The 224713-nt window shown below is 67.2% G+C and carries 200 protein-coding genes, 5 pseudogenes and 1 other annotated feature (1 of these 206 running past the window's edge); of the genes and pseudogenes, 64 read left to right on the top strand and 141 right to left on the bottom strand.

Annotated features, from left to right (window positions below; genetic code table 11):
- The first annotated feature begins 46 nt into the window (after nucleotides 1-46).
- Together ALIDE2_RS09220 and ALIDE2_RS09215 are read left to right on the top strand one after the other, a co-directional pair.
- Nucleotides 47-859, top strand: coding sequence for a tripartite tricarboxylate transporter substrate binding protein (locus ALIDE2_RS09220; protein WP_238530122.1), 813 nt, complete (start codon nucleotides 47-49; stop codon nucleotides 857-859).
- A 2-nt stretch (nucleotides 860-861) separates the two neighbouring features.
- Complete coding sequence (locus ALIDE2_RS09215) at nucleotides 862-1818, top strand: Bug family tripartite tricarboxylate transporter substrate binding protein (RefSeq protein WP_013721930.1); 957 nt, start codon at nucleotides 862-864, stop codon at nucleotides 1816-1818.
- 64 nt (nucleotides 1819-1882) lie between these two features.
- Here ALIDE2_RS09215 and ALIDE2_RS09210 read toward each other — a convergent pair whose 3' ends face one another.
- The 5 genes and pseudogenes from ALIDE2_RS09210 to ALIDE2_RS09190 all read right to left on the bottom strand — a co-directional run bounded on the left by ALIDE2_RS09210 (nucleotide 1883) and on the right by ALIDE2_RS09190 (nucleotide 9184).
- A complete protein-coding gene (locus ALIDE2_RS09210) occupies nucleotides 1883-4165 on the bottom strand; it encodes an acyl-CoA dehydrogenase family protein (protein WP_013721929.1) in 2283 nt (760 codons plus the stop codon).
- Nucleotides 4166-4178: 13 nt separating this feature from the next.
- Nucleotides 4179-4997 carry an enoyl-CoA hydratase/isomerase family protein gene (locus ALIDE2_RS09205; protein ID WP_013721928.1) on the bottom strand — a complete coding sequence of 273 codons (819 nt, stop codon included), beginning with the start codon at nucleotides 4995-4997 and terminating at the stop codon, nucleotides 4179-4181.
- Between the two features lie 218 nt (nucleotides 4998-5215).
- Nucleotides 5216-6074, bottom strand: a pseudogene (locus ALIDE2_RS09200) (Bug family tripartite tricarboxylate transporter substrate binding protein).
- Between the two features lie 133 nt (nucleotides 6075-6207).
- A complete protein-coding gene (locus ALIDE2_RS09195; protein WP_013721927.1) occupies nucleotides 6208-8325 on the bottom strand; it encodes an acetate--CoA ligase family protein in 2118 nt (705 codons plus the stop codon).
- A 100-nt stretch (nucleotides 8326-8425) separates the two neighbouring features.
- Complete coding sequence (locus ALIDE2_RS09190; RefSeq protein WP_013721926.1) at nucleotides 8426-9184, bottom strand: SDR family NAD(P)-dependent oxidoreductase; 759 nt, start codon at nucleotides 9182-9184, stop codon at nucleotides 8426-8428.
- A gap of 148 nt (nucleotides 9185-9332) precedes the next feature.
- On the opposite strand from ALIDE2_RS09190, the gene ALIDE2_RS09185 reads away from it, so the two are divergent.
- From ALIDE2_RS09185 to ALIDE2_RS09175, 3 genes are all read left to right on the top strand, one after another.
- On the top strand, nucleotides 9333-10265 hold the full coding sequence (locus tag ALIDE2_RS09185) for an IclR family transcriptional regulator (protein ID WP_013721925.1): 933 nt from the start codon (nucleotides 9333-9335) through the stop codon (nucleotides 10263-10265).
- A 104-nt stretch (nucleotides 10266-10369) separates the two neighbouring features.
- Nucleotides 10370-11536 (top strand): thiolase domain-containing protein, encoded by a 1167-nt coding sequence (locus ALIDE2_RS09180; RefSeq protein ID WP_013721924.1) that lies wholly within the window; start codon nucleotides 10370-10372, stop codon nucleotides 11534-11536.
- A 4-nt stretch (nucleotides 11537-11540) separates the two neighbouring features.
- Nucleotides 11541-11933 carry a Zn-ribbon domain-containing OB-fold protein gene (locus ALIDE2_RS09175; RefSeq protein WP_013721923.1) on the top strand — a complete coding sequence of 131 codons (393 nt, stop codon included), beginning with the start codon at nucleotides 11541-11543 and terminating at the stop codon, nucleotides 11931-11933.
- 119 nt (nucleotides 11934-12052) lie between these two features.
- Here the strand turns inward: ALIDE2_RS09175 and ALIDE2_RS09170 are convergent, their stop codons facing one another.
- The 4 genes from ALIDE2_RS09170 to ALIDE2_RS09155 are packed head-to-tail and all read right to left on the bottom strand — an operon-like array spanning nucleotide 12053 to nucleotide 16886.
- A complete protein-coding gene (locus ALIDE2_RS09170) occupies nucleotides 12053-13210 on the bottom strand; it encodes an acyl-CoA dehydrogenase family protein (RefSeq protein ID WP_013721922.1) in 1158 nt (385 codons plus the stop codon).
- A gap of 13 nt (nucleotides 13211-13223) precedes the next feature.
- Nucleotides 13224-14366 (bottom strand): acyl-CoA dehydrogenase family protein, encoded by a 1143-nt coding sequence (locus ALIDE2_RS09165; protein ID WP_013721921.1) that lies wholly within the window; start codon nucleotides 14364-14366, stop codon nucleotides 13224-13226.
- Complete coding sequence (locus ALIDE2_RS09160; RefSeq protein ID WP_013721920.1) at nucleotides 14363-15679, bottom strand: CaiB/BaiF CoA transferase family protein; 1317 nt, start codon at nucleotides 15677-15679, stop codon at nucleotides 14363-14365. The genes ALIDE2_RS09165 and ALIDE2_RS09160 overlap by 4 nt, the downstream gene beginning before the upstream one ends.
- A 40-nt stretch (nucleotides 15680-15719) precedes the next feature.
- A complete protein-coding gene (locus ALIDE2_RS09155) occupies nucleotides 15720-16886 on the bottom strand; it encodes an acyl-CoA dehydrogenase family protein (protein ID WP_013721919.1) in 1167 nt (388 codons plus the stop codon).
- Nucleotides 16887-17119: 233 nt separating this feature from the next.
- On the opposite strand from ALIDE2_RS09155, the gene ALIDE2_RS09150 reads away from it, so the two are divergent.
- Nucleotides 17120-17752 (top strand): TetR/AcrR family transcriptional regulator, encoded by a 633-nt coding sequence (locus ALIDE2_RS09150; protein ID WP_013721918.1) that lies wholly within the window; start codon nucleotides 17120-17122, stop codon nucleotides 17750-17752.
- Between the two features lie 705 nt (nucleotides 17753-18457).
- Here the strand turns inward: ALIDE2_RS09150 and ALIDE2_RS09145 are convergent.
- Nucleotides 18458-19347, bottom strand: a pseudogene (locus ALIDE2_RS09145) (IS3 family transposase); the annotation flags it as partial.
- A 292-nt stretch (nucleotides 19348-19639) separates the two neighbouring features.
- Between ALIDE2_RS09145 and ALIDE2_RS09135 the strand changes: the two are divergent.
- Nucleotides 19640-19933 carry a helix-turn-helix domain-containing protein gene (locus tag ALIDE2_RS09135; RefSeq protein WP_049791323.1) on the top strand — a complete coding sequence of 98 codons (294 nt, stop codon included), beginning with the start codon at nucleotides 19640-19642 and terminating at the stop codon, nucleotides 19931-19933.
- Nucleotides 19934-20749: 816 nt separating this feature from the next.
- Nucleotides 20750-21136 (top strand): HipA domain-containing protein, encoded by a 387-nt coding sequence (locus ALIDE2_RS09130; protein WP_337999174.1) that lies wholly within the window; start codon nucleotides 20750-20752, stop codon nucleotides 21134-21136.
- A 21-nt stretch (nucleotides 21137-21157) separates the two neighbouring features.
- Here ALIDE2_RS09130 and ALIDE2_RS09125 read toward each other — a convergent pair whose 3' ends face one another.
- The 5 genes from ALIDE2_RS09125 to ALIDE2_RS09105 all read right to left on the bottom strand — a co-directional run bounded on the left by ALIDE2_RS09125 (nucleotide 21158) and on the right by ALIDE2_RS09105 (nucleotide 28622).
- Nucleotides 21158-22363, bottom strand: a complete 1206-nt coding sequence (locus ALIDE2_RS09125) for a DUF3322 domain-containing protein (RefSeq protein WP_013721915.1) — start codon at nucleotides 22361-22363, stop codon at nucleotides 21158-21160.
- Nucleotides 22360-25737 carry an ATP-binding protein gene (locus tag ALIDE2_RS09120; protein ID WP_013721914.1) on the bottom strand — a complete coding sequence of 1126 codons (3378 nt, stop codon included), beginning with the start codon at nucleotides 25735-25737 and terminating at the stop codon, nucleotides 22360-22362. The genes ALIDE2_RS09125 and ALIDE2_RS09120 overlap by 4 nt, the downstream gene beginning before the upstream one ends.
- Nucleotides 25734-26408: a DUF4194 domain-containing protein gene (locus tag ALIDE2_RS09115; protein WP_013721913.1), complete on the bottom strand. Its 675-nt coding sequence runs from the start codon at nucleotides 26406-26408 to the stop codon at nucleotides 25734-25736. The genes ALIDE2_RS09120 and ALIDE2_RS09115 overlap by 4 nt, the downstream gene beginning before the upstream one ends.
- A gap of 31 nt (nucleotides 26409-26439) precedes the next feature.
- Entirely contained in the window at nucleotides 26440-27915 is a 1476-nt protein-coding gene (locus ALIDE2_RS09110) for a DUF3375 domain-containing protein (RefSeq protein WP_013721912.1), read from the bottom strand.
- Nucleotides 27916-28010: 95 nt separating this feature from the next.
- Nucleotides 28011-28622 (bottom strand): type IV toxin-antitoxin system AbiEi family antitoxin domain-containing protein, encoded by a 612-nt coding sequence (locus tag ALIDE2_RS09105; RefSeq protein ID WP_013721911.1) that lies wholly within the window; start codon nucleotides 28620-28622, stop codon nucleotides 28011-28013.
- 479 nt (nucleotides 28623-29101) lie between these two features.
- Between ALIDE2_RS09105 and ALIDE2_RS09100 the strand changes: the two genes are divergently transcribed.
- Entirely contained in the window at nucleotides 29102-30955 is a 1854-nt protein-coding gene (locus ALIDE2_RS09100; protein WP_013721910.1) for a tyrosine-type recombinase/integrase, read from the top strand.
- Nucleotides 30956-30990: 35 nt separating this feature from the next.
- Here ALIDE2_RS09100 and cadR read toward each other — a convergent pair whose 3' ends face one another.
- Nucleotides 30991-31434, bottom strand: coding sequence for a Cd(II)/Pb(II)-responsive transcriptional regulator (gene cadR / locus ALIDE2_RS09095; protein WP_013721909.1), 444 nt, complete (start codon nucleotides 31432-31434; stop codon nucleotides 30991-30993).
- 81 nt (nucleotides 31435-31515) lie between these two features.
- Here cadR and ALIDE2_RS09090 point away from each other — a divergent pair, with 81 nt between their 5' ends.
- The 3 genes and pseudogenes from ALIDE2_RS09090 to ALIDE2_RS25630 all read left to right on the top strand — a co-directional run.
- The gene (locus ALIDE2_RS09090) at nucleotides 31516-33918 is read left to right on the top strand and encodes a heavy metal translocating P-type ATPase (RefSeq protein ID WP_013721908.1); all 2403 of its coding nucleotides are present in this window, start codon (nucleotides 31516-31518) and stop codon (nucleotides 33916-33918) included.
- Complete coding sequence (gene lspA, locus ALIDE2_RS09085; protein WP_013721907.1) at nucleotides 33915-34994, top strand: signal peptidase II; 1080 nt, start codon at nucleotides 33915-33917, stop codon at nucleotides 34992-34994. The genes ALIDE2_RS09090 and lspA overlap by 4 nt, the downstream gene beginning before the upstream one ends.
- A gap of 3 nt (nucleotides 34995-34997) precedes the next feature.
- Nucleotides 34998-35231: pseudogene (locus ALIDE2_RS25630) on the top strand (Tn3 family transposase); the annotation flags it as partial.
- Here ALIDE2_RS25630 and ALIDE2_RS09080 read toward each other — a convergent pair.
- Complete coding sequence (locus ALIDE2_RS09080) at nucleotides 35176-35802, bottom strand: substrate-binding domain-containing protein (protein ID WP_013721906.1); 627 nt, start codon at nucleotides 35800-35802, stop codon at nucleotides 35176-35178. The pseudogene ALIDE2_RS25630 and the gene ALIDE2_RS09080 sit on opposite strands and share 56 nt — an antisense overlap.
- Nucleotides 35803-35907: 105 nt before the next feature.
- On the opposite strand from ALIDE2_RS09080, the gene ALIDE2_RS09075 reads away from it, so the two are divergent.
- Nucleotides 35908-36207, top strand: coding sequence for a helix-turn-helix domain-containing protein (locus ALIDE2_RS09075; RefSeq protein ID WP_003282197.1), 300 nt, complete (start codon nucleotides 35908-35910; stop codon nucleotides 36205-36207).
- Between the two features lie 26 nt (nucleotides 36208-36233).
- On the opposite strand, the gene mobH is transcribed toward ALIDE2_RS09075, so the two are convergent.
- From mobH to ALIDE2_RS09060, 3 genes are all read right to left on the bottom strand, one after another.
- Complete coding sequence (gene mobH / locus ALIDE2_RS09070) at nucleotides 36234-38078, bottom strand: MobH family relaxase (protein ID WP_013721905.1); 1845 nt, start codon at nucleotides 38076-38078, stop codon at nucleotides 36234-36236.
- A gap of 202 nt (nucleotides 38079-38280) precedes the next feature.
- Nucleotides 38281-39201, bottom strand: a complete 921-nt coding sequence (locus ALIDE2_RS09065) for a nucleotidyl transferase AbiEii/AbiGii toxin family protein (RefSeq protein ID WP_013721904.1) — start codon at nucleotides 39199-39201, stop codon at nucleotides 38281-38283.
- The gene (locus ALIDE2_RS09060) at nucleotides 39194-39952 is read right to left on the bottom strand and encodes a type IV toxin-antitoxin system AbiEi family antitoxin domain-containing protein (protein ID WP_013721903.1); all 759 of its coding nucleotides are present in this window, start codon (nucleotides 39950-39952) and stop codon (nucleotides 39194-39196) included. Before ALIDE2_RS09060 ends, ALIDE2_RS09065 begins: the two co-directional genes overlap by 8 nt.
- 229 nt (nucleotides 39953-40181) lie before the next feature.
- Here ALIDE2_RS09060 and ALIDE2_RS09055 point away from each other — a divergent pair, with 229 nt between their 5' ends.
- The gene (locus ALIDE2_RS09055; protein ID WP_011805400.1) at nucleotides 40182-40550 is read left to right on the top strand and encodes a DUF3742 family protein; all 369 of its coding nucleotides are present in this window, start codon (nucleotides 40182-40184) and stop codon (nucleotides 40548-40550) included.
- A 16-nt stretch (nucleotides 40551-40566) separates the two neighbouring features.
- On the opposite strand, the gene ALIDE2_RS09050 is transcribed toward ALIDE2_RS09055, so the two are convergent.
- The 19 genes from ALIDE2_RS09050 to ALIDE2_RS08960 form a co-directional block, all read right to left on the bottom strand.
- Nucleotides 40567-42090 (bottom strand): conjugal transfer protein TraG N-terminal domain-containing protein, encoded by a 1524-nt coding sequence (locus ALIDE2_RS09050; RefSeq protein ID WP_013721902.1) that lies wholly within the window; start codon nucleotides 42088-42090, stop codon nucleotides 40567-40569.
- 15 nt (nucleotides 42091-42105) lie between these two features.
- On the bottom strand, nucleotides 42106-42459 hold the full coding sequence (locus ALIDE2_RS09045; protein WP_003292115.1) for a hypothetical protein: 354 nt from the start codon (nucleotides 42457-42459) through the stop codon (nucleotides 42106-42108).
- Nucleotides 42456-43862, bottom strand: coding sequence for an integrating conjugative element protein (locus ALIDE2_RS09040; RefSeq protein WP_013721901.1), 1407 nt, complete (start codon nucleotides 43860-43862; stop codon nucleotides 42456-42458). The genes ALIDE2_RS09045 and ALIDE2_RS09040 overlap by 4 nt, the downstream gene beginning before the upstream one ends.
- 10 nt (nucleotides 43863-43872) lie before the next feature.
- On the bottom strand, nucleotides 43873-44817 hold the full coding sequence (locus ALIDE2_RS09035) for a TIGR03756 family integrating conjugative element protein (RefSeq protein ID WP_013721900.1): 945 nt from the start codon (nucleotides 44815-44817) through the stop codon (nucleotides 43873-43875).
- A complete protein-coding gene (locus ALIDE2_RS09030; RefSeq protein WP_013721899.1) occupies nucleotides 44814-45257 on the bottom strand; it encodes a TIGR03757 family integrating conjugative element protein in 444 nt (147 codons plus the stop codon). The genes ALIDE2_RS09035 and ALIDE2_RS09030 overlap by 4 nt, the downstream gene beginning before the upstream one ends.
- 143 nt (nucleotides 45258-45400) lie before the next feature.
- Nucleotides 45401-45919: a hypothetical protein gene (locus tag ALIDE2_RS09025; RefSeq protein ID WP_013721898.1), complete on the bottom strand. Its 519-nt coding sequence runs from the start codon at nucleotides 45917-45919 to the stop codon at nucleotides 45401-45403.
- 149 nt (nucleotides 45920-46068) lie between these two features.
- A complete protein-coding gene (locus ALIDE2_RS09020) occupies nucleotides 46069-49032 on the bottom strand; it encodes an HsdM family class I SAM-dependent methyltransferase (RefSeq protein ID WP_013721897.1) in 2964 nt (987 codons plus the stop codon).
- Nucleotides 49029-49505: a MerR family transcriptional regulator gene (locus ALIDE2_RS09015; RefSeq protein ID WP_013721896.1), complete on the bottom strand. Its 477-nt coding sequence runs from the start codon at nucleotides 49503-49505 to the stop codon at nucleotides 49029-49031. Before ALIDE2_RS09015 ends, ALIDE2_RS09020 begins: the two co-directional genes overlap by 4 nt.
- A 222-nt stretch (nucleotides 49506-49727) precedes the next feature.
- Nucleotides 49728-50222: a RadC family protein gene (gene radC / locus ALIDE2_RS09010; RefSeq protein ID WP_013721895.1), complete on the bottom strand. Its 495-nt coding sequence runs from the start codon at nucleotides 50220-50222 to the stop codon at nucleotides 49728-49730.
- A 195-nt stretch (nucleotides 50223-50417) separates the two neighbouring features.
- A complete protein-coding gene (locus ALIDE2_RS09005) occupies nucleotides 50418-51161 on the bottom strand; it encodes a DsbA family protein (RefSeq protein ID WP_013721894.1) in 744 nt (247 codons plus the stop codon).
- Nucleotides 51162-51174: 13 nt separating this feature from the next.
- Nucleotides 51175-54063, bottom strand: a complete 2889-nt coding sequence (locus tag ALIDE2_RS09000; RefSeq protein WP_013721893.1) for a conjugative transfer ATPase — start codon at nucleotides 54061-54063, stop codon at nucleotides 51175-51177.
- The gene (locus tag ALIDE2_RS08995) at nucleotides 54063-54497 is read right to left on the bottom strand and encodes a TIGR03751 family conjugal transfer lipoprotein (protein WP_013721892.1); all 435 of its coding nucleotides are present in this window, start codon (nucleotides 54495-54497) and stop codon (nucleotides 54063-54065) included. The genes ALIDE2_RS09000 and ALIDE2_RS08995 overlap by 1 nt, the downstream gene beginning before the upstream one ends.
- On the bottom strand, nucleotides 54478-55911 hold the full coding sequence (locus tag ALIDE2_RS08990) for a TIGR03752 family integrating conjugative element protein (RefSeq protein WP_013721891.1): 1434 nt from the start codon (nucleotides 55909-55911) through the stop codon (nucleotides 54478-54480). The genes ALIDE2_RS08995 and ALIDE2_RS08990 overlap by 20 nt, the downstream gene beginning before the upstream one ends.
- Entirely contained in the window at nucleotides 55901-56815 is a 915-nt protein-coding gene (locus ALIDE2_RS08985) for a TIGR03749 family integrating conjugative element protein (RefSeq protein ID WP_013721890.1), read from the bottom strand. The genes ALIDE2_RS08990 and ALIDE2_RS08985 overlap by 11 nt, the downstream gene beginning before the upstream one ends.
- Complete coding sequence (locus tag ALIDE2_RS08980) at nucleotides 56812-57504, bottom strand: PFL_4703 family integrating conjugative element protein (protein ID WP_013721889.1); 693 nt, start codon at nucleotides 57502-57504, stop codon at nucleotides 56812-56814. The genes ALIDE2_RS08985 and ALIDE2_RS08980 overlap by 4 nt, the downstream gene beginning before the upstream one ends.
- Nucleotides 57501-57911 (bottom strand): TIGR03750 family conjugal transfer protein, encoded by a 411-nt coding sequence (locus ALIDE2_RS08975; protein ID WP_013721888.1) that lies wholly within the window; start codon nucleotides 57909-57911, stop codon nucleotides 57501-57503. The genes ALIDE2_RS08980 and ALIDE2_RS08975 overlap by 4 nt, the downstream gene beginning before the upstream one ends.
- Nucleotides 57912-57923: 12 nt before the next feature.
- The gene (locus tag ALIDE2_RS08970; RefSeq protein ID WP_013721887.1) at nucleotides 57924-58292 is read right to left on the bottom strand and encodes a TIGR03745 family integrating conjugative element membrane protein; all 369 of its coding nucleotides are present in this window, start codon (nucleotides 58290-58292) and stop codon (nucleotides 57924-57926) included.
- A 22-nt stretch (nucleotides 58293-58314) separates the two neighbouring features.
- On the bottom strand, nucleotides 58315-58554 hold the full coding sequence (locus tag ALIDE2_RS08965) for a TIGR03758 family integrating conjugative element protein (RefSeq protein WP_013721886.1): 240 nt from the start codon (nucleotides 58552-58554) through the stop codon (nucleotides 58315-58317).
- Nucleotides 58551-58916 carry an integrative conjugative element protein, RAQPRD family gene (locus ALIDE2_RS08960; RefSeq protein WP_013721885.1) on the bottom strand — a complete coding sequence of 122 codons (366 nt, stop codon included), beginning with the start codon at nucleotides 58914-58916 and terminating at the stop codon, nucleotides 58551-58553. Before ALIDE2_RS08960 ends, ALIDE2_RS08965 begins: the two co-directional genes overlap by 4 nt.
- A gap of 1 nt (nucleotide 58917) precedes the next feature.
- Here ALIDE2_RS08960 and ALIDE2_RS25835 point away from each other — a divergent pair, with 1 nt between their 5' ends.
- The 8 genes from ALIDE2_RS25835 to ALIDE2_RS08920 all read left to right on the top strand — a co-directional run bounded on the left by ALIDE2_RS25835 (nucleotide 58918) and on the right by ALIDE2_RS08920 (nucleotide 74691).
- A complete protein-coding gene (locus ALIDE2_RS25835; RefSeq protein WP_476489887.1) occupies nucleotides 58918-59340 on the top strand; it encodes a helix-turn-helix domain-containing protein in 423 nt (140 codons plus the stop codon).
- Nucleotides 59341-59398: 58 nt separating this feature from the next.
- Nucleotides 59399-62278, top strand: coding sequence for an SNF2-related protein (locus tag ALIDE2_RS08950; RefSeq protein WP_013721884.1), 2880 nt, complete (start codon nucleotides 59399-59401; stop codon nucleotides 62276-62278).
- An 80-nt stretch (nucleotides 62279-62358) separates the two neighbouring features.
- Complete coding sequence (locus ALIDE2_RS08945) at nucleotides 62359-63345, top strand: AAA family ATPase (protein WP_003141003.1); 987 nt, start codon at nucleotides 62359-62361, stop codon at nucleotides 63343-63345.
- Nucleotides 63346-63362: 17 nt separating this feature from the next.
- Nucleotides 63363-65708, top strand: a complete 2346-nt coding sequence (locus ALIDE2_RS08940; protein ID WP_228846320.1) for a S8 family peptidase — start codon at nucleotides 63363-63365, stop codon at nucleotides 65706-65708.
- Complete coding sequence (locus ALIDE2_RS08935; RefSeq protein ID WP_013721882.1) at nucleotides 65708-67498, top strand: AIPR family protein; 1791 nt, start codon at nucleotides 65708-65710, stop codon at nucleotides 67496-67498. The genes ALIDE2_RS08940 and ALIDE2_RS08935 overlap by 1 nt, the downstream gene beginning before the upstream one ends.
- A gap of 10 nt (nucleotides 67499-67508) precedes the next feature.
- Nucleotides 67509-69215 carry a site-specific DNA-methyltransferase gene (locus ALIDE2_RS08930; protein WP_013721881.1) on the top strand — a complete coding sequence of 569 codons (1707 nt, stop codon included), beginning with the start codon at nucleotides 67509-67511 and terminating at the stop codon, nucleotides 69213-69215.
- On the top strand, nucleotides 69215-71953 hold the full coding sequence (locus ALIDE2_RS08925) for a DEAD/DEAH box helicase (protein WP_013721880.1): 2739 nt from the start codon (nucleotides 69215-69217) through the stop codon (nucleotides 71951-71953). The genes ALIDE2_RS08930 and ALIDE2_RS08925 overlap by 1 nt, the downstream gene beginning before the upstream one ends.
- A 110-nt stretch (nucleotides 71954-72063) precedes the next feature.
- On the top strand, nucleotides 72064-74691 hold the full coding sequence (locus tag ALIDE2_RS08920) for an AAA family ATPase (RefSeq protein WP_013721879.1): 2628 nt from the start codon (nucleotides 72064-72066) through the stop codon (nucleotides 74689-74691).
- A 45-nt stretch (nucleotides 74692-74736) separates the two neighbouring features.
- Here the strand turns inward: ALIDE2_RS08920 and ALIDE2_RS08915 are convergent, their stop codons facing one another.
- The 7 genes from ALIDE2_RS08915 to pilL2 are packed head-to-tail and all read right to left on the bottom strand — an operon-like array spanning nucleotide 74737 to nucleotide 80704.
- Entirely contained in the window at nucleotides 74737-75486 is a 750-nt protein-coding gene (locus ALIDE2_RS08915) for a TIGR03747 family integrating conjugative element membrane protein (RefSeq protein ID WP_003141008.1), read from the bottom strand.
- Nucleotides 75483-77639 carry a type IV conjugative transfer system coupling protein TraD gene (gene traD / locus ALIDE2_RS08910; RefSeq protein ID WP_013721878.1) on the bottom strand — a complete coding sequence of 719 codons (2157 nt, stop codon included), beginning with the start codon at nucleotides 77637-77639 and terminating at the stop codon, nucleotides 75483-75485. The genes ALIDE2_RS08915 and traD overlap by 4 nt, the downstream gene beginning before the upstream one ends.
- Nucleotides 77640-77647: 8 nt before the next feature.
- Complete coding sequence (locus ALIDE2_RS08905; protein ID WP_013721877.1) at nucleotides 77648-78181, bottom strand: integrating conjugative element protein; 534 nt, start codon at nucleotides 78179-78181, stop codon at nucleotides 77648-77650.
- Nucleotides 78178-78798: a lysozyme family protein gene (locus tag ALIDE2_RS08900; protein ID WP_013721876.1), complete on the bottom strand. Its 621-nt coding sequence runs from the start codon at nucleotides 78796-78798 to the stop codon at nucleotides 78178-78180. Before ALIDE2_RS08900 ends, ALIDE2_RS08905 begins: the two co-directional genes overlap by 4 nt.
- Nucleotides 78783-79502 carry a TIGR03759 family integrating conjugative element protein gene (locus ALIDE2_RS08895; RefSeq protein ID WP_013721875.1) on the bottom strand — a complete coding sequence of 240 codons (720 nt, stop codon included), beginning with the start codon at nucleotides 79500-79502 and terminating at the stop codon, nucleotides 78783-78785. Before ALIDE2_RS08895 ends, ALIDE2_RS08900 begins: the two co-directional genes overlap by 16 nt.
- A gap of 9 nt (nucleotides 79503-79511) precedes the next feature.
- Nucleotides 79512-80159, bottom strand: a complete 648-nt coding sequence (locus ALIDE2_RS08890) for a hypothetical protein (protein ID WP_013721874.1) — start codon at nucleotides 80157-80159, stop codon at nucleotides 79512-79514.
- Nucleotides 80156-80704: a PFGI-1 class ICE element type IV pilus protein PilL2 gene (gene pilL2 / locus ALIDE2_RS08885; RefSeq protein WP_041700785.1), complete on the bottom strand. Its 549-nt coding sequence runs from the start codon at nucleotides 80702-80704 to the stop codon at nucleotides 80156-80158. Before pilL2 ends, ALIDE2_RS08890 begins: the two co-directional genes overlap by 4 nt.
- 320 nt (nucleotides 80705-81024) lie before the next feature.
- Between pilL2 and ALIDE2_RS25755 the strand changes: the two are divergent.
- Nucleotides 81025-81399: pseudogene (locus ALIDE2_RS25755) on the top strand (PepSY domain-containing protein); the annotation flags it as partial.
- On the opposite strand, the gene ALIDE2_RS08875 reads toward ALIDE2_RS25755, so the two are convergent.
- The 11 genes from ALIDE2_RS08875 to ALIDE2_RS08825 form a co-directional block, all read right to left on the bottom strand.
- Nucleotides 81369-82208: a LamG domain-containing protein gene (locus ALIDE2_RS08875; RefSeq protein ID WP_013721872.1), complete on the bottom strand. Its 840-nt coding sequence runs from the start codon at nucleotides 82206-82208 to the stop codon at nucleotides 81369-81371. The pseudogene ALIDE2_RS25755 and the gene ALIDE2_RS08875 overlap by 31 nt on opposite strands.
- A 12-nt stretch (nucleotides 82209-82220) precedes the next feature.
- Nucleotides 82221-82928, bottom strand: coding sequence for a 3-keto-alpha-glucoside-1,2-lyase-like domain-containing protein (locus tag ALIDE2_RS08870; RefSeq protein WP_013721871.1), 708 nt, complete (start codon nucleotides 82926-82928; stop codon nucleotides 82221-82223).
- The gene (locus ALIDE2_RS08865) at nucleotides 82925-84394 is read right to left on the bottom strand and encodes an ABC transporter permease subunit (RefSeq protein ID WP_101516696.1); all 1470 of its coding nucleotides are present in this window, start codon (nucleotides 84392-84394) and stop codon (nucleotides 82925-82927) included. Before ALIDE2_RS08865 ends, ALIDE2_RS08870 begins: the two co-directional genes overlap by 4 nt.
- Nucleotides 84378-85058: an ATP-binding cassette domain-containing protein gene (locus tag ALIDE2_RS08860; protein WP_202945490.1), complete on the bottom strand. Its 681-nt coding sequence runs from the start codon at nucleotides 85056-85058 to the stop codon at nucleotides 84378-84380. Before ALIDE2_RS08860 ends, ALIDE2_RS08865 begins: the two co-directional genes overlap by 17 nt.
- Before the next feature lie 32 nt (nucleotides 85059-85090).
- Nucleotides 85091-85357 carry a PepSY domain-containing protein gene (locus tag ALIDE2_RS08855; RefSeq protein ID WP_013721868.1) on the bottom strand — a complete coding sequence of 89 codons (267 nt, stop codon included), beginning with the start codon at nucleotides 85355-85357 and terminating at the stop codon, nucleotides 85091-85093.
- 37 nt (nucleotides 85358-85394) lie between these two features.
- Nucleotides 85395-86483: an NHL domain-containing protein gene (locus ALIDE2_RS08850; RefSeq protein WP_013721867.1), complete on the bottom strand. Its 1089-nt coding sequence runs from the start codon at nucleotides 86481-86483 to the stop codon at nucleotides 85395-85397.
- The gene (locus ALIDE2_RS08845; protein ID WP_238530140.1) at nucleotides 86480-87928 is read right to left on the bottom strand and encodes a sensor histidine kinase; all 1449 of its coding nucleotides are present in this window, start codon (nucleotides 87926-87928) and stop codon (nucleotides 86480-86482) included. Before ALIDE2_RS08845 ends, ALIDE2_RS08850 begins: the two co-directional genes overlap by 4 nt.
- 2 nt (nucleotides 87929-87930) lie before the next feature.
- Complete coding sequence (locus ALIDE2_RS08840; RefSeq protein WP_013721865.1) at nucleotides 87931-88614, bottom strand: response regulator transcription factor; 684 nt, start codon at nucleotides 88612-88614, stop codon at nucleotides 87931-87933.
- A gap of 107 nt (nucleotides 88615-88721) precedes the next feature.
- Nucleotides 88722-89936: an MFS transporter gene (locus tag ALIDE2_RS08835; protein ID WP_013721864.1), complete on the bottom strand. Its 1215-nt coding sequence runs from the start codon at nucleotides 89934-89936 to the stop codon at nucleotides 88722-88724.
- Nucleotides 89936-90391 (bottom strand): chromate resistance protein ChrB domain-containing protein, encoded by a 456-nt coding sequence (locus ALIDE2_RS08830; RefSeq protein ID WP_013721863.1) that lies wholly within the window; start codon nucleotides 90389-90391, stop codon nucleotides 89936-89938. The genes ALIDE2_RS08835 and ALIDE2_RS08830 overlap by 1 nt, the downstream gene beginning before the upstream one ends.
- A gap of 101 nt (nucleotides 90392-90492) precedes the next feature.
- On the bottom strand, nucleotides 90493-91347 hold the full coding sequence (locus tag ALIDE2_RS08825) for a DUF1259 domain-containing protein (protein ID WP_049791322.1): 855 nt from the start codon (nucleotides 91345-91347) through the stop codon (nucleotides 90493-90495).
- Nucleotides 91348-91535: 188 nt separating this feature from the next.
- On the opposite strand from ALIDE2_RS08825, the gene ALIDE2_RS08815 reads away from it, so the two are divergent.
- Nucleotides 91536-92761 (top strand): IS3 family transposase gene (locus ALIDE2_RS08815; RefSeq protein WP_373444363.1). Its coding sequence is split into 2 segments (ribosomal slippage): nucleotides 91536-91824 and nucleotides 91824-92761, totalling 1227 coding nucleotides; the frame shifts between segments, so codons are not numbered across the junction.
- Nucleotides 91814-91930: a sequence feature (AL1L pseudoknot), on the top strand. Its footprint overlaps the gene before it by 117 nt.
- Before the next feature lie 74 nt (nucleotides 92762-92835).
- Here the strand turns inward: ALIDE2_RS08815 and ALIDE2_RS08810 are convergent.
- The 19 genes from ALIDE2_RS08810 to ALIDE2_RS08720 all read right to left on the bottom strand — a co-directional run bounded on the left by ALIDE2_RS08810 (nucleotide 92836) and on the right by ALIDE2_RS08720 (nucleotide 110616).
- Nucleotides 92836-93429, bottom strand: a complete 594-nt coding sequence (locus tag ALIDE2_RS08810) for a superoxide dismutase (protein ID WP_013721859.1) — start codon at nucleotides 93427-93429, stop codon at nucleotides 92836-92838.
- 59 nt (nucleotides 93430-93488) lie between these two features.
- On the bottom strand, nucleotides 93489-94664 hold the full coding sequence (chrA, locus tag ALIDE2_RS08805; protein WP_013721858.1) for a chromate resistance efflux protein ChrA: 1176 nt from the start codon (nucleotides 94662-94664) through the stop codon (nucleotides 93489-93491).
- A 53-nt stretch (nucleotides 94665-94717) separates the two neighbouring features.
- Entirely contained in the window at nucleotides 94718-95662 is a 945-nt protein-coding gene (locus ALIDE2_RS08800; protein ID WP_013721857.1) for a chromate resistance protein ChrB domain-containing protein, read from the bottom strand.
- A gap of 306 nt (nucleotides 95663-95968) precedes the next feature.
- On the bottom strand, nucleotides 95969-98239 hold the full coding sequence (locus tag ALIDE2_RS08795) for a helicase-related protein (RefSeq protein WP_013721856.1): 2271 nt from the start codon (nucleotides 98237-98239) through the stop codon (nucleotides 95969-95971).
- A gap of 100 nt (nucleotides 98240-98339) precedes the next feature.
- Nucleotides 98340-98645 carry a hypothetical protein gene (locus ALIDE2_RS08790; protein ID WP_013721855.1) on the bottom strand — a complete coding sequence of 102 codons (306 nt, stop codon included), beginning with the start codon at nucleotides 98643-98645 and terminating at the stop codon, nucleotides 98340-98342.
- A 101-nt stretch (nucleotides 98646-98746) separates the two neighbouring features.
- Nucleotides 98747-99856 carry a DUF6094 domain-containing protein gene (locus ALIDE2_RS08785; RefSeq protein WP_013721854.1) on the bottom strand — a complete coding sequence of 370 codons (1110 nt, stop codon included), beginning with the start codon at nucleotides 99854-99856 and terminating at the stop codon, nucleotides 98747-98749.
- A gap of 65 nt (nucleotides 99857-99921) precedes the next feature.
- A complete protein-coding gene (locus ALIDE2_RS08780; RefSeq protein ID WP_003141029.1) occupies nucleotides 99922-100572 on the bottom strand; it encodes a hypothetical protein in 651 nt (216 codons plus the stop codon).
- Between the two features lie 84 nt (nucleotides 100573-100656).
- Nucleotides 100657-101022 carry a hypothetical protein gene (locus tag ALIDE2_RS08775; protein ID WP_013721853.1) on the bottom strand — a complete coding sequence of 122 codons (366 nt, stop codon included), beginning with the start codon at nucleotides 101020-101022 and terminating at the stop codon, nucleotides 100657-100659.
- An 88-nt stretch (nucleotides 101023-101110) separates the two neighbouring features.
- Complete coding sequence (locus ALIDE2_RS08770; RefSeq protein WP_004255049.1) at nucleotides 101111-101722, bottom strand: DUF3275 family protein; 612 nt, start codon at nucleotides 101720-101722, stop codon at nucleotides 101111-101113.
- 54 nt (nucleotides 101723-101776) lie between these two features.
- On the bottom strand, nucleotides 101777-102328 hold the full coding sequence (locus ALIDE2_RS08765) for an STY4534 family ICE replication protein (RefSeq protein ID WP_013721852.1): 552 nt from the start codon (nucleotides 102326-102328) through the stop codon (nucleotides 101777-101779).
- A gap of 344 nt (nucleotides 102329-102672) precedes the next feature.
- A complete protein-coding gene (locus tag ALIDE2_RS08760) occupies nucleotides 102673-103035 on the bottom strand; it encodes a DUF3085 domain-containing protein (protein ID WP_003294147.1) in 363 nt (120 codons plus the stop codon).
- Nucleotides 103036-103101: 66 nt separating this feature from the next.
- Nucleotides 103102-103902 (bottom strand): hypothetical protein, encoded by an 801-nt coding sequence (locus ALIDE2_RS08755; protein WP_013721851.1) that lies wholly within the window; start codon nucleotides 103900-103902, stop codon nucleotides 103102-103104.
- 290 nt (nucleotides 103903-104192) lie between these two features.
- Nucleotides 104193-104909 carry a DUF5983 family protein gene (locus ALIDE2_RS08750; RefSeq protein ID WP_013721850.1) on the bottom strand — a complete coding sequence of 239 codons (717 nt, stop codon included), beginning with the start codon at nucleotides 104907-104909 and terminating at the stop codon, nucleotides 104193-104195.
- A gap of 250 nt (nucleotides 104910-105159) precedes the next feature.
- Nucleotides 105160-105552 carry a hypothetical protein gene (locus ALIDE2_RS08745; RefSeq protein WP_013721849.1) on the bottom strand — a complete coding sequence of 131 codons (393 nt, stop codon included), beginning with the start codon at nucleotides 105550-105552 and terminating at the stop codon, nucleotides 105160-105162.
- Nucleotides 105553-105577: 25 nt separating this feature from the next.
- Nucleotides 105578-105814 carry a hypothetical protein gene (locus ALIDE2_RS08740; protein WP_010792170.1) on the bottom strand — a complete coding sequence of 79 codons (237 nt, stop codon included), beginning with the start codon at nucleotides 105812-105814 and terminating at the stop codon, nucleotides 105578-105580.
- 779 nt (nucleotides 105815-106593) lie between these two features.
- Nucleotides 106594-108609, bottom strand: coding sequence for a DNA topoisomerase III (locus tag ALIDE2_RS08735; RefSeq protein WP_013721848.1), 2016 nt, complete (start codon nucleotides 108607-108609; stop codon nucleotides 106594-106596).
- A gap of 293 nt (nucleotides 108610-108902) precedes the next feature.
- Nucleotides 108903-109286: a single-stranded DNA-binding protein gene (locus ALIDE2_RS08730; protein ID WP_004362284.1), complete on the bottom strand. Its 384-nt coding sequence runs from the start codon at nucleotides 109284-109286 to the stop codon at nucleotides 108903-108905.
- Nucleotides 109283-109831 carry a DUF3158 family protein gene (locus ALIDE2_RS08725; RefSeq protein ID WP_004362273.1) on the bottom strand — a complete coding sequence of 183 codons (549 nt, stop codon included), beginning with the start codon at nucleotides 109829-109831 and terminating at the stop codon, nucleotides 109283-109285. Before ALIDE2_RS08725 ends, ALIDE2_RS08730 begins: the two co-directional genes overlap by 4 nt.
- On the bottom strand, nucleotides 109828-110616 hold the full coding sequence (locus tag ALIDE2_RS08720; RefSeq protein WP_013721847.1) for a PFL_4669 family integrating conjugative element protein: 789 nt from the start codon (nucleotides 110614-110616) through the stop codon (nucleotides 109828-109830). Before ALIDE2_RS08720 ends, ALIDE2_RS08725 begins: the two co-directional genes overlap by 4 nt.
- Nucleotides 110617-110852: 236 nt before the next feature.
- Between ALIDE2_RS08720 and ALIDE2_RS08715 the strand changes: the two genes are divergently transcribed.
- On the top strand, nucleotides 110853-112070 hold the full coding sequence (locus ALIDE2_RS08715) for a phospholipase D family protein (protein ID WP_013721846.1): 1218 nt from the start codon (nucleotides 110853-110855) through the stop codon (nucleotides 112068-112070).
- Nucleotides 112071-112121: 51 nt separating this feature from the next.
- Here ALIDE2_RS08715 and ALIDE2_RS08710 read toward each other — a convergent pair whose 3' ends face one another.
- The 8 genes from ALIDE2_RS08710 to ALIDE2_RS24310 all read right to left on the bottom strand — a co-directional run bounded on the left by ALIDE2_RS08710 (nucleotide 112122) and on the right by ALIDE2_RS24310 (nucleotide 119233).
- Nucleotides 112122-113324 carry an STY4528 family pathogenicity island replication protein gene (locus ALIDE2_RS08710; RefSeq protein ID WP_013721845.1) on the bottom strand — a complete coding sequence of 401 codons (1203 nt, stop codon included), beginning with the start codon at nucleotides 113322-113324 and terminating at the stop codon, nucleotides 112122-112124.
- A gap of 3 nt (nucleotides 113325-113327) precedes the next feature.
- Nucleotides 113328-113888 carry a DUF2857 domain-containing protein gene (locus tag ALIDE2_RS08705; RefSeq protein ID WP_010792177.1) on the bottom strand — a complete coding sequence of 187 codons (561 nt, stop codon included), beginning with the start codon at nucleotides 113886-113888 and terminating at the stop codon, nucleotides 113328-113330.
- Between the two features lie 17 nt (nucleotides 113889-113905).
- The gene (locus ALIDE2_RS08700; protein WP_041701356.1) at nucleotides 113906-115549 is read right to left on the bottom strand and encodes a ParB family protein; all 1644 of its coding nucleotides are present in this window, start codon (nucleotides 115547-115549) and stop codon (nucleotides 113906-113908) included.
- Nucleotides 115542-115778, bottom strand: a complete 237-nt coding sequence (locus ALIDE2_RS08695) for a hypothetical protein (protein ID WP_012584779.1) — start codon at nucleotides 115776-115778, stop codon at nucleotides 115542-115544. The genes ALIDE2_RS08700 and ALIDE2_RS08695 overlap by 8 nt, the downstream gene beginning before the upstream one ends.
- Nucleotides 115762-116628, bottom strand: coding sequence for a ParA family protein (locus ALIDE2_RS08690; RefSeq protein ID WP_013721843.1), 867 nt, complete (start codon nucleotides 116626-116628; stop codon nucleotides 115762-115764). Before ALIDE2_RS08690 ends, ALIDE2_RS08695 begins: the two co-directional genes overlap by 17 nt.
- 40 nt (nucleotides 116629-116668) lie before the next feature.
- Nucleotides 116669-116887 (bottom strand): AlpA family transcriptional regulator, encoded by a 219-nt coding sequence (locus ALIDE2_RS08685; RefSeq protein WP_004255100.1) that lies wholly within the window; start codon nucleotides 116885-116887, stop codon nucleotides 116669-116671.
- Nucleotides 116888-117011: 124 nt separating this feature from the next.
- Nucleotides 117012-117767: a hypothetical protein gene (locus tag ALIDE2_RS08680; protein ID WP_010792182.1), complete on the bottom strand. Its 756-nt coding sequence runs from the start codon at nucleotides 117765-117767 to the stop codon at nucleotides 117012-117014.
- Nucleotides 117768-118321: 554 nt separating this feature from the next.
- The gene (locus tag ALIDE2_RS24310) at nucleotides 118322-119233 is read right to left on the bottom strand and encodes a LysR family transcriptional regulator (protein WP_013721842.1); all 912 of its coding nucleotides are present in this window, start codon (nucleotides 119231-119233) and stop codon (nucleotides 118322-118324) included.
- A gap of 467 nt (nucleotides 119234-119700) precedes the next feature.
- Between ALIDE2_RS24310 and ALIDE2_RS08670 the strand changes: the two genes are divergently transcribed.
- Nucleotides 119701-120135, top strand: a complete 435-nt coding sequence (locus tag ALIDE2_RS08670; RefSeq protein WP_071536547.1) for a LysR substrate-binding domain-containing protein — start codon at nucleotides 119701-119703, stop codon at nucleotides 120133-120135.
- A 111-nt stretch (nucleotides 120136-120246) separates the two neighbouring features.
- On the opposite strand, the gene ALIDE2_RS08665 is transcribed toward ALIDE2_RS08670, so the two are convergent.
- The 12 genes from ALIDE2_RS08665 to ALIDE2_RS08615 all read right to left on the bottom strand — a co-directional run bounded on the left by ALIDE2_RS08665 (nucleotide 120247) and on the right by ALIDE2_RS08615 (nucleotide 132359).
- Entirely contained in the window at nucleotides 120247-120720 is a 474-nt protein-coding gene (locus ALIDE2_RS08665) for a cytochrome c (RefSeq protein ID WP_013721841.1), read from the bottom strand.
- Between the two features lie 48 nt (nucleotides 120721-120768).
- Complete coding sequence (locus ALIDE2_RS08660) at nucleotides 120769-121968, bottom strand: lipid A deacylase LpxR family protein (RefSeq protein WP_013721840.1); 1200 nt, start codon at nucleotides 121966-121968, stop codon at nucleotides 120769-120771.
- Nucleotides 121965-122831: an LOG family protein gene (locus ALIDE2_RS08655; RefSeq protein WP_013721839.1), complete on the bottom strand. Its 867-nt coding sequence runs from the start codon at nucleotides 122829-122831 to the stop codon at nucleotides 121965-121967. The genes ALIDE2_RS08660 and ALIDE2_RS08655 overlap by 4 nt, the downstream gene beginning before the upstream one ends.
- Nucleotides 122831-124240 carry an MBL fold metallo-hydrolase RNA specificity domain-containing protein gene (locus ALIDE2_RS08650; protein ID WP_013721838.1) on the bottom strand — a complete coding sequence of 470 codons (1410 nt, stop codon included), beginning with the start codon at nucleotides 124238-124240 and terminating at the stop codon, nucleotides 122831-122833. The genes ALIDE2_RS08655 and ALIDE2_RS08650 overlap by 1 nt, the downstream gene beginning before the upstream one ends.
- Before the next feature lie 7 nt (nucleotides 124241-124247).
- Nucleotides 124248-124451, bottom strand: coding sequence for a YgaP family membrane protein (locus ALIDE2_RS24305; protein WP_010792188.1), 204 nt, complete (start codon nucleotides 124449-124451; stop codon nucleotides 124248-124250).
- Nucleotides 124452-124471: 20 nt separating this feature from the next.
- Nucleotides 124472-126010, bottom strand: coding sequence for an efflux transporter outer membrane subunit (locus tag ALIDE2_RS08645; RefSeq protein WP_010792189.1), 1539 nt, complete (start codon nucleotides 126008-126010; stop codon nucleotides 124472-124474).
- Nucleotides 126007-127125 carry an ABC transporter permease gene (locus ALIDE2_RS08640; protein ID WP_010792190.1) on the bottom strand — a complete coding sequence of 373 codons (1119 nt, stop codon included), beginning with the start codon at nucleotides 127123-127125 and terminating at the stop codon, nucleotides 126007-126009. Before ALIDE2_RS08640 ends, ALIDE2_RS08645 begins: the two co-directional genes overlap by 4 nt.
- A gap of 4 nt (nucleotides 127126-127129) precedes the next feature.
- Complete coding sequence (locus ALIDE2_RS08635; RefSeq protein ID WP_010792191.1) at nucleotides 127130-128299, bottom strand: ABC transporter permease; 1170 nt, start codon at nucleotides 128297-128299, stop codon at nucleotides 127130-127132.
- A complete protein-coding gene (locus ALIDE2_RS08630; protein WP_013721837.1) occupies nucleotides 128296-130068 on the bottom strand; it encodes an ATP-binding cassette domain-containing protein in 1773 nt (590 codons plus the stop codon). The genes ALIDE2_RS08635 and ALIDE2_RS08630 overlap by 4 nt, the downstream gene beginning before the upstream one ends.
- A gap of 1 nt (nucleotide 130069) precedes the next feature.
- A complete protein-coding gene (hlyD, locus tag ALIDE2_RS08625) occupies nucleotides 130070-131110 on the bottom strand; it encodes a secretion protein HlyD (protein WP_010792193.1) in 1041 nt (346 codons plus the stop codon).
- A 27-nt stretch (nucleotides 131111-131137) separates the two neighbouring features.
- Nucleotides 131138-131563 carry a hypothetical protein gene (locus tag ALIDE2_RS08620; protein ID WP_014819567.1) on the bottom strand — a complete coding sequence of 142 codons (426 nt, stop codon included), beginning with the start codon at nucleotides 131561-131563 and terminating at the stop codon, nucleotides 131138-131140.
- Nucleotides 131564-131750: 187 nt separating this feature from the next.
- A complete protein-coding gene (locus ALIDE2_RS08615) occupies nucleotides 131751-132359 on the bottom strand; it encodes a TetR/AcrR family transcriptional regulator (RefSeq protein WP_004255154.1) in 609 nt (202 codons plus the stop codon).
- Nucleotides 132360-132694: 335 nt separating this feature from the next.
- Here ALIDE2_RS08615 and ALIDE2_RS08610 point away from each other — a divergent pair, with 335 nt between their 5' ends.
- The 4 genes from ALIDE2_RS08610 (at nucleotide 132695) to ALIDE2_RS08595 (ending at nucleotide 136925) form a co-directional block, all read left to right on the top strand.
- The gene (locus tag ALIDE2_RS08610) at nucleotides 132695-134455 is read left to right on the top strand and encodes a PHA/PHB synthase family protein (protein ID WP_013721836.1); all 1761 of its coding nucleotides are present in this window, start codon (nucleotides 132695-132697) and stop codon (nucleotides 134453-134455) included.
- 108 nt (nucleotides 134456-134563) lie between these two features.
- Nucleotides 134564-135007 (top strand): phasin family protein, encoded by a 444-nt coding sequence (locus ALIDE2_RS08605; RefSeq protein WP_013721835.1) that lies wholly within the window; start codon nucleotides 134564-134566, stop codon nucleotides 135005-135007.
- Nucleotides 135008-135017: 10 nt separating this feature from the next.
- Entirely contained in the window at nucleotides 135018-135764 is a 747-nt protein-coding gene (gene phbB / locus ALIDE2_RS08600; protein ID WP_013721834.1) for an acetoacetyl-CoA reductase, read from the top strand.
- Nucleotides 135765-136028: 264 nt separating this feature from the next.
- The gene (locus ALIDE2_RS08595; RefSeq protein ID WP_013721833.1) at nucleotides 136029-136925 is read left to right on the top strand and encodes a LysR family transcriptional regulator; all 897 of its coding nucleotides are present in this window, start codon (nucleotides 136029-136031) and stop codon (nucleotides 136923-136925) included.
- Between the two features lie 336 nt (nucleotides 136926-137261).
- Here the strand turns inward: ALIDE2_RS08595 and ALIDE2_RS08590 are convergent, their stop codons facing one another.
- The gene (locus tag ALIDE2_RS08590; protein ID WP_013519571.1) at nucleotides 137262-137744 is read right to left on the bottom strand and encodes a helix-turn-helix domain-containing protein; all 483 of its coding nucleotides are present in this window, start codon (nucleotides 137742-137744) and stop codon (nucleotides 137262-137264) included.
- Nucleotides 137745-137841: 97 nt separating this feature from the next.
- On the bottom strand, nucleotides 137842-138144 hold the full coding sequence (locus ALIDE2_RS08585; protein ID WP_041700779.1) for an HU family DNA-binding protein: 303 nt from the start codon (nucleotides 138142-138144) through the stop codon (nucleotides 137842-137844).
- Nucleotides 138145-138351: 207 nt separating this feature from the next.
- On the opposite strand from ALIDE2_RS08585, the gene ALIDE2_RS24295 reads away from it, so the two are divergent.
- The 3 genes from ALIDE2_RS24295 to ALIDE2_RS08575 all read left to right on the top strand — a co-directional run bounded on the left by ALIDE2_RS24295 (nucleotide 138352) and on the right by ALIDE2_RS08575 (nucleotide 139833).
- Entirely contained in the window at nucleotides 138352-138489 is a 138-nt protein-coding gene (locus ALIDE2_RS24295) for a response regulator (RefSeq protein WP_013519573.1), read from the top strand.
- Nucleotides 138490-138622: 133 nt separating this feature from the next.
- Nucleotides 138623-138763, top strand: a complete 141-nt coding sequence (locus tag ALIDE2_RS25265) for a hypothetical protein (protein WP_013519574.1) — start codon at nucleotides 138623-138625, stop codon at nucleotides 138761-138763.
- A gap of 26 nt (nucleotides 138764-138789) precedes the next feature.
- Entirely contained in the window at nucleotides 138790-139833 is a 1044-nt protein-coding gene (locus ALIDE2_RS08575) for a YcjF family protein (protein WP_274378508.1), read from the top strand.
- Nucleotides 139834-139849: 16 nt separating this feature from the next.
- Here ALIDE2_RS08575 and ALIDE2_RS08570 read toward each other — a convergent pair whose 3' ends face one another.
- Nucleotides 139850-140746: a LysR family transcriptional regulator gene (locus ALIDE2_RS08570; protein WP_373279425.1), complete on the bottom strand. Its 897-nt coding sequence runs from the start codon at nucleotides 140744-140746 to the stop codon at nucleotides 139850-139852.
- A gap of 100 nt (nucleotides 140747-140846) precedes the next feature.
- Here ALIDE2_RS08570 and ALIDE2_RS08565 point away from each other — a divergent pair, with 100 nt between their 5' ends.
- Complete coding sequence (locus tag ALIDE2_RS08565) at nucleotides 140847-141938, top strand: tartrate dehydrogenase (RefSeq protein ID WP_013519577.1); 1092 nt, start codon at nucleotides 140847-140849, stop codon at nucleotides 141936-141938.
- Nucleotides 141939-142109: 171 nt separating this feature from the next.
- Nucleotides 142110-143129, top strand: coding sequence for a patatin-like phospholipase family protein (locus tag ALIDE2_RS08560; RefSeq protein ID WP_013721832.1), 1020 nt, complete (start codon nucleotides 142110-142112; stop codon nucleotides 143127-143129).
- A 1-nt stretch (nucleotide 143130) separates the two neighbouring features.
- Here ALIDE2_RS08560 and ALIDE2_RS08555 read toward each other — a convergent pair whose 3' ends face one another.
- Nucleotides 143131-144063, bottom strand: coding sequence for a LysR substrate-binding domain-containing protein (locus tag ALIDE2_RS08555; RefSeq protein ID WP_041701353.1), 933 nt, complete (start codon nucleotides 144061-144063; stop codon nucleotides 143131-143133).
- Between the two features lie 129 nt (nucleotides 144064-144192).
- On the opposite strand from ALIDE2_RS08555, the gene ALIDE2_RS08550 reads away from it, so the two are divergent.
- From ALIDE2_RS08550 to murI, 6 genes are all read left to right on the top strand, one after another.
- Nucleotides 144193-145182: a tripartite tricarboxylate transporter substrate binding protein gene (locus tag ALIDE2_RS08550; RefSeq protein WP_013721831.1), complete on the top strand. Its 990-nt coding sequence runs from the start codon at nucleotides 144193-144195 to the stop codon at nucleotides 145180-145182.
- Nucleotides 145179-146702, top strand: coding sequence for a UxaA family hydrolase (locus ALIDE2_RS08545; protein ID WP_013721830.1), 1524 nt, complete (start codon nucleotides 145179-145181; stop codon nucleotides 146700-146702). The genes ALIDE2_RS08550 and ALIDE2_RS08545 overlap by 4 nt, the downstream gene beginning before the upstream one ends.
- Before the next feature lie 66 nt (nucleotides 146703-146768).
- Nucleotides 146769-148238 (top strand): NAD-dependent succinate-semialdehyde dehydrogenase, encoded by a 1470-nt coding sequence (locus tag ALIDE2_RS08540; protein WP_013721829.1) that lies wholly within the window; start codon nucleotides 146769-146771, stop codon nucleotides 148236-148238.
- A 6-nt stretch (nucleotides 148239-148244) separates the two neighbouring features.
- On the top strand, nucleotides 148245-149048 hold the full coding sequence (locus ALIDE2_RS08535) for an aldolase/citrate lyase family protein (protein WP_013721828.1): 804 nt from the start codon (nucleotides 148245-148247) through the stop codon (nucleotides 149046-149048).
- Nucleotides 149049-149248: 200 nt separating this feature from the next.
- Nucleotides 149249-149872 (top strand): DUF938 domain-containing protein, encoded by a 624-nt coding sequence (locus tag ALIDE2_RS08530; RefSeq protein ID WP_013721827.1) that lies wholly within the window; start codon nucleotides 149249-149251, stop codon nucleotides 149870-149872.
- A gap of 40 nt (nucleotides 149873-149912) precedes the next feature.
- The gene (murI, locus tag ALIDE2_RS08525) at nucleotides 149913-150776 is read left to right on the top strand and encodes a glutamate racemase (RefSeq protein WP_013519585.1); all 864 of its coding nucleotides are present in this window, start codon (nucleotides 149913-149915) and stop codon (nucleotides 150774-150776) included.
- On the opposite strand, the gene hutG is transcribed toward murI, so the two are convergent.
- From hutG to ALIDE2_RS08475, 10 genes are all read right to left on the bottom strand, one after another.
- Nucleotides 150773-151594 carry an N-formylglutamate deformylase gene (gene hutG, locus ALIDE2_RS08520; RefSeq protein WP_013721826.1) on the bottom strand — a complete coding sequence of 274 codons (822 nt, stop codon included), beginning with the start codon at nucleotides 151592-151594 and terminating at the stop codon, nucleotides 150773-150775. The two genes, murI and hutG, sit on opposite strands and share 4 nt — an antisense overlap.
- A gap of 28 nt (nucleotides 151595-151622) precedes the next feature.
- The gene (locus ALIDE2_RS08515) at nucleotides 151623-153056 is read right to left on the bottom strand and encodes a formimidoylglutamate deiminase (protein ID WP_013721825.1); all 1434 of its coding nucleotides are present in this window, start codon (nucleotides 153054-153056) and stop codon (nucleotides 151623-151625) included.
- Between the two features lie 4 nt (nucleotides 153057-153060).
- Nucleotides 153061-154299, bottom strand: a complete 1239-nt coding sequence (gene hutI / locus ALIDE2_RS08510; RefSeq protein ID WP_013519588.1) for an imidazolonepropionase — start codon at nucleotides 154297-154299, stop codon at nucleotides 153061-153063.
- 325 nt (nucleotides 154300-154624) lie between these two features.
- Nucleotides 154625-155227, bottom strand: coding sequence for a HutD/Ves family protein (locus tag ALIDE2_RS08505; protein WP_013519589.1), 603 nt, complete (start codon nucleotides 155225-155227; stop codon nucleotides 154625-154627).
- Between the two features lie 5 nt (nucleotides 155228-155232).
- A complete protein-coding gene (locus ALIDE2_RS08500; RefSeq protein WP_013519590.1) occupies nucleotides 155233-156015 on the bottom strand; it encodes an amino acid ABC transporter ATP-binding protein in 783 nt (260 codons plus the stop codon).
- A complete protein-coding gene (locus ALIDE2_RS08495; RefSeq protein WP_013519591.1) occupies nucleotides 156012-156680 on the bottom strand; it encodes an amino acid ABC transporter permease in 669 nt (222 codons plus the stop codon). The genes ALIDE2_RS08500 and ALIDE2_RS08495 overlap by 4 nt, the downstream gene beginning before the upstream one ends.
- Nucleotides 156681-156694: 14 nt before the next feature.
- A complete protein-coding gene (locus tag ALIDE2_RS08490) occupies nucleotides 156695-157450 on the bottom strand; it encodes a glutamine ABC transporter substrate-binding protein (RefSeq protein WP_013721824.1) in 756 nt (251 codons plus the stop codon).
- 44 nt (nucleotides 157451-157494) lie between these two features.
- Nucleotides 157495-158244, bottom strand: coding sequence for an IclR family transcriptional regulator (locus ALIDE2_RS08485; RefSeq protein WP_174764515.1), 750 nt, complete (start codon nucleotides 158242-158244; stop codon nucleotides 157495-157497).
- A gap of 118 nt (nucleotides 158245-158362) precedes the next feature.
- Entirely contained in the window at nucleotides 158363-160084 is a 1722-nt protein-coding gene (gene hutU, locus ALIDE2_RS08480) for a urocanate hydratase (RefSeq protein WP_013721823.1), read from the bottom strand.
- A 43-nt stretch (nucleotides 160085-160127) separates the two neighbouring features.
- Entirely contained in the window at nucleotides 160128-161606 is a 1479-nt protein-coding gene (locus ALIDE2_RS08475; RefSeq protein ID WP_013721822.1) for a purine-cytosine permease family protein, read from the bottom strand.
- Nucleotides 161607-161748: 142 nt separating this feature from the next.
- Between ALIDE2_RS08475 and hutC (ALIDE2_RS08470) the strand changes: the two genes are divergently transcribed.
- On the top strand, nucleotides 161749-162474 hold the full coding sequence (hutC, locus tag ALIDE2_RS08470) for a histidine utilization repressor (protein WP_013519596.1): 726 nt from the start codon (nucleotides 161749-161751) through the stop codon (nucleotides 162472-162474).
- Here hutC (ALIDE2_RS08470) and hutH read toward each other — a convergent pair whose 3' ends face one another.
- From hutH to ALIDE2_RS08435, 7 genes are all read right to left on the bottom strand, one after another.
- On the bottom strand, nucleotides 162475-164064 hold the full coding sequence (gene hutH, locus ALIDE2_RS08465; protein WP_013721821.1) for a histidine ammonia-lyase: 1590 nt from the start codon (nucleotides 164062-164064) through the stop codon (nucleotides 162475-162477).
- Nucleotides 164065-164127: 63 nt separating this feature from the next.
- Complete coding sequence (hutC, locus tag ALIDE2_RS08460; RefSeq protein ID WP_013519598.1) at nucleotides 164128-164910, bottom strand: histidine utilization repressor; 783 nt, start codon at nucleotides 164908-164910, stop codon at nucleotides 164128-164130.
- A gap of 16 nt (nucleotides 164911-164926) precedes the next feature.
- Nucleotides 164927-165709 (bottom strand): ABC transporter ATP-binding protein, encoded by a 783-nt coding sequence (locus tag ALIDE2_RS08455; protein WP_013519599.1) that lies wholly within the window; start codon nucleotides 165707-165709, stop codon nucleotides 164927-164929.
- Nucleotides 165709-166548 (bottom strand): ABC transporter permease, encoded by an 840-nt coding sequence (locus ALIDE2_RS08450; protein ID WP_013519600.1) that lies wholly within the window; start codon nucleotides 166546-166548, stop codon nucleotides 165709-165711. Before ALIDE2_RS08450 ends, ALIDE2_RS08455 begins: the two co-directional genes overlap by 1 nt.
- 25 nt (nucleotides 166549-166573) lie before the next feature.
- A complete protein-coding gene (locus tag ALIDE2_RS08445) occupies nucleotides 166574-167539 on the bottom strand; it encodes an ABC transporter substrate-binding protein (RefSeq protein WP_013721820.1) in 966 nt (321 codons plus the stop codon).
- A gap of 207 nt (nucleotides 167540-167746) precedes the next feature.
- The gene (locus ALIDE2_RS08440; protein ID WP_013519602.1) at nucleotides 167747-168904 is read right to left on the bottom strand and encodes an acyl-CoA dehydrogenase family protein; all 1158 of its coding nucleotides are present in this window, start codon (nucleotides 168902-168904) and stop codon (nucleotides 167747-167749) included.
- 38 nt (nucleotides 168905-168942) lie between these two features.
- Complete coding sequence (locus ALIDE2_RS08435) at nucleotides 168943-170154, bottom strand: CaiB/BaiF CoA transferase family protein (protein WP_013519603.1); 1212 nt, start codon at nucleotides 170152-170154, stop codon at nucleotides 168943-168945.
- 91 nt (nucleotides 170155-170245) lie between these two features.
- Here ALIDE2_RS08435 and ALIDE2_RS08430 point away from each other — a divergent pair, with 91 nt between their 5' ends.
- Nucleotides 170246-171172 carry a LysR substrate-binding domain-containing protein gene (locus tag ALIDE2_RS08430; RefSeq protein WP_013519604.1) on the top strand — a complete coding sequence of 309 codons (927 nt, stop codon included), beginning with the start codon at nucleotides 170246-170248 and terminating at the stop codon, nucleotides 171170-171172.
- Between the two features lie 34 nt (nucleotides 171173-171206).
- Here the strand turns inward: ALIDE2_RS08430 and ALIDE2_RS08425 are convergent, their stop codons facing one another.
- Genes ALIDE2_RS08425 through ALIDE2_RS08410 form a run of 4 tightly spaced genes read right to left on the bottom strand, consistent with a single transcriptional unit; the run spans nucleotide 171207 to nucleotide 175440 of the window.
- Nucleotides 171207-172190, bottom strand: a complete 984-nt coding sequence (locus tag ALIDE2_RS08425) for a Bug family tripartite tricarboxylate transporter substrate binding protein (protein WP_013721819.1) — start codon at nucleotides 172188-172190, stop codon at nucleotides 171207-171209.
- 44 nt (nucleotides 172191-172234) lie between these two features.
- Nucleotides 172235-173224, bottom strand: coding sequence for a Bug family tripartite tricarboxylate transporter substrate binding protein (locus ALIDE2_RS08420; RefSeq protein WP_013721818.1), 990 nt, complete (start codon nucleotides 173222-173224; stop codon nucleotides 172235-172237).
- A 42-nt stretch (nucleotides 173225-173266) separates the two neighbouring features.
- Nucleotides 173267-174238: a hydroxymethylglutaryl-CoA lyase gene (locus tag ALIDE2_RS08415; protein WP_013519607.1), complete on the bottom strand. Its 972-nt coding sequence runs from the start codon at nucleotides 174236-174238 to the stop codon at nucleotides 173267-173269.
- A complete protein-coding gene (locus ALIDE2_RS08410; RefSeq protein WP_013519608.1) occupies nucleotides 174235-175440 on the bottom strand; it encodes a CaiB/BaiF CoA transferase family protein in 1206 nt (401 codons plus the stop codon). Before ALIDE2_RS08410 ends, ALIDE2_RS08415 begins: the two co-directional genes overlap by 4 nt.
- Before the next feature lie 127 nt (nucleotides 175441-175567).
- On the opposite strand from ALIDE2_RS08410, the gene ALIDE2_RS08405 reads away from it, so the two are divergent.
- From ALIDE2_RS08405 to ALIDE2_RS24290, 4 genes and pseudogenes are all read left to right on the top strand, one after another.
- Entirely contained in the window at nucleotides 175568-176470 is a 903-nt protein-coding gene (locus tag ALIDE2_RS08405; RefSeq protein WP_013519609.1) for a LysR family transcriptional regulator, read from the top strand.
- Complete coding sequence (earP, locus tag ALIDE2_RS08400; RefSeq protein ID WP_013519610.1) at nucleotides 176467-177549, top strand: elongation factor P maturation arginine rhamnosyltransferase EarP; 1083 nt, start codon at nucleotides 176467-176469, stop codon at nucleotides 177547-177549. Before ALIDE2_RS08405 ends, earP begins: the two co-directional genes overlap by 4 nt.
- Nucleotides 177550-177708: 159 nt before the next feature.
- Nucleotides 177709-178263 carry an elongation factor P gene (gene efp, locus ALIDE2_RS08395; protein ID WP_013721817.1) on the top strand — a complete coding sequence of 185 codons (555 nt, stop codon included), beginning with the start codon at nucleotides 177709-177711 and terminating at the stop codon, nucleotides 178261-178263.
- Nucleotides 178264-178403: 140 nt separating this feature from the next.
- Nucleotides 178404-179554, top strand: a pseudogene (locus ALIDE2_RS24290) (IS481 family transposase).
- A gap of 92 nt (nucleotides 179555-179646) precedes the next feature.
- Here ALIDE2_RS24290 and ALIDE2_RS08375 read toward each other — a convergent pair.
- The 7 genes from ALIDE2_RS08375 to ALIDE2_RS08345 are packed head-to-tail and all read right to left on the bottom strand — an operon-like array spanning nucleotide 179647 to nucleotide 187618.
- A complete protein-coding gene (locus ALIDE2_RS08375; RefSeq protein ID WP_013721816.1) occupies nucleotides 179647-180429 on the bottom strand; it encodes an SDR family NAD(P)-dependent oxidoreductase in 783 nt (260 codons plus the stop codon).
- Nucleotides 180430-180460: 31 nt separating this feature from the next.
- On the bottom strand, nucleotides 180461-181237 hold the full coding sequence (locus ALIDE2_RS08370) for an enoyl-CoA hydratase/isomerase family protein (protein ID WP_013721815.1): 777 nt from the start codon (nucleotides 181235-181237) through the stop codon (nucleotides 180461-180463).
- The gene (locus ALIDE2_RS08365) at nucleotides 181234-182430 is read right to left on the bottom strand and encodes a thiolase family protein (protein ID WP_013721814.1); all 1197 of its coding nucleotides are present in this window, start codon (nucleotides 182428-182430) and stop codon (nucleotides 181234-181236) included. Before ALIDE2_RS08365 ends, ALIDE2_RS08370 begins: the two co-directional genes overlap by 4 nt.
- Before the next feature lie 47 nt (nucleotides 182431-182477).
- Nucleotides 182478-184151 carry a long-chain fatty acid--CoA ligase gene (locus ALIDE2_RS08360; protein ID WP_013721813.1) on the bottom strand — a complete coding sequence of 558 codons (1674 nt, stop codon included), beginning with the start codon at nucleotides 184149-184151 and terminating at the stop codon, nucleotides 182478-182480.
- On the bottom strand, nucleotides 184148-185227 hold the full coding sequence (locus ALIDE2_RS08355; protein ID WP_013721812.1) for a CaiB/BaiF CoA transferase family protein: 1080 nt from the start codon (nucleotides 185225-185227) through the stop codon (nucleotides 184148-184150). Before ALIDE2_RS08355 ends, ALIDE2_RS08360 begins: the two co-directional genes overlap by 4 nt.
- Complete coding sequence (locus ALIDE2_RS08350; protein ID WP_013721811.1) at nucleotides 185224-186369, bottom strand: acyl-CoA dehydrogenase family protein; 1146 nt, start codon at nucleotides 186367-186369, stop codon at nucleotides 185224-185226. The genes ALIDE2_RS08355 and ALIDE2_RS08350 overlap by 4 nt, the downstream gene beginning before the upstream one ends.
- 34 nt (nucleotides 186370-186403) lie before the next feature.
- A complete protein-coding gene (locus ALIDE2_RS08345; protein WP_013721810.1) occupies nucleotides 186404-187618 on the bottom strand; it encodes an ABC transporter substrate-binding protein in 1215 nt (404 codons plus the stop codon).
- 343 nt (nucleotides 187619-187961) lie between these two features.
- On the opposite strand from ALIDE2_RS08345, the gene ALIDE2_RS08340 reads away from it, so the two are divergent.
- Entirely contained in the window at nucleotides 187962-188990 is a 1029-nt protein-coding gene (locus ALIDE2_RS08340) for an AraC family transcriptional regulator (RefSeq protein ID WP_013721809.1), read from the top strand.
- A 155-nt stretch (nucleotides 188991-189145) separates the two neighbouring features.
- Nucleotides 189146-190930 carry an acyl-CoA dehydrogenase gene (locus ALIDE2_RS08335; RefSeq protein ID WP_013721808.1) on the top strand — a complete coding sequence of 595 codons (1785 nt, stop codon included), beginning with the start codon at nucleotides 189146-189148 and terminating at the stop codon, nucleotides 190928-190930.
- A gap of 66 nt (nucleotides 190931-190996) precedes the next feature.
- Here ALIDE2_RS08335 and ALIDE2_RS08330 read toward each other — a convergent pair whose 3' ends face one another.
- The 4 genes from ALIDE2_RS08330 to ppsA form a co-directional block, all read right to left on the bottom strand.
- A complete protein-coding gene (locus ALIDE2_RS08330; RefSeq protein ID WP_013721807.1) occupies nucleotides 190997-191455 on the bottom strand; it encodes a hypothetical protein in 459 nt (152 codons plus the stop codon).
- Nucleotides 191456-191575: 120 nt separating this feature from the next.
- On the bottom strand, nucleotides 191576-193660 hold the full coding sequence (locus ALIDE2_RS08325) for a VC_2705 family sodium/solute symporter (protein ID WP_013721806.1): 2085 nt from the start codon (nucleotides 193658-193660) through the stop codon (nucleotides 191576-191578).
- Nucleotides 193653-193970 carry a DUF4212 domain-containing protein gene (locus tag ALIDE2_RS08320; protein WP_013721805.1) on the bottom strand — a complete coding sequence of 106 codons (318 nt, stop codon included), beginning with the start codon at nucleotides 193968-193970 and terminating at the stop codon, nucleotides 193653-193655. Before ALIDE2_RS08320 ends, ALIDE2_RS08325 begins: the two co-directional genes overlap by 8 nt.
- 16 nt (nucleotides 193971-193986) lie before the next feature.
- Nucleotides 193987-196377, bottom strand: coding sequence for a phosphoenolpyruvate synthase (gene ppsA / locus ALIDE2_RS08315; protein ID WP_013721804.1), 2391 nt, complete (start codon nucleotides 196375-196377; stop codon nucleotides 193987-193989).
- A gap of 222 nt (nucleotides 196378-196599) precedes the next feature.
- Between ppsA and ppsR the strand changes: the two genes are divergently transcribed.
- Nucleotides 196600-197430 (top strand): posphoenolpyruvate synthetase regulatory kinase/phosphorylase PpsR, encoded by an 831-nt coding sequence (gene ppsR / locus ALIDE2_RS08310; protein WP_193353141.1) that lies wholly within the window; start codon nucleotides 196600-196602, stop codon nucleotides 197428-197430.
- A 33-nt stretch (nucleotides 197431-197463) separates the two neighbouring features.
- Here the strand turns inward: ppsR and ALIDE2_RS08305 are convergent, their stop codons facing one another.
- The 8 genes from ALIDE2_RS08305 to ahpC all read right to left on the bottom strand — a co-directional run bounded on the left by ALIDE2_RS08305 (nucleotide 197464) and on the right by ahpC (nucleotide 208007).
- Nucleotides 197464-200583 carry an efflux RND transporter permease subunit gene (locus ALIDE2_RS08305; RefSeq protein WP_013721802.1) on the bottom strand — a complete coding sequence of 1040 codons (3120 nt, stop codon included), beginning with the start codon at nucleotides 200581-200583 and terminating at the stop codon, nucleotides 197464-197466.
- Between the two features lie 13 nt (nucleotides 200584-200596).
- A complete protein-coding gene (locus tag ALIDE2_RS08300; protein WP_013721801.1) occupies nucleotides 200597-201709 on the bottom strand; it encodes an efflux RND transporter periplasmic adaptor subunit in 1113 nt (370 codons plus the stop codon).
- Nucleotides 201706-202251, bottom strand: a complete 546-nt coding sequence (locus tag ALIDE2_RS08295; protein WP_013519619.1) for a hypothetical protein — start codon at nucleotides 202249-202251, stop codon at nucleotides 201706-201708. Before ALIDE2_RS08295 ends, ALIDE2_RS08300 begins: the two co-directional genes overlap by 4 nt.
- Nucleotides 202252-202358: 107 nt before the next feature.
- The gene (locus ALIDE2_RS08290; protein ID WP_013519620.1) at nucleotides 202359-203627 is read right to left on the bottom strand and encodes a TolC family protein; all 1269 of its coding nucleotides are present in this window, start codon (nucleotides 203625-203627) and stop codon (nucleotides 202359-202361) included.
- Between the two features lie 181 nt (nucleotides 203628-203808).
- Nucleotides 203809-204186, bottom strand: coding sequence for a hypothetical protein (locus ALIDE2_RS08285; RefSeq protein WP_013519621.1), 378 nt, complete (start codon nucleotides 204184-204186; stop codon nucleotides 203809-203811).
- A 55-nt stretch (nucleotides 204187-204241) separates the two neighbouring features.
- On the bottom strand, nucleotides 204242-205699 hold the full coding sequence (locus tag ALIDE2_RS08280; protein WP_013519622.1) for a catalase: 1458 nt from the start codon (nucleotides 205697-205699) through the stop codon (nucleotides 204242-204244).
- Between the two features lie 68 nt (nucleotides 205700-205767).
- On the bottom strand, nucleotides 205768-207336 hold the full coding sequence (gene ahpF / locus ALIDE2_RS08275) for an alkyl hydroperoxide reductase subunit F (RefSeq protein WP_013721800.1): 1569 nt from the start codon (nucleotides 207334-207336) through the stop codon (nucleotides 205768-205770).
- Between the two features lie 95 nt (nucleotides 207337-207431).
- Nucleotides 207432-208007 (bottom strand): alkyl hydroperoxide reductase subunit C, encoded by a 576-nt coding sequence (ahpC, locus tag ALIDE2_RS08270; RefSeq protein WP_013519624.1) that lies wholly within the window; start codon nucleotides 208005-208007, stop codon nucleotides 207432-207434.
- 215 nt (nucleotides 208008-208222) lie between these two features.
- Here ahpC and bfr point away from each other — a divergent pair, with 215 nt between their 5' ends.
- The 3 genes from bfr (at nucleotide 208223) to flhC (ending at nucleotide 209831) form a co-directional block, all read left to right on the top strand.
- Nucleotides 208223-208699, top strand: a complete 477-nt coding sequence (bfr, locus tag ALIDE2_RS08265) for a bacterioferritin (protein WP_013519625.1) — start codon at nucleotides 208223-208225, stop codon at nucleotides 208697-208699.
- A gap of 226 nt (nucleotides 208700-208925) precedes the next feature.
- Complete coding sequence (flhD, locus tag ALIDE2_RS08260; protein ID WP_013519626.1) at nucleotides 208926-209255, top strand: flagellar transcriptional regulator FlhD; 330 nt, start codon at nucleotides 208926-208928, stop codon at nucleotides 209253-209255.
- Between the two features lie 36 nt (nucleotides 209256-209291).
- Nucleotides 209292-209831 (top strand): flagellar transcriptional regulator FlhC, encoded by a 540-nt coding sequence (gene flhC, locus ALIDE2_RS08255; RefSeq protein ID WP_013519627.1) that lies wholly within the window; start codon nucleotides 209292-209294, stop codon nucleotides 209829-209831.
- A 32-nt stretch (nucleotides 209832-209863) separates the two neighbouring features.
- On the opposite strand, the gene ppc is transcribed toward flhC, so the two are convergent.
- Entirely contained in the window at nucleotides 209864-212707 is a 2844-nt protein-coding gene (gene ppc / locus ALIDE2_RS08250; protein ID WP_013519628.1) for a phosphoenolpyruvate carboxylase, read from the bottom strand.
- A 119-nt stretch (nucleotides 212708-212826) separates the two neighbouring features.
- Between ppc and hemC the strand changes: the two genes are divergently transcribed.
- The 11 genes from hemC to galU all read left to right on the top strand — a co-directional run.
- On the top strand, nucleotides 212827-213756 hold the full coding sequence (hemC, locus tag ALIDE2_RS08245) for a hydroxymethylbilane synthase (RefSeq protein WP_013721799.1): 930 nt from the start codon (nucleotides 212827-212829) through the stop codon (nucleotides 213754-213756).
- Entirely contained in the window at nucleotides 213750-214574 is an 825-nt protein-coding gene (locus ALIDE2_RS08240) for a uroporphyrinogen-III synthase (protein ID WP_013721798.1), read from the top strand. Before hemC ends, ALIDE2_RS08240 begins: the two co-directional genes overlap by 7 nt.
- Nucleotides 214564-215643, top strand: coding sequence for a uroporphyrinogen-III C-methyltransferase (locus ALIDE2_RS08235; protein ID WP_013721797.1), 1080 nt, complete (start codon nucleotides 214564-214566; stop codon nucleotides 215641-215643). Before ALIDE2_RS08240 ends, ALIDE2_RS08235 begins: the two co-directional genes overlap by 11 nt.
- Before the next feature lie 25 nt (nucleotides 215644-215668).
- Nucleotides 215669-216958, top strand: a complete 1290-nt coding sequence (locus tag ALIDE2_RS08230; RefSeq protein WP_013519632.1) for a heme biosynthesis protein HemY — start codon at nucleotides 215669-215671, stop codon at nucleotides 216956-216958.
- 253 nt (nucleotides 216959-217211) lie between these two features.
- A complete protein-coding gene (locus ALIDE2_RS08225) occupies nucleotides 217212-218867 on the top strand; it encodes a cbb3-type cytochrome c oxidase subunit I (protein ID WP_013519633.1) in 1656 nt (551 codons plus the stop codon).
- Nucleotides 218857-219504 carry a cbb3-type cytochrome c oxidase subunit II gene (locus tag ALIDE2_RS08220; protein ID WP_013721796.1) on the top strand — a complete coding sequence of 216 codons (648 nt, stop codon included), beginning with the start codon at nucleotides 218857-218859 and terminating at the stop codon, nucleotides 219502-219504. Before ALIDE2_RS08225 ends, ALIDE2_RS08220 begins: the two co-directional genes overlap by 11 nt.
- 13 nt (nucleotides 219505-219517) lie before the next feature.
- Entirely contained in the window at nucleotides 219518-220111 is a 594-nt protein-coding gene (locus ALIDE2_RS08215; RefSeq protein WP_013519635.1) for a c-type cytochrome, read from the top strand.
- A gap of 7 nt (nucleotides 220112-220118) precedes the next feature.
- A complete protein-coding gene (locus ALIDE2_RS08210) occupies nucleotides 220119-220754 on the top strand; it encodes an SCO family protein (RefSeq protein WP_013519636.1) in 636 nt (211 codons plus the stop codon).
- Nucleotides 220751-221356 (top strand): hypothetical protein, encoded by a 606-nt coding sequence (locus ALIDE2_RS08205; RefSeq protein WP_013519637.1) that lies wholly within the window; start codon nucleotides 220751-220753, stop codon nucleotides 221354-221356. The genes ALIDE2_RS08210 and ALIDE2_RS08205 overlap by 4 nt, the downstream gene beginning before the upstream one ends.
- Nucleotides 221357-221519: 163 nt before the next feature.
- On the top strand, nucleotides 221520-224390 hold the full coding sequence (locus ALIDE2_RS08200; RefSeq protein ID WP_041701341.1) for a valine--tRNA ligase: 2871 nt from the start codon (nucleotides 221520-221522) through the stop codon (nucleotides 224388-224390).
- A gap of 107 nt (nucleotides 224391-224497) precedes the next feature.
- Nucleotides 224498-224713 carry the beginning of a UTP--glucose-1-phosphate uridylyltransferase GalU gene (gene galU, locus ALIDE2_RS08195; protein ID WP_013519639.1) on the top strand. 669 nt of this gene lie beyond the right edge of the window, so 216 of the gene's 885 nt are visible here — the first part of the coding sequence; the start codon lies at nucleotides 224498-224500; its stop codon lies off the right edge, out of view.

The following is a 224713-nucleotide window of genomic DNA, read 5'->3' as shown; positions in this document are numbered from 1 at the left end:
TCGTGCCATTCCCGCCAGGCGGGGCGACCGACGTGGTTGCGCGCTGGTGTCCGAGCGCCTCACGGTTGCCCTGGCCCAGCCCGTGGTGCTCGACAACCGCGCCGGCGCCAACGGCATCATCGGCACCGATGCAGTGGCGAAGGCTGCGCCCGACGGCTACACGCTGCTGATGACCACTGGAGGCGCGCAGACCGTCTCGCCCAGCCTCTATGCGTTGCCGTACGACTCCATCCGGGACCTGGCTCCGATCAGCATGGTCGCCACGCTCGGCACGATGCTCGTGGTGCACCCGTCGGTGCCGGCCAGGACGCTGCAGGAGTTCGTCGCCCTGGCCAAGGCGCAACCCGGCAAGTTGAACTACGCGGCCGGCTCGAGCCTGCTCCACCTGGTCGGTGAAACGTTCAAGCTTGCCACTGGCACCGATATCGTCGCCATCCCTTACAAGGGCACTGGCCCGCAACTGTCGGCGGTGCTCGCCGGCGAGGCGGCGATGACGATCGATCCCTTCACCGCCGTGCAGCACGTGAAGAGTGGCCGGCTGCGAGCCCTGGCAGTGCTGTCGCGCAAGCGCTCGTCGCTGCTGCCCGACGTGCCGACGCTGCAGGAGGCGGGTGTATCCGGCGTCGAGCTCGATGCCTGGGCCGGCATGCTGGCACCGGCCGGCACGCCGGCCCCGGTGCTCAAGCGGCTGCATGACGAAGTCGCCAAGATCGTCGCGCTGCCCGAGTTCCGCGACCGACTGGCCGCACTGAACTATGAACCGGCGGGCAGCACGCCGGAGCAGTTCTCGCAGCTGATCGCCACCGACACCGCCAAGTGGGCCAAGGCGGTGAAAGCGACCAACTTCAAGGTGCAATGACCATGCTGAAGCGACGCGCCGCGCTGCTTGCCGGTGCCAGCCTGCTCGGGGGCGCGCCAGCGTGGGCCGACACCTGGCCGTCCAAGCCCATCCGGCTGGTGATTCCGTTTGCGCCTGCCGGTCCGGCCGACGTGCTGGCGCGCGTCGTCGCGCAGAAGCTGGGCCCGTCCCTCGGCCAGACCGTGCTGCCCGACAACCGGGCCGGCGCCAATGGCATCGTGGGCACCGACGTGGTCGCCAAGGCGGCGCCCGACGGCTACACGCTGCTGATGACGGTCGGCAGCGCGCAGACGCTGGCGCCCAACCTCTACAAGCTGCCGTATGACGCGCAAAAGGACCTGGTGGCGATCAGCAATTTCGCGACGCTGAAGACGATGATCGTGGTGCACCCTTCGGTGCCGGCGAAGACGCTGCAGGCGTTCATCGCGCTGGCCAAGGCGAACCCCGGCAAGTACGACTACGCCGCCGGCACCAGCCTCGTCCAGCTCGTGGGCGAGAGCTTCAAGAGGGCCACCGGCACCCACATCGTCGCGATCCCCTACAAGGGCACCGGGCCGCAGCTCGCGGCGGTGCTCGCCGGCGAGGTGGCGATGACGATCGACCCGTTCACGGCAGTGCAGCATGTCAAGGCCGGCAGGCTCCGGGCGCTGGCGATGCTGTCGGACAAGCGATCCCCCGTGCTGCCCGAGGTGCCGACGCTCCTCGAGTCGGGCGTGCATGGCGTCGAACTGAGCTCCTGGATCGGCCTGATGGCGCCGGCCGGAACGCCGCGTCCGATCATCGACCGCCTGCATGCCGAGATGGTGAAGATCGTCGCGATGCCGGACGTGAAGGAGCGCCTGGCCAGGCTGAACTACGAACCGGTCGGCGACACGCCGGAACAATTCGCCGCCGCGATCGCCGCCGAGACGGCGCGCTGGGCGAAGATCGTCAAGGAGACCGGCTTCAAGCCGGAGTGAGCGCCGGCGCGTCGAATCCCGCGCGCCATGTCGCGCCGCGTGCCGGCGCGACATGGCCTGGTATTCAGCCCGGCAGCTCGAGCATCGCCTTGGCGAGGATGTTGCGCTGGATCTCGCTGGAGCCGCCGTAGATGGTGGCCGGCCGCGATGCGAAATACTGGTTGGCGATGTGCATCTGGGTGCCGTCGGGCAGCGTGGTCGACGCGTCGAGCGTCGCGTCCTCGGCGCCCGCCTCGAGCAGCAGGTCGGTCACGCGTTGCATCGCCTCGGTGATCCAGATCTTCAGCATCGAGACCTCGGCGCCCAGCTCGTCGCCGCGCCGCAGCACCTCGGCCATGCGCACGTACGACGCCCCCAGGTCTTCGACGTCGAGCCGCAGTTCGTCGAAGCGCGCGCGCGCCGCCGGCTGCTGCAGCAGACCACGCGCCTTCATGAGCCGGTGCAGCAGCTGCAGCGGGGCCTTCGCCAGCCGTGGGTTGCCGATCAGGATACGCTCGCTGCCCAGCAGCGACTTGGCCATGGTCCAACCGCGGTTGAGGCCGCCGACCAGGTTCTGCTTGGGCACCCGCACGTTGTCGAAGAAGACCTCGCAGAATTCCGAGCTGCCACCGAGGTTGCGGATGCGCCGCACCGTGATGCCGGGGCTCTTCATGTCGGCGAGCAGGAAGCTGATGCCTTCCTGCTTCTTCGCCTCAGGGTCGGTGCGCACCAGCATGAAGATCATGTCGGCCTCGTGGGCGAACGACGTCCAGATCTTGTGGCCATTGACGACGAACTCATCGCCGTCGAGCACCGCCTTGGTCCGCAGGCCGGCCAGGTCGGAGCCGGCTCCCGGCTCGGAATAGCCTTGGCACCAGCGCAGCTCGCCGGACAGGATCCGCGGCAGGTAATTGCGCTTCTGCTCTTCGGAGCCGTATCGGATCAACAGCGGTCCGAGCATCGTGATGCCCATGTTGGGCGCAATGGAGACGCCATGCCGGTCGAATTCTTCCGCCATGGCCAGCTGGTCGTAGGCCGACAGTCCCGTGCCCCCGTGTTCCGTGGGCCAGCCCGGCGCGGCCCAGCCCTTCTCGGCCAGCTTGCGCTGCCAGGACACGGTCTCCTTGATGCTCATGCGCGTGGCCGGGAAGCGCCATTCGGGCGGGAAGTTCGCCGCCAGGAAGCTGCGCACGTCACGGCGCAGCGGGTCGCTAGCCTCGGCCTCTTCGCTCGGGTCGCCCGCCCGCTCGCCGTAGCGGCGGCGGTGCGTCGAGGCGTCGCCCAGCCACGCGGCGAGCACCATCGCGCGCTTGAGGAACAGGCCGATGTTGCACTCGTCGGTGTAGCCGATGCCGCCTTGCAACTGCACGCACCCCTTGGCGACCTTCAAGGCGGCATCGGAGCAGCGCGCCTTGGCCTGGCTGGCGGCGAGGGCACGCTCGTTCGCGTTCTCGCCGGCGTCGAAGCGTTGCGCGCTCTGGCGCACCACCGCCCGCGACAGCTCCACCAGCACGAACATGTCGACCGCGCGGTGCTGCAGCGCCTGAAAGCTGCCGATCGGCTTGCCGAACTGCTCCCGCACCTTGATGTAGTCGACGGTGATCTCCAGCGCCCGCCCCATCACGCCGAGCAACTCGGCGCTGACGGCGAGCCGGCCTTCGTCGAGCACGCGCTCGAGTGCGGGCAGCGCCACCGCCGCGCTCGCGACCACGGCCCGCGCCGGCACCGCCGTGAGCGTCAGTTCGCTCCAGGTGCCGCCGTCAACCCGCGTTTGCGAGCGGATGGCCAGCCCCGGCGCATCGCGGTCTACCAAGTACAGCGCACAGCCGTCGGCCGCAGCGGCCGAGACGATGAATGCGTCAGCCGTCTCGCCAATCGGCACGAAGCACTTGCGGCCATCGAGCACATGATGTCCATCGCGCTGCGTTGCCCGTGTCGCGGTCGGTTGCACCGACTGGCTGCCGGCGGCTTCCTGCCAGGCCAGGGTGGGAGTCCAATCGCCGGCCGCCAGGCGCGGCAGCCACTCCTGCTTCAGCGGCTCATTGTCGCCGCCCAGCAGTGCACCGCCGCCCAACAGCGCCGCCGCCGTCAGCGGCTCGGGCGCGAGCGCGCGGCCATGCTGCTCGAGCAGCAACGCGAGCTGCGCGAAGCCGAGCTGCAGGCCGCCAACGCTCTCGGGCAGCCGGCAGCCGGTCCAGCCCATCTCGGCCAATTCGCGCCATGCGGCAGCATCGTAGCTCGGCAACTGCCCGCGCAGGCCGCGCACGCGGCGGTACTCGGGGTCACGCGAGGAATAAGCGGCCGCGGCGTCGCGCACCATGCGCTCGTCGTCGCTCAGCGCGTCGATACGGGAACTCAGGTCAATCATCGAACCAACTCCATCAACGGGTCTTGTCTTCGCCGGCCAGCCGATCCCAGTCGAAGCGCGGCGGCTCCTTGGCCAGGAAGCGCTCCACGGCCTCCTGGTGGTAGGGGAGCGTCTTCACGGTCGCCGAGGCGAAGCCCTCGAGCTCGCCCATCAGACGCTCGTCGCTCTGGAACGACTGGTTGAGCAGTGTCTTGGTAATGCCGATGCTTTCGGTCGGGGCCTCGCGGAAGCGGCCGGCAATGGCCATTGCCGCCGCCAGCAGCGACTCGGGTTGGTGGATCTCGAACACGATCCCCAGCGACTTGGCCTCCTCGGCATCGACGACGCGGCCGGTGAACATCAACTCCTTGGCCTTGTGCAGCCCGACGGTGCGGGGCAGCAGGAAGATGGCGCTGAAGTCGGGCACCAGGCCGACGCGCACGAAGGCTTGGCAGAAGCGCGCGCGTGGCGTGCAGACAATGAAGTCGGCCGCCAGCGCCAGGCTGAAGCCGGCGCCGTAGCAGACGCCATCGACCGCGGCGATCACCGGCTTCTCGAGGCCGACGAACTGCGGCAGCCACGCCTGCACGTCGCGGATGGTGTTGCGCCCCTCCGCCGGCGTGCGCGCCGTCACCGGCTTGCGCATGCCGGAGATGTCGCCGCCGCCGCAGAAGTTCTCGCCGGCGCCGGTGACGACCAGCGCCTTCACCGAGGGATCGTGCGAGATCACCGGCATCAGCGAGGCCAGCTCGTCGCGCATCTGCACGCTGAGCGGGTTGCGCTGGCGCGGGCGGTTGAGCGTGAGCAGGCCGATGCCGTCGCGCAGCTCGTACTGGATGGTTTCGTAATTCATGCGGCCTCCTGAAGCGGGGTGGCGATCGGTCTGTTTCCAGCCCAGCGCGTCCGCGCCGAGCAGGGTCTCTGGATGTTGGCGAAGCCTTTATCGGTGCGCAGCGCGCACGCAGCTGAATGGGCGGAACACCGCCAATGCACGCGCGAAGCCGAACGCCACCTCGCGGGCAGCGACCTGGTCGAGCGTGCGTCGAAAGCCCTCGTGATCTCCATCGGGCGTCAATCGACCTTGAAGCCGGTGTCCTTCACGACCTTGGCCCACTTGGCCGTCTCTTCCACCGACAGGCGCATGAGCTGCTCCGGCGTGCCGCCGACCGGGACGTAGTTCAGCGCCAGCAAGCGCTCGCGCACGTCCGGCATCGCGACGATCTTCACGACGGCCTCGTTCAGCGCCTTGATGACCGGCTTCGGCGTCGCCGCCGACGCGTACAGCGCGAGCCAGGAATTGAGCTCGACGCCGGGATAGCCGGCCTCGGCAATGCTGGGAACATCGGGAAGGCTGGGGAACCGGTTGGCCGACATCACCGCGAGCGGGCGCAGCTTGCCGGCCTTGATGTGCGGGATGGCGGTGAAGGGATCCATGGTCATCGCGACCTCGCCGCTGAGCACGGCCGCCAGCTGCGGCGCCGTGCCTTTGTATGGCACCGCAAGGATGTCGGCGCCGCTGGCGGCCTTGAAGGTCTCGACGAACAGCTGCAGCCCGCTGGTGCCGTAGGCGTAGTTCAACTTGCCGGGTTGCGACTTGGCGAGCGCGACGAACTCCTGCACCGTCCGGCAGCGAGGCGTTGACCACCATCAACACCGTCGCGTTGATGACCTGGCTGATCGGCGCGAGGTCCTTCAGCGGGTCGTACGGCATCTTGTAGAGGCTGGGATTCAAGGTCTGCGCGCTTGCGATCGTCAGCAGGATGGTGTAGCCGTCGGGCGTGGCCTTCGCCACGATGTCGCCACCGAGCATGCCGTTGGCCCCGGGCCTGGAATCGACGACGACGGGCTGCTTCAGCACCTGCTGCAGCTTCTCCGCGACGATGCGTGCCAGCACATCGGTGGTACCGCCGGGCGCGAAGGGGACCACCATGCGGATCGGTTTCGCGGGGTAGTCCTGGGCGCTGGCGCCTGCGGACAGCAAGGCGGTGGCCAGCGCCAGCAGCGCGGTGCGCCGGCGCGTCAGGGTTCTGAAACAGGTCACGGAAGCTCCTTCGGGTGGTTGCTCAGTGGTGGCGCGGCACGATCAGCGCATCGAGCGCGACCCCGCCCTCGCCTGCCGGCAGCACGACGAATGGATTGATGTCGATGCTGTCGATGTGCTCGGCGTTGCGGGCGGCAAATACCGAGACCCGGGCAATCGCTTCGGCCAGCGCGATCTCGTCGGCTGGCGGCTGGCCGCGCAACCCGGTGAGCAGCACGCGGCCGCGCACCTCGTCGATCATGGCCCGCGCCTGCGCCACGCCGATGGGCGCGACGCGGAATGCCACATCCTTGAAGGCCTCGACGAACACGCCGCCGAGGCCGAACATCACGACCGGCCCGAACACCGGATCGCGGTTGACGCCGATGATCGTCTCGACTCCGCGCTTGACCATCGGCGCGACCACGGCGCCATCGAGCCGCGCCCCGGGGGCGCGCTCGGCCACGCGCTTCATCAGCGTGCGCCACCCCTCGCGCAGCTGCGTCTCGTCGGCGAGGGCCAGCAGCACGCCGCCGACTTCCGATTTGTGCGGAATGTCGACCGAGGCGATTTTCAGCGCCACCGGGTAGCCGAGCTGGGCCGCAGCCTTGGCCGCGGCATCCTCGGTGGCGGCGAGCACCTCGCGCACGACCGGGATGCCGGCGCTCGCAAGCACGGTCTTCGCCTCGACCTCGTTGAGCGCCTTCGTCGGGGCCGGGAGCGCGCCCGCGGGGAGCGGGGGCGGCGCGTCGGCGGCCTCGGCGCGCGCCGACTCGCGGGCGAAGCGCACCAGCGCGCTGGCGGCGCGCACGGCGCGGGTCGGCTCGTCGAAGACCATCACCCCGGCGGCCTCGTACAGCTTGCGCACCTCCGGCGTCGCCAGCATCGAGATGATGATGGTGCGGTCGGCAAAGCGCGCCAGCACCTTCTTCAGCTGCTGCAGCAGCTCGTCGCTGAGTGCGGGCACCTGGCCGACGCTGGACAGGAACGCCACCACGATGTCGTAGCCGCCTTCCTCCAGCATGATGTTGAAGTTCTTCTCGAACAGCGTGACGTCGTTGACCAGCTGCGCCGTCATGTCGACCGGGTTGCGCGGACCGGCGAAGGGCACGATCGCCTTCAGCCGCCGCTGCGCCTCGTCGGGCATCGGAGCGACGTCCATCCCGTGGTCGGCAGCCGCGTCGGCCATCAACGCACCGACGCCACCCGAGACGGTCAGCAGGCCCAGCCGGTTGCCTTGCGGCGGCTTGCGGGCGAGCGAGCAGGCGTAAGCGACGTCGAACAGCTCGTCGATGGTGCGGGCGCGGTAGACGCCGTACTGCCTGAACAGGCCGTCGTAGACCTGGTCCGATCCGGCCAGCGAGGCGGTGTGGGAGGCGGCGGCGTGCGCGCCTGCCTCGGAGCTGCCGACCTTCATCATGACGATGCGCTTGCCGCGCTCGCGTGCGAGGGTCAGGGCCTCGACCAGCCGCTGCTTGTCGGTGACGGCCTCGACGTAGCCGACGATCACGTCGGTCTCCTCATCGTCGGCATAGAACCGCACGCAGTCGGCGAAATCGACGTCGCTCTGGTTGCCGGTGGTGACCCACAGGTTCAGCCCGATCCCGCGCTGGCGGATCAGCGACAGGCAGTAGCCGCCGAAGGCACCGCTCTGGCTGACCAGGCTGATGCGCCCCGGCACCAGGCCGAAGCCGGCCGCGCTCGGCGTGAAGGTGCCCAGCAGGCCGCGCCGCACGTTGATGCTGCCCATGCAGTTGGGCCCGACCACGCGCATTCCCGTGCGTCGCGCCAGCTCGGTGATCTGGCGCTGCCATTCCAGCCCCTGCCCGCCGACCTCGGCGAATCCGGCGCTCAGGACCACGGCGCCACCGACCTTCTTGCGCGCGCAATCCTCCAGCGCCGCGAGCACGTGCGGTGCCGGCACGGCGACGATTGCCATGTCGACCGGCCCCTCGATGGCCTCGGCCGTCGGGTACGCCTTCAGCCCCTGGACCTCCTGGTACTGGGGATTGATCGGGTAGAGCGCGCCGTCGAAGTGCGTCGACTTGATGAAGTCCAGCGGTCGGCCTCCGATCTTGCGCGGATCCGACGAGGCGCCGTAGAAGGCGACCGAGCGCGGATGGAACAGGCGGTGCAGGGCACCTTCACGGACGTGGGGCATGGGCGTGCTGAGGGTGATGGACGGACGGACGAGTGCTCGCCCGTCCAGGAGGCGACCACCGGCCGGCGCCGGCCGGCATCGGGTCGCGCGGGTTCGCAGCTCAGTGGATCGACAGCCCGCCGTCCACGCCGATCAGCTGGCCGGTGACATAGCTGGCACCGGGCGAGGCAAGGAAGACGAACACCGGCGCGAGCTCGGCCGGCTCGGCCCAGCGGCCGAGGGGCACCCGTTCGAGATAAGCATCCTTGAAGCGGGGGTCGGTGCGGATGGTCTCGGTCATCGGCGTGGCGGCGCCCGGGGCGACCGCATTGACGACGATGTTGTAGCGCGCCAGTTCCTTGGCGGCCGACTTGGTGAAGCCAAGCAGACCGGCCTTGGCCGAGCCGTAGTTGATCTGGCCCAGCGTGCCAAGGATGCCCGCGGTCGACGTGACGTTGATGATCCAGCCCTGCTTGCGTTCCATCATGCCGTTGACCACCGCCTGCAGGCAGTTGAAGCTGCCCGTGAGGTGCACCGCGATCACCTCGTCCCATTGCGGGGTCGTCATGCGGTGCAGCATGGCAGTGTGGGTGATGCCGGCGTTGTTCACCAGGATCTCGACGGGGCCGAACGCCTCGTTCACCTGCTTCACGGCGGCGTCGACCTGCTGGCGGTCCGACACATCACAGGCGAAGGCTTGGGCTTGGCCGCCGCGCTCGCGGATGCCGGCGGCGACCTTCTCGGCAGTGGCGAGGCGGAGGTCGACCACCGCGACCTTCGCGCCCTGCGCGCCGTACGCCTCGGCGACGGCCGCGCCGATGCCTTGGCCGGCACCGGTGACGAAGGCCACGCGGTCCTGCAATGCCTGTCCACTGAACATGTCTCACTCCTTTTTCTTGATCGGTCCGAGGATTCTAGGGATCCGTGCGGATTAAGGAATGCCGTTCGTATTTAGGAACATCTGGCCCGCGGCTGCGCGCCTGTCGTACGATCGGGCCTTGTCCGCTGCACGCTGCCAAACGTACGCCATGCCCACCCAACCCAAGCAGAGCAAGCCCCAGCGGGACGCCGACGAGGCGCCCGTCGATCGCGCGCTCGCGCTCGACTCCGGACCGCGCTCGCTGCTCCGGACCCTGCGCATCCTCGAGCAGCTCGCGGCGACACCTCAGGGCGGCACGCTGGCCATGTTGAGTGCCGAGCTGCAGTCGCCCAAGAGCAGCCTGCTCGGCCTGCTGCGCCCGCTGTGCAGCTACGGCTACATCGTCAACAGCGAAGGCCGTTATGTGCTCGGCCCGGCCGCCTACCGGCTGGGGCTGTCGATCATGCCCACCCTGTCGATCTCGCGCATTGCAACCCCGATCATGCGGGAGCTGGTCGACCGCTGCGGCGAGACCGTGCTGGTCGCGGTGCTCGACCGCGAGGCCGGCACCGCGGTCTACGTCGAGAAGATCGAGAGCACGCAGTCGATCCGCTACACGGTGGCGCTGGGCACGGCCCGGCCGCTCTATTGTTCGGCGGCCGGCCGGGTGCTGCTCGCCTACGCCGACGAGGAATACATCGAGCGCTACTTGCGGCGCGCGCCGTTCGCGCCGCTGACGCCACAGACGCTGACGGGCGCCGCCGACTTGCGCCGGCTGCTGCCGCAAGTGCGCGAGCAGGGCCTGTCGATCACCATCGGCCAGGTGTCGAGCGACGTCGCTGGCTTCGCCGCGCCGATCTTCGATCACCAGGGCCGCGTCATTGCGGCGCTCGCGATGGCGGCGCCGGTCAGCCGCACGCGCGCCAACCCGCAGCACTTCGCGCAGCAGATGCGCGAGGCGGCCGACAGCATTTCTTTCGGCTTCGGCCATGCCGGCGCAGCGCTGACGATGGCGCCCGGGTCGGAGGTGCGCGCACCCGAGCCGGCGCCGCCGCCCGCCGCCCCCGCGAAGCGTCGCCGAATGTCCACTGCGACCGGCTGATTACCCCGACTCGCCGGCGCCTCGCCACTGCCAGCAGATCCCGGCCGCGTCGCGGCCGATGGCCGCGCTCGCGCCCACTTTCAACGACAGGAGACAAGCAAAACATGACGATCAAAGGCAAGGCCTGTATCGCGGGGGTGTTCGAGCACCCGACGCGCAAGGCCGTCGACAAGTCGGTGGTGCAACTGCACGCCGAAGTGGCCCGGGGGGCGCTCGAAGACGCCGGCCTCAGCAAGAACGACGTCGACGCCTATTACTGCGCCGGCGACGCGCCGGGGCTGGGTCCGCTCAGCATGGTCGACTACCTCGGCCTGAAGGTGCGGCACATCGATTCGACCGACGTCGGGGGGTCGTCGTACCTGGTGCACGTCAGCCACGCCGCGCAGGCCATCGCCGCCGGCAAGTGCAACGTCGCGCTGATCACGCTGGCCGGCCGCCCGCGCGCCGAAGGCCAGGCCACCGGCACGGCGCCGCGCAACTTCGGCGCCACCGCGGACACGCCGTTCGAGTTTCCGTTCGGCCCGGCCACCGCCAACATGTATGCGATGGCGGCGATGCGCCACATGCACGAGTACGGCACGACCAGCGAGCAGCTCGCGTGGATCCGCGTGGCCGCGTCGCACCACGCGCAGCACAATCCCCACGCGATGCTGCGCGACCTGGTGACGGTCGAAGACGTCGTCAACTCGCCGCTGATCGCCGACCCGCTGCACCGGCTGGACTGCTGCGTGGTCAGCGACGGCGGAGGAGCGCTGATCGTCACGCGGCCCGAGATCGCGCGCAGCCTGAAACGGCCCGTCGTGAAGATCCTCGGCGCCGGCGAGGCGGTGAAGGGCCAGATGGGCGGCAAGGTCGACCTCACCTACTCGGGCGCTGCCTGGTCGGGCCCGCTCGCCTTCGAAGAGGCGGGTGTCACGCCGGCCGACATCCAGTACGCATCGATCTACGACAGCTTCACGATCACCGTGCTGATGCAGCTCGAGGACCTGGGCTTCTGCAAGAAGGGCGAAGGCGGCAAGTTCGTCTCCGACGGCAACCTCATCTCGGGGGTCGGTAAGCTGCCGATCAACACCGACGGCGGCGGACTGTGCAACAACCATCCTTCCAACCGCGGCGGCATGACGAAGGTGATCGAGGCAGTGCGCCAGCTGCGGGGCGAGGCCCATCCTGCCGTGCAGGTGCGCGACTGCGGCCTGGCACTGGCGCATGGCACCGGCGGCTCGCTCGGAACCCGGCACGGCAGTGCCACCCTGATCCTGGCCAAGGAGTGACGCGATGACCGCCAACGAAAGAAAGATCCCTGCCCCCACCGTCTACCCGGAGACCGAGGCGTTCTGGAAAGCAGCCGGCGAGGGCCAGCTGCTGGTCAAGCACTGCACCGCCTGCGGCGAGTACCACCACTTCCCGCGCTCGCTGTGCCCGTTCTGCTTCAGCGACAAGACCGAGTGGCGCAACGCCTCCGGCCATGGCGTGATCTACAGCTACAGCGTGATGCGTCGCGTTGAGGTGCCGTACGTCATTGCCTACGTCACGCTGGACGAGGGCGTGACGGTGATGACCAACATCGTCGACTGCGACCCGGACGCGGTGCGCATCGGACAGCGCGTCAAGGTGAAGTTCCAGCCGAGCGACGGCGGCCCGCCCGTGGCGATGTTCACGCCGGCGTAAGCGCAAGATCGGGCCGCCGTCTCGCAAGGCGGCGGCTCGCCCGACATGATCGTGGCGCGCAACATCGCGCCGAGCCCGGCGACAGCCTGGCGTTCGGCGTGGCCGCCGAACGAGAACCGTCAGCCCGGCAGATTCAGCACGCTTTTCGCGATGATGTTGCGCTGGATCTCGTTGGAGCCGCCATAGATCGTCGACGGCCGCGCGTTGTAGAACGGCGAGAGGATGTCGATCGCGGCGTCGCCGAAGGGCACCTCGCCCTCGATCGCGCCGGCGTCGCCGCCCGCCTCCAGCGTCAGCTCGGTGATGCGCTGGAAGGTCTCCGACGCGAAGATCTTCAGCAGCGACACGTCGGGACCCAGCGTGCCACCGCGCTTGACGATCTCGGCGAAGCGGCCGTAGGCCGACGTGAGGTCCGCCACGTTCAGCTTGAGCTGCGTGAGGCGGTCCATGAAGGCGGCGTCAGCGGTCAGGCCGCGCGCCTGCACGATGCGCTCGAGCCGCTGCAGCCCCGTCTGCGACAGCTTGGGGCTGCCGATCGAGATGCGCTCGAAGCCGAGCAGCGCCTTGGCGATGGTCCATCCCTGGTTAGGCTGGCCGACGAGCCAGCGCGCCGGCGTGCGCACCTGGTCGAGGAACACCTCGGCGAAGTGCTCGCTGCCGTTCAGGTTGCGGATCGGCCGCACGGTGATGCCGGGCGACTTCATGTCGACCAGCATGAAGCTGATGCCCTCCTGCTTCTTGGCCTGCTTGTCCGTGCGCACGAGCAAGAACATGTGGGTCGCGTCCATCGCGAAGCTGGTCCAGATCTTGGACCCGGTGATGACGTATTCGTCACCGTCCAGCACCGCCTCCGTGCGCAGGCTGGCCAGGTCGGACCCCGCATTGGGCTCCGAGTAGCCCTGGCACCAGATGTACTCGCCACGCAGGGTCGGCGGCAGGAACTCGCGCTTTTGCTGCTCCGTGCCGAAGCGGATCAACAAGGGGCCCAGCATCGTGATGCCCATGTCCGGCGTGCGCGCGATGCCGTGCTTCTCCTGCTCCTCGATGAAGGCGAGCAGCTTGCCCGGCGACAAGCCCATGCCGCCCCACTCCCGTGGCCATGCCGGCGCGGCAAAGCCCTTGGCGTACAGCTTGCGGTACCAATCCCTGCATTGGGCCCAGCGGAGAAAATGCGCCGGAAAGCGGATCTCCTCCGGGTATTCGGTGCGGAAGAAGTCCGCCACCTCGCGGCGGAAGGTCTCGTCGTCCAGCGCATCCCAATCCGTGTCAGCCATCATCGTCGTGGTCCTTTCAGGCGCTGCCATGCGCCGCTGCCAGCGCGGCGTAGCGGCGGCGGTGCATCGCGCCGTTGCCCAGCCAGGCCGAGAGCACCAGCGCGCGCTTGAGGTACAGGCCGATGTCGCATTCATCGGCATAGCCGATGCCGCCGTGGATCTGGATCGATTCGCGGCCGATGCGCAGGCCGGCATCGGAGCAACGCGACTTGACGCGGCTGGCCCAAAGCGCGAGTTGGCCGTCGTCTTCGTCCAGGTGAAGCAGTGCGTCCGCGAGCACCGAAAATGCCAGCTCTTTCTCGATGAACAGGTCGACCGCCCGGTGCTGCAATGCCTGGTAGCTGCCGATCGGCTTGCCGAACTGCACGCGCGTGCGCATGTACTCCAGCGTGATATCGAGCGCGCGGCGCATCACCCCGAGCAGCTCGGCGCCCGCCATCACGGTCGCGGTGTCCACGCAGCGCCGCAGCGCGACCGCCGCCACCGCGGGCGAGGCGACCCGCTGCGCGTCGGAGACCTTGACGCCGTCGAGCACCAGCCGGCCGCTGCGCGAGCCGTCGGCGCGCAGCTCGAACGAGCGCTGCAGGCCGGGTGCGCCTTGCTCCACCCAGTACACGGCCGGGCCGTCCGCGCCTTGCGCACTGACCAGATAGCCATCCGCCTCGGCCGGAACGACGAAGCGTTTTTCGCCGCGCAGCACGCCACGTTCGACCCGGGTGGCGATCTCCAGCGGCTCGATGCCCCCGTGCGGTTCCTGCCAGGCGAGTGCGGCCAGCACGCGCCCGAGCGCCAGCCCGGGCAGGAGCTCGGCCTTGAGCGCGTCGTTGTCGCCGTGGACCAGCACGCCCGAGGCCAACACCGCCACCGCGTTCAGCGGCTCGGGCGACAGCGTCTTCGCGAATTCCTCCAGCACCGTCGCCATCTCGCCCAGGCCCAGCCCCAGGCCGCCGTGCAACTCCGGGATCAGAATGCCGGTCCAGCCCAGGTCGGCGAGGCTGCGCCACACCGCACGGTCGTAGCCCGGGTCGGTGCCGCGCAGCGCGCGCACGCGGGCAATGCTGGTCTCGCGCGCGGCGAAGCTCACGGCCGCCTCGCGCAGCATGCGGTGCGCGTCTTCCGCGGTCTGCGTCGCGTCGCCAAGGCTCGCCGCAGCCATCATGCAACCTTCGTTCCGGCGGCGCCCACCGGTGTGCCGTGCGTGCGCACGACGCCATCACGGCGCAGGCGCTCGATCGTGTCCGCGTCGTAACCAGCGGCCGCGAGGATCTCGGCGGTGTGCTCGCCAAGCAGCGGCGGCGCCCGCTTGACGGTGCGCTGCTCGCCGTCGAAGGTGACCGGCATGGCCATCGTCTTCATCGCGCCCAAGGCTGCATGCTCGTACTCCATCACGATGCCGCGCTCGGCGGTGTGCGGCATCGCAAGCACGCGATCGAGCGAATGGATCGGTGAGTTCGGCACGCCGGCTTCGTCGAGCAGCTGCGACCATTCGTCGACGGTCTTCTGGCGCGTGCGCTCGCTGACCCGCGCCACCGTCTCATCGAAGTGCCTGACGCGGTCGCCGTTGGTCCTGAACTTCGGATCATCGGCCATCTCCGGCATGCCGGCGGCGACGCAGTAGCTGCGGAACAGGCTGTCATTGCCGACGCCGATCATGATCTCGCCGTCCTTGGCCGGGAACACCTGGTAGGGGCACAGCGACTCGTGGCTGGTGCCGCAACGGGGCGGGGTGCGACCCGTCTCCCAGTAGATCTGGGAGGTGTAGCCGAGGAAGGCCATCGCCGTCTCGTACAGCGACACCTCGAGGAAGCGGCCCACCCCCGTCGCGTCGCGCTCGCGCAATGCAGCGAGGATGCCGAAGGCGGCCCAGATGCCGGTGGTCTGGTCCAGCGGCGAGAACGCCGCGCGCACAGGACCACCGTTCCTCTCGCCGGTCACACTCATGATGCCGCTGAAAGCCTGCACCATCAGGTCGTAGCCCGGCAGGTGCGACAGAGGGCCGGTACGGCCGAAGCCGGAAATGCTCGCGTAGATGAGGCGCGGATGGCGCTTGCGCACCTCCTCCTGGCCGAGGCCCAGGCGCTCCATCGCGCCCTTGCGGTAGCTCTCGATCATCACGTCGCTGTCTTCCAGCAGGCGCATCACCACGTCGCGGCCGGCGGCGGTCTTCAGGTCGACCGCGATGCTTTGCTTGTTGCGGTTGGCGCTGAGGAACACCGCGCCATCCTCGCCGACGATGGGTGGCCAGCGACGCGTGTCGTCGCCACCATCGCAAGGCTCGACCTTGATCACCGTGGCGCCGAGGTCCGCCAGGTACTGGCCGCACATCGGACCCGCGAGGACCTTGCTGAAGTCCAGCACGCGAACGCCGGCCAGCGGCGCGAAGGGTTTGGAAGTTTGGTGGGTCGGCATCGAAGCGGTCATTGGGGTGGATTTCAGCGCCTGTGCCCGGCCTGCTGGAGCGCGCGCGGCCATGCGGCCACGGCCTCGGGCTGGCCCGGCTTCATGGACTTCCTCAGTAGGACTTGGGCAGGCCGAGGACCTTCTCGGCGATGTTGCACAGCACCAGATGCGGGCTCACCGGCGCGATGCGGAGGATCATCACCTCGCGCAGGAAGCGCTCGACGTGGTACTCCTTGGCGTAGCCGAAACCGCCGTGGGTCAGGATTGCGGTCTCGCAGCACTTGACGGCCGCTTCGGCAGCCAGGTACTTCGCGGCGTTGGCCTGCGAGCCGCAGGGCTGATCACGGTCGTACAGGGTGGCGGCGCGGAAAGTCATGAGGTGTGCCGCCTCGAGCTCGGCCCACGAAATCGCCAGCGGGTGCTGGATGCCCTGGTTCTTGCCGATCGGCCGGTCGAACACGACCCGCTCCTTGGCGTAACGGGTGGCCCGCGCCAGTGCGGCGCGGCCGATGCCGATGGCTTCGGCCGAGACCAGGACCCGCTCCGGGTTCATGCCGTGCAGGATGTAGTGAAAGCCCTTGCCTTCCTCGCCGATGCGGTCGGCCACCGGCACCGGCAGGCCGTCGATGAACAGCTCGTTGGAATCCACCGCCTTGCGACCCATCTTGTCGATCTCGCGCACGTCGACGTAGTTGCGGTCAAGCTTGGTGTAGAAGAGGCTCAGGCCGTCGGTCGGCCTTTCCACTTCCTCGACCGGCGTGGTGCGCGCGAGGATCAGCATGTTGTCAGCCACCTGCGCGGTGGAGATCCACACCTTGCGCCCGGAGATCAGGTAACGGTCGCCGTCGCGCACCGCGCGCGTCTTCAGCTTGGTGGTGTTGAGTCCGGCATCGGGCTCGGTCACCGCGAAGCAGGCCTTCTGCTCGCCCCGGATCAGCGGCGGCAGCGCGCGTCGTTTCTGCTCGTCGCTGCCGAAGACCACCACCGGGTTCAGGCCGAAGATGTTCATGTGCACCGACGACGCGGCCGCCAGGCCGCCGCCCGACTCCGCAATCGCCTGCATCATCACCGCTGCCTCGGTGATGCCGAGCCCGGCGCCGCCGTATTCCTCCGGCATCGCGATGCCCAGCCAGCCGGCGTCGGCCACCGCGCGATAGAACTCTTCCGGGAATCCGCCCTCGCGGTCCTTGCGCAACCAGTAGGCATCGTCGAAGCGGCTGCACAGCGCCAGGATCGCCTCGCGCAACTGTGTCTGTTCGGGGCTGAATTCGAATTCCATGGGCTGGGGCTGGTAGTTGGCATCATTCTAGATGCGCGTACGCCAACCAGAACATCGTTCGGATTTAGGAACGATGCCCGCCGCAGCGAGGTGCGAAACTAACGGTCGTTCGGAGGATAAGTCGACCGGCCAGCAGCTCGAACTGCACCGGTGCCGCCGCTTCCGCGGCGGCAGGCAGCCTGATGGCCGCTGTTAGCATTGGCCACCCCGCTGCCACCTAACAAGTGAGCAACATGGCCTCCAAGTCTCCCTCGTCCCACCCCACGCTCAACGAAGCTGAATCCGCCACCCGCGAGCGGATCCTGCTGGAGGCCGCGCGGCTGTTCCGCCACCATGGCTACGCGGCGACCACGCTGCGCGAAATCGCCGATGCGGCGCACATCAAGGCCGGCAGCATCTACTACCACTTCGCCTCCAAGGAGGAAATCCTCGGTGACGTGCTCGACAAGGGCATCCAGGCGGTGTCGGACGCCGTGCGCGAGCGGATCGAGGCCCTGCCCGCGGGCGCAAGCTTTCGCGACCGCATCGCCGCCGGGATCGAGGGGCATCTGTGGGGACTGTTGCACAACGGCGACTTCACCTCGGCCAACATCCGCATCTACGGCCAGATCCCGACCAGCGCGAAGAACCGGCATCGCGTCGTGCGGCGCGCCTACGCCGACCTGTGGGATCGCCTGTTCGAAGGAGCGATGGCGAGCGGGGAACTGCGCAGCGACAGCAGCGCGGGGGTCATCCGCCTGTTCGTCCTCGGCGCACTGAACTGGACGGTCGAGTGGTACAACCCGCAGCGCGGTTCGTTCCAGGACTTCTCGCGCCAGCTTACCGAGATCGTCTTCAACGGTGTGCTGGCGCGCGAGACGGCTTAGCGCCGCAGCGGGCCCCGCCGCAGCCCGCCGGCGGACAGTAGTCCATAGGCGTGCGGCTTCATCTTCATCCGCCGCAGCGTGCGCCTGAGAACGTCTCGCGAAAATCCCAATGCCGCCGTGCAGGGCAGCGGCGCCGCACCGCACGGCACCTCAATCGCAGTGGTCGCTTGGTCGTGATGCTCGACGCCTTCGACGAAATGAAGCACGCGACGACGGCAACCCAACGGGGAGGTGAACTTCCCGATCGACAAGCGCCGAATGGAGTATGTGAAGGTGCATGGGGTGCCGCCCAGCGACGAGCAGCCGCAGGCTCTCGAGGCCCGGGTGGCGCGCCGCGGCCGCCTGGGCTCACGCGCGTGAAGTGAGGGGGCTCTGATGCGCGAATTCGCCAAGAGCGCCGTTCTCACTATGCTGGTCGCTGCGGCCGGTGCAGCGAGTGCGGGTGATCGAACGAGGTGAAGGACCAAAGCGAAATTCAGAAGATCCTTCGTAGCGTTCCGTTCGCGCAAAGGTCGATGTACCCAACTTGGCCGAACGGCTGCCGAACCTCGGTCTGCGCGTAGAACGCGTGGACGTCGGCTCCTTCACCGCAGAACACGTCTCGCTTTTCGCGGGGCACCTATAAGCGCCGGGACGTGGAGTATCTGTTCTACACGAACGAGCCGAACGAAGCGGTCAAGAAGCTCCGGCCCGATCCAGAGCCGCTTCACGCTGGTATTGGCTGCCCTGGTCCGAGTGATGCAACAAGGCCACCGGCTTGCCTCGCCGCCACACGGCCATCATCAGCGCATCCACCACGAGCTGCGAGGTCATGCTCTCCTGCATCGACCAGCCCACGATGCGCCGCGAGTACAGGTCCAGCACCGCCGCCACGTACAGCCAGCCCTCGGCTGTCCAGATGTAGGTGAAGTCGGCTACCCACTTCTGGTTCGGGCCATCGGCCCGGAACTGGCGGTCCAGCACGTTATCGGCCACCGCGCTGCGCGTGCCCCGGTCCTTGGGCAGTCCACGTCGTCGGGGCCTGGCTCGTAGTGCCTGCTCTCGCATGAGTCGCTCGATGCGGTGCAGACCACAGGCTTGACCTTGCTCCAACACGTCGTGCCACACACGGCGCGCGCCGTAGGTGCGGTCGCTGCGCACGAAGCTCTGGTGGACCTGCGCGCCCAGCACTTCATCGCTGAGGCTGCGCTGGCTCCTGGGCCGTGTGAGCCACGCGTAGAAGCCACCCCGCGAGACACCGAGCGCCTCGCACATCAGATTGACCGGCCAGGCCCCTCGGTGTTTCGCCACGAAGCCGAACTTCACATCGACTCCTTCGCGAAGTAGGCCGCGGCTTTTTTCAGGATGTCGCGCTCCATCTTGAGCTTGGCAACCTCCTTGCGCAGTCGCGCTATCTCCGCGTCCTGGGCCTTCTGCTTGCCGTTGCCAGGGAACGCCTCCTGGGGCTCCTCTCGCAACTCACGAACCCACTTGCGCAGCACGTTCTCGTGAACGTCCAGGTCCTTGGCTGCCTGGGCCACAGCCACGCCACGCTCGGTGACCAACCTGACCGCCTCGAGCTTGAACTCGCGGCTGAATGTCCTTCTTCTCTCCATGAACCACCTCCGGTTTCATCTTCCACCTTAACAAGGTGTCATCGAAACCGGCAGCAGCCCAGAACAACGCGCTTCGCGCTAGCTTAACTGCCAAGAAACAAGCAACTCCCGGCGAATAGACCTAGGAGCCCTGCTTCTGAAATCCGTCCTGAGCCCACGCGAGGCCGAACGCCAACGCCTATAGGGCAAGTACCGGCAGCAAAAGTGCTGCCGCAATGCGCACAGGCTCCGGAAGGCAGATACTGCGCAATCCCGCCACCAAATCGCTGCCCTGCGTAAGCAGATTGAATCGTTGGAGCGGCAAGTAAAGAAGGCCGGCAAGGAAGCGCCCGCCAAGGTCACAGAAGACAGCCAGGACGACACCTCGTTGCGGTTCCGTGCAGCGGGCTTTGCGCAACATCGTAAGCGCCTGGGGCTTTCTGCGCGCCAAATGGGGTTGCTCCTGGACGCAAGCCCGCTCTCCGTCTACAAGTGGGAAACGGGTCAGGCCCGGCCTCGTGCCAAACACCTTCAGGCGATAGCCGCGGTACGGAAGATGGGCAAACGCGAAGCCTCTAAGCGCCTTGAGCAACTGGCCGCCTCCTGATCCGCAAAACAGGTCACAGGCCAAGCTTTCATCGAACGGCAACTCTCAAGCGGCAGGCAGTATTCCGCCGCGACAGTAAGTCCCGGATTGCAGGAGCGACCACGCCGTCCTGGCCTGGTCGGCACTGAGCGAGCCCGCACCTCGCGGCCCTGACGGCCGTCCTAACGCTTCCGACCTGCCAGGACCGCCCGGTTCTCTCGCTGGATCTCGCGAAAGACGATGCGCGTCTGCCGGACGGCCCCAACAAACGGCGCCGCGTACATCCTTGGTGCTTGCCGTGCGGCTCGCACGATTTCAGCCCAAACGGCGCTCCAGACATTTCTCATGCAAAGCTCCTTCGCAAGACTCCGAAGATTACCTAAACCAGCCCACCCGGTGCCGGCTGCAAAGCAAGCAATTGGACACTGAATTGGTGAACAGACCTCCGGGTGCGAGAGCAGCTCAAGAGCCGGACTGCACTCTCGTTCACGTCGCCGGCGAAGGTCCCACGGCCCGGCGATCTTCCGGGCGCACTGAGTCCCGTCTCTTGGCGGCTTCAGCGAGGGCGCTCCCGGTCGCAATTCGAACAACGCGGGCAAGCCAGAGGGCGAGCACGCACGTGAAGATTGCAAAAGGCCAGTAGCCGCTCATGCCGATTTTGTACGCGCTCCGGAAGCCGGGGGATGTCCTATGCGGAATTCAGCACGCGTCGTGGCATGTTGAACTTCCAGCGATCTGGAGCTTTCATTCTGGTCTTCGGATTTCGCCGGGGACTCTCTGTCGTTCACGCGAAAAGGCCAGGGTCGCTTCTGAACGTCGCTCTTCTGCGCCGATCCGATCGCCGACATCCATGAGTTGTGGCGGCGACTGGTCTTCAATTTCCTGATCTGCAACACCGACGATCACCTGCGCAACACCGGCTTCCTGTACGACGCGCGCCAGCGCGGCTGGCGCCTGTCGCCGGCCTTCGACCTGAACCCGATGCCGGGCGACCGTCGCGAGAGCAAGACCTGGTTGGCCGAGGACACAGGCGTCATCGACAGCCGTGACATGCTGATGGCCGCCGCGTCGTATTTCAGGCTGGATGCTGTGCAAGCGCAGGCGATCTGGAGTGAAGTGGCCCAGGCCGTGGCGGGCTGGCGCGCAGTGGCCCGGGGATTGGGCATGCGCGGTACCGACCTGCTGGATTTCGAGCCGGCGTTCGTCGAATCGACCACACCCTGACGACATCGGCAGGACATACCGCTACGGCCGAGAATCGTCCTGGACTGTTGTCGCCAACGCCGCGCATAGCCAGCGATAGCCGATGCGTTCCTGTTCCAGCCGCAGCTGTGGCCGGATTCGGTCATTACGCAAGTCGTCGTAGAGAGCGGCCTCTTCATCGACCAGTCGGGACAAGGGCAACGTATGGCGTTTGTCGAGGGGCTCCTCACCCCATTGGAGTGCGTGGGCCATCAACGTGGAGCGGTCCATGAGGAACGACGCGGCCAGAGGGAAATACTTGCGCAGGCTGTCCAGAATGGCAAAGCCATGGGTATCGATGTCTCCCCAATAGTGCAGAGAGGCGCGATACAGCCAGTTGGCTCGGGCGAGCGCCCCCCAGCCATAGCCGGCACCGAACACGACGATGGCACTGGAGACCGGTGGGAACGCCAGGAAGTTCACCTCGTTTTCGGTGATGAAGACACGCTGCGCAGGCAGGGCGAGCGTGGCGAAGCTATCTTCATCCAGGGTGATGTCGGTCAGTCCCGTGCAGCCGGGAAGCTGGGGCAGTTGCGGATCGAGCAAGCGCAGGCGGATGCGAACGGGCTTCTCCAGAAAACCGTAGCGACGGGCAAACCCGGCCACCCCGGTTGCAGCAGGCTCAATGGCTTCAGTCGGCAAGGCCAGGTCCAGCCATTGGCCCAGTATGCCGCGATGCGCTTCGATGAACTTGCTGTCCACGCCCGGCACGTCAACTTGCCGAAGATAGACGCCTGGGCGCGGATGGGCTTGCACCCAGGCCACCACGGCCAGCAGGCGTGGCCAGTGTTCGGCCAGCGCCAAGGTCTGCAACGGTGATCTGTGCAGCCATGCCAGCAGTGTGGGTTGCGCTTCGGCAGTTTGCTGCCAGAGCGCCTGGAACCGGACGGCATCGCCGGTCTTGCCGATCATCGCCAGTGCATCGTCCAACGTATCGATCCACAGCGTGTCCGGCAGGCGCTGCCGGCCCTGCACCCGGTGCGTCCACTCGCGCCATTCGATGCGCACGCGCGGCATGGCGCTGATCTCCCGCACCCAGCCGCGCACGGCATCGAAACGGTGGCTGAGATCGGCGGCGGACGGCGACTTCAGCGACAGCCGCAATGGCCAATTCAGTGTGTCACCGCCGACCACGGTACGCAGCAGTTCGCCGCGCTGCCACAGCCGTTCGACCTGCGTGCGCAGATCGGTGGGCTGGCTCCAGGTCATGGGGCGGCTCCCGTGGCAGCAGCCTTCTGCGCACGATACTCTTCAATGCTCAGGTTGCGCAGCCGCGACTCGCGGCCTCCTTCGTTGTGCACGAAGCCGACGCTGGACACGTAGGGCTCGATGATGTGGATCTTCTGCAGCGGCGTAATGATCAGCAGTTGCAGCTTGAGCTGGCGGAACAGTTCCAGCCCATACTGGGCCGATTCATCCGAGCCGCGCCCGAAGGCTTCGTCGATCACGACAAAACGGAACGAGCGCGAGCGCACCGCCCCCCATTCCAGGCCGAACTGGTAGGCCAGGCTGGCGGCCAGCACGGTATAGGCCAGCTTCTCCTTCTGCCCGCCGGATTTGCCGCCGGAGTCGGAATAGTGTTCGTGTTCGGCATCGTCCTCGCGCCAGCGCTCGCTGGCGGAAAACAGGAAGCCGTTGCGCACGTCGGTCACCTTCTGCATCCAGCGCCGGTCGATTTCGGCCAGTCCTTCGCGCCCCCGGAAGCGGTCGATGATGGCCTTGACCTGCAGAAACTTAGTCTCCGAATACTGTTCGTCTTCCGAGCCGCTCAGCGCGCCTTCGGTGCAGGCACGTAAATCCTGCAGGAAGTCGCGGATCTCCGCATCGGGGCTGGGCTGAGCCAGCAGCCGGATGTAGCGCCCGGGGTTGTAGTCGATCACCTGCAAGGATTGGTTGATGACATCGACCCGCTCCTTGATCGTTTCCCGCTCGCGCGCGAGCTGGGCGTTGAAATTGGCGATCTCATTGATGGTATTAACGTTGAGCAACTCCTTGAAACGCGCTTCGAAGCGCGGCAGGTCGTCGTGCTGCAAACCCTTCATCAAGCGCTCGAACTCGGGCAGCGCGGCCAGGCTGATGTCGATCTCGGCGGTCTCTGCCTTGAAGGCCTCCTTGAAACCGCGCATGGCGTTGATGATGCGTTCGGTCAGGCGCGAGAGACGCTTGTCTTCGGCATCGATGCGCGCCTGCAAGCCGTTGCGCACGTCCTGTTCGCGGTTGTCGCAAGATTCCACCGAGAGCTGGTGGTCGCCCAGGATTTCGGCGCGCCAGCCCTCAAGAGATTGCAGCAGCACATCGTCGAGTGCGGCTTGCGCTTGGATATCGAGAGCCTGCGCATACTGTGCCTGGGCAGTTTCGTGCTTGCTGCGGGTTTCGCCGCGTTTGCCTTGTGCCTCGCCAAGATCGCCTTCGATCTCCTTCAGGCGCTCAACGACCTGCGCCAGTTGGCTTTCCAGTTCCCGCAGGGTATCGGAGGCCGCCTTGAGGCGGTCGCGTTCATCGGTCAGCCGGGCAATCTCGCGCGCCGGTGCCTGCCAGTCAATCTCGCTGTAGCGGGTGAAGACTTCGAGCTTGGCCAAGGCCTCCAGTTGCGCCTGGCATTGCCCGCGTAATCGCTGAGTGTCGGCAATGCGCAGACCGATGTCTCCCAGTCGTTGCTCCAGGCCCTCACGTTCGTCACGCAAGGTGCGCAGCTTGTCGGCGTTGCTCCAGCCCAGCACGTAGCGACTTCGATCGTCGATGCGGCGGCGGTCGTCCTTTTCGTGGCGTCCGCTCGGGTCCTTGATCTGTCCGGCGCGGGTGATGGCGCGGGTCTCACGGCGGAACTGCTCGGTGCTGTCGCAGCAGGCCAGGTCGAAGCGGTGGTGCAGTTCGCGTTCCAGCCAGTCGTAGTGCGGCGTATCGGGCTTGATGAGCAGCTTGCGCACCAGCGACTGGGGGTGCAGGCTGACGGCCTGCGTGGACTTGCGCGCACGCACGTGGAAGTACACCAGCCGCGTGCCCAGGTGCTGGCGTTCGACCCAATCGGCCACGTCCTTGTAGTGCCTATCCGGCACCAGCAGGGACAGGCCGAAGCCATGCAGCAGGCGTTCGGCCGCGCCCTCCCAGTCGCGTTCGTCCTCGCGCACCTGGATCAGTTCGCCGGCAAAGGGCAGGTCCTCCTCGGCAATGGACAAGGCGGCGCACAATGCGTCGCGGATGCGTACCTGGGCCGCATCGATATTGCTTTTTCGACGCGCAAGGCTGTCGATCTCGCTGGTCAGAACCTCGTGCTCCTCACGTCCCTTGCGCAAGGCGAACTCGAATTCGCGCTCATCGTTCTCTAATCCGACCACCTGCGCCCGCAGATCCTCTGCACGTTGGCCGATCGAGGCATGTTGTGAGATGAAAGCAGCTTCGTCTCCCGGCGCTGCTTCTCCAATGCGCGTCAATAGCGTGGTGTAGGCGTCCGCCTTCTCCTGCCGTTGCTGTTTCTCTGCCTCCTGCTGCTGAATGGCGGCAGAGAGTTGTTGCAGTCGGTCGCCGCCGTTCTCGCGCAGTGCGCCTTCGAGCTTCCCCTGCTCGATTCGGGCGTTGTCTCGTTGCTCTCCCAGTTGCTTGATGCGGGCATCCCAGCGCGTCGCATCCTGGGTCAACAATTCCAGGCGCCTCTCCAGCAGTGCTGCCTTCAAGCCGGCGAAGTACGGGCGTAGTGCATCGCGCCCTTCGCGCAACGCCTGGATCTCGGCGGCGATCTCGGCGTGGCGACGGCCATCGTCCACCAGTGGCGTCAACAACTCGATCTGGCGCTTGGCCTTGAGTACCGAGTGGTGGGCGCGGTCGAGGTCATCGAAATGGCCGAGCAGTGCCTCGATGCGGCCCCCCACGTCGAACGGTTCGAGCATGTGGCTGCGCACGAAATCGGTCAGGTTGCCGACCGATTTCATGGAAACCGTCTGATGGAACAGTTCCAGCGCCTGCTCGTGTTCGATGCCGAAGCGGCGGCGGAACCAGGCGCCGTAGGGCGGGAAGCTGTCGTTCAGTTCGCAGCCCATCGCGCGCAGCTTCTTGCGCAGGCCGTTGATGTCGCTGCCGAATCCGGAAAAGTGCTCGGTGATGGACAGTTCCCGCTCTACGGTCATGAACAAGCGCGCGGGCTGGCCCTGTGGTTCGCGAAACCAGAAGACTTGCGCCAGTGTGACCGCCTGGCCGTAGCCTTCGTTGCGGAATACACCCAGGATCACGCTGTAGCTGGTGGTGTCGCGTAGCGCCACCGGGCGGGCGCTGCCGGTGGTTTCGTTGCGCTCGCTCTTGTAATGGCCCAGCACGTAGGACCGCAGTGATCGCTCACGCGTCTCGGCGCCTGCGGCCTTGTTGTAGGCGATGCGTTGCGCTGGCACCAGCAGCGTGGTGACGGCATCGACCAGGGTGGATTTGCCCGAACCGATGTCACCAGTGAGCAGGCCGTTACGCCCATCGAGTTCATAGCGCCAGACGCGCCGGTTGAATGTGCCCCAGTTCAGAACTTCCAGCCGCTGCAGGCGAAAGCCGACGCGGCTGTCGTCGGCCACGAAATCGAGCTCCTGTGGCGAAAAATCGCTCATCGGCCAGCTTCCTTGTCGCGATCGGCACCTGACAATGCGGTGCGATAGCCCTCCAGGCGCGCATCGAAGTCGGCCAGCCACTGTGCATCGACGAACGCCTTGAGGATGCGCCGCACCTCGTAGCGAGGTGCCTGCTGAGCTGCGCCGGCAACGGGCTTGAGCTTGCGCAGATAGCCCAGTTCCACCACCTTGGTGATGGTCGAATCCACTTGGTCGACGAGGCGCGCCTCGTTGGTGCCGTCCGGCAGAAACACGCGCATCAGTTCGGCGATCTCCTCGCGCGACAGCACCAGCCGGGTATCGCCGCCGCCGGCGTCGGCTTCGGCCAGGCGCTTGCGCAGCAAGGCCAGCATCAGGCTGACCGGGTAGGACAGCGGCCGTCGCGCGATCAGGCGCGGCGGACGGGGTGTGGCGTCCACATCCTCCGGCTCCGGCTGGCTTTTGAAGAAGGCGTACCGCTCGGCTTCGTCCAGTACCAGATCCAGCAACAACACCGCCGCCTGCTCCCGCACCCGCGCTTGCAGGCTCAACAGGCTGGCCCATAGGCGCTCGTCGTCCTGACGGTACAACACGCCTTTGAGCAAATGCACCATCAGTTGCGAGAGTTCCGCTACAACGGGCGGGCGCGACTCGGTGCCGCCTTCTGGATCATCCTGGTGCATATCGTTCATGGGTCTCCGCTCTATCCGTCGCAGCTTGCATTCAACGCGTAAAAATCACGCGGGGCATTCGCACCCGCCGTCGTACCGTTGAGCCAGGCGCGTCCTGCACGGCCCATTCGATGATCTCCTGCACATCGTCATCCACCGTGGCTCTGAGGCCATCCAGCCCGCGGCTGCCCGCGTGGGCCAGTTCCAGCCAGGTGACCAGTTCGGCCAATCCCTGTTGCAGCGGTTGCGTCTCCAGCAGCGCGCGCAAGTTGATCTGCGACTGCTGGCGCAATGCCTGCCGCAGGGCCTCACGCAGGCGGGTCTTGTCCACGACGTGCTGGTCGAACAGGCGTGTGGTGTCGATGTCGTCGTCCTCGCCGGATTCAAGTATCAGTTCCGCCAGGCGTGGCTTGGCATGGAGCGCAAACAGGGGGCGTTCCTGCGGCAAGGCGATGTCCGCGCCCATCTCGTCGAGGAGCATCACTTCGCCGGTCGGTGGCATGTCGCGCAATGCAAGCGCCTTGGTCTCGATGCTGCGCAACAGTTCGAGGATGCGACGGTTTTCCTGGAAGGCCCTGTCATCCAGGAAGCGGCGCAGTTGTTGCGACAACTGCGCCACCATGCGTTGGGTATGTTCGCCCGCTTCCAGCCAATCGTGGTGCACCCGGCGGGTGCGCGGCTCCGGCTTGAGCGCAGCCACGGCGGGCAGATCGAGGATCTGGTCGAGCCGTGTGGACAGTTCTTCCTGGCGACGGCTGGACATCAGGAAATCCCAGAATGCACGGAAGCTGCGCCCCTGGTCGGAATCCCCGATGGCGTCGCGCTCGCCCATGACCTCGTCGAGCAGCGCCCCCTTGCTGCCGTCCCACAACGCGATCTTCTCGCGGACGCTGCGGTCGAGTTGGCGGAAGTTGTGTTCCACCTGGCGGAAGTCGCTCAGCAGTTCGCGCGCCAACTGTTGGAATTGCAGGAAGCGATCCTTGATGGCCGTGTCATCCATGAGCGGCACGTCGCCGGACAAGACGCGGCCGATCTCGGCGTCGATCTCGTCGCGCTTGCGGCGCAGTTCCTCCAGGCGCCTGGCTGGATCGGCCTGGCTTCCGGTGCTGATCTGCTCCAGCAGCGCGAACAAGGTCAGCAGGCGAGATTCCGTGCCGACGAAAGGCCGTTCGGTCAGCGATACCAGCCAGGCGATGGCTTTTTCGGTGGCGGGGGTGAGATCGAACTGGGCCTCGTCGGTGCCGGGCTTGTAGAACTTGCGCAGCCAGCCCTTGTCCAGTGCGCACCAGTCATTCAGGTATTCGGTTGCGGTTTTCGGATACACCTCGACACCGAGCTGTTCGCGCAGCGCAAACAGCTCGTCTTCCAGCATTTCGGCCAGATCTGCTTCGCTCGTCAGCCGCACGTTCGGTGCAACGAACACCCGGTACAGGAAGCTTGCTACCAATGGCGCATGTGGCGAGGCCAGCAGTCGCCATGCAGGATGCCGATCGCGGTATGTCGTGAGGGTGAGGTGGTCCAGTGCCATGATGGGCTGCCTATTCGAGCCGTTCGTTCACGACGACGTCTCGATCCGAATTTACGGATCGGCTCGCCCAGCAAGCGCGAATCAAGGCAGCGTGGTCACTCATGCGAAACCGCCTCCAGGTAAGGACGCATGACATTTGCGACCCGGCAGACCTTGGCATGGCGCCATAGGTCATCGGCTGAAGCCTTGCGTGTCTTCCAGGCAGCCTTCAGCGCCTCAATGGCCACGTCCAGGCCGATCTGGTTGCGGTGCTTGAAGCAGTCCGCCACGGTTTTGGCGGCACTGTAGATCCGCAGTCTGGCGCCATCGCGTTCGTGCTCATCAATGCCCAAGGCATAGGCATCACCCGCCATCTGCACCATCTTGATCGGCGGGTGCTCGATACGTGGGGTGTGGCTGCCACGAGGCATGGCAATCCAAACCTGGCGAGGCAGTTGCGTGGTCAGTTCGTGGAACTGGAGTGCCGTCAGCAAGCAGAACACGGCTTTGGGAACCTTGACTGCAATCGTGGCGAGGTCTTCCTTCTCGGACATGGGGTTGCCTGGCAAACGGTAGAGGCCGCGCCCGACACGCTCCAACTGCCCGGAAGTGGACAGACGTGTCAGCACCACCCGCGGCGCGCCGATGGTGTCCAAGTCGCGGGTGCGCAGAAAGCCCTGCTTGTGGAGCAGGGCAAGAGCGCGCTGGGCATGTGAGGATCTTTCCATTGCCCCAAAGATGTTCCTTGATTTCGTTGATCTTATACATCAAACGATAGAATGAAACACGTCTGCCTGGAGCGCGCGTTGATGACTGACCGTGAATGTCAGCAGACAAATGCGGATAGGATCTGGTTGCCGACGCGGTACGTCCGGTACATAATCTGGCCTAGTTCCGTAGCGCCAACGGAATAAACCCGTTATCAATCAAAGATTTGAGTGCGGCGTGATGTTCCCATCGCCCGCTCCACTGCATCATTCTGCGGACTTCCGCAGAAGTCCAAGAGAGTCTGCAAGTCGTTGCCACACAAGGACTTTTCCTCTCTTTGACGTTCTGCCGTAGTCCACTGCGATCCGCCTACAGCCGGGACTTTTAAGTCCACAAACAAGTCCATTTTTGCGGGCGCGGCTGATTCCGGATTGTTGATGGAGGGGCGAGGTCGACGTGACCAGCATCTGGTTCCTGACTCATGTTCAGGAGCAAGAGCATGGCACTCTCAGACCTGGCCGTTCGACAGGCCAAGGCAACTGGCAAGGCATACACCCTCCCTGACTTGGATGGCCTCTCCCTGGCCGTCACGGCTGCAGGGGGCAGGACTTGGCACTTCCGCTACTACTGGGCGGGCAAGCAGAAGCGGATGTCGCTCGGCACCTACCCGGAGGTGACGCTTCGCGAGGCCCGCAGCCTGCGCGACGAAGCGCGCGCCCTGCTAGCCAAAGGCACCAATCCTCGCGTTCACCGCAAGCAGAAGCGCACCGCTGTCCGGCTCGCCGACGAGAACACCTTCGATGCGGTGTATCGCAAGTGGCTCAAGCATCGCGGGCTCAGCCTCAAGGAAGGCCGGCAGACGACCCTCTCGATACTTCCGCGCATCTTCGACAAGGATGTGCTGCCCGCCTTGGGCAAGCGGTCGGTCTATGAGATCAAGCGTCCCGACCTGTTGGAGGTGATCGCCAAGATCGAGAAGCGCAAGGCGCTCTCCGTCGCCGAGAAAGTCAGAACGTGGTTCAACCAACTGTTCCGCTACGCGCTGGTGATCGTGCCGGGCCTGGAGCAGAACCCCGCCGCCGATCTCGATGTGGTGGCGCTGCCGCTGCCACCCGTCAACCACAACCCGTTCCTGCGCATGGCCGAGCTGCCGAAGCTGTTGCAGCGTCTGCGCAGCTATCGCGGCAGGCGGCAGACCCAGCTCGGGCTGCGGCTATTGCTGCTGACCGGCGTGCGAACCGGCGAGCTGCGACAGGCGATGCCGGATCAATTTGATCTGGACCGGGGGTTGTGGATCATCCCGCCCGACGTCGTGAAGCAACTCCAGTTGGATATGCGCAAGAAGCGGCAGCAGCCGAAGGACATCCCGCCCTACATCGTGCCGCTGTCGATTCAGGCCATGGAGATCGTCCGGCACCTGCTGGATGAGTTCAAGCCGGCCCAGCGCCACCTGTTCCGGCACGACAGCGACTTGAAGAAGCGCATCAGCGAGAACACGCTCAATGGAGCGCTCAAACGCATGGGCTATCAGGAACGCCTGACCGGACACGGTATCCGCGGCACGATGTCCACTGCGCTCAACGAGATCGGCTACCCGAAGGTCTGGGTGGATGCACAGCTCTCGCATGTCGATCCCAACAAGGTCAGCGCGACCTACAACCATGCCGAGTACGTGGAGCAGCGTCGCCGCATGATGCAGGACTGGGCCGATCGGCTCGACCTCTTCGAGCAGAACCAGGTCGAGGCGGCCAGCATGCCGCTCACCGTGCATCTGGAAGGCGTGCCCGCATTCCCGAGTGAGCAAACCGCAAACGCACCCTCCACGCCGGTTGCCGCTTCGCCAATCCTGCTCGTGACGAAGCCGGGTGACGCCATGCCGTTGGTTTCTGCCGCCGCACATCGGCTGCCGGCGGTTCCGCCCCCTCGATCGGCCGCGCCGCTGGTGCCTTCGGACATTCAGCGCGAGAGGATGGAACTGTTCGATGTCTTCGAAGCGCCGCACAACCTTCCCGTCGCGGCGTTTGCCAAGATGGCGGGCAAGTCCCGCAGGTGGATCAGCTACGAGATCAAGGCGGGCAACTTGCTGGCGTTGAACGTAGGCAACCGCGGCCAGCGGGTGCCGGACTGGCACCTCGACCCACTCAAGCACGAGCTGATCCAGTCCGTCCTGAAGCTGACCAGGGGTGCGGACCCTTGGCAGATCTACCATGCACTGCTGCAACCGCGCTCGATGCTGCGGGGGCATTCGGCACTGGAGGGCGTGACTGCCAGCAATCTCGACAAGCTCGCCATGGCAGTGAGCACGGCCGTGAAGGAAAGCGAATGGACCCCGCCGCGAGTCGGGGTCGCCTAGCAGGGGAAGCCACAGAATTTGGGAAAAATCGTACGCTAAACGCCAGCGCTGGCCTCGTCTCGGGTGCTGACGGTATGGCAAGAACAATTCACGAGCCCTTGAAGAATGCCGCACGCCTCGACGGGTCGTGCGCCGGCGCACTTTTCACGCAAGGCCGTCAAATGCAGCCTTAGCTGCAACAACGCCTCGACCCGCGCCTCCACCTGCCGGATATGGTCATCCAGCAGGGCATTCACTTTTCCGCAATCCTGGGTGGGGCTGTCCCACAGGTTCAGTAAGGTCCGAATCTCGCCCAGCGACATGTCCAGCGAACGGCAGTGGCGAATGAACTGCATGCGCTTGACTTGCTCCTCGCCGTACAGCCGATAGTTCCCGCTGCTTCGCGCCGGCTCAGGCAATAGCCCTTCCTTTTCGTAGTAACGAATGGTCACGACCTCGCATCCCGTGCGCTGCGCCAGTTCGCCGATCCTGATTTCCATGCTGGTCCTCCAATGCTTGACCCTATAGCCACTATAGGGATTTTAATGCATTTGAACGAATGACGACGCCGAGGAATTGCTATGAGTTGCGGATCAAGCGGGTACGGTTGTGCTGATGCTCCCGTTCTCAAATCAGAAACACAGACCAGCGCCACTACCGGGGTGGCGGTTGCCGTCTATCACATCGAGAACATGGACTGCCCCACGGAAGAAGCGCTGATCCGGGGCAAGCTGGGCGGCGTGCCCGGCGTGGTGGAGCTCGATTTCAACCTGATGCGGCGCACCTTGACCGTGCGGCACACCCTGGCGTCGTTGGCCCCCGTGGAACAAGCCTTGGCGGCTGTCGATATGCAGGCGGTGCGACAGGACGACCGCTCGGCGGTGCAGACCACCCGCCTTGCCATCGCCAAGATGGATTGTCCGTCCGAGGAGGCGCTGATCCGCAGCAATCTCGCCACGCTGGCCGGTGTGATCGATCTCGACTTCAACCTGATGCAACGCACGCTCACCGTGCGCCATGCCCCAGCCGTGCTGCCTGACGTGCTGGGTGCTCTGCAATCGCTCGGCTTCGAGGCCCAAGTGCTCGAAGAAGCCAACCGCACGCCTGCGTCATCAGCACCGGGGCAGACCACGACCCATTGGTGGCCGCTCGGCATCTCGCTAGTCGCCGCTGTTGCGGCGGAGGCCGTGTACTGGCTCCAAGGCGGCAATCATTGGTCGGTGATGGTTCTGGCTCTGGTCGCCATCCTCACCGGTGGCCTGTCCACCTACAAGAAAGGATGGATTGCCCTCAAGAACCGCAACCTCAACATGAACGCCCTGATGTCGATTGCCGTCACCGGGGCCATGTTGATCGGGCACTGGCCGGAGGCGGCGATGGTGATGGTGTTGTTCGCTTTGGCCGAGGTCATCGAGGCCAAGTCGCTGGACCGCGCCCGCAACGCCATCGCGGGGCTGCTCGATCTGGCCCCGGAGCGAGCCACGGTGCAACAGCCTGATGGCTCATGGCGCGAGGTGGATGCCAAGCAGGTTGCGATCGGCAGCCGGGTGCGAGTGCGGCCTGGCGAACGCATCGCCCTCGATGGGGAGGTCGTAGAAGGCCGCTCGACCGTGAACCAAGCGCCGATCACCGGGGAGAGTCTGCCCGTCGACAAGGGCCTAGGCGATCCCGTCTTTGCGGGTTCCCTCAACGAGTCAGGCTCGTTCGAGTACCGTGTCACGGCGCTGGCGAACAACTCCACGCTGGCCCGCATCATTCATGCGGTGGAGGCCGCACAAGGCAGCCGCGCGCCGACCCAGCGCTTCGTGGATCAGTTCGCGCGCTGGTACACGCCCGCCGTATTCGCCTTGGCCGTGGTCGTCGCACTGGTGCCGCCGCTCTTTGTGGGAGCGGCATGGCTGGATTGGATCTATCGGGCGCTGGTTTTGCTGGTGATCGCCTGCCCGTGCGCGCTGGTGATTTCGACACCCGTCAGCATCGTCAGCGGGTTGGCCGCAGCGGCACGCCACGGCATTCTCATCAAGGGCGGCGTGTATTTGGAAGAGGGCCGCAAGCTGCGCTGGCTGGCCTTGGACAAGACCGGCACCATCACCCACGGCAAGCCCGCGCAGACCGACTTCGTTGCCTTGGGTAACGCTTCGCCCCAGCACGCCCGTAGTCTCGCGGCCAGCCTGGCCAGCCGCTCCGACCATCCGGTGTCCAAGGCAATCGCGCAAGCCGCCCTTGCCGACGGCGTGGCGCTGCGCGAAGTCGCGGAATTCGCCGCATTGCCCGGCCGAGGCGTGCGCGGCGTGATCGACGGAGTGGCCTATCACCTCGGCAACCATCGGATGCTCGACGAGCTGGGACATTGCTCCCCCGCAATGGAACAACGCATCACCGCACTGGAAGCCGAGGGTAAGACGGCGGTGATGCTGGTGGAGCCCGAGGGCGTGCAGGCGCTCATGGCAGTGGCCGACACCATCAAGGACAGCAGCCGGAGCGCCGTGGCCGAACTGCACGCGCTGGGCATCCAGACCATGATGCTGACCGGCGACAACCCACACACCGCCAAGGCGATTGCCACACAGGCCGGGATCGACCGCGCACAAGGCAACCTGCTCCCCGATGACAAACTGCGCGAGATCGAAGCGCTTGCCCAGTCCGGCGGGGTCGGCATGGTCGGTGATGGAATCAACGACGCTCCGGCGTTGGCTCGTGCCGACATTGGCTTCGCGATGGGCGCGGCGGGCACCGACACGGCCATCGAGACGGCCGACGTGGCGCTGATGGACGATGACCTGCGCAAGATTCCGACCTTCGTGCGGCTGTCCCGCACCACGGCACAGGTGCTCACACAGAACATCGCGCTTGCGCTGGGCATCAAGGCCGTGTTCCTAGTGCTCACCTTCACCGGCCACGCGACCATGTGGATGGCGGTGTTCGCCGACATGGGAGCTAGCCTGCTGGTGGTGGGCAATGGCTTGAGGCTGCTGCGCCGATGAGTTGGAAATTCGTGCTGTATGACTGGGCCGGTCTGAATCTCGCGCTATTTCAAGCGATCAATGCTGGGACGCCCGCAGTGCTGTGGCCGCTGGCGTCGCTCTTCAGCCTAATCGGCAGCTACTGGACCGCGCCCCTAACCGTACTGGGCCTATGGGCATGGTCAAAGGCATCTTCCGATCCGGCCCGCGTTCGGCTAGTGCGGAGCCGTTTGTTGCACTTCGGCGTCGCGTTCTTGCTGGCCTTGGCGGCGGCGTCGGCCTTGAAGTGGTGGCTCGACTTTCCGCGCCCGCATGCGGTGCTGGGCGCAGCGGTGCATGTCATCGGCGCTGTGGAGCTGCATTACAGCCTGCCCAGCGGGCACGCGACCTACGCGGCGCTGGTGGCCGCTGCGTTGTGGCCGCTGCTGGCCTGGCGCGGTCGCGGTTGCCTGTTGATGTATGCCGCCCTGGTTGGCTGGTCACGCATGGCGGCAGGTATGCACTTCCCGGGCGACGTGCTGGCAGGCTGGGGGCTGGGCTTGGGCTGCACCGTGCTCTCGCGGTGGCTGATCTCGTTCGCCACTGCGGCGCGCGCAAAGGGGCTGCTCGCGCCGGCCTTGCCGTGGTACGGGGTGGCTGCGGCAGCGGTTGCTGCTGATCAGGCAGCCAAGCTCTCGATCGAACGGGCGTTCGTCTATGGCAAACAGGTCGAGATCACGCCGTTCTTCAACCTCGTGCATGTGCTCAATCCGGGCGCCGCGTTCAGCTTTTTGGCCGGAGCGAGTGGCTGGCAACGTTACTTCTTCATCACGTTAGGACTGCTCGTCGCGGTCTGGCTCATCCGACAACTGAAGCAGACGCTGCCGCGCTTCGAAGCCGTCGGCTACAGCCTCATTCTTGGCGGGGCACTTGGCAACGTGGTGGATCGCCTGCTGCGCGGTCAGGTTGTGGACTTCCTCGACTTCCACTGGCAGGGCATGCACTGGCCCGCGTTCAACCTCGCCGATGTTGCGATCTCCATCGGAGTCGGCTGTTTGATCGCTAGGTTCCTTGAAATTCGAGACAAGGGTAACAAGGGTAGATTGTTGTCAGGATGAGCTGCGACGCAGGCGCTGCGCGACTCCGGCAACGGGATCGACGACGGGTTGCTGCAATACCTGTCGCCGCTGGGCTGGGAGCACATCAATTTGATCGGCGACTACGTATGGCGGCAGAGCCGGAGGGCCGAAGACGTGCAGTTCCGGCCGTTACGCATCAATGGGAAGGCCAGCGCATCAGTCAGGACACCAAGCGCGCGCGGCGGGCGAATCTTGCCTGGGTGTCCGACAAGGTAGCGTTGCGGCGGAGCAGGTAAGCCATCACGATCATTGGTGCGCCGGCCAGCGGCCGTACGGCGATGCCTCGGCGTAGGTAGCTCGCCAGTCTCGCGGCAGGCGCAATGGCGATCCCGTACCCGGCAGCAACCAGCGTCATCGCCACATCGAATGTCTCCACCGTTTGCTCCCGCTCCTGCAGCGCGTTTTCGAACACGCGCTGCACGGTCACGCGCCATGGTTCATCGGCCGTGGACTGCGAGCAGATCAAGGGCTGCTTGAGCACTTCCTCGCACGGCACTTCACGGTAGGCCAGCAGGTGGGAGCGCTTGGCCACGGCGACCGCCAGCGTGTCATGCCACAGCGGTTCGCATACCCAGCCAGGCCACTGCCGGGCAACCGCAGACAAGGCGAAGTCGAAGCCGTCGTCCGGCAGCTCCGCGCCTCGACCGGGATCTGTCCAGCCGGCCAGGACGGCATGGGTCTCCGGCTCTTCGGCACGCTGCAGGGCGAGCACGTCGGCGAGCTGGGGAGGCACCCATTCGCCGAGGACGGCCATGCGAATTTCGGCGGTGATGTCACTCGATTCCACGTCCAGCTCCCCCAGGCGGTGAACTCGTGGCAACTGATCTCGAAGCCGTTGGATGAGTTAAGTTTAACGTGGCTTAAATCGTGACCGTGTTCGACGCTCTTGGCAATGCCAAAGCGTTCGATCCAAAGGGGCCGCCCCACCGGCACCACTACCTACGAAGCGGAACCAGCCATCGCGTTTGGGGCTGCCGTGCGGGAAGAAAGAACCAACCAGGGTATCGCTCAGGAAACGCTGGCCCACATGGCCGGCATCGAACGGTCGCACATGGGCAAGATCGAGCGCGGCGAGCATGTCCCCACGCTCCCTCTCATCCTCAAGATTGCCCGTGCGCTGAAATGTAGTTCCGCCCACTTGATGACTCTGACCGAAGCCAAGCTGGCAGAGTCGGCCCCATCCGCAGATTGAAGCCGGCCCGCACAGCGGTCGCATGCCTACGCCTGATCGTCGTCCTTGCCCCCAAGGGCTGAATCTTCGCGCTTTGCGGCCTCGTTGACGAGCCGCAGGTATGGGTTGTCTGGCGGCGTCTCCTGGAACAGCGCATCCGGGCTGACGAGCAGGTAGCCGTGCAGCCGGCGCGACTTGCGCGGCCCCGTAACTTCGCAGGTCCAGATGTTCAGCCCGCTCGGCTGCTTGCGGTGCTGTCCCAGCTTCTCGAAGCGCTTCTGCACCCACTGCCACCCCTCCAGCTTCTCCTGCTTGGCCAGGGCGGCGACTTGAAGGTACTCCTGCGCGTAGCGCTGGAACACGCCGGGGCTGACGAGGTAGGTCGTACCGGCGACGGTATGCACCAGGGCCTTGGCGTCGTTGATGATGAGCTTGCGCGTCTGGACGCTCTGACGCAGCCAGGCCATGAAGTGCGCCCCAGAGGGCTCCGCGCGATCCTGGGAAGGCGCGAGGCTCATCTGCGGCCGGGGCATGGTCGAAGGGGCCGGCTCGGGCTCGGCAACAGGGGAACTCGGGATCTCCGGTGTCGCGGGTGGAGCGGTGTCGCCCAGCAGGTCGAGCAGCGCTGCGACGCCGGTGTCCATGGCTGCGGATGCGATCGGCGCCGCGCTCGCGGGTGCAGCTTCGGTGCCTTCCACGCGCGGCCCATCAGCCACCGCCGGCGCCTGCGGCTCCGCCTGTTCCTCTTCGACCTGCACACAGCCTGCGAACGGCGCCGGCCGGTCGGCGGCATCCCAGATCATCGCCGGCGAGAGCTTCAGGAAGGTGAAGGCGTGCGACCAGCCGGCGTCGCTGGTGATGGTAGCCTTCCAGATCGCCTTGCCATCCGGCGTCGGTTGCACGATGCCGTGATCCTGCAGCACGTTGAACACCGCCGTATTGCTCGCCGGAATGCCGTCGATGCCTTGCGACAGCAGATGTGCGCGCAGCTTGTCGGAGACGGTCTTGCTCACCAGCCACAGAGCGTCCTGGGTCAGCCAGCCGTCCGCCGGGCCGGCTTGGTTCAACTTGAATTCTTCCTTGAGCAGGTAGCGCAAGCCGTCGAGCAATTTGCGTTGCAGCGCATGCTTGGGGGCCGCCAGCGCCTTGCTGGGATCACCGCCGAGTTCCTGGGCGACCGATGCCTGATCGGCCTGCACGACCAGCTCGCCGAGCGTGCCGGCGTGCTCGTACTGGCCGGCTAGCACGTACAGCAGCGCGGCCCAGAGGTCGGGATAGCCGCTGAGCCAGTCGAAGATGTCCCGATCGAGAAGGCGCGCGTAGAGCAGCCCGGTGGCGGCGCTGTGCAGGCGGTACTCGCGCTCCTTTCGGTAACGGAAGCGGTAGGGCTTTCGCAGCGGGCCGTGCCAGGGATGCCAGACGCTGCCGTCGGCATGCTCGACGTGCAGATCGACCGCAATCTTGCCGATGTCGTGCAGCAGGGCCGCGTAGGCCGTGCCTGCGGTCCAGGCTTCGGCCTGGGCCGCCTGCGCCTCCGGCGTGACGCCCGCAGGCAGCAGGTATGACTGCCGCAGCTTCAGCGCATAGGCGACGATTTCCAGGCCGTGATCCAGCATGCCGCCGGGGTAGGCGTGGTGGTGGCTCTCGGAGGCCGGGAACTGCTGGACCAGCTCGGCGTAGCGCTCCAGTGGGGCGAGGTAGAGCGTGGCGAACTGCCGGCGCGAGAGCGATGTGCGCTGCCAGATGTGTTCCAGCAGTTTCTGTCGACGCGGCGTGGCCAGCAGCGATGCGGCCGACTCCGGCCGCATCGACCCTTTCGGAGTTTCGATGGCGGAGGTGGGCGGCGTGCCGGCGGTGGGTGGCACCCGTTTGCGCTGGAACAGCGAGAGCATGGCGAACCCCGGATGACGGGCTGCTCGGGGCGCCTTTTGGCCTTTTCAGGATAGGGCCTTTCCCCTTGGCACCCTTCCTTTGCCCCTTCCCAGCCCTTTGGCCTTTGTCGGAAGCCTTTGGGTATAGGGCCGCTGCTTCGCGGGTGCCACGATGAATGCGGCATGGGGCAATCCCGGCAAGTGGGGCGCTGCGGGACGTTCGTCAGCTCTGGCCCAAGCCGGTGTCGAGGGCGGCGGATTGCGCTGCGAAGTCGTCGGGACGGCGCTTGCGGAAGGTTTCGAGATTGGCGAGCTTCCAGCGCAGTGCCGGCAGTTGCGCGGCGTGCTGGCATTGCACCAGCGACCAGTCCGGTTCTGCGCGCGCCAGCCCGCTCAGAAACTGCTTGTGCGCGGTGCTCAGTCGCTGTGGCAGCTCGCGCCGCACCCTGGCGCGAGCGTCGAGCAGTGTTTCTAGGGAGCAGCCCACTTCGGTCATGCCGACAAAGGCCCGCTCGTACTCGCCGGCGATGTCCTTGTCGTTACCGAACAGCACTTCGTGGGGCGGCCGGTTGTGGCCCGCCAGATAGATCACGAAGCACTCGACCATGCCGTCGCTGATGTCGCCCGATTCGTAGAGCTGCCACACGTCGAACAGGTCGCGGGGGTGCTGCCGATCCAGCGCGGCCACCAGCTTGCTGGCGTACAGCTCGTCCGGTGCCAGAACCGGCAGCTCGAACTCGACGCCGAACAGATCGCTGGTCTTTGCGCTCAGCGGCCGCCGCTCGACGGGCAGCACGCTGCCTCGGAACACGACGTTGACCTCGATCTTCACCTGGCTGGCGTCGTTCTCGACGATCAGCTTGGTGTCTCCCAGGTCCTTGGCGCGAACCAGGCGTGTCTGCACGCCCAGTGGCGCAACGCGCGTGGCGATGGCGGCCAGCTCCTGGTTGATGGCTTGCAGCGCTTCGTCGCGCGGCGTCTGCCACGGGAGGTACACCACGTCGATGTCCACCGAAAGGCGCGGCATGTCCCGCACGAAGAGGTTGATGGCCGTGCCGCCCTTCATGGCGAAGATGTCGTTGGCGAACACGTCGGGCGCGACGGCCAGCAGCAGGCGAACGGTGTCAGCGTAGGTCTTATCCATGAGGTCTCAGGCTCAGCAAGGTGCCGTCATCGAGCCGGCTCATCCAGCGCGTGTTGCTGCCGGTGCGAACCGGGTACTGCTCCAGCAGGGCATCGACATCCACGAGGCTGGTCTCGCGCGCCCAGGTCAGGAACAGGCGCACGGCCTTCACGCTGGCGCAGCAGGACAGCAGTTGCCCGAGCAAGTCCTTGCGGGGGGAACGCAGTCCATCGAAGAGGTTGCGGGCCTCTTCGAGGCTCTGCTTGACGCCGGCTTCGTACAGCAGCTCCAGCACGGCACGCTCGGGGGCTGCCACCCGCAGATCCTCGGGCAGGCCAGGCGGCGTGGTCAGGGTCTTGCCGGCCAGCGCCGTGTCCGGCCAGTCGAACAGGCGGGCGTGGACGTAGCGGGCCGGAAAGCGCGAAGTGAACCAGGCCGGCAACGCGAAGCGACCGTCGCCCCACAGCACCAGCGCCTCCCGGCTGCCCAGGTTGTGCCGCACCCCCTGCAGGGCCAGGGCGCTCTTGCCGCCGACGTGCAGGCCGGGCACGCGCTGTTGCAGGAACTTCAGCGCACCGTAGACCCCGAACTCATCGTTCGGGAAGGCATAGACGCCATGGGCCAGGCGCACGAGCCACCCGCCGTCGGCATAGTGGGCGGCGAGCTGGGGCGACACCCCGAACTGGCTCAGGGTGGCAAGGTCGAACGGCGCCCCGCGGGGGAGTCCCGCCTGCAGCCGCTTGATTACCTGATGCCTAGAATTTCCATCCATGCTATAACAATAGCACGGAATCCAATCAGTCACTAGAGCCATTGCAAGAACGTGCATGGAAAGTAGCATAAGGTTTGAGTTATCGTGCAGAATCTAATCGACCTGCGACCCGAGCCAACCCGACTCTGCCAGCCGCAACCCGCCCTCCTGATCGCGGTCTATGCTGGAGGGCAAGCCACGACCGGCCACTCCGCGAGGTGAGGCACCACTGAAGCCGAGGCATATGAGCATGACCACCAACACGCACAACGGGCGCTGGAGCCACCGGCTGGGCCGGGGGGCTGGCCGTGCCTGGCGTGGATACCTGCGCCGCGAGCAGCGTGTCGCCGGCTGGCTGGTGACGCGCGGGGTGCCCGCGAGCGCGGCGACGGCGGTGCTCTGGATCGTCAAGCTGGCCGTGCTTGGTGTGCTGCTCTACTCCGCGTTCTGGCTGGCGCTGCTGCTGGCCTTTGCAGGGATCGCTGCCTGGATGGTACGCAACGTCGATGCCGACGAAAGCAGTGATGATGACGAGCCTCAATGGCGAAACGGCCTGGACGGATACGGTCTCTACCGGGGCGAGGTACGCATTGACGGCGGCAGCGCGGACGACGAGTAGCTCGCCACTCTCGGCGCTACTTCGCCTTCGCTGCTTTGATTGCAAGGTCAGCGCCTTTGCCTCCCGCAGATTTGGCGCCATCGGTGGCTGCTGCGAGCATCTGCGAAATGTTGCCTACGCGGACACCAACCCACGCGAGCGCAGCTACCCAGAAACCCGGTAGCACGATGAACATCATCGCCATGACGAAGTTAAGGAGCATGTCGCCAAAGGCGTTGTTCAAACCGATCAACGGATCGAAGTTCGTGTGCGGCCTGTCCGCGCCAAACCCCCAGCCGTAGAGCGCGTCCAGGATCGTGCTGTCGATCCAGCGCGCGAGCTGGAACCAGAAGTCCACGAAGAACAGCGCGAACTGGACGCAGCTCACCGTCACCACCGTCTTCAGGTCGTAGGTGCCGATCAGCAGCACCAGCGGGATGCAGATGACGAGCGCCATCTTGAGCATCGTCAGCACCATCGGCAGCGCCTGGCGCACCACGTCCATCGCGGGAAAGAAGGCCAGCGAGCCGACGGTCAACCCCAGGTCGCTTGCGCCGCGCGTGACAACGTTCGGCAGCGTCTTGTCGATCTGGCCACCGTAGTCGGTGTAGACGGCGCCCTGGTTCATCTTCTGCTGTCGCGGTGAGACCACGGCGCGGATCACCGAGTCATTGACCTCGCTCTGCGACAGGAAGCCCGCCCAGCGCCCGATGCGGGTCAGTAGGTCCGGGTCGACCTGTGCCAGCAGCCGGCTGCGCAGTCCCTGGCCGCCATCGGCCCACCACTGCCGGCAGGACGGATAGCCGCCGCCGCTGTCCACCTGTGCCAACCCTGCATCGCGGGTCGCGTCGTAGGGCCAGGCCGTGCGTGGGGTCTTGGCGCGATAGGTGTCATAGAAGCCGGGCGTGTCGAGGAAGTAACTCGACCCGATCCAGGTGACGTCGTTCATTTGCTCGTCGGAGAGCGTCGGCCGGTTCATGAACAGCCTGGCGCGCGACGGCCCGTAGCAGTCGTGCGTGAAGTCGGCGACCTCCTGTGCCAGCACCGGATCGTCGATGCGCGTGGCATCCACATCCATGCGAATCTGACGCAGGTCCGTGCCGCAGGGAATCGCCGCCACCGCGGAGCCCGTCACGGCTTTCGACAGCGCGTGTATGAAGAACCACCACACCGGCACCAGCGCGCTCTGGTCGTTGAGCGCCGTGTAGACGTTGGACCAGCCCGTGTCGTTGGGCAGCGGGACACTGACCTGGCATTGCGCGGAGCGCGTGGTGTCGAACCTGATCGTGGCGAGATCCACCGGGATGAACGGGATGCCGGCGAACATGATGACCACGATCGCCACCCACACCCGGTTCTCGATGCGCATCGACGACAGCACGCCCTTGTTGCCCTCGTCCGCACCTTCGCTGCGGGCCTTGAGCCATTCCTGGATCACGATGGCCACGAACGGCAGCGCGAACACGCCGCTGGCCACGAGGATGCTCCAGATGCCGTTGTTGACCACCCAAGCCACCAGGGTCAGGTAATACTCCAAGTAGTCCGTGGTGTAGAGCGTCATGCCTGCCTCCCGGTCTCAGCCGTGCCGCAGCAGCTGGCTGGCTTCCAGCGCGACCACGGCGATGACGGCCGCGATCTCCGTGCGCAGCAGGCGCTGATGCGTCTCGCGGGACGGCTCCCGCCGCAACAGGCGCCGACGCATCCACCACCAGCCGTAAGCCGTCGCTCCGTAGAGGCACAGACGCCACACGAAGAAGTGGCCGGCGTGCGCCTGCAGCCAGTGCTGCCAGCCCTCGACGCCGCCGACCACGTGGATGCCGGCGATGTTCACCGCCACCGCGGCGGCGACCACCAGCAAGGTCCACAGCAGCGCCACGCCGACGCGGCGGTTGAACAGCCATGGCAGCCGCAGCCAGGCGAGCCGGCTCATGGCGTACCGCTCCGCGGCTTCTGGACTTCCCGCAGACGGTCGCGCGTGGTGTCGCCCTCGAAGACGCCGCGCGAGCCGGCAGCGCGGGTACTGTGGCGCTGGATGATCGCCATCGCCGAGTTGCCGGCCAGCGTGCGGCGCAGCTCCAGCTCGGTCTTGAGGTTGTTGATCTCCTGCTCCAGCGCGCTGTTCTCCTGGTCCACCGCCTGCACGGCGAGCTCGTTGGCGGCGACGTTCGGCTCCTTCTTGCCGGTCAGCAACGTGCGTTGCAGCAGCAGGGCCTTCTCCAGCACGCTGGACAGCGCAGCCTCGGACGCGAGACGCCGGCCCAGCACGTCCTGGTCGGGCTCGTCACGCAGGGCCTCGATCACGCCGCGGGTGATCGGCAGCGAGCTGCTGCCGGCCGCGTCGAGATTGGCCAGTGTCGTCGGCCGGGCGCCCGTCACCAGTTCCTGCAACACCTGCAGCTTGGTCTCGTACTCTTCCTGGATCACTGGCGTGAGCCCGACGCCAGGCGTGGTCTGGGTCTTCGTGCAGTTTTCGCAGGTGCGTTGCTCGCGTTCGCCCAGCACGCGGTTCGCAAAGGCCGCGGCCGCGCCAGGCGACGACCAGGTCTGGCAGGTCAGGCGGTTGCCGCAGGCGCTGCGCGCGATCGACGAGGTATCGGTGGCGCTGCGCCCGTTGAGCAGGTTGTAGCCCGCGCGCGTCACGTCGCCGACCACCTTGATCGAACTCTGGCCGGAGCCGCCCGCGTTGCCGCCGCCGACCCAGGGCACGCCGTTGTTCCCCTTGTTGGACTCGGCCTGCTCGATGGCGGAGACGGCATCGGTGCTGCTGACCGCATCCCGCAGCGCCATCCCTTCGGCGAGCTGGTCCCAGCCGGCCTGGCCGCCGGCCATGTCCGCCATGCGATTGGCGATGGCCCGGCAGGTCATCTTCGAGCGGTCGAAATCCAGGCGCGCCTGGAGGATGCCGTTGGTGAGCAGGTTGTACAGGCCCGGGTCGGCGCGCTGGATGATGAGCGCCGGGAGTGACGCCACCGCGGCAGTGGCGTTCTGGATCACGTTGCTCATGATCGTCTGGAAGCCGTTGGTGATGCCGTTGAGCTGGTTCTGCAGCGTCGTGGTGATGCTCATGTCGCCGCAGATCAGGTTGCTGTTCCAGCCGACGCCGACGCCGATGCTCTGCATGTTGCCGGCACCACCCATCGACACGGCCCGGCCGCCGCCGATGCTGTAGAGCACGTCGTCGCCGATCACGCTGCCACTGACGTTCACGCCATTGGGGTCGATGCGGGTCTGCGCCCAGGCGACGCCGACGACCAGCGTGATGGCCGCCACGAGCAGCGTGGCCCGCAGGGGCGACTTCGCGCGGTGCAGGAAGTCAGGGAGGGAGGCGTTCATCGTGGGTTCCTCACATGAAATCGACGCTGCCGAGGAAGACCTGGCCACGGCGCCGGCAGCAGGAGTACGGCCGCCACAAGGCCCAGGCGTAGTCGCCCTGCTGGGCCTGCACGCGGGTGCGGCTGTGCGGGAAGACCACGCAACTGTTCGAGAGCGTGGGCGTCAGCTCCTGCCACTTGCCCGTCGAGGCGTCGGTCTCCATCAGCGCGCCGGCCGGCCAGTAGCCGTCGCGGGCGTTGGCCAGCAGGGGCTGATACACGTGAATCTGGTTGCGGCGCGTCACGATGTCGCCCGCGCGCTGCGCGACCACGGCGCCGCTCTTGTGGTCGTCGGTCTGGTGCAGGAAGCCACCGCGGGGATACACGTTGCCCCAGAGGTTCAGGCCGGTGCGCGTACCGATTTCGCGCCGGCCGGGGATGAGCGCTTCGGGGTAGAACGCTTCCGGGATGTTGTAGCGCCAGGCGATCGTGTCGAGCGTGCTCAGCAGATACGGCATGAAGGCCGTGCCAGCGCCTTCGCAGGTGTAGCCGGAGGCGCTGGCGAACTGGCTGAACACCAGCGCGGCCGGATGGCCGATGACATCGGCGTTCTTGAACTTGGCGAGGTTGTTCTCGTTGTCGTGATTGGTCGTGCCGTCACCGCCAGCCTTGGCGGTCGGGTTGGGCATGCTCATCGCCCTGACCTCCAGCCACGGGTTTTCGCCAGTGTTCGAGTAGCTCGACACCACCGCATCGGGGACGTAGTGGCGCACCTTGACGGAAGTGCGAACCGAGCAGCCGAAGGGCGTGCAGTACAGCCAGTAGCAGATACCGACCACGCGGTATTCGAGGCAGTCGGGGGACAGCGCCGACGAGACGATGGTGGCGGTGTCCAGGGCGAACGTCGACGTGGCCGTGCTCAGCAGCAGCGAGGCGACGGTGGCGCGCAGGCGCCGGGATGCCAGCAGGAGGCTCATGGCTGCGTGCTCCGGTAGGCGTTGATGCGCGCGACGGCGCGGGGCACGTCGGGCTCGCCGTAGACCACGTAGCGTCGATCGACCACCACGGCGGGAATCTTGGCGATGCCCAGTCCCCAGGCATCCGCGACACCTTGGTAGGCGTGGCCGATGCGGCGTTGAAGGGCCTCGCCGCCGTCATGCAACCGCTGCCGCACCAGGGCTGCAGCCTGTTGCGGGTCGGCCGGTAGGTGCGCGGCGAGTTCGACCTCGATGCGCGTGGCCTGGTCCAGCTCGATGATCCGCACGCCGGCTGGAGTCTGCACCGGATGACGGCTGTCGGTGACGACGAGCACGTCGGCTGCTGCAGTCTGGGTAAACATGAACAGCACTGCCCACAGTCCGGGCGCAATGCTGATGGTCGGCAGCCGGGGCGAAGCCTTGAAGACGGGGGCCGGCATATCGGGCGTCCTTGGAGTCGATCAAAGTCACAGTCGACTTCAAGTGCCGATCTAGCGCGACAAAGAAACCGCATCCGGCCCCTGCCGGTTTCATACCCTATGCCGTTGTGAGCGTTGTGATTGCCTCCTGTCGGAGGCGAAGATCAGGTGCGGGACGCTGAGGTGCCCGCGAACCCAAGAAACGCATGCTGTAAGCGAATCGGCATCGACGGCTTGGAGCGTGCGTGTAGGCTCTGCCAAGTCCCGTCACTGATGTCGCTCGGGGCGAGGCGATCTACCGAGCGCGAAACTCTTCTCAAGTAAGCGTTGACGCCATCCGCGGATTCCGAAGGAACGCCGGCAAGAACGTACCCCACCATGAAGCCGATAGCATGGTTCTCGCCGTACTTCTCCTGGATGAATCGATCCATGCCCTCGACGACGTACTCTCGACACAAGTGAGTGTCCGACCCGGCGATTCGTTTGCATTCGATGATCGCGTGCGGATCATGCTCCTGCGTGCGCAAGAAAATTTCGACGAACGCCAGCGGGATGTCGGTACGTCCGTCTGGCAGCATCACGTTGCTTTTAGATCGCGATTCCGTGCCAGGCAGCACCATGATCTGCTTCCACGGGGAGTTCTTCAGCGCAATGCGCATCCCGTCCCGCAGGCGCTCGGTCATGATTACCTCTCCAGCGTTGGCATTCACGTCCTCGGCTGCGCATGCTCGCTGCCAACCTGCGGCCAGTGTCAGCAGAATGACCGCCACAACCTCGGGCTCAAGTTCAATGAACTCTCTGCCCAGTGCAGGAGGTGTCTCATAGGGGATCCTCAAACTTTGCCCCCTGAAAAGCTCTCCGCGACCACTGCATCGGCATCTTCCAGTGCCGCTATGCCCATCCAGTAGCGCCGCGCTGCTGGCTTGATGATCACGACTTCGTTGCGTCCGTGTACTCGCAATTCTCGCTCTGCACTGAGCGCGGTCGCAATCTTGACTTTCAGGCGCCTGCCGATACGTGCCAGTACTTCACCCAATTCGCCTTGTGGTGCCATGACGCTCACGCTCGCATTACCCGGCCCCTCTTCCAAGACAAAGCGCACGACGCGCAAGGCCGAACTGCTTGGTAAGTCGAGCACTTCGGCGCGCATGTGCCGCTTATTGCGAACGGAAAGCCAATCCTCGATAACGGACAGGAACGTCTTGGCATACGCCGTGACCTCAGTACGACTGTCCGATGGCTCCACGGATGATTCGCGGCCGGTTTCCCATTGCCACCCGGCGCGAAGGAGGCCGTCTCGAATGACAGTTCGGTCGGCATCGTTCAGTTCGTACAGATCGAAGACAGCTTCGTCCAGTTCAGCCCATCCCCTCTCGTCGGTGCCGTTGGCGCGCAGATTCTTCTCAATCTGCAGCAGGCGCTGGCCAGCCTCAGATTTCACTGCGCTCGTGAAATTAGGCACCGGTAGGAAGCTGAGGTCGCGAGCCAGCAGCTTCCTCTTGTAGATTCCAAACTCTGCAGCGGTCAGATAGAAGAACCATGTCGCAAAAGCAGAACTCAACACGGTGGCAAGCAAATGTGCCGTCCGCGTGTGCCCTCTCGGAAGAGACACTGCGAAGTATGAGTTCGTGAAGACGAGATCCCGCTCGGAGACGGCCGCCAAGACGCGTGGACTCCCCAGAAGCATTTCCTTCACGATGAGAAGCGGGGCTTGATATATCTCCCGCGATCGTGGCCATTGTGCCTTCGATTGGCTGAAAGTCGGCAAATCATCGGGAATGTTGAAGTGCTGCATGTCTTTGACTTGCAGTACATCCAATCCTTTTAGCGGGCGAGCATCGCGCGTCTGATTCTCTGGGGCCCCGCGAATCAATCCAACCTGGAAGGTAGTGTCGAGTAATGAGAGTTGCTCGCCCAGATTTCTGTGGGCCGAAGTCAAGTCATCCAGCAATAGGAGGTCACGGCGCCGGCCAACGGCTGCTGCCTTGAGCTTCAACGGCTGTTCTTGGATCTCGTCGAGTGTCAAAGTGATGACGTCACTCGGCGCCACCTCGAACGAATGAGTCCTTGCACCGCTGGGCGTCCACGGGATCTGAACGACCGTGACCTGATCCGTTCGCTGCTTCGGTCGATGACGGGCAAAGAGAACCACTGCGGGCATGGCCGCTGTCGCGAAGAGCCAACTGCACAAATTGGACAGATTTACCAAGGTGATCGGAGCCACGGCTCGCATCACATGCTGAGCTGCTGCCATGCCGGTGCCGCTGCGGCTGAAGAACGGCATCGCGCTAAGAATGATGCCGAAACGGGTCTTCTCATGTGAGAACTCCGCCGCTCGCAACACGAAATCCAAGCCTTCACCGCGCGGTTGCGCAGGTACGCCCGCAACCCTGGTCTTGCGCCGCGCTTCGGTTCCTGTCTGCCCCCTAAAGCTCCAAGGGGGATTGCCCACGATAAGGTCGAACTGCTTCAGCCCTGTCGGCGTCGCCAGCACGGCCTTGCCATCTCCATCACGTTCGACAGTACGAGCGTCACCGACGAGCAATGTCCTGCCGATCAATGGCTGGAACTTCAGGGACTGCGGTGGTTGCGGGTCAGGGTCCAGCTCAAGCGCAGCCAGGTACAGGCTGAACGCAGCGACGCGAATCGCGGCTTCGCTAATGTCTACGCCATACACCTGCCCGTAGAGCGTCGAGCGGATCAGCTCCCTCGTGGGCGGCTGACCTTGCGAGCGAAGATGAACCAAGCGCCGCAGCGCTTCGACCAGGAAGACACCGGAGCCGCACGTCAAATCCAGCACCGACTCCCGTCCAGATAGACCATCCATGACCTCATCGAGGACCAGCGAGACGACGGACAGTCGCGTGTAGTGCACGCCGTTTCGCAACGCTTCTGTGCGCTTTCCTCCAGTCTGCGGCTCAGCATGTGCAAACTGCTCGTAGATCGAGCTGATGAGCTCGACCGGAATCACGTCGAACTGGTAGGGGAAGAAGCTGAGTTGCCCGCTTTCAGGATCGACAGCCTCCAGGAACTCCGCAACCCGCGTCAAATGGTGAGCTGCTGGTGTCGTTTTCACCGACGAGGGCGGAAACATATCGCCGTTGAAGGTCTGGGCCAGCCATGCGAACAGCTTGCTGGTCGCTGGCCGGTCGCGCAGGATCGCCGGCAACGCCGTGCGGCCGCATACCCGCTTCAACCGCGCCGCACTGACGATCTCGCGGTCAATCAGGTACTGGGTGAAGATCACGCGCCCAATCAAGGCCTGCGCCGCATCGCGCGCGAGATTGCCTGCGACCAAATCGCGTTCGAGACATCCAAGGTCAGACAGGAGCTTCTGATCGACGCTGGTCTTGCGATCGATGGCCGGCACCTGGGCCCAGAATTGGCCCGTCTCGATCGCCAGTCGGCCGGCCAACTCGTCCAGTTCATGAAGCGAAGCTTCGATGTTCTCGAAACGCCGAATCAAATGTCTCTGGGCATCGCCTTCTTTCGCGGGTGTGCCGAAACCGTTGTACAGGTCGATACGCTGCGGCGAGATCACCCACAGCAACGGCGCGAACCCCTCGTTCCAGACCTCTCGTCGCCACTGGCTGACCAGATCGTCTGCAGGCGCGCTTTGCTCAAACTTGAAGTAGACGGTCAACGACGACGCGCTGCGCCACAATGCGTCCGGAACAAAAACGCGGCCGTGGCGCGAGGACTGCGCCTCAGCCCCCAACCGAAGGCCGGGCGCGGGTCGCCCGTCCGGCAGGTAGCCGGTTGCGGCGAGCACCTGTTCCAGCGTGGCAGTGTTCACGCCCTACTCCGGATAGCTTCGGGTGGAAACGGCAACGCTGCCTGGCTCGGCGTCGGGACGATCGGCAGCATGTGCTGCTGAAGCCGCATGATCAACGGATCGAGCGGGATCACGAGAGTCGGTTGGGCCGGCGCCGGCCCAACCCCCTCGGGGCCGATATCGCACAGGTTCGCCGAAGTGGGCGTCACGAACGCCACAGACCCATTCAGCGCCAACGCGCCACTGGTGCTCAGCAACCGAAAAAGCGCGTCCACGCCGACGCTGACGGTGGCGATGTGCACGCCCAATGAGCTGACCAGCTCATTGGTAACGGCCAAGCCAAGGAGATCGGCGAAGGTGAATCGGGCAGCCTTCCCGGTCTTGGACGCCAAGTAGGGCACGGTCTTGCGCCAATGCCGCACCGTTTCGGCGGACACGCCGGTTAGCGTGCGCATCTGATCCTGAGTGTACTGGATGGCGGTGACGGCAGACATTCGCGTTGCTGGCAACTAGAAAATACGCACATTCTGCCATGTAAAGGTGGGCCTCTCAACAAATAAAGGCCGGTTCAGCCGCGTATCCCGCAAGCTTTCAAGCTTCCGAAATCGTGACCATCAGAACGCATCGCCAAGGTGGCAACCGGAACCGTTCATGGCAGTTCTTGTGGAGAGGGGCAAGAGGAACAGGCGCCCCGGAAGGGACGCCTGCGGTGCGGACTACAACAAGCCGGCTTCGGCGAACGAGTACGGGCTGCCCTTGCCGACGATGAAGTGATCCAGCACCCGGGCATCGACGGTGGCCAGGGCGCTCTTCAACCGCTCGGTGATCGCACGATCAGCGGCCGAGGGCTCGGTGTTCCCCGAGGGATGCTGATGCGCCAGGATCAGCGCCGAAGCGTTGAGCGCCAGCGCACGCTGGACCACCACCCTCGGATACACCGAAGTCTGGTCGACCGTGCCCTTGAACAGCGGCTCGAAGGCGAGCACCTGGTGCTGGTTGTCGAGAAACACGACGGCGAAGATTTCGTTCGGCTCCGCGACCAGTTTCAGGCGCAGGTAGTCGCGCACGGCGGCGGGACTGCCCAGCGCTGGACCGGCCTTGAACACGCGGTTCTCCAGCAGGGTGATGGCCTGCCGGATGATCCAGTCTTCGTGCTGGGCGGCGATCAGGGTGAGCGACTCCGGGCGGGAGTCGGCGATGACAAGAGACATGGCGAACCTCCAATGGAAGAGATCGGAGGGCGCCTGCCCCTGGAGGGCAAACCCTCCTGGGGACGATGGGGATGGAACAGGTGACGAGCGGGCATCCACCACCGCGGATGCGGTGGCTGTTCGCGTCAAGGGATGCGATGCGAACGGGTTTCGATCAACGCGGACGAGCCGCGCCGCAGCCTTGAAGATCGATGGCTACCTGGGCATGTCACCGGCGACGCCGGCGGGCATGTCTGGGGAATGGGCGGATTCGGCTGTGGCCGTGCTGCCGGCTGCGAGCAGGTCGATGGCCGACAGCAAGGCATCGCCTTCGACGGGACCGTGCAGCAGGAGGGCCTTGCCGGACTCGTGGTCGCGCAGTTGCAGGGCCGGCGTGGCCGCGATGCCCTGCTGTGCCGCTTCCACCGCCTGGGCACGGATGACGGCATCGGGGCGATCGCTGTCGAGACAACCCTGCATGGTTGGTGTGAGGTCGGGATAGCGCAGGCCCTCCGGCAGGCCCTGGCCGTCGCTACGGGTGTTCGCGTAGAGCCAGGCCACTGCCTGCCAGAACGCGGCGTGTCCGCCCGTCTCGCCCGCGCACTCGGCCAGGCGTGCCCCGGCAGTCGCGGCCGGCTCGTGCATGGACAGGGGCAGGTGGTGCCACTGCCAGTTCACCTCGGGATGGGCGTCGATCCAGCGCTTGAGCGCGGGGAAGTAGGCCCGGCAGTACGGACACTCCAGGTCGGCGTACCCGACCACCGTGAAGCGCGCATCGGCACGGCCATACAGCCAGGGCGGGCCGGCCGGTTTCGGCGCTTCGGACCCGGCGGCGGCCAGGGGCATCGACTCGGTTGCCGGATGCGGCGCGCGCAGCAGCATCCACGAGGCCACCGCAATCGTCGCCACGATCAGCAGACCGATCCGGGGATGACGGCGGGCGAAGGAAGGCATGCGCATCGTGTCGCTCCCGTCAGGCCAGCGTGTCCAGCGCCAGCGGTTCGATGCCCCGCGCGCGGTCGATCTTCTCGGCCACGCGGAAGGCGGCATCCAGCTCGCTGATGCCGTGCTGCTGCATCAACTGGAAGCGTTCGGCCTTCTCTTCGGGCTCGGTCATTGCCATCGCCAGGTAGAGGCTGGGCGGCACCGCGCGGAACAACACTTCCATCGACTTGGACAGGATGACGCCCTCGCTGAACTTGCCGGCCTCCTTGCGTGCCGAGAGCATCAGCGCCTTCTGCGAAGCGTTGAGTTCGCGGAAGCGCGCGATCTTCTCGACTTCATCGGGCGGCATCGACAGGCAGATCCACCACTCGATCATGTTGAGCATGGGCTCGGCCGCCTTCGGCAGGTCATCCAGGTTCTGCGTGGCGAGCCAGAACCAGGCGCCGAGCTTGCGCCACATCTTGGTGATCTTGACCACGTAGGGCGCGAGCAGCGGGTTCTTGGTGATGATGTGGCCTTCGTCCGTCACGTTGATGATCGGTCGGCCCAGGAACTGGTCGCGCTCGGCGATATTGTTGACCGTGTTGATGAGCGAGATGTAGGCAATCGAGAGTTGGGCGTTGTAGCCCTCGCGCGCGAAGGTGGCGAGGTCCACGATGGTGATGTCCGCCTCGGGCCACGGCGTGCCGGACCGGTCGAACATCTCGCCGTCCACGCCTTGGCAGAACATGTCCATCGCGTCGGCCATCTCCAGCAGCCGTGCGCGCCGCATCTCCGGCAGCGTGGCATCGCGGGCGCGCTCGCGCAGCGCGTCGCGCACATCGCGGGTCAGTACCGTGCGCTTCTCCGCTACGCAGCGCTGTGCCGCATCGAGAATGCACTGGCGGATCAGGCTGCGGTCGGCGCGGGTCATGCGCGCTTCTTCCTTGTCCTCGCCGCCGGTGATCATCAGTCGTGCAGTGATCTCCAGCTCGCCGAGCACGTCGCGCTGCTCGTCGCCTTCCACGGCCATGCCGGCATCGGCCTGGTCCTCGTCGAGCGCATCGGCGTCCAGCGTCTGTACCTGGCTCGGCGTATCGACCAGGCGCCAGGCGTCGGCGAACGGAGCCAGACTGACGCCCGCGCCCGGCGCGAGCTTCACCCGATGCACGGTGAGGCCCAGCCGTGCCGCGAAGTCGCCGAACAGGCCGAAGCTGTTGCCCGCCTCGACGATGAACAGGCGCGGCCGGTAGATCGCCGTCACCTGGTTCAGGATGTTGTTGAGCGTTGCGCTCTTGCCCGAACCCGTGGGGCCGAACAGGAACAGATGCGCGTTCATCTGCCGGTCGAGGCGGTTCAACGGATCGAAGGTGATCGGGCCGCCGCCGCGGTTGAAGAACGTGATGCCCGGATGCCCCGTGCCCTGGCTGCGGCCCCAGACCGGCGCCAGGTTCGCCGCGTGTTGCGCGAACATGAGCTGGGTGTACCACTGGCGCTTGTCGGCAGCCGGGTCGAACACGCACGGCAGCCAGCGCAGATAGCTGTTCAGCGGCGCTACCTCGTCCTCTTCGCGTACCGGTTGCAGGCCGGCGTTGAGCATCACGTTGACGAGCTGCAGGCCGCGCGCATCGAGCTGGGCCAGATCGCGGCCACGCAGGTAGAACGCCAGCGCGCCACGGTAGAGCTTGTGCGCGCTGCCGATCAGGCCGCGCGCCTGCTGCACGTCCTGCCGGGCCTGCTCCGAGGCCAGGGTCTCGCCGACGGCCTTCCTGGCGAGGTGGTTGAGGTGCGCCTCCAGCACGTCCTGGGGCGTGGCGACCAGCGTCAGGCACATCATCGTGTCCTCGGGCATCTGGTCGAACAGCGCGTTCATCGCATCGCCGCCTTTGCGCGTCTCGCCCGTCAGATGGCCGGTTGCCGGTGGCGTGCGCAGGCGATCCATCACGATCACCCGATGCGGCATGCCGTCGAAGAACCACAGGCCGTTGGGCACGTCCGAGCGGGGCTGGCCGAAGAACAGGCGCTGCGCGAAGTCGGTGCCGCTGGCGAGTTCGAGCTCGCCCTCCTCCCGCTCTTCCGGGTAGCGGGTCAGCGCGTAGAAGCGTTCGCGGTCTTCGGCAGTGGCGCCGAGCAGGGTCGGATTCGGGTTGAACCAGCGCAGCAGCCAGGCGTGGATGTCCGCCGGGCCGAGCCGTCGGGCTTTCACGCCGGCATTGGCCAACCCGCCGGCGAGGCGGTCGCAGATCGTGGTCAGCGCCTGCTCGGGCGACTGGCCGCGCCGCGGGGCCGGGGCTGCGGACGTGCGGCGGTAGACCACCATGCGCACGCGCCGCACCTGGCCGCGCCACGGCAGGCGCGTCACCGTGGTGTCCTCGAACAGGCCACCCGGCTTGGCGATGGCCCGCAGGTGATGGGCGAAGAAGCGCAGGTAGAAGTCGCTGAACGCGCTGCCCTGCGCACGCGGCTGCAGATAGTTCGCCAGGGAGCGCAGATAGTTGTCCCAGTCGGCCTCGTCCTGGGCGTAGAGCTGCACCACCCAGGGGTTGTCGTCCAACTCGTCGAAGGAGTCCTGCAGGGCGTTCTCCAGCGCATCGCGCGCCTGCCACAGCCAGGCCATCTCGCGGCCCTCGGTGCCGACCGGCGCCAGCTCGAAGAAGGCCGCCACCGACTGGCCATCTTCCAGCAACATGCACTTGCTGCCGGGCAGGTACTCGACCCAGGGCAGCAAGTCCGCGAACGACGGCGCGACGCCATAGAGCGCATCGTGGTCGGCCTGGGTGGCCGGCCTGCGCCGGCCCCGGCCGAGCGCGCTGCCCGGCTCGGCGACACCCTGTGCCGCCAGCGCCGTTACGTGCCGTGCCCAGGCATCATCGGCCGCATCCACGGCGTCAGCAGGCGATGCGTCACCCTTGCGTGACCACGGCAGCGACCAGGCCATCAGTAGTCCTCCACGCGCTCGCCCGGCATCGCGTACTGCACGCGCTGGTAGAGCGGGAACACCGTGCTGTAGCCGGGCACCGGCACCGGGTCGGTGCCCGCCAGGTGCGGGAACACGTACATCACCAGGTCGGGGTTCGGCAGGCGGTGGAACTGGCGGTGAATCTCGTTCTGCGCGGTACGGGTATAGCGCGCCTGCACGCCGGGCGCCGCCTGCACATCGGCCTCGGTCAGCGGCCGGCGCAGGCCCTGGCGCGCATCGAGCAGTTGCCGCGCGGCCTGGCCGCCGCCCGCGCTGCCGCCGGTCTCCTGATGCCAGATGTCGAGCATGGTGCTGTCGCCGTGCGGCAGCAGCTTCTCCTTGCTGGTGGCGCAGCCGCCGAGCAGGGTGGCCGCCAGCAGCACGGCGGCCGCGTCAATCCAGGTCCGAGGCATGGGCTTCTCCGGTGCGGTGGTGGACCCGACGCCCCTTGGCGTCGTAGTCGATGTCGAGCGGCTGCTCCAGATGCACGGCGACCCTAGCGCCGGGCTGCACGTAGACCGCCGCGAAGGCCTGGCCGTAGAGCTTGTTGACCCAATCGGCCATGTCGCGCACGCCGCCCGCGAGGATGCGGCCCATCGCTTCGTTGCCGCTGATGCCGACGGTGCCCAGCGAGCCGTTGCTGTTGGCGACCACGGCCACGCTGCCGTTGTCGGACTTGATGAGTGAGGCCGCGCCGGCGCCGGCTGCGGTGATGAGCGCCTGGCTCCCCAGGTACTGCTGGGCGTTGCTGCGCCGCTCGCCGCTGACGCAGGGAATGCCGTAAGGGTCGCTGATCCAGCCCAGGCCGCCTTGGATGCTGGCGCCGTTGTGACCCGCGTTGCCGCCGCTGCTGCCGCCCTTGCTGCTGTCCTCCGGCACCGTGCGGATGGTGCCGTCCTGGAACACGAACGTGACCGAGCGGATTTGCCCGCGTACGCACGAGAGCGTCCAGTCGCCCGAGGCCGTGCCGCTGACCACGGCACCGGCCACGTCGGGGATGTCGATGCCGTTGGCCGTGAGGTTGTCCGGGCCGATCAGCACCTTGAACGGGTACGGGTCGTTGACGGTTCCATCGATCGGCACGCGCCCGATCAGCGCCGTCATGGCAATCGACCCCATGAGCGTCGAGTTCGACGGCACGGTGTAGACAGCCTTCGTGGATGCGCCCACGGCGCGGCTGCCGACGTCGGCGACGGATTCCACTGCGGCCGACAGGCTTTTCTGGGCCGGTCCGAAGCTCAGGGGAAAGCTCGGCTCCTTGCTGGCGTTCTTGGCGTCGACCTTGGCATCGTCGGGCTCGACCCACTGCGTGCCACCGACGCCGCGGTTGAAGCGCTGGCCATCACCCTCTTCCAGCCCCAGCCCGACGGGCAGGTCGGACGGGCCGCCCTTGCCGGAGAGGCCGTCCAGTTGCCGCTGCAGATCCTGCAGCAGCCCCTGGGTCTGCTGCCTGTCGCTGGCCACCTGATTGCGCTCCTGCTCCAGGCGGTTGCGTTCGCCTTCCAGCGCGCTCTGGATGCGTTGGTCGATCGCGCTTTCCCGCGCACGCAGTCGCTCGTTCTCGGCCTTGTGCTGCTTGTTGTCGCCGAGCGCGCTCTGCAGCTCGGTGCGCAACTGCTTCACCTGGGCCACCAGCGTGGCGACGGTATCGCGCGGCGTGTCGCCTGCGATGCCCAGGGCTTTCATCTCCTCGGGCGTGAGCGTACTGGCCGCGCCCTTGGAGGCAGGCTGGCCGCCGGGCGCACCGGAGAACAGCTTGATGCCGACGAACACCAGCAGCAGCGCCATCGGGATCAGCAGCCACTTGAGCAGCGGATTACTTTTCATCGCGCGCTCCTCCGGTCGAGCCGGCCGCGGCGGCCGGCGGCAGGTTCACGCTGGCGTCGATCGGGCTCAGCGCCGGCAGCAGCGACTCGGCCAGGCCGTGGCCGCGCGTGACCAGGTAGAGCACCGTGGTGTCGGACGCGGTGCCGGCCGGCCCCAGGTTCGGATGCTGGAAGGTCGCCGCCACGAAGTTCCCCTGCAGGGCGCGCGGGTCGAGGTCGAGCCAGCGCGCCGAGGTATTGGTGAGTCGCACGGCCGTCACCCACTGGTCTTCCAGGCGCCACGCGGCCAGTGCCCGCGCGTGCACCGGCAGCGTCGGCAGCAAGGTGCTCAGCGCGAGGCCGCGGCGCAGGTTCACGCGCCCGATGCCGGCGACCGGCTCGACGGTGCGCAGCGGCGCGTACAGGTTCTGTGCGGCATGGCGCGTCAGCACGACCGGTACCGGCGTTTCGCGCCGGGGAACGGGTTTGTCTGCGGGAGCATCGGCCCGCTCGTCCGCACCGCTTGCTGCACTACCGCCGTAGCGCTTCGCGGGGGCTTCCGCTTCCACGATGCGCACCGGCTCCAGCGGCGCCTGGCTGTCCTTCGCCGGCTCGGCGGCGATGTCGAGCAGGATCAGCGCGCCGGATTCCACGTCCTGCAGTTGCAGCCGCGTGGGCGGAATCGGGTCGCTCGCCCGCAGGTAGATCGCGCCGCCGGCACTCTGCACGCGCAGATGGTCGCCGACGCTGGCCGGTACGCCGACGCGCACATTGCGGTCGATGAAGACCACGCGCTCCTGGCCGACCACCAGCGGCACCGGCAGGGGCAGCCGCTCCCAGCGCAGGATTTCCACGGCCTGGCTGGCCGGCACGACACCGAGGATCAGCAGGACGCCGGCCAGGGCCGACAAGGCAACGGGCTTCATGGGGAGTCTCCCTGCAGGTGGCCGGGGGCGTTGGCGGGCACGCCGGCCTGGGTCGGCGTCGGCGGCGGTTCGATGCGCTGGGGTGCGCTGGCGTAGCAGTCCAGCGCCAGGCCGAAGGGGTTGCGCTCGGGGTCGATGTCCAGCCGGACGACCTTGATGGGGTAGCGCACCAGGGCGCGCTTGACCTGCTCGGAGCCGTAGTATTCGTCCGCGCTCACGTCGAGCGTGACGATCCAGTCGCGGTCGGAGACCACCTTGACGCGCGTGGCCGGATCATCGCCGTAGCCGCGGCCGGGAATCTCGTAGATGCCGCGCACGCGCTGACGCAGCTCGCCACTGGCGCGCCGGTACTCGTAGTCCTGCTGCAGGAAGGCCCGGCAGCTCGGCGTCAGGTAGGCCGACAGCGCGCGCAGGTTGCGCGGATAGTCTTCTTCGCCGTTCGTGGGCCAGCGCTGCACCTGCTGCCAGATGTAGAACGAGAAGGCATACACGCTCTCGGGCGGCACGTCCCACCACTTGCGCGTGCTGCCCGAGCGCAGGTCCGGCGGCACATGGATGGTCAGACTCTTCGGCGCACTCCACCAACCGAAGCCGAGCAGCAGCGCCACCACGAACAACGCGCCGGCCCCCAGACGCAACGTCATCACGTGCGCCTGCAGGTGCGCAACCTCGTTCTTGAAACGGCTCATGGCGCAACTCGATCGGCGTTGCGCCGGGTCGTCCAGTAGCCCGAGCGGGTGATGAGGCGCTGCCCGCCCAGGAGCGCTGCCAGCGCCGGGTGCCGCAGGGCCAGCCGCCACTGGAGCTGTCGGTAGAGCCAGGTGTCGGGCCGGCCGCGCTTCTGTGCGCGCAGAAAACCACCGCCGACGAAGACGCCCAGCGCGATGCCGGCGACGATCAGCGTCGGCACCATGGCGATGCTGTGCGTGAGCCAGGCCAGCGGCAGGCCGAGTGCGAATCCGGCTGCGGCCGACAGGCCGGCGCAGATCCACAACTCGTCGGCGGTCAGCCCGCGCACGACCACCGGCTGGCGATTCAGCCGGTGCGGCAGGAAGCTCACCAGCGTGTCTTGCGGGGTCTCCGAGGGGACGGCCATCGCTTGCCGCCCTCACAGCACGCCGGTGGCCTTGGTGAGCAGCCAGATGCCGACCACCAGCAGGATCGCGCCCACGGCGACCGTCAGGCCGAACTGGCCCCAGGTGGCGCGGCCGGTGTGGATCTCCGAGTAGCGCGTGTAGGCGTGATAGCAGACACCGACGAACATCGATGCGACCACCAGCAGCGCGATCAGCAGCACGATGTCGTAGCCGTAGTTCTGCAAGGTCTGCAGGATGCCGCTGCCCTGGCCGCGCGAAGGGTCCTCCATGGTCGGCAGGCCCTGCGCGAAGGCCGACAGCGGCAGGCCCGCGAGCGCCAGCGGCAGCAGCGGAGCGGCGATGCGGGACGGAATGCGATGGGATGTCAGTGGCGTGTTCATGGCGTATGGCCTTTCGTGACGGTCAGGAGAGGAGGAAGAAGGTCAGTACGAGGTACATCGCCACGAAGCGCACGACGACGGCGAGGAACTGACGTTCAGTGATGCGGTGCTCGGCCCAGCCGACGTAGGCGGTGCGCATGGCCCACACGCCCCACAGCAGCAACACGGCGAGCACGAAGCCCAGCACCACGGCAGAGACGGCCGAAGGCGCAAAGCCGCCGTTGGCCTGGAAGGCGGCGACCTGATCGGCAGAGGGCGTCATGGCGACGGCTCCTCGTCGTCGGCGCGGTCGCGGCGGACGTAGTCGCCGGCCAGCGGGACGGGATCGCGCGGCTGGGCGCGTTGGGGCACGAGGTAGTCCTGCAGGCCGGCGCGAACGCGGTTCAGGTCGGCACGCAGTCGGGCGTAGTCGAAGTGGTAGCGGGTGCGTTCCTGCGGAGCGGTATTGGCGGCGTGCTCGGCGAGGCGGTCGATCAGGTCGAGTTGGCGGGTGAGCGCGGCGAGCTGCTCACGCTCCGAGGCGAGGCTGTCGGCAGCAGCGGCAGGCTGCAGCGCCGAGAACGACACAGCCAACACCACGGCAAGCGCAGGCCGCGCGGATGTGCGGCGGTTGGTCTGTCCCATCGTGCCATTCCCCGTTGAAGCGGATGGCCAGATGCTGTGGCGCGCTCTCGCTTTGCGCCGCAGGGAATGGGAACTACGGCATGACCGGATTTGTTGGTCGCGCTGGCCGACATTCGCGCAATGCCTGGTGGATTTCTTGTTGGCTAGCGCCTACCACCCTTTGGTAGAATTGAGCAAACTTGGCAATCCAAAGTCACGAAAGACCAAACCAGATGGTTTTCAGATGAGTGAAGTCGAGAGCGAGATCCTCACGCTGGAGGAAGTCGCGGCCTACCTCAAAGCCGGCAAACGGACGGTCTATCGCCTTGCCCAGAAAGGAGAGATTCCAGCGTTCAAGCTTGGGGGAACCTGGCGCTTTCGCCGCTCGGAGCTGGATCGGTGGATCGCCGAAAGCATCAACAAGAAGAAGCCGGAGGCCGAGTGAGCGCGGACCATGCCAGCCGCCGAATCACGCTCGGGGAAGAACAAGGGGGGGATCGCCGTTGACGACACAGCAGCTTCTGACGCCGCACCAGAGCCAGTACTTTGCTTGGCTGCTGACCAGGCGTGCAGCAGGCGACTCGGTGGAGTCGCTGGCTTCGACCTTGGTCGATTCGCAGGTCGATCTGAATCCCCATCAGGTCGAGGCCGCGCTCTTCGCTTGCCGCAACCCCCTCTCACGCGGCGTGATCCTCGCCGACGAGGTTGGTCTGGGCAAGACCATCGAAGCCGGCTTGGTCATCTCCCAACGCTGGGCGGAACGGCGGCGGAAGGTGCTCATCATCGTTCCGGCGAACCTGCGCAAGCAATGGCATCAGGAGCTGCAGGACAAGTTCGGCCTGCAAGGGCTGATCCTCGAAGCCAAAAGCTACAACGCGATCCGCAAGCAGGAGCAGCGGAACCCGTTCCTGTTCGCCTCCGGTCCGATCATCTGTTCCTACCAGTTCGCGAAGGCCAAGGCTGACGATGTCAAGGGCATCGACTGGGACTTGGTCGTCCTCGACGAAGCGCATCGCCTGCGCAACGTCTACAAAACCAGCAACGTCATCGCCAAGACCCTCAAGGAGGCGCTGTCGCGCGTTCACTCCAAGGCGCTCCTGACCGCGACGCCGTTGCAGAACTCGCTGCTCGAACTCTATGGGCTGGTCAGCTTCATCGATGACCGGGTGTTCGGAGACCTTGATAGCTTCCGCTCGCAATTCACTGGCAGAGAGCAATCCTTCAGCAGCCTGCGTGACCGGCTGGCCCCCATCTGCAAGCGCACCCTGCGCAAACAGGTTCAGCCCTACGTGTCGTACACAGCGCGCAAGGCCATCGTCGAGGAGTTCACGCCGTCGAGCGAAGAGCAGGAACTTTCCAGGCTCGTCGCCGATTACCTGCGCCGCCCCAACCTCAAGGCCCTGCCCGAGGGGCAGCGCCAACTGATTTCGCTCGTGCTGTGGAAGCTGCTCGCCTCCAGCACGCACGCGATTGCGGGTGCGTTGGAGACGATGGCCAAGCGTCTCCAGGGTGTGCTGAATGAAACTCCCGTGGTTGCCGATCTCGCCGAAGAACTGGACGAGGACTACGAGTCGCTCGACGAGACCGCCGAAGAGTGGGAAGACCAGGAGCAGGGAACAAAGGCAGCGAGCCGCGCCGAGCGTGATGCCATCGCGCAGGAGATCGAGGAGCTGCGCCACTTCAGAACGCTGGCAACCAACATCCGCGACAACGCCAAGGGCAAGGCGCTGCTCACCGCGCTGGATCGCGCCTTCGCCGAACTGGATCGGTTGGGTGCGTCCAGGAAGGCCATCATATTCACCGAATCCAAGCGCACGCAGGAATACCTCCTCAACTTGCTGGCTGACACGCCATACGGCGACGGCATCGTGCTCTTCAACGGCACCAATAGCGACCAGCGTGCGCAGGCGATCTACAAGGACTGGCTGAAGCGCCACGAAGGCACCGACCGCATCACCGGCTCCAAGACTGCCGACACCCGTGCGGCACTGGTCGAGCACTTCAAGGAGCGTGGCAAGGTCATGATTGCCACCGAGGCCGGAGCCGAAGGCATCAACCTCCAGTTCTGCTCGCTCGTCATCAACTACGACCTGCCGTGGAACCCGCAGCGCATCGAACAGCGCATCGGGCGCTGCCACCGCTACGGTCAGAAGCACGACGTTGTGGTGGTCAACTTCGTCGACCGCAGCAATGAGGCCGATGCACGGGTGTATGAGCTGCTGTCGCAGAAGTTCCAGCTCTTCGAGGGCGTGTTTGGGGCTAGCGACGAAGTGCTGGGTGCGATCGGCTCCGGTGTCGATTTCGAGCGACGTATCGCCGAGATCTATCAGAACTGTCGAGAGCCCGAGGAAATCAAGTCCAGCTTCGAGCAACTCCAGCTCGACCTCTCCGGCGAGATCAACGAGGCGATGGTCAAGACGCGCCAGGTATTGCTTGAGAACTTCGATGAAGAGGTGCAGGAGAAGCTGCGCATGCGGGCCGACGACAGCCGCAACGCGCGCAACCGCTTCGAGCGCATGCTGATGGACTTGACCCGCGCCGAACTGGTCCATTGCGCCGCGTTCGATGACGACGGCTTCGATCTTCGCCGCATGCCGACTGGAATCGAGCACAGCGGCCTCGCGGGCATCGAGCTGGGGCGCTACGAATTGCCCCGCCGCTCCGGCGACGCGCATCTATACCGCATCAATCATCCGCTGGCGCGATGGGGCATCGAGCAGGCCAAGGCTCGGGCACTCGACGGGGCTCGTCTTGTGTTCGACTACCACGCCCACGGTGCAAAGATCAGCACGCTTGAAGCCTGGCGCGGCAAAGCCGGATGGCTCACCGTGAAGCTGATCTCGGTCGAGACACTCGGCAACCAGGAGCAACATCTGCTGGTTGCCGCGGGCACGACCGACGGCGTAGTGCTCGCGGAAGAAGACCCGGAAAAACTGCTGCGCCTGCCCGCGACCACGCAGGCGGCCAGTCTATTCAACGCCCCTGACGCCACCCTGCTGGCCGACGTGGAAGCCCGCAAGACCGCGCTCCTGCGCGACGTCAACGAGCGCAACCTCGGCTACTTCGAGCAGGAAGTCCAGAAGCTGGATGCCTGGGCGGACGACCTGAAGCTGGGTCTGGAGCAAGAGATCAAGGAGATCGACCGCGAGATCAAGGAGGTGCGCCGAACCGCCGCAACCTCGCCGACGCTGGAAGAAAAACTGTCATGGCAGAAGAAGCAGCGCGAACTGGAAGGCAAGCGCAGCAAGCTGCGCCGCGAGCTGTTTGCCCGACAGGACGAAGTCGAAGCGCAGCGCAATGACTTGATCAGCCAGCTTGAAGTGCAACTCCAACAGCAGGTCGAGGAGCGCACGCTGTTCACTGTCGAGTGGGAGCTGGTGTAATGACTAATCAAGTAGCACCGTTAGACCTGCGCATGACCAGGCCGCGGTTGAAGCGTGCCAAGAATTGAGGAGAGCGAGATATGGCTAGCGGAAAATTACTGCGGCAACTCATCAAATCGGGAACGCAAGGCGATGCTTCGGGCTTTCGCGCGGCGTCCGAGGCAGTGATCAAAGAGGAGCGCGAGAAGAACCATCATCTGCTCGCAAATGACCTTGAGCGTTTACTTTACGGCGATCAGGCAACGGTCGGGAAGAGTGCGCGGAAGCTGCAAAGTTTGCCCAGCGTGCCGACAAATAAAGACAACGGCCTTGCGCTACTAGAAGAGCGTGCCGTGATTCGAGAGGAGAAAGACATCATTCTCTCGGATGCTTCGCAGTCGGCACTCGATGAAATCCTGATGGAGCACAACCGGACGGACGTGCTTCGATCCTATGGCCTGCAACCCGCGCAGAAGCTGTTGTTTTGCGGGCCTCCCGGCTGCGGCAAGACGCTGGCCGCCGAAGTCATCGCGCATTCCCTGTCCATGCCGCTCATCCTCGTTCGGCTGGACTCGGTCATCTCGTCGTTTCTGGGAGAGACGGCCGCCAATTTGCGCAAAGTGTTCGATTACGTCGCAACGCATCCCGTGGTCGCATTGTTCGATGAATTCGACGCCCTGACCAAGGATCGTGGCGACAGCGCCGATCATGGTGAGCTCAAACGCTCCGTAAATGCCGTCTTACAGATGATGGACGGTTATCGAGGCGAGAGCATCCTGATCGCCACCACCAACTACGAAACCTTATTGGACAAGGCGGTTTGGCGACGCTTCGATGAGGTTGTGCGCTTCGAGATGCCGAATCTGGAGCAGATCAAACGCTTGTTGGCTCTGAAACTCTCCGGTGTCCGCCGCAATTTCGAGCCCGACGATGGCCAGGTGGCATCCGTGTTCAAGGGCATGTCGCACGCCGACATCGAGCGGGTTCTTCGGCGCTCCGTCAAGGAAATGATCCTGTCCGGCCGGGAGTTCCTGGAGAAAAGCCACCTCGATACCGCGCTTGCCCGTGAGTATCGTCATAAGAGTTAAGGGATGGAGGGGGAGGCATGGCCTATGAACACTTGCGCTTGGAGCGAGAAGCGCCCTCAACGGAGCGCCATCCGAGGCGTCATCCGGGAATTCGCCCTCCTGCCGATCCGAGAGCGCATGGTGCCGCGTTAGCCGGGCGGCTCGACCAAGCGCGGCAACGTGCGATGGCAGAGGACGTCGGCGGGTTCGACGACCGTAAGCTGCTCAAGATTCGGCTGCGCGCGGGCGACAAGAGCGTGCCCGCCTTCGATGCCATTCCTGGCGTGGAGATTGTCAGCCAGGAAGATGAATCCATCGTGCTGGCATTCGCCACTGATGACGGCTTGAGCGAGTTCGAGAGCCGCCTGGCCACCCTTGCACGTGATGGCGTTGTTACACGCAAGGAACTGTTCTACGTCATCGAAGACTTCGACCACTGGACACCCCAGGACCGTACCGGCGCGGCCTTGCTTGAGCAAGGATTTCCAGCCGCGCCAACCTTCATGCTCGATGTCGAACTATGGCCCCAGGAGCGACAGGACAAGCGCCAGCAAATGGTGCGTGCCTTTCTCGACTGGTTGCATGCACAAGGCATTGAGCGGCTGGACGACATCCAGCAACCCTCGCTCGTCATGGTCCGTGTGCGCTGCAACGGTGCGCAGGCCGAGCAGATCTTGCACCATCGCGATGTGCGCACTGCCGACCTGCCGCCCCGCTTGGGTGTGGCCGTACAACTGCTTCATACCGACATCAACCAATTTCCTCCGATCGATCCCCCTTCTGACGATGCTCCGTCCATTGCCGTGCTGGATTCAGGCTTGACGCGCGGACATTCGTTGCTCGGCGCAGCGGTCGGCGACGCGCAGGGCTACCTCGCACCGCATCGCAGTGCGGATGACACCGATCCCCACTGGCACGGCACCTTCGTCGGCGGGCTTGCGTTGTACGGCGATGTCCATGGCGTTATTCAGCAAGGGCAGTTCGTCCCGCAGCTTCGCCTGTTCTCCGGCAAAGTGTTCGAAGACGACGGACAAGACCAAACCGAGTTCGTCGAAAAGGCGGTCGAGGAAGCCGTGCGCGAACTGCATGCGCAATACGGCTGCCGGGTCTTCAACCTAAGCTATGGCGACCTGAACAAGGTCTACGATGGCCGTCATGTGCGCGGGCTCGCCTACACGCTGGATCGGCTGACGCGTGAGCTGGGGGTCCTGTTCGTAGTACCAGCGGGCAATTTGTTGTCATCCCAGTTGCCAGCCGATACACGCGCGAGTTACCCGGACTACCTGTTCGAAGGCCACGCCCGCCTGCTGGACCCCGCCACATCGCTCAACGCGCTGACCGTTGGCGGCTTGAGCCTGAATGAGGCCACACGCAATGCACAGCGCCATCCCAACACGATTGAAGACCACGTGTTGGCACGGGCGGAGCAGCCGTTTCCATTGACTCGCAGCGGCCCTTCTGCCAGCGGCGCCATCAAGCCCGACGTGGTCGCGCATGCCGGCAACATCGCCTTGCGGCGCACTGGAGGTGGCACAGACCATGCCGGTCTGGGAGTGGTGTCGCTCAACGGCGGCTTTGCCTTGGGGCCGGCGTTCAAGGAAGACATCGGCACCAGCTACGCCGCCCCCCAAGTCGCCCACCAAGCCGCGCGGCTACTGGCCGAAGTGCCCGACGCTTCGCCCAGCCTGCTGCGCGCACTGATCGGCGCCCATGCCCGCTGGCCGCAAGCCTGCGAAGCGCTGTTGAACCCCGGCAACAATGCTGAAGGCCGCGACAAACTCCTGCGCCTCGTCGGGTATGGGCGCGTGGACGATGCGGCGCTGTTCCGCTCGCTTGATCACACCGTCACCCTGCTGGCCGAAGAGCGCGTCGGAAACGACCAGCACCACTTCTTCGAATTACCTCTACCAGACAGCTTCTGGGACGGTGGCCGCCGCACGCGTGAGGTGACCGTCGCGCTCGCCTACAGCCCTGCCGTGCGCACCACGCGGCTGGACTACCGAAGAGCCAAACTGTGGTTCCACCTGGTGACGGCTGGCAGCCTGGATGAGGTCACCCAAGCCTACCGGCGCAATCGGGAAGAAGGCATGGGCGAACGCGCCAACGGCCGCTGGCTACCCAACGACACCCGCAAGAACGGCACGTTGCAGGTCTCTCGATGGCGCTTCAAACAGGCGCTGGCCAACGGTCACAAGGTGTTCGTCGTGGTGACCCGGCAAGACAGCCTTTGGTCCGATGGGCGCGATGGGGACGAGCCCTATGCCGTCGCCGTGGTGCTGGCGGATCGGGAGCAGGCCAACGCTCAGCTCTACGCCCAGGTGCAAGCAGCGCTGCAAGCGCGTGCCCAGGCACGTGCGCGCGCTCGGATTGGCGGGAGGGCCTGATGCCGGCGCTCGAACCTCAGTACTTGGCCATCTTGAAGCAGGTGCTCGCCGCCCGCTTCGTGCCGTTCCTGCCGCCATTGCTCGGCAACGTCAATCCCGCCGATCACGCGGCGAAACAGCTTTCGCGGGCCTTCAGCGCCTTCGTCCTCCACAAACTGCTCGACATTACGCCGCAGGTGGCGGCCGCCTCGGTCGTGGATGATTTCAACGACAAGGGCATCGACGCGATCCACTACCACGCGCCGTCGGAGACTCTGTACCTGCTGCAAACCAAGTTGAAGGAGTCCGAGCAGTTCAAGCAGGAGGATGCGCTGCCGTTCTGCGAGGGCATTCGCCTGTTGCTCAAACAGGACTTCGCCGCGTTCAACGGGAATGTCCAGAATCGGAAGACCGACATCGAGGGCGCACTCGATGTGTGCAGCCACATCAAGCTGGTCGTGCCCTACACGGGCGATGGTGTATCGCAAGCGGCTCGCGACGCCTTGCAGGCGCTGCTCGATGACGAAGACCTCGACGAAGAGCGGCTGGCCAAGCAGGTGGAGTATTACACGGCAACCGAGATCGTCTGCGATCTGCTGGCGGAACAAGCCTACCAACCCGTGCACACGGATATCGCGTTGCACAAGCACGCGAAAGTCGAAAGCCCGCGAGCCACGTACTACGGTGTCGCGCGGCTGGCGGACTTGGTGACCCTACACCAGATGCACGGCAAGGCCCTGTACGAACGCAACATCCGCTACTTCCTCGGCAGTAGCAAGTCCGATGTCAACAAGGCCATCAAGACGACCTTGCATGACGCCCCGCTGGACTTCTTCTATCTCAACAACGGCGTCACGGCCGTCTGCGACCAGATCGAGCCGAAGGCCAACAAGAATGGCGTCAAGAAGTTCAAGGTTCGCGGCCTGTCCATCATCAACGGCGCGCAAACGGTTGCGTCGGCTGCCGAGTTCGTGCGCCAGCATCCGGGCAAGAGCATCGATGACGCCAAGGTGATGCTCACTTTGATCAAGGCATCGGCGGATGGCCAGTTTGGGAAGAGCGTGACCAAGGCTCGCAACCACCAGAACCCGGTACAGACCGCGAACTTCGCCTCGCTGGACGAGAACCAAGAGCGGTTGCGGCAAGAGATTGCCCACCTTGGCTTCGGCTACCACTACCGTCCCGAGGCCGTGGCAAATGGCACCAATGCCATCACGCTCGATGAGGCGCTGCGAGCACTGGCCTCGCAACAGAACGACCCACGCTACGCCGTGTGGCTCAAGAGCGAACCGGTGCGACTCGCCACCCCCGACTCCGCCGAGTACCAGGCGCTGTTCACCGTCGCGCTACCGGGCGTGACGCTGGTCAATGCGGTCCTGTGCCACCGCGCGATTCGCACCCTCGTGGTGGACTACGAACAGAAGGCCCCGGCGCGTAGCCAGGAACGCCTGATCTACCGTCATGGCTTACACGTCATCACGGCGGTCATGGTGAAGCGCCTGCGCAGCCGCATCGGCACGGCAGCCGTCATCGACCCGACAGCGATTCCCGCGCTGATCAGCCAGCCGCTCGATCAGCTCAGGCAGCAGGCTTTCGACCTTGGCCAACAACGACTCATTCTTGAGGGGCCACTGGCTTACTTCCGCAACCAGGGCAACGTCGTGAACTTCCTGGCCGACCTGATGGAGGCACACTTTGCGCTGGGTGCCGATCCGGCCATAGCGCCACTACGCAATATTCAGAATGCAGCGGACGCGTATCCGCGCAAGCGCCTGATCGACTACTTGTCGAACCGCGCGCCACAACTATGAGAGCGATGTCATGAGCAAACAAAAACTAGAACTTACCTGGATCGGCAAGGAGAAGCGGCCCAAGTTGGAGCCACGCATCCTGCTCGAAGATCCCGAAAAGTCATATCACGCCAAGCATCGCGTGACGGATGGCGACATCTTCGACAACCGTCTGATCTTCGGCGACAACCTTTTGGCTCTAAAGGCGCTGGAGAACGAGTTCTCGGGAGAGGTTAAGTGCGTTTTCATCGATCCGCCATACAACACCGGGAGCGCCTTCGCGCAATACGACGACGGACTTGAGCATTCGATATGGCTCGGCCTGATGCGAGACCGGCTGGAACTCATCAGGCGCCTTCTTTCTGACGAAGGGTCTCTCTGGATAACCATCGATGACAACGAAGCCTTCTACTTGAAGGTGTTGTGTGACGAAGTGTTCGGGCGCTCCAATTTTGTTTCGAGCATCGTGTGGGCAAAGCGAGTTTCGCCCGCCAATGATGCAAAGTATTTCAGCTCTGACCATGACTTTGTTCTGGTCTACGCAAAGAACAAGCCGCTGTGGAAGCCAAATCGGCTTCCGCGCACTGAAGGTCAAAACTCCTACTATAAGAACCCAGACAACGACTCCCGGGGTCCGTGGAATTCAGTCACATACACGGGCAACAAGACTAGGGAGGAGCGCCCGAATCTCTACTACCCAATCGTCAACCCCAATACGGGTGAACAGGTGTTCCCGCCTGAAACTCTTACGTGGCGATATGGGAAGGACACCCACGCAGAGAACGAGAAGAAGAATCTCTTGTACTGGGGGAAAGATGGGAAGTCGAAGGTGCCACGGCTCAAGATGTTTCTTGAGAATGCGGAGCCGGTTGTCCCTCGAACCATTTGGCCTGCAAGCGAAGCGGGCAGCACGCAGTCCGCAATGACCGAGCAGAAAGTGCTCTTTGCTACTCCATTTGCTACACCTAAACCTGAGGCTTTGCTCCAGCGGATTCTTCACATCGCCAGCAAGGAGGGTGACATAGTTCTTGATTCGTTCGCGGGATCGGGAACTACCGGCGTAGTGGCCCACAAGATGGGGCGTCGCTGGATCATGGTCGAGTTGGGGGAGCACTGCCAAACTCACATCATCCCGCGCATAAAGAAGGTCATCGACGGCGAAGACAAGGGTGGAATTTCCGAGGCCGTCAGCTGGCAAGGCGGCGGCGGCTTCCGCTATTACCGCCTTGCCCCCAGCCTGATCGTCAACGACCGCTGGGGCAACCCGGTCATCAACCCGGAATACAACGCGGCGATGCTGGCCGAAGCGCTGGCCAAGCTGGAGGGTTTCACCTACGCGCCTTCGGAAACGCACTGGTGGCAGCACGGCCACTCCAGCGAGCGAGATTTCATCTACGTCACCACGCAGAACATATCCGCCGAGCAGTTACAGGCGCTGTCCGGTGAAGTCGGCCCGGAGCAGAGCCTGCTGGTGTGCTGCGCCGCTTTCCACGGAGTCACGGCGGCCAAAGCGGCAGAGCGCTGGCCGAACCTGACGCTGAAGAAGATCCCGAAGATGGTGCTGGCCCGCTGCCATTGGGGCCGTGACGACTACAGCCTGAATGTGACCAACCTGCCAATGGCGGAGATTGAGAAGGCCGAGCCTGCGGCCTCTGGCAATGGCGCCAAGAACATCAAGAGCAGAAAAGCGGCCCTCGCTAACGCGGGACAGAGCGGCCTGTTTGGGGAGAACGAATAATGAACGCCCGCGTCCTGCACGCCGTCACCGGTCGCCTGTCCCTTCGTCCGCCCCAGGCGGAATCGCTCATCAAGCTGGTTCGCGCGCTCAATGCCGCGCCCGAACTCCTGGGCCACGAGCGCGATGTCTCGGCGATTCTCTCCACGCTGAAGGCCGAGTTCAGCACGCTGGAGGACTTCGAGCGTGAGTTCCCGTCGCTGTGCTTCGCGCTGGCCACGGGCGTGGGCAAGACGCGCCTGATGGGAGCCTTCATCGCCTACCTGCATCTGGCGCACGGCATCAACAACTTCTTCGTTCTCGCGCCCAACCTGACGATCTACAACAAGCTCATCACGGACTTCACGCGCAACACGCCGAAGTACGTGTTCAAGGGCATCGCCGAATTCGCGCAACAACCGCCGCTGATCATCACCGGCGACAACTATGACCAGACCGGTGCGGCGGTAGATGAGCAGTCAATGGGCTTCGCTCACGACGTGCGCATTAACATCTTCAACATCTCCAAGATCAACTCCGAGGTGCGCGGCGGCAAGGAGCCGCGCATCAAGCGGATGAAGGAAGTGCTGGGCGACAGCTACTTCAACCACCTGGCTAGTCTTTCTGACCTGGTGCTGCTGATGGACGAGTCGCACCGCTACCGGGCCAGCGCCGGGGTGCGTTCTATCAACGAGCTCAAGCCGCTATTCGGTCTGGAAGTGACGGCAACGCCGTTCGTCGAGTCCAGCCGTGGGCCCGTGCCATTCAAGAACGTGGTGATGGACTACCCGCTAGCACGGGCGATGGAGGATGGCTTCGTCAAGGAGCCGGCCGTGGTCACCCAGCGCAACTTCGACGCCAAGGCTCACACGCCCGAGGAGATCGAGAAGACCAAGCTGGAAGACGGCGTGCGCCTGCACGAGACGACCAAGGTCGAGCTGCTCACCTACGCCCGCGAGAACGGCGTCAAGCCGGTCAAGCCCTTCATGCTCGTCATCGCTCGCGATACCACGCACGCGGGGCAACTCTTGGCGCTGCTGGAGTCGGAAGCCTTCTACGAGGGGCGCTACCAGGGCAAGGTGATTCAGGTCGATTCCAGCCGTACCGGCGCTGAAGAAGAGGAGATGATCACGCGCCTGTTGGCCGTGGAAAGCGTGGACGAGCCGACCGAGATCGTGATTCACGTCAACATGCTGAAGGAAGGCTGGGACGTAACCAACCTCTACACCATCGTGCCGCTGCGCGCCGCCAATGCCCGCACGTTGATCGAACAGTCCATCGGGCGCGGCCTGCGTCTGCCCTACGGCAAGCGCACGGGCGTCGCGTCCGTAGATCGCTTGAACATCGTCGCGCACGACAAGTTCCAGGAAATCATCGACGAGGCCAACCGCGGCGACTCGCCGATTCGCCTGAAGCAGGTCATCCTCGATGCGCCCAGCGCCGACGACAAGAAGGTCAGCGTGCAGGTCGAGTCCGGGGCGGCGGCGCGTCTCGGTTTGACGGAAGCACCGGTCGTGATCACAGGGGCGTCAGCCACTGACAGTGGAGCGGAAGTCCCCGCGCCCAAACCGGTGTTCACCACGGAGGCAGAGAAGCAGGCCGCGCGCGTGGTCATGGACGTCATCGGCAAGTACGAGGTCAAGCGCGATCTGGTGCCCACCAGCAGCGCGCTGCTGAAACCAGAAGTGCAGAAGGAAATCCTCGCGGAGGTGGCGGAGCGGTTGAAGCCCCTGCAAGGCGAATTGCTGGCGGGCGTGGATGAATCAGTCCCCGCACTTGACTTGTCCGCCGTGGTGGCGAAAACCACCGAGATCGTGGTGCAGCAGACCATCGACATCCCGCGCATCGCGGTGGTGCCGACCGGCGAGGTCACGACCGGCTTCCACGCCTTCAAGCTGGATGTGAGCCAGCTCCATCTCCAGCCGGGCCAGCGCGAGATCGTCGGGCAGATGCTGCGGACCAACGAGCAGTTCACCCTGGCCGCCGAGGTCGGGCTCAAGGAGCAGCGCCCGGAGGACTACATCGTCCACGCGCTGGTGGACTTCGACGACGTCGACTACTTCACCCACGCCGACCTCCTCTACGACCTCGCGGGTCAGATGGTGCAGCACCTGCGCAGTTATCTGTCCGAGGACGAAGCCATCAGCGTGCTCGATCGTGACCGCCGCTTGATCGCACGGGAAATCCACGCGCAGATGATGGCCCACTTCTGGGAAGAGGCGACGGAGTACGAGGTGCAGGTCAGTCGCGGTTTCACCGAACTCAGGCCTTGCAACTACACCGCCACGGCAGGCCAGACGGCCCACCACTTCCGGGAGACCGTGACCGAGACCAGTCGCATCAAGCAGATGCTCTTCGGTGGATTCGCGCGTTGTCTGTACCCGCTGCAGAAGTTCGATTCGGACACCGAACGGCGCTTCGCCATCATCCTGGAGCGCGACGCGACGAAGTGGTTCAAGCCCGCGAAGGGACAGTTCCAGATCTACTACAAGCTCGGCACCGAGCAGCCGGAGTACATCCCCGACTTCGTCGCCGAGACGGACGCGACCATCCTCATGGTGGAGACCAAGGCACGCGCCGACATCAACACCCAGGAGGTTCAGGCCAAGGCCGCTGCCGCCATGCGGTGGTGCAAGCACGCTTCCGATCATGCGGCGAACGTAGGCACCAAGCCCTGGAAGTACCTGCTGGTGCCCCATGACGAAGTCAGCGAGTCGAAACGGCTCGCCGATTACCTGCGCTTTGAGGTCAAGGCTAATTGAGTTGCCCTCGATCGATTTCGGTGAGCAAGAGCGATTCCGGCAAGGCACCCAGGCGGCGGGAAATCGCCGCTTCACGGGCATGATGAACCGGCAGGGAAGAGGAACAAGAAATGCAGAAGCCCGCCGCACAGCAAAAGACCGTCCTGGAAACGATTCTGGACTGGTCAAAGGATCGCCCACTCTGGCAGCGTGACGCCCTGCGCCGCATCATCGCAAACGGCCGTCTAACGGACGCCGATATCGGCGAACTCGTGGACCTTTGCAAACAAGGCAAAGGTGCCCCCGTAGGCGCGCTGAAAGCGGTACCGCTGGAGAAGGCCCACCTTCCGGCCAACCCCGGTCAGACCGCGGCGGTATCGCTTCTGTCGATTGCCGACGTGACCGGTGTGAACAACCTTGCCGCCGGTCAGACCCTCGGCTTGGAGCCGAATGGAATCACGATCATCTACGGCGACAACGGTGCGGGCAAGTCCGGCTACGCACGCATCCTGAAGCGCGCATGTCGTGCAAGGCATGCCGGAAAGATCGAACCCAATGTGTATGCCGATCAGCCCCCGAAGCGCGTCGGCGCGAACATCGAGTACGGGGTCGGCGGTGTGCCGCAGCCGGTCGAACAGTGGCAGAACGGCGCAAATCCGCATGCAACGCTGTCTGCAGTGAGCGTGTTCGATAGCGACTGCGCCTCAGTGCATATCCGCGAGAAGAACGAGGTTGCATTCCGGCCCTTCGGTCTGGACGTACCGGATGAGCTTGCTGCAGCCTGTCAGGCGGTGAAGGATGCCCTCGCGGCTGAACAAAAGCAGCTTGAGAAGGCCCGCAATCCGATCTTTGCGGCGCCGACCTGGAAGGCCACCACGGCCGTGGGGAAGGCGCTTGCCGCGCTGAACGCCAATACAGACGCAAAGAAGATCGAAGCGTTGGCGGCGCTCTCGGCAGACGAAAGCGTCCGTCTTGAGCGTCTGCGGGAAGACCTGTCGAAGAATCCGACCAAGGCAGCGGCGGAACAGGCCGTCAAAGCCGACAACGTCATGCGGCTGATTACCGCGGTGAAGAGCGTTGCAGCCAAAACCACCGATGAGGAACTGCTGGCGGCCGCGGCCCTCGCCAGGGACGCACGGTCGAAACGGGGCGCCGCACGTCTTGCCGCGGAGAAGGCCTTCACGGGCGAACCCCTTGCCGGCGTCGGCGGCGAGACATGGCGGGCGCTATGGGATTCCGCCCGACGCTACTCGACGGAGATCGCATACCCCGGACAGCCGTTTCCGCCGTCGGCCGAAGACGCGCATTGCATGCTTTGCCAGCAGCCATTGGAAGCTGAGGCACGTACACGGATGGTGCGTTTCGAGGATTTCATACAGAAGGACACGGAACAGCTTGCACGCGAGGCAGAGAAGGCAGCTCAGACCGCACGTCAGACCATAGCTGCCGGGGCAATCGGCACGCGGGCGGTGAAGGCCAGTCTTGACGAGCTGGGCCTTCAGAATGAAGTGCTGCAGCAGCAGACGCGCCGCTTCATCGCCGCAGCCCGGCTGCGGCGCCACGTTCTGCTCAAAGCCCTGGGCGGAAACGGCGAGGTACAGCTTCCGCCCGTTCCACCGTCGCCGCTGCCTGATCTCGGCCAGCTTCAGACTACGATCCGCGACTACGCCGCGGAGCTGCGCAAGTCGGCTGACGCAGATGAACGCAAGAAGCTCGAAGCCGATTTCGCCGAGCTGAGCGACCGGGCGCTGCTCGCCGGCATGCTGCCGGTCGTCACTGACGAAATCCAGCGGCTGAAGACCATCCGGTTTCTGACCGAGTGTGCGGGCGACACGGCGACGAACACAATCACCAAGATGGGCAATGACATTGCCGACACCGTGATTACGCCTCGGCTGCGCGACAGATTTCAGGAAGAGATTGTCAGGCTTGCGGCGTCGAAGGTTCGCGTCGAAATCGTGCGCTCCGGCGGCAAGTACGGCTCACCGCAGTATCAGGTGCGCCTCTTCGCCAAGCCGGATGCCAAGGTCCACGAAATCCTGAGCGAAGGGGAAAAGACCTGCGTGGCGCTGGCCGCCTTCATGACCGAGCTTGCCACCGCGATGCACCGCTCTGCTCTGGTCTTCGATGACCCGGTGTCCTCGTTGGACCATCGCTGGCGTGGGCAGGTGGCCAAGCGTCTCGTGGAAGAAGCGGAAAACCGTCAGGTCATCGTCTTCACGCATGATTTGGTGTTCGTGAACGATCTGAATGACCACGCGACGAAGACCGGGCGGGCAGTGCGGCTCACGACGCTCAGTCGTGGCGCCGCGGGAGCCGGTATGGTGGCCGACGGCCTGCCCTGGAAGGCCCAGAGCGTCGAAGATCGCATCGACAAGCTGGAGAAGGCGGCACGTGCGGCAAAGCTGCTGCATGACAACAACCAGGAAGACGAGTACGCCGTTGAGGTGGCAAAGCTCTACAACGCGCTGCGCGCCACATGGGAGCGCGGCCTGGAGGACATCGCTTTCGTCCGCGTTATTCAACGCCACAGGGACTACATCAACGCCAAGGACCTGAAGAAGGTCAGTGCGCTCACCGAGGCTGACTGCGATGCTTTCGCCGCCGGATTCAAGAAGTGCTGCGACATTGTTGACGCACACGATCCATCCAGCGGTAGGAATGCCGCGCCGCCACCACCTACTGATCTCTTTCAGGACATTCAGGCTTTGAAGGACTGGGCCGCGTCTCTGCGAGACAGGCAAAAGAAGATTGCTTGAAACGTATTTGCTATGGCTTCGTTCACCTGACCTGGCGCAGGGCAGCTACAGATACTTCTTGAACGTCGCCGCCGCAATGCACACCGCCACGCCGAGCAATGCGGCACTGGGCAACAGGATCAGCAGCGGGTTCACGCTGACCGGCAATGCCAGGTAAGTCACCCACGGCAGCACGGCCAGCGGGATCAGGCTGGCCCTGGCGCGGTGATAGATGAACCCCGACTCGCGTCCCGCGCCGAAGCGGCGGATGTCCCGGCGCACCAGGCCGTCCACCAGCCCGACGAAGGCGGCCATCAGGAACAGCGGCAGGGTCAGGCACAGCACCAGCAGCCGCACGAGGAAGACCAGCGTCGTATAGGCCGCCGCGATCAGGTAGCTCTCCACGTTCACATAGACCAAGCCGATGTAGTAGCGGAAATCCTTGGTCGGACGATGGCTGCCGGCGCTGGCCTGCGCCGAGGCGTCGCGTATCCAGTCCAGCAGACCGCTTTTCACGAACAGCCAGTCGTAGCCCTGCTCGACCAGCCGGTGCGCGGTGCGCCCCGGCTCCTGCACCAGCGCGCTGCGGGTGAAATGCGTGGAAAGCTGATCCAGCTCGTAGTGCAGCATGCCCTGCGCGTGGCGCCAGCCCTGCTCGGGCCAGAAGAAGTGCATGCCGACGCATTCGATCAGGATGCACAGCAGCAGCGCGCCGCACAGCACGCCGAAGAAGCGGAACGGCAGCGTGACCAGGCCGGCGATCAGGCCTTGCTGTCGTTGCTGCTGGCGTTGGGCCGCGACGGCCGGATCGCTCATGCTTCGGCCTCTTCAGCCGCGGCCATCTGCTTGAAGTCGTCCAGCAGGTCGTCGGGCAGCGCCTTGTCCTGCAGGCCGGGGATGCCTTGGTTCTCCCACCAGTCTCCTGCCTCGACGTAGTGCTGTCGCATGTAGCCGGCCAGCTCCTGCAGATCCTTCGGCATGGCTTCGTCGGGGTCGGGCGCAGGCAGCGGCATGCGGACTTTCCAGAGGTTGCCGCCCTCGGTCAGCGCGAAGCACTGCCCCTTGGGCAGCGCCACCACATGCGCCGGCTCGATCAACGGCACGCTGTTGCTGCTGATGCGGTCCTGGGTGTTGGACGTGAACGCGGTATTGCCGTGCGGATCGGAGCTGTCGGTGGCGCCGCTCATCAGCGCCGTGGCGTACACCTCGACCTGGGGCAGTTGTCGCGTCAGCAGCTCGGCGGTGGCGGTCTCGCGCACGCGCAGCATGAACAGGTTGTTGAAGTTGCCGACCACCTGGCCGGCCTTGGCACGATTGCCGATGCGGGCCTCGATGTCGCTCAAGGTCTGCGTGTAGGCCGTCACCTGCACGCCGGCACCGCCGCCCTTGTTGACCATCGGGATGAACTCGTCGCCCATGAGTTCATTGAATTCGTCGGCGTGGACGTTGATGGGAATCTTGGCGCCCACCGCTGCGCCGGGCAGCCCGTCGTCGATGCCGAACTTGTAGATGTGGCCGGCGACCGAGACCAGGTCGCTGAACATCGAGTTGCCCACCGCCGCCGCGACTTCGGCGTCGGACAGCGCATCCAGCCCCACGTAGACCACCGCGCGTTTGCGGATGACCTGCATCCAGTCGAAGATCGGCCGCGGGTCGGACAGGTCGGAATAGTTCGGTGCGAGCAGTTGGGCGATCTTGCCCGTGGTGAGCTTCTCCAGCAGCGGCAGCAGCGAAGCGACGATCTTGTCGAAGTACGTCCGGTCGTAGCGCACGGCGCTGCGCAGGCCGTCGAGCACTGGGTCATAGATGCGCACTTGGGACAGGTACTGTTCGAGGGCCACCACGCGCTTCTCACGCCCGATCATGTTGCGCGGGATGTTCTTGTCGTTCAGCTTGCCTTCGAGCTGGACGATGACCTCCCAGGCCTTCGGCTCGTTCTTGGCGAAGTAGTGCTGGGCGTACTCGATGAACAGCGCGTCGATGTTGATGACGTGGCGCTGGATCAGCAGGTAGTCCGGCCGCTGCCCCAGTTCGACCAGGGCGCGTGCGATGATGTTGACGAAGCGCCAGGCGAATTCGCGGAAGGCGGCGCTGTTGCCTTCGCCCGAGAGCTGTCCGGCGATGCGCGTGGCCACCTCGGAGATCCGCCCGAACCGGCCGACGGCGTTGTAGCGCGCCGAGATGTCCGGCCAGCCCAGGTGGAAGACGTAGAACTCGCCTTCGCGCCCGGCGCGCTTGGCCTCGACGTACATGCGCTTCAACAGGTCGGCATCGCCCTTGGGGTCGAAGACGATCACCACCTCGTGCTCGCCGCGGACCTTGCGGCGGATGTCTTGCGTGATGAACAACTCGGCCAGCCGCGTCTTGCCCACGCGCGTGGTGCCCAGCACCAGGGTGTGGCCGACGCGCTCGCCCAGCGGCAGGGTGACGTCGACCTCGTGCGGCTCGATGCCATGCAGGCGCGGCATTCCGCCGACCGGCGGCAGCGGCCGCGCTGGGTTGAGCGGGCTGTCCCAGGCCAGCGCGCGCGCCAGCGTCGAGACGGGAAACGGCGCGAACTCAAGCCGCTCCTCCAGCCGCCGGGCGGCCCGGTAGATCGCCGTCGGCTCGACATAGCGGCGGAACTCCGGCCGGTAGGTCTGCATCAGCCGGTGCGTGTGCCGCTGCTCCCAGCGAAAGCCCCGGCCGACGAACAGCCGTTGCTGACTCACCGGCACGTCGCGGCTGGTCATCACGTAGCGCGGCAGGCGGCGGATGTTGCGGCGATAGCGCAGGATCGCCCAGGCATCGCGCAGGCGAATCGCGCCGAAGGTCAGGAAGGCCAGTGCCGAGCCCAGGCCGAGCAGCGGGTTCAGCGCGAGCGACCACGGTGCCACCAGGCACAGAATCGCGGCGCCGGTGCAGACCGCCACGGTATGAAGCTCCACCGCTGGCCGCAGCAGAACCTCGACCGCATGCGGCTGGGCCATTTGCGCACCTACTGCTCGACGCCGGTGGACGTGATGAGCACCGGGTAGTGGCGCAGGCCCAGGCGCTGGGCCAGGTCGTCGCCGGAGGCCGGCGAGAGGGTCAGGCCGGGCGCCAGCCTGCGCAGCGCCGTCAGCGCGGCCATCGACTCCACGTTGATCACCAGGCCCACGGCCTGCAGCTCGCGCAGCGTCGCCTGCCGCTGCCGCAGCCAGGCGCGCGAACGCTCGTCGTCGCCGATCAGAAACAGCGCCGTCAGGCCCGGCGCCCGGATGACGCGGCGCTGCACCTCGCCCGGCGACAGTTGCGTCGAGCGCACCGGCAGCATGGCGGCTTCGGCGTCGGCCGCGTTGCCCACGCGAGGGGCCGGCATCGGGGCCGGCGGCGTGGCCTGATCCGGCTGAGGATTCAGTGACTGGTAGTACGGCAGCGCGGAGTCGCCGCCACGGTCTTCGACGACGATCAGGGGCGCGGAGACGGTCTGGGCGAAGACGGTGGTCGTGGACAGCAGCCCGATGGCGGCGATGTGGACGATGTGGTTCATGGCGTGGTGGCCTGGAGGGTTGGAACGGGAACGCCGGGGTCGAGCACGCGGGTCAGGTGCCGATGCACACTGCGCCGGTAGCGCGCCGCGGGTGCCCCGCCGGCGGGCCGGTGGTAGCGGCCGATGGCAAGCAGCCAGTCCTCTCCCGGCGTGTGCTGTTCGTGCAGGATTTCCGCAGCGATGGCGAGGTTGCGGTACGGGTCCAGCAACTCGCAGGGCTGCGTGTAGCGATGCGTGTGGTAGCCGAGATTGACTTGGCCGAGGCCGGCGTCGATGCGATTGGCCGGCGTGCGGGCGAGCGCCCGGCGCAGCCCCGCGCAGGCCTCGGCGCGGGTGGCGTAGCGCTGCGGCGTGCCGGCGACATTGAGCGTCCACGGCCAGGGGATCAGGCGCCCGCGCAGCATGGCGCCGCTCTCCTGCAAGGCCACCGCGTACAGCACCGCCGCCGGCACGTCTGCACGATGCGCCGCCAGTCGATAGGCCGGCGGCGGCACTTCCCGCGCCAGGGCGGCCAAGGCCCAGCCGCCGGTGGCGAGCAGCAGCACGGCGCCGGTACAGCGGATGGCGACGCGGGACGGCCGACGCTCCCGGCCCGGAGTACCTATTGCCGCTGCCATTGGCCGTTCACCTCGCGCACCACGGCCGGCAGCTCGCCGGGCAGGCCGAGCGACAGCCAGCGCCCCGCATCGTGGTTGAGCGTGATGGTGCGGGCGCGCACCCTGGCCGGGTCGATGCCCGCCTGGGTGGCCCACTGCCGGATGCGCGCGTCGTCCTGGCGGCTGCCGACCATGTAGAGGTCGAAGGCCGTGCCGGCCGCCTGCAACCGCTGCACGCGCTGCGCGCACGGTGCGCAGTCGGCCTTGACGAAGACCGCCAGGCGCCCGGAGCCGGTGTTGCCGGCACCCTGCGCCTTGGCGCCGGGCAGGCTCACGCGCGGTTGGCCGGGAAACAGGCGCTGCCACGCCGCGTCGTAGGCACGCTGGTAGGCCAGCGTCTTGCCGACGCGCCGGGCCTCGGCCTGCACCTGCAATTCCGCGTAGCGCCTGCGTTCCTCCTCGCTGCGGGCCTCGATGCCCAGCGCCGTGAGCGGATCGAGCTGGGGCGAATAGACCCCGAGCGGCCCCTGCATCAGTTGCCGGTAACGCGCCCACTCCTCGGAGTGAAGTCCCCACTCCCGCGCCTGCCTCTCGTCGAGCGCGGCATCAGCGCCCGGCTGCACCTGGGCGGGCACCATGCGCGAGTTCGTCACCGGGGCCGGCTGGGCGGATGCGCCGAAAGCGGTGAACAGGGCGACGGCAGCGAGCAACGACCGCAAGATCATGACGACCTCCTACGGCACCGCGATGCGCTGCGTCTGGCCGTTCACCTGGAACACGCCCGCCTGCGCCTCGATGGATTGCAGTTGCCAGTCGCCCTCGGCATCGCCCTCGCGCAGCAGCCGGGCGCCCGCGAGCGAGGCCGCGGCGATGGAGGTGATCGACAGAAAGCGCTCGCCTCCACGCAGCTCCACGCCGAGCACCCGGAAAGGCGGCTCCGGCACCTTGGGTTTCGTCGAAACCAGAACGCGCGGGCGAGCGGCGGATGCCACCTGTCGGGTCTTCTCCAGGCGGGTTTCGATTCCGTTCACGCGCGCCTGCAGCGTCTGCAGGTCGACGGCCAAGGCCCTCGTCTCGTCGGCCTCTTCGAGGCGCGTCATCCGTTCGTCCAGCGCCTGCCGCGCGGTGGCGAATTCGGCCTGGCCGATCGGCGCCGGCCGGCGCTTGTCCGCATCGGCCTGTCGTTCGAGATCGGCCACGCGCAGGCCCAGCGCCTTGACCTGCGCATCCTGTGCGCTGCTCTGGGTCTGTTCGGCGAGCCGAGACAGGCCGACGCTGTTGATGAGTGCCACGGCACTGATGAGCAGCAGCCAGAAGGCCGCGGCGATCTTGAGCCAGCGCGTGCGGGAATTGCGCTCGGATGGCGCTTGGGGAAAGGTCATGGCTGCATCTCCTCGGGCCGGTCGGCGTCCGGCACGGGCGTGGCGGTGCCGGGCGGGTTGGCGGAAAGGAAGGTGGAAGCACCGTGCCGGCTGAAGCAGACCTGGCGGGTCAAGTCATCGACGGACAGCTCCCAGGCGGGGCCGGCAAGGGTCAGCAAGGCATCGCGCAGCATCAGCGGACCCAGGCGCAGGTGTGCGGCGGGCAGCGGCAGCGCGTACAGCGTGGCGGCCTCGGCCGCGTCGCAGAGCCGGTAGCCCGAGCGCAGGAGCACATGGCGCATGGCGTCGCCCACGCTGGCATCGAGCATGGGCGGAATCGAGACCTCCACCGCCTGCTGCAAGAGATCACGCTGCGCGGGCTCCGGCACCAGCTCGACCAGGGTGTAGCGGCCGTAGCGGGCCACGGGCACCAGTCGCTGCCCCGAAGCTGGCTCGTCGGGCGGCGCTTCTATATGGTCAGGGGTGGCCGGTGTCGTGGTGCAACCGGACAGCAGGCCGCTGAGCACGGCGAAAATGCAGAGGAAACGAGGCAGAGACGGCGGCATGTGGCACCCCATGGCGACGAGATGCCTTCACCATTGCAGAACTGTGCTGCGCGGGATGCCGGAAATCCGAAACGCGCGGCGCCCCGTTTCCGAGGGAAGTCAGGATGGGTTCGACCCCGTCATTTCGCCGGTGGCGATGGCCCTCGGGTTAGCCGTTGAAGACGCCGCCTGGTCCGGCAAGTGCGGCCGCACCCATTCGATTCGCTCGATGAACCGGCGACATCAGCGGGAGGCCGTAAACCCCAGGATGAACAGCAGCACCCGGGTCGAAGCGGGGGCGCCGACAGCGGACGCCCAGGTGTTCGTAGGATCCCTACACCGGCGAGGTGCTGGGCGGCCGCAAGTGGGGTGCCCTGGCCCAGGGGGTGAATCTCATGCCCTTCATCTATCGCCTGCACTACTCGCTGACCCTGGAAACGGTGGGGCAGTATTTCATGGGCATCGTGGCGCTCGCGTGGACGCAGGACTGCTTCGTCGGGATCTGTCTCATCTTCCCGGCGCCTGCGCGCCACACGAGGAGCAAACGGTGGCTCGGCCGCTGGTGGCCAGCGTGGAAGGTGCGTTGGCCAGGCAGGTCGTACAAGCCGAGTTTCTACCTGCACCGCGCTGGCGGCTTGTGGCCGTGGGCAATTCACTTGGCGCGAGGGACCGCAGCGACGGCCGTCTACCTGCGACCGGCCTCGCGCACGAGATAGCGGTCGAAATACATCACGCTGTCGGCTTTGGACCACACGCCGACACGGCCGGAAAATGGTGCCGGCAACTCGTGTTCCAGCTGGCGCTGCCCGTTGAGCCAGCCCTCGACCCGGCGATCCGCGGCCACCAGCTTCAGCGAGTGCCACGGCCCGGTCGGCGTCGGCGTGTTGCGCACCCATTGCACCGAGGAGCGCTTTCCCTGCTCGTACTTGAACAGCACGAGGTTGTCTTCGAGGCAGTTGGCGCGCAGCACCAGGTAGTCGCCGTTGGGCTTGAGGTCGAAGACGATGCCGGCGGCCTGATCGATGCGCCCGGCCACGCACTTGAAGGCGAGTTCGATCTCGCCGCTCCGGAAGTCCTCGATGCCCTGGGCCACGGCCAGCGGAAAGTAGGCGTAGGCCTGGACGTTGTCGAGGAACTCGGCGTAGCGCTCGCCGTACAGCGCGCGCGCCTTGTCGGCGAGCCCCGCAGCCGCCTGGCCGCGCGCCCAGCCGCGGCCGTCCACCACCAGCACGCGCCGTTCGCCATCGACGCCCGTGAGCCACTGCCCCACCGCAGGGACGATGCTCTTCGGTTCCGCGCCAACGGTCTCGGCCTCGAAGTCGAAGCGCAGCGTGCCGTCGGCCTGCCTCACCGGCCCTGTCGGCCTGGGGACGGCCGGCGCGGGCGCGGCACCGGTTTGTGGCAGGTACTCCGGCTGCGCGGGCGGCGCCTCGCCGATCAGGAAGCGGAAAGCCGCCCAAGTACCGGCGGCGGCCAGCAGCAGGAAGCCGGTGACGAGCAGCAGATTGCGTCGCGTGCGGGTCATGGCGGCGGTCTCCTACCGGCTCGTCGGCTCGACGCGGTAATCGTCGAAATACACCACGCTGTCGGCCTTGGACCACAGGCCGACGCGGCCCGAGACCGGCTTGGGCAGTTCATGGGTGAGCAAGAGCTTCCCATTCATCCAGCCTTCGACTTGCTTGCCTTTGACCGTCAGCTTCAGCTCGTGCCACTGGCCGCTGGGCGTCGGCGTGTTGCGTATCCATTTCACCGACGAGCGCTTGCCCTTCACGTACTGCCACAGCACCAGGTTGTCTTCGAGCGGGTTGGCGCGCAGCGTCAGATAGTCGCCGTTGGGCTGGACGTTGAAGAGAATGCCGGCGGCTTGGTCGATGCGCCCGTCCACGCCCTTGAAGCGCACCGTGATCGTGCCTTCGCGGAAATCCGCCACCTCGTTCATCACCGCGATGGGGAAGTAGGCGTAGGACTGGACGTTGTCGAGGAACTCGGCGTAGCGCTCGCCGTAAAGCGCCCGCGCCTTGTCGGCCAGCCCCGCCGAGGTCTGGCCGCGTGCCCACTTGGTGCCGTTGACCGACAGGCCTTTGTTGCCGGCGTCTTCGACGATCACCCAGTTGCCCACGGCGGCGGCGAAGGACTTGGGCTCGGCGCCGACCGTCTCGTTGTCGAAGCCTTGCACCGTCGGCGCGGCGAGGGCCGGAACCGCCAGGGCGGCAAACAGCAGGGAAGCGAGGAAACGCGATTTCATGAGGATTCTCCTTGGATCGAACGAAGATGGATCGGCAGACGCCGCGCCCGCGCGTGGCGCCAGAACGTGAGCAGGATCAGGGCGGGCAGCAGGGCGTAGAACCACAGTTCCGCCGGCCGCGCATCGGCCACCAGCGGATGCCCCGGATACGGCGGTGTCTCGACGGGCGTCACCTGCACGCCGGCCAGTTCATGCAGCAGCGGCAGGATTTCGCGCGGGCTGTTGGAGCGGCTCGTGGCATTGCGCCCTGCATATTCGTAGATGATGCGGCCGTAGCCTTCGTCCCCGGCGGCGCCGAAGACCCCCGCCTTGCCGGTCTCCATCCAGCGCACCGTGAGACCGGGCACCAGGCGCTTGAGCTTCGCCAGCACGTTGCGCTGGTACTCCTGCGCCCGGCTGTCCTCGGGCGCGAGGTAGAGCGAGATGGCGAGTCCCCGGTCCATGCGGGCGAGCGCCGCCTCGTCGGCGGGGTTGAAGCTGTTGCGCCGGTCCTCGCTGACATCGAGCGACAAGTTCAGCATGGATGTCGCCGCCAGCAGCAGGACCAGCACGGCGGCGCCCGCCGCGCCGCGCTTGAAGCGGGCGCTTCGAGAAAGCCCCGGCGGCAGGATGAGGGCGGCCAGTGCCGCGAGCCCCAGCCCGAGCCCCGCCAGGCTCAGACCATGGGCCGCCGGCAGCAGGCCGCGCTCGAACTGCTTGAGGGCCTGGGTCGGCGAAATCTCGCCCAGGGTCTTGAGCCATTCCGGGCCGGTGGCGGCGGCGAAATCGAGCACCCAGAAGCCCAGCGTGAAGGCGAGTGTGACGATGGCGGCGGTGGCCGCCGACTCGGCGAGCGCCGCCGCGAAGAAGGCGATGCCCGCCACCGCCAGCGCATAGAGCGCATGACCGAGGAAGAGATTGGCGGTCTCGGCCGGCGCGAGATGGCCACCCGCGACCTGCCAGAAGACGAGCGCCGAGAGGGGCACGGCGAGGCTCAGGCTCCAGGCCGCGCACACCGCGGCGAGCTTGACCGCCACCAGCGCGGCCGGCGAGAGCGGCCATTGCAGGGCGAGCTTCAACGCGCCGCTCTCCTTGTCCTGGCCCAGGGCGCGGATGGCGACGAAGGGAAACAGCAGCGTGGTGCCCAGATAGAAGGCGCCCAGCGTCGGCACCAGGATGCCGTCCAGCGGCGTCATGCCGCGGGCCATTTCCGGGAATTGCATCGCCGTGCGGCTCGCCTCGCCGAACAGGCGCACCGCCTCGACAAAGCCGTAGCCGGCGAGCGGTGCCAGCAGGAACAGCATGGCCCACCAGGCGCGGCCGGCGAACAGGCGGCGCAGTTCGTGGGCGAAGACGGCCGCCAGGCGTCCGAATTGCCGTCCCGCCGGCGCCGACTTTTGTGCGGCTACGCCGCATCCCTCGCTTCGCTCGGGACCGCCGCTTCGCGGCGTCCTGCGCCCTGCGGACTGGTCAGTGCGTGAGTCCAAGAAACACCTCCTCCAGATCGGCGTGGGCCGCGCCCGCCTGGGCCGCCAGGTCCGCGAGGGTGCCCAGGCCCAGACGGCGGCCGGCGTCGAGCAGCAGCAGGCGGTCGCAGATGCGCTCGGCGTCCTTCAGTTGATGGATGGACAGGATCAGCGCGCGCTCGGCCGCCACTTCGCGCAGCAGGTCCATGACATGCAGGGTCTGGCGCAGGTCGAAACCGTCGAAGGGCTCGTCGAGGATCAGGATGGGCTGGGGCGTGAGCAACGCCAGCACCAGCAGCAGCCGGCGGCGATAGCCCTTGGAAAGTTCGGAGACCCGTTTGGCCAGCACCGGCTTGAGCTCCAGCCGGCGGACCACCGTCGCCTCCCGCTCCGCGCCCAGGCCGTGCAGCTCGCGGAAGAGCCCGGTGGCGCGCCAGACCGGCTGGTCGCTCCACGGCGCGATGCCGTCGGGCAGGTAGAACATCGCCTCCCGCCTGCGCGCCGCCGGCAGCGGCTCGCCGTGAAGACGGACTTCGCCGCCGTCGGCGGACAGCAGGCCCACCAGGCATTCCATCAGCGTCGTCTTGCCGGCACCGTTGGGGCCGATGATGCCGAGAATCTCGCCGGGCGAAAGATCGAAGTCCACGCCGTCGAGCACGGTGGCCTCGCCGTAGCGTTTGATCATCCCGCGCACCGACAGCAAGGGCGCCGCCTGGGTCATTTCACGTTCACCTTGCCCGAGACCGGATCGACCTTGAGTTTCACTTCCTTGCCCTGGGCGTCGAGGGCTTCGATCTCGTAGACGCCGTCCTCGAATTCGAGCTCGACGATGGTCTTGTGACCGGCCTCCTCGACCCCCTTGATGATCTCCGACAAGGGCTTGGCATTGGCGGGGGGGCGTTCGTCGCCGAACCAGCCGGCCAGGGCGACAGCAGGCACGGTAATGAGGACGGTGAGTGCAATGAGAGCGTGACGGGTTTTCATGGATATTTCCTTTCAGTTGGATGGATGGGGAAGATCATCAGCGCCGGGTATCCTTGGGCAGCACGCGCAGGCGATGGCCCTTGTCCTCGGACACCAGCACGCGCGACATGCTGTCGTCGAACTCCACGTCCAGCGGCTGGTTGAAGCGGGCGGAGGCGGCCGTGCCATCGGCGAATCCGGCTTCGCCCGCACCGGCCAGGGTGGCGACCGCGCCGTCGGGAGTGACCAGGCGCAGGCGATTGTTGTTGCGGTCGGCCACGACGACGGCGCCATTGGGCAGTGGCGCGACGCCGGTCGGGTTGTCGAACCGCACCGTGGCAGCCGGGCCATCGGCGTAGCCTGCCTTGCCGGCGCCCGCAACCGTCGTCACCTCGCCCGCGGGCGTCACCCGGCGGACGGCATGGTTCAGCTGGTCGGGCACCCACAGGCGCCCCTGACCGTCGATGCGCACGTTGTAGGGCTGGTTGAAACGCGCCGTGGCGCGCTGGCCGTCGGCGAAGCCGGGTGCGCCGTTGCCGGCGAGCGTGTCCACCTTGTCCAGCACGAGATCGATGCGGCGGATGGCGTGGTTGAGGTAGTCCGCAACATAGAGCGTGGTCTGCGCGGCATCCAGGGCGACACCGTAGGGCTGGTTGAAGCGCGCCGATTTCAGGTCGCCATCGACGAAGCCGGCCGAATCGCCGCCCGCCAGCGTGATGACCGTGCCGTCCGGCCTGATCTTGCGGATGCGATGATTGTTGCGGTCGGCGACATAGACGGCCCCGCTACGCTCGACCGCAACGGCGATGGGTTCGTTGAACCGGGCCGCGTGGGCGGGGCCGTCGGCAAAGCCGGCCTTGCCCGTTCCCGCCACGGTGGCCACCGTGCCGCCGGATCTCAGCACCCGCACCTGATGGTTGCCGCGGTCGGCGAAATAGAGGCTGCCGTCATTGCCGTATGACAGGCCATGAGGCCGGTTGACACGGCCCGGCGAGCCGTCCGCCGCGCCCGGCTGGCCGTCTCCAGCCAGGGTCCGGACCTCGGGAAACGGCAGAGTCTTGGGGAAAACCGATGCTTCAGGCTCGGCGCCGGCCGCGACGCCGCCGACAGTGAGCGCGGCCACGATGGCCGCAACGAGATACTTCATGGTGTGGTTCCTTCTGGATGTGAGAGGGTTCTTTCGCGGGGCAATGCGATTCGGAAGACGCTGCCCTTGCCCGGCGCGCTGTCGGCCTCGATGCGCCCGCCGTGGGCCTCCACCGCCCAGCGCGCGATGGCCAAGCCCAGTCCGAAACCGCCGCGGCGGTCTCCGTCCTGCCGGCCGCGGGCGGCATCGACCCGGTAGAACCGGTCGAAGAGATGCGGCAGGTGCTCCGCCGGAATGCCCGGTCCCTGGTCCGCCACGGTGATTTCGGCGAGGTCGGCATGCGTGCGGCACGCGATGGCCACCACGGCGTCCGGCGGGCTGTGCTTGATGGCGTTGTCCAGCAGGTTGACGACGGCCTGGCGCAGCATCGTCCAGTCGCCCGAAACCGGAACCGGGCTATCGGGCAGGTCGAGATCGATGCATACGCGCCCCTCCTCGGCCAGCACGCCGAGGAAGCCGGCAGCATCCCGGATGAGCTCGCGCAGGTCGATCGATTCGCGCTTTATCGCCGTTCGCCGGCCTTCGGCCCGGGTGAGTTCGAGCAGCATGGTGGTCAGAAGGGTGAGCCGGTCCACTTCTTCCAGCATGGTGCCGATGATGTTGCGGTACTCGGCTTCGGAGTGCGGCTCGCGCAGACCCACCTCGCCCACGCTGCGAATCACCGTCAGCGGCGTGCGCAGCTCGTGGGAGGCATCGGCGGTGAAACGCCCGAGCTCTCCGAAGGCCGCCTCCAGCCGGGCCAGCAGCGCATTGAAGCTCACGGCAAGCCGCCCCGGCTCGTCGAACGGGTTGTCCACGGGAAGCCGCGCATCCAGCCGGCCGGCGTGGATGGCCTCGGCCTCCTCGGCCATGCGGTGGATGGGCGCGAGTCCCCGCCCCGCGAGCCAATAGCCGCCCGCAGCCGCCGCCAGCAGGGCGAGTGGCAGACCGCCGGCCATCACCCACAGGACGACCACGAGGCCGCGCGCGAAGTCGTCCTCGCGCAGCGCGGCACGCATCAGCAGCATTTCACCTTCGAGGGAGACGCGGCGCTGCAGCAGTCGCAGGTGCACCTCGCCGGGAAGTTCCAGCGAGCGCAGCCCCGTCCAGGCCGTGTCGGGCGGCAGGACGGGCGTTTCCCCCGAGTCGGTCGCCGCGTCCTGGCGGCGCAGGGCGAGCGTGCCGTCGGCGCGCCAGACATCGAGCCAGGACACGTTGCGCAGCCGCTGGCCCTCGCCGGTTTCCGGCCCGTGGACATCGCGCCAGGCCAGGCGGCCGTCCGCATCGCGCGCGATGCTGCGTTCGGCGATCTCCAGTTCCTGATCCAGGCGGTGGTCCAGTTCGGCGGCGAAACGGTCGCGGATCAAGAGATAGACGGCCAGCGCATAGGCCAGCAGCATGGCGCCGAACACCAGCGCGAAGGCGGCGGTGAGCCGGGAGCGCAGGGTCAGCCGACGCCAAGCCATGATCACGGCGCCTGCTCCTGAAGCACGAAACCGACCCCGCGCACCGTGTGGATCAGCGGATGTCCGTGACCATTGTCGATCTTGCGCCGCAGCCGGGCGATGTGCACGTCGATGACATTGTCGAGCGGCGTGGCGCGCGCCACTTCGCGCCAGACGTCGCGCGCGAGCATCTCGCGCGACACCACGCGGCCCTGGTGCAGCAGCAGATAGTCGAGCAGTTCGTATTCGTGCGCGGTGAGTTCCACGTCCTGCCCGCCGCGCGCCACCCGGCGCGTGACCCGGTCCACCTCCAGGTCCGCCACTTTGAGGCGCAGCACGTCCTGGGCCCGCCCGCGCCGCAGCAGCGCCCGGATGCGTGCCAGCAGCTCCTCGAAGGCGAAGGGCTTGACGAGGTAGTCGTCGGCACCGAGGTCAAGGCCGCGGATGCGGTCCCCCACCGTGTCCCGCGCCGAGAGGATGATCACCGGCGTGGCCAGCCCCCGGCTGCGCAAGGTGCGCAGGATCTCCAGGCCGTCGCGGCCGGGCAGCATGAGATCGAGGATGAGCAGGTCGAACACCTGCGACGAGACGAGAAAGAAGCCGTCCTCCCCGGTGGCCGCCACCGTCACGTCGAAGCGCTCGGCCTCCAGCCCGTGCTTGACGGACTGGGCGACTTTCGACTGGTCTTCGATGATCAGGATGCGCATGACAGACGTTTGCGGACGGATGCCGTCAATCTATGGCCTGCCATGCGCCCGGTCTACTGAAGTGTTTCTGACTTTTCCTTCAGGATCGGGGGCGGCGCGGAGCGGCCTCACGGCGCCGCCTCCCCATGCCGCCGGAAGGCGTGCCAGAGCGCGAGGTCGTAGGCGATCTTGAGCACGCCGCAGGCCACCAGCGGCGCGGCCAGCCAGCCGACGGAGAACAGGGCGCCGCCGATGGCAGGGCTCGCCGCGGCAGCGAGGCTCCTTGGCACGGCGGTGAAGCTCGCCGCGGCGGCGCGCTCGGCCGGCGTGACCACCGCCATGACGAAGGCCGAGCGCGTCGGCACATCCATCTGCGAGAGTGCGCTGCGCAGGAACAGCAGCGCGAGCGCCACCGGCAGGCTGTCGGCGAAGGCGGCGAGGATCAGACAGACGCTCGACGGGATGTGGGTGAACACCATCGTGTTGATCAGGCCAATGCGGCGCGCCGCCCAGGGAGCGGCGAGCTGGGAGCCGGCCGACAGCAGCCCGGCCCAGAAGAAGAACTGGCCGGCGGCAACAAGCGAAAGGTCGAAACGCTCGAACAGCCAGAGCGCGAGCAAGGTATTGACGATCAACCCTCCGGCTAAGGCATCGACCGAGAACAGCGCCGCCAGTTTGATCACGATGCCGCGTGAAGGCCCCAGGGGCGCGGGCGCCGCCGCCTGCTCATGCACGTGGTGGTCCGGCAAGGCGCGATACAGGACGAAGATCGCGACGCCGGTCAGCCCGTAGGCGACGAACATGAGGCGCAGCGCGTCGAGCTGCGCCAGGCCCGCAGCCGTCAGGGCGTGCGGGATGGCCGTCGCCAGCGAGCCGGCCGCGGCGCACAAGGCGCCGACGAAGGTGTAGCGCGCGAAGAGGAAGGTGCGCGCCTCGCCCTGCGCCGACTCCGCCAGCCGCGCATGCTCCAGCGGCAGGAAGACGCTGACGTCGCCGGCACTGGGGTTCATCGTGCCGACGAAGGCGACGAGCAGCAGCGGCCAGAAGTCGCCAACGCCACCCAGGCCGGCCAGCAGCAGGCCGGTCAGGCACATCAGTCCGGCGGCAGCGAGCAACAGGCGGCGCTGCGGGAAGCGATGGCCCCACTGACCGACCGCCAGGGTCGCCAGCGCCGAGCCGAAGAGCGTCGCGGTGCTGATCAGCCCGACTTCCCACGTGCCCAGCCCCAGGGCGAGCAGATAGACCGGCAGCAGGATGGCGATGAAGCCGTCGGTGAAGGCCCGCAGGGCGCGACCGATCAGCAGCAGGCGCGCCTCGGGCGCAGCTCCGGCGGGCAGCAGCATCACTTCAAGCCAAGCAGGCGGGCGACCTTCTTCAGCGGTGTGTCCGCGCACCAGGCGTAGAGCGCGTCGTACATCACCATGCCTGCATTCAGCATCTCGTGGTCATCCTCGAAATTGAGGGAGAGCCCTTTCGAGATCGCCAGAAGCCCGGCCGCTTCCTTGGCCAGGTCGGGGCGACCGGTGTCGGCGGCCCGCACGATGGTCGCCAGCTTTTGCAAGGGCGGGTCAGTCAACTGGTATTTGGCGATGAAGGCATCGAAGCTGCACTGATCGCCGTGGTGCCCCAACTCGACGCCGGAGACGTCATAGGGGGTGGCCCCGGTCTCGGCGGCGATCCTCATGACGTCGCCCGACGGCACGTAGAGAAACTCCGGGCTTTCGTCGATGAAGCGGGCAATCAGCCAGGGACAGGCGATGCGGTCGATCTTCGGGCGTTCACGGGTAATCCATTGCATGACGGTCTCCTACTCTTGTTCCTGAGCGTTCGAACTGCCAGCCCTCGCCGCAACCAGGCAAGCCACGAGGCAGGGCAAAGAGCGCCAGGGGCCGGCTCGCGTCATTTCACGGCCTTCTGTGCGTCCAAAGTCCTTTTCAACGACTGCGCCAGCTCCGCCGCTTTGCCTTTGCCCCAGTAGTGCAGAAATACGTAGCGCGGCTCCTCGTGCGTCATGTGGTTGTGGATCGCCACGATGTTGATTCCTTCTCGCCGCAACACCTTGAGCACCGTCTGGAGTTCCCCCTCACGCATCGCGAAGTCACCGTCCACCACGGCCTGCTCGTCGGTCCCTGCAAACGCAGCCCAGGTGTTGACGCCCATCTCATTGCCGACGGGTGTGCCGTGCATCTTCGCCTCGCGCCCGAAGCTCACCTTGACCATGCCGTCCTTCACTTGCGCCTTGGCGCCGAGGATTTCCTCGATGCGCGCCGCGGTGATGCTGCTGGGCGTGGGAATGCTGCCGCCAAAGGCCTTTGCGGGTTTGGGTTGGCTTGCTCGCACCTGCGCGACCCGGTCATACACAGCCTTGACCCCTGTGGCCAGTTGCCGCGCATCGCCCATCCCGCCGATGTGCATGAAGTAAACCTTGGGCTGGTCGAAGAAGAAGTGGTTGTGCAGCGCCGTCACTTCCAGGCCGGCTTCAAGAGCGGCGCTCATGGCCGGATTGACCTCGTCCTCGAACAGCACCGTGTCGCCCATCATCATCGTGCTGCCGCCCGTCGGCGTGAATGCAGCCCACGATGTCAGGCCCATGAAGGGTGGCATCGTCCAGCGATCCACGCTGACCTTCACGTCATCGCGCGGCTTGCTGACCTTGAAGACGTTCTCGGTCTTGTTGTAGTTGCCCTTGAGTCCCGTCACGGACTCGATCGTTGCCGTGTCGACCGTCGGTCCTGCCGCAACGGCCATTTGCATGCAGACTGCTGTTGCTGCGGCGAAAAGGATTCGGGTTTTACGGGTCATATTGCCTCCATGAGGGGATAAACGATCAACACATCGTTCCGGGCGCCCCCCTCCCGCAGCAGGATTGAACGTGCTGGCGAGTTCGGATTTTGAACCGCCCCGGGAAGCCCGGAGGCTCCAACTCTTGAGAAGATGGAGCCATGAGCAGACAAGGAAGGTTTTCCCCGGAGGTCCGGGAGCGGGCGGTGAAACTGGTCCTGGAGCACCAGACCGAGTACGACTCGCAGTGGGCGGCGATCGGTTCGGTGGCAGCGAAAATCGGGTGCACGGCCGAGACGCTGCGCGGCTGGGTTCGGCAGCAGGAGCGTGACACGGGTCGGCGCGAGGGCATGACGACGACCGAGAAGGAGCGCATCAAGCAGCTCGAGCGCGAGGTGCGCGAGCTGCGCCAGGCCAACGAGATCCTGCGCAAGGCGTCGGCGTATTTTGCCCAGGCGGAGCTCGACCGCCGCTCGAAACGATGAAGGCCTTCATCGATGACCACCGCGCCGACTACGGGGTCGAGCCGATCTGCAAGGTGCTGCCGATCGCCCCGTCGACCTACTACGCGCACGCGGCGCGCAAGGCTGATCCTGCGCTGCGTTCTCGGCGGGCGAAGCGCGACGATGCGCTGATGCCCCAGATCCGGCGCGTATGGGATGAGAACTTCGCCGTCTACGGCGTGCGCAAGGTGTGGCGACAGATGCGCCGCGAGCGCGTCGATGTGGCGCGCTGCACGGTGGCGCGGCTGATGAAGCGGCTGGGCCTGCGCGGCGTCATTCGCGGCAAGCCGGTGCGCACGACGGTCAGCGACCCGAAGCTGGCGTGCCCGCTGGACAAGGTGCAGCGCCAGTTCACCGCCGACCGGCCGAACGCGCTGTGGGTGTCCGACTTCACCTACGTCTCGACCTGGCAGGGCTTCGTCTACGTCGCCTTCGTCATCGACGTGTTCGCCCGCCGGATCGTGGGCTGGCGAGCGTCGTCCTCGGCCCGCACTGACTTCGTGCTCGACGCGCTCGAGCAGGCGCTGTACGCCCGCAAGCCGGTCGGCCCGGAAAGGCTCGTGCATCACAGTGACCGCGGCGTGCAGTACGTCTCCATTCGCTACACCGAGCGCCTGGCCGAGGCCGGACTGGAGCCCTCGGTGGGCAGCGTGGGCGACTCCTACGACAACGCGCTGGCCGAGACCATCAACGGGCTCTACAAGGCCGAGGTGATTCACCGGCGACCGTCCTGGCGAACGCGCGACGAAGTCGAATGGGCCACGCTCGCCTGGGTCGACTGGTTCAACAATCGTCGGCTGCTGGAGCCCATCGGCAACATCCCACCGGCCGAAGCCGAGCAAGCCTACTATTCACAATCCACCGGGTCCGTCGTGACGGCGTGACTCAAACCAACGAGCCTCCGGAGAAGCCGGGGCGGTTCATTTCGGGGTTTCGGGTTTGATGGTGCGGTCCATGTTCAGGCTCCCAATCGGGTGAAAGCCGCCTCGGCGGTGGTCCAGGACAGGTTTTGCATGAAGGCGTCCACGTAAGCCCCGGCCTTGGCGCCGAAGTCCATGTGGTAGCTGTGCTCGTACATGTCGAGGGCGATCAGCGGCGTGGCGCCGGCCAAGTTGTGGGCGTGGTCGGCGGCCCAGGCGTTCACGAGACGCCCCCGGCGCGGACTCCACACCAACAGGGTCCAGCCGGAGCCGCCGCCCTGGGCCTTGCCCATGGCCGTGAATTGGGCGCGCCAGGCGTCCATGGAGCCGAAATCGCGCTCGATGGCCGCCTTCAGCGTCCCGCCAGGGTCGCCTCCCGCGCCACCGAGGGAATCGAAGTACACCTCGTGCAGGATCATGGAACCGCTGGCGATCATCTCCTCGCGCTTGAGGCCGTTGATCTCGAACACCGGCGCCGCGCCCCAGTTCAATTGCGCCAGCTTTTGCTCGATGGCGTTGAGACGCTTGACAGCGCCGCCGTAGTTGTTCTCCCAATGGCTGACGATGAGTTTCTCGGACAGGCCGGTGAGTTTGGCCGGATCGCATGAAAGGGACCTCAGTTCGTAAGGCATCTTGGCTTCCTCAGCAAGGTGGATCGGAAACGGCGCGACGAAGGCTGACTCGATCAGGTTCAGCCTTGGCCCGGAAACACCAGCCACCCCGCCAGTCCCGCCGCGAGGATCACGACGACGACGTTGAGCTTGTTCTTCCAGGCATAAAGGAATGCCAGGGCCGCGGCGAAGATCGACATGCCCGCCGTCAGCGATGGCACGCGTTCGGCAGTGACCCGCGCCAAGTCGATGGTGGTTGCGCCGATCAGGCCGACTACCCCAGCCGCGACGCCGTCCAGAAAGGCGTGTAGCCGTTTGTTCTCCACGACCGCCTCCAGCCGGTCGTAGAAAATCAGCGAGAACGCAAAGGCCGGAAGAAAGATCCCCGCCGTCATGGCCACCGCCCCGATCGGCCCCCCCGCCACATAGCCGACGAACGTGGCGAAGATGATGAGCGGTGCCGGCAGCACACCGGACAGCGCCAGGCCGTCCAGGAACTGCCCATCCGTCATCCACCCGCGCCCGACGGCGTCGTTGCGAACGAACGGAATCGCTGTGTAGGCGCCGCCGAAGGTGAGCAAGCCGGCCTTGAGGCCTGAGGCGAAGATGAGCAACACCGAGGCTTGGCCCTGAACGACCGTTTCCACCAGCTTTGCTGTTGGCTCAGCCCAAAATGCCACGGCCGTGGCCAGCGCCACCGCTGCCAGCGTCACTAGCAGTGCTGAGGCCCGATGCTTGAGCACGAGCAGGGCGTACACAAGCCCACCCGCCGGCAGGGTGATCCAGAAGTCGACACGACCCATGGCTGCCAGCGCGCAAACGATGGCAATGGCCCACAACCAGCGATCGAGCAGGATGTGCTCGCCGATGCGGTGCACGGCACGCACGATCAGGGCGATCACGGCCGCCTGCACGCCAAGGAATGCCGCGCCCAGCGAGGTACCCACAAGTTCAATCTGGAAGTACAACCAAGACAGCGCGAACATCAGCAAGAATCCGGGAAGCATGAACCCGAGTCCCGCCAGTACGCCCCCCAGCCGCCCCTTCGCTCGGATACCCAAATGAACGCATATTTCGTGTGCTTCGGGTCCGGGCAGTACTTGCATTACCGCAAGCAGCTTGTTGAAGCGTTTGCTGGAGATCCAGCGTTCCTCGTCCACGAGCTCGCGGCGCAACATGGCGATCTGAGCTACAGGCCCGCCCCATGCAAGCAAGCCGAACTTGAGAAAGCGCACGAAGAGCTGCAGGTAGCTCATCGCTGGAGGGACGGCTTCAGTCGTAGCATCCGTCTGAGGACTGATCAGGGCGTTCACGTTGTTTTTTCCTCGTAACTTTTCAACAGCCAATCAAAAACTTCGCACGCGCGAACGAGCAACGCGTCGTCGTCGGATTCGGATGCTCTCAGGCCCGCGAGCAGCTGCTCGATGCCCGGCGCTTCCGGTACCGGCAGCCCGCCCACGTCCAGGCAATGCACCAGTTCGCCCAGGCGCGTCAGCGCTGGGTCATCCTCCAGGCCAAAACTCGCCAGCAGCGTCTCGAAGGTGACCTTGGTACCGACGTGGCTGAACGTCGCACCGTCGAAATCGAAGCCGAGCCAATCGGCTTTGCAGTCGGCGGGACTCGCCAGCCAGACGATGCTGGCCTTCGGGTCGATAAACCGGCGGATCAGCCAGGCCGAGGCGAGCCGGTCGACCCACGGACGGGCTCGCGTGGCCCAGACACGGCCCCGATAGTCGGCGCGCTCCAGTCGCGGAATGTCAGCCTGCCGAGGGGTCGGCTCGTCGGGAGAAAGTCGGCGGGTGAGCGCATCGCGCAGGTCGTCGAGCAGGCTCAAGGTCTGCCGCTGCGCCTCGCCGGGGAAGAAATCGATGCGCGCCACGTGCTCGAAGCGGCGCACGAGTGGCTGGAGCTTGCGCGCGGCGGCGGCGCCATCCAGGGATGCTAGGCTCCGCCCGAGTTCTTTGATCTCCTCGGCGATGCCGGCGTACTCCTCGCCGCGGTCGAACAGGGCGCGCAGGGTGGCCTCCTGGCCTTCCTCACACTCCGACAGACGATAGACCTCGCCGCTGCCCCCGGCCTCGACCGACTGCGCCGCCACTTCGTCCAGCGCCGTAGCGCTATCGGCCGAGTCGGGCAGCAGATAGACCCCATCGCGCAGCGTCGCGCAGCCCAGCGCCTTGACGGAGCGCCAGACGCGCATGCGGCCGGTCGATGCCTTGGTGGGCAGGCTGATGAACAGCGCGAGAAAGCTCAAGCACGGACTCCTTATTGCCAAGAGGGATGAGTAATATATCCTACTCCTTGTTATAGATAAAACGAAATCTATGGAATTGCGTAGCGAGTCCGTCGGATCTGATCCCGAATCGGATGGTGCCCGCCGATGCGCCGACCGGCCTCATCAGGAAATGTTGGAGAAGCTGGTGCGACCGATGCTGGCATTGACCGGCACTACTACGAGTTGTGCGCGCTGTCGGACCAAAGAGCGCTCTGCGCCGGGCGATCTGGGTGTCCGAAGACAAGAATTCGGCCCCCGAAGGGGCCGATCAAGAGGGAAACAATCTCAATGCACCAACTGCCGGGCCAGTGCCACTTCCACCGAGTCGCCGTCCTGGTTCAGGACATCGAGCCCTGACTCAGGCTCATCGCCCGACGTGCTCTGCGACACCATGATCTTCCTGGCCATCAATCCCAGGCAGGTCATCTGCGAGGAGTTGGCGTAGCCGAGATAGATCACGCGCACCGGCTGCTTCTGGCCGATGCGCCATGAGCGCCGGGCGGCCTGCTGCAGCGAGTACACGTTGTAGCCCGACTGGAGGAACACGATGGTCGGGAACTCCAACAGGTCCAGGCCGGTTTTCACCAGCTCGGGATTGGTGATGAGCACGTCGATGCAACGGTCCAACTGCTCGGCGATCCAGTCCTCGCGGCGGGAGGCATCCACGCTTGCGCGCAGCACCGCCACCTTGAAGCCTTCCTGCTCCAGCAGCACCTTCAGGCGGGACGTGGTGTCACGCGTGCCGGTGTAGACCGAATAGACCAGGGTCTTGCGACCTTCTGCCTTCTCCTGCTTGCAGATCTCGATCAGCTCGCGTTCCTTGGGCATCAGCTCCAGCTCGTTGAACTGAGCCGGCACGAAGGCCAAGGTGTTGCGCGTGCGTGGATGCACCACCGTCTCCGACCGGAAGCAGCAGTCCGGCCAGGCCAGCAGCACGTTGAGGACCACACCGAGCAGCGTCGTGTCGCGCTTCGCCAGGGCCTGCTTCAGCTCCTGGGTCAGCCGACCCGCCAGATCGCGGTAGGCCGCGGCTTGCGCCGTGTCCATCGCGACTTCGCGGAACTCCTCGTCGTAGGGCGGCAACACGTTGCCACCGATGTCCTTCAACTTGAGGAAGACCGTGAACGGCAGGACGCAACGCAGCACGCCCTTCGGACCGAAGCCCGGCGCCTTGACCGTGCGCACCGATACCTTGGTGCCCTTGGCCGTCTTGTGCGCCGTGCCCGTGCTCTCGGAATAGATGTCCTTGAGCACGCCGTGATCGCGCATGAACGCCATCGCGGCCGACGTCATGCTGCCGCTCTTCGTCGGCCGGTAGCCGTCTTCGATCATCCGCCCCGGCAGGGCTCGGAACAGCAGGTGGAACAGGTCGTCGCCGTAGCCGCCCATCAGTGTGCCGGTGAGCAATAGCGTCTTGCGCGCCTTGGCCGCCAACACGCCCATGGCCTGGCCCTGTGCGGAGCCGCCGTTCTTGTACTCGTGCGCCTCGTCGGCGATGAGCAGGTCGAACGTGCCTTGGGGAAGCTGCCTCTTGATGAACTCGGACGGCTGGTAGCCGCCCTCGCCGAAGCCGAACTCCATGTTGGCCATCGCGCGTTCCATCCGGTGGGCTTGCCGGTCCGAGAAGACCAGCTCGCCGTTGCCATCCATCAGGTTGATGAACTCGTGGATGTTGTCCCCGAGCATCGACGCGAGGAAGGCGTCACCGAACTTTTGCATCAGCTTCTGCGCGGTGACTTCCCCGATGGTTGGAATACGCTTCAGTGCCTTGAGCACGGTCGAGGACTGGTCGCTGGCGGACAGGCCTCTGGGACGGATCAACGACCACAGCGGTGCACGGCAGTGGCTGCACTTGCGGCGGGACTCCTCGGCTTCCAGCTCGACCGGGTTGATCGGCTCGCCGTCGAGGTCGGTGATGACATGCCCGCAATCCGGGCAGGCCCCCACGTCGCCGTGAGGCGTGCGCCGCCGAACGAAGACAGGTTTCCAGTGGAACCCCATCCGCATCCGCACGCGGCCCAGGACGAAGAACTCCTGGCCCTGGGCCGGCACGCCCAACTGCTCGCGCAGTTTCAGCAGCTTGACCAGCGTGTCCGGGCCATTGAGTACCCAGACCTTGGCACCGGCCACCGTCTCCTGGATTTCGCGCCGCCACTTGTAGACCAGGTGGGGTGGCGAGAGCACCAGGGTGCGGCGGTAGCCTTCGGCGTTGAGCACGGCGGCGGTGGCAATACCCACCGTCGTCTTGCCGCAACCCATCTCGCCATTGACGATCGCGGCGCGTTCGCCGCGGTCTACCAGTAGCTCGGTGACGGCATGGACCACATCGGCTTGCGCCGGGAACAGCTTGCGCATGAGCGCGGCGAGGATCAGTTGCCGATGCACCCGCACCTGGCCGGTGTAGACCGGAGGATTGGCGCGGTTGAGCGAGTCGAGCAGCTCGTCGCCGAACTCCGATACGAAGTCCTGCAGGCTGAGCGTGAGGGGTGAAGCAGCCGTTTCGAGCAGGTCGCCCTGCACAGCGGTTTCGGGAACGGTTTCGAGATCGAGGGACATGGTGATGCTCCAAAGCAATGGGGCATGCACCTCCCCCACGGGGCGGTGACATGCCCCTGGGTGGGAAGAAAGAAGCGGCGCGAGGCCGCTGGATGTTGGATCAGTATTCGCTGGGCAACAGCAGTGTGGTGACGCTGCGATCCCATTCGGTGATGATCCAGAGCTTCAGGTCGCGCGTGACCTGGTAGGACGAGAACAGACGATCCTCACCGGATTGCAGCGCGGCGTCGTTCTGCCGTCGATCGCTGTCGTCCAGGTCGCCCCAATCGCCATGAAGATGGCGGCGCAGGTACGGCGAGGGGTTGAGCCGGCCCTGTCGGACCAGCTCGTCGACGCCGGCGGTCATGACCACCTGCCCTGGCGAAAAGCGTGCTTGTGACCCGAGGTTGAGGACTGCGAGTGCCATGGTGGTTTCTCCTTCTGGAAGAAGGGGCCACGGCACCCCATCGGGGCAACGTGACCCCGGTGGGTGGATGAAAGCGACGGCGAACCGTCAGGGAACAGCGATCAGCGGATGGTCAGCACTTCGCCCCACGTAGGCGAGCCCAGCGTCAAGTCCCATGCACGAATGACCGGCACGAACTTGTCGGTGAGGATGCGTGTCTCGGCCACGGAGCCGTCGTCGCGTTCGGTGTATTCCGTCTGGAGCATCTTCTCCTTGTGGGTGTCACCTTTGACGACGAGCACGCGCCCGCTCTTGGACGTCACTACGCCGGAAATCGCGCCTGCGGCCAAGGCCAGGGCGAGATGCCAGTGCGACAAGGCCCGCGCGGGCGGACGCAGCGACTGCTGCGCGGCGCCCAGATGCGTATCGAGCGCCGGCCAGAGTCCTTGCAGCCGGCCGACTTCATCGGCGAACTGCTCGGGCTCCATCGTCACGCGATAGAAGTGCTCCGGCTCGGCCGGGCTGGCAGGGACGGTGTACGGCAGGAACGGCCATTCGAGCGGCAGCTCCTCGGCTTCGGCGTCGCCCTGTCCGATCTGCAGCAGCAGACCACGCACGGCCTTGACCGACTCCGACGCCTGGTCGCGCTGACGAATCCTGCGGCCGAAGATCACCACCTGCTTGAACTGCGTTTCCACCGCACGGTAGATGCGCAGGTCGACGAAGTGGCGCGTCAACCATCCGACCAGCTCGGGGTCGAGCACGTAGGACGGCACGATGAAGATCAGCACGCCGCCGTACTGCAGCAGCGGCAGCGCGCGCTGATAGAAGAGCTTCTCCAGCCGCGCACGGCCCTGGCCCTGATAGCCGATGTTGCCGTTCACGTCCTTGCTCAGGTCGCCATACGGCGGGTTCAGCCACAGCAGCCCGAAGGACTGGCGCGAGATCAGCGTGTCCATCAGGTCACCTTGGATGCAGCGATCGACAAGTTGCCGTGCGTGGCGGGCGCGCTCGGCGTCGTACTCGACGGCGAAGGCCTGGACCTGCTCGCGCCCGAGGGCGTGAGCGGCTTCGGCGATCGCCACGCCTTCGCCGGCGCAGGGATCGAGGATGGACATGGAGCCGGGAGACGGCGCCAGTGCGGACAAGGCCCGCTCCAGCGTCGGTTCGTCGGTGGGGAAGTAGCCGTTACGAATGAAATTGCGCGCCAGGCGCGGAAACATGAGTGCCATGGATTTCTCCTGATGATGGATGAGGGAAGGCGGGCACGCGCGGCGCGCATGCCCGTGGGGATGGTTCACGCCACACGCCGAAGCGGTGCGTTCGCGGCCAGTTCGTACTGCGTGGCGCCGAGGGTGCCGTTGCGAATCAGTTCGCCCAGCGCCTTCGTCAGCGCCGGGACATCGAGGGCCAGCCGATGGCCTTCCAGTGGCCCGAGGGCCAAGGGAAGACCGGTCAGCATCCGCCGTGTCTGCAACAGCTCCAGCACGGTGTCGCGCCAGTGGTCGAGCAGTGGCAGCGGGCAGGTGTCCTGCACCAGCGTCCACAGCCGGTCGAGCCGGTGCGCGGAATCCCTGGGCAGAAGCGCCAGCGCGCTGGCGTTGGCCTTGTCTGGCTTCACGCAGCGACGATCGAACAGCCACACATTCGTCAGCGAACCGAACAGCGTTCGCCGATAGGCGCGGGTGATGCGCTTTTCCAGGTTCTCGACGTTGCCGACGAAGACCGGGATGGAAGCGCCCTGCTCGGTGATGACGTGGAACTGATCCAGTCCCTGTTCATCCCGGCCGAGGGTCAGGCGGGCGAGGAACTCCTGAACGGCGGTGTCGCGCGCCCAGATCGACAGAAAGACGAGATTGCCCTGCTCGTCACCGACGCAACCGTCGGCCATGAGGTCGGGGCATTCGTCGATGCGGTACAGCGGTTTCGCGGAAGAAGGTGCAGGCATGGTGATGTCCTCTTGAAAATGAAGGAGCAACCACAGCCCGCGGGGCCATGCTCGCCCCGGTTGGGTGAAGGAAGATTCGTGCCGCTAGACGGCGCGTCCCGCGTGGAAGCGGTGAACCCGCTCGCGCCACTCGGAGCTTTGCACCGGCGCCATGTCGAGATAGCGCAGCGGACACGAGTAGTAGTACGGATGCACGGACTCATCGAGGGACTTGTAGCCCCAATCGCCGCCCGAGCTTTCCAGCAGATTGCAGCCGATGTAGCAGACGGACTCACCGGCCGCGAGGCCCATGACGCCCGCCTGCATGGCGGTGACGCGAACCACGGTCCACAGAACGTCGCCGTCCAGCGTGTGGTCGATGACTTCGCAGCAAGCGCGTTCGGACGCCTGCGGAGCGAGCAGCTCGCGGATCAACTGATCGCGCGTCTGACGAACGAAGGTCCAGCCCATGAGGGTCTCCTTGAAGAAAAGGCCGGACCCCTCCCCGTCGGGGGAGAACCCCGGCGGGTGGCGGAATGCCGCGCAAGGCGGCGATGGATCAGGCAGCTTTGAGGTGCCAGTCCTGGGACAACGGAGCGAACTCGTAGCCCAGCTTGTCGAGACGGTCGCGCTGCTGACGCAGCACACGACGATCCACGGTCGCATCGAGCTTCACAGTCTCGCCCAGGGGCCACAAGGCACCGAACAGCGCCGCGTCGTCTGCCTCGGCCGAGGCCGCAGCGGACACGGGAGCCGGTTCGCTGCCGAACGGCGTGGTATCGACCAGGGGATCGCGCGGACTGCGCGGCTTCGCCTTCGGCTTGGCCGGGGGCGATGCCGGCGCGGGCGCCTGCGCTTCCTCGTCGATCGGATCGACTTCCTGCGGACTCAGCCGGCGGGCTTCGTCGCGGCTCAGGGCGTCGATGTTGGACAGCGTCATCCCGCCCAGATGGGCGCGGATCTCGATGACCATGCGGCCGTTGGCGTTGTACGTGGAGGGGCGAATCTCGACGATGACGAAATCACCGTCGTACTTGCCCTCGCGGTACTGATCGAGTTCGGCGTTCTTCACGACGAACTCGCCGATCGAGGTCGCCAGGCGGCCGACGTTGAAGTCGCCGTTCCTGCCGTGGATGGTCTTGATGGCCAGTTGGCCGGGGATGGTGATCATGAAGGTCTCCTGGGACGAAGAGAAGACAAGGCCCCGGGGATGGGGCCTTGCGGATCAGAACGACTCGGCAACGGCCAATGCGGGGGCATCGGCTGCGTCGTCGGCAGCATCGGCGACGGGCTTGGAAGGCTCCGGTGCCGAGGCTTGCTGCGCAGCGGACGCGTCGGACGTCACAGGGACTTCCGGGTCGCGCTCGTCGGTCTCGGTCGGCTTGGGTTCGGCCTTGTAGACGAGCTTGCCGTCGACCTTGATCCAACTGACGAACAGCAGGCGGGCCTTGAGGCTCACACCCTGCTCGCCGGCACGCTTGCCCTTGGAGTAGGTGAAGGTGTCGGTCCACAGGTCGCCCAGGCGGAAGCCGATCATCACCTTCTTCTCGGCGTCGACCGCCTGAATGCAGCGGCGCACCAGGTGCTGCGCTTCCGAACCCGATACGCGCGTGTCGAAACGCACATACGAGACGTCATCGCTGGGACCGTTCAGAGCCGCGATGTCGCAGGCCAGGAACGCATCGCCTTTCTTGGGCTTCACTTCGCGGATGCGATTGAGGTACCCGAGGCCGGTGATGTGCAGATCGAAGTAGGACTTTTCGTTGGAAGTGGTCATGGTGAATCTCCTGGGAACAAAGAGGCGGAGACACACCCGACCCAAGGCGGGGAAGGTGTGGAACCCCCGCGTGGGTTGATGGAACAGCTTGGTGGCATCGCCATCGAAAACCGATGGCCGTTCGCGCATGGATGCCGGTGCGAACTGGAGTGATCAACGCGGTCGGAACCGCATCGCAGCCTTGAAGATCGTGGCTGCCTGGGCATGTCGCTGACGGACGTCAGCGGAACATGGCCGGAAGCGTGGCGCCAGGACGGCGCGCATGCGAGCGGCAATCGGCACTCGCGGCTGTCCGCATTGCCGGGAAGAAAGAAGCCCCCGGAGCGGGGGCCAGGGATGGGCGGTCAGTTACCGCTGGGCGGAGGAACCGCCTGCAGCGACAGGTGTGTCGTGGTGGCGGACACGTCGAGGTCGTCCTCGCTGTGCAGGATGCGCGCAAACACGCCCTCCTGTGGATCGAAGAACTCGCCAAAGTCATCGCCGCCGAACTCGGCGCGCGCCAGCTCCCACCAGTCATCGAACGCATCGACATCCGGGTTGCAGCCGGCGGCATAGGCGATGGTCTTCTGGCGACCATCGGGTCGGCGCTCGCCGCGCTCGGCCAGGAAGTACACGCCCTGATCCTTGACCAGGATGACGCGGCATTGATTCGCCACCGCTTCGGCGAGCACGGGCCGCAGCTCCGTGCCTTTGAATCGAACAGTCATGGGTGTGATCTCCAGGGATGCAGGAAGAGAGGCTTCCCGCCGCGAAGGCGGGAAGCTGCTGGGAGATCAGTGCCGGACAGCCTTGCGACCCGACAACAGGCACTGCACTCGGATGCGGCGCCAGCTCCCGTCGTCGATCAGCCGTTCCAGCGTCTCGCCGAGGGTGTCGAAGAACACCTCATCGACCCGTTCAATCAGCTCGCCGTCGCGGCGCAGCTCCACCGCGTAGAGGTCGAGGCCACGCTCATACAGCACGGTGACGTGACCCTGGAACTTCATCGTGGCGACGGTGAAGCCGATGGCCGGTGGCGTGCGGATGATGTCGGCGGGCAGCGGATCGACCCAGGTGATGTCCCGAGCACCGGCGTCCACCAGCATGTGGGTGATGCGCCGGAAGCCGTCGGGAGCGGGCAACTGCTCCAGTTGGTCGATCAGTTCCTGCAGCTCGGGGCAGCGCGGCTCGGGGATCGGCAGCTTCGCCGGTGCGGACCCGAGCACGAACCGCTTCACCGTGTAGGGCTGGCCGTCGGCGGTGAACTCGGTCTGCTCCTCGGGCGTGTCCGCCCGCTGACCGTCGAAGCGGCGTCTGACATAGGGTTCGACCTGCACCTTGGCGCCCTCGTCGGGCACTTCGGTCACGAGCGTGCGATCAAGCACCGCGAACTCGGCCCGTCCCGTCTTGACGACGATGGCCTCGTCGGTGGTGGCGATGACCTTGCCCTCGAAAGGCTTCGGATCGATGTGAAAGCCCAGCGTCGAAACCTTGGGCTGGCCGTCGAAGATGTTGAACTTGAACGAACGGACGTTGGAAGGCACATGACCGACAACGAGCGTCGGCATCTGTGCACGGATGGCTTGGGTATCCATGGGGAGACTCCTTGTGGCAACCAAGGGACTCCCGCCCGCAAGGGAGGTCGGTCCCTTGAGGGTGAGGTGGATGGACGCGGGTGCGCCCGGAGAACGAAACAACCAGCACGGCGAACCGCGCCGCAGTCTTGAAGGTCTCGACTGCCTGGGCATGCTGCCGGCAACGCCAGCGAACATGCGGCCAGCGTGCGGCACATGGCGGCGGCCGTCCGCCGGGAATCGGCAATGCGCCGGCACCGCGTTCCGCGAAAAAGAAGAGCCCCGACGTAGGGGCTCGAATGGGTTGCGGGTTACTCGTCGTCGTAGAGCGTCAGCCCGTCCAGCACGGGCGCGTCGGCATCGAAGATCAGCAGGCGCACGTCGGCGAGCGCGGCCAGGTGGAGCACCTCCACGAGGGACTCCGGCATGCCTTTCCGGCGATGCTCTCGCTGCAACCGCTCGGCGGTGATGCCTTCGACCCGTTGCAGGTTCTCGTCCGTCCAGGGCGTGGCGATCAGCTTCACGCCGACCGCCGGGCTGTAGGGAATGCGGAAGGCCACGAACAGAAAACCGCTCGGCGTGGCGATGTCGGCCAGGTTGGCCAGATAGCGACCGGCCTCCACGGTGATGTGCGCCGAACTGATTTCCCAGGCACGGCTGTAGAACCCAGTCTCGAAGCGCAGGCGGCGTACCACCTCGCGCGCGGCTTCCTCGGAGAAGGTATCGCCGACGTGCAGCGGCTGGCCGGCTTCTTCGGCCATGACGGCGTAGACGAGGTTTCGGGCGATGCCGTGGCTGGGGCACTGCGCGTCCAGCTCGGGCGGCACGTTCTGGCCCTCGGTGATCAGCGCGAAGTCGTCGCAGAAGACGCAGGCATGGCGCTCGACCTGGCTGTCCGGCAGATGCGACTGCGAGACGTGCAGCGGCAGATAGCTCAGCGGGCAGTCGTCGTCGTAGGAAATCGCCAGCAGCCGCTGCACGGACAGGCCATCGTAGCCGCGGACGAAGGGGTTTTTGGAATGAGACATGGGATTCCTCCAGCAGAGGATGGCCGAGGCAATCCCCTGCCGGGGATTGAACCCCAGCGAGTGGATGAAGTGGCAACCGGTCAGCCGGCCGCGGCGTCGGGCCGCCCTGGTGGCGGGCGGTGCAGGTCAGTGGAAGATGGTGATTCGGGACATGGCCGCTCCTGCGAAATGAAGGAGGGACATGGCCCCGAACGGGGACGCACGTCCCTCGTGGGGTGGGATGAAAGGACGGTGGGTTGCCAGGCACGGCTCACCAGCCGTTGTAGTGCAGCGTGAGGTCAGCGATGACCTGGCGCCGTTCCAGATCGAGGCCGCCGAAGTCGGACAGCCCCTCGAAGCCGCAACGCTTGAGCATCGCGCCGCCCTCGCGGGAGTTGTAGAAGCTCACCATCGCGGACAGGAACATGCGTTGACCGCTTCTCAGTACGCCCAGGGCGTCGTTGAGCATCAGCATGTTGGGCCGCAGGTCCCACTTGGTGGTGGCACGCTGCAGACCTTCGCGTGTGCCGTCGCCGAACCACTCGTGGCCGGCGATCTGCGCGCCGCGCTTCCAGGCCTCGAAGAAGGCCTGCGGTGCAGCGTCGAAGTGCGCCTGTTCCAGCGCCATCTGATCGAGCACGTCTTCGGGTAAAGACAGATTCATGAGAGAACTCCTTGAAGGGTGGGAATCAGGGGTGAGCGCGCTGTGTCCAGGCATGGGTATCCAGGGCGCGCTGTGCTGCGAGGTGGGTCGGGAAATACTCGACGGACTCCCGCGATACCGGGCCCTCGTCGTCTTGCGTGCCGATGTAGTGGCCGGCCGCGCTGCGCAGCACCTGTAGCGGCAAACGCTTGCCGGTCCAGGCCAGCGCCAGCGCACCACTGCGCACTGCGGTTGCAGAGGAAGATGCAGAAGGTTCAGACATGCCGTGCTCCTTGGTGGGTCGAGGAGCACGCATCCCGTAGAGGATGGAGTTCCCCTCGGGTGGTTGAGAAAAGTGCATCGTCGCCAGGCCGGCGAGCGTCCGCGGTGGGCGATGCGAAGCGGACTGGATCGGTCGACGCGGCGAACCGCGTCGCAGTCTTGAAGACCGAGACTGCCAGGGCATGCCGCTGACGACTGTCAGCAACGCATGGCGTGAGGATGGGCGCGAAGCATGGCTGCCGTCGCAGGGAAAACCGAATCGCGGACGGCCCGCTTTAGGGCAGGCCCGCGTAACGGGACAAGGCAAGGACCAGGGCGCCGAAGGCCACGCGGGCCTTCGGCTGGAGAGGAAGGAAAACCACCTGTGGGCTGCGTCAGCGCGGGCCGTCGTCAAAGCCGTTCGCTGCGTCAGCAATCGCACCCGGCCCGTTTCGTGGCTGGGGCCGGAAACCTCTGGCGTGCATCCACACACAAAGGGAGCCCGTTGTTCCGCCGGCGGGCACCGGCACGGAATACCCTCGGCCCAAGGGGCCTCCTCACGGCTCGCGCGGCGGCAAGGCGTCAGGAAGCCCCTCGTGACCGAGGCAAGGCACACCGATCAAGGGAATGGCGGCGGGCGCGATTCGTGGAGCAATGACCTTCTCGCCCCGTCGCCCGATGGCGGGCAGACGGGGCGCGCACACCGTTGCAGAAGGAGACGCGCGCTTTGGAGTCCCGCGCGGTGCGGGACGTTTGCCTCGCCGTCAGTGAAGTGGCCGGCGCGGCAGGGGGAAGCGAGGATCAGGACGCCTTGGAGGCAGCGCGCCGCTTGCGCGGTGCGCTGCGCCGGCCCGTCGGGGACTCGATCGGCAGCGTGCCCTTGCAGTCCGGGTAGCGCGAGCAGGACCAGAACGCGCCGCTCTTGCCCGTGCGCTGCTGCATCGGCGCGCCGCACTGCGGGCAGGCCGGCGCCGGCGGCAGCTTGAGCGAGAGCGTCGCGCCGCGGTACTGCTGCACGAGCTGACCGACCCACGCGGCCTGCTTCTCGATGAAGGTGTCCAACGCCATCTGGCCGGCCTCGATCATGTCGAGCGCGTGCTCCCACACCGCCGTAGTGCCGGGGTCGGCGATGGCCGAGGGCACCGCGTCGATGAGCGTGAATGCCGCGTCGGAAGCGCGGACGGCACGGCCTTTCTTGACCAGGTAGCCGCGACCGATCAGACCGTTGATGATGTTGGCGCGTGTCGCCTCGGTGCCGATGCCGGTGGTATCTCGCAGCTTCTGTTTCAGGCGCGGGTCGGTCACGAACTTGGCGACGGTCTTCATGGCCTTGATCAGCTCGCCCTGCGTGTAGGGTTTGGGCGGCAGCGTCTTCAGCGCCTTGAGATCCACCTTTCCGACCGGGCAGGACAGGCCCGCATGCAGGGCGGGCAGCACCTGGCTGCGCTGCGCATCCTCGCCATCGGCATCGTCCGGCCCCGGCGTCGCCAGCACCTCACGCCAGCCGATGACGGCGATCTGCTTGCCCACGGCCGCCAGCGACTGACTGCCGCATGAGAACTGCGCCACCGTCCTGTCGAACTCATGGTGCGGGAGGAACTGCGCGAGGTAATGGGCGCGGATCAGCCGGTAGACGGCCAGTTCCTTCTCGTTCATGGCCGACAGGTTGGCGGGCTCCAGCGTCGGGATGATGCCGTGGTGAGCCGACACCTTGCCGTCGTTCCATGCACGCGAGCGCTGTTGGCGATCCAGGCGCTCGATCAGCGGCCGCAGGCTGGGGTCGGTCTTGACCATGCTGTCGAGTACGGTCGGTACCTCGGCCAGCATGCTCTCGGGCAGGTAGCCCGAATCCGAGCGCGGATACGTTGTCGCCTTGTGCGTCTCGTACAGCGCCTGGGCGATGTCCAGCGTCTCCTGCACATCGAGGCCCAACTGTTTGGAGCACACCTCCTGCAGCGTGCCCAAGTCGAACGGCAGCGGCGGCCCTTCGCGCACGCGCTCGGTTTCTACCGACCGCACCTGGGCGGCGCCGGCCGTGCGCAGGCGCTCGACGGCCTGCTGCGCCACCGGCTGTTGCAGGCAGCGGCCCGCATCGTCGGTGCTGCCTTGCGGCGGCGTCCAGCTTGCGACGAAGGACTGGCCTGCATGCGAAAGCGCAACCTCGATGGCCCAGAACGGTACGCAGACGAATCGCGCGATCTCGCGATCACGATCCACGACCAACTTCAGCGTCGGCGTCTGCACGCGCCCCACCGACAGCACGCCCGTATAGCCGGCCTGACGCCCCAGCAGTGTGAACAAGCGGCTCAGGTTCATCCCGATCAGCCAGTCGGCGCGCGATCGGGCGAGTGCGGAGAAATACAGCGGCAGCGTCTCGGCGGACGGCTTGAGCGCACCCAGCGCTTTGCGGATCGACACATCGTTGAGCGCCGACAGCCACAGGCGCTGAATCGGCCCGCGGTAGCTGCATAGGTCGATGATCTCGCGGGCGATCATCTCGCCCTCGCGGTCGGCGTCGGTCGCAATCACCAGCTCGCCCGCCTTGGCGACGAGCTGCTGCACGACCTTGAATTGCGCTGCGGTCGCCGACTTGGGCTCGACACGCCAACGCTCAGGAAGAATGGGGAGTTGCTCGATGGCCCAGCGCTTGTATTGCTCGCCGTAGCCTTCGGGCGGAACCGCCTCCACCAGATGACCGATGCACCAGGTCACGACGACACCCGCGCCGCTGTAGCAGCCGTTGCCGCGTTGGCCTGCGCCCAGCACACGGGCAATGTCCTTGCCCTGGGACGGCTTCTCGCACAGGAACACGCGCATGAAGCCTCCTTGGAAACGTGCGGTTCATCGGATGGGCGTCAGCTTGGCGGGGCCAGGAGATGCCGGCAGCAAGGAAGCCGATGGGTGCAGACACCGCTTTGTGATCGGCAGGCGGTTCGTTGCCGCAGCGGTGCGCATAGACCGCAGGAGTTGGCACAGCAAGAGCGTCGTTTCGGGAGGCGGCTGGAACTCTGTGGACGACCTTGGAGCTATCCCCTGGGGATAGCTCGCTGGTGCATCGCGGGCGTATGACGGTTGCTACAGCCGCCCTCGGGGGAGCGGCGATGGGCGAACTACTGTCCGCCGGCCGGCTTGGCGCTGAGCGCCACCGACTCGATGCGGTACGGCAGGATGCCCACGCGCCGGGCCTCGACCTTGAACGTGACGCGCTCGTTCTCGTCGGCGTCCTCCCATTCGTCGCGCACGGTGCGGCCCTCGACCAGCACCCGCATACCTTTCTGGTACAGCGTCTTCCAGTGCTCGGCGTCGCGGTGCCACAGCTCCACGGGCGCCCAGAAGCCGCCGCGATCTTCGTACTCGCCGTCCTTCTTCGGGATCGGGTTGTCGAAGTAGACGTTCAGGCGAAGCAGCCGGCGCGGCTCGTCGTTGCCGTTCGGAAATTCGCGGTAGTCCGGCGCAGAACCGATGTTGCCCTCGCCGACGAAGTGCGTGCTCATGGTGACTCCTTGGTGGTGGGTGGAACGGACGCGGTATGCCCGTGGACGCGCCGCAGGTAAGCCGCTTCGGCCTGCGCGGCCTTGTTGGCGCATTCCAGGGCTTGGCGAGCGATGCTGTGGGTCAGGCTGATCTGCATGTTCAGCACGATGCGCTGCAATTCGATCGCGTACAGCTCGTCGATCAGCGAGGCCGGCGTCGCGGGGTTGGCCAGCAGGGCCTCCCACAACGCCACGCCCATGGAGGAACGGTCGAGGTTGCGCCAGCGCAGGAAGGTCGTCCCTGCGCCAGTGGCCTGCTGGGCCAGTTGCACGTCGAGCAGACTGAATGGATAGGCGCGCGCCTGGGGCAGCACGCGCCGCTGCGCCAGGCCAATCACGTCGTCGCGCAGCGCTGCGCACTGGCTGGCCCAGGTCTCCAGACTCCCCTTACCCTTAAAAGGCTGTAAAAGGCCTTTTAGGTAGCCTGCGTGTTCCAGCCGCTGGAAGTCCGCCTGTTCCAGCGCCACGAAGCGCGTGGAGTGGCTGATAGGGGGTGATGCTGTCATGCGCCAACACCCTCATCGCCCGCGGCACCATCGGCTGCGCCACCCGTGGGAGCCTGCGCATCGGGCACGATAGCAGGCGCAGCAGGCGGCGTGCCGGGCTTGTTCGACCGCCGCGCGATGGGTGGCGCGAAGCGCGAGCGGCGCGTGCCTTCCAGCACGTCCTGCGGCAACTCGCCGAACTTCTCCAGCGCCGCTCGCGCCGCCGCGTTCTTCGCCGCGAAGTCGTCGCGCGTCGTGCCCGAGTAGCGGTACTGCTGGGCCAGCGAGAACAGGCTGCGCAGCGCGTGCGCGCCATCATTGAGCCAGCGCTCCAAGGTGCTGCGGTCGATCAGCGCCGTGTGGTGGGCCAGGATGAGCTTGCGTGCCAGGTCGTCGTAGTCGGCCAGCAGGTACACCGCCATGAAGCCGAGTTGTGCATTCACGAACAGCGGCAGCTTCACCGGCTGCACATTCATGTTCTCGCCCAGGGACAGCGCCGCTGGCACGTCGGCCAGGGCCTGATCCACCTGTTCGCGCAGGGTCTGCAAGCGGGTCTTGGTGTCGGCGAGCTTGTCCTCGATCCGCAACATCCACCAGTCCGAGTACGGGTCGTCCTGCTCGGCGCCGCGCTTCATCTTGTTCATGGCGCCGATGAAGCCGTTGAGACCGATGATGCCGGGGCGCCCCTCGGTCGGCGCGCGGCCGTGCCAGATGCGCGAAGCGTGGTGCGTGTGCAGCGTCAGCGACATCGCGCTGCGCAGCGATCCGAGATTCAGTTGCAGGGGTTCTGTGCGTTCGTTGGCCATGTGAGCGACTCGCGGTGAAGGGGCGAGTCGCCAGCATCGGCATCGGCCGGAAGGCTGTCAGTCAACAAACCGCAGCCCATGCGTGCCCGGATTGTTCCGCACGGAAGGCTGTGTGTGCCGGCTATCCCCTGGGGATAGGTCTTGAGCCCGCGATGCTTGATGTCTGGGCGTGAACCATGACAATGACTGGGGGCGCATCGCACCTGGGTTGCTGCGCAGAAGAACGAGGGGAAAACATGCAGGATGGGAAAGCCGTTCAGTTGCTGTTGAACGGGGAAGAGCACGGGCACGGCCACGTAGTCGAGAAGCTGCTGAAGCGGGCGGAACGCCTGGAATGCTTGGTGGCCTTCGCGAAGATCTCGGCCATCGGCGACTTGTTGAAGCCCTTGCGCAAGGCGCTGGAAGGCGGATTGAAGGCCAGGTTTGCGATAGGTCTGGACTTCTACCTGACCGAACCCGAAGCACTCCGACAGCTCTTTGCGCTCGCCGAGAAGCACGCGCTCGTCCTGTACCTCAGCAACGCCAGCGACACCTTCCACCCGAAGATCTACGCCTTCCAGAATGGCAAGCAATGCTCGGTGATCGTCGGCTCGGCCAACCTCACCCACGGAGGCTTCTACGGAAACTACGAGGCATCGGCCCTCATCGACGACGCGAGCGGCGCGCTGATGGCATCTGTCACGCGACACCTCGATGCGCTGGTCGCGGACAGGATTCTCGTGCCAGCGACCAAGCCCCGGATTGATGCCTACGAGCGGGAGTACATCATCCACGACACTTGCCGGAAGGTGGCCAAGAAGCGTGCGCAGAAGGCGAGCCGAACCGAGGGGCCGGACTTCACGATCCTGGCCGACCTCCTGGAGCTGATGAAAAGCGACGATTCAGCGCATGGATTCACCGCGCAGAAGACCGGCCGCAAGGGAAACCTGCGCCAGGCAAGGCGCAGGCTGGCAGAGCTGGCGGCCCTGAGCAGCAATGCCAGGCGGGACTTTCCGAGTAAGTACGACGCGCTGATCGGCCTGTTCCATTCCGGCGGGCTGCACCGCGGCAAGAGCCGGATCGCCAACCACCCAGGGCAGTTCGTGGCCGCAGTGGCGGACATCCTTGACCGGCGCAACCTCTCGCCTGCCGAAGCGTTTACCGTTCTACATCGACATTTCGGCGCCATCACCGGAGCAGGCATCAACCTGCTGACTGAGATTCTGCACGCGCTGGACAACAAGCGGTTCGCCGTGATGAACCAGAACGCGGTGTCGGGACTGGCGCTCGCCGGCATCCGGGACTACCCACTGCATCCAACCAAGCAGAACGTCAGTGCGGAAAGCTACGCAAGGTACTGCGGGCATGCCGATACGGTCAGACGATCGTTGGGCCTGGACGACTTCACGGAGCTGGATGCACTGTTCAACTACGCCTATTGGCGGGAAACGGAAGAAGACGAAGCCGCGACCTGACTGGATCACCCCACGGAAGGCGACCTGTTCCGTCTATCCCCTGGGGATAGCTCAGGGATCGCGCAAGGCTGAACGCAGCCGTGCGAGGTAGGCGCGCGCCACCTCGGGGTCGGCTGGGCGGGAGGCCGAAGGCGACGACGATGACGCGGGCCCCGCAGCTCGCGGCGCGGGCGGCGCTGCTGCGTCGGTGCCCGCCCACGCCTTGAACTCCCCGCGGATCGCCTTCTGGATGATGCCAAACAGGTAGCCGGCCGGGTTGCGCACCGCGCTGTTGTGGCAGCGTGCCGCCCACTCGTCGAGAACGGCCTGCCGCTGCGCCTCGTCCACCTGCTGCAGCGCCACCAGCGCGCCGGCCTGCTGCTCGTCCTTCAAGCGCAGGAAACGCTCGGGCAGTCGCAGGTTCTGCAAGGCCCTCGCGCGCGGTACTGTACGTACTTCATTTATACGATCATTACGTACTGTACGGTCCTCCTTCGGAATCCGAAGAGAGCTGTCCGGCGCGGGTTTCGGCCCTGCTTCGGATTCCGAAGACGGGCGCGCAGCATTCCGAAGAAGGGCTTCCTGGCCTTCTTCGGATTCGTGGTCCGCACCCTCCTGTGGATAACCTGGCGTCGTCCAGCCATGCCGCGCCATGCGCTGCGCCAGCACTTGCAGACGGGTCGGCAGCGTGCGCCCGCTGAGCAGCGGGTCTTCGGCGATCTCCCGCAGCGTGTTCATGCCCACGACCTGCACCGCCTTCGCCGCGTGCGTGAGCGCCTGGCTCACCAGGCCCAGGTAGTCCGGGTCGAGCTGCATCGCCTCGAAGGGTGACAGCGGTTCGTCGTGCAGCACGTAGAGGTTGCCTTGGATACGGCCGGTCTTGGGATCGCGCCGCCGCCGCACCAGGCTGAGCCAGCGCGTCAGCCGCAGCAGCGTCAAGGCGCGCGCCACGGTCTCGTGCGAGGCTTGCGCCGCACAGGGCATGGACGCCAGATATGGGCGGAGCTGGTCGTAGGTGGGAAAGGCGGTCACGCCGTCGTCGTTGAGCTGCAGGCGGAACACCTGCCAGGCATTGCGCTCCAGCGGCGTCAGGCGCCGGTCGAGGAACAACGCGCGCGGCACGCTCTCGTGCCGGTTGCCGCTGTAGAGAAAGCCGTCCTGGCTCGGCGCCGTGCCCTGCGCCGGTTCCTTCGGCTCAAGGTGCCGCAGCGCCTCGTCGAACAACGCCGACAGCGCAACCGGGCCATCACGCCGTGGAGCGTCGCCCGTCGTCATGACCTACACCAGCCCCTGGTCGACCCAGTTCCGTATCGCCGACCAGATCACCGACATGGGCAGGGTCATGGCCTCGGCCAGGTCCATGGTCAGCGCCAGCATCGCCATGTCGTCGTTCAGTGCGATGTGCCGCTCCGTGATGCCGGCCTTCCAGCGTTCCCACAGGGCCACGTCCTGCGCCTCGTCGAGCACCGGATGCCGACCCTTACGCTTGGGCAGCCCGAGGATGTCGCGGCGCAGCGCCACTTCCTGATGCGTGAGGCCGTAGAACTTGCTGACCATCTCCGTGCTCGCCCCCAGGCGCAGCATGCGGTCCACCGTGGCGATCTCCCGCTCCACGTCGTGCACCTGGCTCAGCAGCCGCTTCAACACTTCCCGGTTCACCGACACCGAACACCACGACACCGTGGCATTCACCAGCATACTCACGAGTTCTGGGTGCTTCAGCGCATCCAGCTCCTCCTCACCGAAGCCCATGGCCTTGCAGCGGCGCAACTGGCCGTTGCGCAGGTCATGCAGGGCCTGGGCGATCACGGCCTGGTTGAGCGGGTGCGGTGCCGACATACGGGAGCCTCCTGCGCTCAGGAATCCTGGCTCGCTACGCCGGCTTCCAGATCCAGCAGCCGGCGCGCCAGGCGCAGCAGACGGAACAGCTTTACCAGCCCGGCATCGCTCAGGCGCGTGACCAAGCCGCGGTGACCATGCAGCAGCGGCCCAAGGTCATCGGCCAGCCGCGCGCTGTCCAGCCCGGTCGCGGGTGCCGGCGCGGTGCTCAGCGCGTGCAGCAGGGTCAGCATCGCACGCGCGAACGCCGGGAGCGCCTTCGCCTGGCCCACGGCCGGCGTCACGCAGACGAAGCCGATGCCGCCATCGCTGGCTTCGATGTGGTCGCCCACCGCCGCTTCCCCCGCGATCTCGCGAGCGAACTGCGCGATATGCACGCGCAGGCGATCCGGCACGTCCAGGCCCGGCTCGATGTACCAGACATCCGAGATGGGAAAGAGCCCGCCAACCTGCACCGGGATCGCACGCAGCGCGTCGGCCTCGAAGTCGGGTAGCTTGTCGCCGAGCTGATCCGCGACCATCCTCTGGATGGACTGCAGGCGCTCGGTGGTTGGGGCCGGCGTCACGATGTGCCCCTGCAGGCGCTCGTCGCGCTGCCCGTCCCGGGCGTTTGGTGCAGCGGCAGGTGGTGCCGAGGGTGTCTCTGCCGGTGGCGCGACGGGCGAGGTGTCCCGTGGCGTTGGCGCCGCGGGCGACAGTTGCGGCGTGATGGCTGGCGCCGCAGGTGCGACAGGCGTTGCCGGGTTCGGCGCGGCCGGCTCGCTGGTCAATACTCGCTGACGGCTTTCGCTGTCATCGACCTCCAATGCCAGCGTGTCGTAGTCCGCTTCCAGCAGCTCGGCCATCTGACCCACCAGTTCGTCCTGCACGCGCTGGGGCGAGAAGCCCTCCGGCTGCGTGTCGAACTGCGACAGCACATCCTGAAACAGCGAAGCGAAGTCCACGGTCAGCGGCCGGCCCAGCGCACGCCGCTCCCAGGTGCGCTCGCACGCCTTGCGCAGCACTGCGAGCCGGTCCACCTGATGCCGGCCCAATCCGCCGTACAACAGCGTCGGGATCGCCGGCAGCAGATAGCGCACCGCATCGTTCATGCGGCTGATGTGTGACTGCGGCACCGGATAGCCGTCGGCCGTCAGTCGCCGCGCGAGTTCGCTTTGCGACAGCGCCTGGCCGCTTTCCTGCTCGTAGAACTCGCGCGCCTTCTCGATGCCCAAGGCCCGCTCGATGAAGGTCAGGCCGCCGCGCAGCTCGTTCTCGGCCAGATGCCCGGTCAGCGCCACGATTTCACCGCGCGCCGGCCACGGGCGGAACAGGCACGCAATGCGGAAGAAGCGTTCCTCCTTGGTCTCGCTCCACAACTCGCGCAGGATCGCCAGCCGCGTGTTGCCGCCGTTGCGAATGATGTAGTGCGCCTCGCCCGGCCTGCGCGTGATCGCGGGGGGCGCGTCCAGCCCACGTTCGCGGATGGACGCCTTGATCTCCGCATAGGCCGGGTTGCGCGTCACGCGTGGGTCGTGGTCGTAGGGCCGCAACTGGTCCAGCGTCACCACCATCGGCGTGTCGGCGATGGGGTCGCTCAAGGTCGCGGCCGAAGGGCCGCTGCGCTCGAAGCCGGTGGCCAGCAGCTTGGCAGCCATGTCCTGCGGCGTCAGCTCAGCCACGGCCATTCTCCTGCGCTTGCCGGTCGGCGCGGCGAAGCTGTGCGCGGGCATTGCGGTCGGCACGGTGGTCGCTCGCCGTCGAGCTGGTGTAGATCGACGCGCAGCCTTGCTTCGTGAATTTCAGGTGCCCGCCGGACGTGCGAACCACGCGCCAGCCTTCGCCCAGCGCGAACTCGATCAGCGCGCGCAGCCGTTCGCGGCCGCGCGCCAGTTCATGCGCGCTCGCCATGGCCGGCCCCTCCCGCATCGGCCCGACCTGTGACCAGCGCGAAGCGCTCCCGCCACACGGGGAACAGCTCGCCGGCCAGCGTGCGCATGGTCTCCAACGCCGCGGGCGCCGTGCGCCCAGCCGGCTGCCGGTACTCCACCCGGTGCACCGGCAATCCTCGTGTCGCAGCGCGCGGATAGGCTTCGATGGCCGGTACGTCGGTGCCCAGCACCTGCACGCCGGCCTGTTCCTGAAACACCTGTCGCAGCGCCTGCTGGACCAGCCGCGCATTCGACGACACAGGATGCACACGGTTGATGAGCAGACGCAGCGGCGGCGGCTCGATGCCCAGGTGCCGATACGGCGCGATGTCCTCGATCAGTTGCAGCGTGCCGCGCCGCAGCTCGCGCGCCGCGAGGATTTCCGGCGTCACCGGCGACAGCGCCAGGTCGGACGCCAGCACCGCCATCTCCAGCAGCACGCTGCGCGCGCCCTGGGTGTCGATCAGCAGCAAGTCGTAGTGCGTGCGGAAGACGGGAAGCAGATGGCGCAGTCGCAGGCGCCCATCCGGAGCGTGCAGCAGCAGCGTGTTCAGTTCGCCGCGGTCGTCGTTGGAGAGCACCAGGTCCAGGCCCGCGATCACGGTACGCGACACCAGTTGCTCGATGCGCCGCTCGTTGAAGGCCAGCATCTGGTAGATGCCGCCGGGCGCGCGAACGTCCAGCGTGAAGTAGCTCGACAGCGTGGGCTGCACGTCCAGGTCCAGCAGCAGCACGCGCAGCCCGGCATCGGCGATGAAGCCGCCCAGGTTGGCCGCCGTCGTGGTCTTGCCCACGCCGCCCTTGGTCGAAATGATGGACACCACCTGCATGGGCTTCTCCTCGTCGAATGGCATGAACCGAGAAGAAGCGTCAGGCGCGTTCTTTGAGGCGATCGGCGATCCACTGTTCGATCTCCACCGAGTCCCAGCCCACCGCGCGCACGCCCAGGCGCAGCGCCTTGGGGAACTTGCCTTCCTTCATGAGGCTGTAGATGTGCGCGCGCTTGAAGCCGGTCTTGGCTTCGACCTCGGCGCGGCGCAGGATGCGGTGCTCGGGCGGCAAGGCCGGCGCGATGGTCTGCGAAGACATGAGAGGCACTCCTTGACGCTCGATGGCGTTGTTCAGAAAGTGTCTCGCATTCCATATGCTGCTGCTGCGAGATTCACTGCAACTGCAGAACACGCAACTGCAATTGCAGTCTGCTGTTACAGGCTCAGCGCGATGCCTCCAGGTGGCGACGCGCCTGTGCCAGCTTGCTCCACAGCGTTCGCTCGCTGATGCCGGGCCGCCCTTCATGGTGGGCCAGTAGCGCACTGATCACCGCATCCATGTTGCGGAAGGACGAGTAGGCAGAGCCCGCGGGGGACTTGCCCAACAGCAATGTCAGCAGGCCGCCAATGATGTTCAGGTAAGTCGATTCGCTGCGCAGGCCCGGTTCACTCGCATCGCCCTCACGAATGCTACTGGCATGCTCCTTCGCCAACGCTTCGTGCTGTGCCTTCAGCGCCGCATGTAGTTGTGCGAGTTCGGCAAGCTGCAGCTTGGCGGCCTCGCGATCGGCCAGCAACACGTTCAGCATGGCGACGCTCACCGAAGGATGCAGTTCGCGCTCGATGCCGTCGAACAGGAATGGAGGCCGCTCACCGGGGTAGTAATGCGACATCCACGCCTTCAGGTCGACGTGGCGCACGATCAACGCAGGATCGTCGAGTGCGGGGCGCTGAGGTTCCTGCGCCATGCCTGCCTTGCCGTAAGAAAGCTCATCGTGTGCCAATGCGTCGAAGATGCGCTCGGAGAAAAGGCGCAGCAAGGGCCAGCGCGGAAAGTCGTTCGGCTCAGGCATGGCACGTGGCCCGAGCGTTTCCAGAATCCGCGGCTCAAAGCGCAACAGTCCCGCCCAACGGACGGCCGCCTCGATCGGGCGGTAGTAGATCCTGGCGCCAAAGGCAAGGCAACTCGATTTCTCCATGTCGCGTGCGTCCCATCGTCGGATCGAACTCTGGCAGACGCGCACCGCCCAAGTGGGCGAGGCGATTGCCCAGAAATCCGGATGAAGCGCAGGACCGGCCGGGATCGTGGAAGGAAGCGTTGCATCGGCGCTGACGGCCGGCTAAGGGCGAACTACATCTTGCTACGCTTGAAACTCCTCAACCATGATGCGGGCGCTTTGCCTTTGGACCGGCACGCGGCTTGGTGGTCGCGCTCCCCTGGAGTCAAGCATGGGTGCCGCGCTTTACCCGAAACCTGGCCAAAGTTTTCCGTAGGAATTCCAACGGCGTAAAGTGCCAATGCGTCAACAGGATGAGCCGGTTTGCAACCAGCAAAAGGTCATGCGTTCCGCGTCAGTGAAATGACCGCGGCGGCGAGCCCGCAGGCGAGTGCCGGAGTACGGAAGGGCGCAGCAATTGCGTCGAAACTGGAATCAGTACAGCGCATGAGCCATGCAGATCGGGTCAGCCGCAAGACCAAAGATGAATCGCGCAATCCGAGAAAACTAGCCGCGCACCTTTCGATAGATCTGCGTCAGATCGCGCGTGATGTGCTTGCGTCCTGATGACATACACGTTCGGCGCGTTCGATGAACCGCTGCAACGGCTCCGTCATGCCACCCTCGGTTCGTAACAGATAGGTGGTTATCGATGCGCTCTGACCGGCCAACGGGCGGACAACAACATCCGCCGGCTGGCAAGTTGCCAAGTGCGCGGCAGTGGAAAAACTTAGCCCGTACCCTGCGGCCACCAACGTCAGCATCAGCCCGTGAGAAGCGGCATACTCAGCCACGATCGGTTGGACATCGACAGAGCGGAACAGTCGTTCGCTCTGCCGACCGCAACCTTGGCATGCCCGTGGATCACAAAGTACCAGCGGATAGCTCACCACTTCCTGCAACGGCACTTCCTTGAAGGCTACAAGCGGGTGCCGTGCGGGCAGGATCACTACCAAGGGGTCGGCCCACAGCGGCTCAGCAATGATCCCGTCCTCCACTTCATTGACCATTGCAAAGCCGGCGTCGAACAGATTTGCGTTCAGCCCCTGCACGAGTTCGGTCAGCGGTACTTCGGAGAGCCGGATGTTTACCTGCGGCGACTCTTCGCGGCACAGTGCAAGCAGTGCTGATAGCCTCGCCCGTCCTATGTCTCTCGACAGCGCGATTCGCAAAATGCCCTGAGAACCGGAGGCAGCAGCCTTCGCGCTGGCCACTGCCTGCTCAACGCTCAACATGATGCGGCGGGCGTCGTCGAGGAAGACTCGCCCTGCCCAAGTCAGGGTTGCGCCCCGCGGCGTGCGACTGAGCAACGTCACGCCTAGAGTTGTCTCCAACTTGCGGATCGTGCGTGATAGGGGAGATTGTTCTATATGCAGCCGCCTAGCGGCTCGACCGAAGTGCAGTTCCTCGGCTACAGCAATGAAACAGCGAAGATGACGTAAGTTCATGCGCAGTCCCTCGTGACGTGACCAGTCCTTATGATCGTAGGGAGCCGCATGCGTGCGGAGAAGAGGCCGGCATGTCTTGCAGCGGCTGCCGTCGCCGGCTCACAGCACGCGGGCAATGGTGTCCGGAGTTATTGCAACGCTGCTTGAACGCGGGCGGCGGTCATGGCGGATGGCTAGCTAGAGCACTCGCGCCAGCGCGCCTCGGCTATCTTCTGTGGCCGCAGCGACCCGAGGAAGACAGTCGCGGCGTCTTACGTCACTCCCCGAGGGCGAGCGATTTGGTCTGTCGACACGGGCGGCGGCGCAGCGTCTGAAGTTCGCGCCAGCGGGCATCGCGCCGGATGAACTGTCGATGGGCATGTTCGGCGAATTCGAGATCGCCACCTGTAACCGCGCTGCTGAAGCACTGCGGCCGGAGCAGTCGCAGCAAGCGGCTGACGCGGGCGGACAAGCAATTCCTGTAACATGTGCCGCGCCTCTTCACTGCCTTGCAGCAAGCCCGCGACAGCGTGAGGGGAGCGGCCAACGGCTTTCACGGTCAGCAACGCATTACGCTGTCCGATGGCATCACCCCGTCGCGCTTGCCGACCTTGCTGGCGTTAAGCTGGCAGGAGGAGCCCGACGTCGAGTTGCGCCTGTTCGAGGTGTCACTGTCGCAGCAAATCAAGGGGCTGCATGGCGATCTGTATGACCTAGGGCCCAGTCTGGTGAAGTGGGTGACGACATCGTGGCTAAGGCGCTTTGGAGCGCCCCCCCTCATGGTCGCGGCGCCGGCATGGCATCCGCTGCTCAAGCACAAACGTATCTCACTGGACGAGGTGCTGCGTTATCCGCTGGTGCTGGTGACCCACATGCATATGGGAGTCATGAACGTCAGATCCAACGAGTGCTGCCGCGGGTGAAGCAGGAACCCGTGATCGCTGCACGGGTGGCTTCCTGGGAACCTGAAACGCGTCGAGGTATGTTGATTGGACAGAAGCTAGTCTTCCGTCAATAGGTGTAGCCATCCCTTGCTAGCGGCTTCCATAGAACTTTTCCACGAACGAGCGACGGTAACTCTGGTGGCAGGCTAGGCAGCTTTGCTGGGTCTTGGAGAAAGCCGCGATGACTGCTTGGCCGTCATTCCGCTGTGCAGCCTCGCCCATGGCGGTCGCGGCGTCATGGACCTGTCCATCAAGACCCCGAAACTTTCCAGCGTCTGCCCCAAGCCAAGCAAGGATGCGCATCTTTTCCGACATGGGCGGCTCGGCATGCTTGGCGATTCGTGGTGCTAGCTCGGCGACCAGCGGCCAGTCTTCTTTGGAGATCGCGCCCGTGACGGCTTGCATGTCGCGACCGAGTCTTTCCATTATGGTACGAAGCGCCATTGGCTTTGCCGCCTCTACGGACTGCGCACCGAGTGCCGTGGCGAAGGTTGCCAAGAGCACGGACAGCGGGACGGTGAAAAACGATCTGGATTTCAAGGGCTGGTTCACGAATTTCTCCATTGATGTTGTGACGAATGCTTTGGGTCTAACGATTGGTTGCAGGTGTCCTCAAAATTCCAGACTCAGCGCGATCGATCCGAATGCGTGATGGCCCGCCTGCTGGTCGAACTCGCGGGTTCTCCAAACGCGCATCACGGCGAGCCGTACGCCACGTCCAGCAACGATCCATTGGCTACTGATGCCGAGAGCTGCTTGCGCGATCCAAGGCCGCCGGCTGACGTGATGGCTATGCCGGAACATGTTTCCGTCGAGTGAGAAGTCCCAGGCGACGGCTTTACCCTCCAGATTCAGGAAGACATGTGCCCCAGGTTTGGGCGCCAGGACCGACTGCGGCGTTGTCGTGCGCAGATCGGCAACACCAGAGGGCGGGCGGTTCTCTGCGCCAGGGCGGATCGGATAGCTGCCGAAGTCGTTCGGTATGTTCCAGCCCGCGCGAAACTCCACGCCGGTACTGGCGGCGGTTTCGATGTTTCCGACCCGCAGGGCATAGCTGCCGATCACGTCGCTGCCCCATCCAGGGCGGACCGCACCCTCCGTGTACGGCTTGAACTTGCGCTCCATGGCCATCTGAAACGCCGGCTCGTTGCGCAACTGGTTGTCCCAGCCGCGAAATCGCTCAATGCCGCGTGCCCGATGCACCAGATCCTGAGATTGCTCGGCCAGCGACCAGGGGCCGATCACGCCCAGGGTCAGCTCACGCACGTCAAGCATTTCGTAGCTGGCGGCTTGTGGGTGGATGCGGCGATTCCACGCCAAACCCAGGTAGAGCAAACCAGCGTACGGTCGGTCATCTGGAATCACGTCGGTGCGCGTCTTGTTCTCGGGCGTGTACATGGACTGGCCAAAGCGCACGACGAGGTTTTGCGACGATGTCTGGGCGCCGGAATCGCGCCAGAACCCGGGATCAGCCCAGCCGATGAAGCGGGCGTACAAACCAATCGGCTGAGGCAGGCACTCCGGACGGAGCCCGCCTTGCAGATCACGTGAGACTGCTGTTAGCGCGACACCGTTGGTGTAGTTGCGATCGGAGCCGGTGAACAAATCGTTCTCCAGACGCAGGGTGCCGCCCCGCCAGCGCAGGGATTGCTCTGGCGAGCAGGAGGGAGGATTTGCAGAGAGTGAGACTTCGGAACCAAAAGCAGAAATCGGGCTGAACAATGCACCCGCAATCAACAAGATGACGCACTGCATCGGCTGCCGCACCTTGGTGCCGCGCAGGCTCCAGCGATACCCGCCGATGCCAATCATGTTGCCCCATCGCCTGCCGCCCTGTTGACGTAAAAGCGTTCGAGGGCACTGACGATTTCCTCCGCATCGTCTACGCAGGTGAACAAGTCGAGATCGGATGAAGAGACATAGCCTTCGTCGAGCAGAAGATCGAAATCAACTACGCGACGCCAGAATGCACGGCCGACCAGCACCACCGGAACACGCTGCATCTTTCTGGTCTGGATCAAGGTGAGCACCTCGAACAGCTCATCGAGCGTTCCATAGCCACCGGGGAAGGCCACCAAGCCCTTGGCGTGCAACAAGAAGTGCATCTTGCGCAGCGCGAAATAGTGGAATCGGAACGCCAAATCCGGGCACATGTAGGGGTTGGGTGCCTGTTCGTGGGGCAGCGTGATGTTGAGGCCAATCGAACGTGCGCCGACCTCGAAAGCACCGCGGTTGGCGGCCTCCATGATGCCGGGCCCACCCCCGGTGACGACGACGAAATCACGGCGGTTTTGCTGCTGGAAACGCGCCGAAATAAGGCCCGAGAAACGCCTCGCTTGCTCGTAGTGACGTGCCTGTTCGACCCGGCGATTGGCCCGCGCAAGCTCTTGCCGCAGCCCGACATCCTCCGGAGTGACGAGCGCCTGACGCTCCAGAACGCCAAGACGGGCTTCTGCCGTCTCGGCATCGCTCACGCGTGCGCTGCCGAAGACCACTACCGTCGAGCGAATGCCTTGCTCGTGCAGGATGCGCTCGGGCTTGAGCAGTTCGAGCTGTAGTCGCAGCGGCCGCAGTTCGTCCTGGCCAAGCAGCTCGATGTCTTCGTACGCAAGCCGGTACGTTGGCGACTCGCGGATGGCGCGCAGGCGTTCATCGAGATCTTCTGCGGGCTTCATCACTCGTGCGCCAGAAAGTCCGGCCAGCGCAGCGCATGGCCATACTCGGGCACCGTGACCTGCCAGCCGAGTTGCTGCTGCAAGAGGTCAGCGAAGGTTTGCGCGGCCGACGATTCCCCATGCACCACGAAGGTTTGCGCCGGTGCTTGAATGAAAGCACGGGCCCAATCCAGCAGCGCCTTCTGGTCGGCATGCGCCGAGAGGCCGTCCACGCTGTGGATCGCCGCACGTACCGGGATGTCCTCGCCGAAGATGCGTACACGTTCGGCCCCCTCGATCAGGCGCCGGCCAAGCGTCCCCTGCGCCTGGAAACCGGGAAACAAGATGCTGCATTCGCGGCGTGGCAAGTTGTGGCGCAGGTGGTGCCGGATACGTCCCGCATCGCACATGCCGCTGGCAGAAATAATGATGGCCCCGGAGCGAATCCGGTTCAGCGCCATGGACTCCTCAGCGCTCGCTGTGAAATCCAGGTACGGGAGGTTCTCGCCGCGCGCGTGCCATCCGGCCAACCGCTTCGCCTGTTCGTCGAACAATTCGAGATGTTCACGCGTGATGCGTGTGGCCTCGGTGGCCATCGGCGAATCGACAAACACCATTGGACGCTGCAGACGCCCTTCGCAGGTGAGACGATGTAGGTGGTAGAGCACCTCCTGGGTTCGGCCGACCGCAAAGGCCGGAACGATGACATTGCCGCCGCGCTCGAACAGGGTTTTCTCGACGATGCCGATCATGTCCGCTTCGGTCGCCGAAAAATCCTTGTGCCGGCGGTCACCGTAGGTGGACTCGATGACGAGGATGTCGGCTTCCTCAATGGGTGTCGGGTCGCGCAGGATGGGGCGTCCCGGCTGACCCAGATCGCCGCTGAACACGATCTTCGTGGGGTAACCGTACTCGGTAATCCACACTTCCACGATGGCCGAACCAAGGATGTGTCCGGCATCACGAAAGCGGGCGCGCACCCCGACGCGGGGTGCGAACTCCCGGTCGTATTCGATACCTCGTACTTGCTGCAGGCATTCGTGTGCATCCTGCAGGGTATACAGGGGTGGCGGCACGGTCTTTTCTTTGAGCCGCTTGGCAACCCGCTTGGCATCGCTTTCCTGGATGTGAGCGCTATCGGGCAGCATCACCCCGAGCAGATCAACCGTCGCTGGCGTGGCGTAGATGGACCCCTTGAACCCGGCGCGCGTGAGTTTGGGCAATAGCCCGCTGTGGTCGATGTGGGCGTGGGTCAGCAGGACGAAGTCAATGGACGCCGGGTCGAACGCGAACGGCTCGTGGTTGCGTGCTGCTGCTATACGCCCACCTTGAACCATGCCGCAATCGACCAGGAAGCGGACATTAGCCGCTTCGACCAGAAAGCACGATCCGGTGACTTCTCGGGCTGCGCCCAAAAAACTGAGTTTCATAGGGCGTTCACTCGGGTTTTCGCATCGGGCAAGTGCTGAGGCCGAGCAGGCGATAGCCAGGACAGCGGCCTGCCAGGCCGGTGAGGAGTGGCATGATTCCAATGAGTCCCAGCCAACGCCAGGATGAGTCCAGCCACAATGGGAGACTGAGCAAAATCAGTCCGATGACGATGCGCACAATGCGGTCGAGATTTCCAACGTTGATTTGCATGACGGTCTCCTTGTGTTGAATCAGCGGCTTGAAAACGCGACGGGGGCGGCAGCGCCCCGCAGCGGATGGGTTGCGGTCGATGCCGTCGTGGATACGTCCCAGCCACCACCAAGGGCCTTGTACAGCGCCACCAGTTGCACGGCGGCGTTGGTATGCGCGCGTGCGGCTGCGGTTTCGGCCTCGTGCAGACTGCGCTGGGCAGCCAGCAGTTCGACCAGCGCAATGTCGCCCGCCGCGTAGCGCGCCTTGGCGTGGCCGTAGCTGGTGCGCGCGGCATCCAGTGCCATACCGCGGCGCTCCAGTGTGTCCAGCCCGCCGTGGTAGTCGCCAAGCGCGCGCTCGGCATCGCCCAGCGCCGCCAGCACGGCCTGCTCATAGGCCAGCGCGGCCTGTCGCTCGGCCGCCTCGCGTGCCCGAATTTCGGCTCGCACACGGCCACCGTCGAACAGGCGCCAGGAAATCAGCGGCAGGATGGAAAAACGCGAGCTGGATGCATCGAACCAATCGCCCGTACTGAGCGCTTGGAACCCGCCACCGACACCGATGGAGAGTTTGGGGAACAACTCGGCCGTGGCCACGCCGATGTCGGCGGAACTCGCTGCCAGGCGACGTTCCGCAGCCAGCACGTCCGGGCGCCGGCGCAGCATCTCTGCGCGCTCGCCCACCGGCAGCGCCCGCAGCGTGCTCGGCGTCAAGGGGCCATCCAGCAGTGCCAGCTCCCGCTCCGGCGGCGCGCCCAGCAGCACGCCCAGGCTGAGTATCGCGGCGCGCTGACGCGCCTGGATATCCGGGATGAGCGCGTTGACTGCTGTCCATTGGGCGTACGCCGCCTCCACGTCGGCGGCCGACGCGTCGCCCAGCGCATGCCGCAGGCGCACCAATTCCAAGGTCTGCTGCAGCGTATCCAGTGTGGCCTGTTGTGCGTGCAACTCGTAGCGGGCGCCGACGGCGGTGAACCAAGTGCGCGCGACCTCGGCCACGATGCGCATGCGTATGCCCTGCGCCTCGGCTTCGGTCGCCTGCAGGCGGGCGCTGGCGCCTTCCAGCGCCCGCCGCTTGGCCCCGAACAAGTCGGCCTCCCAGGCCGCGTCGAAGCCCGCGTCGTAGATGGTCTGCGTGGCGTCAAGGCCGGGGATCGAACCTACGGGCAGGGGTCCGTTCTCGCTTTGACGGCGCCGGTTGACGCTCGCGCCAGCGGCGGCGGTGGGCAATGCCTCGCCGGCCACACGATCGCGCAGGGCGCGTGCCTCATCGATGCGTGCCGCAGCGTGGCGCAGATCCAGGTTCTGTGCCAGCGCCGTGGCCATCAGGCGATCGAGGATGGGATCGTCCAGTGCAGACCACCATTGGCTCAAGTCTGCGGACTGGGATTCGCTTGCCAACGGCAAGCTCCAGCCGCTGCCGACGTCGACCGGCGGCGGCTCGCGGTAGTCGGGGCCCACGCTTGCGCAGGCAGTCAGCAGCACGCAGGACAGGGCCAGCACGAGCGGACGCGCGCGCCCAGGGGTCAGGCCGGTGACGGTTGCGCGAAGAAAGGGAGTGCGGGGCTTGGATTTCATTGCAGGCGTCCTCGGACGAATACGGTGGCCATGGTCAGCGTGGCGAGGGCGATGACCGCCAGCGGCCACAGGCTGGCGAGAATGTCACCGGGCGGCATGGCCTTGAGAAAGCTGCCTTCGACGATGATGAGGAAATGGGTCAGTGGGATGGCCTGAGCCAGCCATTGCAGGACGACAGGCATGTTTTCCACAGGCGTCGCAAAGCCGGACATCAGCACCGCCGGCACGCCGATGGCGAACGCTCCCAGGATGGCCTGCTGCTGCGTCATGCTGACCGCGGAAATCATCAGACCGATGCCGACCACCGAGGCGATGAACAGCACCAGGCTGGCAAGCAGGAGTGCAAACGAGCCCGTAAACGGGATGCCGAACAGGAAGACGCCCGCGCTGATCATGAACAGGCCCAGCCCGGTGCCAATTGCGAGTGCCGGCAGCGACTTGGAGATGATGATCTCGGGCGTCGAGGTGGGCGACACCAGCAACTGGTCGAAGGTGCCCAGCTCGCGCTCGCGCGCGATCGACAACGAGGTGATCAAGAGCGAGCTGAACAGCGCCAGGATGCCCGTCAGGCCGGGCACGATGAACCAGCGGTAGACCAGATTCGGGTTGAACCAGTGGCGCACGACCACGGGCGTTGGTGCCTGGGCGTCGGGCACGACCTCGGCGCCGACATCGGCGGCGATTGTGGACAGATAGGCCACGGTGATCTGCCCGGAGTTGCTGCGCCGGCCATCGACCAGTACCTGCGCGCGGCCACTTTCGCCGGCGGCGATGGAGCGCGAGAAATCCACCGGGATGGCGAGCGCGGCGATCACCTCGCCACGGTCGATCAGCTCGTGGAGCTGCTGTTGGCTGTCGACATGCCGGACGTGGGTGATGAAGCGGGCGCTGTCCAGGCGCTGTACCAACTCGTGCGACCAGCGCCCCGCATCCTGATCGTAGACGGCGATATCGACGTTGCGCACTTCCAGCGTCGCGGCAAAGGCGAACACCAGCAACTGCAGGATCGGCGGCACGAACACCACCATGCGGCTGCGCGGGTCGCGCAGGACGCTGAGCACTTCCTTGATGAACTGGGCGCGCAGGCGGGTGAACGAGAATGCGGAAGTCAACATCGCGTCACTCCAGGTTCTTGCGCGTGGCGCGCTTGGCGATCACGAAGAACAGCCCCCCGATCGCCGCCATGGCCGCCAGGTTGGGCAGGAACACGGCCCAGATGTCGCCGGCCAGGAACACCGTCTTCAGCGAATCGACGAAGTAGCGCGCCGGAACCACCAAGGTGATGGCGCGGATCGGTGCCGGCATGGCGTCGATCTCGTACAGAAAGCCCGACAACATGAAGGCCGGCAGGAAGCCCGTGAACAGCGCGATCTGCGCTGCCAGGAACTGGTTGCGTGCCAAGGAGGAAATCAGCAGACCCTGACCCAGCGCCGGCACCATGAACACCGCCGACAGCAGCAGCAGCGCCGCCAGCGAGCCCCGCATCGGGACCCCGAACACGAACACCGCCAGCGCCGCCGCACCCAGCGTGGACAGCATGCCGAGCACGAAGTACGGCAGCAGCTTGCCGATCAGGATTTCGGCCACCGAGGCCGGCGTGGACAGCACCGCCTCCATGGTGCCGCGCTCCCATTCACGCGCCACCACCAGTGCAGTCAGCATGGTGCCGATGATGGTCATGACGATGGCGATGGCACCGGGAATCAGTGCGCGGCGGCTTTCCAGCTCGGGGTTGAACCAGTAGCGCGGTTCCAGCATGACGGCCTGCGCTGGTGCTCCGACGTCCAGTCCGGCACGCCAGGACTGGACAACGCCGCGGGCGTAGTTCTCGACGTAGTTGGCGGTATTGGGGTAGGAGCCGTCGGTGACGATCTGCACCAGCGGCTCGCTGCCACGCTGGGCCAGCCGCTGCTCGAAATCCTGCGGGATCACCACGTAGCCGCGCAGGTCGCCTGAGACCAGCTGGTCGGCCACTTCGCGCCGGTCATGGGCGAAGTGGGCATCCAGGAACTTTGTGCCGGCAAAGGCCGCCGCAAGCTCCTGCGCTGCAGCGCCGGGCGACTCCAGCACCACGCCGACGCGGACATCCTTCGCATCCAGCGACACCGCATAGGCGAACAGCAGCAGCAACACCACCGGCAGCACGAACGCGATCAGCAGCGTCGAGGGGTCGCGCAGCGCCTGGTAGCTTTCCTTGGTGACCAGGGCGATCAAGCGCCGCAGATCAAAATGGCGCAGGTCGGTCTGCTGTGGTCCATTCCCGTCCTTGTGCTTTGTGGTGCCGTTCATGTGGCGGCCTCCAGCTCGCGGTCCGCCGACTCCACCAGGTGAATGAAGGCGTCCTCCATCGTCGGGTCGGGTCGTTCGGGGCTGACCGCCGAACGTTTGAGCGCGTCGGGCGTATCCAGCGCAATCAGTTGCGCACGCGAGAGCATGGCCACGCGGTCGCAGTATTCGGCCTCGTCCATGAAGTGGGTGGTGACCATGATGGTCACGCCCTTGCGGGCCAGTCCGTTGATGTGGGTCCAGAATTCGCGCCGGGTGATCGGGTCCACGCCCGAAGTGGGTTCATCTAGGAACAGCACGGGCGGCCGGTGCATCAGCGAACAAGCCAATGCCAGGCGCTGCTTGTGGCCCAGCGGCAGGGAATCGGGCGTGGCGGACAGCCAGTCGCCCAGATCGAAGGTTTCGATCATCTCGGCAATGCGCTCGCGCCGGGTGTTGCCTTCCAGTCCGTAGACGCCGGCCGAGAATTCCAGGTTCTGCTGCACCGAGAGCAGGCCGTAGAGCGAAAACTTCTGCGCCATGTAGCCGAGCCGGCTCTTGGCTGCGCCGGTGGCGCGGCGCAGATCATGGCCCACCACATGCGCTTCGCCAGCAGTTGGTTTCATCAGGCCGCACAACATCTTGAAGGTGGTGGACTTGCCGGCGCCGTTAGGGCCGAGCAGGCCGAAGATTTCGCCCTTTTGCACCTCGAAGCTGACGTTGTCGGTGGCGGTGAACTCGCCGAAGCGCTTGGTGAGGTTTCGGCACGACACGGCAATGTCGGAACCCAGCTCAACCGGCGGCAGACGCTCGGCCAGCGTCGAAGTGCCGCCGGGGCCGCCACCGAGCAGATCGATGAAGGCGTCTTCGAAGCGCGCGGGCACCTGCGCCAGCTCCACTCGCGCCTGATCGGACAGGGCCTGGAGCTGCTCCGCTTGAGCGCCCTCGCGCAACACCACGCGCACGCCGGCGCCCTGGATCACGCCATCGCTCACGCTGGGCAGGTCGAGTGCCTGGGTCAGGACCGCTCGGCGCTCGGCACCGACGTCTTCCAGACGGAAACTGCGGCCTTCGAGCTGCGCGGTCAGCTCCTGCGGCGGGCCATCGAACAGGAGCTTCCCTTGGTTCAGCAGCAGCACGCTCTCGCAGCGCTCGGCTTCGTCGAGATAGGCGGTGGACCAGACCACGGCCATGCCTTCATCGGTCAGCGCCTGCACCATGCGCCACAAGTCCTGGCGGCTGACCGGGTCGACACCCACGCCCGGCTCGTCCAGCAGCAGCACCTTCGGCCGCGCCATGAGCGCACAGGCAAGGCCCAGCTTCTGCTTCATGCCGCCGGAGAGCTTGCCGGCCAGGCGTTTGGTGAAGGGTCCGAGCCGCGTGAAGTCCAGCAGCTCGGCAAACAGATCGGCGTTGCGGTCCGCATCCATGCCGCGCAACTGCGCATACAGGCGCATGTTCTCCATCACCGACAGGTCTTCGTACAGGCCAAAGCGTTGCGGCATGTAGCCACTGGCGACATGAATGGCGTCGTTGTCCTTGACCACGTCATAGCCTGCCAAGGTGACGTGGCCGGCGTTCGGCACCAGGAGGCCGGTCAGAATCCGCATCAGCGTCGTCTTGCCGGCGCCGTCGGGGCCGACCAGACCCGTCAGCCGTCCATAGTGGATGCGCGCGCTCAAGCCCCGCAGCGCCTTTACGTCGCCGAAATGCTTGTCCACGTCTTCGATGACGATGGCAGCGTCTTCGCCCGCACCCGCAGGCACGGCGGCGATAGCAGGGCTTGCCTGCATTTCAACGCTCCCCCGCCGGGATACGGGTGCCGGCTTTCGCATCGACCTCGATCGTCACCGGCATGCCCTGGCGCAAGGCACTGTCGCTGTCGGCTTCGTCGATGACGATGCGCAGGCGGTAGACCAGATCCGTGCGCAAATCCGTCGTCTCCACCGTCTTGGGGGTGAACTCGGCGCGCGGCGAGATGAAGCCGATCTGGCCGCGATAGACCTTCTCTGATGAATCGCTTTTGACGCGCACCACAGTACCGGGCGCGATGCGCCCCAAGTCCGACTCGCCCACGTAGGCGCGCACGTAAACCGGCTTGTCCAGGCTCAGGCTGTAGACCGCGCTCTGGCTTGCGACCATGCTGCCGGGCTCCCGCACTCGTGCGATGACGGTGCCGCTACTGGGCGCCATCAACTCGGTGTCCGCCAAGGCTGTCGTGGCTTGCGCTGCGGCAGCCTGTGCGGCCGCAAGGCGAGCTTCTGCCGCGGCGATGTCTTCCTTGCGAAAACCTTCGGATGCTTGCGACAGGGCCGCCTTGGCCGCTTCGACGCCAGCGGCTGCCTGGTCGCGCGCCGTGCGGGCTGCATCGACCGTGCGCTGGCTGCTGGCGCCCGATGCCAGCAGGCCACTCTGGCGCTGGAAATTGCGCTCGGTCTCGGTGGCGAGCGCCTGGGCCTGCCTGAGGGCTTCGCGCGCCTGGGTGATTTCCTGCGGTCGCAGGCCGCGGCGCAGCTTGGCCAGTTCCGCCTGCGCCACCTGCACCTGGGCCTGTGCTGCCGCAAGTGCTTCCCGATAGGGTTGCGCGTCAAGCGCCGCCAGGCGCGCGCCCGCGCTGACGGCATCGCCCTCATCGAAAGCCATTTGCATCACGCGCCCGGGCTGACGGAAGGCCAGTTGCACCTCGCGGATGTCGACGTTGCCGTAGAGGCGCAATGCATCTTGTTGTCCATGGTCGCGCGACAACCAGAACGCCAGTGCGCCGCCAAGAGCGAGCACGACGACGGCGATCACGACCCAACGGGTTTTCTTGAAGAGGAGGTTTGGAGTTTTCATCGATGGGTTTCCGCTGGATAAAGGTGCTCAGTGCTCGCGTGCGACCGGCGCATTCGCCGCTGACCGGCGCCAGGCGATGGCCGCTATGCCAGCCCACACCAACGTGCGCAGCGTCATGGCGACCACCGTGCGTCGCTCCCAGGCGCCACCCAGAGCCACATGCACTCCGAAAGCGAGGAACACGAGTGCGGTCGCCACCGTGATGACAATCGCTAACCACGCGGCCCAGCGCCGGCGCATCCACAAGCCGACGCCGGCGACGATGTAGGCGAACCCGGCCAGAAAATTGAACCAGAGCACGAAGGGCACATAGTGGCCGGCGGCTTGGCGCGCCGCGCCGTCGACAAACAGAACGGCGCCGCCCTCCCGAAGAGTGAGCAGGCCGAAGCCGATCGCGAGCAGGGAGATCAGCCAGTGCCAGATGCTGCGTTGTGGATGAGTGGTCATCTTCATGGCCTTTACTTGATCGCGGAAACTCCCAAGCCTTCGCCGTCGTCGCGGTGTGCGTGTGCGTTCCGCTGGGCGGTCGGGCTGAGTGTTGAATGACGCGGATTCGCGCTGGAGGCGCAACGCGATCGCATGACCGTGGTGTGCCTCTCGGCCGACCGGGCAACTGCGTGGCGGCAGGATGGAAGGCGTTTCATCGGGTGTGCGTGATGCCACGGAGATAGATGGCAAACACGGCTGGCGCATCACGACGGATGCGACTGACCTTGCCGGCCAACAGCGACTGCATGACCAGTCCCTGGATCGTGCCGATGAACAACACGGCGGCGGCATCTACGTCCAGATCCGCATCCAGGTCGCCTTGGGCCTTGCCTGCCTCCATCAGGCGGCGCAGGCGCTGTTCGTATTGACGGAGCAAGGTCTGCACCATCCGCTTGGCGAGCGTCTCGCCAGAGCGTTGCAGTTCTCCGAACAGCATGCGCGGCACGCCGGGATGCTTGGCCACGAAGTCGATGTGCGTCATGAACATGGCTTCGAGTGCCGCGGCAGGAGACGCGGCGCCCTCGGCCGCCTTGTCCACGCGCACCAGCAGACGCTCACCGACCCAGGTCATCGTTGCCTCCAGGATCGCGTCCTTGGTGGGGAAGTGGCGAAACAGCGCGCCCTGCGTCAAACCCATTCGATCGGCGATGGCCGTGGTCGTGATTTCGGCCGGGTTTTGCTCCGCGGCCAAGTCCACCACCGCTTGCACTGTGGCAGCACGCCGCTCTTCAGCGGACAGATGTTGAGGACGTTCGCTCACCGATCAGACTCCATAAAGTAAGTGACTTATTACTATCCTAACATGCAAAACATCCGCGTCGCAAGATCGGGAATACGGTTCATCGCATGGGAAAGGATGGTTCCTGCCCCATCCATGGATCGTGGCCAAGTGAGCTGACGAGACCCAGGAAGCGAACACACTCCTCTGGCACATCATGAGTAATCGGTCGGCAGGTCGGCCACCCCAGTCAGAGCAAGAGAAGCGGTTTCGTTCGAGCGAAGGCGGAAATCCCCCGGGCGTTCTTCAAGGCTTTGCATCTTTTCCCGTAGGCATTATGATAGTAATAAGTTACTTACAACATCGGAAGACCAGAGATGAACACCCTTGCCATACCTGACAAGCCCGCGCCGGCACCGTCCGAAGTCGTCTGTCGCCCCGATGTCCTGGATACGCTTGCGAACGCGTGCCGGGCACGCGGCACTGGCGGGTTGTCACCGGCGGCGGGTTTGCTGGCTTGGTACGACTGGGCGCTGCACCTGAGCCTTTCACCGGGCAAGCAGCGCAGCCTGATCGAAAAGGGATTGCACAAGCAGCGACGCTTGGCGCGCTACGTCGCGCACGCTGCAAGTGCCCACGGCTGCCCCACGTGCATCGAGCCGTTGGAGCAGGATCGGCGCTTCGAGGCGCCGGCCTGGCAGCAATGGCCGTTCAACGTGATCCACCAGGGCTTTTTGCTGCAGCAGCAGTGGTGGCACAACGCCACCACCGGCGTGCGCGGCGTGTCGCGCCATCACGAGAACATGGTCACTTTCGCCGGGCGGCAGTGGCTGGACATGTGGTCGCCATCGAATTTCATCTGGACCAACCCGGAAGTGCTGGAAGCCATCAGAACCAGCGGCGGCGCCAACCTGTGGCGCGGCGCGATGAACTTCCTCGACGATACACAGCGTCTTGCGCTTGACGATGAACCGGCCGGGGTCGAAGGCTTCAAAGTCGGCCAGGACGTGGCGGTCACACCAGGAAAGGTGGTGTTTCGCAACCACCTGATCGAGCTGATCCAGTACACACCCACGACCCCCGATGTGTATGCCGAGCCGGTGCTGATCGTGCCCTCCTGGATCATGAAGTACTACATCCTCGACCTGTCACCGCACAACTCGATGGTGAAGTACTTGGTCGACCAGGGGCATACGGTGTTCATCCTTTCCTGGAAGAACCCGACCGCGGCCGATCGCGACCTCGGCCTCGAGGATTACCGATGGCTGGGGGTCATGGATGCACTGGACGCGGTCACGGCCATCGTGCCCGAGCGCAAGGTGCAGGCGGTTGGCTATTGCCTGGGCGGCACCTTGCTGACGATCGCCGCAGCCGCGATGGCGCGCGATGGCGACGAACGGCTGCACAGTTTGACGCTGCTGGCGTCGGAGACCGACTTCCGCGAGTCGGGCGAAATCGCGCTTTTCATCGACGACAGTCAACTCGCCTGGCTGGAAGCCGGGATGTGGGACAAGGGCTATCTCGACGGCAAGCAGATGGCCGCCTCTTTCCAGATGCTCAACTCGCGCGACCTGATCTGGTCGCGCCGCGTGCGCGAGTACCTGCTGGGCGAACGGCAGGAGTTCAATGACCTGATGGCATGGAATGCCGACGTGACGCGCATGCCGTATCGCATGCACAGCGAGTACCTGCGGCGTTTGTATCTGAACAACGATCTGGCCGAGGGACGCTACCAGGTCGGCGGACGGCCGGTGGCGATCGCCGACATCGAAGTGCCGATGCTCATCGTCGGCACGGTGCGCGACCACGTTGCCCCCTGGCCATCCGTGTACAAGATGCATCTGCTCAGTGATGCGGAGCTGACCTTCGTACTGACCAGCGGCGGGCACAACGCCGGCGTGGTCAGCGAGCCGGGGCACCCCCGGCGCAGCTACCAGATTGCGACCCGCAGCGTCGGCGCTCGCTACGTCGATCCGCAAACGTGGCGTACCGAAACCCCGCTGAACGAGGGCTCCTGGTGGCCAGCCTGGCAGCAGTGGCTGGCACGACATTCGACCGAGCGGGTATCGCCGCCTGCCATGGGCGGCACGCAGGTCCCGCTTGGTGATGCACCGGGAACCTATGTGGCAATGCGCTGATACGACGCGCCGAAGCCGAGACAAGACAAGACCATTTCAACAGGGACATCGCTAAGGATGGCCTACACCCGCCCCGAAGGGGGCCCACCATGACCGAAGGGCACTGCAATGAGCAACGAACTGCCAATCCATCTCTACAAAGCCAATGCCGAGCTGCAACTGCAGATCACGCGCTTGCTGCAGGAGAGCAGCCATCACTGGCTCGAGGTCATGCAACAGCTCAGCGCTGGCAGCGTGCTGGAGACCACCTCGCGCATCCAGGGCCTCCAACAGGCGGCCGACTGGCAAGCGCTCGCGACCTTGCCGTCCGAAGTGTTCTGGCGTCTGTGCCAAGGCCGCATGGGCGATGCCCAAGCGGTCGGGCAAGTAGCAGCCAAGAGCCAGACGGCCTTTGCCAATGGACTGCGCCAGGCGCTCACGACTTGGCAGGAGTCTGTCTCCGAGGCATTCGGCGCGAGTGGCGACGCAGCCTCTTTCACGCAGCTTTGCCAGCGCTGGACGCAGCCCTGGACCGCCCCAAGCGCCGTACCCCAGGGCAAGACCAAGAAATGAGGGGACGGCAATGAATACGACGCAACGGACGGCGCTGGTGACGGGAGGCAACCGGGGGTTGGGCGCTGCGATCGCCCGTGCCCTGCACGATGCCGGCCACCGCGTGATCGTCACGCATACCCCCGGCAACACCACGATTGGCCAGTGGCAGCAAGCGCAAGCGACACAGGGCTACAAATTTGCTGCCTACGGGGTGGATGTATCGAACTACGAATCAACGCAGGAACTGGCGCGGCGCATCCACGCCGACGGTCATCGGATCGACATCCTGGTGAACAACGCCGGCATCACCCGCGATGCAACGCTGCGCAAGCTCGACAAGGCCGGTTGGGATGCCGTACTGCGCACCAACCTGGACTCCATGTTCAACGTCACCAAGCCGTTCATCGATCCGATGGTCGAGCGCGGCTGGGGTCGCATCGTCAACATCTCGTCGATCAACGGCAGCAAGGGCCAGTTCGGGCAGACCAATTATTCGGCGGCCAAAGCCGGCGTGCACGGGTTCACGAAGGCGCTGGCGCAGGAGGTCGCGCGCAAGGGTGTGACGGTCAACACCGTGTCGCCGGGTTATCTGGCCACCGAGATGGTGATGGCGGTGCGGGAGGACATGCGCCAGAAGATCATCGATGCGATTCCGGTTGGCCGTCTGGGCCAGCCGGACGAGATTGCGGCACTTGTCGCCTTCATCGCCAGCGAAGCCGCCGCCTTTATGACCGGCAGCAACGTGGCGATGAACGGCGGCCAGCATATGTATTGAGTAGTCGAGGGGCCTGCGGCATGAAAGTCTGGACCATTCGCTTGGGCAGTTCACCGAAGAGCATCCTTTACACACTCGGGTGCTCGGACACGAAGCATGCGCATTGACACGAGGGTGTTTGCGTGCTGACGGATAGTGATCTGCAAGCCCTCCGGTTGACCGCACGTTTAGCAGGCGTCGTCACCCTGATCCTGATTGACATCCCCATCGCTTGGTGGCTGGCTCGTACCAAGACCTGGTGGAAAGGGCCGATGGGAGGCTGCCTTGGAGCCTAGATTGCTACGCTATTTCGTTGCAGTCGCGGAAGAGCTGCATCTCGCCCGCGCGGCCGAGCGTCTCGGGATCGAGCAATCTCCCGTATCACGAGCAATGCGCGACCTGGAAAGCCAGCTTGGCGTGCAGTTGTTCGACCGCAGCACCCGCCTGACGCGGCTGACCTGGGCCGGCCAGGTGTTCCTAGGCGAATGCCGACGCGTGATGGCCACCGTGGAGCAGGCAGTCAAGAGTGCCAAGGCGGCGGCACAGGGCTACCAGGGCCATCTGCGCATCGCGATCTGCGACGGCCTGGCGCAGCCCCGCATCGCCACCTTGCTGGCACGCAGCCGCGAGGAGGAGCCCGAGATGGAGATTCGCGTCTTCGAGCTGCCGTTCGCGCAGCAGCTCAAGACGCTGCACGACGATCTGCTGGACATCGGCTTTGCGTTGTCAAACGCGGTACATGATGGCCTCGTCGCCGAGCCGGTGTGGACCGATCCGCTGTCGGTGATCGTGCCCGCACGCCACCCCTTGCTGGCACACGTGCAGGTGCCGCTGGCCGAAGCCCTGAAGTTCCCGCTGGTTCTGTGCCATCCCGAATCGGGATCGGGCTGCCGCCATCAGATTCAAGCGCTGCTGCAGGACGCAGGCACGCCGCTCAAGCTGGTCGATGAAGTGACCAGCCTGGGCGTGATGCTGACCCTGGTCGGTGCCGGCTACGGCATCGGCTTCGCCATCGCCTCGCAGGTGCAGACGCTACAGCGCCCGGACATCTCCATTCGTCCCTTGGCCGGCAGCCCACCGGTGCTCTCTACCTACCTGCTGCGCCGCCGGGGCGAACCCTCGGAGCCCATGAAGCGGTTCATCGAGCGGGCGAAAGGCGGGCGGGACCGCGCCTGTCGATGATGAGTCAATCCTTTGAGGACGCAGCTCACCTGTCCGTAGCGGCCTGTGGCGTGATGTGCCAGTGGACAGATAGACTTCGGTATGAAATCCGATGCTCTGGCTGTTGATGGATGTGCTTGGCTCGCTTTGGATCACCCGCAACGGCCTGCGTTGACCAGGCCGAAGACTTGAGTCCACAATCGAGTCCATTCCGTGACGCTTGGATCGGAAAAAACGTTCGTAATAAACGAGTTAGCGACCGGGTGCTGTTCCCTTCACCCGCTCCAGCTTCCCTACAGGGAACGCTTTCAGGATCGCTGACAGGCCGCCGGGCGAATCATTGCCGCAGGCGACCATTCATTCTGCGATCTGCCTGCGGGCTTCGCGCAGACCCATCTTGAGCACTTCGCGCACGCGCACAAGCTGGGCCTCGCGGGGCGTGACCCGTCCTGTTTCCCACTTGTACACGCTCAATGGCGACACGTGAAGCAGGCGAGCCATCTCTTTCTGGGTCATGTGGAACGCCTGCCGTTTCGCGACCAGCGCCTCGTGGCTGAAGGCGAATGCACGGCCTCCTTGCTTCGCAGGAGCCTGCTCCTGCGCAGGCGAACCCTCGGACCGCTGCGGAGGGCGCTGGCGCTCGGCCTCCACCTGCACCCGTTCCAATGCCTTGGCCAAGCTGCGCACCTGGCCAGCCAGTGCCTTGATGTCGCGTTTGAGTGCCGCGATCTCCGCGCGCTGGTTCGTTGCTGCCTTGCGCAGGGAGGCCATCTCCTCCTTGTTCTCTTTGCGTGCAATGCGGGCAACTTCCGATCGGAACGATTCAGAAAACGCAGTCATGGTCTGTGGTCCCGTGGCCGGTGAATTTGATGGAGATCACTCAGAGGACCTCGATGCCGCCCGGCCTCTGCCGGCAGCGGCGCTTTTTCGAGTGCGCTTACTTGCCGGCCTTTCGCTTTGCGGCCTTGGGATCGACCACGGCCTTGAACTTGGCGCCCGGCACGAACTTCGGCACGGTCGATGCGGGGATCTTCAGGGCTGCGCCGGTGGCGGGGTTCTTGCCAGTGCGCGCTGCACGCTTGGCAGACTTGAAGGTGCCGAAGCCGACCAGTTGAACGGTATCGCCCTTCTTCACCGCCGTCTGGATGGTTTCGGTCAAGGTTTCGAGGACAGCGTTGGCAGCAGTCTTGGACAGGTCGTTCTTGGAGGCCAGGATTTCGACGAGTTGGGCGCGATTCATATCGAAGGTATGTGTCTGAGGGTTACGATCCATGATTTATATCCGATAGCACGCTTTGCAGGGCCAACAATGCGGCGGCCCGTCAACATTCCGCAAACGGACCGGTTGAAGGCTTTAAAGGGCTGATGAAATTCTGAAGATGTTCATCGCCCACGGCCTGGGCGAAGCCATTAGCTCCGCTTCATCTTTCCACCGTAGGCTCCGCGCATGCGCATCCTCCTGATCGAAGACGATTCTTCGCTGGGCAGTTCCCTGCAGTCGTGGCTGCAGATGGACGGCTACGCGGTGGACTGGCTGCGGCGCGGGGACCAAGCCGCCGCCGCGCTGGCCACGCATGCATATTAGTGCGTGCTGCTGGACCGGGGCCTGTACGGCCTCGATGGCGACGCCGTGCTGCGGGCCCTGCGCGGCGAGAACACGCCGGCCGCAGCCTTTCTCCCCCATGCGCGGCGCGAGGAGCAGGCCACGGTCCGGGCCGATGGAGGAGCGCCTGGAGCTGCTGAAGGAGATGGCCGAGAACCTGGCCTGGCCCGCGCTGGGGCTGCTGGAGCCGCAGGCCGAGCCTCTGGCGCGCGAGACCGTGGACCTCGAGGTGGACCGCGTGATCCTGCTGCTCTGAGAGGGGAACATGGACGCCACGGGCGGATCGGAAGATCTGCCCATTCACCCCATTCGACAAGGAAGCCGATGAACACCGAAGAAATCCGCGCCGTCCTCACCATCTGCCTGCTGGCCGCCTATGCCGACGGCGACAAGCACGACCGCGAGCGCGAGCAGATCCGCCAGGTGGCGCAAGGGCTGGCGCAGGACCAGCAGGTCAACCTGCCCGGCCTGTACCAGGAGGTGCTGATGCGCCGGATCCAGCTGGCCGACGTGGTGCCGAGGCTCTCCAGCAGCGAGGCGCGCCAGCTGGCCTACGAAATGGCCGTGTGCGTGTGCGAGGCCGACGGCCAGACCAGCGCGGCAGAGCAGGCCTTCCTGGCCCGGCTGCGCGAGGCGCTGGGCCAGGCGCCGGCGGAGTTCGCCGCGCAGGCCGACGCGCTGGCAACGGCGCCGCTAGGGGCGCCGTCCGCGGCGCTGCCGGAGGCGGCCGCGGCGGGCCAGGCCGCGCCACACCCCGCCGCGGTCGATGCGCTGCCGGGCACGGCCGCGCAGCGCCGCCCGGGCACGCTGCCCGCAGCGGAGATGGACCGCAAGATCCTCAACGCGGCCATGCTCAACGGTGCCATCGAGCTGCTGCCCGAGAACCTGTCCACGCTGGCCATCATCCCGCTGCAGATGCGGCTGGTCTACCAGATCGGCCAGAGCTACGGCTACGAGCTGGACAGCGGCCATATCAAGGACCTGCTGGCCACCCTGGGCGTGGGCCTGACCTCGCAGTATCTGGAGCAGGCGGGCCGCAAGCTGCTCGGCGGCCTGCTGGGCAAAGTGGGCGGGGGCCTGCTCGGCGGGCTGGGCCGCCAGGCGGTGAGCAGCGGCATGAGCTTCGCCGCCACCTACGCGCTCGGCCATGTCGCCAACCAGTACTACGCCGGCGGCCGCACGCTGGGCACGCAGATGCTGCGCGACGCCTACCAGCACGTGATGGCCGACGGCCGCCAGCTGCAGGCGCAGTACCTGCCGCAGATGCAGGAGATGGCGCGCGGGCTGAACACCGCCAGGATCGTGCAGATGGTGCGCGGGGGCTGAGGCGGGACAACAGGCCCTACCAGGGGCGCTGCCGTCCGAAGTACTCCTGCAGGAATTCCACGCACACCCGCACCTTGGCCGAGCGCTCCAGCGGCGTGGGGTAGACGGCCCAGATGTTGGCCTCCTGGCGCCACTCGGGCAGCACCTGCACTAGGCGCCCGGCCTCCAGGTGGGCGCCCACGTCCCAGAGCGAGCGCAGCGCGATGCCGCAGCCGTCCACGGCCCACTGCACCACCATCTCGCCGTTGTTGGCCGACAGCGGCCCCGTCACCTTCACCGACTGCTCCACGGCGCCCGCGCGCAGCCGCCACACGCCGAACGGGTGGTCGCGCTCCTTGATGACCAGGCAATCGTGCGCGGGCAGTTCGGCCGGGCTGCGCGGCGTGCCCCGGCGCGCGAGGTAGCCCGGCGCGGCGCACAGCACGCGGTGGTTGTCGGCCAGGCGCCGCGCGATGAGGTGCGGCGCGATCTCGTCGCCCACGCGCACGTCCAGGTCGAAGCCCTCGCCCGCCACGTCCACGAGGCGGTCGAACACCTCCAGCCGCACCTGCAGGCCCGGGTGCCGCTGCACCAAGCGCGAGAGCATGGGCGCGACCACGTTGCGCCCGAAGCCGAAGCTGCTGGACACGCGCAGCAGCCCGCGCGGCTCGCGGCGCGTGACGGCCACCTCCTGCAGGAGCTGGTCCATGTCGTCGAGGATGCGCTGCGCCCAGTGGAACACGCGCTCGCCCTGGTCCGTGACGGCCACGCGGCGCGTGGTGCGGTGCAGCAGCGGCACGCCCAGTTCCTGCTCCAGCAGGCGGATGCGCTTGCTCACGTAGGCGGGCGATGCCGCCAGCTCCTGCGCCGCCGCGGCAAAGCCCGCCTTGCGCACCACGGTGCAGAAGACGCGCAAGTCGTCGGTCGGCGGTATTTTCTGCACAGTTCGTGAATGGTGGAACCACGGAAGCGCGCATTGTATGGATCCCGTCATCAGTAAACAATGGCGGCCAACATTTCCTGGAGAACCCACCATGCAACAACGCACATACAAGATCGCCGTGCTGCCCGGCGACGGCATCGGCAAGGAGGTCATGCCCGAAGGCCTGCGCGCCGTGCAGGCCGCCGCCCAGCGCTTCGGCCTGGCGCTGGATATCCACCACTTCGAATGGGCCAGCTGCGACTACTACGCCCAGCACGGCCAGATGATGCCGGACGACTGGAAGGCCCAGCTCCAAGACATGGACGCCATCTTCTTCGGCGCCGTGGGCTGGCCCGCCACCGTGCCCGACCACGTATCGCTGTGGGGGTCCCTCCTCAAGTTCCGCCGCGAATTCGACCAGTACATCAACCTGCGCCCCGTGCGCCTGTTCGAGGGCGTGCCCTGCCCGCTGGCCGGCCGCAAGCCCGGCGACATCGACTACTACGTGGTGCGCGAGAACACCGAGGGCGAGTACACGTCGCTCGGCGGCATCATGTACGAGGGCACGGACCGCGAGATCGTGATCCAGGAATCGGTCTACTCGCGCAAGGGCGCCGAGCGCCTGCTCAAGTTCGCCTTCGACCTCGCGCAGAGCCGCCCGCGCAAGCACGTGACCCTGGCCACCAAGAGCAACGGCATCGCCATCAGCATGCCCTGGTGGGACCAGCGCGCCGAGGAAGTGGCCAGGCAGTATCCCGGCGTCACGCTCGACAAGCAGCACATCGACATCCTCACCGCGCGCTTCGTGCTGCAGCCGGGCCGCTTCGACGTGGTGGCCGCCACCAACCTGTTCGGCGACATCCTCTCCGACCTGGGGCCCGCCACCACCGGCACCATCGGCCTGGCGCCTTCGGCCAACCTAAACCCCGAGCGCGGCTTCCCCAGCCTGTTCGAGCCCGTGCACGGCTCGGCGCCCGACATCTATGGCAAGAACATCGCCAACCCGATCGCCATGATCTGGTCCGGCGCGCTGATGCTGGACTTCCTGGCCCAGGGCCAGGGCGCGGGCCGGCAGGCGCACGACGCCATCGTGGCGGCGATCGAGGAGGTCATCAGGAGCGGCCCGCGCACGCCGGACCTGGGCGGCCAAGCCAGCACCCAGCAGGTGGGCGAGGCCATAGCGGCCCTGATCGCCAAGGGCTGAGCGCCCCGCGCACCAGTCGCGCCCGCTCTTCATTCGATAGCTGCCGGCGCTTTCTGATAAAGCGCTGGCGGCTATTTTTATTGAACTTTCTGCAGCGCGACGGCACTACCTGCAGGCAGGCGGGGCACCCGCCCTATACTCCCCGCCCCGATGAATGCAGGAATTCTTGGCATGCGCATGGCAGTCCTCTGGCGCCCGTTGGCTTATCTGGGTCTGGCCGGTCTGGCCGCGTGCGGCAGCGCCCCGCCGGGCAAGAGCGCGGCGCCCGCGCAGGCCGCGGCCGAGCCTGTCAGGATCGGCGTCGCCCTCGGCGGCGGCGCGGCCAAGGGCTTCGCGCACATCGGCGTCATCAAGATGCTGGAGGCCAATGGCCTGGCGCCCGCCGTGGTGGCGGGCACCAGCGCGGGCAGCGTGGTCGGCGCGCTGTATGCGAGCGGCATGGATGCCTTCGAGCTGCAGGAAAAGGCCGTGGCCCTGGATGAGACCAGGATCCGCGACCTGCAGCTGTCCTCCGGCGGGCTGGTGCAGGGCCAGAAGCTCGAGGACTATGTGAACGAGCAGGTGCGCCGCAAGCCCCTGGAGCAGCTGGCCAAGCCCTTCGTGGCCGTGGCCACGCGGCTGGAGGACGGCGAGCGCACCGTGTTCGCGCGCGGCAACACGGGCCAGGCGGTGCGCGCGTCCAGCAGCATCCCGGGCGTTTTCCAGCCCGTGGCCATCGGCAAGTACCACTACGTCGATGGCGGCATCGTCAGCCCCGTGCCCGTGGATGCGGCGCGCCAATTGGGCGCCGACGTGGTGATCGCCGTGGACATCTCCAACAAGGCCCGTGGCAAGGCGCCGGAACACCTGCTGGGGGCGCTGGGCCAGTCCATCGCCATCATGGGCCAGAAGCTGGGCCAGGCCGAGCTGGCGCGCGCCGACGTGGTCATTCGCCCGAAGGTGCTGGACATCGGCCCGGCGGACTTCAGCCAGCGCGCCAGCGCCATCGTGGAGGGTGAAAAGGCCGCGCTGGCCGCCATGGCGCAGATCCGCGAGCGCATCGCCCAGGTGCAGGCGGAGCGCGCGCAGGCCACGCGCCTGGCGCAGCAAAAGGCGCTCGACGCCCAGCGCGAGGCCTGCCTGAACAACCGTTCGCGCCTGCGGAAGCTGGCGGGGATGGCGGGGCTCGACAACTCCTGCGCCGCGCCCTGATTTACGCCGTTTTTCCCACTTCTCTCAGGCTCTCCACCAGCAGCCCCGTCACCGGCGTCACCCGTTGCCCGCGCAGTGTGATCAGTCCCACGGGCGGGAGCGCGACCTGCACGGGCAGCCTCAGCACCGCCAGCATGCCCTGCTGCGCGAAATGCCGAGCCACCGTGCGCGCCATGAAGGCCACCGCGCCGCGCTGGTGCAGGAAGGTGATCTGCGACAGGAACGAGGCCGATTCGACGATGTCCGCGGGCGGGTGCAAGCCGTGGGCGAAGAACTGCTGCTCCAGCTTCACGCGCAGCGAGGCCCAGGGCGGGGGCATCACGCAGGGCTGCCCGGCCAGGTCGGCCCACTGCACGGCGCGCCTGCGCGCGAGCGCGTGGCCGGGCCGCGCCACTGCCACCATGGGGTCGTCGTAGAGCGGCTCGGTCTCCAGGTCGGGCGAGGCGTAGCCGGGCTCCAGGCGGCCCACGAACAAGTCCAGCTCGCCCAGGCGCAGCTTGGGCAAAAGGCGCGCGAGGTCGCCCTCCTCGATGAGCACCGTGGTGCGGTGCGAGCGCGCCTTGAGCCGCTGCACGGCCTGCGCCAGCAGCACGGGCGTGGCCGACACCATGGCGCCCACGCTGGTGCGCCCGCTGGCGCCGCTGGCCTCTGCGGCGATCTCGTCGCGCGTGCGGTCGTAGCCGGCGAGCACCGAGCGCGCGAAGCGCACCACGCTCGCGCCCGCGGCCGTGGGCTCGGTGCCGCGCGTGGAGCGCTCGAACAGCGGCAGGCCGAACATGGACTCGATCTCGGCCAGCGTCTTGGAGACGGCCGGCTGCGTGACCGACAGAAATTCCGCCGCCCGCCCCAGATGGCGGAACTGGTCCAGCGCCACCAGCATCTGCAGGTGGCGCAGCTTGAGGTTGCTGCGCAGTACGCGGTCTATCTGTGCCATCGCCGGGCCTTTCGTCGCGGGGAGCTTCATAACCCACAAGCAATGAAGCAAGTCCATATTTTCATTGGATTGTTATGCAGCAGGATCCAACAATGGCGGACTGACAGCAACCCACGACAGGAGACACGCATGCAGACCCCACGCAGTGAACGCCGCCAGTTCATCTTCGGCGCGCTCGGCGCCGCCGCCCTCGCCACCGGCTCCACCCGCCTGTTCGCGCAGGAATGGCCCGCGCGCCCCATCACCTTCATCTGCCCCTGGCCCGCGGGCGGCACGGCCGACCAGTCGATGCGCGCGCTGTGCACTGTGGCCGCGCGCGTGCTGGGCCAGGCGATCGCGGTGGAGAACCGCGCGGGCGCCTCGGGCATGATCGGCGCGAAGGCGCTGGCATCGGCCAAGGCCGACGGCTACACCATCGGGCAGATCCCGATCTCGGTCACGCGCTTCTCGCAGATCGGCACGCTGGCCGCCGATCCGCGCAAGGACTTCACCTACATCGCGCGCACCTCGGGCCAGACCTTCGGTATCGCGGTGCCGGCCAGCTCGCCGTACAAGACGCTGCAGGAGCTCGTGGCCGCCGCCAAGGCGAGGCCGGGCCAGGTAACCTACGCCCACGCGGGCGTGGGCGGCGCCACGCACGTGGGCATGGAGGAGTTCGCCATGGCCGCGGGCGTCCAGTTCAACCACGTGCCCTACAAAGGCGGCGCCGAGGCGCTGCAGGGCGTGCTGGGCGGCCACGTGGACGCGCTGGCCGACTCCAGCTCGTGGGCGCCGCACGTGGAGGCCGGCAAGCTGCGCCTGCTGGCCACCTGGGGCGAGCAGCGCACGCCTCGCTTCAAGGACGTGCCCACGCTCAAGGAGCTGGGCTACAACGTGGTGGTGGACGCGCCCAACGGCATCGGCGCGCCCAAGGGCATGGACCCGGCCATCCTGGCCAGGCTGCGCGACGCCTTCAGGCAGGCCGTGGCCAGCCACGAGTTCAAGGCCGTGACGGACAGGATCGACGCCCCGGTCATGTACCTGGACGGCCCCGACTACGAGAAATACGTGAACGCGGTCTACCAGAAAGAAACCGTGCTGATCGACAAGCTCAAGCTGCGCGAGCTGATGAAATCATGACCATGGGCCCTCTGCTGCACCTGCACCCCAATGACAACGTGTTCGTCGCCAAGACGGCGCTGGCGCTGGGCCAGGAGATTCCCGAGCTGGGCGTGCGCACGCGCGCCCAGGTGCCCGCGGGGCACAAGATCGCCGCGCGCCGCATCGCCGAGGGCGAGCAGGTGAAGAAGTACGACACCGTGATCGGCGTGGCCACGCGCGACCTGGAGCCGGGCGACTACGTGCACAGCCACAACCTGAAGATCGTGGACTACTACCGCGACCCGGCCTTCGGCGCGGACGTGCGGCCCGTGCAATACGTGCCCGAGGACCGGCGCGCCACCTTCAAGGGCTTCGTGCGCGCGGACGGCCGCGTGGGCACGCGCAACTTCATCGGCATCCTGTCGTCGGTGAACTGCTCGGCCACGGCGATCCGGCACATCGCTGCGCACTTCACGCCCGAGCGGCTCGCGGCCTATCCCCACGTGGATGGTGTGGTGGCCTTCGCGCAGACCAGCGGCTGCGGCATGTCCTCGCCCAGCGAGCATTTCGACGTGCTGCGCCGCACGCTGGCGGGCTACGCGCGCCACCCCAACCTGGCGGGCGCGCTCATCGTGGGCCTGGGCTGCGAGCGCAACCAGGTCGATGCCCTGGTGCAGTCCCAGGGCCTGCAGCCGGGGCAGCTGCTGCGCACCTTCGTGATGCAGGACATGGGCGGCACGCGCGCCACCATCGCGGCGGGCATCGCGGCCATCGAGGAGATGCTCCCCATCGCCAACCAGGCGCGGCGCCAGACGGTGAGTGCGAGCCACCTGAAGATCGGGCTGGAGTGCGGCGGCTCGGACGGTTTCTCGGGCATCACCGCCAACCCGGCCCTGGGCGCGGCCATGGACATCCTGGTGCGCCACGGCGGCACGGCCATCCTGAGCGAGACGCCCGAGATCCACGGCGTGGAGTTCATGCTCACGCGCCGCGCCGTCAGCCCCGAGGTGGGCCAGAAGCTGCTGGACCGCCTGGCCTGGTGGGAGAAGTACGCCGCGGGCCAGAACGCCCAGTTCAACGGCGTGGTGGGCCACGGCAACCAGGCCGGGGGCCTGGCCAACATCTTCGAGAAATCGCTGGGCAGCGCCATGAAGGGCGGCACCACGCCGCTGCAGGCCGTGTACGAATACGCCGAGCCCATCACGCAGAACGGCTTCGTCTTCATGGACTCGCCCGGCTACGATCCCGTGGCCGCCACGGGCCAGATCGCCAGCGGCGCCAACATGATCTGCTTCACCACCGGGCGCGGCTCCATGTTCGGCAGCAAGCCCGCGCCCACGGTCAAGCTGGCCACCAACACGCCCATGTACCTGCGCCTGCAGGAGGACATGGACATCAACTGCGGCCTGATCGTCGATGGCGAATGCACCGTGCCCGAGATGGGCGAGCGCATCTTCGCGCAGATCCTGCGCCACGCGAGCGGCGAGCCCACCAAGAGCGAACTGCTGGGCCTGGGCGACAATGAGTTCGTGCCCTGGCACCTGGGCATCGTCAGCTGAAACTCCTGAAACCATAGCTGCAAGCGCTTTACCGGCAAGCCCTGGCGGCATATTTCATTCAAAGCCATGCCACTAACTCTCTCCCGCCCCGATCTGATCCGCAGCGCCAACTTCATCGCCGGCGCCTGGACCAGCACGCCCGCCGCGCGCCTGGCCGTCACCGACCCGGCCACTGGCGCCGCCATCACCGACGTGCCCGACAGCGGCGCGGCCGAGGCCCGCGCCGCGCTCGACGCCGCCCACGCAGCCTTCCCCGCGTGGCGCAAGGTGCCGGCCAAGCAGCGCGCGGCCATCATCAAGCTTTGGCACGACCTCGTGATGGCGCACCAGGACGACCTGGGCAAGCTCATTTCCCGCGAGCAGGGCAAGCCCCTGGCCGAGGGCAAGGGCGAAGTGGCCTACGCCGCCAGCTATATCGAATGGTTCGGCGAAGAGGCCACGCGCATGAACGGCGAGGTCATCCCCGCGCCCGTGCCGGGCCGGCGCATGTTCGCGCTGCGCGAGCCCGTGGGCGTGGTGGCGGCCATCACGCCGTGGAACTTTCCCGCCGCGATGATCGCGCGCAAGATCGCGCCGGCTCTGGCGGCAGGCTGCACCGTGGTCTGCAAGCCGGCCGAGGACACGCCGCTGACCTCGCTGGCCCTGGTGCTGCTGGCGCACGAGGCGGGCGTGCCGCCCGGCGTGCTCAACATCGTCACCGCCTCGCGCGAGAAGACGCCCGAGGTTGTGGACGTGTGGCTCGACGACGCGCGCGTGCGCAAGATCACCTTCACGGGATCGACGCCCGTGGGCAAACACCTCGCGCGGCGCAGCGCCGACACGCTCAAGAAGCTGTCGCTGGAGCTGGGCGGCAACGCGCCCTTCATCGTGTTCGACGATGCCGACGTGGATGCGGCCGTCGAAGGCTTCATGGCCGCCAAGTTCAGGAACGGCGGCCAGACCTGCGTGTGCCCCAACCGCGTATTCGTGCACCGCGCCGTGTTCGATTCCTTCGCGCAGAAGCTCGCCGCGCGCGTGGGCGCGCTGAAGGTGGGCCCCGCGAGCGACCCGGCCTCGCAGATCGGCCCCATGATCAACGGCCGCGCGGTGGAGAAGATAGAGCGCCACGTGCAGGACGCCATCGCCAAGGGCGCCAGGGTACTCACCGGCGGCAAGCGCCTGCCCGAGCTGGGCCCCACCTACTACGCCCCCACCGTGCTCACCGGCGCCGACCCCACGATGGCCTGCGCCTGCGAGGAAACCTTCGGCCCCGTCGCGCCGCTCACCGTGTTCGACGACGAGGCCGAGGTGGTCCAGGCCGCCAACGACACGCCCTTCGGCCTGGCCGCCTACTTCTACAGCCAGGACGTGCGCCGCATCTGGCGCGTGGCCGATGCGCTCGAATCGGGCATCGTCGGCATCAACGAGGGCGCCATCTCGGCCGAGGCCGCGCCCTTCGGCGGCGTGAAGGAATCGGGCTACGGGCGCGAGGGATCGACGCACGGGCTCGACGACTACCTGCACACCAAGTACGTCTGCCAAGGCCAACTCGACTGAAAAGCCATGCCCGCACACAACCCCTTCAAGACCGCGCTTGCCAACGGGCAGGCGCAGATCGGCCTGTGGCTCTCCATGGCCGACCCCTACCTCGCCGAGGCCGCCGCCACCACCGGCTACGACTGGCTGCTGATCGACGGCGAGCACGCGCCCAACGACCTGCGCGGCACGCTGGCCGCGCTGCAGACCATGGCGCCCTACCCCGGCCAGCCCGTGGTGCGCGTGGTGGAAGGCAGCACCGCCCTCATCAAGCAGATGCTGGACATAGGCGCCAAGTCGCTGCTCGTGCCCATGGTCGATACGGCAAGCCAAGCCCGCGCCATCGTGGCCGCCACGCAGTACCCGCCCAGGGGCGTGCGCGGCGTGGGCAGCGCCGTGGGGCGCGCGTCGCAGTGGAGCAGCCGCGCCGACTACCTGGCCGTGGCCGACGACGAGGTCTGCCTGCTGGTGCAGGCCGAGACCGCCACGGCACTCAGGAACCTGGAGGCCATCTGCGCCGTGGACGGCGTGCACGGCGTGTTCATCGGCCCGGCGGACCTGGCCGCGTCCATGGGCCACCGGGGCAATCCCGGCCACCCCGAGGTGCAGGCCGCCATCGAGGGCGCGATGCGGACCATCGTTGCCAGCGGCAAGGCCGCGGGCACGCTGACCTCCGACCCGGCGCTGGCGCGGCGCTACCTCGACCTGGGCTGCACCTTCGTGGCCGTCGGAGTGGACGTGCTGCTATTCACCCAGGCGGCGCGCAAGCGGCGCGCCGAGCTGGGCGGCCAGCCCGTCGCCAACGCGGCCCCGCCCAGCGCCGCGTACTGAGATAAAACGACAACCCCCTGAGCGACTTCGTCGCTTCCCCCTTCTCTCACGCTGCGCGTGGGAAGGGGGACGCCGCCCGTGCGGCGGGGCGGCCCTTGCGCAGCGGCCCTGGCCCGGGTCGCGCCGGTTTCATGCGTCGCGGGTGCCGCGTACGCGGAATGGATAGCTGAAATAATCGGGCGGTGCATGCTCCAGCCCCTATGACCGCCATCCAGCCCCCCGGCCTGCCCTTCTCCCAGGCCTGCGAAAACAACCAGGCCCCCATCCTGGCCGTGCTCGCGCAGGCCTTCGCCGACCGCCGCCACGTGCTGGAGATCGGCTCGGGCACGGGCCAGCACGGCGTGTATTTCGCGCCGCGCCTGCCGCACCTCGTCTGGCAAACCAGCGACCTTGCCGAGAACCACGCCGGCATACGCGCCTGGCATGCCCGGCACCCGGCGCCCAACCTGCGCCCGCCCCTGCTGCTGGACCTGCAAGGCAGCGACTGGCCCCCTGGCGCGTTCGACGCCGTGTTCACCAGCAACACCACGCACATCGTGGCCTGGCCGCTGGTGCAGCGCCTGTTCGCGCTGTCCGGCGCCCACCTGCCCCCGGGCGGCGTGCTGGCGGTGTACGGCCCCTTCAACTATGGCGGTGGCTTCACCAGCGACAGCAACCGTGCCTTCGACGCCTGGCTGCGCGCGCGCGACCCGGCGAGCGGCATACGCCACTTCGAGGACATCGCGGCGCTGGCCGCGCGGCACGGCCTGGCGCCGGAGCGCGACCACGCCATGCCGGCCAACAACCGGCTGCTGGTGCTGCGCCGCGGCGGCGCCCAGGCGTAGAGTGGCGCCCTTCGCCCCCATTTCTTCCGCCACGCATTCCATGACTGAACCCCTCGCCGCCCGGCCCATAGGCGTGTTCGACAGCGGCATAGGCGGCCTGAGCGTGCTGCAGGCCCTGCGCCACGAGCTGCCGCACGAAGACTTCGTCTACCTTGCCGACAGCGGCAACGCGCCCTATGGCGACGCCAAGGGCGAGGCCTTCGTGCAGCAGCGCACGCTGGCGATCGCGCGCTGGCTGCGCGCGCAGCACGGCATCAAGGCCCTGGTGGTGGCCTGCAACACGGCCACCGCCGCCGCCGTGGAGCGGCTGCGCGCCACCCTGCCCGACCTGCCGGCCATAGGGGTGGAGCCCGCGCTCAAGCCCGCGGCCGCGCGCAGCCAGACGCACCACGTGGGCGTGCTGGCCACGCGCGGCACGGTGAGCAGCGCACGCTTTGCGCGGCTGCACGACGAGCACGGCGCGCGCACGCGCTTTGCCGTGCAGGCCTGCGACGGACTGGCGCGCGCCATAGAGCAAAGCACCGAAGAGCCCCTGCCGGCCACCGAGTCGGCAACAAAAATAAGAGCGCTCTGCGCCCGGTACACGGGTGCCCTGGGCCGATTCGGCCTGAAAACCGGCGACATCGACACGCTGGTGCTGGGCTGCACCCACTACGTGTTCGCCAAGGACGCGCTGCGCGACCTGGTCGGGCCGGACGTGCAGATCCTGGACACCGGTGCCGCCGTGGCGCGCCAGACGCGCCGCATCCTGGCCCAGGCCGGCGCGCTGGCGCACGAGCGCCCCGGCGCGCCGCCGGGCGGCATCAGGCTCTACACCACCGGCCAGCTCGGCGCGCTGCAGGCCGCGGCCGGGCGATGGCTGCAGCTGCCGGCGCAGTGCTGCGCCGCGCTGCCAGACGTCTAGCCGCCCCGCCGCGACAGGGCGAACGCCAGCGCCGCCTCGACCATGCGCCTGAGGTGCGGCTGCACGCGCGCCGCCACCTCGGGCAGGTAGTCGAAGGGCAGCGCCTCCTGCATGTAGCTGCACTGCGTCATCTCCAGCTGCACGGCATGGATGTTGCGCGCGGGCTCGCCGTAGTGGCGCGTGATGTAGCCGCCCGTGAAGCGGCCGTTGAGCACGGCCGTATAGCCCGTGGCGGCCTTGGCGATGCCGAGCAGCTCCTCGGCCAGCGCCGGGTCGCAGCTCGTGCCCTTGCCCGTGCCCAGGTTCAGGTCGGTGAGCCTGCCCTCGAAGAAGCGCGGCAGCACCGAGCGGATGGAGTGCGCGTCCCACAGCACGGCCACGCCGTGCTCGGCGCGCATGCGCTCCAGCCCGGCGCGCAGCTGCGCGTGGTAGGGCTCCCAGTAGGCGGTGCGGCGCGCGGCCACCTCGGCCTCGCCGGGCGCGTCGGCGGGGTCGGCGTACAGGGGCGTGTCGTCGAACGTGTCCACGGGGCACAGGCCCGTCACGCTCTGGCCGGGGTAGAGGCTGGCGCCATCGGGCGGGCGGTTCAGGTCGACCACGTAGCGCGAATGCGTGGGCACGAGTATGGAGGCGCCCAGCTCCCTGGCAAAGCCGTAGAGGCGCTCCAGGTGCCAGTCGGTGTCGGGCACCTGGCGCGCCTCGGGCGTCAGGCGCGCGGCGATGGCCGGCGGCAGGTAGGTGCCCACGTGGGGCATGGAGATGAGCAGCGGCGCCGTTCCCTGGTGGAAGGTGAAGAGCGGGTGGGTGGTGTCGGGCATGGTGTGGGCCTCGTGAAGTGTTGCTATTTCAAGCGGCGATGATGGCCGCGCGTGCGGCGACGAATTCCTGCGCGGCGCGCTCGTGCAGCGCGTGGCGCCCGGCGGCCACGCGCTGCACGCCGCCGGTCCAGACGCCGTGCAGGGCCGTGCCGCGGCTGCTTGCGAAGACATGGGCCGAGAGCATGGCCTCGGCCGGCAGCCCGGCCAGCGCCACGTGCCGGGGGTCGAGCACGGCAAAGTCGGCCTGCTGGCCCTCGGCGATCCCGGCCACGGCGCGGCCCGCCGCCTGCGCCCCGCCCTGCACGGCGGCGAGCCACAGGGCCGTGCCAACCTGCGGCTGCCCGCTGCCCGCCAGCACGTTGCGCTGGCGCAGCGACAGGCGCTGGCTGTATTCGAGCATCAGCAGCTCCTCGGCCGCATTCACGCAGGCATGGCTGTCCGAGCCCACGCCCCAGCGGCCGCCATGCCGCAGCCACAGCGGCATGTCGAAGATGCCGTCGCCCAGGTTGGCCTCGGTCGTGGGGCAGATGCCGGCCACGGCGCCCGTGCGCGCGGCGGCGGCGTATTCCTCGGGCGTCATGTGCGTGGCGTGCACCAGGCACCAGCGCGCATCGACGCTCGCGTGGTCCAGCAGCCACTGCACCGGGCGCTGGCCGCTCCAGGCCACGCAGTCATCCACCTCCTGCCGCTGCTCGGCGACGTGGATGTGGATGGGCGCGCGCGCGTCCAGCGCCGTGAGCCCCTGCACGGCCGCGCGCAGGCTGTCGGGCGGCACGGCGCGCAGCGAATGCGGCGCAAGGCCAAGAACGGCCTCTTGCGCCCTGGTGGCGGGCGCAAGGCGCTCCAATAACGAGAGCATGTTGTCGGTGCTGCGGATGAAGCGCGCCTGGTCGGCGCGCGGCGGCCGGCCGCCGAAGCCGCTGGCCTGGTAGAGCACGGGCAGCAACGTGATGCCGATGCCGGCCGCCCGCGCCGCGCGCAGCAGCGCCAGCGACAGCGTGGCGTCGTCGGCATAAGGCCGGCCGCCCTGGTCGTGGTGCACGTAGTGGAACTCGCACACCGAGGTGTAGCCCGCCTCCAGCATCTCCACGTACAGCCAGGTGGCAATGGCCTGGAGCGACTCGGGCGAGATCCGGGCGGCGAAGCGGTACATGAGGTCGCGCCAGCTCCAGAAGCTGTCCTGCGCCTGGGCGCGGTACTCGGTCAGGCCCGCGAATGCGCGCTGGAAGGCGTGCGAATGCAGGTTGGGCATGCCGGGGACCACGGGGCCGGGTGCACGGGGCGCGTCGCCCGCGTCGCTGCCGGGGGCGGCGCAGACAAGGCGCCCGCCCGCGTCCCAGCGCAGCAGCACGTCACGGGCCCAGCCGCCGGGCAGCAAGGCATGTTCGGCGAACAGGGCGCCCGCGTCGCGGGCGGGCAGGTGCGGCACTTCGGGCCGCGCTGAGGTTTGGGTTTTGTCCATGGGTTCACGCGCCTTTCACGATGCGGCCCTGGCGCACGATGGTGCGCGCCGGGTTGTGGCCGAGCCAGTAGGCCAGCTCCGCCGCCTCGCCCACGGACCACAGCACGAAGTTGGCGGGCCGCCCCGCCGCGATGAGGCCGTGCGTGTCCGAAAGGCCCAGCGCGCGCGCCGCGTGCGTGGTGATGCCCGCGAGCGCCTCGGGCACCGTGAGGCGGAACAGCGTGCAGGCCATGTTGGCCATGAGCAGCAGGCTCAGCGCGGGCGAGGTGCCGGGGTTGTGGTCGGTCGAGACGGCCATGGGCACGCCCGCGGCGCGCAGCTGCGCGATGGGCGGCAGGTGCGTGTCGCGCAGCGTGTAGTAGGCGCCGGGCAGCAGCACGGCCACGGTGCCGGCGGCCTTCATCGCGTCTATGCCCTCCTGCGAAAGATGCTCGATGTGGTCGCACGAGAGCGCGCCGTGGCGCGCCGCGAGCTGCGCGCCGCCCATGTCGGAGAGCTGCCCGGCATGCAGCTTGACCGGGATGCCCAGCCTTTGCGCGGCCTGGAAGACCTGCCGCGTCTCGGCCAGCGTGAACGCGATGCGCTCGCAGAACGCGTCCACCGCATCGACCAGCCCCTCGGCGGCGAGCGCGGGCAGCATCTCGTCGCAGACCGCGTCGGTGTAGTCCTGGCTGCGGCCGGCGTACTCGGGCGGCAGCGCGTGCGCGCCGAGGAAGGTGGTGCGCACCGTCACGCCCAGCGCCTGGCCCAGGCGGCGCGCCACGCGCAGCTGCTTGCGCTCGTGTTCCAGGGTCAGGCCGTAGCCCGACTTGATCTCGATGGCGCACACACCCTCGGCCAGCAGCGCCGACAGGCGCGGCAGCGCGAGCGCGAACAGCTCGTCCTCGCTCGCCTCGCGCGTGGCGCGCACGCTGGAGACGATGCCGCCGCCGGCCCTGGCCACCTCTTCATAGCTGGCGCCGGCCAGCCGCATGGCGAATTCGTTGGCACGCTGGCCGCCGTAGACCAGGTGGGTATGGCAGTCCACCAGCCCGGGCGTGGCCAGCAGGCCGCCGCCGTCGCGGCGCGCCAGCCGCGCGTAGCCTGCGGGCAGGGCCGCGGACGGGCCCACCCAGCGCAGCACCCCGCCCTGCACGACCAGGCTGGCGCGCTCGCCGGCGCCCACGGCCACGTCGGCGCGGGCCAGGCCGGGGGCAAGGCGCAGGCCCTCCCAGACGCCGTCGGCGCAAGGGTGAATCGACATTCAAACACCCCCGCCGTTGCCCCGCCCGGCCCGCCAGGCCAAGCGCGAGGAGGACGCTGGTAGGCACCAGCAACCGAGGAGCAACGACGCATGGCGGGCCGGGCGGGGCAACCCTCCGGGCCAAGGCCCTGGGCTGCCCCTGGCGTCGTTGCTCGCCGCTGGTGTATCCCGATACACGGCGTGGCTCGCGCCTAGCCATGGACAGCCCAGGGCCTTGGCGGCGGGGGTGTTTGAATGTCGATGCACCCTAGGCGCGGTGAAGGGATCGGTATCGTCCATGGTTGGTTCTCTCGCTATGCAAACGGTAGCTGCCAGCGCTTGCCCATCAAGCGCTGGAGGCGTTTTTCTCTTGAATCCACGGCATGAGCGCCACCCAGGCGAGCACGGGCGCCTCGCCGCCCTGCCGCGCATGCGGCGCGAGCGCGGAGCCGGCCCCGGCGGCGCTCCACCAGAGGCCCTGGCCCGGCTCCAGCATGTCGCCGCCCAGGCTCCAGCGGCCCGCGAGCACCATGCACAGGCCCGCGGGCGTGCTGCCGGGCACGCGCGCATCGCGCGCCACCTCGACGCTGCCGCGCCAGCGGCCGCGGCGCAGCATGAGGTTGAAGTCGGTGGAGCTGCCGCCGAGCAGGCGGCAGCCCACGGCCACGTCGCCCGGGAAGGCGAACGGCCGCCAGCGCCGGTCCAGCCGGTGGTCCAGGCCGACGCCCGGCGCGCTCAGGTGCACGCCGTCGCCATCGAGCAGCATGATCTGCCGGTCCACCCCCGCGAAGGCCGAGAACGGCCCCGGCGCCGCGATGGTGGCCACGCTCACGCGCCACTCGAAGCCATCCATGCCCGCGCCGGGCGGCCAGCAGGCCAGCTCGCGCGTGTGGCCGCCGCCGTTCTTCCAGGGAGTGGGCGGCACGGCCGCGAGGTCGAAGCGTTGCATGCTGGTCAAGCGCGCGTGAGCACGGCCTGCAGGAACGAGCGCGTGCGCTCCTGGGCGGGGTTGGTGAAGATGGTGGCGGGCGGGCCCGATTCGATGATGCCGCCGCCGTCCATGACGACGACCACGTCGCCCACCTCGCGCGCGAAGTCCATCTCGTGGGTCACGACCATCATGGTCATGCCCTCGCGCGCGAGCACCTTCATGACCTGCAGCACCTCGCCCACGAGCTCGGGGTCCAGGGCCGAGGTGGGCTCGTCGAACAGCATCACGCGCGGCTTCATGGCCAGGGCGCGGGCGATGGCCACGCGCTGCTTTTGGCCGCCCGAGAGGCTCGCCGGCATGGCCTCGGCCTTGTGGGCCAGGCCCACCTTTTCGAGCAGCACGCGCGCCTCGGCCTCCGCCTCGGCGCGCGGCAGCTTGTGCAGCTTGCGCGGGCCCAGCGTGACGTTGTCGATCACCGACAGGTGCGGGAACAGGTTGAACGACTGGAACACCATGCCGACCTCCTCGCGCAGCGCGTTGAGGTCGCCGTCGGGCAGCATCCGGCCGTCATCGACGAGCGTGCGCCCGCAGATGTCGATGCGCCCGCCCTGGGGCTGCTCCAGGCCGTTGCAGCAGCGCAGGAAGGTGCTCTTGCCCGAGCCGCTGGGGCCGATCACGACCACCACCTGCGAGGGCTGCACGTCGAAGTCGATGCCGCTGAGCACGACATGGTCGCCGTAGGCCTTGCGCAGGCCGCGGATGCGCACGATGGGCTCGGCGCCCTGGGAACCGGCCTGCATCGTCATTGCACCATCCCCCCCGCGCGCAGGCGCAGCTCCATGTGGCGCAGCACAAGCGTAGTGGCGCCCGTGAGGACGAAGTACACGACCGCGATGGCCAGGTACACCTCCAGCGAACGGTAGGACACGCTGATGATCTTCTGCCCTTCGTGCATGAGGTCGTGGATGGTGAGCAGCGACACCAGGGCCGAGTTCTTGATGAGCGCGATGAACTCGTTGCCCAGCGGCGGGATCATGCGCACCACGGCCTGGGGCAGCACCACGCTGCGCATGGCCTGGCCCGACGACAGGCCGATGGAGCGCGCGGCCTCCATCTGGCCCTTGTCGATGGACTGGATCGCGCCGCGCACGATCTCCGACACGTAGGCGCCCGAGTAGATACCCAGGCCGATCACGCCGCACACGAAGGCCGGCAGCAGCACGCCCAGCTGCGGCAGGCCGAAGAACAGCAGGAACAGCTGCACCAGCAGCGGCGTGCCGCGGATGGCCGCCACGTAGGCCGTGCACAGGCCGTAGACGATGCGGTTCCTGGGGTTGAGCCGGCCAATGCCGACCAGCAGGCCCATGACGCAGCCCAGCAGCAGCGAAGCCGCGGTGACCTGCACCGTCACCACCGCGCCCTGCAGCAGCTGGAGCCACCCGGCCCAGACGGGGGAAAAATCGAGTTCCATCGCTCAACCCCGCATCACTTGGCCGCGGCGCCGGCGCTGAACCACTTCTTCACGATGGCGGCATAGGTGCCGTCGGCCTTGAGCCTGGCCAGGGCGGCGTTCACGGCCTTGGTGAGTTCGGGCGTGTCCTTGCGCAGGGCCATGCCGTATTCCTCGGTGGTGAGCTGCTCCTCGAGCACGCGCAGGCCGGGGCGCGTGCGCACGTACTGGTAGGCCGCGGGCTTGCCCGTCACGGCGGCATCTGCGCGGCCGATGTCCACGAGGTTGAACATCTCCTGGTTCTTCTCGACCTCGATGCGCTGCACCTTGGGGTAGTTCTGCGTGAGGAAGCCCACCGACTTGGTGCCCACCTGCACGCTGACCCTCTTGCCGTCGAGGTCGGACAGTTTCCTGATCGAGGTGTTGCCCTCCTTCACCATGGCCACGAGGCCGCCCGCGTAGTAGGGCTCGGTGAAGTCCACCACCTTCCTGCGCTCGTCGGTGATGTAGATGGCCGACACGGCCATGTCGAAGCGCCTGGAGATCAGGCCCGGGATCAGGCCCTTGAAGTCGATGTCCACCCACTCGACCTGTTTGCCCATGGCCTTGGCGATGGCTTCCACCAGCTCGATGTCGAAGCCCGTGCGCTTGCCGTTCTCGACGAACTCCATGGGTGGGAACGTGGCGTCGGTGCCCACGCGCAGCACGTTGTCCTGGGCGTGCGCGCCTGCGGCGCCCAGGGCCAGCGCGGCCATGCCGGCGAGAAGAAGGTTGCGGCGGATAGTCGTCATGGAAAGTCTCCGGTTGAGGTTCTAGGGGGTAGGGAAAAGGGAAATCAGTGCAGCACCAGCTGGCGCGATATGCGCGCGGCGGCCACGACCGTCATGCGAATCAGCGCCTCCTCGTGGCCCTGGGAACGCAGGATCGGCGCCATCAGCGTGATGGCGCCCACGGCCTGGCGCGAAGCGCCGAACAGCGGCACGCTGCAGCCCCACACGCCGGGGTCCACCGCGCCCGCGCTCACGGCGAAGCCCGCCTGGCGGATGGCGTCAAGCTCGTCTTGCGCGGCCTGGCGCGCGGGCGTGCCCGGCCCCCACAGGCTGTCGAGCACGGCCGCGCGCGCGGCCTCGGGCAGGTGGGCCAGCACGCACTTGGCCGAGGCGCCCGCGCGCAGGGGCACGCTGCGCCCCTTCTCGAACGAGCAGCGCAGCGACTGCTGGCTCTCCACCATGTCCAGGCAGATCGCCTGGTCGTTCACGGCCACGATCAGGCCCACGCTTTCCTGCGACTGCTGCGCCAGCTCCAGCATGCCGGGGCGCGCCAGCCGCACCAGGTGCGAGGCCAGGTCGAACCCCAGCGCGAGCTGCAGGCTCAGCGGCCCGGGCGCGTAGTGGCCATCGCTTTCGAGCACGAAGCCCCAGCGCTTGAGCCGCGCGAGCTGGCGGTACAGCGTGCTGCGCGCCAGGCCCGTGTGCTCCATGAGCTCCGCGGCCGATAGGGTCTTGCCCTGCCGGGCCAGTACGGCCAGCACCTGCAGCACACGGTCTGCGGTGGGGACTGCGGCGGACGAAGCGCTCTTGGACATGGCGGCAGTATCAAAGCAAGCCGTTGCCATTCACAGCCCCTCATTCCCAAAAATTGGGAATGAGGGTCCCTTTTTTTGACGTTCCGTGGGATTCCCTTTTCCCTTCCCTCCCCTTTCCTCAACGCACCATCGGCAGGTTCAAGCCGTTGCGCTTGGCGCAGGCCACGGCGCTCTCGTAGCCCGCGTCGGCATGGCGCATCACGCCCGTGGCCGGGTCGTTCCAGAGCACGCGCGAGAGGCGCTGCGCGGCCGCGTCGGTGCCGTCGGCCACGATGACCACGCCCGCGTGCTGCGAGTAGCCCATGCCCACGCCGCCGCCGTGGTGCAGGCTCACCCAGGTGGCGCCGCCCGCGGTGTTGAGCAGCGCGTTGAGCAGCGGCCAGTCGGAGACGGCGTCGGTGCCGTCCTTCATGGCCTCGGTCTCACGGTTCGGGCTGGCCACGCTGCCGCAGTCCAGGTGGTCGCGGCCGATGACGATGGGGGCCTTGAGCTCGCCGCTCTTCACCATCTCGTTGAAGGCCAGCGCCGCCTTGTGGCGCTCGCCCAGGCCCAGCCAGCAGATGCGCGCAGGCAGGCCCTGGAAGCTGATGCGCTCGCGCGCCATGTCGAGCCAGCGGTGCGTATGCCTGTTCTCGGGGAACAGCTCCTTGATCTTGGCGTCGGTCTTGTAGATGTCCTCGGGGTCGCCCGACAGCGCCACCCAGCGGAACGGCCCCTTGCCCTCGCAGAACAGCGGGCGGATGTAGGCGGGCACGAAGCCGGGGAAGTCGAAGGCGCGCTGAACGCCCTCGTCGAAGGCCACCTGGCGGATGTTGTTGCCGTAGTCCACCGTGGGGATGCCCATGGCCTGGAAGTCCAGCATGGCCTGCACGTGCACGGCGCAGCTCTGGGCCGCCGCCTTCCTGAGCGTGGGGTGCTGGCCGGGATCGGCCGCGGCGGCGTTCCACTGCTCCACGGTCCAGCCGGTGGGCAGGTAGCCGTTGACCAGGTCGTGGGCCGAGGTCTGGTCGGTCACGATGTCGGGCCTGGGGCCGCCCGCCTTGGCGCGCTTGACCAGTTCGGGCAGGACCTCGGCCGCGTTGCCCAGCAGCGCGATGGAGACGGCCTCTCCCTTTCCGGTGTGGTACTCGATGAGCGCCAGCGCGTCGTCGATGTCCCTGGCCTGCTTGTCCACGTAGCGCGTGCGCAGGCGGAAATCGATGCTGCTCTGCTTGCACTCGATGGTGAGCGAGCAGGCGCCGGCCAGCGTGGCCGCCAGCGGCTGGGCGCCCCCCATGCCGCCCAGGCCGGCCGTGAGGATCCACTTGCCGGTCAGGTCGTTGTTGTAATGCTGGCGGCCGGCCTCGACGAAGGTCTCGAAGGTGCCCTGCACGATGCCCTGGCTGCCGATGTAGATCCAGCTGCCGGCCGTCATCTGGCCGTACATGAACAGGCCCTTCTGGTCGAGCTCGTTGAAGTGCTCCCAGTTCGCCCACTTGGGCACGAGGTTGGAGTTGGCCAGCAGCACGCGCGGCGCGTCGGGGTGGGTCTTGAACACGCCCACGGGCTTGCCGGACTGGATCAGCAGCGACTCGTCGGCCTCGAGCTTCTTGAGCTGCGCGAGGATTTCGTCGAAGCATTCCCAGTTGCGCGCGGCGCGGCCTATGCCGCCGTAGACCACCAGGGCCTTGGGGTTCTCTGCCACGTCGGGGTCCAGGTTGTTCTGGAGCATACGGTAGGCGGCCTCGGCGAGCCAGTTCTTGCAGGCGAGCTCGCTGCCGCGCGGCGCGCGGATGACGCGGCTTGCGTCGTGGCGGGGGTCTTGCCGGGCGGCGTTGAGGATGGCGTCGTTGGCGTTCATGGTCGTTTCCTTCATGAAAGAGAGGGGGATGGGTCTGGCCGGTTTACCCGGCATGGCTGGTATGGGCAAGGCTGCCGTCATAGCCGGGCAACGTGTCGGGCGCCCCGGCGGCCGGCTCGGCGGCCGGATAGATCATTTGCCTGGGCACGTCCATGGTTCTCGCCGCCAGCGGGTAGTACACCAGCGCAGTGACGACCAGGCTCACGATCCAGGAAATGTCGGCGCCGCCCATGGCCTTGGCCAGCGGGCCTTCGTACATGGCCTGGTTGATGAACGGGATCTGCACGACGATGCCCAGTATGTAGCTGAACAGGGCCACGCCGTTGTAGGCGCCGTAGCGGCCCCGGCTGTCGTAGAGCGCGGGGATGTCCACCTTCTCCTTGGAGATCAGGTAGTAGTCCACGAGGTTGACGGCGCTCCAAGGCACGAACACGGTGAGCAGCAGCAGCACGAAGTTCTTGAACGTGGACAGGAAGTTGGAGCTGGCCAGCAGGGCCACCAGCACCGTCACCAGCACGAAGCCCAGGATGTAGGCGAGGCGGGTGGCGGGAGAGAACTGCTTCCTGTCGTTGAAGGCGCTTACGGTGGTGAGCATGGTCATGACGCCGCCGTAGGCGTTGAGGCAGTTCACCGTGAGCTTGCCGGTCACGATGACCAGGTAGATCACCACGGCCAGCGGGCCGGCCAGCTCGCCCAGGAAGCCGACCTGGTTCTTGATGAAGTTGGCGCCCAGGGCGGCCACCAGCGCGCCGAAGGTCATGGCCAGCTGGGCGCTGATCACGCTGCCGCCGAAGGTGGTCCAGAAGGTGGCGGCGGTGGAGGTCTTGCTCGGCAGGTAGCGCGAGTAGTCGGCCACATAGGGCGCGAAGGTCATCTGCCAGCCGGCCGACAGGGCCATGGCCGTCAGGAAGCTGGCCCAGGTGAAGGGCTTCTGGCCGAAGGCGCTGGCCACGTCGTACTGGTGGAACAACTGCCAGGCCAGGTAGCCGAAGCCCAGGATGCCGACCACGGTGGAGATGCGGCCCACCGTGTGGATCAGCCTGTAGCCCACGACGGCGACCAGGGCCGTCAGCGCGCCGAAGATGGCGATGCCCGCCGCCGGCGCGCTGAAGCCGAACATCAGGTTGATGGCCTGGCCCGAGAGCACCGTGCCCGTGGCCGCGAAGCCCAGGTACATGAGGATCACGAGCAGCAGCGGCAGGGCCGCGCCCTTGACGCCGAACTGCACGCGGCTGGAAATCATCTGCGGCAGGCCCAGGCGCGGGCCCTGGGCCGAGTGCAGGGCCATGACGATGCCGCCGAGGATGTTGCCGATCAGCAAGCCGACGATGGCCGCCATGGCCTCGGCGCCGAAGACCACGGCCAGGGCGCCATCGACCACGGCCGTGATCTGCATGTTGGCGCCGAACCAGAGGGTGAACTGGCTGGAGGGCGAGCCGTGGCGCTCATCCTCCGGGACCATGTCTATGGTTCTTCTCTCGATGGGACCGGTCGAGACCGGCGTGCTTGCCTCACTGCTCATGGGTGCTCCGTCATTCCCCTGGGGATGTTTATTTGCACATACAACTATTGATAAATTTCTTATCAGTTGTATAGACAAATTCTGTGTTTTACTGGCGGCACCGTCAATCGTCTATACAGGTTTTTTGATCCGTACAAACCCTATGCATCGCCCCATTCGCGCATCCTCCCCGGCAGCCGTTCCGACGTTCCAACGCATCAAGGACTACGTGCTGCAGCAGATCCAGAGCGGCACGTGGCAGGAAGGCGATGCCATCCCCAGCGAAGCGGCCCTGGCCAAGCAGTTCGAGGTGGCCCGCATGACGGTCAACCGCGCCCTGCGCGAGCTCAGTGACGAACGGACGCTGACGCGCGTGCGGGGATCGGGCACCTTCGTGGCCCAGCAGAAGTACCAGTCCACCCTGGTCCAGCTGCGCAACATTGCCGACGAGATCGCGGCCCGCGGCCACGTGCACCGCGGCGAGCTGCAGAAGCTGGAGCGCTGCCGCGCCGACGCCGCCCTGGCGCGGCAATTCGAGCTGTCCGCCGCCCAGACCCTGTTCCATTCCGTGGTGGTGCACTTCGAGAACGACGTGCCCATCCAGGTCGAGGACCGCTACGTCAACCCCGCGGTCGCGCCGGACTACCTGGCTCAGGATTTCGGCAGCCAGACGCCCAACGCCTACCTGATGCGCGTGGCGCCGCTGCAGGGTGTGCAGTTCTCCATCGAAGCCGGCATGCCCGGCGCCGATGTGGCGGACATGCTGCGCATGGACGCCGGCGAGCCCTGCCTGGTGCTGCGCCGCAGCACGCGATCGCAGGGCCAGGTGGCCTCCGTATCGGCGCTGTGGCATCCGGCATCGCGCTACCGGTTCACGGGCAGTTTCTGATCAGCTCGCCGAGCTTGGCAGGATGCGCCGCAACGTCTCGGGCCAGCAGGTCCGAAGCGCCCACAGGCGCATGGCCTCGATGTCGGGCGCGAGGTAGCGGTCCCGTTCGAGGAAGGCCACCCGCGCGCGGATGGCAGCGAGCTGCGCCTCGATCGGCGGGGAGCTCTTGAGCCACGGCGCGGGGGGCGCGGCGCCCGGGGCCGGCACGCGGTCGAAGTCGATGCCCTGCGCGGCGGCCATGGCCTCGATGCCCACGATCACGGCCGTGTTGCGCACCATGTCGGCAAGGCGCCGCGCGCCGTAGGTGGCCATGGACACGTGGTCCTCCTGGTTGGCCGAGGTGGGCAGGCTGGTCACGCTGCTGGGGTGGGCCAGGCACTGGTTCTCGGCGGCAAGGGCCGCGGCCGTGACCTGGGCGATCATGAAGCCCGAGTTCACCCCGCTCTCGCGCACCAGGAAGGCGGGCAGGCCCGAGAGGCCCGGGTCCAGCAGCAGCGCCAGGCGCCGCTCGGCGATCGCGCCGATCTCGGCCAGCGCCAGCGCGACGATGTCGGCCGCGAAGGCCACGGGCTCGGCGTGGAAGTTGCCGCCCGAGATGACCTCCGCGGTGTCGGTGAACACCAGGGGGTTGTCGGACGCGGCATTGGCCTCGATGCGCAGCACGCGCGCGGCATGCTGCAGGTTGTCCAGGCACGCGCCCATGACCTGGGGCACGCAACGGATGGAATACGGGTCCTGCACGCGGCCGCAGTGCGGGTGCGAGGGGTCGATGGCGCTGCCCTCCAGCAGCGCGCGCACGGCGGCGGCCACGGCGATCTGCCCGGCCTGGCCGCGCGCTTCGTGGATGCGCGCGTCGAAGGGCTTGACCGATCCCTTGATGGCTTCGAGCGTGAGCGCGCCCGACACCAGGCCCGCAGCGAACACGCTCTCGGCATCGAACAGGCCCGCCAGCGCCAGCGCCGTGGACACCTGTGTGCCGTTGAGCAGCGCCAGCCCCTCCTTGGGCCCGAGCACGAAGGGATCGAGCCCCACGGCCGCCATGGCCTCGCGGCCCGGCACGACCCGCCCCTGCACCCGGGCCTGGCCCTCGCCGATCAGCACGCAGGCCAGGTGCGCCAGCGGCGCAAGGTCGCCCGAGGCGCCCACCGAGCCCTTGGCCGGGATCACGGGCAGTACGTCGGCATTGGCCAGGGCCAGCAGCGCGTCGGCCAGGGCCGGACGCACGCCCGAGTGGCCGCGCGCCAGGCTCACGGCCTTGGTGGCCAGCACCATGCGCACCACGGGGTCGGGCAGGGGCTCGCCCGTGCCGACGCTGTGCGAAAGCACCAGGTTGCGCTGCAGGTCGGCCAGATGGTCGTGGGCGATCCTGGTGCTGGCCAGCTTGCCGAAGCCGGTGTTGATGCCGTAGACCACCTGGTCTTCATCGACGATGCGCTGCACCGTGGCCTGCGCGGCCAGCATGCCAGCCTGGGCCGCAGGGTCGAGTCGCAGATGCACGCCGCCGGCCTGGATGCGGCGCAGCTCGGCCAGGCTCACATGGCCGGGGCGCAGCACCAGAACGTCGGGCGCGGAAGGGTTGGCTGGGTTCATGGTTCGATCCTGTATATACAAGTTCACACAAGCGAAAAAGGTTCGCGCAGGCCCGGCCCGCGGCTATCCGAACACCGGGTTGCCGTCGGCGCGGATGCGGCAGCCCAAGCGGTAGCGCGACGCCGGATGCAGGCAGCGCACCAGCGTCACGGGCGTGCCGCGGTTCCAGGTGCGGCGCATCAGCAACAGGCAAGGCTGGGTCGGCTCCATCTCCAGCAGCCGGGCCTGCTGCGGCGTGGGCAGCACGGCGTCGACCACGTGCTCCATCTGGTCGTAGGGCACGTTGCGCACCAGGAACTCCGACGGCTGCAGCTGCGCGAAGTCCTGGTCGATGAAGTCGGGCACGACGCGCGGGTTGACGTAGCGGTCCTCGAGCTGCACGGGCACGCCGTTCTCCAGGTGCACGCACAGGGCATGGAACACCGGCTCACCCGTGTGCAGGTCGAGCGCCGCCGCCACCTCCATGCTGGCCGCCACGCGTTCCACGCCGAGCACCTTGCAGCGGTAGTCATGGCCGCGCTGGCGGATCTCACTCGCCAGGTTGGCGATCTGCAGCAGCGTGGACTGGGGCTTGCCCTCGGCCACAAAGCTGCCCACACCCGCCACGCGCACGATGCGCCCCTGCTCAGCCAGTTCGCGCAGGGCGCGGTTCACGGTCATGCGCGAGATGCCGAACTGCAGCACCAGCTCGTTCTCGGACGGCAGGCGGTCGCCGGCCTTCCACGAGCCGTCCTGGATCCGGCGCGCGACATGGTCCTTGACCTGCTGGTACAGGGCCACCGGCGAGGCCTCGGCGAGCCGTGGTGCATTCCGCTCCTTGGCGCGGGCGGGGGAAGCGGGTGCCATGATGCTCTACCGTTGCTCAATGGGCCTCGGCGGCCATGGACTCGGCGCGGATCTCCTCGGTGAGGCGCGCCTTGAGCTCCATGAACTCGGGCGAGGTCTTTACACGATAGTGGCGCGGATGCGGCAGGTGGACGGCGATCTCGCTCTTGATGCGCCCGGGGCGCGCGCTGAACACGGCCACGCGGTTGGCCATGAAGATGGCCTCGTCGATGTCGTGCGTGACGAACATCACGGTCTTGCGCTCGGCCTCCCAGATGCCCAGCAGCAGTTCCTGCATGAGCACGCGGGTCTGGTTGTCGAGCGCGCCGAAGGGCTCGTCCATGAGCAGGATCTTGGGGTCGTTGGCCAGCGCCCGCGCAATCGCCGTGCGCTGCTGCATGCCGCCCGAGAGCTGCTTGGGGAAATGCTGCTCGAAGCCGCGCAACCCCACCTTGGCGATGAAGTACGCCGCGCGCTCCTTCTGCGCGCCTTCGGGCATGCCGCGTTCGCGCAGGCCGAAGCGTATGTTCTGCTCGATGGTGAGCCAGGGAAACAGCGTGTAGCTCTGGAACACCATGCCGCGGTCGGCCCCGGGCCCCTCGACGGGCTGCCCGCCCAGCAGCACCCGGCCCGAGGTCGGATGGTCCAGCCCGGCGACGATGCGCAGCATGGTCGACTTGCCGCAGCCGGACGGCCCGAGGATGGTCACGAAGTCGTTCTCCTGCACGTCGAAATCGACGGGCAGCAGGGCCTGGGTGGCCTGCCCCTTGGGGCTGACGAAGGTGCGCGATACCGCTTGAATGGACAGGAGCGGATTCATCACAGGGCACTCCAAGCGAACAGGCGGCGGTTGACGGCCTTGAAGAGCACGTCGGACACCAGGCCGATCAGGCCGATGACGATGATGCCGAAGATGATCTGCCCCGTGTTGAGCAGCGCCTGGCTGTCGGTGATCATGTGGCCTATGCCCGAGGCCGAGCCGATGAGCTCGGCCACGATCACGTAGGTCCAGGCCCAGCCCAGCACCAGGCGCAGCGTTTCGGCGATGTCGGGCGCGGCGCCCGGAATCAGCACGCGGCGCACGATGCCGCTGCTGGAGGCGCCCAGCGTGTAGGCGGCCTCCACAAGGTCCTTGCGGGCGTTGCCCACGGTGACGGCCACCATCAGGATGATCTGGAACACCGAGCCGATGAAGATCACCAGCAGCTTCTGCAGCTCGCCCAGCCCCGCCCACAGGATCAGGAGCGGAATGAAGGCCGAGGCCGGCAGGTAGCGGCAGAACGACACGAAGGGCTCCAGGAAGGCCTCCACCCCCTTGTGCGCGCCCATCGCGATGCCCAGCGGCACGGCGACCACGGCGGCCATGACGAAGCCGCCGAGCACGCGCCACACGGTCATGCCGATGTCGTGCAGGAAGCCGAATTCGGTGAAAAGCAGCCAGCCCTCCCTGGCCATGGTGATGGGGCTGGCCAGGAACGTGGGCGACACGAAGCCGCCCAGCGTGAAGAAGGCCCACACCACGAAGAACAGCACGAAGAACCCCACCCCCAGGGCCACCCGCGTGCGGGCGCTCACGGGCTCCAGCGGCGCTAGGCCGCGGCGGCGCGGCCGCCGCTCCTGCCGCCCCAGCGCGGGGGCTGCGCTCATCGCCTGATTCATATCCCGCTCCTCTCGCACCCTGCGCTCACTTGATGAAACTGGCGTCGTACATCGCGTCGTAGCTGTCGGGCAGCTTGCGGATCACGCCGGACTCGAGCAGGATGGCCGCGGCGTCCTTCATGAACTGCTGCAGCTCGCCCGCGAAGAACTTCTGGTTCGCAGCCTTGTCCTGCCAGCGCAGGTAGGACGCGGACTTGCCGAAGGCCTCGCCCGTCTGCTTGACGGCCGAGCCCATGATCTCGTAGGACTTGGCGGGATCGGCCTTGATCATCTCCAGCGCCTGGAAGTAGGAATTGGCCATGGCCTGCGCGGCCTTGGGGTTGGCCTTGAGCCAGGCGGGGTCGCACCCCACGGTGTCCATCACCATGGGGTAGTCCAGCGTGGTGGCCAGGATCTTGCCAGCCTGCGGGTTGGCGCGCACGGAGGAGAGATAGGGCTCGTAGGTCATGGCCGCATCGTTCTGCCCCGAGATGAAGGCCTGGGCCGCTGGCTGGGGTTCGAGCGAAACGATCTTCACGTCCTTGAGGCTCATGCCGTTCTTGGACAGCATCCAGGCCAGGCCGAAGTGCGGCGCCGTTCCGGGAGCGCTCACCCCCACGGTCTTGCCCTTGAGGTCGGCGAAACCCTTGACGTCGTTGCGCACGGCCAGGCCGTCGGCGCCGTAGGACTTGTCCATCTGGAAGATCTGCACGATGGGCACGCCGTTGGTGTTCCAGGCCACGTGCGTCTCCACCGTGGTGGCGGCGCACTGGATGGCCTTGGAGGCGAGGGCCAGGTGACGGTCCTTCTGCGGGATCATCTTGAGTTCCACGTCCAGGCCGTTCTTCTTGAAGATGCCTGCCTTGTCCGCCAGCGTCAGCGGCGCAAACCCCGTCCAGCCCGACATGCCCAAGGCCACCTTGGTCTCCTGCGCGTGGGCCGGCGCGGCCAGCCCCGCCACGCATGCCACCGCCGCCGCCAGTGGCGCCATCTTCACAACCGTTCGGCTCATCTTCAGCTCCTGTAGGAAAAAGTACGTTGGCTCACCCGGATCGGGAAGCAGGCCTTGCCTCCTCGCCGCGATGATCAGCGCTCCCACGGACCTGTCTATACAGGGTAAACGCTAGAAATCGCCCCTGGAGCACCAAGAAAACGGCCTTCTTCCCACCTCCCGGGAACATGCTGCAAAACGCTCCGGCGCGGTACGTGCCGGGGGCCGTCAATCCGCCAGCACGGTGCGCGCGATGATGTTGCGCTGCACCTCGGACGAGCCCTCGTAGATGCGCAGGATGCGCGCGTCGCGCACGTAGCGCTCCAGCGGCATCTCGCGCGTGTAGCCGTAGCCGCCGTGGATCTGCAGCGCGGCGTCGGCCACGAAGCCCGCCATCTCGGAGGCGTGCAGCTTGGCCATGGCCGACTGCAGCGTGAACGGCTGGCCCGCCTGGCGCAGCGCGAGCGCCTGCAGCGTGAGACCCCAGGACGCCTCCAGGCGCAACTTCATGTCGGCCAGCATCCACTGCAGGCCCTGTTTGCCCGCGATGGGCTCGCCGCCGATCTGGCGCTCCTTCATCCAGCGCGTGGCGTCGGCCAGCGCGGCCTCGGCAATGCCCAGGGCCGTGGCCGCCACGTCGAGGCGGCTGTTGTCCAGCACCTTCATCGCGGTCTTGAAGCCCGTGCCCTCGGCGCCCAGGCGGTTCGCGGCCGGCACGCGCACGCTGTCGAACGCCACCTCGAACGCGTGCGCGCCTTGTATGCCCATGAGCCTCTCGGGCGACGAGATGCTGATGCCGGGCGAATCGGTCTCCACCACGAAGGCGCTGACGCCGCGCGCGCCTGCGTCGGGGTCAGTCTTGGCGAAGACCACGAGGAACCTGGCCTCCTTCGCGTTCGAGATGAAGTGCTTCACGCCATCGATGCGGTAATGCGCGCCCTCGCCCTCGCGCGTGGCGCGCGTGCGCAGGTCGGCCGGGTGCGACCCGCCGCGCGGCTCGGTCAGCGCGAAGCCCGCCAGCCACTCGCCGCTGGCCGCGCGCGGCAGCCACCGCGCGTGCTGCCCGGGGCTGCCGCCTATGAGCACCGCGTCGGTGCCCAGGTAGTGCGCGCCGATCATCGACGAGGTGGCCGCGCAAGCCCGCGAGATCTCCACCAGCGACAGCAGCATCGCCGTGGGCGTGACGCCCGCGCCGCCCAGGTGCTCCGGCAGGTTCATGCCCATCACGCCCAGCTCGGCCAGCTGCGGCACGTGGCAGGTGACGGACAGGCCGTGTTCATCGATCTCCCGCGCGCGCGGCGCGAGGGTCCCGGTGGCGAAGCGGGCCACGGCGTCGGCCACGGCCCGGTCATCGGCGGTGACGCCGAGTCGGTTCAAGGTATTCATATAAAGAGCTCCTCCAAGGTTGTGAGCGATCACGGAATTCAGGCGGGGCCGAACAGCCCCGCCGCGCGCAGCGCGGCCAGCCGCTCTCCACCCGCCTGCAGCAGCCCGGCCATGAGCTCGTCGGTGTGCTGGCCCAGGTCGGGCGCGGGCTCGGCGCGGTTGGGCGCGGCGCCGCCGAACTTCACGGGCTGCGTAGGCACGCGCAGCCCCGGCAGGCGCGGGTCGTCCACCGCGCGCAGCAGGCCGCGCGCCAGGCCCTGCTCCGATTCGAGGGCCTGCGCCATGGTCCACAGCGGGCTGCCGGGCACGCCGGCGGCCTCCAGCTGCGCCACCACCTCGGCCACGCCGAGCCTGCCGGCCCAGGCCTCGATGGCGGCGGCCAGCTCGGGCTCGTGGGCGCGGCGCAGTTCGTCGGTGGCAAAGCGCGCGTCCTGCGCAAAGCCGGGCGCGCCGATCAGCGCCGCCAGCGAGGCGAACAGCCTGTTGTTGAGCACGGCCAGCGCGAAATGCCCGTCCCGCGCGCGGTACACGCCGAACGGCGCCGAGAAGGAATGCCGGTTGCCATTGCGCCGAGCGCTCTCGCCCGTGAACAGGTAGCGGCCCACGCCCGTGACGAGGAAAGCCAGCGTGGCGTCGAACATCGCCACGTCCACGTGCTGGCCCTGGCCCGTGCGGCGCTGCTGCAGCAGCGCAGCCAGCGTGGCCCAGGACGCGAACAGGCCCGCGATCACGTCGGACACGGCCTCGCCCACCAGGGTGGGCGGGCCGTCGGGCTCGCCCGTGGCCTCCATCAGGCCGCTCATGGCCTGCACGATGATGTCGTAGGCCGGCAGGTGCGCGAGCGGCCCCGTCTGGCCGAAGCCCGACACGCTCACGTACACCAGGCGCGGGTTGGCACGGCAAAGCAGCCCGGGGCCCACGCCCAGGCGCTCGGCCACGCCGGGGCGGAAGTTCTCCACCACCACGTCCACCTCCTGCGCCAGCTGCGCCACGATGCCCGCGGCCTCGGGGTGCTTGAGGTCCAGCACCATGCTCTTCTTGTTGCGGTTGAGCGCGGTGAACAGGCTGCTGATGCCGCCGCGCATGGGGCCGATGTGGCGGTAGTCGTCGCCGCCCGGCGGCTCGACCTTGATGACCTCGGCCCCCAGGTCCGCCAGCAGCGCCGTGGACAGCGGGCCCGCGAGCACGCGGCTGAAGTCGAGGATGCGGATGCCGTCGAGCGGTCGGATGGTGGGGGGCGGTACGGGCATGCGGGGCTCCAGGAAATGCACGGAAGCCCGATGGTTGCCCAAAGCAGGATCAAAATAAAATATTCAATCTTGATACTTTGAATCAACTATCTTGATCAATATCAGCCTGCGCCAGCTCGAATACTTCGCCGCCGCGGCCCAGCACGGCGGCGCGGCGCGCGCGGCCGCGGCACTCAGCGTGTCGCAGCCCAGCATTTCCAAGGCCATCGCCGACCTGGAGGCGCTGTGGGGCGAGGCGCTGTTCGTGCGCCGCCATGCGCGTGGCCTGGAGCTCACGGCGGCGGGCCAGATGCGCCACCGCGAGGCGCACGCGCTGCTGGAGCGCGCCCGCGCGCTCGAAGGGCCGCGCACGGGCGAGGAAGCGGGGCTGCTGCGCGTCGGCTGCCTGTCCACGCTCGCGCCGCGCCACCTGCCCGCCATGCTGGTGCGCATGCGCGAACGCCATCCGCAGGTGGAGGTCGAGGTGCACGAGGGCGACACCGAGGCGCTGCTGCAGATGCTCGAACGCGGCGCGCTGGACGCCGCCCTGCTCTACGACATGGGCCTAGCGCGCCCCGTTCGCCTGGAGGCCGTGACGGCATTCGTGCCCTACGCCCTGCTGCCCGCGGGCCACGCGCTGGCGGCGCGCACCAGCCTGCCGGTCACCGCGCTGGCGCAGGAGCCCTTCATCCTCATCGACTTGCCGCACAGCCGCGAATACTTCCTGTCGCTGTTCCGCCAGGCGGGCGCCGCGCCGCGCATCGCGCATGCGACGCCGTCGATCGAAATGGTGCGCTCGCTGGTGGCCAACGGGCTGGGCGTCTCGCTGCTCACCACGCGCCCCGTGCGCGACTGGAGCTACGACGGCAAGCGCCTGGCCTGCAGGCGCCTGCGCGGGCCGCTGGCGGCCCAGTCGGTGGTCATGGCATACCCCGAGCGCCTCGGCGCTCACAATCCGCGCGCGCCCTTGTTTGCGCGCGTGGTGCGCGAGTGCTTCACGCGCCAGCGCGATGCCATGACGGCGCCCGATGCGCCGTAGCCGCCCCGGGGGGGGGAGGGGGCGGCAGCGCTGCTTATTCGGGGTCGATCTTGGAGCTTTTGATCACATTGGCCCAGGCCGCGAAGTCGGCCTTCACGCGCGCGCCGAGCTGCTGCGGGCCCTGGTAGTCGGCCGTGGCGCCCTGCTCCTGCGCCTTCTTGCGGAAGGCCGGGTCTTCCACCACCTTCTTCATGTCGGCCGCCAGCTTGTCGATGATCGGCTTGGGTACGGCCGCGGGCGCGAACAGCGCGAACCACGAGGTGGCATTGACGCCGGGGTAGCCGGCCTCGGCCGTGGTGGGCGCGTCGGGCAGGCTGGGCAGGCGCTCCTTGCCCGTGACGGCCAGCACGCGCAGCTTGCCGGACTGGATGTGCGGCATGAACGGCGGCGCGGTGCCGAAGGTCAGGTCCACCTGGCCGCCCAGCAGGTCCTGCAGCGCGGGGCCCGTGCCCTTGTAGGGCACGTGCACCATCTTGATGCCGCCCTGCTGCTCCAGCATGGCGCCCGTCACGTGCTGCAGCGAGCCGTTGCCCGACGAGGCGTAGTTGAGCTTGCCCGGGTTGGCCTTGGCGTAGGCGACCAGCTCGGCCAGCGTCTTCACGGGCAGGCCCTCGCGCACCACGATGATCTGCGGCGCCGAGAGCACGTTGGCGATGGGCTGGAAGTCCTTCTGCTCCCACTGCGGCGCGCGGGTCAGGTGGGGCGAGATCACGTGGTAGCCCGAGTACTGCATGAGCAGCGTGTAGCCGTCGGGCTCGGCGCGCTTAACGATAGCAGCCGCGATCGTGCCGTTGCCGCCAGCCTTGTTGTCCACCACCACCGACTGGCCCAGCACGGGTGACAGCGCCTGCGCGGCCATGCGCGCCGCGATGTCGGTGGTGCCTCCGGCCGCGGCCGGCACGACGAAGGTCACGGGCTTGGAGGGGTAAGGCCCCTGGGCCCAGGCCGTGGACAGCGCCAGTGGCGCGAGCGCGGCCAGGGCCAGCGCGGTGAAGCGTTTGCGGGTGATCGTCGTCATCTCGTCTCCTTCGGGGGTTTCAATCAAAACGGTTGGTCGTGCTGTCAATCCACGGTGGCGCCGGTGTCCTTCACCACGCGCGCCCACTTGGGCAGGTCGGCCCGCACCAGCACGCCGAGCTGGGCCGATGTGCCCTTGAACGGCTCGCAGCCGACGACGGCGAGCTTGTCCGCCACGTCCTTGTGGTCCAGCGCGCGCGCCACCTCGGCCTGCAGCCGCTCCACGATGGGCGCGGGCGTGCCCGCGGGGGCGAACATGGCATACCACGGCGCCTGGCCGAAGCCCTTGAGCGTCTCGCCGATGGTGGGCACGTCGGGCAGCGCGGCCACGCGCTTCTCGTTCACCACGCCCAGCACCTTGAGCTTGCCCGCCTTGATGAAGGAAATCGACGAGGGCAGGCTCTGCACCGACAGTGGCACCTGCCCGCCCGCCACGTCGGTGGCGGCGGCGGCCGAGCCCTTGTAGGGGATGTGCTGCAGTTGGATGCCCGCGGCCTTCTGCAGCAGTTCGCCGATCAGGTGGTTGAGCGTGCCGTTGCCGGCCGAGGCGATGGCGTACTTGCCCGGGCTGGCCTTGGCGAGCCGGATCAGGTCGGCCACGTTGTTGGCCGGGAACGAGGGGTGCGCCACGAGCACGTAGCCCGCCGTTGCGATGGGCGCCACGGGCTCGAAGTCTTTGACGGCATCGAAGCCCGGGTTCTTGTAGAGCGCGGGGCCGATCACGTGCGCGCTGTCGGCCGTGACCAGCAGCGTGTAGCCGTCGTGCTTGGCGCGCGCCAGGGTCGCCGTGGCCAGCGTGCCGCCCGCGCCGGGGCGGTTGTCCACGATCACGCTCTGGCCCATCTGCTCGGTCAGGCGCTGCGCGAGCACGCGCGCGATCGCGTCGTTGGCGCCGCCCGCGGCCTGCGGCACCACGAGGGTGATGGGCCTGGAGGGATACTTGTCCTGCGCGGCGATGGCCAGCGGCGCGACGCACAGTACGGCGGCCAGCGCCAGTGCGGCATGGCGCCGGGTCACGGCATGGGTGAAAGGCATGGGGTTGTCTCCTGTGGGTATGCGGGGTACGGCGTCACGGCGTCACCGCGCCAGCGCGCGTTCGCGGATCGCGTCGAAGCCGGGGGGCACCGGGTGCAGGTCGAGCCGGCGCCCTGCCCGGGCGATCTGGCTGGGCACCTCGTGGCCGATGAGCGTGGGCAGGCGCGCTGCCGCCGCCATGAGCGCGGGCAGATCCACGCCCGTGTCGTAGCCCATGAGCGCGAGCGCGTGCACGATCTCCTCGGTGCACACGTTGCCCGTGGCGCCCGGCGCATAGGGGCAGCCGCCCAGGCCGCCGAGCGAGGCGTCGAACCGGTCGGCCCCCGCGTCAATGGCGGCCAGCACGTTGGCCAGCCCCATGCCGCGCGTGTTATGGAAGTGCAGCGTGAACGCCAGGCCCGGCCAGCGCGCGCGCGCCTGCGCCACCACCTGCGCCACCTGCGAGGGGTAGGCCATGCCCGTGGTGTCGCACAGCGTGATGCCGGCCACGCCCAGGCCGGCGAAGCGCTGCACCCAGTCCCACACGCCGTCCAGGGCCACGTCGCCCTCCATGGGGCAGCCGAACACACACGACAGCGACACATTCACCGGCACGCGCGCGGCCTGCGCCATGGTGACCACATGCGCCAGCGCCGCGAACGACTGCGCGCGCGTCATGCGCAGGTTGGCCAGGTTGTGCGTCTCACTCACCGACATGACGAGGTTGAGCTCGTCGGTGCGCGACTCGATGGCGCGCTCCGCGCCGCGCGCGTTGGGCACCAGCGCGGTGTAGGTGACGCCGGGGCGGCGCGCTATCTCGCGCATCACCACCTCGGCGTCGCGCAGCGCGGGGATGGCCGTGGGCGAGGTGAACGAGGTCACCTCGATCTTGGCGAGGCCCGCCGCCGACAGCGCGTCGACGAGGGCGATCTTGTCCTCGGTGGGCACGAACTGCGCCTCCATCTGCAGGCCGTCGCGCATGCCCACGTCGCAGATCTCGATGCGGCGCCCGGCGCCGTTCCACACGGTGTTCATTGGATCACTCCCTTGCCGCGCAGCAGCGCGATCTGTTCCTGCGTCAGGCCGGCCTCGGCCAGCACGGCGTCGGTGTCGTCGCCCAGGCGGGGGGCGCTGGAGCGGATCGTGCCCGGCGTGGCCGAGAGCTTGGGGCAAATGCCCGGCACGGTAACTTCGTCGCCGTCGCGCGTCTGCTGCGTGAGCAGCATGTCGCGCGCCTGGTAGTGCGGGTCCTCGGCGATGTCCCGGGCCGTGTAGACCTTGCCCGCGGGCACGCGCGCGGCGGCCAGCCGCTCCATGACCTGCGCCACGGTCAGCGTGGCCGTCCAGGCGCCGATGGCAGCGTCGATCTCGGCCACGCGCGCCACGCGGCCCGCGTTGTCGGCCAGCTGCGGGTCGTCGGCCAGGTCCTGGCGGCCGACGGCGGCCATCAGGCGCTTGAAGATGCTGTCGCCATTGCCCGCCACCAGCACCCAGCCGTCCTGGCAGGGGTAGGCGTTGGAAGGCGCGATGCCCGGCAGCGCGCTGCCCGCGGCCTCGCGCACCACGCCGAAGGCGCTGTACTCGGGGATCAGGCTCTCCATGCAGTTGAACACCGCCTCGTGCAGCGCCACGTCGATCACCTGGCCCGCACCGCCGTTCACCTTGCGGTGGTACAGCGCCATCATCACGCCAATGGCGCCGTGCAGCGCGGCCAGCGTGTCGCCGATCGAGACGCCCACGCGCACCGGCACGCGGCCCGGCTCGGCCGTGAGGTGGCGCAGGCCGCCCATGGCCTCGCCGATCACGCCGAAGCCCGGCAGGTCGCGGTACGGCCCCGTCTGGCCATAGCCCGAGATACGCAGGATCACGAGGCCCGGGTTGAGCGCGTGCAGCTCCTCGGGCGACATGCCCCAGCCCTCGAGCGTGCCGGGGCGGAAGTTCTCAATGAGCACGTCGGCCTCGGCGATGAGGCGGCGCACGATGTCCTGCGCCTCGGCCTGGCGCAGGTCCAGCGCCACCGACTTCTTGTTGCGCGACTGCACCTGCCACCACACGGACGTGCCGTTCTTGATGAGGCGCCAGTTGCGCAGCGGGTCGCCGGCTCCGACCGCCTCGATCTTGATGACCTCGGCGCCGAACTCGCCCAGCGTCTTGCCGCAGAACGGCCCGGCGATGAGCTGGCCCATCTCGATCACGCGCACGCCGGCCAGCGCGGCGGGGGTGGTTGTCTCTTGCATGGCGGTGTCGTCTCCTGAAATCCGCCGTGGATGATGCGCCGCCCGGTGCCGCGCACAAAACGCTCAAGCGCGACGCTGCCATCGCAAACCGGCATGGCCGCGCGCCGCCACAGTACCATCCCCTCCCATGAAGCTCGACCCGGTCTCCCTGCGCCTGTTCGTCGCGGTGATGGAGGAAAACGCCATCGCCCGCGCTGCCGCGCGCGAACACATCGCGCCATCCGCCGCCAGCCGCCGCCTGGCGGAGCTGGAGGACCAGCTGCGCGTGGAGCTGTTCACGCGCAGCAACCGCGGCACCGAGCCCACGGCCGCGGCCTACGCGCTGCTGAACCTCGCGCGCGGCGTGCTCAACGACCTGGACGGCATCGCCACGCAGATGCGCGACTACCGCGCCGGCGTGCGCGGCCACGTGCGCGTGGTGGCCAACATCTCGGCCATCACGCAGTTCCTGCCCGGCGAGCTGCAGCGCTTCATGGCCGCGCACCCGCAGGTCGGCGTGCGGCTGCAGGAGCAGATCAGCAGCGCCGTGGCGCAGTCGGTGGCCGAGAACGCGGCCGACGTGGGCATCCTCAACCACGGCAGCTACGGCGAGCGCGTCGCGCTACTGCCCTACCGCGAGGACGAGCTGGTGCTCATCGTGCCCGCGGGCCATGCGCTGGCGCGCCGGCGGCGCGTGCGGCTGGCCGACGCCCTGCCCTGCGACTTCGTCGGCATGCACCCGGGCAGCGCCATCAACAACCTGCTCACGCGCGCGGCGGCCGAGCTGGAGATGCCCCTGCGGCTGCGCATGCAGGTCACGAGCTACGACGCGCTGTGCCTCATGGTCTCGGCCGGCCTGGGCGTGGCCGTGCTGCCGCGCGGCAGCGCGCAGAACCTGCGCGGCACGCTGGCCATCCGCGCCATCACGCTGGCCGAGCCCTGGGCGCGCCGGCGGCTCTCGCTGTGCGTGCGCGCGCAAGAGCCGCTCTCTGGCGTGGCCCGGCTGCTCGTGGACCACCTGCGCGCCCAGGGCACGGAGGCCGGCGCATGAACACCTCCTTGCGCTGGGACATCTTCTGCCAGGTCATCGACAACTACGGCGACATCGGCGTGTGCTGGCGCCTGGCCGCCGAGCTCGGCGCCCGGGGCCACCGCGTGCGCCTGTGGGTGGACGACGCCACGGCCCTCTCGTGGATGGCGCCACGCGGGGCCGCGGGCGTGCAGGTGCTGCCCTGGCCTGGCAAGGCGCCGCCGGATGGGACGGGCGACGTGGTGGTGGAGGCCTTCGGCTGCGAGATTGCTCCCGACTTCATAGCTGCTATCGCCCGCCACACGGGCGATGGAGGCAAAAAACCCTTGTGGATCAACCTGGAGTACCTGTCGGCCGAAAGCTACGTCGAACGCTGCCACCGCCTGCCCTCGCCCCTGATGAAAGGCCCCGGCGCGGGCCTGACGCGCTGGTTCTTCTACCCCGGCTTCACCGAACGCACGGGCGGCCTGCTGCGCGAGCGCGACCTCGCCGCCCGCCAGGCGGCCTTCGACCACCAGGCCTGGCGCGCGCGCCACGGCATCGCGCCGCACGATCTGGCCATCTCGCTGTTCTGCTACGAGCCCCCCGCCCTTGCGCAGCTGCTCGCGCAGCTCGGGCCCCGCCCCGGTGCGCACCTGCTGGTCACGCCGGGCCGCGCCACGGCGGCCGTTTTGCATGAAATCGGCCTGAAACCCGTATGGATGGATCGCCAGCAGCTCTCTTTTTCATATCTAGAACCCTGCCCCCAGCCGGCATTCGACGAAATGCTCTGGGCCTGCGACCTGAACCTCGTGCGCGGCGAGGATTCGCTGGTGCGCGCGCTCTGGGCCGGCCAGCCTTTCGTGTGGCACATCTACCCGCAGCATGACGGCGCGCACCACGCCAAGCTGCTGGCGTTCCTGGACTGGCTGCAGGCGCCCGCATCGCTGCGGCGCTTCCATGCGCTGTGGAACGGGCTGGACAGCGCGCCCGCGCTGCCGCTGCTCGATGCCGCCACGCTGGCCGAATGGCGCGCCTGCACGGCGGCGGCACGCGCCCGGCTGCTGGCACAACCCGATTTATTGACCTTACTACTAGGGTTTGTGGCCGAGAAACGCTAGAATCCTCGGTTTTGCGCCATACCCCAAGGCCGCACGCTAGCGTGCCCAGCCGGCGCCCCCGCCGCGGAACATGCGCCGGGGTGGAAGGCGGCCCCCCCGCGGCCACGCCCGCCCGCCCCGACTTGTGGAGCGGCCCAACCTTACCATCCCAAGCAAGCCATGAAAATCGCTCAAGAAATCCGCGCCGGCAACGTGATCATGCAGGGCAAAGACCCCATGATCGTCCTCAAGACCGAATACGCCCGCGGCGGCCGCGGCGCCGCCACCGTGCGCATGAAGCTCAAGGCGCTCCTGTCCAACATGGGCACCGAAGTCGTCTTCAAGGCCGACGACAAGATCGACAACGTGATCCTGGACAAGAAGGAGTGCACCTACTCCTACTTCGCCGACCCCATGTACGTGTGGATGGACTCCGAGTACAACCAGTACGAGGTCGAGGCCGGCAACATGGGCGACGCCATCAGCTACCTCGAAGACGGTATGGCCGCCGAAGTGGTGTTCTACGACGGCAAGGCCATCTCGGTGGAACTGCCGACCAGCGTCGAGCGCGAAATCACCTGGACCGAACCCGCCGTCAAGGGCGACACGTCCGGCAAGGTGCTCAAGCCCGCGAAGATCGCCACCGGCTTCGAAGTGGCCGTGCCCCTGTTCGTGGGCCAGGGCGACAAGATCGAGATCGACACCCGCACGGGCGAATACCGCAAGCGCGTCTGAACAGGCGCCACCCGGACGGAAAGGAACGTGCAGTGCACGTTCCTTTTTTTGTTTCACTGTATGGACCGGGGACATAGGTAACAGGTGTGCCAGGACATAGGTAACGCTTTCGGGATATTGAAGCCCCCCGGAAGAAACCCATGGTCTGGATGGAGAAGAACACCGTGTCCCTGCGCCAAGAATTCGTGCACCTGGCGGGCCAGGACGATGCCAATGTGCGTGCCTTGTGCCGCCATTTCGGCATCAGCCCCAAGACGGGCTACAAGTGGTTGTCCCGCTTCAAAGCGGCCGACGGTGATGCGAGCGCCCTGCACGATCGCAGCCGCAGGCCACTGAGCAGTCCCACGCGAAGCGGCGACGCTACCGAGCAGGCGGTGCTGGCGCAGCGCCAGCAGCATCCGGCCTGGGGTGGCCGCAAGATCGCCGCGCGCCTGCACGAGCTGGGCCGGGCCACTGTCGCGCCCAGCACCGTCACCCATATCCTGCACCGCCACGGACTGATTGCAGCCGGTGCCCGCAAGGCTGCCCAAGCCTGGCAGCGTTTCGAGCACGAGGCACCCAACAGCCTGTGGCAGATCGACTTCAAGGGAGACTTCCCCACCCTGGCCGGGCGCTGCCATGCGCTCACGCTGCTGGATGACCATTCACGCTTCAACCTGTTGCTCAGTGCCCAGGCCAGCACCCGCGCAGCGTGTGTGCGCGAGCGGCTCACGGGGGTGTTCCGCCGCTACGGCCTGCCGCTGCGCATGAATGCCGACAACGGCGCGCCCTGGGGCAGCCCCAGTTCAGGCAGACACAGCCTGAGCGAGCTGGCCGTATGGCTGATCCGCCAGGGGGTGCGCGTGAGCTTCAGTGCGCCCTACCATCCGCAGACCAATGGCAAGCTCGAGCGCTTTCACCGCACGCTGGATATCGAGGTGCTGGCTGGGCGCCACTTTGCCGACCACGCAGCGGTGCAGCGCGCCTTCGATGCCTGGCGCCCCAGCTACAACTGCGAGCGCCCGCACGAGGCGCTGAAGCTGCAAACGCCCGTGCAGCGCTACCGGCCCAGACCTTTGCCCTATCGCGAGCAGCCCGCACCCATCGAGTATCCGTCCACGGATTGCGTGCTCACCGTGGGCTGGAACGGCTTCATCCACTTCAAAGGCCGCAGGTTGCGCGTGTCCAGCGCACTGCACCGCTTACCCATCGGGCCAATACCCAGGTCGATGGGTTGCACGATGTGTACTTCTGCCATCAGCGCTTCATGCAGATCGACTTGCGTGAGCAGGCTGGCGATACTTGCCTCTGAGGTGTTACCCATGTCTTGGCACACCTGTTACCTATGTCCCCGGTCCATACAGTTTCACGAAGAGAAGACTCCAGCCCGTCATTGCGCTGAAATCAGCGCGGCGCCATGCGCAGGGCGCCGTCCACGCGGATGGATTCGGCGTTCATGTAGCCGCAGAGGACCAGGAATTCCACGGCCTGCGCATACTCATAGGGCTCGCCCATACGCTTGGGGCACGGCACGGTGGCCGCCAGCGCCTGCTGGACGTTCTCGGGCAGGCCTTGCACCAGGGGCGTGCCGAAGAGGCCCGGCAGGATGGTGTTGACGCGGATGCCTTCGTCCATCAGGTCGCGCGCGATGGGCAGCGTCATGCCCATGACGCCGGCCTTGCTGGCCGCGTAGCTGGCCTGCCCGGCTTGGCCGTCCACCGCAGCGGTCGAGGCGGTGTTGACGATGACGCCACGGTCGCCGTCGGCCAGCGGATCGAGCGCCAGCATGCCCGCAGCCGACTTGGCAATGCAGCGGAAGGTGCCTACCAGGTTGATCTGGACGAGGCGGTTGAAGCGCTCCACCTGGGAGTGGCGGATTTCGCCGGTTTTCCTGTCGCGGCCGACGGTCTTGACGGCGTCGGCGGTGCCGGCGCAGTTGACGAGAATGCGCTCCTGCCCGACGGCGGCGCGCGAGCGAGCGAAGGCCGCGTCCACCTGCTCCTCGGAAGTCACGTCCACGTTGCAGTAGACGCCGCCGAGCTCGCTGGACAGCGCCTGGCCGAGCGCCTCGTTCATGTCGAAGATGGCGACCTTGACGCCATGGCCGGCCAGGCGCCGGGCCGTGGCGGCCCCCAGGCCGGAAGCACCGCCCGTGATGACGGCGGCAATATCGGAATTCAATTGCATGGTGGTTTCCTTGGTGGTTGGCCAGCGGGCCTCAGCGGCCCGTGAACCGGGGTGCGCGCCGGCCCAGGAATGCCTCCTGGCCTTCGCGGCTGTCGGCCGAATGCATGGCAACGCCGAAATTGCGCTTCTCATGCTCCAGCCCCTGCGCGAGCGAGGTCTCGAAGCTGCACAGGGCTGCGTCCTTCGCCAGCGCCACCGCCAGCGGCGAATTGGCGGCGATCCGGGCAGCCATGGCCAGTGCCGCCGGCAAGGCCTGGCCGTCCGCCACCACGTCGGCGACGATGCCGGCCTCGCATGCCTTGCGCGCGTCCATGAAGTCGCCGGTCAGCAGCAGCGCCATCGCCTTGGACTTGCCCGCGGCCCGGATCAGGCGCTGGGTGCCGCCGCCACCGGGTATGGCGCCGAGCTTGACCTCGGGCACGCCGAAGCGGGCCGACTCGCCGGCGATCACGATGTCGCAGGCCAGCGCAAGCTCCATGCCGCCGCCCAGCGCCAGCCCCTCCACGGCCGCGATCACGGGTTTCGGAAAGCCCGCCAGCGCGGGCCACAGCATGCCGCCCGCCGCCGCGCGCGCGCCCAGCAGCGGTTCGGCGCGCAGTGCGTCGAATGCCGTGATGTCGGCGCCGGCGCAGAACACGCCTTCGGCGCCGGTGAGGATGAGCGCCCGCACCGACTCGTCGTGGCGCAGTTGCGCGAGCTGCGCGTGGAGCCCATCGAAGACCGCGCGGTTCAGGCTGTTCTTTGCGCGCGGGCGGTTGATGGTCAGGACGGCGATGGCGTCCTGGCGGTGGACCAGCACCTCGGTCATGGCCTGCTCCCCGGATCCAGCCGTTCGATAATGGTGGTGTTGGCCGTGCCCGAGGCCTCGCAGATGGTCTGAAGGCCATAGCGGGAGCCCCGGCGCTCCAGCTCGCACAGCAGGTCGGTCAGCATGCGCGCACCAGTGGAGCCCGGGGGGTGGCCGATCGCCACGGAGCCGCCGTTGACGTTGAGGCGGTCGTCGAGAATGCCGAACTCCCGCTGGAACATGAGCGGCACGCCGGCAAAGGCTTCGTTGACCTCGAACAGGTCGATGTCGCCGATGCCCAGGCCTGCCTCCTTCAGCGCCTTGCGGGTGGAATCGAGCACGGCGGTGAACTGGATCACCGGGTCGGCGGCGGCCACGGCGGTGCTGACGAAGCGGGCGCGCGGCTGCAGGCCATGCCGCTCGGCGTACGCGCGGCTGGCGATTAGCAGCGCGGCGGCACCATCGCTGATCTGCGACGAGTTGGCGGCCGTGGTGGCGCCGTCGGCGGCAAACACCGGCCTCAGAGCCGCCATCTTCGCGGGGTCGGAATTCGCGCGCACGCCCTCGTCGGCGGCGACCACCGGGCTGTCCGGGTCTGCCGGCTCCTCGGTGAGCCACACAAGCTGCTCCTGGAAGCGCCCGGCCTGCGCAGCCGCGGCGGCCCGCTGGTGGCTGCGAACGGCGAAGGCATCGAGCATCTCGCGGCCGAGGCCGAAGCGCTGGTTCATCAGCTCCGACGAAACGCCTTGCGGCAGCAGCGGGTTGTCCTGGTAGCGCGCCAGTTCGCGCGGGCTGTACTGCGGACCGAGCGGTTCGCCGGGCTTGAACGAGGGCGGCAGCGGCGCCTGCGACATGGACTCGACCCCGGCGCCGATCACCAATTGGTAGGCACCCGCACGCACGCCGTGGACCGCGAAGCTCACCGCCTGCTGGCCGGAGCCGCACTGCCTGTCGATCGTCACGGCGGGAACGGATTCGGGCAGCCCGGCCGCCAGCACGGCGTGCCGGCCCAGGTTGCCGTGCTGCGGCCCCCACTGCAGCACGCAGCCGACGATCACGTCGTCCAGGTCGGCCGGGTCGATGCCCGTGCGCTCCACCAGCTGGTGCAGGGTCTCGCCCAGCAGATCGACCGGGTGCCATTGCCGCAAGCGCCCGCCGCGCTTGCCGACCGGTGTGCGCAGCGCGCCGATGATGACGGGTTCATGTTCATTCATGCGTATCTCCTGGAGTCGTCCGATCCGGACATGGGGCTCGATGGGGCCTACCCGGCATAGCGCTGCGCATGTTCGGCGCGCATGCGCTTCTTGTCGTTCTTGCCAACGCTGGTCTTGGGAATGGCCTCGACGAACAGGACCTGGTCGGGCAGCTGCCACTTGGCGAAGGCGCTGCCCAAGTGCGCGTGCAACTCTTCCTGCGTGGCCGCATGGCCCGGCCTCAGCACCACCAGGGCCAGGGGCCGCTCCTGCCACTTCGCGTGGGGAATGCCGATCACCGCCGCGTCGCGCACGGCCGGGTGCCCCATGAGCAGGTTCTCCATGTCGATCGACGAGATCCACTCGCCGCCGCTCTTGATCACGTCCTTGATCCGGTCGGTGACCTTAAGGTAGCCGTCGGCATCCAGCGTGCCCACGTCGCCCGAGCGCCACCAGCCATCGACGAAACGGCCGTCGTTGTCGGCCGCATCGTGGTAGCGGGCGCTGATCCACGGGCCGCGCAGGCAGATCTCGCCGGCTGACTGGCCGTCGTGCGGCAACTCCTGGCCGTCTTGCCCGAGCAGGCGGATGTCCACGCCGGTCACGACCAGGCCCTGCTTGCGCTTGAGGTTCCAGCGCTCCTCGGCGCTGAGCTTTTGCCTGAGCGTGGGCTTGAGGCGGCTGACCGTCACCAGCGGCGTGGTCTCGGTGGCGCCATAGGCCTGCACCACTTCGGCACCGGTGAGTTCGTAGAAGCCCCGCATCATGGACAGCGGCGGCTCGGTGGCGCCCGAGAGCATGCGCAGGCGGCGGAAGTCGGGCTTGACCGGCAGCGTCTCGATGTACTGCAGCATGGGCTGGAAGATGGCCGGCGCGCCGTTGGTCACCGTCACCCCCTCGGCGATCATCGCGTCGGTCAGCGGCGCGGTGTCCTCGGCCTGATAGCGCCCGGGCAGCACGATCTTGTTGGCCAGCAGGGTGGCGGCCTGCGGCAGGCCCCAGCTCTGGCCGTGGAACATCGGCGTGATCGGCATGCAGCAGTCGTCCAGCGTCATGCCCAGGTTGGTGGCCATGGTCGTGGAGTGCAGGTAGATCGCGCGGTGCGAGTAGTACACGCCCTTGGGCCGGCCGGTGGTGCCGGTGGTGTAGCAGGCGCTGTAGGCCGAGCGCTCGTCGATCTCGGGCCAGTCCATCGCGGCCGGCGCCTGCGCGAGCAGGTCTTCGTAGTGCAGGAGCGGCGCCAGCGTGGTCTGGATCTGCGCCAGCGGCTTGTCGCTCATCACGATCCAGCCCTGCACGCCGGGCACGTGCGCGGCAATGGCTTCGGCCACCGGCAGCAGCGATTCGTCCACCAGGACGTACCGGGCCTGGCTGTGGCCGGCCACGTAGCCCAGGTCTTCGGCGCCCAGGCGCAGGTTCATCTGCAGCATCACCGCGCCCAGGCCCGGAATGGCCCAGTACAGCTCGAAGTGGCGGCGGCTGTTCCAGTCCAGAACGCCGACCCGGTCGCCCGGCTGTACGCCGATCGCGCGCAGTGCATTGGCGCCGCGGCACACGCGCTCGTAGCAGTCGGCATAGGTGTAGCGCGCCCAGCCGCCGTCGGGCGTGCGGTAGACGATCTCCTGCTCCGGATGGGTACGCGCCGCATGCCGGATCAGGGTGGTGGTGTTGAGCTGGCGCTCATCACCCATGGTGGAAGGGCAGCCGCGGATCGGGGCCGTCGTCTGTGCGGGGGCGTTCATATGCTTGTCTCCTGGGTTGAATCGGTGAGTGCGCGAAAGCGCGGTGCGGGCGCCACGTCGATCGCGCCCGAGGGCTGCGGCGCATAGATGCCGCGCGCAGCGTTGTGCGGGTGCCGCGCCGCCTCGGCCAGGCCCAGCACCGGGGCAAAGCAGGCGTCGCTGCCTTCGAGCAGCGCGCACCAATGGGCGCGCGGCTGGCTGCGCAGCAGTGCGGCGATGCGCGCCTTCAGCGCTGGCCAGGCCGCCTTGTCGTACTGCGCGGCGGGGTCCACGCCATCCAGTCCCAGCCGGGCCAGCAGCAGCGCGTAGAACGGGGGCTCGACAGGCCCCAGGCTGACGAAGCCGCCGTCGGCGCATTCGTAGACGTCGTAGAACGGCGAGTCGTGGAACGGACTCGGCTGGCTGCCGTCGAGCTGGCCGCCGGCGCGGATCCACTGCGCCAGCGTGCCCAGCATGGCCACGATGTCGACGATGGCCGCATCCACCACGCGCCCGCGGCCGCTGGCTCGCGCATCGAGCAGTGCGCAGGCAATGCCGAAGGCCAGGCCGAGCGCGCCGCCAGCGTCGCCCAGCACGGTAGGCGGAACGATGGGCGCCTGCCCCGGGCGCGCGGCCAGCGAGAGCAGGCCCGTGAGCGCCACGTAGTTCAGGTCGTGCCCGGCCGCCTGGGCCAGGGGGCCGTGCTGGCCCCAGCCGGTCATGCGGCCGTAGACCAGCCGGGGGTTGCGCGCGGCGCAATCGGCCGGCCCCAGGCCCAGGCGCTCCATCACGCCGGGGCGATAGCCTTCGATCAGCGCGTCGGCCTCGGACACCAGCGCCAGGGCGCGGGCGCGGCCGGCGGGCGACTTGAGGTCGGCCACCTCGACCCGCTTGCCGCGGTGCAGCGGGTTCCCGGCCGCACTGCCCAGGAGCGCGTCGGCCGCGGCGGGGGTGGCGCGTGCCAGCGTGGTCACCTCGGCCCCCATGTCGGCCAGCATGCGCGCGGCCAGCGGGCCGGGGCCTATGCCCTCGAACTCCAGCACCTGCACGCCGTGCAGCGGCCGCGCCAGAGCCCGGGCGTCTTGCGCCGCGGTCACAGTTTCCTCGCAATCAGGTCCTTCATGACCTCGTTGGCGCCGCCGTAGATCTTCTGCACGCGCGAGGCCGCATACAGGCGCGCAATCGGGTATTCGGTCATGTAGCCGTAGCCGCCGAACAGCTGCAGGCATTCGTCCACCACCCGGCACTGCTGTTCGGTGCACCACCACTTGGCCATGTAGGCTGCCTCGGCATCCAGCTTGCCGTCGACCAGGCGCTGCGTGCAGTCGTTGACGAAGGTGCGCACCACGTGCGCGATGGTCGCCACCTCGGCGAGCTTGAAGCGCGTGTTCTGCATGTCCAGCAGCGGGGCGCCAAACACCTTGCGCTCTCGCGCATAGTCCAGCGTCAGCTGCAGCGCCAGCTCGATGGTGGCGGCGGCCGGCACCGCGATCAGCATGCGCTCGTAGGGCAGCTGGCCCATCAGCTGGCCGAAACCCTGGCCTTCCTCGCCGCCCAGCAGCTGGTCGGCCGGCACGCGCACGCCGTCGAAAAACAGCTCGGCAGTGTCGGATGCGTGCAGGCCGATCTTCTCCAGCAGCCGGCCGACACGGAAGCCCGGCAGATCCTCGGTCTCCAGCACGATCAGCGACAGGCCGCGGCTGCCCGGCCCGCCGGTGCGCGCCACCACGATCAGCAGGTTGCAGGTGAAGCCGTTGGTGATGAAGGTCTTGGCGCCGTCGATCACGTAGCCGCCGCCGTCGCGGCGCGCCCGCGTGCCGATCGCCTTGAGGTCGGTACCGCAGCCGGGCTCGGTCATGGCGATGGCCGCGAGCATCTCGCCATTTACCAGCCGAGGCAGCCAGCGCTGCTTCTGCGCCTCGGTGCCGTAGGCGCGGATGTAGTGCGAGGCGATGGTGTGCACCGCCAGGTTGTTCGGCATCTCGGCCTTGGCCAGTTCGTCCTGAGCCACCAGCTGGTAGGCCAGGCTGGCGCCGGCGCCGCCATAAGCCTCGTCCATCTCGGGCAGCAGAAAGCCCATCTCGCCGAAGCCGCGCCACACCTGGCGCGGCACGTAGCCCTGGCGGCGCCAGCCGTCCAGGTGGGGCGAGAACTCGGCCGCGATATAGCGGCGCACCTGTTCACGGAAGGCCTCGATGGATTCGTCCATCCAGGAATGGCGGTGCAGTTGGGGCAGCATGGAAATCTCTTTGAAACAGGGAATCGGTGGGGAATCAGGATTTCTGCACCAGCTTGCAGGTGCTCCTGAACAGCGGGCGGAAGGCCTGATCGCCGGGGATGGTGGACAGCACCTTGTAGTAGTCCCAGGGCGCCTTGGACTCCTCGGGCTTCTTCACCTGCACCACGTACATGTCATGCACCATGCGGCCATCCTCGCGCACGTAGCCGTTCTGCGAGAAGGCGTCGTTGATCTTCATGGTCTTGAGCTGCCGCGCCACCGCGGGGCCGTCGTCGGTGCCGGCCGCCTGCACGGCCTGCAGGTAGGTGGTCACGGCCGAATAGTCGCCGGCCTGCACCATCGTCGGCATCTTTTTCATGCGCTCGAAATAGCGTCGGGACCAGGCGCGCGACTCGGGCGTGCGGTCCCAGTAGAAGGCGGTGGCGAAGACCAGGCCCTGGCCGAGACGCAGGCCCAGGCCGTGGATGTCGTTGATCAGCATCAGTTGCGGCACCAGCACCTGGCCCTTCGTGAGGCCGAAGTTGTGCGCGGCCTTGATGGTGTTGACCGTGTCGCTGGAGGCGTTGGCCAGCGTCACCACCTGTGCCTTCGAAGCCTGGGCCTGGTTCACGTAGGACGCGAAGTCGCCGGTGTTGATCGGGTGCGCCACCTGTCCGACGACCCGGCCGCCGCCGGCCTCGACGAATTCGGCCGCGGCGTTCGCCATGGCCTTGCCCCCGGCGTAGTCCACCAGGATAATGAACCAATCCTTCTTGCCCTGCGCCAGCACGCCCTTGACGGCGACGTTGGTCAGCGCATAGGAATCGTAGACGTAGTGCACCAGCGTGGGGCCGCACTGCTCGTTGGTCAGCGCCGTGGTGACGGCGCCGGTGTTCATGACCATCTTTGCGCGCTCGCGCGCCAGGCCGTTGACGGCGATGGCGACGGCGGAGTTGTTCATGTTCATGACCATGTCCACGCCATCGCTGTCGAACCACTGGCGGGCACGGGTCGCAGCCACGTCGGCCTTGTTCTGGTGGTCGGCAAAGACCAGCTCGATCTTCTTGCCCAGCACCGTGCCGCCGAAGTCGGCAATCGCCATCTTCGCCGCCTCCACCGAACCCTTGCCCCCAGTGTCGGCATAGGGGCCGGACATGTCGCTGAGCACGGCGATCTTCACCACGTCGCCCGAGATGCCCTGGGCCTGGGCTGGCAGCGCCGCGGCGGCGGCCAGCAAGGCTGCGGCGGCAAGGGCGGTCAAACGCTTCATGAAAGGTCTCCTGGTACTGTTTTTGGGGGTCTCGCGGCAGCCGGTCCGGCGTCTGGAATCGCGCCGGCCGCATGCCCAAGGCTTGTGCCAAATCGTAGTGACGGGCTTCCCGGCTGGCGATGGCAGATCACTTCGATACACTGACAAACGACCTCTGATTGAGGGCTGCGGCCATCACGGCCATCTCTTGCGAGGCGTTGAGCTGCTATAAAAATAGTAGCTAATAGCGTGCACAATCTCCCGTTTTCAGATATTTTTAAACCTAAAAACCAGTAGCAACCAGTGCCAGCAGCTATTGTTTTTGCATTCCACGCGCAACGCACCACCTGCTCATCGATCGACCATGCTGCGACCCGCTACCACCGTTCCGATCTTTGCCGTGCATGGCCTGCTGGGCGGTGCCCGCAACCGGGGCCTGGACACCCCGGCCTGGCGCAGCGGCGTCCTGGGCCAGGCCGGCATCGCCGAATCGCTGCTCGGCCTGGAGCAGTCGCGCGTGACCGTCGCGCAGTACATTGCGCTCTTCAATGCGGTGAAGGACAGTCTGGACGACGAATGCATGGGCTACCTCCACGGCAGGCCCATGCGCTGCGGCAGCTTCGCGCTGATGGCGCGCTCCACGCTCGGGGAGCGGACGCTGGCCACCGCCTTGCAGCGTTTGAGCCAATCCTTTGCTCTGCTGCAGGACGACGTGGCGCTGGTGCCGGTCTGCGAAGGCCCGCGGCGCGGCGCCGCGCTGGAGATGCGCGGCGGCCCAGGCGTGCACGGCGACTTCCTGCACAGCCTGCTGCTGCGCGTGTTCTGGCGCATGCTGGTATGGCTGCACGGCGGGCGGCTGGTGCCCCAGGGCTTCGACTTCGCGTTCGAGGCACCGCCGCATGCCGCGGGCTATGCCCAGATCTACTCGGGCACGCTGCGCTTCGGGCAGCCGCGCTCGGCGGTCTGGTTCGATGATGCCGCCTTTGCACAGCCGGTGCACCGCGATGCGGTCGCGCTCCGGGCTTTCCTGCACGCCACGCCTGGCAACCTCGTGGGCCCCCGCCTGATCGAGCGCGACGCCAGCGCCCAGGTGCGCGCGCTGCTGCAGCAGACCTGCCCGGAGTGGCCCACCCTGACGGCGACCGCACAGCGCCTGCACATGTCGGTCAGCGCGCTGCAGCGGCACCTGGCTGCAGAAGGCAAATCCTTCCAGATGCTCAAGGACGAGCTGCGGCGCGACATGGCCATCGTGCGCTTGACCAGCACCCGCGCGTCGCTGCACGCGATTGCCGTGGAACTGGGATTCACCGACAGCACCTCGTTCCAGCGCGCCTTCAAGGGCTGGACCGGCAGCGCACCCGGCGACTACCGGTCGCAAGCCGGCAAGGCGTAGCGCGGGCAGGCAAGGACCATCGGCGGCCGCCGAAAGAGGTCGCTTGCCAGCGGATCGAAGTGATCTGCCATCGCCAGCGGCGACCGCAGCGCATAGCATCTTTCCACCGCGATCGCCCGCCAGTCGGAGCGGTCTTTTCACCTGGAGAGAGCACGATGTCCACCTACGCCGCGCCTGTGCGCGACATGCTGTTCACCATGAAGGAAATCGGCGGCCTGGATGCGATCTGCACCCAGCCCAGCCACGAGGAAACCACGCCCGACCTCGTCGAGGCCATCCTGCACGAGGCTGCCAGTTACGCCGCCGGCGTGCTGGACCCGCTGAACCGCTCCGGCGACCAGCAGGGCGCGCGCTGGCACGACGGTGCCGTGAGCTCCGCCGACGGCTTTGGCGACGCCTGGAAGAGCTTCTGCGACAACGGCTGGGCCGGCATGCCGGCCGCCGCCGAATGGGGCGGGCAAGGCCTGCCGGTGCTGGTCTCCACCGCGGTGCTGGAGATGTGGAAATCGTCCAACCTGGCCTTCAGCCTGTGCCAGATGCTGACGCTCGGCGCGGTCGAGGCCATTGCCCACCACGGAAGCGACGCGCTCAAGCGCCGTTTTCTGGAGCCCATGGTCGCGGGCCGCTGGACCGGCACCATGAACCTCACCGAGCCGCAGGCCGGCTCCGACCTGGCCGCGCTGCGCAGCCGCGCGATGCCCGAGGGCGACCACTACCGCGTGAGCGGCAACAAGATCTTCATCACCTGGGGCGAGCACGACATGGCCGAGAACATCGTGCACCTGGTGCTGGCGCGCCTGCCCGATGCGCCGGCGGGCGTGAAGGGCATCTCGCTGTTCCTGTGCCCCAAGTTCCTGGCCAACGACGATGGCACCCTGGGCGAACGCAACGACCTGGCCTGCACCTCGATCGAGCACAAGCTGGGCATCCACGCCAGCCCCACGGCGTCCATGTGCTTCGGCGAACGCGGGGGCGCGATCGGCTACCTGATCGGCGAGCCGCACCAGGGGCTGGCCTGCATGTTCACCATGATGAACCACGCGCGGCTGAATGTCGGGCTGGAGGGCGTGGGCGTATCCGAGCGCGCCTACCAGCATGCGCGCGCCTACGCGCTGGAGCGCGTGCAGGGCCGCCCGGCGCTGGCCGGCAGCGGCACCATCGCCGGCCACCCCGACGTGCGCCGCATGCTGATGGACATGAAGGCGCGCACCGAGGCCATGCGCGCGCTGGCCTACTTCTGCGCCGGCCAGATGGACCGCGCCGCCGGCCACCCGGATGCGCAGGAGCGCACCCGGGCCCAGGCCCTGGTCGGCCTGCTGACACCGGTGGTCAAGGGCTGGTGCACCGACAACGCGCTGGGCATCGCCTCCGACGGCATGCAAGTGCACGGCGGCATGGGCTATGTCGAGGAGACCGGCGCCGCGCAGTACCTGCGCGATGCGCGCATCACCACCATCTACGAAGGCACGACCGGCATCCAGGCCAACGACCTGATCGGCCGCAAGCTGGCGCGCGAAGGCGGCGCCACGCTGAAGGCGCTGCTGCGGCGCATAGACGCGGATGCGCACCGCCTGATCGAATCGCCCGGCCCGGCCCTGGCGCAGATCGGCGGCGCGCTGGCAGCGGCGGCACACGCGCTGGAGCAGGCCACCGACTGGCTGCTGGCGCACAGCGATGCGCAGCCGCAGCACTGCGCGGCAGGCGCCGTGCCCTTCCTGCGCCTGGCCGGCACGGTGATCGGCGGCTGGCTGTCGGCACGCATGGCGGAGGCCGCCGCCGCGCAGCTGGCAGCGGGCACCGGCGACGCGGGCTTCCTCGCGGCCAAGCTTGCCACGGGCAGCCACTATGCGGCCCATGTGCTGGTGCAGGCCCTGATGTTGCGGGATATCGTCACCGGCGGTGCCGGCAGCACCCTGGCTCTGGCAGTCGACCAGCTTTGAGCGAAGAGCAGACGATCAACGATTTGAACGGCTACGACGCCACGGTTCACCCTTCGGGCGGCGCGGTCATGCGAACAGCGCGCGCTCCAGCCGTTCGTACTTCGCCTCGCCCACCGCATCGCGGATTTTGGGCGCCAGCGCGGCCAGGGACTCGAAGCCCGTCGTGCCTTCGACGGCCAGGTTCAGGCGGAACCCGCGCAGTCCCAGGCTGGCCGTGAGTTCGGTGGCGATGAGGTAGGCCGCCTGGTAGCGCTCGCTGGCGGAATGCGCGCCGCCCTTATCGGCCTGCGCCGGCGCCTCGGGCTCCCTGGCCTGCGGCGCCGCGCTGGCGTACTCGAGCAGCCCCTCGTCGATCATGAACTGCACGTCGTCCTGCGTGATCCCGAGCGCGGCGGTGGCCGCGAGCACCTGCGCCAGCGTGCGCCGGCCGTCGAACAGGATGAAGGCCGAGCGCTGGCGCGGCGACAGCGCGCCATGGCGTTCCTTGAGCGCCTTCTGCCCGGCCTGGGTTTTCACAAAAATCATGCGCTTGCCCTCGCCTCGCGCCACATGGGGAACGTGGCGCCGTGAAGGTTTCAGTCTTGCACAAACGTGAAAATTTGTGAACCGTAAAACCACTTGCGCAGAGGTGCGGCCGGGCGCGGGTCACAGGCCGTCCGCCGGCACGGGCTGCGGCCTGCCCGGCCGGGTGGCCAGGCTGACGAGCCAGGCCACCGCCAGGCCCGTGGGCACGCCGAACACCCCGGCGGAGATCGGGTGTATGCCGAACCACAGGCCATCCGTGAGCAGCATCTTCGGCACCAGCTCGCGCACGCCATCGACCTGGGCGAGCAGGTAGTACATGGTGACCGACAGGCCCGCCAGCATGCCGGCCACGGCGCCGTGCCGCGTGGTGCCGCGCCAGAAGATGCCCAGGACCATGGCCGGCACGAAGGCCGACGCGGCGATCGAGAACGATGCCGAGACCATGGGCAGGATCTCCGAGGGCTTGAGCGCCGCGACGAACGCGGCCGACAGCGCCACCGTGAGCAGCGTGAACTTGGTGAGGATCACGCGCTGCTCGGGCGACGCCCTGCGGCGCGTCTCCTGGAAGTACAGGTCGCGCACCAGCGCGTTGCTGATGGTCAGCAGCAGGCCATCGGCGGTGGACAGCGCCGCGGCCAGCCCGCCCGCGGCCACCAGGCCCGAGATGACGTAGGGCATGCCGCCGATCTCGGGCGTGGCCAGCATGATGAGGTCGGCGCCGAAGCGGATCTCGCCGAACTGCACGATGCCGTCGCCGTTCACGTCCTCGACCGACAGCAGCGAGGCGTCCACGCGCGCCCACTGCGCCATCCAGTTGGGCAGCTGGTCAAAACTGCTGCCCACGAGGTTGTTCATGACCTCGAACTTCACCAGCACCGCCAGCGCCGGCGCGCTCAGGTACAGCAGGGCGATGAAGAACAGCGACCAGGCCACCGAAGTGCGCGCCCCCGCCACCGACGGCACCGTGTAGTAGCGCGTGAGCAGGTGCGGCAGGCCCGCCGTGCCCACCATGAGGCAGAACATCAGCGCCAGGAAGTTGCGCCGCCCGTCCTCGAATGCCTGCCGCTCGGCGGGCGTGCCCTGCGGGTCGCCGGCGAAGGCCTGGCTGTGGCGCGGCAGGCCGCCCAGCGCGCGCGCGCGCTCGTAGTTGGCGTGCATCTCGCGCGTCCAGCGCTCGCGCGCGGCCGCCTCGTCGCGCGGCATGGAGGCCAGCTCGCGGCTGGCCGCGACGATCAGCCCCACGTCGGCGTTCTGCGCGCGCAGGCGCTGGATGCGCTGGCGCGCGGCCTCGCGCTCGCGCGCAAGCGCTGCGGGCACGTCGGCCAGCCGCTCCTCGTAGTCGCGCGCGCGCTCCAGGTAGGCGGCCACGACCTCGCGCTCGACCTCCGAGGCCAGCAGTCCCTCTTCGAGCTGCGCGATCTTGCCGATCTGGGCCCCCGCCACCACCGGCGCCGCGGGATTGCCCAGCTGCTTGTAGGCTAGCCAGGACACGGGGATCAGGAACGCCAGCAGGATCACCATGTACTGCGCCACCTGCGTCCAGGTGATGGCCCGCATCCCCCCGAGGAACGAGCACAGCAGCACGCCGCCCAGGCCCAGCATGATGCCGATCTCGAACTGCACGCCGGTGAGGCGCGAGGCGATCAGCCCCACGCCGTAGATCTGCGCCACCACGTAGGTGAACGAGCACAGCACGGCCGACAGGGCCGCGATGACGCGCGGCCAGCGCCCGCCATAGCGCACCTGGAAGAAGTCGGGGATGGTGTAGAGGTTCATGGCCCGCAGGTGCGGCGCGACCAGCATGGCCACGAGCACGAAGCCGCCCGTCCAGCCCAGCAGGTAGGCCAGGCCGCCGGGCTGGTCCGGCGTGCCCGAGAAGCCCTGCAGGTACAGAGCCCCCGACAGGCTGATGAACGAGGCCGCGCTCATCCAGTCCGCGGCCGCGGCCATGCCGTTGTAGATGGGAGGGATGCGGCGGCCCGCCACGTAGTACTCGTCCGGGTCGGTGGTGCGCCCGTAGACGCCGATGGCGGCATAGACCATCACCGTCAGGAACAGGAAGATGGGCCCTATCCACTGGCGCGACAGGCCGTTCTGCTCGGCCCAGGCCATCAGCGCCAGGAAGCCCAGCAGGCCCGCGATGTACAGCGCGACGATGCGGTTCAGGCGCGCCATGTAGGAGCGCCCTGCGCCACGCTCAGTCATGCGCCCGTGCCTCGGCGGCCTTGTGCTGCGCGGCCCTGTCCTGCCGCTCGAAGTGGCTCATCGCCGCGCAGTAGACGCAGACGATGGCGATGAACATCAGCACCGCCCCCTGGGAGGCGATCCAGTAGCTCAGCTGCCACTGCCCCACCGCGAACTGCAGGTCGCGCGCGAAGAAGCAGGCGACGAACGACACCAGCGCCCAGACGAGCAGCAGCCCGGCCTTGAGCCACAGGTGGCGCGCGTCGTGCAGGTCGGGGGCGAACGGCGCCCCCGCGTGCTCGTCGTGCGTGAGCGTCCTGCGGTGCGGCATGGCGCGGCGGTGGCCGTCAGCCGGCCAGCTTCTGCCAGGTGTCGATCACGCTGTCCGGGTTCAGCGAGATCGACGTGATGCCCTCGCCCGCCAGCCACAGGGCGAAGTCCGGGTGGTCGCTGGGCCCCTGGCCGCAGATGCCCACGTACTTGCCCTGGCGCTTGCAGGCCTCGATGGCGCGCTTGAGCAGCGCGCGCACGGCCGGGTCGCGTTCGTCGAAGTCCTTCGCCAGCAGCTCCAGGCCCGAGTCGCGGTCCAGCCCCAGGGTGAGCTGGGTCAGGTCGTTGGAGCCCACCGAGAAGCCGTCGAAGAACTGCAGGAACTCGTCGGCCAGCACGGCGTTGCTGGGCACCTCGCACATCATGATGAGCTTGAGGTCGTTCTCGCCGCGCCTGAGGCCGTGCTCTGCCAGCAGCTGCGTCACGCGGTCGGCCTGGCCCAGGGTGCGCACGAAGGGCACCATGACCTGCACGTTGGTCAGGCCCATGTCGTTGCGCACGCGCTTGAGGGCCTCGCATTCCATGGCGAAGGCCTCGCCGAAGTCCTCGCTGATGTAGCGCGCCGCGCCGCGGAAGCCCAGCATGGGGTTCTCTTCCTCGGGCTCGTAGCGGCTGCCGCCGATGAGCTTGCGGTACTCGTTGGACTTGAAGTCCGACAGGCGCACGATGACGGGCTTGGGCCAGAACGCGGCGGCGATCGTCGCCACGCCCTCGGCCACCTTGTCCACGTAGAACGCGCGGGGGCTGGCATGGCCCCGGGCCACGGATTCCACGGCCTTCTTCAGGTCGGCATCGACGGCGGGGTAGTCCAGGATGGCCTTGGGGTGCACGCCGATGTTGTTGTTGATGATGAACTCCAGGCGCGCCAGGCCGACGCCCTCGTTCGGCAGCTGGGCGAAGTCGAAGGCGAGCTGCGGGTTGCCCACGTTCATCATGATCTTGGTGGCGATCTGCGGCATCTCGCCGCGCTGCACCTCGGTCACCTCGGTCTCCAGCAGGCCGTCGTAGATCTTGCCGGTGTCCCCCTCGGCGCAGCTCACCGTCACCAGGGTGCCGTCCTTGAGCCGGTCGGTCGCGTGGCCGCAGCCCACGACGGCGGGAATGCCCAGCTCGCGCGCGATGATGGCGGCGTGGCAGGTGCGCCCGCCGCGGTTGGTGACGATGGCGCTGGCGCGCTTCATCACCGGCTCCCAGTTGGGGTCGGTCATGTCGGTGACCAGCACGTCGCCCGGCTGCACCTTGTCCATCTCGCGGATGTCGTGGATCAGGCGCACCGGGCCGGTGCCTATCTTCTGGCCGATGGCGCGGCCCTCGGCCAGCACCTGCCCATGGCCCTTGAGCTTGTAGCGCTGCTCGGCCTGGCCCTTGGCCTGGCTCTTCACCGTCTCGGGGCGGGCCTGCAGGATGTAGAGCTGGCCGTCCTGGCCGTCCTTGCCCCACTCGATGTCCATGGGGCGGCCGTAGTGCTGCTCGATCACCAGCGCGTACTGCGCGAGCTGCTGCACATCGGCGTCGGTCAGCGAATAGCGGTTGCGCTGCTCGGTCGCCACGTCGATGGTCTTGACCAGCTTGCCGGTGGCCGCCTTTTCCTCGGGGCTGGCGAACACCATCTGGATCAGCTTGCTGCCCAGGCTGCGGCGGATCACGGCCTTTTTGCCGGCCTTGAGCATGGGCTTGTGCACGTAGAACTCGTCGGGGTTCACGGCGCCCTGCACCACGGTCTCGCCCAGGCCGTAGCTACTGGTGATGAAGACCACGTCCTCGAAGCCGCTCTCGGTGTCGATGGTGAACATCACGCCGGCCGCGCCCAGGTCGGAGCGCACCATGCGCTGAACGCCGGCCGACAGGGCCACCACGTCGTGCGCGAAGCCCTTGTGCACGCGGTAGCTGATGGCGCGGTCGTTGTAGAGGCTGGCGAACACCTCCTTCATCTTGTGCAGCACGTCCTCGATGCCGACGACGTTCAGGAAGGTCTCCTGCTGGCCCGCGAACGAGGCGTCCGGCAGGTCTTCCGCCGTGGCCGAGGAGCGCACGGCGAAGCTGGCCTGCTCGTTGCCGCCGCAAAGCCGAGCGAAGGCCTCGCGCACGGCCTTTTCCAGGTCTGCCGGGAAGGGCTGGGCCTCGACCCAGCCGCGGATCTCGGCACCGGCCTCGGCCAGGGCGCGCACGTCTTCGGTATCGAGCCTGGCCAGGCGGGCGCTGATGCGGTCCGCCAGGCCCTCGTACTTCAGGAACTCGCGGAAAGCGTGCGCCGTGGTGGCGAAGCCGGTGGGCACGCGCACCCCTTGGGGCAGCTGCGAGATCATCTCGCCGAGGCTGGCGTTCTTGCCGCCGACGACCTCGACGTCGCTCATTCTCAGGTTTTCAAACGGTACGACCAGGGCGGTCGCCTCGAAACGTGCAGACATGGGAAAGCTCCAGAAGTTGAAACCGGGTCTGCGCCTGCACAGGCTGGGAGATGCCTCAGGCGGTCGCCCATGCAGCGGCCACGGCTTTGCTGTTGTGGTTGTGGGCCGGCGCGGTGCATGGGGAGAAATTGGGAATAATGGGCGCCATTGTAGGGGCGCAGCCCGATGCCGCGCACGCCCCGCCGCAGCCGCCCCTCGTTCAACCCTACCCGCCCCCTGTCCATGCTGCCCATGCACACGCGCACCGTGTTCTACATCTCCGACGGCACCGGTATCACGGCCGAGACCTTCGGCAATGCCATCCTGGCCCAGTTCGACATGAGGCCGCGCCACGTGCGCCTGCCTTTCGTGGACACCGTGGACAAGGCGCACCAGGCCGTGCGCCAGGTCAACCACACGGCGGAGCTGGAGGGCAGGAAGCCCATCATCTTCACCACGCTCGTGAACATGGACGTGCTCAGGGTGATACAGGAGGGCTGCAAGGGCATGCTGATGGACATGTTCGGCACCTTCGTGCGCCCGCTGGAGCAGGAGCTGGGCATCAAGTCGCTGCACCGCGTGGGGCGCTTCTCCGACATCACGCGCTCCAAGGAGTACCTCGACCGCATCGAGGCGATCAACTTCAGCCTGGACCACGACGACGGCCAGAGCCACCGCGACCTGGAGGGGGCGGACGTGATCCTGATCGGCGTCTCGCGCAGCGGCAAGACGCCCACCAGTCTGTACCTGGCCATGCAATGCGGCCTGAAGGTGGCGAACTACCCGCTGATCCCGGAGGACTTCGAGCGCCGCCAGCTGCCGCCCGCGCTCATGCCCTACCGCAAGAAGATCTTCGGTCTGACCATCCAGCCCGAGCGCCTGTCCGAGATCCGCAACGAGCGACGCCCGAACTCGCGCTACGCCGACCTGGCCAACTGCCGCTACGAAGTCAACGAGGCCGAGGCCATGATGCGCCGCGCGGGCATACGCTGGCTCTCCACCACGACCAAGAGCATCGAGGAGATCGCCACCACCATCCTGCAGGAGGTGCGGCCCGAGCGGCTGGTGTATTGAGTTCCAGTCCGCCGGGCCGGGGCCAGGGCTGCGTCAGAATGCCTCGGTGCGCTTGTCGTCGAGCAGGCGTTCGGCGTCGCGCCGGCCAAGGAGCCAGAACAGCGCCGGGGTGAGGAAGGTGTCGAGCAAGGTCGAGCTGACCAGCCCCGAGAAGATCACCACCGCCACCGGATGCAGTATCTCGGTGCCCGGACGCTCGGCCTCGAACAGCAGGGGCGCCAGGGCGAAAGCCGTCACCAGGGCCGTCATGAGCACGGGGCTCAGGCGCTCCAGGGAGCCGCGCAGGATCATGGCGTGGTCGAAGCCCTCGCCCTCGGTGCGCATCAGGTTCAGGTAGTGGCTGACCTTCAGGATGCCGTTGCGCACCGAGATGCCCGCCAGCGTGATGAAGCCGATCAGCGCCGCCACCGACAGCGGCTGGCCCGAGATCCACAGCCCCAGCACCGCGCCCACCAGCGCCAGCGGGATGTTGGCCATGATGAGGGCCGACAGCCGCGCCGACTGGTAGCGCGCATAGAGCACGACGAACATCAGCGCCAGCGAGACGACGGCCAGCATCGCGACGAGACGGCTGGCCTCCTCCTGCGCCTGGAACTGCCCGCCCAGGGTGATGAAGTAGCCCTCGGGCAGGCGGGTCCCGTCCACCACGGCGCGGATGTCGGCCACCACGTCCGAGAGCGGCCGCCCCTGGGCGTTGGCCGACAGCACGATGCGCCGGCGCCCGTCGTCACGGCTGATCTGGTTCGGGCCGTCGCCCTCCTCGATGCTGGCCAGGCGCGACAGGGGCACGCGCCCGCGGGGAGTGTCGAGTAGCAGCTGCGCCAGCCCGCCGGGCGCGCGCGCGCTGTCCGGCAGGCGCACCACCAGGGCGAAGCGGCGCCCGCCCTCGACGATCTGCGCGATCTTCTCGCCCTCCACCAGGCCTTGCAGGGTGGCCAGCACCTGGGCCGCGCTCACGCCGTACTGGGCGGCGGCGGCATAGTCCACGCGCACCGTGATCTGCGGCGCCAGCACCTGCTTCTCCACCTCCAGGTCGGCCAGGCCGGCTATGCCCGACAAGCGCGTGCGCAGGCTTTCCGCCTGGCCGCGCAGCGTGTCGAGGTCTTCGCCGAACAGCTTGATGGCGATTTGCGAGCGCACGCCCGAGAGCATGTGGTCTATGCGGTGCGAGATCGGCTGCCCCATGGAGATGGCCGCGGGCAACGGCGCCAGGCGCGCGCGGATGTCGGCCTGCACCTCGCCCATGCTGCGGCGCATCTCGGAAGCGGGCAGCAGGCCCACGTCCAGCTCGCTGACATGCACGCCCTCGGCATGCTCGTCGAGCTCGGCGCGGCCGCTGCGCCGCCCCACGCGGGTGACCTCGGGCACCTCGCGCACCAGGCGCTCGGCCTGGCTGGCCAGGGCCGTGGATTCTGCCAGGGTCACACCCGGATTCAGGCGCATGCCGATGAGCAGCGTGCCCTCGTTGAACGGCGGCAGGAACGTGGTGGGAAACAGCGGCACGGCCGCCGCCGCAGCCAGCACCGCCAACGCCCCCGCCGCCACCGCCTGCCGCGGGCGGTTCAGCACCGCCTGCAGGCCGCTGCGGTAGCGCGCCTTGAGCCAGGCCAGCAGGCGCGTGTCGCCGTGGTCGAGGTTCTTCATGCGCGGCAGCAGGTAGAAGGCCAGCACCGGCGTGACCGTGACCGACACCAGGAGCGAAGCCAGCGTCGAGACGATGAAGGCCACGCCCAGCGGCACGAACAGCCGCCCCTCTATGCCCGGCAGCGCGAACAGCGGCAGGAACACCAGCACGATGATGGCCGTGGCGTAGACGATGCCCGTGCGCACCTCCATGGAGGCAAGCTTGACCACCTCGATGGGGTGCAGCCGCATGCCGGGTTTCTTCTGCCGGTCCATCTTCAGCCGGCGCAGCACGTTCTCCACGTCCACCACGGCGTCGTCCACCAGGCCGCCGATGGCGATCGCCAGTCCTCCCAGCGTCATAGTGTTGATCGACAGGCCGAAGTAGCGGAACACCAGCGCGGAAACAAGGATGGAGACCGGTATGGCCGTGAGCGCGATCACCGTGGGCCGCAGCGTGCCCAGGAAGACGAACAGGATCACCGCCACGAACACCGAGGCGCCAATCAGCTTGCCCTGCAGGGTGTGTACCGAGGCCTCGATGAAGCTCGCCTGGCGGAAGGTGACGCGCGGCGCCTGCATGCCCTCGGGCAGGGATTTCTCCAGCCCGGCCAGGGCCGCCTCGATGCGCCCGGTGAGCGCGATGGTGTCGGCCGTGGGCTGCTTCTGTATGCCCAAGATCACGGCGGGGCCGCCCTCGAAGCCCGCATCGCCACGCTTGGTGGCAGCGGCGAAGCTGACCTCGGCCACCTGGCGCAGCAGCAGGCTCTGGCCGTTGGGCGCGGCCAGTGCCAGGTTCTGCAAGTCCTGCAGGCGCGTGGTCTGGCCCAGGTGGCGGATCAGGTACTCGCGTCCGTTGAGCTCCAGGAAGCCCCCCGAGGTATTGGCCGAAAAGCCCTTGAGCGCGGCCGTCAGCTGCTCGTGCGTGATGCCCAGCTGCGCCATGCGCGCCGTGTCGGGCTGCACCTGGAACTGGCGCACCTCGCCGCCGATCGGTATCACCTGCGCCACGCCGGGGATGGCCAGCAGGCGCGGGCGCAGCACCCAGTCGGCGTACTCGCGCACGGCCATGGACGTGGTGCGCGCGGGGTCGATGGGAATCGCCACTTGCATGATCTCGCCCATGATGGAACTCACCGGCCCCATGGTCGGCGTGATGCCCGGGGGCAGCGCCTCCTCCATCGCCGCAAGGCGCTCAGCCACCATCTGCCGGGCGCGGAAGATGTCCACGCTCCAGTCGAAGGTGACGTAGACGAAGGACAGGCCGGCGCTCGACGTGGAGCGCACGCTCTCCACGCCGGGAAGGCCGTTCATGGAGGTCTCCAGCACAAAGGTGATGAGCTGCTCGACCTCCTGGGCCGCCATGCCGCCGGCCTCGGCCATCAGGGTCACGGTGGGCTTGTTGAGGTCGGGAAACACATCGACCGGCGTGCGCGAAAGGGTGAACGCGCCGTAGGCCATGAGCACCGCCGCCGTCGCCAGGACCAGCAGCCGGTTGGCCAGGCTGTTTTCCAAGAGCCACTTGAACATGTCGCGGGCTCCTTCAGCGCACTTGGTTGATGAGCGCCGCGCCCTGGGTGGCCACGCGCTCGCCAGCCGCCAGGCCCTGGATCACGGCCACGCTCACGCCATCGAGCGGCAGGTAGCCGACGACGCGCGGGACGAACTGCTCGGCCGCGGTCTTGACCCAGACGATGCTCTGGTTGGAGGGGTTGCGCTGCAGCGCGGCCATGGGCACGCGCACCCCGGCCACGCGCGATCGCGTCTGCACCACCAGGCGCACGGGCTGGCCCAGGGCGAGGCTGCCCAGAGCCTGGGCGTCGCCGGCAAAGAACAGCGGCAGGGCCTGCTCGCGCAGACTGCGCGCCGCGCCCACGAAGCGCAGCGGTACGGCCTGGCCGTCCAGGGCCAGGTGGGCGGAGGCGATGTCCTGCGCCTGGGCCGGCTCGTAGGCCAGCGCCTCTATGCGCAGGCGCGCGGGGTCCACCACTTCGAAGATCAGCTCGCGCGCGTCCACCACCTGCCCCGCCACGGCGTTGCTGGAGGCGATCACGCCCGACACCGGCGCCACCAGCGCATCGCGCTGCGCAAGGCCGGCGCCCACGGCGGCCAGGCGCTGGGTGAGGCTGTGCAGTTCGCTCTCCGCCGCCTCGATGTCCTTGCGCGCCACGGTGTCGGCCAGTTCGCGCAGGCGCGCCACGCGCCTCTGCGCCAGGGCCTGGGCGGCGCGCAGCTCGGCCTGCTGCGCGAGCTGGTTCGAGCGCTCTATCGCCCCCGCCGTGGGCACCACGTAGGCCAGCACCTGGCCCTTCTTCACGCTCTGGCCCGGCACGGGCAGCCCCTGGGGGCCGGCCTGCAGCCGCCCGGCCAGAGCGGCCTGCACCTTGCCGCCGGCGTTGGGATCCATGGCCACGGTGCCCGCCAGCTCGAAGGCCTGCGGGTACTCGCCCGCCGCCGCGGCCAGGGCGCGCAGGTTCATCTGGCGCTGCACGCTCTTGGGCACGAAGACGCTGCCGTCGGGCTGGCGGCGCGGGCTCTCGCCGACGGCGGCGGGCGCTGCCTCGTCGTGGCCTTCATGGGCCGGCGCGGCCAGCGGCAGGGCCAGGGCGGTGGCGAGCAGGCAGGCCACGGCGCGCATGTAGAGGCGGCGGCTCATGCGGCACCTCCCGTACGCGCGGCGGCGCTGCGGCGGCTGCGCAGCCAGGCCCACAGCCCCAGGGCCACGCCCGCCAGGCCGGCAGCGGCGGCAAGTAGGGCGGCGCGCGTCCAGCCCCCCTTGTCCGGCGCCTCTGCGGACGCATGCCAGTCGATGTCCGCGGCCAGCCGGTCGGAATCCGCCCCGGCCACCACGGTGGCCGTGACGGGGATCTCTCCATCGGCAAGGGGCTGCGCCAGCTCGGCTTGGTACAGGCCCTCGCCCACGCGGGCCACGGCCACGACCTGGCCGCCCAGGTCGAGCTCCAGCCGCGCGTCCTGCACCGGACTGTTGTCGCCGGCATGGTCGAGGTAGAGCGTGAGCCTGCGTCCGTCGATCACGCCGACCAGCTCGAACCTGTCGGAGACCGCGGCAAAGCGCGGCGCGGCGCCGGCCGGCGGGGCCGCGGGGCCATCGTCGTGGCCCCCATGGGCGCGGGCGGCGGGCATGGCCAACCCCAGCAGCAAGGCCAGGGCGGCCGGGAGAGTACGGGAATGATGCATGGTGAATTCCAGTGAACGCAGCCATAAAGCTGCATTTTTAATAGCTATTAGCGCTTTATTCATGCGCGTTTTGAGCCGTTTTTGATGAATTTCCGGGAAGGCCGCCCTCATTGCGGCAGCAGCCCCAGCGCCTGGCGCAGGGCGGACACGGCGGCAGCGGCGTCGATGCGCGCGCGCAGCGCCTGGCGTTCGGCCTGCACGGCGTCCTGCTCGGCGCGCAGCCGCGTGGGCCAGTCGGCCTCGCCCAGCGCAAAGGCCTTGGCGACGAAGCCGCGCGTGGCGCCGGCCAGCTCGGCATTGCGCGCCATGGCCTGCTCCTGCGCGGCGGCCGCGCTGGCCTGCGCCTGGGCGGCGCGGATGCCGGCGGCCAGGCGCGCGCGCTCGCGCTCCACGCGGGTCTCGAGCTCCAGCGCCTGGGCCAGAGCAGCGGCCTCTCGGGCCTGAGCGCGCACGCCCGCGCCCAGCGGCAGGCGCACGCCCAGCGTGACGGACTGCTGGTAGCGATCGCCGGCCATACCGCGTTCGCTCGATGCCGACAGCGTCAGCTCGGGGTTGGCGCGCGTCTGCACGGCCGCCAGTTCGGCCTGGCGGCGCGCCAGCGCGGCCTGGCGCTCGCCATCGGCCAGGGCCGGATGGCCGTACGCGGCGGCCTGGGGCTGTTGGAGGACGGGAGCGGGCTCCGCGCCCAGGGCTTCGTTCTCGGGCGGCAGAGGCTGGCCATCGCTCCAGACGACCAGCGCCGCCCGGGCGGCGTCGCACGCGCCTTGCGCCTGGGCCAGCGTGGCCTCAGCCTGTGCCTGGACGGCCTGGGCCTGGTAATGGTCGGAGCGTGCCATGTCGCCCGCCGCCAGGCGGCGTGCCACATCGGCGGCCAGGGCGCGCGCATTCTCCAACTGCCCCTGGGCCAGCGCCCGGTCGCTGCAAGCGCGCCGCCAGTTCCACCAGGATTCGCGCACGCGCGCGGCCAGTTCCAGCCGCGCGGCCAAGCCGCTGCTGTCCACGGCCTGCAGCTCTGCGTCGCCCAGCGCCGCCTTGCGCGCGCGCTCGCCGGGCAGCCACAGCGGCAGGGCCACGCCCACAGTGTGCTCGCGCGCACCCAGGCGGCTGCCGATGCGGTCGTTCTTGGTCTGCAGCTCCAGCGCCGCGGGCTCGGGCATCCAGGCGTCGGCGCTGTCGCGCCCGGCCTGCGCGGCCTGGCGGCGCAGCGGCAGCGCCTGCGCCTCGGGCTGGCTCCGCCAGGCCCGCTCAAACAGGGCCTGCAGCGGGGAGACGGCCGGGGTTGCCTGGGCGGCGGCGGACGCCGCCGCCAGCCCCCAGGCCAAGGTTAGTGCGAGGGCCCGCAAGCGGGCCCGGGAAATCTTCCAGACAAATGGCATCCGATATTTCTCCATTGGCATGGCCATGGGTGAAAAATCGGCAAGGCATTGCAGGCGCTGCGGCCAAGCCGCGGCTGCGTCGATGAAAGCCAGTCCCCTCGATCACCGGAGCGGGCGGACTGCACCGCGCCGGATTCCAGTGTTTCAGTGGACCAGGGGCTGCCCCGCCCCGCCTTGCCGCTCAGGCAAGGCCCGGCCAGTTGGGGCGTTCGGGGCGCGCTGGCGCGGGAGCACGCAGCAGCGGCAATACGAAGGGCGCGGGGCGCATGGCGCCCAGGCGCAGCGCGGTGGCAGCGGGCTCGGCATACAGGGCGCTGCCCACGCCGTGACAGACGTGGCAGTCCATGTCCACGCCGCCCGTGCGCACGCTGGTGCCGTCATGGCCATGCGCGCATCCGCCGGATGCGGCTGCGGCGTGGCCGTCGTGGACCAGGTGCTGGTGGTGCCCGAAATGCGCGGCCGCGGGTGCCGTCTCATGCCCGCAATAGCTGGCCGCCGCCGCCCAGATGGACTGCAGCGGCAGGCAAGCCAGTATCAGGATGAGCAGCAGGTGGCGCATGGAAGACTCGCATTTTAAATCCGGATCGCGCGCGCTCCATGGGCGGCGGGCGTCGTCAGCCCGCGTACTCGCTCTCGGGGATGCCCAGGGCCTTGGCCACGCCCGCGCCATAGGCCGGGTCGGCCTTCAGGCAGTTGCGGATGTGGCGCAGCTGCACCTCGCGCGTGGCGCCGCCGATGGAGGCGGCCGTGTTATCGAACAGCGCCTGCCGCTGGGCCGGGTTCATCAGGCGGAACAGCGCTCCGGGTTGCGAGTAGTAGTCGCTGTCCTCGCGGTGGTTCCAGTGGTCGGCCGAGCCCTCCACCGACAGCGGCGGCTCGCGGAAGTCCGGCTGCTCGGCCCATTCGCCGTAGCTGTTGGGCTCGTAGCCGCGGGTGCTGCCGAAGTTGCCGTCCACGCGCATGGCGCCGTCGCGGTGGTAGTGGTGCGCGGGGCAGCGCGGCGCGTTGACCGGGATCTGGTAGTGGTTCACGCCCAGGCGGTAGCGCTGCGCGTCGCCGTAGGAGAACAGCCGCGCCTGCAGCATCTTGTCGGGCGAGAAGCCGATGCCGGGCACCACGCTGGCCGGGTTGAAGGCCGCTTGCTCGACCTCGGCGAAGAAGTTCTCCGGGTTGCGGTTGAGCTCCATCACGCCGACCTCGATCAGCGGATAGTCGCCATGCGGCCAGACCTTGGTCAGATCGAACGGGTTGTAGGGCACCCTGGAGGCGTCCTTCTCGGGCATGACCTGGATCATGAACTTCCAGCGCGGGAAGTCGCCGGCTTCGATGGCGTCGTACAGGTCACGCTGGTGGCTTTCCCGGTCCTTGCCGATCAGGGCCTCGGCCTCGGCGCCGGTCAGGTTGCGGATGCCCTGCTGACACTTGAAGTGGAACTTGACCCAGAAACGCTCGTTGGCCGCGTTGATGAAGCTGAAGGTGTGCGAGCCGAAGCCGTGCATGGTGCGGTAGCTCGCGGGGATGCCACGCTCGGACATGACGATGGTGACCTGGTGCAGCGCCTCGGGCAGCGAGGTCCAGAAGTCCCAGTTGTTCTGCGCGCTGCGCATGTTGGTGCGCGGGTCGCGCTTGACGGCGTGGTTCAGGTCCGGGAACTTGAGCGGGTCGCGCAGGAAGAACACCGGCGTATTGTTGCCCACCATGTCCCAGTTGCCCTGCTCGGTGTAGAACTTGACCGCGAAGCCGCGGATGTCGCGCTCGGCATCGGCCGCGCCGCGCTCGCCCGCGACGGTGGTGAAGCGCGCGAACAGCTCGGTCTTCTTGCCGACCTCGGAGAAGATCCTGGCCTTGGTGTACTTGGTGATGTCGTTGGTGACGGTGAACGTGCCGTAGGCGCCGCTGCCCTTGGCGTGCATGCGCCGCTCAGGGATGACCTCGCGGTCGAAGTGCGCGAGCTTCTCCAGCAGCCAGACGTCCTGCAGCAGGACGGGGCCGCGCGGGCCGGCCGTCATCGTGTTCTGGTTGTCGACCACGGGGCAGCCGAAGGCGGTGGTGAGCTTTTGCTTGTCGGTCATGGTGCATCTCCTGGTGGGGGAAGGAAGAAATGGGCCGGGCCCGCGGGGTGCGGTTCCGGCCCGCGGCGTCATTGCGGTACGCTGGTGCGGATCAAGTGGTCGAAGGCGCTCAAGGCGGCGGTGGCGCCCGCTCCCGCGGCGATGACGATCTGCTTGTACGGAACCGTTGTGCAGTCACCCGCGGCGAACACGCCGGGCACACTGGTCTGGCCCTTGGCGTCGATGACGATCTCGCCGAACTTGGACAGCTCCACCGTTCCCATGAGCCAGTCGGTGTTGGGCAGCAGGCCGATCTGCACGAAGATGCCTTCGAGCTCCACGCGCTTTTCCTCGCCCGTAGCCCGGTCCTTGTAGGCCAGCGCGTTGACCTTGCTGCCGTCGCCCAGCACCTCGGTGGTCTGGGCATTGAGCACCACGTCCACATTGGGCAGGCTGGCGAGCTTCTTCTGCAGCACGGCGTCGGCCTTGAGCTGGGGCATGAACTCGAACACCGTGACATGCGCCACCACGCCGGCCAGGTCGATGGCCGCCTCGACGCCCGAGTTGCCGCCGCCGATCACTGCCACGCGCTTGCCCTTGTAGAGCGGGCCGTCGCAGTGCGGGCAATAGGCCACGCCCTTGGTGCGGTACTGCTCCTCGCCGGGCACGTTCATGTTGCGCCAGCGCGCGCCGGTCGAGAGGATGACGGTTTTGCTCTTCAGCACGGCGCCGTTGTCCATCTCCACCTCGATCAGGCCACCGCTCTGGCTGGCGGGCCTGAGCGCCTTGGCGCGCTGCAGGTTCATCACGTCCACGTCGTACGCGTTCACGTGCTGCTGCAGCGCGGCAGCGAACTGCGGGCCCTCGGTGCGGGGGATGGAGATGTAGTTCTCGATGTCCAGCGTGTCGTTGACCTGGCCACCGAAGCGCTCGGCCGCCACGCCGGTGCGGATGCCCTTGCGCGCTGCGTACACGGCCGCCGCGGCGCCGGCTGGGCCGCCGCCGACGATGAGTACGTCGAACGCTTCCTTGGCCGAGAGCTTGGCGGCCTCGCGCCTGGCGGCGCCGGTGTCGAGCTTGGCGACGATCTCGGCCAGCTCCATGCGGCCCGCGCCGAACACCTGGCCGTTCAGGTAAACCATGGGCACAGCCATGATCTCGCGCTCGGTCACCTCCTGCTGGAAGGCGCCGCCCTCGATCACCGTGGTCTTGACCTTGGGGTTGAGCACGGCCATGAGCGACAGGGCCTGCACCACGTCGGGGCAGTTGTGGCAGGTCAGGCTCATGTAGACCTCGAAGTTGAAGTCGCCGTCGAGCGAGCGCACCTGCTCGATCAGGTCCTGCTCCACCTTGGGCGGATGGCCGCCCGTCCATAGCAGCGCCAGCACCAGCGAGGTGAATTCATGGCCCAGGGGCAGGCCCGCGAAGCGCAGGCTGGTGCCCGCGCCCACGCGCTGCAGCGTGAACGAGGGCTTGCGCGCATCCTGGCCGTCGGTGCGCAGGCTGATCTTGTCGCTGCGCAGCGACTGGATGGTCGTGAGCAGTTCGCGCATCTGCGCCGAGGTCTCGCCGTCGTCCAGGGAAGCCACCATCTCGAACGGTTGCGTCACGCGCTCCAGGTAGGCGGCGAGTTGGGATTTGAGTTGATCGTCAAGCATGGTGGATTCCTTGTTCTGAAAAAGCAGGGGCGTAAAAAAGCCGGACGGCAGAGCGCACGCGCCCTGCGTCTGTCCGGCTGCGTAGCGTCTTGCGCTTAGATCTTGCCAACCAGGTCCAGCGAAGGAGTCAGCGTCTTGGCGCCTTCCTTCCACTTGGCCGGGCACACCTGGTCAGGATGCGCAGCCGTGAACTGGGCCGCCTTGAGCTTGCGCAGGGTTTCCGACACATCGCGGGCGATCTCGTTGGAGTGGATCTCCAGCGTCTTGATCACGCCATCGGGGTTGATCACGAAGGTGCCGCGCAGCGCCAGGCCTTCCTCGGGGATGTGCACGCCGAAGGCGTTGGTCAGCTGATGCGTGGGGTCGCCCACCAGCGGGAACTTGGCCTTGCCCACGGCGGCGGACGTCTCGTGCCACACCTTGTGCGAGAAATGCGTGTCGGTGGTCACGATATAGACCTCGGCACCGGCCTTCTGGAACTCGGCATAGTGCTCGGCTGCGTCCTCGATCTCGGTCGGGCAGTTGAAGGTGAAGGCGGCAGGCATGAAGATCAGCACGGACCACTTGCCCTTGAGGCTTTGCTCGGTCACTTCGATGAACTCGCCCTTGCCGCCACGGTTCACGAAAGCGGTGGTCTTGAAGGGTTGAACTTGGGTATTGATCAGGGACATCGTTGTTTCCTTTCGGTTGCGGTTGAGTGATGACAGGACTGGAGTCTAGGCTGAAGTTGAGAATGAATCCAATCAATTGATTTCATTGATTTGATTGTCCAAAACTATATAGGTTCCCGCTCCCCGCGGAAATGGTCCGGTGGATTGCTGCGACAACGCTCCAGCTGTCCGACAATGCCTCCTGAATCCATCCACCCCACATCCAGGAGCACCCCATGCAAGGCGACGCCCAAGTCATCTCCCACCTGCAGGCCCAGCTGAAGAATGAGCTCACGGCCATCAACCAGTACTTCGTGCACTACCGCATGCTCAAGCACTGGGGCTTCGACAAGCTGGCCAAGAAGGAGTACGAGGAGTCCATCGGCGAGATGAAGCATGCCGACAAGCTCATGGACCGCATCTTCATGCTCGACGGCCTGCCCAATCTGCAGGATCTGGGCAAGCTGCAGATCGGCGAGGACGTGCCCGAGATCCTGGAATGCGACCTGCGCGCGGAGCATGGCGCCCAGGCAACCGTCAAGGAAGGCATCGCCTACTGCGAGTCGGTGCGCGACTACGTTTCGCGCGACCTGCTGCAGGAGATCCTGGAGGACACCGAGGAGCACATCGATTTCCTGGAGACCCAGATCGAACTCGTGAACAAGGTCGGCCTGCAGAACTACCTGCAGTCGCAGATGGGCAACGCGGACTGACATTCCCACCGCAATGGCGTGCAACGGGCTTCGGCCCGTTTTTCGCGCGCAGGCCGACACCGGTGTAAGGCAAATTCCTACAAGCCCCGTCAGTCAGCCGGACGCAACGCAGCGCGGAACCCCGACTTAATTTCCTTTTGGGCGGGTTTCACAATCCATTTCAACGGATCACGCAACACATGCAACAGCATGCAAGGCAAGATCCACCACTGGAAAGGATTCACTCATGACCTCAGAACAACTGCTTGCCGAAATCCGTGAAGCCAACCTCACCTACCTGATGCTGGCCCAGACCCTGATCCGCCAGGACAAGGCCGAGGCCGTTTTCCGCCTGGGGCTCAATGAGGAGGCCGCCGACATCCTGGCCTCGCTCTCGGCCGCCCAGGTGCTCAAGCTGGCCTCGCGCAACACGCTGCTGTGCAGCTTCCGCGTGGACGACGAGCTGGTGTGGAGCCTGCTGACCAACCACAACACTCCGCGCAAGGCAGCCAGCGAAGCCACCAACACGCTGCACGCCAACATCCTCATGGCCAGCCGCGTATCCGAAGTGCTCTGAAGCCCGCCCACCCGCCACCACTTTCCGAAAGCCAACATGTCCGCACCTGCCAAGAGCGTCCTCAACGAGTCCAAGCAAATCGAACGCGCCGCCATGCTCATCGAAATGGGGGCCCGCATGCAGGTACTGGAGTCCGAGACCACGCTGTCGTACGAGCGCCTGATACGCCTGTACAAGGAGATCGCGGGCAAGTCGCCTTCCAAGGGGCAGCTGCCGTTCTCGACGGACTGGTTCCTCACCTGGCAGGAGAACATCCACAGCTCGCTGTTCCTGAACATCTACGAATACCTGTCCAAGGGCGTGAGCCTGGACAGCGTGGAACTGCTCACCAAGGCCTACCGCCTCTACAACGAGCAGGTGGCGGCCGCACAGATCGAGCCCCTGCTGTCGTTCACGCGCGCCTGGCGCCTCGTCAAGTTCGTCGATGCGGGCATGCTCACGCGCACCAAGTGCTCGCAGTGCGGCGGCCAGTTCGTCACTGAGCTGTACGAGAACCGCCACTACACCTGCGGCCTGTGCAACCCGCCGGCACGCGCGGGCAAGAGCAAGAGCGCGGGCGCGCTCACGCTGCACTGAATCGCTTCGGCGGCGCGCCCGGCCGCCATTGATCAACCGGTATTGCGCAGGCCCGCCGCGATGCCGTTGATGCAGATGTGGATGCCGGTCTGCACACGCTCGTCGCCCTGGCCGGCGCGCCAGCGGCGCACCAGCTCCACCTGCAGGTGGTGCAGCGGGTCGATGTAGGGAAAGCGGTGGCGCATCGAGCGCGCCAGCGCCGTATTGGCCGCCAGGCGCTGCTTCTCGCCGGTGATGCGCGTGAGGGCCTCCGACGTGCGCTGCCATTCCTGCTCGATGGCGGAGAACACCTTCTTGCGCAGCCGCGCATCGGCCACCAGCTCGCTGTAGCGGGAGGCCAGCGCCAGGTCGCTCTTGGCCAGCACCATGTCCATGTTTGACAGCAGCGTGCGGAAGAACGGCCATTGGCGGTACATCTTCTGCAGCAGCGCCAGCCGCGACTTGGGGTCCTGGCCCGGCGCTTCCACGAAGGCCTGCACCGCCGCCCCGAAACCGAACCAGCCCGGCAGCGTGAGGCGGCACTGGCCCCAGCTGAAGCCCCAGGGAATGGCACGCAGGTCCTCGATGCGCTGGCTGGGCTTGCGCGATGCGGGGCGCGAGCCGATGTTGAGCTGCGCGATCTCGCGGATCGGCGTGGCGCCGAAGAAATAGTCCACGAAGCCCGGCGTCTCGTACACCAGGGCGCGGTAGGCCGCCATGCTGTCGCGCGACAGCTGCTCGGCCGCCTCCAGGAAGGCCTTGGTCGCGGGCTTGGTGGGCTGCAGCAGCGTGGCCTCCAGCGTGGCGGCGACCAGCGTTTCGAGGTTGCGCCGGCCAATCTCGGGGTTGGCGTACTTGGATGCGATCACCTCGCCCTGCTCGGTCAGGCGGATCTGCCCGCGCACGGTGCCGGGCGGCTGCGCCAGGATGGCCTGGTAGCTCGGGCCGCCACCGCGCCCCACGGTGCCGCCGCGGCCGTGGAACATGCGCAGCCGTATAGGCGCGCCGCCCTTGGCGGCGTTGAGCTCGTCGAACAGCGCCACGAGCGCGATCTCGGCGCGGTACAGCTCCCAGTTGCTGGTGAAGATGCCGCCGTCCTTGTTGCTGTCGCTGTAGCCCAGCATGATGTCCTGCTCCGCGCCGCTGGCGCGCACGAGCTGCGCGATGCCGGGGATGGCATAGAACTCGCGCATGATGGGCGCGGCATTGCGCAGGTCCTCGATGGTCTCGAACAGCGGCACGACGATCAGGTCGGCACAGGCGCCGGCATCGAGCGTGCCCCGCATGAGGCCCACTTCCTTCTGCAGCAGCAGCACCTCCAGCAGGTCGCTCACCGTCTCGGTGTGGCTGATGATGTAGTGGCGGATGGCATCCTTGCCGTAGCGTTCGCGCATCAGCCGCGCGGTCTCGAAGATGGCGAGCTCGTTCATCGCGAGCTCCGAGTACTGCGCACCCACCACGCGCAGCGGCCGCGCGTCGCACAGCAGACGCAGGAGCAGGGCGCGGCGCTCGGGCTCGGGCAGGGCCGCGTAGTCGGCCTGCACGCGCGCCGTGGCCAGTAGCTCGGCCACCACGTGCTCGTGCTGGTCCGAGCTCTGGCGCAGGTCCACCGTCGCCAGGTGGAAGCCGAACACCTCTACCGCGCGTATCAGCGGGCGCAGGCGCTCGGCCGTGAGCGCGGCGCCGCGGTGCGACTGCAGCGAGGCCTCGATGACGCGCAGGTCGGCCAGGAACTCCTCGGCGCTGACGTAGGCGTTCTGCGGCGCCACGGCGTGGCGCGCGGCATCGCCGCCGCTGAGATCCTTGAGCGTCGCGGCCAGGCGCGCATAGACGCCGGCGAGCACGCGACGGTAGGGCTCGTCCTGGCGGTGCTCGCTGGTGTCGGGCGAGCGCACGGCCAGCTCCTGCATCTCGGGCGAGACCTGCACCAAGTTGGCCGACAGCGACAGCTCGCGGCCCAGGTGGTGCACCTCGGTCAGGTAGTGGCGCAACGCCACATCGGACTGGCGGCGCAGAGCCAGGGCCAGCGTGGCAGCGCTCACGTTGGGGTTGCCGTCGCGGTCGCCCCCTATCCACTGGCCCATGCGCAGGAAGCTGGCCACGCTCTGGTTGCCTCCGAGCTCGCGTTCCAGGTCGGCGTAGATGCGCGGTATCTCCTGCAGGAAGGTCGATTCATAGTACGAGAGCGCGTTCTCGATCTCGTCGGCCACGGTCAGCTTGGAGTAGCGCAGCAGCCGCGTCTGCCACAGCTGGGCCACGCGCGCGCGCAGCTGCGCCTCGTTGGCGGCCAGCTCGCGCGGGCTCACGGTGTCCTTGGCGCTGTTGTAGAGCTGGGCGCGGGCCAGGATGTCGTCGCGCCGGGCGAGCAACTGCGCGATCTCGCGCTCGGCGTCCAGGATGCTCTTGCGCTGCACCTCGGTCGGGTGGGCCGTGAGCACGGGCGCCACGTAGCTCGTGGCCAGGGTCTGCGCCACCGTGCGCGGCGCGATGCCGGCCCAGCGCAGGCGCGCCAGCGCCACCTCGATGCTGCCCTCCTGGCTGCTGCCCGCGCGCTCGTGCACGGCGCGGCGGCGGATGTGGTGGCGGTCCTCGGCCAGGTTGGCCAGGTGGCTGAAATAGGTGAAGGCGCGGATCACGCTCACCGTCTGGTCGCCCGTCAGGCTCTTGAGCAGCTTCTTGAGCATGCGGTCGGCCTCATGGTCCGCGTCGCGGCGGAAGGCCACCGACAGCTTGCGGACCTGCTCCACCACCTCGTAGGCGGCCACCCCCTCCTGCTCGCGGATCACGTCGCCCAGGATGCGCCCAAGCAGGCGGATGTCCTGGATCAGCGGCAGGTCCTTATCGGTCCTGCGGGCGGGCGACGCGGCGGCGTCGGTCTTGCGGGCGGGGGCGGTCATACGCGGGTGTCTCCTGGTGCGCCGGTAAAGGGAAATGGCAAGGTTTGTGTTGCGGCGCAGCATGCTAGCATTGCCCGCTGCCCCGCCGCCGTGTCCGCAGGGTCCATCCGCATGCCGTCATGACCACCTCCAGCGCCCTTCCCCCCATCGTCATCGCCACGCGCGAAAGCCAGCTCGCCCTGTGGCAGGCCGAGCATGTGCAGGCCCTACTCGCCGCACGCGGGCACAGCGTGTCGCTGCTGGGCATGACCACGCGCGGCGACCAGATCCTGGACCGCACGCTGTCCAAGGTAGGCGGCAAGGGCCTGTTCGTCAAGGAGCTGGAGGTGGCACTGGAGGAAGGCCGCGCCGACATCGCCGTGCACTCGCTCAAGGACGTGCCCATGGAGCTGCCCGACGGCTTCGCCCTGGCCTGCATCATGGAGCGCGAGGACCCGCGCGACGCCTTCGTTTCGCCGCACCATGCGAGCCTGGACGAGCTGCCGCAGGGCGCGGTGGTCGGTACGTCGAGCCTGCGCCGCCAGGTGCTGCTGCAGGCGCTGCGGCCCGACCTGAAGATAGAGCCGCTGCGCGGCAACGTGCAGACGCGCCTGCGCAAGCTCGACGAGGGCCAGTACGCCGCCATCGTGCTCGCTGCCGCGGGCCTCAAGCGCCTGGGCCTGCACGAGCGCATCCGCAGCGTCTTCGAGCCCGGCCAGATGCTGCCCGCCGCCGGCCAGGGCGCGCTGGGCATAGAGATCCGCAGCCAGCGCCAGGACCTGCGCGACGCGCTCGCCCCGCTGGCGCACGAGCGCACCTGGCTCACCGTCACGGCCGAGCGCGCCGTGAGCCGCGCCATGGGCGGCAGCTGCTCCATGCCCCTGGCCGCCCACGGCGTCTGGAGCGGCGACACGCTCCGGCTGCAGGCCGCCTGGGGCGACGTCGAGGGCCGGCTGCCGCTGGTGCGCGCCGAGGGCAGCAGCCGAGTGGCCACGCTGGACGAGGCCGATGCGCTGGGCCTGGCCGTGGCCGGGCGGCTGCGCGCCGCCGGCGCCGTGGCCGCATGCTGAGCGTGGCCGCACCGCCGCGCGCCATCGTCACGCGCCCCGCACGCGAGGCGGCCCAATGGGTGACCGACCTGCAGGCGCACGGCATCGCGGCGGCGGCGCTGCCGCTCATCGCCATCGGGGCGGTGGCCGATCCCGCGCTGCGCGAGGCGCTGCAGCGCGCCCGCGCGCGCCTGGGCAGCTACCGCGCCGTGATGTTCGTCAGCGGCAACGCCGTGCAGTATTTCTTTGAAGAAAATCAGGCTCCAGGGCTTTCCCAGAAAGCGCTTGCAGCTATCAATACCAGAGTATGGGCACCCGGCCCCGGCACCGTGGCGGCGCTGCGCCAGACGGGGCTACCGGCATCGCGCATCGACGCACCCGGCGCCGATGCGGCGCAGTTCGACTCCGAGGCGCTGTGGCAGGTCGTGGCGCCGCAGATCAGCCCCGGCGACCGCGTCCTCGTCGTGCGCGGCAGCAGCGCCCCCGCAGCCGAGGGCGGCAACGGGCGCGAATGGCTCGCAGGCCAGATCAGCGCGGCCGGCGGCGCCGTGGACTTCGTCGCCGCCTACGAGCGCAGGGCGCCGCGGCTCGATGCCGCCGGGCAGGCACTGGCGCGCACGGCCGCCGGCGACGGCTCCCTCTGGCTGCTGAGCAGCTCCGAGGCCGTGACCCACTTGGCCGCCGCCCTGCCAGGCCAGGACTGGAGCCGCGCGCGCGCCCTGGCCACCCATCCGCGCATCGCGCAGGCAGCGCGCGCGGCCGGTTTCGGCACCGTTTTGGAGTGCCGCCCCTCGTTCGCGGAAGTGGTCGCATCGATAGAATCGCCGCATGAGCAATGAGTCGCCCCCCGAGTTGACCGCCTCCGCGCCGCCGGCCCCCCGGACACCCACGCCCTCCTCCGGCAGCGGCGCGGCGCTCTTCACGCTGAGCGTCATCTCCATGGCCGCGCTGGTGGGCTCGGCGCTGCTGTGGCAGCGCCTGTCCTCCATCCAGGAACAGCTGGCGCGCCAGACCGCCGACTCCGGCGCCCAGGCCATCGAGGCCCGCGCCCTCGCGCAGCAGGCGCAGGACTTGGCGCGCGACACCTCGGCCCGCCTGGCCGTGGCCGAGGCGCGCGTGGGCGAGGTGGCGCTGCAGCGCAGCCAGCTCGAGGAGCTCATGCAAAGCCTGTCGCGTTCGCGCGACGAAAACCTGGTGGTGGACATCGACGCTGGCCTGCGCCTGGCGCAGCAGCAGGCGCAGCTCACGGGCAGCCTGCAGCCGCTGGTGGCGGCGCTCAGGAGCGCCAGCCAGCGCATAGAACGCGCCGCCCAGCCGAGGCTGGCGCCCGTGCAGCGCGCCATGGGCCAGGACCTGGAGCGCCTGGAGCATGCCTCCGTCACCGACACGGCCGGCCTGCTGGGCCGCCTGGACGACTTGGTGCGCCAGGTGGACGACCTGCCGCTCGTCAGCGGCGTGGCCCAGGCAGCCGCCATGCGCCACCAGGCGGGCAACGGACAGCCCGCCGCCGCGGCAGCGGCCGCCGCCAGCGAGCCGCGCTGGCAAGCCGCGCTGCGCCGCACCTGGGAAGGCGTGCGCGACGAGACCCGCGGCCTGGTGCGCGTGAGCCGCATAGACCACCCCGACGCCATGCTGCTCGCCCCCGACCAGGCCTTCTTCCTGCGCGAGAACCTCAAGCTCAAGCTGCTCAACGCCCGCCTGGCCCTGCTGGCGCGGCGCATGGACTCGGCGCGCACCGATCTGGCGGCCGCCACCGCGGCGCTCAACAAGTACTTCGACCCGGCCTCGCGCCGCACGCAGAACGCCGCCACGGCGCTGCAGCAGCTGCAAAGCCACACGAAGGCCGCCGAGACGCCCCAGCTCGACGACACCTTCGCCGCCCTGGCCACGGCCGCGGCCGGCCGCTGACCCGCTGCAGGACGGATCCCTCACCATGCGTGCAGCACTCTGGTTCCTGGCACTGTTCGGCGCGGCCGTCGCGCTGGCGCTGTTCGCGGGCAACAACCAGGGCACGGTCACCGTGTTCTGGCCGCCCTACCGCGTCGACCTGTCGCTCAACCTGGTGGTGGTGCTGCTGCTGGGCGGCTTCACCCTGCTCTACGCCGCGCTGCGCGGGCTCTCGGCGCTGCTGCAGCTGCCGCTGCAGGCGCGGCGCTGGCGCCTGCAGCAGAAGGAACGCGCCATGCACGGCGCGCTGCTCGACGCACTGTCGCAGATGCTGGCCGGGCGCTTCCTGCGCGCGCGCAAGGCGGCCGAATCTGCGATCGAGCAGGAAAAGGCGCTCGAGGACGCCAGGCACGGCCTGCCCCACGGCCGCCAGCTGCGCACGCTGGCCCATCTGGTGGCGGCGGAGAGCTCGCACGCGCTGCAGGACCGCGGCACGCGCGAATCGCACCTGCAGCTGGCCCTGGACAGCATCCCGGAACGCGGGCCCGCCTCCATTCTGGAGCTGCGCGAGGGCGCGCAACTGCGCGCCGCGCGCTGGTCGCTGGACGAGCGCGACGCGAGCACCGCGCTGGAGCGCCTGTCCGCCCTGCCCGCCGGCACGGCGCGCCGCACGCTGGCGCTGCGCGCCCGGCTCAAGGCCACGCGCCTGTCGCACATGACGGAGCAGGCCCTGGAGACCGCGCGCCTGCTGGGCAAGCACCGCGCGTTCTCGCCGGCCGCGGCCGAGAGCATCGTGCGCGGCCTGGCCGTGGAGCTCATCAACGGCGCCCACGACCCGTCCCAGCTGCAGCGCATCTGGCTCGGCCTGGAGAGCGCCGAGCGCGGCATGCCCGAGATCGCCGTGCAGGCCGCGCAGCGCCTGTCGCGGCTCGGCGGCGAGGCGGCGCAGGTGCGCGCTTGGCTGCTGCCCGTGTGGGAGCGCATGGTCGATCCGGCCCAGTCCGCCCTGCCCGACCAGCAGGCGCTGAAGGTGGTGCAGGCCCTGGAGGCCAGCCTCGAAGGGCTGGACGCGCTCTGGCTCGCGCGCATCGAGGCCGCTCAGCAGGCGAACCCACGCGATGCGCGCCTGCAATACCTCTCGGCCGTGGCCTGCATGCAGCGCGAGCTGTGGGGCAAGGCCCAGCACCTGTTCACACAGGCGGCGCAGCAGCTGCGCGACGCGCCGCTGCGCGCCAGCGCCTGGCGCCACCTGGCGGAACTCGCCGGGCAGCGCGGCGACGGCGCGGCCGCCGCGCACGCTTGGCAGCAGGCCGCCCTGCAGCGCACGGCAGACTGACCCGGCCGGGCGCGCCGCGCCCGCGCCCGCGCCATCGCTACACCCTCCCATCGCACTTCGGGCGCATCCGCGCTCCGGACTTGGCCGGTAGCACTGCCGCCAGCATGGGTTTGCGTGCAAATAAACATGAATAAAAAATGAATCTTATGATGCGCCCCCTCAGCCCATAACACAAGACCGCACCGAAGCCATTGCGCCACCTCAACCCGCAAGGGCGAAGCGCGTGCACAAGAGCGGAAAGGAAAACACACCAATGGACAGTGCCATCCTGAGCCTGCTGGGCGCCTTCCTGTTGTCGATCATCGGCCTGTTCGGCTTCATCTGGTCGCTGCGCAAGGGCCTGCTGGTCGAGAACCCCAAGGCCGCATCTGCGATCTTCGCCTCGGGCGAGATCGGGCACATCGACGACCCAGCGCTGGGCCATGCCGGGCAGAAACGCTTGCAGGCCGCGGCCGCCGAGCCCGGCGACTCCACTCACCCGCCGGACGCCCGGGAGATCGCCGACCGCGTCGCCGCCGACCGCTCCAGCGCCTTCCCCGTCTTCATGTTCATCGCCTTCGCCTGCATGTGGCTGCTGTTCGGCGGCATCGCGGGCCTGACGGCGTCGCTCAAGCTGCACTGGCCCGACTGGCTGGTGAGCGAGGCATGGATGACCTTCGGCCGGATCCGCACCGTACACCTGACGGCCGTGCTCTACGGCTGGATCACCAACGCCGAGCTGGGCGTGATCATCTGGCTGATGCCGCGCCTGCTGCGCACGCCGCTGATCGGGCCCATGTGGATCATGCTGGGCGGCGCGCTGGTCAACGTGGCGATCGCCAGCGGCATAGGCGCCATCGGCGCGGGCTGGACGGACGGCATGGAGTACCTGGAGATGCCATGGCAGATCGGCATCTTCTTCGCCGCGGGCATGGTCTGCATCATCGGCCCGGTGCTCTACACGCTGGTGAACCGCAAGTCGGAATCTCTGTACGTGACGACCTGGTACCACACGGCCGGCCTGCTGTGGATCACGCTGCTGTTCATCGTCGGCAAGATGCCGGGCGTGCACTTCGGCGTGCAGCAGGCGGCCATGAACTGGTGGTACGGCCACAACGTGCTGGGCCTGTGGTTCACGCCCGTGGCGGTGGGCGCGATCTACTACTTCCTGCCCAAGATCATCGCGCGGCCGATCCGCTCGTACAACCTGTCCATCCTGGGCTTCTGGACGCTGGCCTTCTTCTACGCCCAGGTGGGCGGCCACCACCTCGTTGGCGGGCCGGTGCCGGGCTGGCTGGTCACCCTGTCCATCGTGCAAAGCATGATGATGATCATCCCGGTGCTGGCGTTCTCCATCAACATGGGGCTGACGATGAAGGGGCGCATGCGCCTGGGGGTCTATTCGCCCACGCTGCGCTTCATGATGTTCGGCGGGCTCATGTACCTGCTGTCGTCGCTGCAGGGCTCGTTCGAGGCGCTGCGCTCGGTGCAGGCGGTGACCCACTTCACCCACTTCACCGTGGCCCACGCACACCTGGGCGCCTACGGCTTCGTCACCATGGTGCTGTTCGGCGCCATCTATTTCATGATGCCGCGCATCCTGCATTGGGAATGGCCCTTCCCCCGGCTGATCTCCTGGCATTTCTGGCTTGCGGCCGTGGGCATCCTTATCTACTTCGTCGGCCTGTCCTATGGCGGCTGGCTGCAGGGCCTGGCCATGCTCGATGCGTCCCGGCCGTTCATGGACTCGGTGGCCGTGACCATTCCGTGGCTGCAATGGCGCAGCGTGGGCGGCGCGCTGATGGTGGCCAGCCACTTGGTCTTCGTTGGCCATTTCCTGGCCATGGCGCTGCGCTTCGGCCCGGACCGCGCCGGCGCCGCGCTGTTCTCGACACAACCCAAGGCCAGGGAGCTCGCCCATGGAGAATGAAGTCAAACTCGCCGCCGGCACCATGGTGACCTTCGCCATCGCCGTCTCGGCGCTGGTCATCCTGCCCTACATCCAGGTGCGCGACGTCAAGCCGCCCGAGGGGCTCAAGCCCTATACCAGCGCCGAGCTGCGCGGACGCTCGGTCTACATCGCCAACGGCTGCGTGTACTGCCACAGCCAGCAGCCGCGCTCGGAGAGCTTCGCGCCCGACGCCAAGCGCGGCTGGGGCCGCGCATCGGTGCCGGGCGACTACGTGTACGACAAGCCGCACCTGCTGGGCAGCATGCGCACAGGACCGGACCTGATGAACATCGGCGTGCGCCAGCCCAGCAAGGACTGGCACCTGGGCCACCTGTACCAGCCGCGCGCCTACGTGCCGGGCTCGATCATGCCGTCCTACCCCTACCTGTTCGAGATCAAGGACAAGGCCGAGCCGGGCGAGGAGGCGCTCAACCTGCCGCCAGGCACCGCGCCCGCGGGCAAGGTGGTGGTGGCCAGGCCCGAGATGCTGGACCTGGTGAAGTACCTGCTGTCGCTCAAGCGCGAGTACCCGGTCCTGTCGCCCGAGCCGCACGAAGCCGCGGGCGCCAAGACACCTTCCGCGCCGCCGGCCGGCAAGCCGGCGTCCGCCTCCTGAAAGGACCGCCACGATGAGCCAAGACCCGGTCACCCGCGCGCAGCAGCGCGAAAACGAAGACCCCGAGGAAGCCATCCGGCCCATGCCGCTGTCCGCCCTGCTGGTGGCGGTCGCCATGGTGCTGTGGGCGGTGGTCTATATCCTGTACACCGAGCCCCTGGATCTCTCCCAGTGGGGCGACCAGCGCACCCGCGCCGAGCTCTCCGGCCCCGCGCCCGCGGCGCCGGGCGCTGCCGTGGACGGCAAGGCGCTGTTCGCCGCGCAGTGCGCCGCCTGCCACCAGGCCACGGGCCTGGGCCTGCCGGGGGTGTTCCCGCCGCTCGACGGTTCGGAGTGGGTTCAGGGCGAGCCGCGCGTGCTCGCCAACATCCTGCTGCACGGCATCACGGGCGAGATCACCGTCAAGGGCACCAGGTACCAGGGCGCCATGCCCAGCTTCCAGCAGCTCGGCGACGCCGAGCTCGCGGGCATCGCCAGCTTCATCCGCAGCAGCTGGTCCAACAAGGCCGATGCCGTGCAGCCCGAGCTGTTCGCCAAGGAACGCAAGGCAAGCGACCGGACCACGCCCTTCGAGGGAGAGGCCGCACTCAAGGCCCTGCAGCAATGAGCCAGCGATGCTGCGCACCGCCCTGCTGAGCGCCGTGCTGGTGCTGTGCGGCCTTGCCGCGGCGCGCTGGCTGACATACGACTTCCAGGTCTGGACCGACGAGGGCGCGCGCCGCCTGGAGGTGGCGCTGCGCCCCGTCCAGGCGCCGCCCGTGGCCGTTCAGGGCCCGGGCGTCGCGGCGCCCGACCTGCCCGCGCTGCTGGCCGCGGGCGGCGGCGCCACGGTGGTGGACTTCTTCTACACCCATTGCGAGACCGTGTGCCTGTCGCTCGGCAGCAGCTTCCAGCAGCTGCAGGCCGCCCTGCAGGCCGACCAGTCGAAAGGCGAGGCATCGGGCGTGCGGCTGCTGTCCATCAGCTTCGACGGCGCGCGCGACGACCCCGCCGCGCTGCAGGCCTATGCCCGCGGCCTGCGCGCCGACCCGGCCCTGTGGCGCTTCGTGCGCGTGCCGGACGGCGCGCAGCAGCAAGCACTGCTGCGCCGCCTGGGCGTGGTCGTCGTGCCCGACGGCCGGGGCGACTACGAGCACAACGCCGCGCTGCTGGTGTTCGACGCCCGGGGCCGCATGGTGCGCGTCTTCGACATTGCCGAGCAGCAGCTGGCGCTGGACTACGCCCGCCACCTCGCGCGGAGGCCGCGGTGAGGCCGCCCGCCTGGTGCACGCCCGCGCGCCAGGGCCTGGCCGGCCTGCTGCTGGCCGCGCTGCTGGCCAGCCCCCCGCTGCGCCAGTGGCTGGAGGCAAGCATGTGGCGCCACATGCTGCTGCAGTTCCCGCCGTGGATGCTGGCCGGCGCCCTGCTTGCCGCCGCCCTGCCGCCGCGCGCGCGCGGCGGCATCGCGCGCTGGAACGCCCACGGCATCGCCGGGCTGGTGGGCGTGGGCGTGGCGCTGTCGGTGCTCATGGTGCCGCGCGTGCTCGACCTCGCGCTGCAGGACGCGGGCACGGAGGCCGCCAAATGCGCGGCGCTGCTGCTCGCGGGCGCGGCGATCCGCCTGTCCTGGGGGCCGGCGGGGCTGGTGGTGCAGTGCTTCTTCCTGGGCATGCAGCTACCCATGATGGTCGTCGTGGGACAGCTCTATATCGACTCGCCCCTGCGCCTGTGCAACGCCTATCTGCTCGACGACCAGGAGCGCCTGGGCCGCTGGCTCATCGCCGTGGCGGCCCTGCTGGCGCTGGCCTGGCTCGCGCATGCGGCCTGGCGGCTGGTGCGGCGCGAGGATGCGCGGCTGGCCGGCATCGATTGACCAAGTTCGTGTCACCCGCATGATCCTCAAAAACAGCCGCAGCGCTTGACTATCATTCGCCAGCAGCTATCGATTTTGAATCATGGCGGTAACGGAATAAAATCACCCATCCTCCGAACCCTTGCCTATGACGGCATCCCACGGGATGCCGTTTTTCATTGCCATGAGCGACACCCCAGCACAACCCGGCCTGCAATCCCTGTCCAAGTCCTTCGAACCCGCCGCGCTGGAGGCGCATTGGGGCCCCGAATGGGAGAGGCGCGGCTACGGCCGCGCCGGGGCGCGCGGCACGGGCCAGGCCGACGCGGGTGCGCCCGCCTTCGCCATCCAGCTGCCCCCGCCCAACGTGACCGGCACGCTGCACATGGGCCATGCGTTCAACCAGACCATCATGGACAGCTTGACGCGCTACCACCGCATGCTGGGGCACAACACGGTCTGGGTGCCGGGCACCGACCACGCGGGCATCGCCACGCAGATCGTCGTGGAGCGCCAGCTGCAGGAACAGGGCGCGAGCCGCCACGACCTGGGCCGCCCCGGGTTCGTGGAGAAGGTGTGGGAGTGGAAGGAGAAGAGCGGCAACACCATCACCACGCAGATGCGCCGCCTGGGCGACACGGTGGACTGGAGCCGCGAGTACTTCACCATGGACGACAAGCTCTCCAGGGTGGTGACCGAGACCTTCGTCAAGCTCTACGAGCAGGGCCTGATCTACCGCGGCAAGCGCCTGGTCAACTGGGACCCGGTGCTGCAGTCGGCCGTGTCCGACCTGGAGGTGGAGAACGAGGAGAAGGACGGCTCGCTCTGGCACATCGCGTACCCGCTCGCCGACGGCTCGGGCCAGCTCGTCGTGGCCACCACGCGGCCCGAGACCATGCTGGGCGACGTGGCCGTGATGGTGCACCCCGAGGACGAGCGCTACCGGCACCTGATCGGCAAGAGCGTGAAACTGCCGCTGTGCGACCGCGAGATCCCGGTGATTGCCGACGCCTACGTGGACAAGGAATTCGGCACCGGCGTCGTCAAGGTCACGCCCGCGCACGACCAGAACGACTACGCCGTGGGCCAGCGCCACCAATTGCCGATGATTTGCGTGCTGACGCTCGCGGCCACCATCAACGACAACGCCCCGCAGAAGTACCGCGGCATGGACCGCTTCGCCGCGCGCAAGGCCGTCGTGGCCGACCTGGAGGCGCTGGGCCTGCTGGTCGAGACCAAGAAGCACAAACTCATGGTGCCCATCTGCACGCGCACCGGCCAGGTCATCGAACCCATGCTGACCGACCAGTGGTTCGTGGCGATGAACAAGGCGGGCCAGGGCGACGCCACGGGCAAGAGCATCGCGCAGAAGGCCATCGACGCGGTCGCCGGCGGCCAGGTGAGCTTCGTGCCCGAGAACTGGGTCAACACCTACAACCAGTGGATGAACAACATCCAGGACTGGTGCATCAGCCGCCAGCTCTGGTGGGGCCACCAGATCCCCGCGTGGTACGACGAGGACGGCAACGTGTACGTGGCGCGTAGCGAGGCCGAAGCGCAGGCCCAGGCGCCGGGCAGGCCGCTCAGGCGCGACGAAGACGTGCTCGACACCTGGTACTCGTCGGCGCTCGTGCCCTTCAGCACCATGGGCTGGCCGGACCAGGGCGAATCGGCCACCGACGACTACAACCTCTATCTGCCCTCCTCGGTGCTGGTCACGGGCTACGACATCATCTTCTTCTGGGTCGCCCGGATGATCATGATGACCACGCACTTCACGGGCCGCGTGCCGTTCAGGCACGTCTACATCCACGGCCTGGTGCTGGACGCGCACGGCAAGAAGATGAGCAAGTCCGAGGGCAACGTGCTCGACCCGGTGGACCTGATCGACGGCATCGCGCTGGAGCCCCTGCTGGACAAACGCACCCAGGGCCTGCGCCGCCCCGAAACGGCCCCCACCGTGCGCAAGAACACGCAAAAGGAATTCCCCGACGGCATCCCCGCCTACGGCGCCGACGCGCTGCGCCTGACCTTCGCCGCGCTCGCCAGCCTGGGCCGCAGCATCAACTTCGACAGCAAGCGCTGCGAGGGCTACCGTAACTTCTGCAACAAGCTGTGGAACGCCAGCCGCTTCGTGCTGATGAACTGCGAGGGCTTCGACTGCGGGCTGGACGCCACCCAGGGCTGCACGGAGAGCTACCTCGATTTCAGCCAGGCCGACCGCTGGATCGTCTCGCGCCTGCAGAAGGTCGAGGCCGAGGTGGCCAAGGGCTTCGCCGAATACCGCCTGGACAACGTCGCCAACCAGATCTACGACTTCGTCTGGAACGCGTTCTGCGACTGGTACCTGGAGATCGCCAAGGTGCAGATCCAGACCGGCACCGAGGCCAGGCAGCGCGCCACGCGCCGCACGCTGATCCGCGTGCTCGAAGCCATCCTGCGCCTGGCCCACCCCATCATCCCCTTCGTGACCGAGGCGCTGTGGCAGGTGGTCGCGCCCATCGCCGGCCTGCCGGGCGCGTCGATCGCGATTGCCGCCTACCCGCAGGCCCAGCCCGCCAAGATCGACGAAGCGGCCGAAGCCTACGTGGCGCGCCTGCAGCAGATGGTGGACGCCTGCCGCACACTGCGCGGCGAGATGGGCGTATCCCCCGCCCAGCGCCTGCCGCTGCTGGCCATGGCCGACACGGCCGAGGACGCCGCCTTCCTGCGCGCCAATGCGGCGGTGCTGCAAAACCTGGCCAAGCTCAGCGAGGTCAAGGTGTTCGACGACGCGCCCGCCTGGGCCGCCGCCGCGCAGGCCGCGCCCGTCAACGTGGTCGGCAGCGCCCGCCTGGCGCTGTTCGTCGAGATCGACGTGGCCGCCGAAAAGGCCCGCCTGTCCAAGGAAGCCGCGCGCCTCGCGGGCGAGATCGCCAAGGCCAACGGCAAACTGGGCAACGAGGCCTTCGTCGCCAAGGCGCCGCCCGCCGTCATCGAGCAGGAGAAAAAGCGCGTGGCCGACTTCGGCGCCACGCTTTCGCGCATCCAGGAGCAGCTCGCCCGCCTGGGTTGACATCAAAAACAAGAGCTATCACCGCTTGCCAGTAAACGTTTTCAGCATGAAAACCATATGGAATCCTTGCTGAACAAGCGCAAAGCACTCACTTATTTGGAGCGACCATGACCACCTCCCCCATCCGCAAGGCCGTCTTCCCCGTTGCCGGCCTGGGCACGCGCTTCTTGCCCGCCACCAAGGCCAGCCCCAAGGAAATGCTGCCGGTGGTCGACAAACCGCTGATCCAGTACGCCGTCGAAGAAGCCTACGAGGCGGGGATACGCGACATGGTGTTCGTCACCGGCCGCAGCAAGCGCGCCATCGAGGACCACTTCGACACC

This window comes from Alicycliphilus denitrificans K601 (genome assembly GCF_000204645.1).
Lineage (GTDB): Bacteria > Pseudomonadota > Gammaproteobacteria > Burkholderiales > Burkholderiaceae_C > Alicycliphilus > Alicycliphilus denitrificans.
This window is presented reverse-complemented; position numbering and strand designations above follow the sequence as displayed.

What these genes read in the sequence shown, in the direction of transcription:
- ALIDE2_RS09215 (WP_013721930.1), top strand. Translation starts at nt 862, where the DNA reads ATGCTGAAGCGACGCGCCGCGCTGCTTGCCGGTGCCAGCCTGCTCGGG.
- ALIDE2_RS09210 (WP_013721929.1), bottom strand. Translation starts at nt 4,165, where the DNA reads ATGATTGACCTGAGTTCCCGTATCGACGCGCTGAGCGACGACGAGCGC.
- ALIDE2_RS09205 (WP_013721928.1), bottom strand. Translation starts at nt 4,997, where the DNA reads ATGAATTACGAAACCATCCAGTACGAGCTGCGCGACGGCATCGGCCTG.
- ALIDE2_RS09195 (WP_013721927.1), bottom strand. Translation starts at nt 8,325, where the DNA reads ATGCCCCACGTCCGTGAAGGTGCCCTGCACCGCCTGTTCCATCCGCGC.
- ALIDE2_RS09190 (WP_013721926.1), bottom strand. Translation starts at nt 9,184, where the DNA reads ATGTTCAGTGGACAGGCATTGCAGGACCGCGTGGCCTTCGTCACCGGT.
- ALIDE2_RS09185 (WP_013721925.1), top strand. Translation starts at nt 9,333, where the DNA reads ATGCCCACCCAACCCAAGCAGAGCAAGCCCCAGCGGGACGCCGACGAG.
- ALIDE2_RS09180 (WP_013721924.1), top strand. Translation starts at nt 10,370, where the DNA reads ATGACGATCAAAGGCAAGGCCTGTATCGCGGGGGTGTTCGAGCACCCG.
- ALIDE2_RS09175 (WP_013721923.1), top strand. Translation starts at nt 11,541, where the DNA reads ATGACCGCCAACGAAAGAAAGATCCCTGCCCCCACCGTCTACCCGGAG.
- ALIDE2_RS09170 (WP_013721922.1), bottom strand. Translation starts at nt 13,210, where the DNA reads ATGATGGCTGACACGGATTGGGATGCGCTGGACGACGAGACCTTCCGC.
- ALIDE2_RS09165 (WP_013721921.1), bottom strand. Translation starts at nt 14,366, where the DNA reads ATGATGGCTGCGGCGAGCCTTGGCGACGCGACGCAGACCGCGGAAGAC.
- ALIDE2_RS09160 (WP_013721920.1), bottom strand. Translation starts at nt 15,679, where the DNA reads ATGGCCGCGCGCGCTCCAGCAGGCCGGGCACAGGCGCTGAAATCCACC.
- ALIDE2_RS09155 (WP_013721919.1), bottom strand. Translation starts at nt 16,886, where the DNA reads ATGGAATTCGAATTCAGCCCCGAACAGACACAGTTGCGCGAGGCGATC.
- ALIDE2_RS09150 (WP_013721918.1), top strand. Translation starts at nt 17,120, where the DNA reads ATGGCCTCCAAGTCTCCCTCGTCCCACCCCACGCTCAACGAAGCTGAA.
- ALIDE2_RS09125 (WP_013721915.1), bottom strand. Translation starts at nt 22,363, where the DNA reads ATGACCTGGAGCCAGCCCACCGATCTGCGCACGCAGGTCGAACGGCTG.
- ALIDE2_RS09120 (WP_013721914.1), bottom strand. Translation starts at nt 25,737, where the DNA reads ATGAGCGATTTTTCGCCACAGGAGCTCGATTTCGTGGCCGACGACAGC.
- ALIDE2_RS09115 (WP_013721913.1), bottom strand. Translation starts at nt 26,408, where the DNA reads ATGAACGATATGCACCAGGATGATCCAGAAGGCGGCACCGAGTCGCGC.
- ALIDE2_RS09110 (WP_013721912.1), bottom strand. Translation starts at nt 27,915, where the DNA reads ATGGCACTGGACCACCTCACCCTCACGACATACCGCGATCGGCATCCT.
- ALIDE2_RS09105 (WP_013721911.1), bottom strand. Translation starts at nt 28,622, where the DNA reads ATGGAAAGATCCTCACATGCCCAGCGCGCTCTTGCCCTGCTCCACAAG.
- ALIDE2_RS09100 (WP_013721910.1), top strand. Translation starts at nt 29,102, where the DNA reads ATGGCACTCTCAGACCTGGCCGTTCGACAGGCCAAGGCAACTGGCAAG.
- cadR (WP_013721909.1), bottom strand. Translation starts at nt 31,434, where the DNA reads ATGGAAATCAGGATCGGCGAACTGGCGCAGCGCACGGGATGCGAGGTC.
- ALIDE2_RS09090 (WP_013721908.1), top strand. Translation starts at nt 31,516, where the DNA reads ATGAGTTGCGGATCAAGCGGGTACGGTTGTGCTGATGCTCCCGTTCTC.
- lspA (WP_013721907.1), top strand. Translation starts at nt 33,915, where the DNA reads ATGAGTTGGAAATTCGTGCTGTATGACTGGGCCGGTCTGAATCTCGCG.
- ALIDE2_RS09075 (WP_003282197.1), top strand. Translation starts at nt 35,908, where the DNA reads ATGCCAAAGCGTTCGATCCAAAGGGGCCGCCCCACCGGCACCACTACC.
- mobH (WP_013721905.1), bottom strand. Translation starts at nt 38,078, where the DNA reads ATGCTCTCGCTGTTCCAGCGCAAACGGGTGCCACCCACCGCCGGCACG.
- ALIDE2_RS09065 (WP_013721904.1), bottom strand. Translation starts at nt 39,201, where the DNA reads ATGGATAAGACCTACGCTGACACCGTTCGCCTGCTGCTGGCCGTCGCG.
- ALIDE2_RS09060 (WP_013721903.1), bottom strand. Translation starts at nt 39,952, where the DNA reads ATGGATGGAAATTCTAGGCATCAGGTAATCAAGCGGCTGCAGGCGGGA.
- ALIDE2_RS09055 (WP_011805400.1), top strand. Translation starts at nt 40,182, where the DNA reads ATGACCACCAACACGCACAACGGGCGCTGGAGCCACCGGCTGGGCCGG.
- ALIDE2_RS09050 (WP_013721902.1), bottom strand. Translation starts at nt 42,090, where the DNA reads ATGACGCTCTACACCACGGACTACTTGGAGTATTACCTGACCCTGGTG.
- ALIDE2_RS09045 (WP_003292115.1), bottom strand. Translation starts at nt 42,459, where the DNA reads ATGAGCCGGCTCGCCTGGCTGCGGCTGCCATGGCTGTTCAACCGCCGC.
- ALIDE2_RS09040 (WP_013721901.1), bottom strand. Translation starts at nt 43,862, where the DNA reads ATGAACGCCTCCCTCCCTGACTTCCTGCACCGCGCGAAGTCGCCCCTG.
- ALIDE2_RS09035 (WP_013721900.1), bottom strand. Translation starts at nt 44,817, where the DNA reads ATGAGCCTCCTGCTGGCATCCCGGCGCCTGCGCGCCACCGTCGCCTCG.
- ALIDE2_RS09030 (WP_013721899.1), bottom strand. Translation starts at nt 45,257, where the DNA reads ATGCCGGCCCCCGTCTTCAAGGCTTCGCCCCGGCTGCCGACCATCAGC.
- ALIDE2_RS09025 (WP_013721898.1), bottom strand. Translation starts at nt 45,919, where the DNA reads ATGACCGAGCGCCTGCGGGACGGGATGCGCATTGCGCTGAAGAACTCC.
- ALIDE2_RS09015 (WP_013721896.1), bottom strand. Translation starts at nt 49,505, where the DNA reads ATGTCTGCCGTCACCGCCATCCAGTACACTCAGGATCAGATGCGCACG.
- radC (WP_013721895.1), bottom strand. Translation starts at nt 50,222, where the DNA reads ATGTCTCTTGTCATCGCCGACTCCCGCCCGGAGTCGCTCACCCTGATC.
- ALIDE2_RS09005 (WP_013721894.1), bottom strand. Translation starts at nt 51,161, where the DNA reads ATGCGCATGCCTTCCTTCGCCCGCCGTCATCCCCGGATCGGTCTGCTG.
- ALIDE2_RS09000 (WP_013721893.1), bottom strand. Translation starts at nt 54,063, where the DNA reads ATGGCCTGGTCGCTGCCGTGGTCACGCAAGGGTGACGCATCGCCTGCT.
- ALIDE2_RS08995 (WP_013721892.1), bottom strand. Translation starts at nt 54,497, where the DNA reads ATGCCTCGGACCTGGATTGACGCGGCCGCCGTGCTGCTGGCGGCCACC.
- ALIDE2_RS08990 (WP_013721891.1), bottom strand. Translation starts at nt 55,911, where the DNA reads ATGAAAAGTAATCCGCTGCTCAAGTGGCTGCTGATCCCGATGGCGCTG.
- ALIDE2_RS08985 (WP_013721890.1), bottom strand. Translation starts at nt 56,815, where the DNA reads ATGAAGCCCGTTGCCTTGTCGGCCCTGGCCGGCGTCCTGCTGATCCTC.
- ALIDE2_RS08980 (WP_013721889.1), bottom strand. Translation starts at nt 57,504, where the DNA reads ATGAGCCGTTTCAAGAACGAGGTTGCGCACCTGCAGGCGCACGTGATG.
- ALIDE2_RS08975 (WP_013721888.1), bottom strand. Translation starts at nt 57,911, where the DNA reads ATGGCCGTCCCCTCGGAGACCCCGCAAGACACGCTGGTGAGCTTCCTG.
- ALIDE2_RS08970 (WP_013721887.1), bottom strand. Translation starts at nt 58,292, where the DNA reads ATGAACACGCCACTGACATCCCATCGCATTCCGTCCCGCATCGCCGCT.
- ALIDE2_RS08965 (WP_013721886.1), bottom strand. Translation starts at nt 58,554, where the DNA reads ATGACGCCCTCTGCCGATCAGGTCGCCGCCTTCCAGGCCAACGGCGGC.
- ALIDE2_RS08960 (WP_013721885.1), bottom strand. Translation starts at nt 58,916, where the DNA reads ATGGGACAGACCAACCGCCGCACATCCGCGCGGCCTGCGCTTGCCGTG.
- ALIDE2_RS08945 (WP_003141003.1), top strand. Translation starts at nt 62,359, where the DNA reads ATGGCTAGCGGAAAATTACTGCGGCAACTCATCAAATCGGGAACGCAA.
- ALIDE2_RS08940 (WP_228846320.1), top strand. Translation starts at nt 63,363, where the DNA reads ATGGCCTATGAACACTTGCGCTTGGAGCGAGAAGCGCCCTCAACGGAG.
- ALIDE2_RS08935 (WP_013721882.1), top strand. Translation starts at nt 65,708, where the DNA reads ATGCCGGCGCTCGAACCTCAGTACTTGGCCATCTTGAAGCAGGTGCTC.
- ALIDE2_RS08930 (WP_013721881.1), top strand. Translation starts at nt 67,509, where the DNA reads ATGAGCAAACAAAAACTAGAACTTACCTGGATCGGCAAGGAGAAGCGG.
- ALIDE2_RS08925 (WP_013721880.1), top strand. Translation starts at nt 69,215, where the DNA reads ATGAACGCCCGCGTCCTGCACGCCGTCACCGGTCGCCTGTCCCTTCGT.
- ALIDE2_RS08920 (WP_013721879.1), top strand. Translation starts at nt 72,064, where the DNA reads ATGCAGAAGCCCGCCGCACAGCAAAAGACCGTCCTGGAAACGATTCTG.
- ALIDE2_RS08915 (WP_003141008.1), bottom strand. Translation starts at nt 75,486, where the DNA reads ATGAGCGATCCGGCCGTCGCGGCCCAACGCCAGCAGCAACGACAGCAA.
- traD (WP_013721878.1), bottom strand. Translation starts at nt 77,639, where the DNA reads ATGGCCCAGCCGCATGCGGTCGAGGTTCTGCTGCGGCCAGCGGTGGAG.
- ALIDE2_RS08905 (WP_013721877.1), bottom strand. Translation starts at nt 78,181, where the DNA reads ATGAACCACATCGTCCACATCGCCGCCATCGGGCTGCTGTCCACGACC.
- ALIDE2_RS08900 (WP_013721876.1), bottom strand. Translation starts at nt 78,798, where the DNA reads ATGGCAGCGGCAATAGGTACTCCGGGCCGGGAGCGTCGGCCGTCCCGC.
- ALIDE2_RS08895 (WP_013721875.1), bottom strand. Translation starts at nt 79,502, where the DNA reads ATGATCTTGCGGTCGTTGCTCGCTGCCGTCGCCCTGTTCACCGCTTTC.
- ALIDE2_RS08890 (WP_013721874.1), bottom strand. Translation starts at nt 80,159, where the DNA reads ATGACCTTTCCCCAAGCGCCATCCGAGCGCAATTCCCGCACGCGCTGG.
- pilL2 (WP_041700785.1), bottom strand. Translation starts at nt 80,704, where the DNA reads ATGCCGCCGTCTCTGCCTCGTTTCCTCTGCATTTTCGCCGTGCTCAGC.
- ALIDE2_RS08875 (WP_013721872.1), bottom strand. Translation starts at nt 82,208, where the DNA reads ATGACCCGCACGCGACGCAATCTGCTGCTCGTCACCGGCTTCCTGCTG.
- ALIDE2_RS08870 (WP_013721871.1), bottom strand. Translation starts at nt 82,928, where the DNA reads ATGAAATCGCGTTTCCTCGCTTCCCTGCTGTTTGCCGCCCTGGCGGTT.
- ALIDE2_RS08860 (WP_202945490.1), bottom strand. Translation starts at nt 85,058, where the DNA reads ATGATCAAACGCTACGGCGAGGCCACCGTGCTCGACGGCGTGGACTTC.
- ALIDE2_RS08855 (WP_013721868.1), bottom strand. Translation starts at nt 85,357, where the DNA reads ATGAAAACCCGTCACGCTCTCATTGCACTCACCGTCCTCATTACCGTG.
- ALIDE2_RS08850 (WP_013721867.1), bottom strand. Translation starts at nt 86,483, where the DNA reads ATGAAGTATCTCGTTGCGGCCATCGTGGCCGCGCTCACTGTCGGCGGC.
- ALIDE2_RS08845 (WP_238530140.1), bottom strand. Translation starts at nt 87,928, where the DNA reads ATGGCTTGGCGTCGGCTGACCCTGCGCTCCCGGCTCACCGCCGCCTTC.
- ALIDE2_RS08840 (WP_013721865.1), bottom strand. Translation starts at nt 88,614, where the DNA reads ATGCGCATCCTGATCATCGAAGACCAGTCGAAAGTCGCCCAGTCCGTC.
- ALIDE2_RS08835 (WP_013721864.1), bottom strand. Translation starts at nt 89,936, where the DNA reads ATGCTGCTGCCCGCCGGAGCTGCGCCCGAGGCGCGCCTGCTGCTGATC.
- ALIDE2_RS08830 (WP_013721863.1), bottom strand. Translation starts at nt 90,391, where the DNA reads ATGCAATGGATTACCCGTGAACGCCCGAAGATCGACCGCATCGCCTGT.
- ALIDE2_RS08825 (WP_049791322.1), bottom strand. Translation starts at nt 91,347, where the DNA reads ATGCAAATGGCCGTTGCGGCAGGACCGACGGTCGACACGGCAACGATC.
- ALIDE2_RS08810 (WP_013721859.1), bottom strand. Translation starts at nt 93,429, where the DNA reads ATGCCTTACGAACTGAGGTCCCTTTCATGCGATCCGGCCAAACTCACC.
- chrA (WP_013721858.1), bottom strand. Translation starts at nt 94,664, where the DNA reads ATGAGCTACCTGCAGCTCTTCGTGCGCTTTCTCAAGTTCGGCTTGCTT.
- ALIDE2_RS08795 (WP_013721856.1), bottom strand. Translation starts at nt 98,239, where the DNA reads ATGTCCCTCGATCTCGAAACCGTTCCCGAAACCGCTGTGCAGGGCGAC.
- ALIDE2_RS08790 (WP_013721855.1), bottom strand. Translation starts at nt 98,645, where the DNA reads ATGGCACTCGCAGTCCTCAACCTCGGGTCACAAGCACGCTTTTCGCCA.
- ALIDE2_RS08785 (WP_013721854.1), bottom strand. Translation starts at nt 99,856, where the DNA reads ATGGCACTCATGTTTCCGCGCCTGGCGCGCAATTTCATTCGTAACGGC.
- ALIDE2_RS08780 (WP_003141029.1), bottom strand. Translation starts at nt 100,572, where the DNA reads ATGCCTGCACCTTCTTCCGCGAAACCGCTGTACCGCATCGACGAATGC.
- ALIDE2_RS08775 (WP_013721853.1), bottom strand. Translation starts at nt 101,022, where the DNA reads ATGGGCTGGACCTTCGTTCGTCAGACGCGCGATCAGTTGATCCGCGAG.
- ALIDE2_RS08770 (WP_004255049.1), bottom strand. Translation starts at nt 101,722, where the DNA reads ATGATCACCATCCCCGGCCAACTGGCCATCAAGACCATCCACGGCAGG.
- ALIDE2_RS08765 (WP_013721852.1), bottom strand. Translation starts at nt 102,328, where the DNA reads ATGACCACTTCCAACGAAAAGTCCTACTTCGATCTGCACATCACCGGC.
- ALIDE2_RS08760 (WP_003294147.1), bottom strand. Translation starts at nt 103,035, where the DNA reads ATGACTGTTCGATTCAAAGGCACGGAGCTGCGGCCCGTGCTCGCCGAA.
- ALIDE2_RS08755 (WP_013721851.1), bottom strand. Translation starts at nt 103,902, where the DNA reads ATGGATACCCAAGCCATCCGTGCACAGATGCCGACGCTCGTTGTCGGT.
- ALIDE2_RS08750 (WP_013721850.1), bottom strand. Translation starts at nt 104,909, where the DNA reads ATGTCTCATTCCAAAAACCCCTTCGTCCGCGGCTACGATGGCCTGTCC.
- ALIDE2_RS08745 (WP_013721849.1), bottom strand. Translation starts at nt 105,552, where the DNA reads ATGAATCTGTCTTTACCCGAAGACGTGCTCGATCAGATGGCGCTGGAA.
- ALIDE2_RS08740 (WP_010792170.1), bottom strand. Translation starts at nt 105,814, where the DNA reads ATGTCTGAACCTTCTGCATCTTCCTCTGCAACCGCAGTGCGCAGTGGT.
- ALIDE2_RS08735 (WP_013721848.1), bottom strand. Translation starts at nt 108,609, where the DNA reads ATGCGCGTGTTCCTGTGCGAGAAGCCGTCCCAGGGCAAGGACATTGCC.
- ALIDE2_RS08730 (WP_004362284.1), bottom strand. Translation starts at nt 109,286, where the DNA reads ATGAGCACGCACTTCGTCGGCGAGGGCAACATCGGTTCTGCGCCGGAC.
- ALIDE2_RS08725 (WP_004362273.1), bottom strand. Translation starts at nt 109,831, where the DNA reads ATGACAGCATCACCCCCTATCAGCCACTCCACGCGCTTCGTGGCGCTG.
- ALIDE2_RS08720 (WP_013721847.1), bottom strand. Translation starts at nt 110,616, where the DNA reads ATGGCCAACGAACGCACAGAACCCCTGCAACTGAATCTCGGATCGCTG.
- ALIDE2_RS08715 (WP_013721846.1), top strand. Translation starts at nt 110,853, where the DNA reads ATGCAGGATGGGAAAGCCGTTCAGTTGCTGTTGAACGGGGAAGAGCAC.
- ALIDE2_RS08710 (WP_013721845.1), bottom strand. Translation starts at nt 113,324, where the DNA reads ATGACGACGGGCGACGCTCCACGGCGTGATGGCCCGGTTGCGCTGTCG.
- ALIDE2_RS08705 (WP_010792177.1), bottom strand. Translation starts at nt 113,888, where the DNA reads ATGTCGGCACCGCACCCGCTCAACCAGGCCGTGATCGCCCAGGCCCTG.
- ALIDE2_RS08695 (WP_012584779.1), bottom strand. Translation starts at nt 115,778, where the DNA reads ATGGCGAGCGCGCATGAACTGGCGCGCGGCCGCGAACGGCTGCGCGCG.
- ALIDE2_RS08690 (WP_013721843.1), bottom strand. Translation starts at nt 116,628, where the DNA reads ATGCAGGTGGTGTCCATCATTTCGACCAAGGGCGGCGTGGGCAAGACC.
- ALIDE2_RS08685 (WP_004255100.1), bottom strand. Translation starts at nt 116,887, where the DNA reads ATGTCTTCGCAGACCATCGCGCCGGCCTTGCCGCCCGAGCACCGCATC.
- ALIDE2_RS08680 (WP_010792182.1), bottom strand. Translation starts at nt 117,767, where the DNA reads ATGGAGAAATCGAGTTGCCTTGCCTTTGGCGCCAGGATCTACTACCGC.
- ALIDE2_RS24310 (WP_013721842.1), bottom strand. Translation starts at nt 119,233, where the DNA reads ATGAACTTACGTCATCTTCGCTGTTTCATTGCTGTAGCCGAGGAACTG.
- ALIDE2_RS08665 (WP_013721841.1), bottom strand. Translation starts at nt 120,720, where the DNA reads ATGGAGAAATTCGTGAACCAGCCCTTGAAATCCAGATCGTTTTTCACC.
- ALIDE2_RS08660 (WP_013721840.1), bottom strand. Translation starts at nt 121,968, where the DNA reads ATGATTGGCATCGGCGGGTATCGCTGGAGCCTGCGCGGCACCAAGGTG.
- ALIDE2_RS08655 (WP_013721839.1), bottom strand. Translation starts at nt 122,831, where the DNA reads ATGAAGCCCGCAGAAGATCTCGATGAACGCCTGCGCGCCATCCGCGAG.
- ALIDE2_RS08650 (WP_013721838.1), bottom strand. Translation starts at nt 124,240, where the DNA reads ATGAAACTCAGTTTTTTGGGCGCAGCCCGAGAAGTCACCGGATCGTGC.
- ALIDE2_RS24305 (WP_010792188.1), bottom strand. Translation starts at nt 124,451, where the DNA reads ATGCAAATCAACGTTGGAAATCTCGACCGCATTGTGCGCATCGTCATC.
- ALIDE2_RS08645 (WP_010792189.1), bottom strand. Translation starts at nt 126,010, where the DNA reads ATGAAATCCAAGCCCCGCACTCCCTTTCTTCGCGCAACCGTCACCGGC.
- ALIDE2_RS08640 (WP_010792190.1), bottom strand. Translation starts at nt 127,125, where the DNA reads ATGTTGACTTCCGCATTCTCGTTCACCCGCCTGCGCGCCCAGTTCATC.
- ALIDE2_RS08635 (WP_010792191.1), bottom strand. Translation starts at nt 128,299, where the DNA reads ATGAACGGCACCACAAAGCACAAGGACGGGAATGGACCACAGCAGACC.
- ALIDE2_RS08630 (WP_013721837.1), bottom strand. Translation starts at nt 130,068, where the DNA reads ATGCAGGCAAGCCCTGCTATCGCCGCCGTGCCTGCGGGTGCGGGCGAA.
- hlyD (WP_010792193.1), bottom strand. Translation starts at nt 131,110, where the DNA reads ATGAAAACTCCAAACCTCCTCTTCAAGAAAACCCGTTGGGTCGTGATC.
- ALIDE2_RS08620 (WP_014819567.1), bottom strand. Translation starts at nt 131,563, where the DNA reads ATGAAGATGACCACTCATCCACAACGCAGCATCTGGCACTGGCTGATC.
- ALIDE2_RS08610 (WP_013721836.1), top strand. Translation starts at nt 132,695, where the DNA reads ATGAACACCCTTGCCATACCTGACAAGCCCGCGCCGGCACCGTCCGAA.
- ALIDE2_RS08605 (WP_013721835.1), top strand. Translation starts at nt 134,564, where the DNA reads ATGAGCAACGAACTGCCAATCCATCTCTACAAAGCCAATGCCGAGCTG.
- phbB (WP_013721834.1), top strand. Translation starts at nt 135,018, where the DNA reads ATGAATACGACGCAACGGACGGCGCTGGTGACGGGAGGCAACCGGGGG.
- ALIDE2_RS08590 (WP_013519571.1), bottom strand. Translation starts at nt 137,744, where the DNA reads ATGACTGCGTTTTCTGAATCGTTCCGATCGGAAGTTGCCCGCATTGCA.
- ALIDE2_RS08585 (WP_041700779.1), bottom strand. Translation starts at nt 138,144, where the DNA reads ATGAATCGCGCCCAACTCGTCGAAATCCTGGCCTCCAAGAACGACCTG.
- ALIDE2_RS24295 (WP_013519573.1), top strand. Translation starts at nt 138,352, where the DNA reads ATGCGCATCCTCCTGATCGAAGACGATTCTTCGCTGGGCAGTTCCCTG.
- ALIDE2_RS25265 (WP_013519574.1), top strand. Translation starts at nt 138,623, where the DNA reads ATGGAGGAGCGCCTGGAGCTGCTGAAGGAGATGGCCGAGAACCTGGCC.
- ALIDE2_RS08565 (WP_013519577.1), top strand. Translation starts at nt 140,847, where the DNA reads ATGCAACAACGCACATACAAGATCGCCGTGCTGCCCGGCGACGGCATC.
- ALIDE2_RS08560 (WP_013721832.1), top strand. Translation starts at nt 142,110, where the DNA reads ATGCGCATGGCAGTCCTCTGGCGCCCGTTGGCTTATCTGGGTCTGGCC.
- ALIDE2_RS08555 (WP_041701353.1), bottom strand. Translation starts at nt 144,063, where the DNA reads ATGGCACAGATAGACCGCGTACTGCGCAGCAACCTCAAGCTGCGCCAC.
- ALIDE2_RS08550 (WP_013721831.1), top strand. Translation starts at nt 144,193, where the DNA reads ATGCAGACCCCACGCAGTGAACGCCGCCAGTTCATCTTCGGCGCGCTC.
- ALIDE2_RS08545 (WP_013721830.1), top strand. Translation starts at nt 145,179, where the DNA reads ATGACCATGGGCCCTCTGCTGCACCTGCACCCCAATGACAACGTGTTC.
- ALIDE2_RS08540 (WP_013721829.1), top strand. Translation starts at nt 146,769, where the DNA reads ATGCCACTAACTCTCTCCCGCCCCGATCTGATCCGCAGCGCCAACTTC.
- ALIDE2_RS08535 (WP_013721828.1), top strand. Translation starts at nt 148,245, where the DNA reads ATGCCCGCACACAACCCCTTCAAGACCGCGCTTGCCAACGGGCAGGCG.
- ALIDE2_RS08530 (WP_013721827.1), top strand. Translation starts at nt 149,249, where the DNA reads ATGACCGCCATCCAGCCCCCCGGCCTGCCCTTCTCCCAGGCCTGCGAA.
- murI (WP_013519585.1), top strand. Translation starts at nt 149,913, where the DNA reads ATGACTGAACCCCTCGCCGCCCGGCCCATAGGCGTGTTCGACAGCGGC.
- hutG (WP_013721826.1), bottom strand. Translation starts at nt 151,594, where the DNA reads ATGCCCGACACCACCCACCCGCTCTTCACCTTCCACCAGGGAACGGCG.
- ALIDE2_RS08515 (WP_013721825.1), bottom strand. Translation starts at nt 153,056, where the DNA reads ATGGACAAAACCCAAACCTCAGCGCGGCCCGAAGTGCCGCACCTGCCC.
- hutI (WP_013519588.1), bottom strand. Translation starts at nt 154,299, where the DNA reads ATGTCGATTCACCCTTGCGCCGACGGCGTCTGGGAGGGCCTGCGCCTT.
- ALIDE2_RS08505 (WP_013519589.1), bottom strand. Translation starts at nt 155,227, where the DNA reads ATGCAACGCTTCGACCTCGCGGCCGTGCCGCCCACTCCCTGGAAGAAC.
- ALIDE2_RS08500 (WP_013519590.1), bottom strand. Translation starts at nt 156,015, where the DNA reads ATGACGATGCAGGCCGGTTCCCAGGGCGCCGAGCCCATCGTGCGCATC.
- ALIDE2_RS08495 (WP_013519591.1), bottom strand. Translation starts at nt 156,680, where the DNA reads ATGGAACTCGATTTTTCCCCCGTCTGGGCCGGGTGGCTCCAGCTGCTG.
- ALIDE2_RS08490 (WP_013721824.1), bottom strand. Translation starts at nt 157,450, where the DNA reads ATGACGACTATCCGCCGCAACCTTCTTCTCGCCGGCATGGCCGCGCTG.
- ALIDE2_RS08485 (WP_174764515.1), bottom strand. Translation starts at nt 158,244, where the DNA reads ATGTCCAAGAGCGCTTCGTCCGCCGCAGTCCCCACCGCAGACCGTGTG.
- hutU (WP_013721823.1), bottom strand. Translation starts at nt 160,084, where the DNA reads ATGAACGCCAACGACGCCATCCTCAACGCCGCCCGGCAAGACCCCCGC.
- ALIDE2_RS08475 (WP_013721822.1), bottom strand. Translation starts at nt 161,606, where the DNA reads ATGAGCAGTGAGGCAAGCACGCCGGTCTCGACCGGTCCCATCGAGAGA.
- hutC (WP_013519596.1), top strand. Translation starts at nt 161,749, where the DNA reads ATGCATCGCCCCATTCGCGCATCCTCCCCGGCAGCCGTTCCGACGTTC.
- hutH (WP_013721821.1), bottom strand. Translation starts at nt 164,064, where the DNA reads ATGAACCCAGCCAACCCTTCCGCGCCCGACGTTCTGGTGCTGCGCCCC.
- hutC (WP_013519598.1), bottom strand. Translation starts at nt 164,910, where the DNA reads ATGGCACCCGCTTCCCCCGCCCGCGCCAAGGAGCGGAATGCACCACGG.
- ALIDE2_RS08455 (WP_013519599.1), bottom strand. Translation starts at nt 165,709, where the DNA reads ATGAATCCGCTCCTGTCCATTCAAGCGGTATCGCGCACCTTCGTCAGC.
- ALIDE2_RS08450 (WP_013519600.1), bottom strand. Translation starts at nt 166,548, where the DNA reads ATGAATCAGGCGATGAGCGCAGCCCCCGCGCTGGGGCGGCAGGAGCGG.
- ALIDE2_RS08445 (WP_013721820.1), bottom strand. Translation starts at nt 167,539, where the DNA reads ATGAGCCGAACGGTTGTGAAGATGGCGCCACTGGCGGCGGCGGTGGCA.
- ALIDE2_RS08440 (WP_013519602.1), bottom strand. Translation starts at nt 168,904, where the DNA reads ATGAATACCTTGAACCGACTCGGCGTCACCGCCGATGACCGGGCCGTG.
- ALIDE2_RS08435 (WP_013519603.1), bottom strand. Translation starts at nt 170,154, where the DNA reads ATGCCCGTACCGCCCCCCACCATCCGACCGCTCGACGGCATCCGCATC.
- ALIDE2_RS08425 (WP_013721819.1), bottom strand. Translation starts at nt 172,190, where the DNA reads ATGACGACGATCACCCGCAAACGCTTCACCGCGCTGGCCCTGGCCGCG.
- ALIDE2_RS08420 (WP_013721818.1), bottom strand. Translation starts at nt 173,224, where the DNA reads ATGCCTTTCACCCATGCCGTGACCCGGCGCCATGCCGCACTGGCGCTG.
- ALIDE2_RS08415 (WP_013519607.1), bottom strand. Translation starts at nt 174,238, where the DNA reads ATGAACACCGTGTGGAACGGCGCCGGGCGCCGCATCGAGATCTGCGAC.
- ALIDE2_RS08410 (WP_013519608.1), bottom strand. Translation starts at nt 175,440, where the DNA reads ATGCAAGAGACAACCACCCCCGCCGCGCTGGCCGGCGTGCGCGTGATC.
- ALIDE2_RS08405 (WP_013519609.1), top strand. Translation starts at nt 175,568, where the DNA reads ATGAAGCTCGACCCGGTCTCCCTGCGCCTGTTCGTCGCGGTGATGGAG.
- earP (WP_013519610.1), top strand. Translation starts at nt 176,467, where the DNA reads ATGAACACCTCCTTGCGCTGGGACATCTTCTGCCAGGTCATCGACAAC.
- efp (WP_013721817.1), top strand. Translation starts at nt 177,709, where the DNA reads ATGAAAATCGCTCAAGAAATCCGCGCCGGCAACGTGATCATGCAGGGC.
- ALIDE2_RS08375 (WP_013721816.1), bottom strand. Translation starts at nt 180,429, where the DNA reads ATGCAATTGAATTCCGATATTGCCGCCGTCATCACGGGCGGTGCTTCC.
- ALIDE2_RS08370 (WP_013721815.1), bottom strand. Translation starts at nt 181,237, where the DNA reads ATGACCGAGGTGCTGGTCCACCGCCAGGACGCCATCGCCGTCCTGACC.
- ALIDE2_RS08365 (WP_013721814.1), bottom strand. Translation starts at nt 182,430, where the DNA reads ATGAATGAACATGAACCCGTCATCATCGGCGCGCTGCGCACACCGGTC.
- ALIDE2_RS08360 (WP_013721813.1), bottom strand. Translation starts at nt 184,151, where the DNA reads ATGAACGCCCCCGCACAGACGACGGCCCCGATCCGCGGCTGCCCTTCC.
- ALIDE2_RS08350 (WP_013721811.1), bottom strand. Translation starts at nt 186,369, where the DNA reads ATGCTGCCCCAACTGCACCGCCATTCCTGGATGGACGAATCCATCGAG.
- ALIDE2_RS08345 (WP_013721810.1), bottom strand. Translation starts at nt 187,618, where the DNA reads ATGAAGCGTTTGACCGCCCTTGCCGCCGCAGCCTTGCTGGCCGCCGCC.
- ALIDE2_RS08340 (WP_013721809.1), top strand. Translation starts at nt 187,962, where the DNA reads ATGCTGCGACCCGCTACCACCGTTCCGATCTTTGCCGTGCATGGCCTG.
- ALIDE2_RS08335 (WP_013721808.1), top strand. Translation starts at nt 189,146, where the DNA reads ATGTCCACCTACGCCGCGCCTGTGCGCGACATGCTGTTCACCATGAAG.
- ALIDE2_RS08330 (WP_013721807.1), bottom strand. Translation starts at nt 191,455, where the DNA reads ATGATTTTTGTGAAAACCCAGGCCGGGCAGAAGGCGCTCAAGGAACGC.
- ALIDE2_RS08325 (WP_013721806.1), bottom strand. Translation starts at nt 193,660, where the DNA reads ATGACTGAGCGTGGCGCAGGGCGCTCCTACATGGCGCGCCTGAACCGC.
- ALIDE2_RS08320 (WP_013721805.1), bottom strand. Translation starts at nt 193,970, where the DNA reads ATGCCGCACCGCAGGACGCTCACGCACGACGAGCACGCGGGGGCGCCG.
- ppsA (WP_013721804.1), bottom strand. Translation starts at nt 196,377, where the DNA reads ATGTCTGCACGTTTCGAGGCGACCGCCCTGGTCGTACCGTTTGAAAAC.
- ppsR (WP_193353141.1), top strand. Translation starts at nt 196,600, where the DNA reads ATGCTGCCCATGCACACGCGCACCGTGTTCTACATCTCCGACGGCACC.
- ALIDE2_RS08305 (WP_013721802.1), bottom strand. Translation starts at nt 200,583, where the DNA reads ATGTTCAAGTGGCTCTTGGAAAACAGCCTGGCCAACCGGCTGCTGGTC.
- ALIDE2_RS08300 (WP_013721801.1), bottom strand. Translation starts at nt 201,709, where the DNA reads ATGAGCCGCCGCCTCTACATGCGCGCCGTGGCCTGCCTGCTCGCCACC.
- ALIDE2_RS08295 (WP_013519619.1), bottom strand. Translation starts at nt 202,251, where the DNA reads ATGCATCATTCCCGTACTCTCCCGGCCGCCCTGGCCTTGCTGCTGGGG.
- ALIDE2_RS08290 (WP_013519620.1), bottom strand. Translation starts at nt 203,627, where the DNA reads ATGCCATTTGTCTGGAAGATTTCCCGGGCCCGCTTGCGGGCCCTCGCA.
- ALIDE2_RS08285 (WP_013519621.1), bottom strand. Translation starts at nt 204,186, where the DNA reads ATGCGCCACCTGCTGCTCATCCTGATACTGGCTTGCCTGCCGCTGCAG.
- ALIDE2_RS08280 (WP_013519622.1), bottom strand. Translation starts at nt 205,699, where the DNA reads ATGACCGACAAGCAAAAGCTCACCACCGCCTTCGGCTGCCCCGTGGTC.
- ahpF (WP_013721800.1), bottom strand. Translation starts at nt 207,336, where the DNA reads ATGCTTGACGATCAACTCAAATCCCAACTCGCCGCCTACCTGGAGCGC.
- ahpC (WP_013519624.1), bottom strand. Translation starts at nt 208,007, where the DNA reads ATGTCCCTGATCAATACCCAAGTTCAACCCTTCAAGACCACCGCTTTC.
- bfr (WP_013519625.1), top strand. Translation starts at nt 208,223, where the DNA reads ATGCAAGGCGACGCCCAAGTCATCTCCCACCTGCAGGCCCAGCTGAAG.
- flhD (WP_013519626.1), top strand. Translation starts at nt 208,926, where the DNA reads ATGACCTCAGAACAACTGCTTGCCGAAATCCGTGAAGCCAACCTCACC.
- flhC (WP_013519627.1), top strand. Translation starts at nt 209,292, where the DNA reads ATGTCCGCACCTGCCAAGAGCGTCCTCAACGAGTCCAAGCAAATCGAA.
- ppc (WP_013519628.1), bottom strand. Translation starts at nt 212,707, where the DNA reads ATGACCGCCCCCGCCCGCAAGACCGACGCCGCCGCGTCGCCCGCCCGC.
- hemC (WP_013721799.1), top strand. Translation starts at nt 212,827, where the DNA reads ATGACCACCTCCAGCGCCCTTCCCCCCATCGTCATCGCCACGCGCGAA.
- ALIDE2_RS08240 (WP_013721798.1), top strand. Translation starts at nt 213,750, where the DNA reads ATGCTGAGCGTGGCCGCACCGCCGCGCGCCATCGTCACGCGCCCCGCA.
- ALIDE2_RS08235 (WP_013721797.1), top strand. Translation starts at nt 214,564, where the DNA reads ATGAGCAATGAGTCGCCCCCCGAGTTGACCGCCTCCGCGCCGCCGGCC.
- ALIDE2_RS08230 (WP_013519632.1), top strand. Translation starts at nt 215,669, where the DNA reads ATGCGTGCAGCACTCTGGTTCCTGGCACTGTTCGGCGCGGCCGTCGCG.
- ALIDE2_RS08225 (WP_013519633.1), top strand. Translation starts at nt 217,212, where the DNA reads ATGGACAGTGCCATCCTGAGCCTGCTGGGCGCCTTCCTGTTGTCGATC.
- ALIDE2_RS08220 (WP_013721796.1), top strand. Translation starts at nt 218,857, where the DNA reads ATGGAGAATGAAGTCAAACTCGCCGCCGGCACCATGGTGACCTTCGCC.
- ALIDE2_RS08215 (WP_013519635.1), top strand. Translation starts at nt 219,518, where the DNA reads ATGAGCCAAGACCCGGTCACCCGCGCGCAGCAGCGCGAAAACGAAGAC.
- ALIDE2_RS08210 (WP_013519636.1), top strand. Translation starts at nt 220,119, where the DNA reads ATGCTGCGCACCGCCCTGCTGAGCGCCGTGCTGGTGCTGTGCGGCCTT.
- ALIDE2_RS08200 (WP_041701341.1), top strand. Translation starts at nt 221,520, where the DNA reads ATGAGCGACACCCCAGCACAACCCGGCCTGCAATCCCTGTCCAAGTCC.